The following is a 228579-nucleotide window of genomic DNA, read 5'->3' on the forward strand; positions in this document are numbered from 1 at the left end:
TGGCCGGGCCGGTACTGATCCTGATGATCCTGTCGATGATGGTTCTGCCATTACCGCCGTTTATCCTCGATCTGCTGTTCACCTTTAACATTGCGCTGTCGATCATGATCCTGCTGGTGGCGATGTTCACCCAGCGGACCCTGGAGTTTGCGGCGTTCCCGACCATTCTGCTGTTCTCGACATTGCTGCGTCTGGCGCTGAACGTCGCCTCGACGCGTATCATCCTGATGGAAGGGCACACCGGTGCCGCCGCAGCGGGACAGGTCGTTGAAGCGTTCGGCCACTTCCTGGTGGGCGGTAACTTTGCCATCGGTATCGTGGTGTTCATCATCCTCGTGATCATTAACTTTATGGTTATCACCAAGGGTGCCGGTCGTATCGCTGAAGTGGGCGCGCGCTTTGTGCTGGACGGGATGCCAGGTAAGCAGATGGCGATCGATGCCGACCTCAACGCCGGTCTGATCGGCGAAGATGAAGCCAAACGCCGCCGTGCTGAAGTGACCCAGGAAGCTGACTTCTACGGTTCGATGGACGGTGCGAGTAAGTTTGTTCGTGGTGATGCCGTTGCCGGTATCATGATCATGGTCATCAACGTCATCGGCGGCCTGCTGGTGGGCGTGGTGCAGCACGGTATGGATGCAGGCCATGCCGCAGAGACCTATACGCTACTGACCATCGGTGATGGTCTGGTTGCGCAGATCCCGGCGCTGGTTATCTCCACCGCTGCCGGTGTTATCGTGACGCGCGTCGCCACCGATCAGGATGTCGGCGAGCAGATGGTCACTCAGCTGTTCAAGGATCCTCGCGTACTGATGCTCAGCGCCGGGGTGATTGGCCTGCTGGGTCTGGTGCCTGGCATGCCTAACTTCGTCTTCCTGCTGTTCACCGCCGCCTTACTGGGTCTGGCCTGGTGGTTACGTGGTCGCGAAGCTCAGCCGAAGAAGAAAGTGGACGTTGCAGGCAGCATCAGCAACAAACCGGCAGACACGCCAGCCGCCACCGAAGCGTCGTGGACTGATGTGCAGCTGGAAGATACGCTGGGTATGGAAGTCGGCTATCGCCTGATTCCGATGGTCGATCATCAGCAAAACGGTGAGCTGCTGGGACGTATCCGCAGTATTCGTAAGAAGGTTGCTCAGGATGTTGGTTTCCTTCCGCCTGTGGTGCATATCCGCGACAACATGGATCTGCCACCTGCGCGCTATCGCATCCTGATGAAAGGGGTAGAGATTGGTAGCGGTGATGCCTATCCTGGCCGCTGGATGGCGATTAACCCTGGCACAGCTGCCGGCAGTCTGCCGGGCGAAGCAACCGTCGATCCGGCCTTTGGTCTGGCGGCGGTCTGGATTGACAGCGCACTGAAAGAGCAGGCGCAGATTCAGGGCTTTACCGTGGTTGAAGCCAGTACCGTCGTAGCAACCCACCTTAACCATCTGATTGGCCAGTTTGCCAGCGAGCTGTTTGGCCGTCAGGAAGCACAGCAGCTGCTGGATCGTGTTAGCCAGGAGATGCCGAAGCTGACTGAAGATCTGGTGCCAGGTGTGATCTCTCTGACCACGCTGCACAAGGTGCTGCAGAACCTGCTGGTGGAGCGGGTGTCGATTCGCGATATGCGGACCATCATCGAAACGCTGGCAGAGCATGCGCCGGTGCAGAGCGATCCGCAGGAACTGACCAGCGTGGTACGTGTGGCGCTGGGCCGTGCGATTACTCAGCAGTGGTTCCCGGGTAATGAAGAAGTGCAGGTTATCGGGCTGGATTCCACGCTTGAACGTCTGCTGTTACAGGCGTTGCAGGGCGGTGGCGGACTGGAGCCGGGTCTGGCCGATCGGCTGTTAAGTCAGGCACAGGCGGCATTGCAGCGTCAGGAGATGCTGGGTGCGCCGCCGGTGTTGCTGGTCAATCATCCGCTGCGAGCGCTGCTGGCGAGATTCCTGCGCCGCAATCTGCCACAGCTGGTGGTGCTCTCCAATCTGGAACTGAGCGACAACCGCCAGATCCGTATGACTGCGACCATCGGAGGCAAATGATGCGCTGGCTGGTGACTGCCGTGTTAATACTGCCGCTGATGGCTCAGGCGGCTGGGGGGGCCTGGAGCGGCACGGCCAACGGGCCGCTGCTGGCGAATCGAGGCAGCTGGCAACGGGCGCAACCGCTGACGCCTCCCGCCGACGTCAGTGGGGAAGTCAGCATCATTAACTGGCGTTATGAGCTGAGCAGGCCGGCCCCGTCTGGCATGGAAGTGCGGCTGTGTGGCGAACAGCGTTGCACGTCGCTTGAGGGCGCCAGCGGCACCACGCGCGGTCTGGCTCATCTGAACGCGGGTGAGACCCTGCACATGGTGTTTGGTTTTGCCGGCAGCGGGGCGCTGCCACCGGGCTTGCGGGTGGTGAGCAGCGAAGTGATGGTCAATTACGAATAATGAATCAGCAACTATGATTCAGGCGCGGGATACGCCGATGCCCATCAGATATGTGCATCGGCTGTTGCGTCGCTTACAGAGCAACGATTAACGCACCTGCTACCAGCCGGTAAATCAGGCACCGACGTATAGAATTCAGGCATTAACGCCTTTCATTCCCTCTTCAGAGTAGCGCCCGCCTTTAACCTCAATCTGCTGATGAATACTCTTTAGCAACCGGAGGTCTTGCTCCTCCAGCTCGATATCTGCAGCCTGCGCATTTTCAGTGAGATAAGCGATCTGTTTAGTCCCCGGAATCGGAACAATTTTTTCATACTGTGCCAGTAGCCAGGCCAGCGCGATCTGGCCGGTGGTGGCGTGATATTTCTCCGCCAGCGGCGTCACCGCGTTAAGAAGCTGGAGATTGTGATCAATATTTTCCTGCTGGAAACGGTCATTGTTTTTGCGGAAATCACCCTCGGCAAAATCACTGTTTTTACGGTATTTACCGGTCAGGAACCCTCTGCCCAGCGGGGAATAGGGCACCAGACCGATACCGAGCTTTTTCACCGTGGGCAGAATGTCTTTCTCAATGTCCCGCGTCCAGAGTGAATACTCCGTCTGCAGCGCGGCCAGCGGGTGGATCGCCTGCGCCCGGTTCAGTGTTGTGGCAGAGGCTTCACACAGCCCAATCCGGGCGATCTTTCCTTCCTGCACCAGACGGCTGAGACACTGCATGCTCTCCTCAATCGGCGTCGCCGGACTGATGCGGTGCAGATAAAAGAGGTCAATACGTTCGACGCCCAGTCGTTTCAGGGAGGCATGGCAGCTGCGGGTAATGTAGTCCGGCTGATTGTTGATGGTGCGGGCATAGGCCTCATCTGCCGGACGCTCAATACCACATTTGGTGGCGACGATGAACTTCAGGCGTTCAGCCTTGCTCATTCCGGCAAGAAACTGACCGATCAACTGCTCATTGTGGCCACGTCCGTAGAGATCGGCGGTATCGATGAAGGTGATATCCAGGTCGCGCAGCTGGCTGAGCAGTTGCAGGGAATGACGATCATCAGTCTGACCATAAAATTCGCTGAGCCCCATTGCGCCATAGCCGATGGCGCTGACGTCCAGACCCTGAGTTAACGTTCGCTTTTTCATTGTCTCTCCTCGTCAGTGAGACACGATTGTTTCACTCCGCGTTAAAGCAATGAATTGCTCTTTCCGTCATGCAAAAAAGGTATCAGTGAAGTGAGGGATTCAGACAGCAACTGGACGGAGGGCACTTCGACTCAGCCGCGCGTAGAGGCGCCGCTTTACGCGGGCTGCGAAAGTGTATTCAGCGCATCAAGAACCGCCGCATTTTTTTCATCGGCGCGAATAGCCGCATAAACATCAATTGCCAGCTGTTGCGCAGCGCCTTCCGTCAGCGGGCGATAACAGAGTCCTGCCTGATTAAAGGTACATTTTGACTGCGGCATCAGGGCGAATCCCTTGCCTCTGGCGATGTGCGATAGCATCAGCAGGGAATCATCCGGCTCTCTCAGCCGTTTCAGCGTGACGCTGAGCGTGGCGAAGTAGCGCTCGCACTTATCGTAAAACTGCGGATTGGCACTGCGTGCAAACCAGAACAACGGCAGGTCAGCGAGCATGTCCAGCGAGACGTTTTGCCGCAGGCTGGCTGGGTGCGTCGACGGTATAGCGACGAGCAGCGGCTCGCGGTAAACCCAGGCGTACCGGACGAGCTCTTCGGCTTCGGGCCCTTTTTCGCCGGTGAGGATCAAATCCAGGTTGTTTTTCGCCAGGCTCTGGAGCAGCTGAGCGGAGGTCAGGCTGGGCATCTCCATCTCATCGCGGGCAAGGAAACTGGCGAGCTGCTTATTGAGCGGCGCGATCAGTTCAAAGTTCAGCGTGCGGGTCAACCCGATGCGCAGCTGTGCGGCGGCGGGCTGTGCTGCCTGCTTTAAGGCACTTAATGCTGTCAGGATCGCTTCTGCTTTCGCGACCAGCGCACGGCCAGATTCGGTAAGTATTACCGCGTGGGTTGTGCGACTGAACAGCGACTGACCGAGCAGGTTTTCCAGGCTTTGGATCTGGCGGGTGAGCGGAGGCTGCGTCATGTTAAGTCGTTCTGCGGCACGGCGAAAATTAAGCTCGTGGGCGACAGCCAGAAAGCACTGCAACTGCCTGATGGTGGGGAGGTGGCTGCTGATAAGGTGTGCGGCGACAGACATAACACTCTCCTGTTGCGGAGATTCAGGGGCATTCAGGGAGGTTAACTGAGAGCAGAAACGGAGAGGGTAAACCCTCTCCGTTTCTGAGACTACATGCGCTCGACGGTGTCGATACCCAGCGTATCCAGACCCTGCTTCAGCGTTTTCGCCGTCAGCGCGGCCAGCTGCAGTCGGCTCCGACGGGTTGCTTCTGACTCTGCGCTGAGGATCGGGCAGTGCTCGTAGAAGCCAGAGAACAGACCCGCCAGATCGTAGAGATAAGCACACATCACATGTGGTGTACCGTCACGAGCCACCTGAGTGATAACCTCTTCGAACTGCAGCAGACGGGTGGCCAGTTGCGCTTCACGCTCCTCACTGATCACAATCGCCGCATCCAGCGAATCGGCATCAATGCCCGCTTTGCGGAACACAGAGAGCACGCGGGTGTAGGCATACTGCATGTAAGGCGCGGTGTTGCCTTCAAACGCCAGCATGTTATCCCAGTCGAAGATGTAATCGGTGGTGCGGCTTTTCGACAGGTCAGCGTATTTCACCGCGCTGATGCCAACCACTTCTGCCAGCGTTTTCACTTCCGCTTCGCTCATTTCCGGGTTCTTCTCACGCACCAGTGTGTAGGCACGCTGATAAGCTTCATCCAGCAGATCGGAGAGCTTGATGGTGCCGCCGCTGCGGGTTTTGAACGGACGGCCATCCTTGCCCAGCATCATGCCGAACGCATGGTGCTCCAGCGGCACAGATGCCGGTACATAACCCGCTTTACGCACGATGGTCCAGGCCTGGACCAGATGCTGATGCTGGCGTGAGTCGATGTAATAAAGCACACGATCGGCTTTCAGCGTTTCGTAACGATATTTCGCACAGGCGATATCGGTGGTGGTATAGAGGTAGCCGCCATCCTTTTTCTGGATGATGACGCCCATCGGCTCACCTTCTTTGTTCTGGAATTCATCCAGGAACACCACGGTCGCGCCTTCACTCTCGACCGCTAAGCCTTTCTGCTTCAGGTCGGAGACGATGCCAGGCAGCATATCGTTATAGAGACTTTCACCCATGACATCCTTGCGCGTCAGTGTCACGTTCATGCGGTCATAGATTTTCTGGTTCTGACTCATGGTGATGTCGACCAGTTTCTTCCACATCTGGCGGCAATATTCATCGCCACCCTGGAGCTTCACGACATAGCTGCGTGCGCGCTCGGCAAACTCAGGATCTTCATCATAGGTGCGTTTGGCTTCACGGTAGAAGCCTTCGAGATCGGCCAGCGCCATCTCTGCGTGATCTTCATTCTGCTGCTTTTCCAGGAACGCGATCAACATGCCGAACTGCGTACCCCAGTCGCCCACGTGGTTGGCGCGGATCACTTTATGACCCAGGAACTCCAGCGTGCGCACCGCCGCGTCACCAATGATGGTGGAACGGACGTGGCCAACGTGCATCTCTTTGGCGACGTTAGGCGCAGAGTAGTCGACCACGATAGTCTGCGGCTCGGCCAGCTGCACGCCCAGGCGCGGCAGACTCAGTGCTTCACGGGCGTGGGTTGCCAGCCAGTTGTGGTCCAGGAAGATATTGATAAAGCCTGGCCCGGCAATTTCAACCTTGCTGGCGATGCCGGTCAGGTCGAGGTGCTGAATCACCGTTTCCGCTAATTGTCGCGGTGCCTGTCCCAGCTTTTTTGCCACGGCCATAATGCCGTTAGCCTGATAGTCTCCAAACTGAACCCGGGCGGACTGACGAACCTGCGGTTCGCAATCGGCGGGTGCGCCGGCTAAAACCATTGCCTGACTGACTTTTGCGGAAAGAAGTGCCTGAATATTCACCGGGTTACCTTCATATGCTGAACAATGCCCTGACCTGCTAAGCCGGGCTGTCATCATCTTGCCTGAGTGCATCGCGTAACGGATTGGCGGAAACGGATGGGGCAGACAAAACGGAAAAAAATGAGGGGAAAAGTATACGTGAAATGTGGGTGGGCGTCAGCAGTTGGATGAAGCGGGGAAACAGAGCTGAAGAAGATGTTTCCCTGAGGCGTTAACGACGTCGTAAGTGACGGCGTGGGTTCTTTACGCTTTTATCTTCACGCACCTTCCAATGGCGGGAAATTGCAAATCCCATCAATGCGATCAGGACAGCGACAACGATGAGCATAGACATAGAGCCATTCCTTTTGGTTGTGTTAGGTCAAATTTATAGGAAGGCAGGGAAGGCTGCAATTGTTTGCCCTTCAAATGAGAGTTATCTTATTGTATTAAAGAAGTTTATTTAAATCATTAACTTAACATGCTTTCATCAAGCAACTGGTGGCCCTAAACAGGAGATAAATCCGAAATGAAAGATGTTATTATACGGTTTTGCATTAAATTTCAGCCCAAATAAGATGAATCTTACCATTATGTGACGCTGAGAACGCGGCGCACAATAAACCAGACTGATTATAAATGCTAAACAAATAGAGAGGATTGAGGGTGGTGGAGCGAACTTTTCCGGCAGAATTGGATGATTTAAAGACAGATTTAGGACGTTTTGAGGAATCGTTGCAAAATTTTGCGCAAAGACTGGGTTTGCGCCTTAACGAACTGGAAGTGGACCATATTTCGGTGCGTTGTCATCAGGACACGACGGCGAACCGCTGGCAACAAGGCCTGCAGCAGATTGGCACCGAGTTTTCGGCTGCAATGATCAACGGACGGCAGATTTGCCTGTTTAAACTCCATGATCCGCTGATGGTCGCGGGCAGGCAGATTGATGTCGTTGAACTGCCGTGGCCGGGTGAAAAGCGTTACCGCCATGAAGGCTGGGAGCATATAGAGGTGGTGTTACGCGGCGATCATCAGACGCTGGGCATGCGAGCGATGGCGTTACTATCCGATGAGGCACTGACGCAGCCGGGTATTTCTTTTAAAACCAGCTCTCCACAGGGCGAGAATGAACGTCTGCCCAATCCGACCCTTGCGGTGACGGATGGGCAGACGACAATCAAGTTTCACCCGTGGCGACTGGAGGAGATTGTCGCCAGCGAACAGAACTAGATGCGGGCGGCCACGGCGCGCTTCAGGCGCGCCACCGCTTCGTCCAGGAGGGCACGGGTACAGCCGAAGTTGAGCCGGACAAACTGGTCATTGCCAAACTCGCGTCCGGCCGTTAAGCCCAGCCCGTGCTTCTCAAAATAGAGGGCAGGGCTGGCCACGCCCAGCGCGCTGGCATCGATCCAGGCGAGATAAGTTGCTTCCGGCGCAGCGACGGACAGGCCAGTCATTTTATTGACCTGCGACACCAGCCAGTCACGGTTACTGCGCAGATAGGCGTTCTGTGCGTTCAGCCAGGGTTCACCTTCGCGCCATGCTGCTGCCGCTGCAGTGAGTGCGAGAATATCCACATCCGGCACAATGCCGCGTCGCAACCGGTTAAAGCGCGCGCGCAGTTCGGCGTTGGGTATGATGGCGATGGACGCACCCAGACCGGCAATATTGAAACTCTTGGAGGGTGACATCAGCGTCACACTGCGCTGCGCCGCCTCTTCACTCAGTGAAGCAAATGGAATGTGCTGAACACCCGGTTCCAGTAACAGATCGCTGTGGATCTCATCAGAACAGACAATCAGATTGTGCTGCTGCGCAAATTCCAGCTGCGCCTGAAGTTCCTCGCGGCGATAGACAGTGCCGCCCGGATTCTGCGGGTTGCACAGCATTAACAGCCGCTCTTTACCGCCTGGCTGGCCTTGAGCCGCATCCAGATCCAGCAGCCAGCGTCCTTTTTCCAGCGTTAAGGGCAGATTGACCTGTTCCCGCTCTGCCAGTTTTGCTGCACCACGAAACGGCGGATAGATGGGCACGGGGGTGATCGTCAGCTCGTCGGGCGCGGTAAACGCCCGCACGGTGAGATTCAGTCCACACACCACGCCCGGCAACACCACAATCCACTCCGGATTAACGTGCCACTGATAGCGTGAGGCAAGCCAGGCAACGGCGCTGTCGATAAACGCTACCGGCGTGTCGCCATAGCCAAAAATCCCATGTTCGGCGCGGGCTTTAATCGCATCGATAACGCAGTCAGGCGATCGAAAATCCGTATCTGCCACCCAAAGCGGCAGAATGTCCTGGTCCGCATATTTGTTCCATTTAAGGCTATCGCTGTGACGACGGTCTATCCGTTGGTCGAAATTGAATGCCATAGTTAACTTTCCCGGTAAACTCATTCCAGCAGCCAGACTAACTGATGAATCTGCCTTGAACCAGAGTCATGTAAAGGAGAAGAGAATGACCACACTGGAAATTTGCTGCTATGGCGTGGATTGCGCTGTAACTGCACAACAGGCGGGGGCCGATCGGGTGGAACTGTGTACCGCACCGCGTGAAGGCGGCCTCACCCCCTCAGCGGGCATGTTGAACGCTGTCCGGCGCGACGTTTCGATTCCGGTTCATCCTATTGTCCGGCCACGGGGTGGCGATTTTTGTTACAGCGCACGCGAATTTGAAGCGATGAAATCAGACGTCGCATTAATACGTGAACTGGGTTTTCCTGGCCTGGTGATTGGGATGCTGGACGAAGAGGCTCACATTCATCATGGTCAGATGCGGCAGATTATGGCGCTGTGTGACGGCATGGCCGTGACCTTTCACCGCGCCTTCGATCTCTGCCACAGCCCTAAACGCGCACTGGAAGCGTTAACGGATTTGGGTGTGGCGCGTATTCTGACATCCGGTCAGCAGCAGAGCGCTGAAAACGGAATTGCATTACTCAGGGAACTTAATGAGACCAGTACCGGTCCTATTATTATGGCGGGTGCTGGCGTTCGTCTCAGCAACCTGCAAAAGTTTCTCGACATGGGGATTGAGGAAGTCCACAGCTCGGCCAGTCGCCTGCTGGCGTCGCCGATGCGTTACCGCAAAGCGGGGGTCTCCATGTGTTCAGAAGCCGAAACCGATGAGTTCAGCCGCTATTGTGTAGACGGCGATGTGGTTGAGGCGATGAAAAGCGTGATGCAGATGAGCACCGTTCGGGTCGCCTGAACCACAACAGATTTTGCCGCGCAGCACGCCGATCATTGACGTGGTGTTTGCAAGTACCAAACCCCAGTACAGCTTGCTGGGGTTCTTTTTGTGTAAAGCACGCTCTGTTTGCAGTGGCATCGTTTCGCCCGGTTCAATTAAAATTCCCTGCCTTTTATAAATAATGAATGTCATCCAGGCCGTCAGTGCCCGCCGGGAACTGATTACAGGCATTCTCCGTCAGGCCCCTGTTGTGCCGCATCACTACCGTTAACCGGGTGGTGCAGGCTGAAATCATCACAGATTACCGCTGTTCATCACTGCAGCGTTTACACTGAAAGCAATATCGCCTGGAATTGACCCTATGAAACGCAATCAGATTCTTGTTTTAAGCCTGATGGTGACTGCGCTGTGCAGTGGCAATACAGTCGCCAGCGAATGCAGCCCGAACAATACTGCTGTTGCGAACAGCAATACGCTGATTTTGCTGGGCGGTAATGCGAAAGGCGCGGTGAAACAGGTGATTGCGGGTGAATTTGGCAAAGATGTCAATTCGCAAAAGCGGGTACTGGGTCAGTTTGATGCCTGCGGCGATCTGACGGTCGCTGACGTCAGCTATGACAAAAGTGAACGCAACGTCATCCTCAGCATGGAGCAACATATCGCCCGGGTGCAGGGCGGCTGGGTGGCGGAGTATACGTATCTGGTCAAAGTGCTGAAAGAGGGCAAACAGGTCGTGGTTGATAACCGACAGGGGACGATCAACTGGCAGAAAGGCCAGCATGGCAATATCACCAGCGCCTCCGACAGATTTATCAGCATGGGTAAAAGCGGTTTTACCGACACCCTCTATCGCTACGATCGCCAGTTACGACTGGAGAAGGGCATAGCGCGCGGCAGCGATCCGCTGACCAACGGTGAGTTTCACTACCACTGGAATTCTCAGGGGCTGGTGACGCGGACCACCTCCGCCCGGGGCACCGACGAATACACCTACGATCCCCAGTGGCGTGAAGTCAGACTGAATGGCACGGCGAATACCCCGCTGAGCACTGTCCGTTCGGTTGATGAGTGTCAGTCCTGGGATGAGGTCGGCAACTGTACCCTGAGCTACCTGCATGAGACCGAAATCTTCACGCGTGGCACAGTCGAACGCCACCTCAGTTCCGCCTACAAGTATGAGTACTGGGACCAGCCTGCGGCGGCAGAAGAATAAAAGGCGATCGGTTGATCGCCTCTCGGGTGACTATTTTACTGTCTGACTAAAGGCATCCAGCGCCAGCAGGGCGTTGGCAATATCTTCCGGTGAAAGGTGTGGATTAAGGTTTTTCAGCGTGTCGCCTTCACTGTTCGCCAGTGCACCTATCTTCACCAGATTCTCCCAGCTTTCATTTTCCAGATGCAGTTCCCGAAGCGTGGTCGGCATATTGATCGCGCGATAGAAGCGGATATAGCGAGCAATTTCCTCGTCCGGACGCTTCTCAAGCACCATCTGCGTCAGTGTGCCATAGGCGACTTTCTCGCCATGGGTCAGATGATGGATATCACCCTCAATCGCGGTGAAACCATTATGAATGGCGTGTGCAGCTGCCAGCCCGCCGTTTTCAAAGCCCAGTCCCGAGAGCAGCGTATTGGCTTCCACCACCGCTTCTACCGCTGGCGTCACGCGTTTTTCCGTGACGGCAACATAGGCGCTGTAACCCCAGGTAAGAAGCGTTTCTTCACAGGCTCGGGCAATCGCCAGTCCGGCAAGTGTCGGATCACCATTGACCATCGATTTCGAATGCGACCGCGCCACTGCCTGTGCTTCAACCCAGGTCGCCAGCCCATCTGCAATGCCTGAGGCAAAGAGTCGTGCTGGCGCATTGGCGCAAACGGCGGTGTCCACCAGCACTAAATCCGGATTTTTGCTGTAAAAGCGATAGCTCTCAAATACGCCGCTGTCAGAATAGATGACCGACAGCGCGCTACAGGGGGCATCGGTGGAGGCGATCGTCGGCACTATGGCCACCGGCTGTCTGATTTCATCCGCGACGGCCTTAACAGTGTCCAGTGTTTTACCGCCTCCCAGTCCGACCACCACGTTACAGCCCTGGCTCTTCGCCAGCGCACTGAGACGCGTGATCTCATTACTGGAGGCCTCGCCATTGAATTGCTGCCAGCTGAATTTCACGCCGGCAGACTGCAGGGTCTGTTGCGTTCGTTCTCCAATCAGCGTCCAGACCGTTTCATCTGCCACCAGAAAAGCCTGATCGCCCAGCTCAGTGAGGTACGTTCCCAGCTCATCCAGCACACCTGCGCCCTGCACATATTTACGGGGTGAAGAAAAAATAAATTTACTCATAATCCAGAACTCCCTGATATGAATGAATCAACCTGATCCAGCCTGGCACAATCCGGCCATCGTGGCAGTGGATTCCGGGCATTATCCACCCCTGGCTGTTAAGCTGCGTGAACACCCCCCTGTATCTGAAGAGCGACAACGGAGAAATCACCATGAGCGCCACGCTATTTTCATTTCTCTTTGCGATAACGATTCTGACGCTCACACCCGGATTTGATACCGCACTGGTGCTGCGAACCGCTATCGCGCAGGGCTGGCAGCGTGCCTGTGCCACCGCTCTCGGCGTGACGCTGGGCTGTCTGATGTGGGGAGTGGCTGTAGGCCTGGGGCTGGGTGCGCTGCTGATGGCGTCTGAAATCGCCTATAACACTCTGAAGTGGATTGGCGCAGCATGGCTGCTCTGGCTGGGTATAAAATTGTTGTTCAAACCCCGCCTTGATCCGCTCGTGATGGCAGAACAGCCTGCCCGATCGCAGGGGTATTTGGCCTGCTTTAGTCGGGGATTAATGGGGAATCTGCTGAATCCTAAAGTGGGCGTGTTTTACGTCACCTTTCTGCCACAGTTCATCCCCGCTGGGGCATCCGTGGCACTCTGGTGCAGTCTGATGGCGCTGGCACACATGGTGTTGGGGCTGGTCTGGAATGCGGTATTAATTGGCGGCAGCCACTACTTCGCCGGTCATCTGCGAAAGCCGCGGGTGCTGAAGGTGATGGATCGCCTGACTGGCTGCGTGTTTATTGGATTTGCGGCGAAACTGGCGGTGTCTCGCCGCTGAAACGTTAAGGTTTGGTGGCGACCAGCACGGCGCGCAGGGGAGCCGGGTAGCCCTCAACCGTTTTGCCCGGGTCATCAGGGTCGAGAAATTCTGCCAGCGATTCGCTGGTCATCCAGTCGGTCCGGCGCTGCTCTTCAGTGGTGGTCAGGGCAAAATCGACAATCCGCACATCGACAAAGCCGCTTTTTTCCAGCCAGCTTTTCAGCGCTTCGGCTGACGGGATAAAGAAGACGTTACGCATCTGTGCATAGCGCTCACCTGGCACCAGCACCTGATTGACATCGCCCTCAATGACCAGCGTTTCCAGCACCAGTTCACCGCCGCTCACCAGCTGATTTTTCAGCTGCAGCAGGTGATCCAGCGGGGAACGACGATGATAGAGCACACCCATTGAAAACACAGTATCGAACGCCTGCAACACCGGTAATTGCTCAATTCCCAGCGGAAGCATATGCACCCGGCGATCGTCATTCAGCAGCTTGCGCACCGCTTCGAACTGCACCAGGAACAGCTGCATCGGATCAATGCCGACCACCAAATGCGCGCCCGCGCCAATCATCCGCCACATGTGATAGCCGCTGCCACACCCGACATCCAGCACCGTGCGACCCGCCAGTGGTGAGATGTGTGGTAGCACGCGCTCCCACTTCCAGTCAGATCGCCACTCCGTGTTGATGTGGGTGCCGTAGAGAAAATAAGGCCCTTTGCGCCACGGCATCAGGTTGCGCAGTAGTTTCTCAATGCCCTGACGATGACGATCGCTGATGTCATCGCGGTCAGCGGTGACGCTATGCAGCAGGTCGAGCTTTTGTGGCTCCAGCAGCGGCAGATACTCCAGCGACTTGTACCAGTCACGAAAGTGCCCATGCAGGTTTTCACGTTGCCATTCGCTGATCTGCGCCGGTAACACGTCCAGCCACTTCGCCAGCGGACCCACCGCAATTTGCTGATAAAAACGGCCAAAGTCGATCATTTCAACGCCACCAGAGATCCAAAATTAAAGCACTGGAACCAGAGTTCGGCGTGCGGGAAACCGGCCTGTTTCAGGCGGGCTTTATGCGCTTCAACGCTGTCAGTCAGCATCACATTTTCCAGCATGCTGCGTTTCTGGCTGATTTCCAGTTCGCTGTAGCCGTTGGCGCGCTTGAAGTCGTGATGCATATTGAAAAGCAGTTCACCGATCTCAGCATCTTCAAAACTGAATTTTTCTGACAGTACCAGCGCGCCGCCCGGTTTAAGTCCCTGCCAGATTTTTTCCAGCAGCGTCAGACGCGCAGGTGGCTCCAGAAACTGGAGCGTGAAGTTGAGCACCACCAGCGAGGCGTTCTCAATCTCAATGTCGCGGATATCCGCTTCCAGTACCGTGACCGGCGTATCCGCACGAAAGGTATCCAGATGACGACGGCAACGCTCCACCATCGCCGGGGAATTATCTACCGCGATGATCTGGCAACCGGGTACATGAATATTGCGGCGCACCGAAAGCGTCGCGGCACCCAGCGAGCAGCCGAGGTCATAAACCTTGCTGTCAGGGGTAACAAAACGTTCTGCCAGCATGCCAATCATCGAAATGATGTTGGAGTAGCCCGGCACCGAGCGCTGAATCATGTCAGGAAAGACTTCAGCTACGCGCTCGTCAAAAGTCCAGTCGCCCAGTTTTGCAATGGGCGCTGAGAAGAGTTGATCGCGGTCAGACATATCGAAAATCCGAAGAGACGACGGAAAGGGCGCTATTCTCGCAGAAAGTGGGGCGGCCTGCACCCCTTAACCAGGGACAGCTTAATGGAGCGTCAGCACCAGTTCCCACGGCAGATAGATGAGGTTAAAGATCACCATGCCGCACAGTGAAAACAGCGTCAGCAACATGCCATATTTGCGGCCTGCCATGGCGCTACTGCGTAAACCCCAGGCATGCAGAAACCGGCCGATGAAAAACAGCAGGCCAGTGAGATGCACCATCCAGATATCGGCGCCGTTCATCTCCATCATCACCAGCAGCAACAGCGCAAGCGGTATGGTTTCGATAGCATTGCCGTGAATGCGAATCGCCATTTTCAGGTCGTGATAGCCGCCATCACCATAGGCCACGCGATAGAAACGGCGATAACGCACCACATCCATCGTAAATTTCATCACCAGCAATGCACCCAGTACGACGTATAACGCACTAATCATTGTCACTCCGGTATCCAGCCGTAAAGCGGCTATTCTATCCAGCGCACAGCATGTTGTCCTGTGCAGTCATCAAAACAGTGACGTCTGTTGCGGCCAGTCAGGCCCGTTGCCAATGCCGGGGTCAATCTGCTGCAGTTGCGGCCACAGCGCCTGCACCAGCGGAAACACCTGACCCATATCAGGCGTATGCAGAAACAGCATGGCGTCGCCCTGTTGCTGCCATTCCGACAGCTTGTCACGCCAGATCTGAAACAGCGGCACGCTCTCTTCCACGCTGTCGCTGCCGATAAAACGCACCATCGGCTGAGAACCGGTTCGCAGGGCATGAGGCGGCACTTTGGGCTTTTGCGAACGCGCGACCAGTGCCGCCGGGCTTTGCGAGGTGGAGGCGTGAACCGGGCGGCTGTCGAGCATCACGCGATTGATGCCGCGCGCCAGCAGGCCGCGATTCAGTGCCCGTTCGGCGTCACCTTTGGCAAAGAAAGCCGGATGGCGGACTTCGACGCCGTAGTGAAAACGGCGCGGCAGGCTATCCAGAAAACGCCACAGATCGTCGAGTTGAGTCGGGGAGAAACTGGCAGGCAACTGCAGCCAGTACTGACCGATACGATCGGCCAGCGGCTCCATCAGGCGCAGAAAATCAGTCAGCAGGTCATCGCTGTGCTGCAGCGCCGACTGATGACTGATGGTATTGGGAAACTTAAAGCAGAAGCGAAACGCATCATGCGTCATATCACGCCAGCGCATCACCGTTTCCGCATTCGGTAGCGCATAAAGCGTGGTATTTCCCTCTACACAATGGAAGTAGCGGGCATAGTCCGCCAGGCTCTCAATACCCCAGCGTTTCCAGTGTGAATGATGCCACTGGGGCAGGCCAATACGAAGTGTCACGTGCGCTCCTGGCTGCAGGTTAAGATATCCCATTATCGGCTATGGTCAGGCAGGGGGGCAAATGCATACAGGAAATCGGCGGTTTGGCGCGGATCTGCTTATCCTGTCTGGCTTTTTCCATTATAATGACCGCCATTTTTGCGACAGCATCGCAACAGGTAACGCGGCCGGATGCTGTCAGCTGCAGCGGCGAAGTTAAAAGGATAGTGTTATGCGTACAGAATATTGCGGACAGCTCAATCTGTCTCATGTGGGTCAGCAAGTCACGCTTTGCGGCTGGGTAAACCGCCGTCGCGATCTGGGCAGTTTGATTTTTATCGATATGCGCGACCGTGAAGGCATCGTGCAGGTGTTCTTTGATCCCGATCGTCAGGACGTCTTTAAGCTGGCTTCTGAATTGCGTAACGAATTCTGCGTTCAGATCACCGGCACCGTGCGTGCGCGTGATGAGAAGAACAAAAACAGCGACATGGCGACCGGTGAAGTCGAAGTGTTTGCCCAGGCGCTGACCATTATTAACCGCTCTGAGCCACTGCCGCTGGACTCGAATCAGACCAACAGCGAAGAAGCACGTCTGAAATACCGCTATCTGGACCTGCGTCGCCCTGAAATGGTGACGCGTCTGAAAACCCGCGCAAAAGTTACCAGCTTTGTCCGTCGCTTTATGGATGACGAAGGGTTCCTGGATATCGAAACCCCGATGCTGACCAAAGCGACGCCAGAAGGCGCACGTGACTATCTGGTGCCAAGCCGGGTTCATAAAGGCAAATTCTATGCGCTGCCGCAGTCACCGCAGCTGTTCAAACAGCTGCTGATGATGTCCGGTTTTGACCGCTATTATCAGATCGTTAAATGCTTCCGCGATGAAGATTTACGTGCCGATCGTCAGCCCGAATTTACCCAGATCGACGTTGAAACCTCCTTTATGACCGCGCCACAGGTGCGTGAAATCATGGAACGTTTAATCCGCAATCTGTGGCAGGACGTGCAGGGCGTTGACCTTGGCGAGTTCCCGCAGATGACCTTTGCTGAAGCGATGCATCGTTACGGTTCCGATAAGCCAGACCTGCGTAACCCGATGGAGCTGGTGGACGTTGGCGACCTGCTGAAAAACGTAGAGTTCCAGGTCTTCTCTGGCCCGGCCAACGATGAAAAAGGCCGTGTTGCCGCGCTGCGCGTGCCGACCGGTGCGCAGCTGAGCCGTAAGCAGATTGATGAATATGGCAAGTTCGTAGAAATTTACGGCGCGAAAGGCCTGGCATGGATGAAGGTTAACGTCCGTGCCGACGGCCTGGAAGGCGTGCAGAGTCCGGTTGCCAAGTTCCTGAATGCAGAGATCGTTGAAGGTATTCTGAGCCGCACCGGCGCGCAGGATGGCGACATCATCTTCTTTGGTGCCGATCGCGCTAAAGTGGTCGCAGATGCATTGGGTGCGCTGCGCCTGAAAGTGGGTCGCGAGCTGAACATCACGGATGAAAAAGCCTGGGCACCGCTGTGGGTAATCGACTTCCCGATGTTCGAAGAGGACGAGGAAGGCGGTCTGGCCGCGATGCACCATCCGTTCACTGCGCCAAAAGAGATGAGCGCAGAAGAGCTGGCTGCGGATCCAACCCGTGCCGTGGCGAATGCCTACGACATGGTGATCAACGGTTATGAAGTGGGCGGCGGTTCAGTACGTATCCACAACGGCAAAATGCAGCAGACGGTGTTCAGCATTCTGGGTATCGAAGAGCACGAGCAGCGTGAGAAGTTTGGCTTCCTGCTGGATGCGCTGAAGTTCGGTACGCCACCGCATGCGGGCCTGGCCTTTGGTCTGGATCGTCTGACGATGCTGCTGACCGGCACCGACAATATTCGTGATGTCATCGCGTTCCCGAAAACCACGGCGGCCGCCTGCCTGATGACCGAAGCGCCAAGCGAAGCGAACCCGGCTTCTCTGCTGGAGCTCGGCATTCAGGTCGTTAAAAAAGAAAAGCTCGAGAATAAATAATGGGCTATAAACACCCGGTTTCAGTGCTGGTCGTGATTTCGGCGCGCGATACTGGCCGGGTGTTGATGCTGCAGCGCCGTGACGATCCCACGTTCTGGCAGTCGGTCACCGGCAGTCTGGAAGCGGGAGAGTCACCGCTGGCGACCGCGTGTCGTGAAGTGAATGAGGAGGTTGGCATTGATGTGTTGACCGAGCAGCTGGAGGTGGAGGATTGTCAGCGTCAAATCGACTTTGAAATCTTCCCGCATTTCCGGCATCGCTACGCACCTGATGTCACCCATAATCACGAGCACTGGTTTCGCCTGCAACTGCCAGAAGAGCGCGCTGTGACGCTGACTGAACATCTGGCGTTTCGCTGGCTGGCACCCGCAGACGCTGCAGCATTAACCCGATCATGGAGTAACCGCCAGGCGATTGAAGAATTTATCTGAATGCTTGCCATCGCCCGGTATTCCGGCGGCGAATAGATTAAATTTTATGAATCTGGTGAGTTTTAACAGGACTACACCAACCTATTGAACAGTCAGGCGTCATCTTCGCCTCGAAGTTGTTTACCGCCAGCACGACGTCGCACATGTACGGTATGTGACGATGACGCGCGAAGCTCGCCGTTAAGGGCAGACGGGTTTTTAAAAATCTGTTTGAGCACGGACGGTGAACAGGTTCGCAGCCAGGATAGCCTGCACCCTGTAAAAGATCGGAGAAAATGTAAAATGGCAGGACACAGTAAGTGGGCTAATACCAAACACCGTAAAGCGGCGCAGGATGCTAAGCGCGGCAAAATCTTCACCAAAATCATTCGTGAACTGGTGACAGCCGCCAAACTGGGCGGCGGCGATCCGGGTTCAAACCCGCGTCTGCGAGCAGCAATGGATAAAGCGCTGGCGAACAACATGACCCGTGACACCATGGATCGCGCTATCGCGCGCGGTGTGGGCGGCGATGACAACGCCAACATGGAAACCATCATCTATGAGGGTTACGGTCCAGGCGGCTCAGCCATCATGATTGAATGCCTCAGTGACAACCGTAACCGTACCGTGGGCGAAGTGCGTCATGCCTTCACCAAAACGGGCGGCAACCTGGGCACTGATGGCTCCGTAGCTTACCTGTTCAATAAGAAAGGCGTGATCTCCTATGCGCCAGGTCAGGATGAAGACGCGGTAATGGAAGCGGCTCTGGAAGCGGGTGGCGAAGACGTTGTCACCTATGACGACGGCGCGATTGATGTCTTCACCGCATGGGAAGAGATGGGCACAGTGCGTGATGCACTGGAAGCACTCGGCCTGAAAGCGGATACCGCAGAAGTGGCGATGATCCCGACGACCAAAGCCGAAATGGATGCGGAAACCGCACCAAAACTGCTGCGTCTGATCGACATGCTGGAAGATTGCGACGATGTGCAGGAGGTTTATCACAACGGTGAGATCTCCGACGAGGTGGCGGAAACGCTGTAATGGCGTCTGTCGCCCTGTTAACCGGAGAGGCGTAATGTCGATTATTCTGGGCATCGATCCCGGCTCACGCATCACCGGTTATGGTGTTATTCGTCAGACTGGCCGCCAGCTCACCTATCTGGGCAGCGGCTGTATCCGCACCAATACCACCGAGTTGCCCGCCCGCCTGAAGCTGATTTATGCGGGCGTCTGCGAAATCATCACGCAGTTTTCACCCGACTTCTTCGCCATTGAACAGGTGTTTATGGCGAAGAATGCAGACTCCGCACTGAAGCTCGGTCAGGCGCGCGGTGCCGCGATTGTGGCTGCGGTTAACCATGATCTGCCGGTGTTTGAGTATGCAGCCCGTCAGGTCAAACAGACTGTCGTTGGCATCGGCAGTGCCGAGAAAAGTCAGGTGCAGCACATGGTGCGAACCCTGCTGAAGCTGCCGTCAAATCCGCAGGCGGATGCCGCCGATGCGCTGGCGATTGCCATTACGCACTGTCATGTGGCGCAGAATGCGGCGCGCATGAGTGACAGCAAGCTGGTGCTGACGCGCGGACGTTTGCGCTCAGGTTAGCCGTCATCGCTCTGGTCACACTCTCAGGCTGGATATTCATCCAGCCTTTTTTATGTTATAAAATCCGCCACATTCGTTAGTTAAGGAAGCATTCAGGTGATAGGTCGTTTACGGGGCAATATTCTGGAAAAGCAGCCGCCACTGGTGCTGCTTGAGGCACACGGCGTCGGCTATGAAATTTACATGCCCATGACCTGTTTTTATGAGTTGCCTGAACTTCAGCACGAAGCGGTGATTTTTACTCACTTCGTGGTGCGTGAAGATGCGCAGCTGCTGTTTGGTTTTAACAGCAAGCAGGAGCGCGCGCTGTTTCGCGAACTGATTAAAGTGAATGGCGTCGGACCCAAGCTGGCGCTGGCTATCCTCTCTGGCATGTCGGCGCAGCAGTTTGTAACGGCTGTTGAGAAAGAAGAGATCGCATCCCTGGTGAAACTGCCAGGCGTAGGCAAAAAGACAGCTGAGCGTCTGGTGGTCGAGATGAAGGACCGCTTCAAAGGGATGCATGGCGACCTGTTTGGTGGCGATTCTGCGTTTACGCTAACTACGCCGAGTGCTGAGCCGGAAACCAATGATGCGGAAGCCGAAGCGGTTGCAGCGCTGGTTTCACTGGGTTATAAACCGCAGGAAGCGAGCCGTATGATCAGTAAAGTCGGTCGACCGGATGCGGATTGCGAAACCCTGATCCGCGAAGCGCTACGCGCGGCCATTTGAGGTAAGTCATGATAGAAGCCGACCGCCTGATCTCCGCTGCCAGTATTAGCGAAGAAGAGGTTATTGACCGCGCTATTCGCCCGAAGATGCTGACCGAGTATGTCGGCCAGCCGCAGGTGCGTGAGCAGATGGAGATATTCATCAAGGCAGCGCAACTGCGCGGCGATGCGCTCGATCATCTGTTGATCTTCGGTCCGCCTGGACTGGGTAAAACTACCCTGGCGAACATCGTGGCCAACGAGATGGGCGTTAATCTTCGCACGACCTCAGGTCCGGTGCTGGAGAAGGCAGGCGATCTGGCGGCGATGCTGACCAACCTTGAGCCCCATGACGTCCTGTTTATCGATGAAATCCATCGCCTCTCACCGGTGGTGGAAGAGATACTCTACCCGGCGATGGAAGATTATCAGCTCGATATTATGATTGGCGAAGGCCCGGCTGCGCGTTCGATCAAGCTCGATCTGCCCCCGTTTACGCTGATTGGTGCCACTACGCGTGCTGGCTCGCTGACCTCACCGCTGCGCGATCGCTTTGGCATTGTGCAGCGTCTTGAGTTCTATCAGGTTAAAGATCTGCAGCACATTGTGGGGCGCAGTGCCGCCTGTCTGGGCCTGGCACTGAGTGACGAAGGGGCATTAGAGATCGCCCGTCGCGCACGTGGCACACCGCGTATCGCCAACCGCCTGCTGCGTCGTGTTCGTGACTTCGCAGAAGTACGGGCTAATGGTGATCTCAGCGGTGAAGTCTCCTGCAGCGCGCTGGATATGCTTAACGTAGACAGTGAAGGGTTTGATTACATGGACCGTAAGCTGCTGCTGGCGATCATCGACAAGTTTATGGGTGGGCCGGTGGGGCTGGATAACCTGGCTGCTGCGATTGGTGAAGAGCGTGAAACCATTGAAGATGTGATTGAACCCTTCCTGATTCAGCAGGGCTTCATTCAGCGCACACCGCGTGGCCGGATGGCCACGCAGCACGCTTATCGTCACTTCGGCATGACACGCGAAGAGTAATTACAGGGCCGGTTTGCGTACCATACTGAAGATAAACAGGATGGCAGCGCAGAGCACAACCGACGGCCCGGCTGGCGTGTCGTAGAACGCGGAGAAGGTCAGACCGCCGGTGACGGCAATCACGCCGATAACCACCGCGACGCCCGCCATGCCTTCCGGTGAGCGCACGAAACGGCGCGCGGTCGCCGCCGGGATAATCAGCAGTGAGGTGATGATCAGCGCACCGACAAATTTCATCGCTACCCCAATTGTCAGCGCCGTGACCAGCATCAGAACCAACCGGGTACGCTGAATATTGACGCCATCCACCTGTGCCAGTTCCGGGCTGATGGTCATCGACAGCAGCGACCGCCACTGCCACGCCATGACCAGCAACACAATTGCCACGCCGCCGCCCATCATCCAGAGATCGTCTGGCGTGACCGCCAGCAGGTCGCCAAACAGATACGCCATCAGATCAACGCGCACGTTCTTCATCAGGCTGACGACCACCAGGCCCAGCGACAGCGCACTGTGCGCCATAATGCCCAGCAGGGTATCAATAGCCAGATGCGGACGACGCTCCAGCCAGACCAGCCCCAGCGCCAGGCAGACCGTTACCAGAATCACTGCGTAGTATGGATTCACATTCAGCAGCAGGCCAAACGCCACGCCGAGCAGAGACGCATGTGCCAGGGTATCGCCGAAATAGGACATCTTGCGCCAGACCACAAACGAACCCAGCGGACCAGCAGCCAGCGCTAACATCACACCGCCTATCCAGCCCGGTAATAACAACTCAATCATGATGAACCCTGTCCTTTGCGTAAAACGATACGTCCCTGAAGGTCGTGACGGTGATTATGGTGATGACGGTAGATCGCCAGTTCTTCAGCGCCGCGCGGGCCGAACATAGCGATAAATTCAGGATGCTGCGAGACTGCTTCCGGTGAGCCGGAACAGCAGATGTGGTGGTTGAGGCACAACACCTCGTCAGTTTTCGCCATCACCAGATGCAGATCATGGGAGACCATCAGTACGGCGCAGTTCAGTTCCACGCGCAACTGATTGATAAGGTCATACAGTGCAACCTGACCGTTTACATCCACACCCTGTGTCGGCTCATCCAGCACCAGCAACTGGGGATGATTTAGCAGGGCGCGCGCCAGCAGCACACGCTGGGTTTCACCTCCAGAAAGCTTTTGTAGCGGAGACTTGAGCAGGTGACCCGCCTGCACACGTTTCAGTGCCGGCAGGATTTCGTCGTTCCTGCTGCCTCGCGTCAGACGCATGAAACGCTCTACCGTCACCGGCAGGGTAGGATCGATGTGCAGCTTCTGTGGCACATAGCCAATACGCAGTCCGGGATCACGCTGAACGGAACCGGTGGTAGGGGCGAGCAGGCCAAGTACCACTCGCACCAGGGTTGATTTTCCCGCCCCGTTGGGACCCAGAAGGGTGAGAATGCGGCCAGGCTGCAATGTCAGGCTGACGCCTGATAACACATTGCGCTGGTTAAATTTTATCGAAACGTTATCGAGTGTGACAAGTGAGGTCATAGTATTTACAGGTTGCACAGGATTTCGAATGTTATAATATCACATTCCACCTTATGGTCACGATGGAATGACGCAATATGTTACATAATAAAAAAGGCGCAATTTTCGCCTTAACGGCTTTATCTGTTTCAACTCTGTTTACCCTTCCTGCCCAGGCGAATGTCGTGGCTTCACTCAAACCGGTAGGTTTTATTGCTGCGGCCATTGCTGATGGCGTTACGCCCGTTGACGTACTGCTGCCGGACGGTGCCTCTGAACACGATTACTCCCTGCGACCCTCTGATGCAAAACGCTTAAAAAACGCGGACTTAGTCGTCTGGGTCGGGCCTGAAATGGAAGCGTTTATGGCGAAATCGGCATCTGAACTTCCGGCCCAAAAAAACCTGGCGATAGTGAACATCGACGGGGTAAAACCGTTATTGATTAGCGGTGCTGAAGAGGAAGAAGAACACGCAGCGGAAAAATCCGAAGATCAGGATGCTGAAGCTCACCACCATCATCACGGCGAGTTTAATATGCACCTGTGGTTGTCGCCAGACATAGCGCGGAAAACCGCGGTTGCAATCCATGGAAAATTATTGGAACTTATGCCACAAGATAAGGCCAAACTTGACGCCAACCTCCAGCAGTTTGAGGTAGCTTTGGCGGACACGGACAAACGCGTTAGCGCACAACTTGCTCCGGTAAGAAATAAAGGATATTTCGTTTTTCACGACGCTTACACGTACTTTGAAAAGCACTACGGTCTTTCGCCCACCGGGCACTTTACCGTCAATCCTGAAATTCAACCGGGCGCTCAGCGTTTACACCAGATACGAACACAGTTGGTTGAGCAAAAGGCGGTCTGCGTCTTTGCTGAGCCACAATTCAGACCAGCAGTCATCGATGCTGTCTCCCGCGGAACGCAGGTGCGTAAAGGCACGCTCGATCCCCTGGGCACAGACATCAGCTTAGCCAAAGACAGCTATGTGAAATTCCTCTCACAACTGTCGAGCCAGTATGAAAGCTGCCTGAATGGAGCATGAGGAATAAGTAAAAGTGCAGCAGATAGCCCGCTCTGTCGCCCTCGCATTTAATAATTTGCCGCGCCCCCACCGCGTAATGCTGGGTTCTTTAACTGTAGTCACTCTGGCCGTCGCAGTCTGGCGGCCCTACGTTTATCATCCCACCGATGATGTAACGCCCATCGTTAAAAACATTGAGCTGGATAAGAATACGTTCCGCACACTGTTACCGGAAGCCAGTGAGCCGATCGATCAGAGCACACCGGAACCGGACGAAGAACTGCCGGCAGACGATGTTGACACCGACGTGCCGGATACGGCAGGCGTTCACGATTACACCGTGTCATCTGGCGATACCCTGAGCAGTGCACTGAATCAGTATGGCATCGACATCAGCGACATTAATGCGCTGGTGGTGAGCGATCGCGATCTGCGTAATCTGCAGGTCGGCCAGCAGCTGAGCTGGACGCTGGATGATGATGGTGGCCTGAAAACCCTGAGCTGGGAAATTTCCCGTCGCGAAACCCGCACTTATGAGCGCACCCCAGCGGGCGGTTTTAAGATGGATTCGGAGATGCAGAAGGGCGAATGGCGCAACAGCGTGATGCAGGGCGAAGTGCGTGGCAGTTTTGCCGCCAGCGCCATGCGGGCGGGGTTGAGCGGGGCTGAAGCCAGCGCTGTGATTAAAGCGATGCAGTGGCAGATGGACTTCCGTAAGCTGCGTGCGGGTGACCAGTTCAGCGTGCTGATGTCACGCGAAATGCTGGATGGTAAGAGTGCGCAGAGTCAGTTGCTGGGGGTGCGCCTGCGCAGCGGTGGCAAAGACTATTACGCTTTCCGCGCCGAAGATGGCAAGTTCTACGATCGTAGCGGCTCCGGTCTGGCTCGCGGCTTTATGCGCTTCCCGACGGTTAAGCAGTATCGTGTCTCCTCTAACTTTAATCCGCGTCGTCTTAATCCGGTGACTGGCCGCATTGCACCGCACAAAGGCGTCGACTTTGCGCTGCCGATCGGTACGCCAGTGCTGGCGGTAGGTGATGGTGAGATCGTCGTGGCGAAGAATGGCGGTGCCGCCGGTAACTACGTCGCTATCCGCCATGGTCGTCAATATATGACGCGCTATATGCACATGAAAAAAGTACTGGTGAAGCCAGGTCAGAAAGTGAAACGGGGTGACCGTATTGGACTGTCCGGCAACACCGGCCGCTCCACCGGGCCGCATCTGCATTTCGAAATCTGGATCAATAATCAGGCGGTCAACCCATTAACGGCGAAGCTGCCGCGCATGGAAGGCCTGACCGGCAAAGATCGCAGCGATTACATGGCACAGGTTAAATCCTGGCTGCCTCAGCTGGGTCTGAAGTAAGCGAATTTCGGCAAACTGCGCAAAAACCGACGGTTTCCCCGTCGGTTTTTTGCTATCTGGCGCAGGATGATTGCAAATTTCAATGTCGTCACTATCATTAGCCGGTCATTGCTTGAGGCGAGTGCATGGAAACCCGTAAAAAAAATAACACTGAATTTATTCCCGTTTTTGAACGTTCTTTTCTCAAACCTAAATACTGGGGCAGCTGGCTGGCAATTGGTGCGCTGGCGGGTCTGGCTTATTTACCGCCGAAAGTACGCGATCCGCTGCTGGGCCGTTTAGGCCGTTTCGCCGGTAAGCTGGCAAAGGGTGCACGTCGCCGTGCGCTGATTAATCTCTATTACTGTCTGCCGGAACTCAGCGAAGAGCAGCGTGCAACGCTGGTCGATGAGATGTTTGCGACCGCCCCGCAGGCGATGGCAATGATGACCGAGCTGGTATTGCGCGATCCGGCGAGTATCCGTAAGCGTGTTGAATGGCATGGCCGTGACATTATCGATCAGATGATGGCGGACCAGCAGAATGTGATTTTCCTGGTGCCACACGGCTGGGCGGTGGATATTCCAGCCATGCTGCTGGCGTCAGAAGGCCAGAAGATGGCGGCGATGTTCCATAATCAGAGTGACCCGCTGATGGATTATGCCTGGAACACGGCACGTCGCCGTTATGGCGGCCGGTTGCATGCGCGTAATGACGGCATTAAGCCGTTTATCAGTTCGATACGACAGGGTTACTGGGGCTATTATCTGCCCGATCAGGATCATGGTCCTGAGCATAGTGAGTTCGTTGATTTCTTTGCCACCTACAAGGCGACGTTGCCTGCAGTAGGCCGACTGATGAAGGTTTGTCGCGCCCGCGTGGTGCCGCTGTTCCCGGTTTATAACAGCGACACGCACAAGCTTGAGATTTATGTTCGTCCGCCGATGGATGATCTGCTGGAAGCGGATGATCATCAACTGGCTCGACGGATGAATGAAGAGGTGGAAGTCTTTGTTCGCCCGCATCCCGAGCAGTACACCTGGATCCTCAAACTGCTGAAGACCCGCAAAGAGGGTGATATAGAACCCTATTCGCGCAAAGAGCTTTATCCGCGCAAATAGCAGAAGGGCCGCTAAAGCGGCCTTTTTTGTATGTCTGGTTTGCTTAGCGGTAAGAGCGAGAATGCTCAGGGAACACGGTCAGATCGGAAAGACGCAAAACCGCCATCCATGGCACGCTCGGCCCGGCAACGGGATGCTTTCCGCCTCTGCCCGTGTTCCCTCCGCTTGAGCTAATTCGTTGCTATCAGATGTACCCCACAACCCGCAGTTTTGACAACTTCAGTGCGCTTGTGCCGCTTTTCTATAACGCTTCCAGCCTGCTGCGACGTTTACGCTCGCGCATAAACACGATCACCAGACCAAACCACAGCACGCCGCTGATAAAGTTAATCAGACAGAACCACAGCGTACCGCCGCTGAAGTAGCCACTTTTCGCCAGTTCAATTCCCACCGCCAGCGTCAGAATACTGATCATTCCCAGCATCGCCGCTACACTGCCTTTGCCTTCATTGCTGGCATAAAGCGTCAGGCGATAGAGCCCGGCATTCACCATGCCAGCACCAAAGGCATAGAGGCTCAGGCCGGCCGTAATCAGCAGATAACCGTGACTGTTGAGCAGGCTTGCTATCAGCGCCAGACTCAGGCCAATCAGAATCGGCCAGGCAGCGAACTTCACCGGCTGTTCAATCGGTACCCGTCCGGCCAGTTTACTCAGCGTCAGATTACCAGCGATCATTGCCAGAAACACCGGCAGCTGCAGCAGGGCGTACTGCATGCGTGGCAGACCTTCGTCATGCATCAGGATCACCGGCGAAAGGGCAACCCAGGTGAGGATCGGGATAAACACCAGCCCGATAGCAAAGGAGCCAGACATCACCAGCCGATCTTTCATCAGTCGGCCATAGTTGCGCGCCAGATTGGGCAGGGCGATAGAGTGACTGCGGTCGCCTGCGGTCTCGGGCATTACACGCCACAGCACCACAAAGGCGACAAGGCTGCAGGCGGCAAACAGCCAGAACATGCTGCGCCAGCTGCCCACGGTGAGCCAGGCTGCACCAGCCAGTGGGCCTGCCAGCGGAGCCAGTAGCGCTACGTTAGCCATCAGCGCCATCATGCGTACCGCCAGCGCCTCATCAAAGGCTTCCTGAATCGCGGCATAGCCGACCGCGCCGATAAAGCAGAGGCTGATGCCCTGAATAAAGCGCAGGCTGACAAATTCCGTAATCGAGCTGACCCAGTGCGTCAGCATGCAGGCGACAGCAAAGAACAAAATGCCAAACAGCATCACCGGTCGCCGGCCAAACTTATCGGAGAGCGGACCCAGCAGCCATTGCAGCACCACGCCACCAATCAGGTAAGCGGTCAGCGAAGTAGAGACCCACTCAGGGCCAACAGAGAACTCATTGGTGACGATCAGCATACCCGGCTGGATCATGTCGTGAGCAATATAAGTCGCAAACTCGAACAGCACTAACGCCAGAGGGAAGAGTAAAATTCGGCCGGTAAGCTGGCTGATGGGCTGGAAACGGGGCATCTTGCCTCCTTGTCAGAAAAGAAAACGCGACTGCCAGGCAGTCGCGTTGATTATTCTACACCGACAATGTTAACCCGGGCGCAATTAATCCACGCGCAGCACACGCGTGGTGTTGGTGGTGCCGGTGGCGCCCATGACATCACCCTGTGTCACGATAACCAGGTCGCCGGAGACCAGGAAGCCTTTGTCGCGCAGCAGGTTAACGGCGTCGTGTGCGGCGGCCACGCCGTCGTTGTTGCTGTCGAAGAACACCGGCGTCACACCGCGATAAAGTGCGGTGAGGTTCAGGGTGCGCTCATGGCGAGACATCGCAAAGATGGGCAGGCCCGAGGTGATACGTGAGGTCATCAATGGGGTGCGGCCCGACTCGGTCATGGTGATGATCGCGGTAACGCCCTGCAGGTGGTTTGCGGCGTACATAGAAGACATGGCGATCGCTTCTTCGACGTTGTCGAACTGCACGTCCAGACGGTGCTTGGAGACGTTAACACTTGGGATCTTCTCAGCGCCCAGGCAAACCTTCGCCATCGCCGAGACAGTTTCTGCTGGATACTGGCCCGCTGCGGTTTCTGCAGAGAGCATCACGGCATCGGTACCATCCAGCACGGCGTTCGCCACGTCCATGACTTCTGCGCGGGTCGGCATCGGGTTCGTGATCATCGACTCCATCATCTGGGTCGCGGTAATGATGGTGCGGTTAAGCTGGCGGGCACGGCGAATTAACGCTTTCTGAATGCCGACCAGTTCCGGATCGCCAATCTCAACGCCAAGGTCGCCACGCGCAACCATCACGACGTCAGAGGCCAGAATGATGTCATCCATCGCTTCCTGGCTGGCAACCGCTTCGGCACGTTCCACTTTCGCGACCAGTTTGGCATCGCAACCCGCTTCACGTGCCAGGCGACGTGCCAGATTCATATCTTCGCCACAGCGTGGGAAGGAGACAGCCAGGTAATCGACGCGGATTTTGGCGGCGGTGATGATATCCGCTTTATCTTTTTCGGTCAGTGCTTCAGCCGACAGGCCGCCGCCCAGCTTGTTAATGCCTTTGTTGTTCGAGAGTGGGCCACCGACAGTGACTTCAGTGAACACTTTCATGTCCTGAACTTCCAGCACCTTCAGCTGCACACGGCCATCATCCAGCAACAGGATATCGCCCGGCACCACATCTGCAGGCAGGCCTTTGTAATCGATACCGACGCGCTCTTTATCGCCTTCGCCTTTACCCAGATTGGCATCCAGCAGGAAGCGATCGCCGATATTCAGGAAAACTTTACCTTCTTTGAAAGTCGATACACGAATTTTTGGACCCTGAAGGTCACCGAGAATCGCAACGTGGCGACCCAGTTTAGCGGCAATCTCGCGCACTTTATCGGCACGCAGCTGGTGATCTTCTGCGGTACCGTGTGAGAAGTTGAGTCGTACAACGTTTGCGCCGGCAGCGATGATTTTTTCTAAGTTATTATCACGATCGGTGGCCGGGCCGAGGGTTGTTACGATTTTGGTTCTTCTGAGACGTCTTGACATCGAGGACTCCGTTAACTGATTAGCGTGTCATGGACTGTGGACACAGCATGGTTATCTATTCTATATGATCGATGGGTTGTGATACGACTCACATTGTAAATGTGATGTTAATTTTTTTGCTGATCATCCTCTTCCCGAAGGGTGTTCTTTTCGTAGCGCGACGCTTTCAACGCCTCTTTGACGCGTTTCAGGTTTTCCCGGAAGGGCGCACCCCGTTTCAGGGTAAAACCGGTCGCCAGCACATCAATCATGGTCAACTGCGCCAGGCGCGACACCATCGGCAAATAGACATCCGTATCTTCCGGTACATCAAGCACTAAAGCTATCGCTGCTTCATGGGCAAGGGGTGAATCGGGAGAGGTGATGGCAATAACGGTGGAACCGTTTACACGGGCCAGGCGAGCCAGTTCTACCATATTTTTTGTGCGCCCAGTATGCGAAATGAGAACAAAAACGTCACCGGCTCGACTATTTATGCAACTCATGCGCTGGATCACAATATCGTCTGACCAGATGACCGGCAGATTAAAGCGCAGAAATTTGGTGAAAGCGTCATGCGCCACGACAGCGGATGCACCCAGCCCGAAAAAGGCGAGTTTATCGGCCTGCGCGAGCAGGGTTACCGCCTGCTGCAGATGCGCGCTATTCAGCTGATCGCGGACCCGCTGTAGCCCGGCCAGCGCCGAGTCGAAGATTTTGTGGCTGTAGTTCTCTACTGTGTCGTCGTCTTCAACGCCCCGGCTGACCCAGTTGCTGCCTTTCACCAGGCTCTGCGCCAGTTGCAGTTTAAAGTCGGGGAAGCCCCGAGCCCCCAGTCGGTGACAGAAGCGATTCACGGTGGGTTCACTGACGCCGGCAATGCCGGCCAGCGTGGCGATGCTGGAGTGCATCGCCGCCTGCGGTTCAGCCAGAATCTGACGGGCAACTTTCATTTCCGCTTTGCTCAGCGCCGCAAACTGCGCCTCAATTTTTTCCAGCATATTCATAAGCTGATGACCATAATCACTTTTATCAATTTCAATTATCACTGTCCCGGAAGCCGATTAACAGAGACTATATCGCGCCAGCACCTGGCAAGCGCAACGGCTGACAAGTCGATTGCCCTTTTTTTTGGGATACTTTGACCGGTGCCAGATTTTCCTGACACCAACAGAAACAGAAAAAAACGCCAAGCCGCACGTGTCATCACACGCGCTTAGCACATCCGGTACAGAGTTAATGCGGTTGACCCGGCGAGTCGGTTTACCTGGCGCGGGGAAAAAAGTACATTGTGCTGAAAGAAAATAATAACCTGGACCCGGTGGCAGAGGATCTATCACCACCGGACTATCCTGCAACGAGGAGAGGAAAATGGCGGTAACACAAATAGCCCAGGCATGCGATCTGGTGATTTTCGGTGCCAAAGGCGATCTTGCACGCCGTAAACTGTTGCCTTCACTGTACCAGTTAGAGAAAGCGGGTCAGATCCATGAAGAAACCCGCATTATTGGTGTCGGCCGTGCTGAGTGGGATAAAGCGGAATACACCAAAGTGGTACGTGAAGCGCTGGAAACCTTCATGAAGGAGAAGATTGACGAAGCGCTGTGGGACAAACTCAGCAACCGTCTCGACTTCTGCAACCTCGATGTTAATGACACCACGCACTTCCCGAAACTGGGTAAGATGCTGGATCAGAAAAACCGCACAACCATCAACTATTTCGCTATGCCACCCAGCACCTTTGGCGCGATCTGCCAGGGCCTGGGCACCGCGAAGCTGAATGCCAAACCTGCCCGCGTTGTGATGGAGAAGCCACTGGGCACCTCACTGGAAACCTCGCAGGAGATCAACGACAGCGTGGGTGAATACTTTGAAGAGAGCCAGGTATTCCGAATTGACCACTATCTCGGCAAAGAAACCGTGCTCAACCTGCTGGCGCTGCGCTTCGCTAACTCCATCTTTGTGAATAACTGGGATAACCGCACCATCGACCATGTGCAGATTACTGTGGCCGAAGAGGTGGGTATCGAAGGCCGTTGGGGTTACTTCGATAAAGCCGGCCAGATGCGCGACATGATCCAGAACCATTTATTGCAGATTCTGACCATGATTGCCATGTCGCCGCCGTCCGATCTCAGCGCCGACAGCATCCGTGACGAAAAAGTGAAAGTGCTGCGCTCGCTGCGCCGCATCGATCAGACCAATGTGCGTGAGAAAACCGTACGCGGTCAGTACACCGCTGGCTTTGTGCAGGGTAAAAAAGTGCCGGGCTACCTGGAAGAAGAGGGAGCCAATAAATCGAGCGCTACCGAGACCTTCGTGGCGATCCGTGTCGATATCGATAACTGGCGCTGGGCAGGCGTACCGTTTTACCTGCGTACCGGTAAGCGTTTACCGACCAAGTGCTCTGAAGTCGTGGTCTACTTCAAAAATCCTGAGATGAACCTGTTTAAAGATTCTTACTCAGAGCTGCCGCAGAACAAGCTGACGATTCGTCTGCAGCCGGACGAAGGTGTGGATATCGAAATCCTGAACAAAGTGCCAGGCCTCGATCACAAGCACAAACTGCAGACCACCAAGCTGGATCTGAGTTACTCCGAGACGTTTAACCAGTCGCATCTCGCGGATGCTTATGAGCGTCTGCTGCTGGAGAGCATGCGTGGTATCCAGGCGCTGTTTGTGCGTCGCGATGAAGTGGAAGCCGCCTGGACTTATGTCGATTCTATTATCGAAGCATGGGCTGCGGATGGTGATTCTTCCAAACCTTATCAGGCAGGCACCTGGGGCCCGGTGGCGTCGGTGGCCATGATCACCCGCGATGGCCGGTCGTGGAACGAATTTGAATAACTGAAGTGATGATAAAGCCCGCAACGCGGGCTTTTTTTTCGCCGTTAAACCGGGCCAGCGGATGCAGGTAAAATTGAACTGCCGTTTCAAAATGGTCGCAGGATGATAGACGCTCAGGAAGCTGATCATGTATGGTAGTGACGCAATTTACAGGGCAGGAGCCGATGCTCCATGACCGGGTCGTAATCCCGGTGTTATCAAGCAAGGGGAACTGATGAAAAACTGGAAAACGAGTGCTGAACAGATTCTGACCACCGGACCTGTGGTGCCGGTCATCGTGGTAAACAAACTCGAACATGCAGTGCCAATGGCGAAAGCGCTGGTGGCGGGCGGTGTGAGAGTGCTGGAAGTGACGCTGCGCACACCGGTGGCGATGGATGCCTTACGTGCGATGATCAAAGAAGTGCCGGATGCGATCGTTGGTGCGGGAACGGTGATTAACCCGCAGCAGTTACAGGAAGTAACCGATGCCGGTGCGCAGTTCGTTATCAGCCCTGGCGTCACCGAATCGCTGCTGAAAGCGGCGGTTGACGGGCCGGTTCCGTTGATTCCGGGTATCAGCACCGTTTCTGAGTTAATGACCGGTATGGACTATGGTCTGCGCGAGTTTAAGTTCTTCCCGGCCGAAGCGAATGGTGGCGTTAAAGCGCTGCAGGCGATTGGCGGACCTTTCCCGCAGGTGCGTTTCTGTCCGACCGGCGGCATCTCGCCGGCCAACTACCGTGACTATCTGGCACTGAAAAGCGTGCTCTGCATTGGCGGATCCTGGCTGGTGCCTAACGACGCGCTGGAAGCGGGCGACTGGGATCGCATTACCCGCCTGGCGCGCGAAGCTGTAGAAGGCGCGAAGTAAGTGATGGCGGTGAGCACCTGCTCACCGCACATCTTTACCCCTGAACCGTGACCGCGGCGGCGCTGGCAATGGCACGCGCAATCGCCTGATCGGTGCTGTCACCGCTGGCGAGCGCCACACCAAGACGACGTTGCCCACTGATCTCCGGCTTGCCGAACAGTCGCAGTTGCAGACCGGCACCCAGTGCCGCTTCGACATTCACAAACTGCACGTTCTGACTGGTCAGTTGCGGCAGGATAACAGCGGAAGCGGACGGACCATACTGACGAATCCCACCAATCGGTAGCCCCAGGAACGCCCGCACGTGCAGCGCAAACTCTGACAGATCCTGCGAAATCAGCGTGACCATGCCGGTATCGTGTGGACGCGGTGAAACTTCGCTGAACACCACCTCATCACCGCAGACAAACAGCTCAACGCCAAACAGGCCATAGCCGCCCAGCGCCTTAACGACCTGCGCGGCAACATCCTGCGCCCGTTGCAGCGCCAGTTCACTCATCTGCTGCGGCTGCCAGGACTCGCGGTAATCGCCATCCTCCTGACGGTGACCAATCGGCGCACAGAAGTGAATGCCATCGACGGCGCTGATGGTGAGCAGGGTGATCTCGAAATCGAAGTTGACGACGCCTTCAACGATGACGCGACCGGCACCGGCACGGCCACCCTGTTGCGCATAGTCCCAGGCTTTATCGAGCTGGCTGGCGTCGCGGATAAAGCTCTGGCCTTTGCCCGATGAGCTCATTACCGGCTTCACAATGCAGGGGAAACCGATCTCTGTGGCGGCTTCATCGAAGCGTACCTTGCTGTCCGCAAAGCGATAGCGTGAGGTCGGCAGTGACAGCTCTTCAGCCGCCAGGCGGCGAATGCCTTCGCGATTCATGGTGAGTCGTGCAGCGCGGGCGGTCGGAACTACACGCTGGCCTTGCTGCTCCAACTCAACCAGCGTATCGGTGGCGATGGCTTCGATTTCCGGTACCACAAAGTCAGGCTTCTCAACGGCTATCAATGCTGCCAGCGCCGCGCCATCCAGCATGTTAATGACATGGCTGCGATGGGCGACATGCATTGCCGGCGCATCGGCGTAACGATCAACCGCGATCACCTCCACACCCAGACGCTGACACTCCAGCGCCACTTCTTTACCCAGTTCACCTGAACCCAATAACATCACACGCGTTGCCGCCGGACGCAGCGCTGTTCCGAGAGTCGTCATACATTCCCCTAAGCAGTCAAAATTCGCGCGCAAGTATAAACGAAAACGTTTGCGTTCTCATCTTTCGCGCAGTTGATACCGCTTTTTGCCGTACTTTTCCCGCTCTGACGTTTCCTGACATCCTTTTGGGCAGGATAGCGGCTGACATCCTGAAAGGAGTGAATGATGAATAACTGGTTGCAACAGATTCAGTCGGTGCTGACAAAGAAGGGCGGTGACGGAAAATCGGGCGGTGGCTTAAGCGACATGCTGGCACCCGGCGCACTGGGCGGTCTGGCCGCGATGCTGATCTCCAGCAAGTCGTCGCGCAAACTGCTGACTAAATATGGCGGCAAAGCCCTGATTGTGGGGGGTGGCGCGGCGGCTGGCGCGGTGCTGTGGAACAAATACAAACAGCGGGTCAGCGAGGCGCACCAGAATGAACCTGACTTCGGTGTGGCGCAGACGCCTGTTGATCTGCGCGCCGAACGTCTGGTGACCGCGCTGGTGTTTGCCGCCAAAAGCGATGGGCACATCGACGATCAGGAGCGGGCAGCCATCCAGCAGAATATTCATCAATCCGGTTATGGTCAGGATGCAGAACGGCTGATTCAGAAAGCGATGAACCGCCCGCTGGATCCCCAGTGGCTGGCCGCCGATGTGAAAAATGAAGAAGAAGCGCTGGAGCTTTATTTCCTGAGCTGTGCCGCCATCGACGTGGATCACTTTATGGAGCGCAGCTATCTCTCCGCGCTGGGTGACGCGCTGAAAATCCCTCAGGATGTGCGCGACGGCATTCAGCAGGATCTTGAGGCTGAAAAAGCCCGTCTGCCCGCCAGTTAATTCCATTACGACTCCGCTGGCGGCTTACAGGACGTGCTGAGCCAGCGGCAGCTTCTCTCGTCATCTCTGGCTTCCGGCCGCTGAAGTGTTACGCTTACAGATCATTATGTTGATGGAGACGAATGGATGAAAGCACCCATCGCAAAAAAAATACCCCATGAGATGACGCTGCATGGCGAGACCCGCGTTGACAATTATTACTGGCTGCGCGATGACAAACGCGAAAACAGCGAGGTTCTTGATTACCTGCGTGCCGAAAATAATTACGGCAAAAAAATCATGTCTTCACAACAGCCGCTTCAGGACCGGGTATTAAAAGAGATCATTGATCGGCTGCCGCCCGAAGATCACTCAGTGCCCTATGTGAAAAATGGCTACCGCTATCAGAGTCGTTACCAGACCGGTAACGAATATCCGGCCTATTACCGTCAGCCCGCAGCAAGTGAGGAGTCTGGCGAGTGGAGCCTGCTGCTGGATGCTAACCAACGGGCCTCACACAGCGATTTCTACACCATGGGCGCGCTGCACATCAGCCCCGATAACCGTCTCATGGCGCTGGCTGAAGATTTTCTGTCGCGGCGGCAATATGGCATCCGTTTCCGCAACCTTGAAAGCGGTAGCTGGTATCCCGAAGTATTGAGTAACGCCTCATCCAGCTTTGCCTGGGGCAACGATTCGTGCACCGTTTACTATGTGCGCAAGCACCCGCAGACGCTGCTCTCTTATCAGGTCTGGCGACATGAACTCGGCTCGCCTCAGTCTGATGACCAGCTGGTCTATGAAGAGCAGGATGACACCTATCATCTCAGCGTGCACAAGAGCACCTCCAAACAGTTCATCATGATTGCGCTCTACAGCACCAACACCAGCGAAATCCAGCTGATTGATGCTAACTTCCCTGACGCACAGCCGCATGTCTTTCTGCCGCGCCGCCGCGATCATGAATACAGCATCGATCATTACGATCATCAGTTTTTCATTCGATCTAACCGGGATGGCAAAAACTTCGGTCTCTACCGCAGTCGCTATCTGGATGAGTCACGCTGGGAAACGCTGATCCCGGCCCGGGAACAGGTGGTCATGGAAGATTTCCAGTTGTTTCGCGACTGGCTGGTCGTCGAAGAGCGTCAGCGCGGCTTAACCAGCCTGCGGCAGATAAACTGGGCCAGCGGAGAGACCAGCGGCATCGCTTTTGACGATCCTACTTATGTGACCTGGCTGGCCTACAATCCAACGCCGCGCACCAGCAAACTGCGTTACGGTTATTCATCGATGACTACGCCGACCACGCTGTTTGAACTGGATATGGATACCGGTGAACGCCGCATCCTGAAGCAGAGCGCAGTGAAAGGTTTTAACGCGGAAGATTACAAAAGCGAGCATCACTGGATCAAGGTCAGTGATGGCACCGAAGTGCCAGTCTCGCTGGTCTATCACCGCAAACATTATCAGCCCGGTCAGAACCCGATGCTGGTCTATGGCTACGGTGCCTACGGCAGCAGCATGGATGCCGATTTCAGCGTCAGCCGCCTGAGCCTGCTGGATCGCGGCTTTGTCTATGCGCTGATACAGGTGCGCGGTGGCGGTGAGCTGGGGCAGCAATGGTATGACGGCGGTCGCCTGTTGAATAAAATGAACAGTTTCACCGACTTTATTGATGTCACTGATGCGCTGGTGGCACGCGGCATCGGCCACCCGGAACGGCTCTATGCGATGGGGGGCAGCGCGGGCGGCCTGCTGATGGGTGGGGTGATTAACCTGGCTCCGCAGCGATTCCACGGTGTGGTGGCTCAGGTGCCGTTTGTGGATGTCGTCACTACGATGCTGGATGAGTCGATTCCGCTGACTACCGGCGAGTATGACGAATGGGGCAATCCCAGCGATCCGGAATACTACCGCTACATCCGCCAGTACAGCCCTTATGACAATATTGAGGCAAAGGATTATCCGCATCTGCTGGTCACTACCGGCCTGCACGATTCACAGGTGCAGTACTGGGAACCGGCAAAGTGGGTAGCGAAGCTGAGATCGATGAAAACCGATAATAACCTGCTGCTGCTCTGCACCGATATGGATGCCGGGCATGGCGGCAAGTCGGGCCGCTACAAAGCCTATGAAGGGATCGCGATGGAGTACACCTTCCTGCTCGGCCTGGCGCAGGGCACCTTACCGCCCACTCAGGATTACTGAGACTCTGACAGGTATTTATTCAGCGCCTGCCGCAATGGCGGGCGCAGATCGCTGACATTATTCAGTACCCACTTCAGGTAGCCCGGATCTTTCCTTGCTATCACCGCAATCGCCTGGCCGCGATATTTGCCGAACGGCAGAATGTCGTCGCGCTGGGCCGCCGGTTGTGAACGCACAATCATCTCGGAGGCACTCCAGCCAGAGGTCTCCATAATACGGATCAGCAGTGCCGCCGTGACATAGCAGTCATAGAGTGCCCGGTGCGCATGCAGGTCAGCGGGCGGCGTCACATCCAGCTTCAATGAATGACGCAGTGCCTGGTTGCCATATTTAATGCCCGGCCAGAGCTGACGCGCCAGCTGCATGGTGCAGATCCATTCACCGTACATCTCCGGCAGCATCCGGCGATCAAAACTTGCGTTATGCGCCACATAAAAGGCGCTGCCGTAATAGCGCGGTATCGCCTCATCGATCGTCGGTTTACCGGCGACCATCGCTTCGGTGATGCGATGAACCGCCATCGCCTGACGGCTGATAGGGCGGTCGGGCAGAGTGAGATCGCTCATCGGATTTACAATCTGTCCGTTGACCACATCGACGGACGCAACTTCAACCACGCCGCCCTGCAGGCCGCAGGTTTCGGTATCAATAACGCGAAACATCATTGCTTCATCTTCGGTTCATAAGGAAGGCGCGACAGGCTAAGCGACGCCTGGCGGTATTGCATCAGACGCTGGCGAAACCAGTCACGCAGCGCTTCGGGCTGCTCCTGCGCCACCATCTCGGCAACCACTGGCATGTTATAGCGCTCTTTAAACGCTACGCCCGCTGCCGCCAAATCGACATTGATCTTGTCTTTCTCTTCCTGGGACACCAGGGCAAGGTTATGGCTCATACTATTCTCCTGACGATAGCGGGCAAAAGTAATGTTTTCGGCGGTCTGAATCAAGGATAAAGGATCGCATCGCTGGCCTCGACAGTGTAAAACCAGCAGCGTATCCTTTTGCCACGTTTATCGCCCTGGCGGCGGTTAAAAGGATGATCTTATGCAGAAAAAACGCATTTATCGCATGGTTATTGCATTAGCAGCAGCCGGACTGATGGCATTCAGCTCGCTGGCTGCGGCGCATGCGCATCTTCAGTCTTCCCTCCCGGCGGCCAAAGCGCAGGTCACCACATCCCCCGATGCGCTGACGCTGAACTTCAGTGAAGATATTGAAGCGGCATTCAGCGGCGTCACGCTGCTGGATAGCGCTCAGACACCTGTCGCGACCGCCAAAGCCCGCGTCGAGTCAGATCAAAAAAACCGACTGATTGTTGGCCTGTCTCAGCCGCTGAAAGCGGGCAGTTATCAGGTTAACTGGCACGTGCTGTCGGTGGATGGCCATAAAACCGCAGGAAGCTATCGCTTTAGCGTGAAGTAACCCCGGTGACCACCCTCTGGATAGTGCTACGCGCACTGCATTTCGCCGCCGTGATGCTGCTGACCGGTAGCGCCTGCTACAGCGCACTGCTGGCACCCAAACGCTATCGTCCAATGCTGGCGCTACGATTGAACCCGCTGGTGAAGGGGAGCGCCTGGCTGGCGTTGCTGAGTGCGCTGGCGATGCTGGCCTGCCAGAATGTGTTAATGAGCGGCGACAGCACTAACCTGGCCGACATTGATATCTGGCTGGCAGTGCTGGGCACGCACTTTGGTGCTGTATGGCAGTGGGAAATCATTTTCAGCGTGCTGGCCGTTATCGCGCTATTAGTGACCGGAAAGCTTCGTCAGCAGGTGTTGTTGCTGGCTGGCGTGCTGCAACTGGCTTGTATGGCCCTGATTGGTCATGCCGCGATGCGCGATGGCTGGCCCGGTCTGCTTCAACAGTTTAACCATGCCATACATCTGATAGCTGCGGCGTTCTGGATAGGGGGATTGTTTCCCTTGCTACTGCTGATGCGCGAGGCGCGCCAGATCGATCGCCGCAGCGACGCCATCCGCACCATGATGCGTTTTTCGCGCTATGGTCACCTGGCGGTCGCGTTAACACTGCTGAGCGGCGTGATAAACAGCGTGATGATCGCAGGCTGGCCACTCATGTGGCACGATTCACGCTACATGGTATTGCTGTTGTGTAAAGTACTGCTGGTTGCTCTGATGGTGCTGGTGGCGCTGTTCAATCGATACTGGCTGGTGCCGCGATTCCGCCTGGCGGGCAGCGGGACGCAGCAAAAATTTATTCACATGACGCAGCTTGAACTGTTGCTGGCGTGTGGAGTGGTTGGGCTGGTGAGCGTATTTGCCACGCTGTCACCAGCCTGAATGTGGTTCAAGAGAGAAAAGGGTAGTTATGTTGCTGAAGAAAGTGATCCCCGCAATCCTGTTGTTATCCGTATGCGGCCAGGCGCTGGCGGCACAAATCATTACCGTCAGCCGCTTTGAGATCGGTAAAGAGAAGTGGCCGTTCAACCGTGAAGAGGTGATGCTGACGTGCGAGAAAGATGGTGCGATGTTTGTCATCAACCCAAGCACGCTAATGACCTATCCGCTGAACGATATCGCCGACACGCTGTTCAAAAACAAACAGGTGAAAGCGCAGCCAATCAGCGTGATCCGGGCCGAAGACAAAGCGCATCCGGGCCAGATGATGAGCCTGCAACCGATTGTTGAGCGCACCCAGGCGCTGTGCGGTAAATAAACCTTCTGGGTGCAGCATCGCGCTGCGCCCAAACCCCGATTTTTTGCCGCTGCGATCACAAACTGATCCTGTTTATGGCCCTGAGTCCTGCGTTTGCTGGAATTTTCACCACGCTGTTCTAGTCTTAAATGGCAAGGCGACACCGCCTTCATAAATGCCAACTTTTAGCGCACGGCTCCTTGAGAGCCATTTCCCTGGACCGAATATAGGAATCGTATTCGGTCTTTTTTTGGTTGGCATTTAAAAACAGCATCTTAGATTAAAATCAATGAGTTAAACGCCACCCTGTTGCCTTCTGTTCTACTCTGCTGGACTCTGTGCCGCCACTTTGTCGCCATTTTTCTTCGCCATCAATGCCAGCGGATTAAGTTTAACGAACCCGCCTTTCTATCCTTTAGTGAATAACCATGCAACTTGCCTGAACCCTGACGCGATAAATTCGCTTATATTGCGGTTTCAGCATCAATATCCTGTACGGTGCAGACCATTTTACGACTGTGGTAGAAATTGTGCCCCTATCATCGTTGCCTTCGACGATGCGGACACCGTAATGATCATCAGACATGTGATGCTTGCCGTTTTGAGGGAGTGCTCATGGTCTGACATCAGGTAAAGGGGTACATGCAGTTGCAGTCTGCTAATCCAGGCGCGGTTTTAACCGCGCGGGCGCAGCCAGTGCAGCCAGTAAGTTGTGTTTTTTCCTGTATCGACGCGGCAGAGCCCGCCATCAAGATTGACGGCCGACACGGATCAGGTTACGCAGCAGACACTGGATTTCTGTAAGTTGTTCGTTCATGGGGCTAAAATGCCCCAATTTTTTACAAAGTAGAGTTGTGATTGTTTGCCTGGGAATCAGCAAACATTCATACAATATTCATAAAGAAATATAAAAGTAACTTATAAGCGTATTCTATGTAGCTAAAGCCTCCATGCACATACTCAAACATCATCCCAGAAGCCAGAAAGTTGCAAATAAAAGCAGTAATTGTCCAATGGAAAATATACTTATTAGCTGAATCGAAATCCCTTTCAACTATAAAAGAAAATGAAATATATATAGCACTCAGGAAAAGAAAGATAAATCCTAAGTAGGCAGCAAGCTCAACTAAAAGCATGTTGAGACCTTCCAGATAAGCAATGTTGACGTAAGGTTCTGAAAGATAATTGAAAACTCTAGAGTAAATGCCGGTGTGAATGTAACCCTCATGATATGCAAGATATACTGCATGATACATAAGTACACCAACAATTAACGATGGAATGAGATATACTAAATCATATAAGCGCCTCATGCCTCGCATATATATTTGAAAAGATACACCCAAAAAACATATTACCAATGGTAGCCATGAAAAGGACTTCATGATCCCGATAAATAAAGATGGATAGACTGGAAAGATTACCAAAAGAAATGCCGCTATCATTATCGAGAGGGTCTTAAAGTTCTTTTTATTTATCTTATCCATTTCATATATGTTTATCGTATTATTATTACCATTAATATTGTGACTTTGATTCCTTATTTCCGTCTTAAAATTTATTTTCAAATATTTTATGGTCAGGGCCGCTGAGAAAGTAAGCGCAATGAGTGAATCTAAAGAAAAGAAATTTTCAAATAGCATAATAGCCTCCATTCATGATATTTCATTAAGCGATCGTCCAGTCATTTAAGTTTTATGTCAAAGAATTTATCACCAACTCCTCAATAATTGAAATATCCCGTTTTGAGATACCCATCAATGGTCTTGATTCATACTGCACCTCTTTACCTTTACGCGCTCACCGGCCGCGCAGCCCGAAATGATGCACGCGGGCCATCCGCTGCGCATTACCCGCAAACTTGATAATGGGCCCATCCAGACTGGCCTGCGTCTTCATGTATTTAGCGGTGCGCAGCTTTGCGAACATCTCACGCTTTATCCTGCCCTTTTTGCTGCGCACCTGCTGCGTTTTGCGGGGCTTAAATGGCTTGCTGTCTGGTGCGTGCTGGCGTTTGATATTCTGCTGCTTACTCGCGTGAAGCTTCATCGTAATTATTCGCGCCATTTCCTTACGCACCGGGGCTGACAGGCTGTTAATAAGCGCCTCCAGCCAGTCATTTACCAGCCGCAACTCGCACATGCCTGCCACTCTCTGACCAGCTCACTCTAAACGTAAAGCTGTAGCGGCCGCGCGACATTCTCTGACAGTGGGTTCTCGCCGACGTGGGTCACGCGTAGCCCGTCGTCGGTCTGATTCACTATTACGCGTACGCGCTCGCTCAGCTGCAGTTCAAAGCTGATATCGCTCGCCGATTTACGTGAAGCGAAACATTCTGGCCTCAACGCTTATTCCGCCCCCGATGATAAGTCAGCGGGCGTTCAGCAAGTTCGTGCTGGATTATCTGGTCTTCGGTAACGCCTTTGCCGGGGTGCGCCTTAACAGCCTGGGTAAACCGCTGCGCCTTGAAACTAGCCCGGCCAAATTCACCCGCAGGGGCGTGAAGGATGGCGTTTACTGGTTTGTGAATGACTGGAAAGAGCCGCACGAATTTTCGGCCGGCAGCATGTTTCACCTGCTGGAGCCGGATATCAATCAGGAGCTGTACGGGCTGCCTGAATATCTCAGCGCGCTTAACTCCGCCTGGCTGAATGAGGCGGCAACGCTGTTCCGCCGCAAGTATTACCAGAACAGCGCGCACGCCGGTTACATCCTGTATATGACCGACGCGGCGCAGAGCAGCAGCGACGTTGACCGGATGCGCCAGGCGATGCGCGACACGAAAGGGCTGGGTAACTTCCGCAATCTGTTTATGTACGCGCCGAACGGTAAGCCGGACGGCATCAAGATCCTGCCGCTCAGTGAAGTGGCAACGAAAGACGATTTCTTTAACATCAAGAAGGCCAGCCGCGACGACCTGTTAAGCGCACACCGCGTGCCGCCGCAGATGATGGGAATTATCCCGGACAACTCCGGCGGGTTTGGTGACGCGGTGAAAGCGGCGCAGGTATTTGTGCGTAACGAATTGCAGCCACTACAAGAAAGAATAAAGGAGTTAAATTTTTGGATTGGAATGGAGGTGATAAAATTCAATGAATACCGGTTAGATTGAACGGAGGTCAGGGTTTACCCTGACCTTTATTTTTTAGCTGGTCAATGGAGGCATTTTACACCATGCATTAACGCCCACTTTTGTAATGCTGATGATCGCCAATACAATAACGGGCGCTATAAATATAGCCGTCACCCCAAATACTCCAGCTAGTATTGTTGAAATGGCGCCTACAATCCTTGATTTATTTTCCTCTAAAATACCATTAAAACCTTTTATTTCATCTTGATACTTTTCATCACCACAAATTAAGCTTTTAAACTCATTCCAAAATAATTTTGAAAACTGTCCTCTTGAAGAACCATGAGGCTGACCGGCTCCAAACTTTGATGTATCAGACACTCCATTAGAGCTAAACCATTTATCAATAGCATAAGCCTCGTCACCACTTTTTAAAAATTCATTTATAGTTAAACGCTGATATGGTTTTAATACTGACAACCACTCATCTGCAGGATCATTAGGCAACTGAATCATAGCATGTCCTTTATATACTCGGCAGAAATACATTGTGTGGTTTGGTGTAGCTCGCTTGGATTTATGTTATTTCCAAAAGTCACGTAACCTCCAGAAAGATTTGCATAAGCGCCAATCAAGATGCCGACAACAGAATTATCTTTTTTCGATACAACCGGAGAGCCTGATTGACCAGGCCTGGTTTGAGTATTGATAATAGCAAATTTGGTTTTAATGCCGCTTGAATCTAATAAAACTTTTGCACCTACCGTGGCTTTTTGTAAGGTGAGCACAATCCGTCCATCGCCACAATGCGGATAACCAATTACATCAATGTCATCACCAACACTAGCTCCATCAAACCCTGTTATATTAAGTTGCGGTCCCTTAATAACTTGTTCAGTTTCTAATATACATAAATCTTTAACTGGATCTTCTTCTATTATAGTTGCGAAAAAAGATTGGAATTTCCTTACAGTTGTGTCTTGATAATCATCATAATTCAAAAGACCAGATGGAATAACAACAATTTTTCCTGATCTTCCTGATATTACATGCCTAGCTGTAACAAGTTTTTTTTCTGAAATAAAAAAAGCAGTTCCAAGGGGGTTGATTAAGTTGCTTTCAATGATTCCAATGCATGCTATAAAAACGGGCGAAATCATAATAATCCTCTTTAGGTAGTAGGTAAGAGAAAACTTTAGAACTTAAGTGGTCTATTCAGGTTTTTTCGCATCTGCAGGATGTCAATTCACCTATAGTTATACATGTTTTACTTCTCCGCGCGCAATGCTATCCCCGCCACGCCTGCCCGCTTTATGTATCACTTTTCATGCATCTGCATGTACCACCTCTGAGCGCGCCGGCTCTGGCCTTACAAACACATAGCAATCCAATTTGGATCATGCGGATTCATGCAAGCATATGCACTTTGATGCAGAAGCAAAAAGCCACCTGAAAGGTGGCTAGTGAACGGTAGGGAAGGGGCAACTAATCATTCTGCCTGGCAGTAAATAGCGGCTTCGAAAATAGCTGTGTCGATTGTCCCTGCCATGTCGCTGATCATCGACAGTGCCATTTTTAATTCATCTTCTTTGCAATGTGCGATCAGCGATACGTCAGCAATGAACTGAATGCGTGCAACCGTTTCACTGTGATTATTTATGTTCATCAATTGATTAACTCCTTCTATTCAAAAGAAATACTGTTTGCATGAGCAGAATTATGATGAACTAAAATCGTTAACAATCGTGCGGCTCCGATTAGTCCGGCTGCCGTTTTATTAATCAGGCAACTGTATGCCTCTTTTTCTCGCTAGTGCATTGAAGCGTTTTAATGGGGTGGCATTTTTGCGACGTCTATGGAAGAGATACCCGTTTGTACCGCTCCAGTAAGAAAGCTCACCAACTATCATCTTGTGATCTTTCATCATGCGGACAGCTTCACCGTGGGACAGTGTTAACCTGGAGATCTCAAAGTAACTCTTTTTCAGCGCCTCACGTTCTGCGCAATGACTCCGTTCAGAGTGATATTTGTCCGGTTCAGGTTGCTCCTGAGCTGGCTTTTCTTTTAATCGCTTAATAATCCTTCTTCGCCCGGCACGAGTAAGAGGCTTTGTGAAGTCGATAGTGGCTTTAGAGCCTGTCGTCTCAGTACAGTTATTGACAGAACTCCGAGAGGACGCAGGCGCGTCCTTAAATTCAAAGCCCAAATCAACGGCATGTTTCTGAACAATCTTCCACCAAATAAGGCGAGTTAAGATTGGCATGTCGTCGCCAACTGCAGTTGCGTAAACACCCTTGATACGCACGGTTTCCTCGCGGTACTCATTCACATCTTCGCTTGCCTGATACCAGGTGCGTACAGCCAGATCGTCACGGCGCACGAACGGGCCACCCTGTGCCTAAACGTATTCAGCCCGGTCTGAATGGATGTTCCTTCTAACGTTCTGTATGCTTATAAGATATTACAAATAAAATGGCCATCTCACTCTGACAGGTAATTGTTGTGGATAATAACGAAGAAAAAATCGCTGATGCTTTATATGAGATATTGAATAAATGAAACGTGTTTTTTTATGGCTTATACAATCATTTATCTATTTAATTCCTGCTGTTGTAATTGTGGCAGGGTTGTATATCTTTATTCGGTTCATTCCTGAACATGCTGCGTTTCTTAGCATAACCTGGGTGGTTGTCGTTTCTTTCGTGTATATAAAATACAATCGATGGTATTAGTTTTATACAGAAATCTTTAGTGTTGCTGTTTTATCGATAGCGTTAAAAGTGTGAGGGAAGTGATGTGCTTATTAATGGGTTTAGCTGTCATTTAGCGATTATAGCATCTGGTTTCTCTGGTTAAGATCTGTCAAAGAGATTAGTTAATCAGACTCACGTCTGTCTTATTTTATAAAATAAATCATCTCCCCAACTAATTTTTGAGTCTTATTTTAGGTCCATTTTATGCTCGTGATTCCCCAGCAGACTGCCAGCAGAACAAACCTAACCAGACGATTTTCCCCAAAGTTGGACTTAATCAATATATCTAAATAACCTCCCTCTACGGTTCTCCACGTCTATTAAACGTAAAAAAACCGGGTTGTAACCTGCCCCGGTGAATTTTATCCAGGGTTTATTATGTTCTTAAAAAAAGTTATTCCTTGTGCGATGGTAGCATTGGTGAGTACCTTCATTTCTGGCTGTGTGATGGCAGAGAGGGGACACCATCGTGGCCCATCTTCTGACTGGCATCGTCATCATGCATCTTCTTAGAATGATAAGGGCTTGTAGCCAGCATGCCAGACCCACCGCATCAGAAAATAACGCTTCACAGCATCCGGGGCCACCGCAAGCGACAGATAGTGCAATTCAGCATTTGGGACCACCGCCAGCCGGTAATTACTGCCTGACAAGGTTATTCATGATACATGCACTTCACTGGCATCCAATAAATCACTCCTGATTTACAGAACGTCGACATGCACAAATGCCTTACGAAACTTACCTCAATACTGAGCTTATTCGTAAAGGCTGCATTAACTCTTCCTGACCCGCACCTAAAGCTTACCTGCCATCTTGTCATCATCTCGGTTTGGCTTATTCTTAACCTTCAATCAAAAGGAGTAACGTTTATGAAAGCGGCAATTGCTAATAGTGAACATAAGGTTGAAGTGGTTGAGAAAACGCTGCGTCCGCTCAAAACGGGCGAAGCACGACTCAGGATGGAGTGCTGTGGCGTATGCCATACCGATTTGCATGTGAAGAACGGTGATTTCGGCGATAAAACGGGTGTGACGCTGGGTCATGAAGGGATCGGTATCGTTGAGGAAGTTGCACCAGATGTGACCTCACTCAAGCCCGGCGATCGTGCCAGCGTCGCCTGGTTTTTCAAAGGCTGCGGTCACTGCCAATACTGTAACTCCGGTAATGAAACACTCTGCAGAGAGGTCATCAATGCCGGTTTTACCGCTGATGGCGGCATGGCTGAAGAGTGTATCGTCGTTGCAGATTACTCGGTTAAAGTCCCGGACGGGCTCGATCCTTACGCCGCCAGTAGTGTCACCTGCGCCGGTGTCACCACCTATAAAGCGGTAAAAGTGTCAGAGGTGAAACCCGGTCAGTGGCTCGCGATTTATGGCCTTGGCGGTCTGGGCAATCTCGCGCTGCAGTACGCCAAAAACGTCTTTAACGCCAAAGTGATCGCCGTTGATGTGAGCGATGGGCAACTGGCACTGGCGAAAGAGATGGGTGCCGATTTGGTCGTCAACTCTGCCAGCGAAGATGCGGCACGCTTCATTCAGGAGAAAACCGGCGGTGCGCATGCTGCTGTGGTGACAGCGGTTGCCAAAGCGGCCTTTAACTCGGCGGTGGATGCGGTCAGAGCGGGAGGTCGCGTCGTGGCTGTCGGCCTGCCACCGGAAGCGATGAGTCTGAATATTCCGCGTCTGGTGCTTGATGGTATCCAGGTGGTGGGATCGCTGGTCGGAACGCGTAACGATCTGGCAGAAGCCTTCCAGTTTGCGGCAGAAGGGAAGGTGGTGCCGAAGGTGACCAAAAGGAAGATTGGTGAGGTCAATGACATCTTCGAAGAGATGGTTCAGGGCAAGATCCGCGGCAGGATGGTGATCGACTTTACCGGTCAGTCTGCTGATTAAAAACCACTGACGACCCCAGATGCCCGCGCGCTGCGGGCTTTTTTATGCCTGCAAGATTAAATCTACGTAGGTTGAATGCCTGTCAGCACATCCCGGCAAACATTAATAAGTTCTGCTTTATGTTTCATGATGTAATTCTGGCTTGCACTTTACCGGTAACATTATAGTTTATGAGGTGAATGCAGATTACACACAACGGAAGGAGGGTTATTTATGGCGAAGCATCATTTACTTAAATCCATTGAAATTGCAGCAATTGTGCTGTTTGTCCTGATACTGGCATATCTGGCTGTAACCGGGCTGATGTCATCAGCGGGTGTGGATCACGCCTGGCCTTATCCCACTAAGTAACTAAGTGCCTCACCAGGGAAATCATAAATAACATAAATAAAAAAGACCCTTACACAGGGCATAAAAAACCCCGCAAATGCGAGGTTAATCAGAATTTACACCAGACTCACCGACAGCAGCGTCAGCTCTTCAGTATCCAGCGACAGACTTTTTTTAGTCTCAAACATATAGGCTTCTAATGCCTCCTCGACATCGTCGCCTTCAATAAAGGCATGAGTCGTAACGTGATTTTCACCTTTTGGCTTAATTACGTATGAAACAAACCACTTCTTCTTTTGCATGATGTTTATCCTCTTTTGAAAATTGAGATGCCGCCTGCCAGCAGTACAGTGCTCATCTGCCGGACATTCAGCGGTAGTGCGGAGTTGGCCGACTAAGGCGAATCAAGCGGGGCAGGATGCAGCAGGTCGATCACGTCATCGATCTCATTGCTGGCCGCGTGACGATCAAGGGCAACTGCGTAGTAGCGTCCCTTGCAGTAGTGCTTTGTTACCGCCACCCGATGGCCAGTATCGCTGTCAGCTTCCTTGCCGGTCAGGGTCTGCAGGTGGGGCGGAATAACCAGCTCACTTTCGAGTTGTTCTGCTTCAATGATCACCGCGCCACCATCGGTGGATAGCAGCAGATGCTGAATGCTCATGTTCTCTCCTTTGAGTCAGATTGCTAACCGGGAAAGTGTAGTTCACCTCAGCAGGTGTGCTGACGCCACCACTGCATGAGTGCCTGTGGAGTGCTGCTAACCGGTGACTGAGGCAAAAAAAAGCCCCAGTCAGGGGCTTTTTAATCAGGATTCCTGGCAAACTTAACTGGTCTGATTAGCCAGCTTTGGCTTCAAAACTCGTTTTCCAATCTGGATGCCGGGCTTCTCAACATACTTATAGAGTAAAGAGGCGAGTGCATAGGTCACCGGGATGGCCGAGACGCAGACAATCAGGAAGCGAGTCATGTCGCTTCTGAACTCAATGTCGGTGTGCGTGAGCAGCAGTGCGATCATCGGAATCACAATCAGCAGGTGCAGCAGGTAAACCGAGAACGAGACGTCGCCCAGCCAGGTGCTGAGACGGTTGTTCAGCAGTTTACGCGGCAAAGCAATCAGCGTCGCCATCAGACTGCCCTCCGGGTATTGCCACAAAATCGCCGTCATACCGACGATCATCAGCGCTTCCATAATGACCTGCAGCTTAATCGCCCCCAGGCCCATCGCCACGCTCGCTACCGGTCCAAGCAGCGCAAAAGCGACGTAGAGCAGCGATTTACGGCGAACCGCTTCGGCCATCAGCATGCCTGCCAGGAACATGTTCAGCTTAATCAGAATCATGGAAGGCATCTCAAAGGCCTCATAATAATCTGCCAGCACATACCGACCGGCGCAGCAGAGCGCCATGATGCCAATCAGCGAGGCTGCATAACCGAAACGCAGCGTCACCAGCATAATGAACGGGAAAAGCAGATAGAACTGCATCTCCAGCCCGATGCTCCAGTCAGGCAGCACGGTATTAAACCCATATTCAGGCAGCAGCCCAAACAGGAAGCTGAAGTGAGTCAGAATGTTTGCCAGCGACTGGTCGGTGTAACGTGATGATTCAGTGGCGGTGCCGGAATAGAAATGAGCAATAGTGTCTCGCATCTCGCCAAACCACGGGCCATAAATCAGCGCGATGATTAACAGCAGATAATAGAGCGGGGCGATACGGAAGAAGCGACGGATCCAGAACTTCTTAATGGTCTCCGCGCTCTGCCACGGCTCTTTCTGCTGGCGCTCGACGTAGTTTTTCGCCATCAGATAACCCGATAACAGAATAAACAGATCAACTCCGATGCCAGGCGATGAAATAAGCGTGATGTGGCAATGAACCAGTAAGCTGATATGGCCAACCAGTACCCAGAGAGATGCGATGCCACGCAATCCCTCCAGCTCCGTAGACCAACCTCGTGTAGCAGACATATCTGTTCCTCATTTTTATCCGACTTTCGGCGCTCACTAAGCCTTAAGGCAAGAGATATGTAAACGGGCCTTTACAAAAGTAAGAAGATTCCGAGCACAGGTAAGAGGAAAAAATCAACCAGAAAGGGGCGGTATAGCACGGGAAGTTAAGGGCATGCAGCTGCAAACCCTTAAACGTTATTACTGATTGAGTGTGCCTGTCAGGCCAGCTTCAGCAGGATCATACCGGTCAGCAGCAGGGTCAGACCGGTCCAGCCTTTCCGGTTCAGACGCTGACCAAACAGCAACCAACCGGCCGCGACAGTGACGATAATCCCAAAGGCGCCCCAGACCGCATAGGCAATCGACAGATCGATACCTTTCACCGCCTGAGCGAGTGCGCTGAACGCGAGCAGCACAAAGCAGAGTGAAAGCAGACCATGTAGCGGTTTCTTAAATCCATCAGAATATTTAAGGGATATATTAGCGGCAATCTCCAGCACGATAGCCAGTGCCAGCCAGGCGGCGTGGACGAAATCAGCGATGACCATGATTAACCTCCGCTGATGATTGAGTGCCGGTCTTGATCAATACAATCCCGACGATCAGCGTCATCAGCCCGCAGATTTTCATCGCGGACAGCGTTTCACCAAACAACTGCACGCTGAATAATGTAATCAGCAGGATGCCAATTCCTTCCCACAGGGCATAGGCCACGCCGAGAGCGATACGCTTGATGGCAAAACTCAGCAGAATATAGGAGCAGGCAATCATTGCCAGCATCAGCAGGTAGCCTGAATGACTGCCGTTAAGGCTGGACCACTTCATAAAAAGGGTACCAATAATTTCAGTAATAATAGCGAGTGACAATAAAACCCAGGCGCGCATGGGTGCTCTCCAGCAACGAAAATGACGACCTGCCACAGTACAGAGGGCAGACTCAGAACAGTGTCGAAGGGGTGAGTGGACTACAGGGCGTTACGCCAGTGTTGATCGGCGACGTTCCAGCCAGAAAGGAAAGCGGGGGAAAGGTGTGACATGAACATTCTGCTCATAAAATTTTCAACGCATCCACATTGTTGCTTCTCATCAGTGGACGGATAGTGCCTCCGGTTAACTACACGCCGGTTTTATACCATTCTGCATATTATGAAATCAACAGCAGATCCTGCTTCGTTTGGTAATGGTTAAGGTTTGATAGTTTGAAAATGGCCAGTTATATAAAAGGATGTAGAGAAAAGGAGGCTGGGGAAAGAGCATGGCTAAAAGGTGCAAAAAAAAGCCAGGCAACTGCTTGCCTGGCTTTCGTTACGTGACAATGTCACGAATTACTCAGCACGCTGCGGTACCGTGCGCACTGGCGCATCACCCGCGACATAGTAAGACGCCGTGCTGCGCGGCAGCGGCTCGCGTCCACGAATCTTATCGGCAATCTTCTCGCCAATCATGATGGTGGTGGCGTTAAGGTTACCGGTGATGATCAGCGGCATTATCGATGCATCCACTACACGTAGTCCTTCCAGACCATGCACACGGCCTTCACCATCTACCACGGCCATCGGATCGTTACCCATCTTACAGGTTCCGCATGGGTGATAGGCGGTTTCACCGTGGTTACGCACAAACTCGTCCAGCTGCTCATCTGTCTGGCAATCCAGGCCCGGGCTGATTTCACGGCCACGATACTTATCCAGCGCCGGCTGGTTGATGATCTGGCGCGTGATGCGGATAGCATCGCGGAACTCATGCCAGTCCTGCTCATGCGACATGTAGTTGAACAGAATAGCCGGATGGCGACGCGGATCGCGTGACTTAAGGCGCACATGTCCACGACTCGGAGAGCGCATGGAGCCGACATGACACTGGAAGCCATGGGCATCGACGGCGTTTGAACCGTTGTAGTTAATCGCTACCGGCAGGAAGTGATACTGGATATTCGGCCAGCTGAACTCTTCGCGGCTGCGGATAAAGCCGCCTGCTTCAAACTGGTTGCTGGCGCCGATGCCGGTGCCGTTAAACATCCACTCCGCCCCGATTTTCGGCTGATTCCACCACTTCAGGGCCGGATAGATAGAAACCGGCTCCTTGCACTCATACTGAAGATACATCTCCAGGTGGTCCTGCAGATTTTCACCCACACCCGGCAGATCGTGAACCAGCGGGATATCGAACTGTTTAAGCAGCTCAGGCGAGCCTACGCCAGAACGCTGCAGGATCTGCGGCGAGGCGATAGCACCCGCACACAACAATACTTCACGTCGAGCGGTCACTTTATTGATGGTGTTGCTGTCGCCCTGGAGATATTCCACGCCAACCGCGCGCTTGCCATCGAACACAATGCGATCGGTGGTGGCATGGGTAATGATTTTCAGGTTGGCGCGACCCTTGGCCATATCAAGATAGCCACGGGCGGTGCTGGAACGACGACCTTTCGGTGTCACGGTACGATCCATTGGACCGAAGCCTTCCTGCTGATAGCCGTTCAGGTCGTCCGTGCGCGGATAACCCGCCTGCACACCCGCCTCAATCATCGCTTCAAACAGCACGTTGTTGCCCGCTTTAGGCGTCGCCACGCACACCGGACCCTCGCCACCGTGGAAATCGTTCGGGCCGATATCGCGGGTTTCTGCTTTACGGTAGTAGGGCAGGCAGTCCAGATAGCTCCAGTTCTCCAGGCCAGGTTCGCTGGCCCAGTTATCGAGATCCATCGCATTACCGCGGATGTAACACATGCCATTAATCAGGGATGAACCGCCCAGACCTTTGCCGCGACCACACTCCATGCGGCGGTTGTTCATATAAGGCTCTGGTTCAGTCTCATACGCCCAGTTATAGCGTTTTCCCTGCAACGGGAAGGCGAGGGCCGCAGGCATCTGGGTGCGAAAATCAAAACGGTAATCGGGGCCGCCCGCTTCCAGTAACAGGACGCTCACGTTGCTGTCTTCGGTCAGACGGGTAGCCAGAACGTTTCCTGCGGATCCGGCTCCAATAACAATATAATCAAATTCCATTCATCGTTCCTCAGGTTAAGTGATTAGAAGACTGACTGAAAACGCGTCAGCTCAACCTGCACGGACTTCACCTGGGTGTAGCTCTGCAGTGTCATCAGGCCATTTTCACGGCCGATGCCGGAGTGCTTGTAGCCACCCACTGGCATCTCTGCGGCTGATTCGCCCCAGGTATTAATCCAGCAGATACCTGCTTCGATCTGATGAATCACGCGGTGCGCCTTATTTAAGTCCTGCGTCACCAGCCCGGCGGCCAGACCAAATTCGGTGTCGTTGGCGCGACGGATCACTTCTTCTTCGGTTTCATAGCTCAGGATCGACATGACCGGTCCGAAGATCTCTTCACGCACAATCTTCATCTCATCACGGCAGTCGGTGAACACGGTCGGTGCAACCCAGGCGCCCTGGTCGAATTCGCCACCGGTCAGACGTTTGCCACCGCACAGGACACGTGCACCTTCAGCAATGCCGGACTCAATGTAGCGCATCACGTTGTCGCGATGACTGAAGCTGACCAGCGGGCCAAAGTTGGTGGCCGGGTCGCGCAAATCGCCGGCCTTGATGCGGGCAACGCGTTCGCTGATTTTCGACTCGAAAGCCGCCTGCAGTTTTGCAGGAATAAAGACGCGGGTGCCATTGGTGCAGACCTGACCGGAACTGTAGAAGTTCGCCATCATGGCGATGTCAGCAGCCAGATCGAGATCGGCATCATCAAAGATGATCAGCGGTGATTTACCGCCCAGTTCCATGGTGACTTCTTTCAGCGTTGAACCTGCGGCATTGGCCATCACTTTTTTGCCGCTGACGACGCCGCCGGTGAAGGAGACTTTGTCGATGCCAGGATGCTCAGTGAGCAACTGACCGGTGACCGAACCAATGCCCGGCAGCACGCTGAACACGCCATCCGGCAGGCCCGCTTCGGTGTAAATTTCTGCCAGTTTCAGGGCGGTAAGCGGAGTCATTTCACTGGGTTTGAAAATCATCGCGTTACCTGCGGCCAGCGCAGGCGCGGATTTCCACAGGGCGATCTGAATCGGATAGTTCCAGGCGCCGATACCGGCGACCACACCCAGCGGTTCGCGACGGGTATAAACAAATGAAGTTTCACGCAGGGGGATCTGCTGACCTTCCAGCGCCGGAACCAGCCCTGCGTAATACTCAAGCACATCTGCACCGGTGACGATATCGACCGCTGAGGTTTCGCTGTAAGGCTTGCCGGTGTCGAGCATTTCCAGCTCGGCCAGCTCATCATTACGCTCACGAAGAATATCAACGGCGCGACGCAGGATACGCGAACGCGCCATGGCGGTCATCGCGGCCCAGACTTTCTGGCCTTTTCTGGCGGCAGCAACGGCGCGATTGACATCTTCCTGGCCTGCGGCATGAACCTCTGCCAGCACTTCGCCGTTGACCGGGTTAATCGTCTGGAACGTTTCGCCAGACGCTGCGGCAACATAAGCGCCATCGATGTAGAGTTTCTGCTCGGTGAATCGGGACATGTTTTCTCCTTCCGTTATTCGTGCTCGCCAGCCAGTTGCTGACGGATGAATTGGGTGGTCAGTGTGAGGGCGATAGCCGGATTAAAGGGCTTACCGCTCAGTGCGGCACGCAGCCACAGACCATCGATCAGGGCAGCCAGACCGTGTGCAGCCAGTCGTGCCTTTTCCAGCGGCAGTTCACGCCGGAATTCGACTACCAGCATTGAGTAGAGCCGCCGACTGCTGACCCGCTCCAGGCGATTAAGCTGGGGCTGATGCATGCTGCTCGACCAGAAGTCGAGCCAGGCTTTCATCACTGCCGTGTGCACCTGAGTTTCATCGAAATTCCCGTCAACGATGGCACACAACCGCTGATCTGCCGGGGCACCGGCCAGCGGTTGTAACCGCGACAGTACCGCCTCACGCAGTTGACGCGTCACATCACGCATCGTGGCTTCCAGCAAGCCGTTTTTATCTTTGAAATAGTGACTGATGATGCCGGTAGACACCCCCGCCCGACGGGCGATCTGGGCGATGGTGGCATCATTAATCCCCACTTCATTAATCGTGCTCAGGGTCGCATCAATCAGTTGCCGACGACGTATCGGCTGCATCCCTACCTTTGGCATAGCTCCAGCTCCACCCTCAAATCGAGCCCCTATTTAAACTTTTTTTGATTGCACGTTCAATATAAAAAGAAACTTTGTTAGGATGCTGTTCTTTAAATGTAGCCAAAGCGAAACGGCAATGAGTGCTAAAATAGGCTGGTTTGCCAAAACGATTAACAGGAAGTGACAGAACGAAACAGGGCCGCACGGCCGGAAAACCGTGGACGGCAAGACTTATCCATTGCGTATTTTCAGGACATTAACCAGAGGTAATCGATGAATAATCCACCTGCCGGTGAAAAAGACGGCCTCAATCACGTAGTATTTTATACGTCTGCGGGATTGATCCTGACTTTTTCACTTGTGACGATTCTCTACAGTGAACTGGCCGCGAGCTGGATCCTCAAGGCGGTAAACTGGGTTTCCGCCACCTTCGGCTGGTACTACATGCTGGCTGCCACGCTCTATATCGTGTTTGTGCTGTACATGGCCTGCTCACGTTTTGGCTCGATCAAGCTCGGGCCTGAGCACTCTAAACCTGAGTTCAGCGTGCTCAGCTGGTCCGCCATGCTGTTTGCTGCCGGGATCGGGATCGACCTGATGTTCTTCTCGGTCGCCGAACCGGTGACGCAGTATATGCAGCCGCCGGAAGGTGCAGGGCAGACGCTGGAAGCCGCCCGCCAGGCGATGGTCTGGACGCTGTTCCACTACGGCCTGACCGGCTGGTCGATGTATGCACTGATGGGCATCGCGCTGGGCTACTTCAGCTACCGCTATAACCTGCCGCTGACCATCCGTTCCGCGCTCTATCCCATCTTCGGTAAACGCATCTATGGCCCGATTGGTCACACAGTCGATATCGCGGCCGTGGTCGGCACTATCTTTGGTATCGCCACCACATTAGGGATAGGGGTTGTGCAGCTGAACTACGGCCTGAAAGTGTTGTTTGATATTCCGGAAGGCTTTACCGCACAGGCTGCGCTGATCGTCCTCTCTGTCGTCATCGCCACCATCTCTGTCACGTCGGGCGTCGATAAAGGAATTCGTTTTCTCTCTGAGCTCAACGTGATCATGGCGCTGGGGCTGATTCTGTTTGTGCTGTTCTTCGGCAACACCGAGTTCCTGCTGAATGCGCTGGTGCTGAACGTCGGCGATTACATCAACCGCTTTATGGGCATGACGCTTAATACCTTTGCCTTTGATCGTCCGACCCAATGGATGAACAGCTGGACGCTTTTCTTCTGGGCGTGGTGGGTGGCCTGGTCACCGTTTGTCGGCCTGTTCCTGGCACGTATTTCACGTGGTCGTACCATCCGTGAGTTCGTACTGGGCACGCTGATTATTCCGTTCACCTTTACGCTGCTGTGGCTGTCCGTGTTCGGTAATGCCGCGCTGTGTCAGATCATTCACGGCAATACAGAGTTTGCGCAGGAAGTGATGAACCATGCGGAGCGCGGCTTCTACAGCCTGCTGGCGCAGTACCCGGCGTTTAAACTCAGCGCATCAGTCGCCACCATCACCGGGATGCTGTTCTACGTCACCTCGGCGGATTCCGGCTCGCTGGTGCTGGGCAACTTCACCTCACGCCTGAAAGACATCAACAGCGATGCGCCGAACTGGCTGCGCATCTTCTGGTCCGTGGCGATTGGGGTACTGACCCTGAGCATGCTGATGACCAACGGTATCACTGCTCTGCAGAACACCACGGTGATCATGGGGCTGCCGTTCAGCTTTGTTATCTTCTTTGTGATGGCGGGTCTGTTTAAGTCCCTGAAGATTGAGGATCACCGCCGGGCCAGCGCCACGCGCGACACCGCGCCATATCTGGCTCATGCGACCGATCGTCTGACCTGGAAGAAGCGTCTGTCGCGCCTGATGAACTACCCTGGCTCGCGCTATACCCAGCAGATGATGGAAAAGACCATATATCCGGCAATGCAGGAAGTCGCGAAAGAGCTGGAGCTGCGTGATGGTCGCGTCACGCTGGAAAATGTTGAGGCAGATGAGGCTAACCCGATTGGCTATCTGGATCTGCGCGTCCATCTGGGCGAAGAGCAGGACTTCATCTATCAGGTCTGGCCGCAGCAATATTCAATTCCAGGCTTTACCTATCGCGCCCGCAGCGGTAAGTCGACCTACTACCGACTGGAAACCTTCCTGATGGAGGGCAGCCAGGGTAATGACCTGATGGATTACAGCAAAGAGCAGGTGATTATCGACATACTGGATCAGTATGAGCGACACCTGAACTTCATCCATCTCAACCGGGAAGCACCGGGCAGCAACATCAGCTTCCCGAGCGTCTGAATCAGGGCCCGTCAGTGAGCAATTGCTGGCGGGTTTTTTTTTGCCATCGGCTGGGTGAAATGCTCCGTGGCCAGCCGATATCGACTATCTTTAGGGCTTTACGGGCCTGATGCCAGAAAAGCACAGACAGGGAGTCATATGGGAAAAATATTCAGTACGTTTCTGCCGCTGTACACGACCACGCTGCTGATGCTGCTCGGTTCTGGTTTGCTTACCACCTATGTCTCATTACGTCTGGCCAGCGAGCATGTCAATGGCGCGCTGATCGGCTCAATCATTGCGGCCAACTACATCGGACTGGTGATCGGCGGCAAAGTGGGGCACAACCTGATTGCCCGCGTTGGCCATATACGCGCCTACGTTGCCTGTGCCGGGATCATTACCGCCTCCGTGGCGGGGCACGGGCTCACTGACTTTATTCCGCTATGGGTCTTTCTGCGTCTGATCATCGGACTTTGCATGATGTGTCAGTATATGGTGCTGGAAAGCTGGCTGAACGATCAGGCTGAATCATCCCAGCGCGGCATGATTTTCGGCTTATATATGGTCGCCACCTACCTTGGACTCAGTGGCGGACAGGTAATACTGAGCCTGCAATCCGGCTTTGGCGTCAGCACACTGCTGATTGTCGCGCTCTGTTTCGCGCTTTGTCTGGTGCCGATTGCGCTGACTACCCGTACCCACGTCAGGCCGATGACACCTGCGCCGATGGAACTGGGTTACTTTATCCGCACCATTCCTAAACTGCTCGGCACCACGCTGGTAACCGGCATGGCGATTGGCGCGTTCTACGGCCTGGCGCCGGTTTATGGCAGCAGCAAAGGCTTCACAACCAGCCAGACCGGCTATTTTATGAGTCTGACGATTTTTGCCGGGCTGGTGTCGCAGTTTCCGCTGAGCTGGCTTTCTGACCGCTACGATCGCCAGCGGCTGTTATTCATCATTGCCATGCTGTTTGCCGTGGCCTGCGTGCCGCTCGTGTTGCTGCCGCATCTGACCTTCCACTGGATGATTGGCATCGCTTTTGTCGCCAGCATGATGCAGTTTGCGCTCTATCCGTTGCAGGTGGCGCTGGCCAACGATCAGGTTGCCGCCGAGCGTCGTGTCTCGTTAACGGCCTGTCTGCTGATGGCGTTTGGTATCGGTGCCAGCATCGGGCCGCTGGTGGTGGGCGCGCTGATGGAGCCGCTCGGCAGCAATATGCTCTATCTCTTCTTTATGCTCTGCGCGCTGGTGATTGGCGGACTGAGCTTTGTTCGTGCAGCAGGTCCGCTTCCGACAACCGAAGTGCCGCTGCCGCACGTGGTCATGCCTGACAGTCTGGCGACGTCGCCACTGGGTGCCGCGCTGATCCCAACCCTGGAGGAGGAGGTGATTCATGCGTCGATGGGCGGTCAGGAGCCGGAAGAGGAACGTGAGAGTGACGATGACGCGCCTGACGACGAGGATATGCCGGATGATTTACCCAGGGACCCGCAACGTAAAGAGCCATAGCTGAGCATGATGTCCGGATCTGGCGCACTCCTGTCCGGTTACCGGCTCGACATTCGGGCCAGTAACCGCGATGCTGACTGACACGCTTCTTAAGGAGTCACACCATGCTGGAACTTCGCCCTAACTGTGAACGCTGCGACGTTGATCTGCCGCCATCCTCTCTGGCGGCACGCATCTGCTCGTTTGAATGTACCTTCTGCGCTGACTGCGATGAGCATCTTGCGCATGTTTGCCCCAACTGTGGCGGTGAGCTGGTGCGCCGTCCGGTGCGTCCGGCAGAGAAGTTGCAAAAATACCCGGCAAAATTGCGCAGTTGAACTCAAATGACAATAAATATGATTCGGGCCCGATAGCCTGTTGTGCCTGATGTCGTTATCATGAATTCGTCCCTGACAGAGCTACCACCTTAACTGAGTGCCGGAGATAAGCGCCGGAAGGGACACATCTTTCGACCACCGTAAATAACTCTTCGCCTTATAGCCTTGCTCCCTCTGCCCACATCCCTTGCTCTCTGCTTTCCCGTTCGTCATGCCGGTTCAGTTTAGCCCTGACTATACTCTGATGACATTTTCAGCAGAGAAGCCGGGTGCATCAATGTATTACCACGTCCTGAATGGCGCAGAGTGGCGACGGATCTGGGTGGCTGGCGACATTCATGGTTGCCGCCGCGAACTGGAGGCGCAGTTGCAGCAGCATCAGTTCGACCCGCAGCAGGATTTACTGATTTCGGTGGGCGACATCATTGATCGCGGGCCCGACAGTCTGGGTTGTCTGGCGCTGCTGGACGAGCCCTGGTTTCGCTGCGTGCGGGGAAACCATGAGGAGATGGCGCTGTCGGCGTTGCAGGGGCAGGAAATGGCGCTCTGGCGGATGAATGGCGGCGACTGGTTCTTTGGGCTGCGGGGTGCAGCGTTAATCGCGGCACGTCACGCGTTGCGGCGCTGTCGTGCGCTGCCGCTGATACTTCACCTGCAACTCGGTGAGCGCATTATTGTGATCGCCCATGCGGATTATCCGGCCCGGGAATACGCGCTGAATAAGCCACTCGACTGGCAACAGGTGGTCTGGAGCCGTGAGCGGCTGGAGGGCCTTGAGTCAGGCGACCAGGCGGGCATCCGTGGCGCGGACGCCTTTTACTTCGGTCACACGCCGCTGAAACAGCCGCTGACGATTGCCAATCTGCATTACATTGATACTGGCGCAGTGTTTGGCAATCATCTGACGATGCTACAACTCAAGTGAGTTATCGGAACAGGCGTCCGTCGCGTACCAGTTCGCGTGGATAGCTGTTCTTGATGCGGGTGCCGACTTTCTTCGCCAGCCCCAGCGGCTGTTGCTGATAAGTGACAATCATCTCATTGTGAGCGGGTGCTGTTTCCGGATAGATGTCCCGGCCGCGATACCACTCTTCCGCCTCTGCCGCCGTCAGCTCGAAAGTCTGCGTTGCATCAGGTTGTGCCAGCGCGATGACCGCTTCGTGCTGCCAGCGATAGCCTTTGGCAAAGGTCTCTGCCAGCTTCAGGCCAATGCGTGAGAAGCGCACTTTGCCCAGCAGCGGGGTGACGGCTTTTGGGAACAGCCAGATCTCTTTATCACGCTGCCACAGCTCCAGTGCGTCATCCCATTTGATAGAGACGGCCGCGGCAGCCTGGGCAATCTCACTTTCCAGCTTGCGGCTGAGGTGAGAGAAGGGCAGCTTACCGACTTTATAACCTGGCGCCGGAAGGGGCTCGACCGACGCAGTTTTACGCAGACGGGCGACAAAAAAGCCCTCGCTGTCAAACATCTGCGGAAAGACATGCAGGTACCCGTTGGACGTTACGGCCTGCTCCGCACCCTCAAATAACCCATTAAGGGGCAAGACCTTAACCGCGTCCGGATAGCGCTGCAGCAACCCGTCGATCACCTGCTGGTTTTCAATCTGATTCAGGGTACAGGTTGAGTAAACCAGCGTGCCGCCGGGTTTAAGTGCGTGAAACGCACTGTCGAGCAGATCGCGCTGAGTGGCGGCGATCGCTTCCGTGCTTGCCAGCGACCAGTTTTTCAGTGCATCAGCATCTTTGCGAATCACGCCTTCACCGGAGCAGGGAGCATCGAGCAGAATGGCGTCGAACTGTTCCGGCAGCGCTGGCCCGAAGACCCGCGCGTCAAAGTGCGTTAATGCACTGTTGCTGACGCCGCAGCGGCTGATATTGGCGTGCAGCACTTTGACCCGGCTGGAGGAGAACTCATTGGCCAGGATAACGCCCTGATTGCCCATCCGCGCCGCAATCTGAGTGGTTTTAGAACCCGGTGCGGCCGCCATATCCATCACCGCGCTGACCTCTGGCTGAGCGTCAAACAGTGCGGTGACGGGCAGCATGGAGCTGGCTTCCTGAATGTAGAACAGGCCACTGAGGTGCTCAGCGACGCTGCCCAGCGGCAGGCTCTCATCTTCCCGGCGGATCCAGAATCCCTCTTCGCACCACGGCACCGGCGTCAGTTGCCAGTCATAGCCGGCGGTCTGGCTCAGGAAGTCGGCCACACTGATCTTCAGGGTATTGATGCGAATACTGCGGCGCAGGGGTTGCTGACTGAAGGCGATGAATTGCGCGAAGCTCGTCTCATCGGGCAGGCTCTGACGCATTAACGAGAGAAAATCGGCGGGGAAAAACGAAGAAGCATCTGACACGGGCACATTCCAGTTAAGGCAAAGGCGGCAGTGTATCATGAGCAAAGAAAACGGGCAGCCAGGCTGCCCGTTCAGATTCAATTAACGCGGAGACGGAATCGCCGTTCCCCAGTTACGCCACTCTTTCGGCGCTTCATCCTGCAGCAGGAAATGTTTATCCGGATTCGCCTGCGGTGCCAGCGGGACCGTCGGTGGCGTCGCAAACTGAATGCCGCCACGAATAAACTGCTGGAAGGTTCCGGTTTTCACCACGCCGCCCACCAGGCCGAAGTCGAGGTTGTAGCCTGAAGCCTGCCAGAACACCGAGTTATTACGCACCAGATGCTGATATTTCTTACTGATGCGCAGGGCGATCTGCACGCGATCCGCCATCGTACCCAGCGAGGTGCCGGTTACTGTACCCACTTCCACACCACGGAACAGCACCGGCGTACCCAGCGACAGTGAACCCGCCTCTGTGGCATCAACATAAATGTTCAGACCATTCAGATAGCGCGAATCGGTAATGGTGCTCTCCTGCAGTTCGAAGGTACGCACGGTACCGCCTTTGCCCGGATCTACGTTCACGTAGGGCTGCAACAGCGTTTCCAGATGATTCACACCGGTGGCGGAAATCTCCGGTGAAACCACCGAAAAACGACTGCCGAGACGGGCGAAATCATTCACATACTCCGGATAGAGCACCGCTTTCGCCACCACCTGATTGTTATCTTTGCTCAACGACAGAGACTCAACCTGGCCGACATTAATACCCAGATAACGAATCGGCATACCGGCAGAAAGTTTGCTGGCGTCATAGGTATGCAGCGTAATCTGACTGCCCACGGCGCGGGCCGCGGTCTCAGACGGATAGAGCACGCGTTTTGCCCCTTTGGCCGACTGCGCACCACTCATATTGTCGAAACTGATTGCGCCTTTTAGCGCGCGGTTGAGCGGCGAAGCCTGTACCGTCAGGCCGCTGCCATTGAGGCTGACGCGTGCGCCACCCTCGGCCCAGAAGACGCTTTCACTGGTCAGCAGCTTGCGGTATTCCGGCTGGATATGAACGGCAATATCAAAGGCGTCAGCACGCGGTGTGACTTTGACAATCTCACCCACCTGATATTTGCGGTAAAGCACGATAGATCCCGCCTGCACATCAGGCAGACTGGTGGCGGTCAGCATCAGCGTGGTAGACGGGCCATCGCCGGTAATGCCTTCTTCCGCTTTTTCAGCATCGGCAAACAGCGGATAGGCACTTTTAGGCTCACCTTTTTTGCCCGGCTCCAGCCGGATACCGCCATCCACCCACTCACGTGCGCTGGCACCTAATACCTGCATTCCATCAAGGCCAAACTTCACATCGAGCCGACTGTTAACGATAAATTTGCTGTCACCATGGACCAGGTCGCGATTTTCAGGATTCACGGCCACCACGAAATTGACGCCATTTTCATCCAGTGAACGCGACATCACCTGACCAATCTGCATGCCATGCAGCATCAGCGGCTGGCCCTGATCGATACCGTAGCTTTCCGGCGCGCTGAGTTTGACTGTTAGCACGTTCGGTTTCTGCAGCAGGGTCTCATTGGACGCCAGCACGGTGTAGTGCTGTTGCGGCTCGCCTTCGCCCGGCACCAGTTCCAGCGTGTTGCCGGTCAGCAGTGCGCTAAGGCTGGTATCGGTCAGGCTGATTTTCGGGCTGTGCATCTCAATGCGGGTACCACTTCGCATCAGACCAACAACGGACGGATCAATGGTGAGTTCGCCGGTCACCTTGCCGCCATCCAGCAGATTCAGTTTGGTCAGCGTACCGACCTCCAGGCCCTGATACATCAGCGGGGTGCTGCCTGCTTTGAGATTTTTGCCGTTGGGCAGATCCAGCGTGATCTGCACGCCGCGCTGACTGTGCGCCAGATCGGGATAGAGCCGGTAATTTTGCTCAGCTTTGGCCGTTTCCGACCCCTGGGGTGAGTCAAACGCAATCGCGCCATTAACCAGCGCTGCCAGACTTTCCAGCTGCACTTTAGCCCCACTCAGGCTGACGTCAGCATTCACGCCCGACACGTTCCAGAAGCGACTGTTAGTTTTTACGAGGTTAATAAAACGACGGTCAATCAGCACATCAATCGCCACGCCATCGGCTTTATTATCAATGCTGTAGTCATAGACCCGGCCAACCGGAATTTTGCGGTAATAGACCAGTGAGCCGGTGTTGAGCGAGCCAAGATCGGGCGCATGCAGATGAATCATCAATTCGCCGGTGTTCACCCGGTATTTAGGCTGGGTATCCAGCGCGGTAAACGCCTCGCTGGGTTTACCTTTACCTGGCATCATCCCGATATAGTTACCGCCGACCAGCGCATCCAGACCCGACACACCCGCCAGCGAGGCTTTAGGCGTCACCAGCCAGAACTGCGTATCCTCACGCAGCGCGTCGCGCATGTCGCTCTTGATGCTGGCTTTAATCTGAATTTTGCGATAATCATCGCTGAGATTAATGCCCTGCACGGTGCCCACTTCCACGCCCTGATAACGGATCGGGGTGCGACCCGGCACGATACCATCCGCCGTCTGGAAATTGATGGTGATGGTGGTGCCACGCTCCTGATAATTGGTCCAGAGCAGCCAGCACGCGATCAGCATCGCAATAATCGGCAGCAGCCAGAAGGGCGAAATTTTGCGCTTATTGCGCAGCGTTGCGTTAGTCGGTGTAGTCGGCGTTTCCTGTTGCATGTGCATCCCAGAGCAGGCGGCTGTCCAGCCACTCAACAGACATAATGGTCAGGATGACGGCCGCGCCGAAAAACAGCGCCGCCGGTCCCATGGTAAAAGCCAGCAGCTGGTCACGATTGACCAGCGACATGGTTAACGAAATAACAAACAGATCGAGCATTGACCAGCGGCCAACCCAGGTGACAAACCGCAGCAACCGGATGCGGGTTCTCAGCCCCTGTTCACAGCGAAAATGAATGCTGAGCAGCAGGGTCAGCATGACCAGCACCTTGATAAAGGGCACCAGAATACTGGCAATAAAGACAATTGCCGCCACCGGAATATTGCCTTCACCCAGCCCCAGGATGCCGGAGAAAATGGTGTCTTCGCGCCGTGAGCCGTTGAGGTAAACCACGGAAATGGGCATCAGATTGGCAGGGATCAACAGCACAATCGAGGCGATCAGTGCGGCCCAGGATTTTTGCAGGCTGTGGCGGCGTCGGAAGTCGAGCGGCGTATGGCAACGCGGACAGCGGCCCCTTTCGTCAGGGATGCTGGTGTTGTGACAGTTCAGACAAACCTGCATCTCGTCGCGGGCCATATTGCCGGGGCTTTGCGGATAAAAATGCTCCCACAACTGCTCCATATTCAGATGGATCATCGTCAGCACGCTGAGCACCGTCAGGGCTATGTAAGCCGCCAGGCCATAGCCAATCTCCAGCGAAGCATAGTCCTGCACTTTAATCGACGCCACGGCAATGCCGATCAGATAGATATCGAGCATCACCCACTCTTTAAGCTTTTCCAGCATCAGCAATACGGGTCGCAGGTTCATACCGAGCCGATTGCCGATGCCGAGATAACAGATGCCGGCCACCAGGGTTACCGGCGCGCCAATGGTGCAGAACGCCACCATTGAGGCCGTCAGCACATCACCCTGCTGGGTCATCTGAATCACGCCTTCCAGCACGCTGGCATTAATGCGCATGCCAAGCAGCCGGATATCCACCAGCGGCAGGGAGAACGCAAAGGGCATTAACACGATCATGGTGGCGGCCATCGCCATAAGACGGGTCATAGACCAGTCGCGACCACTGAGAATTTCAGCGTTGCAGCGGGGGCAATGTGCCGACTGATGCGATTTCACATCCGGTAAGGAAAAAAGGGTATCGCATTGCGGGCAACGCTGATAACGTGCGTGAGGCAATGTCTGGCTGATAGCGTGAATTTTCATAGGGTGATGCAATCTTCGCTCTTCAGAAGGAACAGATATCGGTCATTAAGACATTGTCATTGTGCCTGTTTCGGGCATCACGCTTCGATCCACAGAATGCTAAGGGTATAGCAACTAACGCTATGATTCACCTTGTGGCTCTGGATATTTAAAACTTATTTTTAACGAACGGTCTGTATCACCCGTACAGATGTCATTGGTAACGGTTGAATAATGAACAAAACTGCCTTTTACGCCGATTTGAATCGCGATATGCGCGCCTTACTGGCGGGAGAAACGGCGTTCCTCGCCGCGATGGGAAACTTTAGCGCGCTGCTGTACGAACGTCTCGATGGCGTGAACTGGGCAGGTTTCTACCTGCTGACGGAAGCCGATACGCTGGTGCTGGGCCCGTTCCAGGGCAAAATCGCCTGTGTGCGCATTCCGGTCGGTAAAGGTGTGTGTGGCACGGCGCTGGCTGAAGAAAAAGTGCAACGTGTAGATGATGTGCATGCCTTTCCGGGCCACATCGCCTGCGATGCTGCCAGCAATGCTGAGATTGTGATTCCTCTGAAAGTGAATGGCACTGTGGTTGGGGTGCTGGACATCGACAGCGTGGAGTACAATCGCTTTGACAGCGACGACGAATCGGGGCTGGTCACACTGACTGATGGGCTTTGTGAAGTGCTTGCGAACAGCGACTTAGAAAAATATCTGCAGCTGACGCGCAGCTAATCGACTGGATCACATGGCATTTAGCGATGTTGTCATTATAATGTCGCCTGTTCATGCCTGCGCTGGTCGGCAAACCCGTTGTAATCAGGAAATTTCATGGAAAATCAACCTAAGTTGAATAGCAGTAAAGAAGTCATCACTTTTCTGGCGGAGCGCTTTCCGCACTGCTTTAGCGCTGAAGGTGAAGCGCGTCCGCTCAAAATCGGTATCTTTCAGGATCTGGTAGAGCGTGTTCAGGGCGAAATGGGTCTGAGCAAAACACAGCTGCGTTCTGCGCTGCGTCTTTATACGTCAAGCTGGCGTTATCTCTACGGCATTAAAGCCGGTGCTATCCGTGTCGATCTCGACGGCAATGCCTGTGGCGTGCTGGATGAGCAACACGTTGAGCATGCACGCAAACAGCTGGAAGAAGCGAAAGCCCGCGTCCAGGCGCAGCGTGACCAGCAGCGCGCTGCACGCCGTGAAGCAGGCGAAGGCGAAGAGGGCCCAGCCCCGCGTCGTCCACGCAAGCCCGCGGCACGTAAGCCTGCAGAAGGTGACGCTGCGCGTAAACCGCGTCCGCAGACTACTGCAGCACCGCGGGCGACCGCTTCACAGCATCGCAAGCCAGCCCCACGTCCGGAGCAGGAAGCCCGACCCATCACTGATACCTCAACTTTGCAACCCGGCCAGAGTATAAAAGTTAAAGCAGGCAAAAGTGCGATGGACGCTACCGTTCTTGAAGTATCAAAAGACGGCGTTCGGGTCCAGCTCGCTTCCGGCATGGCAATGATTGTGCGCGCAGAACACTTGCAGTTCTGAAACGGAGGCTAACCCCGGCATGAACACCCTTTTTAAAGTTGGACTTATTGCGGGCCTGCTCTTAGCAGGCCCAACCTTCGGCGCGGAGAACATCACGCGCGCCGACCAGATTCCCCAGCTTCACGAAGACCCGCAGGATCCTACGGTCAGTGAGCGTGTCACGTCGCGCTTTACGCGTTCCCACTATCGCCAGTTCGATCTGGATCAGAATTTTTCAGCGAAAATTTTTGATCGCTATCTGAACATGCTCGACTATAGCCATAATGTGCTGCTGGCATCAGATGTGGCGCAGTTTGACAGCAAAAAAACCACCGTCGGCGATGAGCTACGCAGTGGCAAGCTGGACCTCTTTTACGATATTTATAATCTGGCGCAGAAACGCCGTTTTGAGCGCTATCAATATGCGCTGACGGTGCTGGCGCGTCCGATGAACTTCAGCGGCAATGACACTATCGACATTGATCGCGCGAAAGCACCCTGGCCGAAAACGCAGGCAGAACTGAATGCACTCTGGGATGCCAAGGTCAAATATGACCAGCTCAGTCTGAAGCTGGCGGGTAAAGACGATAATGAGATCCGTGACGTTCTGACTAAGCGTTACAACTTCGCGATCCGTCGTCTGGCCCAGAGCAACGGTGAAGACGTTTTCCAGCTGGTGATGAACGCTTTCGCCCGTGAAATCGATCCGCATACCAGCTATCTTTCACCGCGTAACACCGAGCAGTTCAACACCGAAATGAGCCTGTCACTGGAAGGCATTGGTGCAGTACTGCAGATGGATGACGACTACACCGTCATCAACTCGATGGTCGCAGGCGGCCCGGCAGCGAAAAGCAAAGCGATTACCGTTGGCGATCGCATCGTGGGTGTGGGTCAGCCAGGTAAGCCGATGGAAGATGTAATCGGCTGGCGTCTGGATGATGTCGTGGCAAAAATCAAAGGACCGAAGGGCAGTAAGGTGCGTCTGGAAGTTCTGCCAGCAGGCAAAGGCACGAAAACCCGTACCGTAACGCTGACGCGTGAGAAAATCCGTCTGGAAGATCGCGCGGTTAAACTGACCATTAAAAATGTCGGCAAGCAGAAAGTCGGCGTGCTCGATATTCCTGGCTTCTATGTCGGTCTGACCGATGACGTAAAAGTACAGCTGCAGAAACTGCAGAAGCAGAACGTCGACAGCGTGGTAATCGATCTGCGTACCAACGGCGGCGGTGCACTGACCGAAGCGGTATCGCTTTCCGGCCTGTTTATTCCGAGTGGTCCGGTGGTACAGGTTCGTGACAACAATGGTCGGGTTCGTGAAGACAGCGACAACGACGGCGTTGTTTACTACAAAGGTCCGCTGGTGGTGCTGGTCGATCGCTTCAGCGCTTCAGCCTCGGAGATCTTTGCTGCCGCGATGCAGGATTATGGTCGTGCGGTGATCGTTGGTGAACCGACCTTTGGCAAAGGCACCGTTCAGCAGTATCGCTCTCTGAACCGCATCTACGACCAGATGCTGCGTCCGGAGTGGCCAGCGTTAGGCTCCGTTTCTTACACCATTCAGAAGTTCTATCGCATTAATGGCGGCAGTACACAGCGTAAAGGCGTCACGCCGGATCTGCTGATGCCAACCGGCGTAGAAGCAGCTGAAACCGGAGAGAAATTTGAGGATAACGCACTGCCGTGGGACAGCATCAAAGCGGCGACCTATGCCAAAACCGGTGATGTTAAACCACTGGTTGCGCAGCTGACGAAGCAGCATGCTGATCGCATCGCACAGGATCGCGAGTTCCAGTACATCATGAAGGACATTGCACGTTACAATGCCCTGAAAGATAAGCGCAACATCGTGTCACTTAACCTTGCTCAGCGAGAGAAAGAGAATCACGAAGATGATGCGTCACGACTGGAGCGAATCAACGCACGCTATCAGGCTGAAGGTAAAAAACCGCTGAAAAACCTGGATGAGCTGCCGAAAGATTATAAAGAGCCGGATCCGTATCTCGATGAGACGGTGAAGATCGCTAACGATCTTGCGCAGCTGGAGAAATCCCAGCCAGACGCACCCGCGGCTAAATAATCCGCTGTTGCCAGAAAAAGCACCGCTGAGCGGTGCTTTTTTTTGCGCCCGCAAAAGTTTCCAGTAACGCATGAGTAGCGTGCGACAAGCCGCCTGCAGGCTGGGTTACTTATCGGGCGGGTCAGAATGTAAAGTTATGTCTTTTTAGGCACTTAAACGTTAAGGTCGCTTGAAAAGCCGCCCAATGCTCATAGGATATGGATCCGCGTATAGGCGCGTGAACTACTGAGGAAGATTAACAAAAATGATGCGTATTGCTCTTTTCCTGATGACCAACCTGGCTGTGATGTTGGTATTCGGGCTGATTCTCAGCCTGACAGGGATCCAGTCAAGCAGTGTTCAGGGCCTGATGATCATGGCAGGCCTGTTTGGCTTCGGCGGTGCGTTTGTTTCACTGCTGATGTCGAAGTGGATGGCGCTGCGATCGGTTGGCGGTGAAGTGATTGAACAGCCACGCAACGAAACTGAGCGCTGGCTGGTGGATACCATTGGCCGGCAGGCCCGACAGGCGGGCATTGCGATGCCACAGGTTGCGATCTATCACGCACCTGACATCAATGCCTTTGCGACCGGCGCACGACGTAACGCCTCGCTGGTTGCTGTCTCAACCGGTCTGCTGCAGAACATGAGCCGTGATGAAGCGGAAGCGGTGCTGGCTCACGAAGTGTCGCACATCGCTAACGGTGACATGATTACCATGACGCTGATTCAGGGTGTGGTGAACACCTTTGTGATTTTTGTTTCCCGTATTCTGGCGCAGATCGCAGCGGGCTTTATGTCCGGCAACCGTGATGGAGAGGAAAGCAGCAACGGCAACCCTCTGGTCTACTTTGCAGTGTCGATGGTGCTGGAACTGGTGTTTGGTATTCTTGCCAGCATCATCACGATGTGGTTCTCCCGTCACCGTGAGTTCCATGCCGATGCCGGTTCAGCGAAGCTGGTCGGTCGTGAGAAGATGATTGCGGCGTTACAGCGTCTGAAAACCAGCTATGAACCGCAGGAGCCGAGCAGCATGATGGCGTTCTGCATCAACGGCAAAGGCAAATCATTCAGCGAATTGTTTATGTCGCATCCGCCGTTAGATAAGCGTATTGAAGCACTGCGCAGCGGTCAGTATCTGAAGTAGTGCCAGGCAGATCAACACAAGGCGACCCTCGGGTCGCCTTTTCTGTTTATAGCATCAGGCGCGGGTCTGCGTCATGCGCGACACGCTGACCAGTGCAGCCACGGCGGCAAAGCCACCCGCCAGCAGCAGCGAAACGTGCGTGCCACGCTCATCAAACAGATTAAACATCAGCGCAACCAGCGCGGCACCCATACTCTGACCCAGCAGGCGCGCGGTACCCAGCATGCCACTGGCGGCGCCGCTGCGGTTACGCGGAGCAGAGGTGACAATCGTGTGGTTGTTGGGTGACTGGAACAGCCCAAAACCAGCACCGCATAACATCATGCGCCAGATAATATCGCCATCGCCAGGGTTTGCTGGCAGCCAGGCGAGCAGGAACAGCCCCAGGGCGAACATCGCCAGTCCAATTCCTCCCAGCAGCCCGGCATGTACCCGCTCAATCAAGCGACCGGAAACTGGCGCAAACACCATTGTCGCCAGCGGCCAGGGCGTCAGCAGTAAACCGGTTGCCACCTCATTGCGCAGCAGGACGTTTTGCAGAAAGAAGGGCAGCGAGACCATCGCCAGCATCTGCGCACAGAAGGAACAAACAGACGTTCCCATCGATAGGCTGAAAATCGGGATTCGCAGTAGATCAACCGGCAACAGCGGCACCGCCATGTTTAACTGACGGCGAATAAAGAATCCGCCCACCACCAGCAGAACAACCACCTCCGATAGCACCAGCAGATGACTCTGGCCCTGAGCAAAACCGCTCAATGCGGAGATGATCAGACCAAAGAACAGGGCATTCATGATTGCGCTGGGCACATCGAATTTCTGTGCGGTGGTTTTCTGCGGATTGTCAGGTAGTGTGCGCAGCGCCAGCCAGAGTGCAATGGCCCCCAGCGGGACGTTAATCAGAAACAGCCATTTCCAGCTTGCTACCGAAAGGATCGCGGCCGCTACTGTCGGGCCTGCTGCGGTCGAAACTGCCACCACCAGCGAGTTAATCGCCATGCCGCGTCCCAGATAACGCTGGGGATAGATAATGCGTATCAGCGCGGTATTCACACTCATCAGCGCCGCACCGCCCAGGCCCTGCAGCACGCGGGCCAGGGTCAGCATGGAGAGCGTGGTTGAAAAAGCGCAGAACAGCGAGGTCGCAATAAACAGCGCCAGACCCGCCTGATAGACGCGGCGATAGCCCAGCATATCGCCCAGAAAGGAGAGCGACAGCAGCGAGACGATAATCGCAATCTGATAGGCGTTCACAATCCAGATTGACTGCGCCGGGCTGGCATTCAATTCACGCGAGATGGTAGGCAACGCGACGTTGGCAATCGCGCCATCCAGCACCGCCATGGTCAGGCCCAGCGCAATGGTGATGATAGCCATAAAGCGCTGACGCGTCGGTAATCCATCCTGAGGAGGGGAGAGTGTCATAAATTAACTACTAAGGAAGGTGAATATCATCATGCTAATGAAATTAGCGCTGAAATGCAGCGATCGGATAGAGAAAAAACTGTCTTAAAATATGACTTAATGGTTAAAGCATTGCTGCCATCCTGTGCCTCACTCTATACTTACGGTCCGTTCCATTTTTTTTGAAACAGGTTTAACAAGGTGCGCGATGTCCTCTGCTGAAAATGATAAACAGCCCGATTCCGTCTCATCGGTACTTAAAGTGTTCGGCATTCTGCAGGCGCTGGGTGAAGAGCGCGATCATGGTATCACTGAGCTCGCGCAGCGCGTGATGATGTCAAAAAGCACCGTCTACCGTTTTCTGCAGACCATGAAGTCGCTGGGTTATGTCACGCAGGAAGGTGAGAGCGAGAAGTATTCACTGACGCTGAAACTGTTTGAGTTGGGTGCTAAAGCGCTGCAGAACGTCGATTTAATCCGCAGTGCGGATGTGCAGATGCGTGAGCTGTCGCGTCTGACAAAAGAGACGATTCACCTGGGGGCGCTGGAAGAGGACAGCATTGTCTACATCCACAAAATCGACTCACTCTATAACCTGCGTATGTATTCACGCATTGGCCGTCGTAATCCGCTGCATACCACCGCAATTGGTAAAGTCCTGCTTGCCTGGCGCGACCGAAGCGAAGTTGAAGAGATTTTGCGGGATGTGGAGTTCAAACGTAGCACGGCTAATACGCTATTAAGCGCCGAGGCGTTGATTACAACGCTGGATCAGGTCAGAACACAGGGCTATGGTGAAGATAACGAAGAGCAGGAAGAGGGTTTACGCTGCCTCGCCGTGCCGGTATTCGACCGTTTTGGCGTGGTGATTGCGGGGCTCAGTATCTCTTTTCCCACCATTCGTTTTTCAGAAGATGCCCGCCAGGATTACGTGGCCATGCTGCATCGTGCGGCGCGCACGCTTTCATCAGAGATGGGCTATCACGACTATCCGTTCTGACAACAGCGGGCCATCCGGCCCGCCATTTTACTAGTTATCGATCACTTCTCCGTTTTTCTTCAGCAATGGACAATCCGTCACGCCCACGACGCCACTTTCAGTATGCAGATACTGCGCGTTGATCACGCCGCGCGCGGTCAGATAGCTGCACTGCAGCCCGAGCCCGGCTGCATTCTTTGTACTGCCGGTTAATACGCCATAGCCGGTAAACAGCATGGCCAGCCAGATCACGGCTAGCAAGCCTATTGTGCGAATAAACAGTTTCATCGTATCTCCTTGTGAAAGATAACTCAGCGCTCCACCTGGGCTGCCGGTTATGATGATATCAGCATGCCTCGCTTTTCGGGCGGGATCGATCAGAGATAACTGAAACGGCAAAATCTGCATTGATGTTAACCCCATTATCTTTTGCGATGGCGACAGGTAGAATGAACGGTTATTAATTTTCCCCTTAGTTTTACGAGGCAGTTATGAATGAGTTAGCCGCAAATTCGGGACCTCTGGTCAGCTATGGCCTGCTGGTCATTATTTTGATTGTGGCGTTTATCGCCTGGTTCTTCGTTAACCGGGCCAGTGTGCGTGCCGGTGAACAAATCCGTTTACTGGCGTCTTTGCTGGAAGAGCAGAAGAAACAGAATCAGCTGCTGCGCCGTCTGATTGAGATGCAACCCGGCGCAGAGGTTAAAAAAAGTGAAGACGATCGCGAGAAACGCGACTTTATCCGGTTAATCCCGGAACGTTAATCACAGCAGAGAGGCGGGATGGCCTGGAAAAATCCGTGGTATGACAGCAGTAAGGCGCACCACACGCCAGAGGGATTTTGTAATCCTGAACCGGAGGCACGTAAGCCCGGCGATCTTCAGCGCTGGCGCAGGGCGCGCAAAGCTCAGGGGCTGCCGCAGCCACCGCAGCAGGGCTATCGGGCATTCACCGATCAATGGTGGCAGCCGGCAGATACCCGCGGCCGTGACGATCGCATCTGGTGGCTCGGACATGCCGCCGTGCTGTTGCGGTTGAACGGACAATATATCCTGATCGATCCGGCGCTCTCGTCACGCGCTTCGCCGCTGTCGTTTGCCGGGCCGCAGCGAAAAACGCCCGCGCCGCTCAGCATCGCTGACCTGCCGCGTCTGGATGTCGTGCTTATTTCCCATAACCACTACGATCATCTGGATCGGCCAACGGTTAAAGCCATTGTCCGGCGGTTTCCGCAGGCCACCTTTATTGTTCCGCTGGGTCTGGCGAAGTGGTGCAGGGCACGAGGAGTTAAACAGGTTCATCAGCTCGACTGGTGGCAGCAGATAACGCTCGGCGACCTCTGTTTTGATGCGGTACCGGCACGTCACTGGAGTATGCGAACGCCACGCGACCGAAACCGTTCGTTATGGTGCGGCTGGGTCGTGCGTTCTGCTTCTGTGCGGTTCTGGTTCTCGGGTGATAGCGGCTACAGCGATAGCCTGCTGGAGATTCCTTCCCGTCTTGGACCGTTCAGCCTGGCAGCTTTACCGATCGGCGCTTATGCACCCAAATGGTTCATGGCGAGCCAGCATATGGATCCCGATCAGGCGGTGGCATTGTGGCAGGCAGCAGGCAAGCCGCTGACGCTGCCGATTCATTGGGGCGTGTTTGAACTGGCCGATGAATCGCTGGATGCGCCACCGAAAGAACTGTCGGATGCGTTGCGGCGGGCAAAAGAGCAGAATGGTGGCTTCGCACCCTGGCGAATAGGCGAGAGTCGCAGGCTGAATAATCTCGCCCAGGATTTATCTTAAAGCCTTCGGGATAAACAAATCCCGACGGTTTTTTTATCTGATATCAATTTTTTCAAATCAAAAGCTGGATTCCTAATAAGTGAAACCGGCTTCGTTGCTTTTATTCAGAGCAAGTCTGATGTGCCTCTCCTGCTTTTGGTGCAAAAAAAGTGTTATTTGTACGAAATAAAAGGTGCTGTACAGGATTGGCAGCCGATTTCTGAGAATTGTCTCCGTTTCCGCTTCGCTTATTCATTCTGTTATTGCCATATTTGTGAAATATTAATTTCTTATGGTATCCATCGGGTTAGCCCTGGCTGCAAAGGTATGAAAGGGCGCTGGCCGCGCTGGCGCGTTATTCTCGCGGAATTTTGTAAACCCTGCCTGACAGGCAATGTGAGCCTTCTGGCAATTATGTGTGCAGGCTTACTGAGGCCTTAAAAATGGCTTGCCATTATTTTTAGGATATGTGATAACAATTCCTGAGTTAAACGAGGTACAGTTCTGTTTATGCATGGCATCTTCAGTAAAGAAGTACGAGTAAAGACGTTGACGTTGAATTCCGCTTCCTTGCCGAACCTTAATTAGTGCCTCATGCAGTAATGTCTCTGGTTTTTCTGTATGACAGCCTTCGGGCTAAATAAACATCTAAAGGAATTTGCAAAATGGCAAAGATTAAAGGTCAGGTTAAGTGGTTCAACGAGTCTAAAGGTTTTGGTTTTATCACCCCTGCTGACGGCAGCAAAGATGTGTTCGTACACTTCTCTGCAATTCAGGGCAATGGTTTCAAAACCCTGGCTGAAGGCCAGAGCGTCGAGTTCGAAATTCAGGACGGCCAGAAAGGCCCGGCAGCAGTTAACGTTACTGCTATCTGATTCGACTCCGCCTCGGTGCATTGCACCCTGACACGGAATTTTAAAGCCCTGGCTCTTCAGCCGGGGCTTTCTTTATGCTTCCGATGCGTAAACGTTAAGGTTACACTGCGCCGCGTTATCTGATGCCGGAGCACCTTATGTCCCTGATTTGCCCTCTTTGTCACTCTCCTCTGATCTTCACCGACCGCAGCTGGTGCTGCGAAAATCGCCATCAGTTTGATCAGGCGAAAGAAGGTTACGTTAATCTGCTGCCCGTTCAGCATAAACGGTCACGGGAGCCGGGTGACAGTGCAGAGATGATGCAGGCACGACGGGAATTTCTTGAGGCCGGCTACTATCAGCCGCTGCGTGATAAGGTCGTGAGCCTTCTCGCCCCGGCGCTGGACCAGCAGGAATGCAAGATCCTGGATATTGGCTGCGGCGAAGGCTACTACACTGCCGCACTGGCAGAAGCGGCAGGCACTGGTTCACAGATTTATGGACTGGATGTCGCCCGAATGGCCATCCGGTTGGCGGCAAAGCGTTACCCTGCGGTGCGCTTCTGTGTCGCCTCCAGCCAGCGTTTACCTTTTGCCGATCAGGCCCTGGATGCGGTGGTACGCATCTACGCACCCTGCAATGAAGCGGAACTGGCCCGCGTGCTGAAGCCGGGTGGCCTGGTGCTGACCGTTACGCCCGGCCCGCATCATTTGCAGCAGTTCAAAGCGCTGATTTACCGCGAAGTACAGTTACATGTGCCTGAGCAGAAAGCGTATCCAGGATTCACTCAGGTTAACCAGCAGGCGCTGCATTATCCGATGACCTTAACCGGCTCAGCGGCGACAACCCTGCTGCAGATGACGCCATTTGCCTGGCGGGCGCGGGAGGCGGTCTGGCAAACCCTGCAGCAGAGCGAGCAGTTCAGCTGCGATGCCGACTTTAGCCTGACAGTGTGGCAGCGCGACTAACGCGCCTCTACCAGGGTGTTATAGATGCGCTCCAGATCGTCGAGTTGCAGCACTGCGATCAGCAGCCGACGCTGTTCGAGCTGGATCACCAGAATCCCATCCTCAGAGAGATTCATCCCCTGAATCCGCCGGTAATCGATCCAGACACCGGCGTAAAATAAACCCTCATTCTTCATCAGTAGCGTAGGTTTTCGCAGCCAGAAGAGCCAGAACGCCAGAAAACTCAGCACCATCAGCAGTGAGGTGGTGAGCTGCGGGCCATGATGAGTGACGTTGTTCCACAGCAGGATAAGCAGCAGGCCGATGAAAATCAGGCTGTCGGCTTTATGCTGCCTGCGCAGCGCCACCCGTAAGCGGGTTGGTCCATGACGACGCGGCAGAATCGCCTCATGGTAAATGGCAAACCCCATCAGGGCGGCGATACAACACGCAATCAATGCGTCAGTGAAAGACATTACATCTACCTCAAACAGGGTGAGCTCAGCCGCTCGTGGCTCAGCTCACCGCGCTTAAAGGCCGGGAACGCAGGCTCCCGGCCGGGTGAAATTACAGACCGAGCAGGCCGATCCAGTAACCAAAGATACCGATGGCAAAGAAGCCAACGATAATCCACAGCGCGTTCACTTTACGACGTAACAGCCACATACAGCCAAAGGTCAGCAGCAGCGGCACCACGCCTGGCATCAGCTGATCAAGGATCGACTGTACCGTGGTGACGGTGGTTTTACCGGTGGAGTCGGTTATGCGCGAGACGACCAGCGGGATGTTGACGTGCGTCCATTTGTTGACCAGCGCCCCCATGACAAACAGGCCCAGAATCGAGGCGCCCTCCGTGAGCTTCTGCAGAAAACCGCCGCCCATGTCGCTGACAATGTCGATCCCTTTACGATAGCCATACGCCACGCCGTAGTAGCGGGTCAGCAGGCGCGCCAGGTTAAACAGGACAAAGAACAGCAACGGCCCCAGCAGACTGCCACTCATTGCGATACCGGCACCCAGCGCGGCAAACACCGGACGCACCGTGCCCCAGAAGATCGGGTCGCCGACACCGGCCAGCGGTCCCATCAGGCCGACTTTCAGGCCGTTAATCGCTGCGTCGTCGATTGGGGCACCGTTGGCACGCTGCTCTTCCATCGCCATGGTGACACCCAGTACCGGCGCGGCCACATAAGGATGGGTATTAAAGAACTCCAGATGACGCTTTATCGCCTGCTTGCGCTCATCGTTGTTCTCCGGATAGAGACGGCGGATCACCGGTACCATTGAGAAGCAGAAGCCCAGCGCCTGCATACGTTCAAAGTTCCATGAACCCTGGAACAGGTTAGATCGCATAAAGACGGCGCGGACATCCCCGGGTGTCAGTTTCTTTTCGACTTTCGTAATATCAACCATGTGCTCACCTGTTCCTTAATCGAGTTCGTTATCAAGATCGTTTGCGGTTGCTGCACCATTTGGTGCTCCCGCCACACGGTTGTATTTCGGGCTGAGCTGAATGTATAGCACCGCCATCACTACGCCAATCACGCCCAGCGCCACCAGGTTGAAGTTGGTGAAGGCTGCAGTCACGAAGCCCAGGTAGAAGAACGGCATCAGGTAGCCGGCGCGCATCATGTTGATGACCATTGCGTAACCGACCACCACAATCATGCCACCGGCGATATTCAGACCGTTGGTGACCACTTCAGGTATAGAACTGAGCAGAGCGTGAACCGCACTGGTGCCGACCGAAATCGCCACAATCAGTGCCGGGATGGCGATACGCATCGCCTGTAACAGCAGGGCAGAGACATGGATCCAGGAAATAGCCGTGAGATTACCTTTCTCGGCAGCTTTATCGGCTGCGTGCTGGAAGGCCACGGTCAGCGTACGCACAATAATAGTCAGCACCTGTCCGGCGGCAGCCAGCGGAATCGCCAGCGCGATACCGGCGCCCACGCTCTGACCGCCAGCGATAACCAGGATGGTCGAGATGATGGAGGCAAGGGCAGCATCAGGGGCCACAGCGGCACCGATGTTCATCCAGCCCAGCGCAATCATCTCCAGCGTACCGCCGATGATAATGCCGGTTTTCATATCTCCCAGCACGATACCAATCAGGGTACAGGCCACCAGCGGACGGTGAAACTGGAACTCATCCAGAATCGACCCCATACCGGCAATACAGGCAACAATAAAAATCAAAATAATTTGTAGCGAGGTTATTTCCATCATACTTCTTGTCCTCAGCAGGATAACGATGAGCCCGGAAACGCAGGCGCAGACGTGCTTCTGTTATGCGTTAACTTTTGCAATCAAATCCATCATTTTCAGTTTCTGGTCACTGGACACTTTACGCACTTCCAGTTCAATATTGCGTTCATTGAGTTTACGGAAGGCCGCAATATCTTTTTCATCAACCGAGACCGCATTGTTGACCTGGGTTTTCCCCTGGCGGAATGCCATCCCGCCGATGTTCACCGTTTTAATATCTACCCCCTGTTCTACGACGCGCAGAACATCGGTAGGATTGGTAAACAGCAGCATCACGCGATCCTGACCATACTTCGGGTTATTCCACACCCGCACCATCTTATCGACATCCACTACATGGGCCGTCACCCCTGGCGGGGCGACCTGGGTCAGCAGGGTCTTACGCACGTGATCGTTGGCGACTTCATCACTGACCACGATAATGCGTTGCACGTTGGTCTCTTTGGTCCAGCGCGTTGCGACCTGGCCATGAATCAGGCGGTCATCAATGCGCGTCAGCCCGATTTTCATATGATCGCCAGGCGCCATCGGTTTAGCCGGTTGCGCCGCAGCGGCCGGTTTTACCGCAGCCGGTGCTGGTTCGGCTTCTTTGGCTTTCAGGGCTTTAACCCCTTCACGGCCGGTTTCTACCGCAACGGCGACCAGTTCGTCAAATCCGGGATCGTCATCGCGCGCCATCAGGGTTTCGACCAGCATCGGAATATTAACTCCAGCGATGACCTCATATTGGGGCTTGTCGACCACGATACGGCTGGCCGCATTAAACGGGCTGCCGCCCCAGGTATCGACTAAAAACAGGACCCCCTTGCTGGTATCCAGTTCTGCCAGTCGTGCGTTATATTTTTCAATCAGCGTTTCTGCATTTTCACCGGGGACAAAGTCTATCCAGCCGACATTGTCCTGCTCGCCCAACAGCATTTCTGCTGTTTTAAGCAGTTGTTCCGCTGCCCAGCCATGTGTACCAATTACAATCGCAATGGTCACGTGCTACCTCCGTTCGCTAGAGATGCTCATCTGAGTCAATGAACTGTTTTAAGTCATGCTTTGGTTATGGTTTTAACCGGGTGGTTCTGTTAGTCGGTATAGCGTCGACAAAACATGGGGTAATGACGTTAAGGTGATAAAGTCGCGATTTATTTTAGTGATCGAAAAAATAAATTATGTGATGTCTGTCAGCTATTCACCCTGTGAAGAGGCGAGTCACCTTTTTTATGCGCCTGATCATCCACTCTAAAGATTGTAAAAATAAGAAAATTTTTTGACGCAATTCGCCGACCTGATACATTAACGTTCTGTTTATTACTCAGGAGTAACGGGCTTCAGCCCACCTTTATGGATCGTCACCGACGTCGCTTAACCTGTTCTTTGCGCCTGCTGGCGCGTCACCTTTCGCCTCGCGGCATTTTCACCGCTTTCCCGACTACCCGGATGTCACGCTTGACTGCGCTGATACGCACCGGCTCAATCTGTTCCCTGTTCTGGAGTCATAAATAATGGAATTTTTATTCGACCCCTCAATCTGGGTGGGTTTGATGACCCTTATCGTGCTGGAAATTGTATTGGGCATCGATAACCTGGTGTTTATTGCCATTCTGGCCGACAAACTGCCGCCTAAGCAGCGTGATAAAGCACGCTTAATCGGTTTGTCGCTGGCGCTGGTAATGCGTCTGGGCCTGCTTTCGCTGATCTCCTGGATGGTCACACTGACGACGCCTCTTTTCAGCGTAGGCGGTTTCAGCTTTGCAGGTCGTGATTTAATTCTGCTGGCGGGTGGTCTGTTCCTGTTGTTTAAAGCGACGATGGAGCTACACGAGAGGCTGGAGAACCGGCAGCTCGACGGGTCAGGTAATCGGGGATATGCCAGTTTCTGGGCAGTTGTGACACAGATTGTGGTGCTGGACGCGGTTTTCTCGCTGGATGCCGTTATCACCGCTGTGGGTATGGTCAACCACCTGCCGGTGATGATGACCGCCGTGGTGATTGCGATGGGTGTGATGCTGCTGGCGTCTAAGCCGTTAACCAACTTCGTTAACGCGCATCCGACCGTGGTGGTGCTCTGTCTGAGCTTCCTGTTGATGATTGGCCTGTCCCTGGTGGCAGAAGGCTTTGGCTTCCATATTCCTAAGGGATACCTCTATGCGGCGATTGGCTTCTCGATTCTGATTGAGATGTTTAATCAGATTGCGCGTCGTAACTTTATTCGCCATCAGTCCAATCGGCCGATGCGTGAACGCACCGCAGAGGCGATTCTCCGCCTGATGGGTGGCCGCAACCGCGCACATCAGGCCAGTAATAGCAATACCAGCAGCAGCGAAGAGGCTGCGCTGGCGGAAGCAATGCCGCAGGAAGCATTTAAAGATGAAGAGCGTTACATGATAAATGGCGTCCTGACGCTGGCTTCCCGCTCAATTCGCAGCATCATGACGCCGCGCGGTGATATCTCCTGGGTCGATGCGAATCGTCCGGTGGATGAGATTCGCGGTCAGTTACTGGATACGCCGCACAGCCTGTTCCCGGTCTGCAGAGGTGAGCTGGATGAAATTGTCGGCGTAGTGCGCGCCAAAGAGCTGCTGGTGGCGCTGGAGCATGGCACAGACGTCGCGACCTTTGCGGCTAACACGCCGACCATCGTGGTACCGGAGACGCTGGATCCGATCAACCTGCTTGGTGTGCTGCGTCGTGCCAGAGGCAGCTTCGTGATCGTGACCAACGAGTTTGGCGTGGTTCAGGGTCTGATTACCCCGCTGGACGTGCTGGAAGCGATTGCGGGTGAATTCCCGGATGAAGATGAAACGCCCGACATCATTGCGGATGGGGATGGCTGGTTAGTGAAAGGCGGAACCGATCTTCACTCACTGCAGCAGTTGCTCGACTTCCATGAGCTGGTCGATCCGACAGAAGACCACGCCTCGCTGGCAGGCCTGTTGATTGAGCAGAAAGGGCAGTTACCGGTGCCGGGCGATGTGATTGATATCACTCCGCTGCACTTCCAGATCATTGAAGCCACTGACTACCGTATTGATCTGGTGCGTGTCACCAAAGATAAACCGCATGACGAGAATGAAGAAGGTTAATTGTTCGCGTTGTTGCTAAGGCGATGCCGGTATCACCGGCCACGCTGAATCTTCCCGACAGCCGCTGCTTCAACGCCGCGGCTGTTTTGTTATCTGTGGACATCAGCCTGATGCAACATCAGCCACGCCGGAAAATCCTGCAGCGGCATCGGACGGGCGAAATAGTAGCCCTGCAGATGATCCACGCCACGTTCGCGCAAATAATCCGCCTGCTCAGCCGTTTCTACCCCCTCAGCCACCAGACTGATATTCAGACGCTGGGCCAGCGAAATGACCATATCTGTCACCGTGGCGTTTATCGCGTCAGTACCGATGGCCGCAGTGAAAATCTTGTCGATCTTCAGTACATCGGGCTGCAAATCTTTCAGGTAGGAGAGTGAGCTGTGACCGGTGCCGAAGTCATCAATGGCCAGCCGGACGCCGATATCGTGCAGTTGCGTAATCACCGACTGATCCACCACTGGAAGGGCATCCCGCTCGGTGAGTTCTACCACCAGTTTTGGCACAGGGTTGGCTGGCCACCACAGATTTTGCAGATCCTCAAGAATGGCGCGGTCGCGAAAATGGCTGGCAGCAACGTTGATAGCGATATGGAAGTCGGGATCCAGGGGGAGCTGAGGCAATTCTCGTACCACCTCATTCAGCACAAAGCGCGTGAGTGGCTTGATCAGATTCTGGCGCTCTGCCAGCGGAATAAAGACATCCGGCGCTATCCAGCCCTGACGGGCATTATGCCAGCGCAGCAGCAGTTCAATGCCGTCGCACTCACCGCTTCTGGTGTTGATTAGCGGCTGGCAATAAACCATAAACTCTTTGGCGGTGATGCCATAACTAATCTGCCAGCTCAGACTCATACGATTTGCGGTCGCCAGCCAGACGATGTAGCCCATCAGCAGGCTCAGCAGCAGCGCCAGCGGCAGCTGTGAGGGAAGCGTCGCCAGTGCCAGACGGGTCGGTGAAGGGCCATAGAGGGTCAGCGTAAACGGATAGCGCAGCGAGCCCTGCTCATAACTCACTTCATCGTCAGCCGCCACCGTTGACTCGATCATCGGATTACCATACTCCAGGCTCTCTCCGTTGACGTTAAAGACGGCGCGTTCAACCCAGGGCAACTGCGGCTCCAGCAGATAATTGCTCATCATTTCGATGTTAACCACCTGCAAAATTCCGGCGCGGTTATCCTGGCTCTTTGGCGTCCACAGCAGTAAAACCGGTGAACCTTTAAGCAGATAATCATCGGTTATCAGCGTCATACGCTGACTGTTAAAGGCTAAATCGGGCCAGGTCTGGCTAAAGGGGATATTACGCGGCCCATAGATACTGGAGCAGTAGAGCACGTCGTTATCCACCAGCAGGATCGCCCGGACCGTCTGCAGGGAAGAAATTTTTTCGATGAGTGGAAAACGAACATCCTGACAGGGAACACCAACCAGACCCAGCGTGTTATTCGCTGAAACCTCGAGCGGTGAGAACATCCGGTCAAACCGCATAATGGCTTTGTTGGCGAAATCCATCGCCTGCTGTTCGATACGTGACTTCTCTTCAATATAGCGAAAGGCCAGCGTTAATATCATCACCACAAGGGCGATTGAAAGTGCAATGAGTAAACGCTTGCGTCTGAATTGTCCAACAAATTGCTGGGCCATAAACATCAGTATCCACCTTCCCAAAAAGCCAGTAAAAAAAGCAAAACACGACGGGGTAAGTATCGGCACGGCCAGATCAACATTGAGGCCGGAAGACAGAAAGCGGGTATGGAAAGCTGCAAAAGCCGGACGGCTGCGCGGAAAACACTCTACCGTTTAAACCTGCGCCGGGATAGCGCAGGATACGGATTTTATTACGTTTGCACGTTATTTAGACAGTTAAACGTTTCGTTTAATCACACTGAACTTTAATGGCCAGACCACCACGCGAGGTTTCACGGTATTTCGCGTTCATATCTTTGCCGGTTTCATACATGGTCTCAATGACCTTATCCAGCGAGACGCGGGGTTCGCTGGTGCGACGAAGTGCCATTCGCGCCGCATTAATCGCTTTAACCGAGGCGATCGCATTACGCTCAATGCAGGGCACCTGAACCTGACCAGCGACCGGGTCACAGGTCAGCCCCAGGTTATGCTCCATGCCGATTTCAGCCGCCACGCAGACCTGCTCCGGACTGCCGCCCAGCAGTTCAGCCAGACCGGCCGCCGCCATAGAACAGGCCACGCCCACTTCGCCCTGGCAGCCCACTTCCGCGCCTGAAATAGAGGCATTCATTTTGTACAGCACGCCTATAGCGCCAGAGGCGAGGAAATAGCGCAGGAAAATGTCGGGTGTCACTGGCTCGATAAAGTGATCGTAGTAAGCCAGCACCGCAGGCACGATACCGCAGGCACCGTTAGTAGGCGCGGTCACGACGCGGCCTCCCGCGGCGTTTTCTTCGTTAACGGCCAGCGCATACATATTGATCCAGTCGATAACAATCATCGGATCGCTGGAATGCTTATCAGAGGAGGTCAGCAGGCGACGCAGGGAAGCGGCACGGCGTGGCACACGCAGCGGCCCAGGCAATACACCTTCGGTATTCAGACCGCGATCGATACAGGCCTGCATCGTCTGCCAGATGTTCGTGAAATAGGCATGGATTTCATCGCGGTTGTGCAGCGCCAGTTCGTTTTTCATCACCAGGCCAGAGAGCGACAAGCCGGTTTCACGGCAGTGTGACAGCAGATCTTTAGCGGAGTGGAACGGCCAGGGTACTGAGACTTCATCCAGTGCTGATTGTCCAAAGTGCTCTTCATCCACGATGAAGCCGCCGCCTACAGAGTAATAGGTCTTCGACAGGATCAGCAGATCGCCCGTGAACGCCAGCAGGCGCAGGCCATTTTCATGCAGCGAGAGATTCTCACTGCGGAACACCATGCCACCTTCGCGTGGGAAATCGACTTCATGTGCGCCTTTTGCCAGCAGCAGCCGCTCACGCTGTTCAACATCTTTAATAAACGCAGGGATCGCATCAATATCCACCGTGTCCGGTGATTCACCCGCCAGACCCATAATAATGGCGATATCTGTGTGATGTCCTTTACCGGTCAGAGACAGAGAACCATACACATCTACGGCGATCCGGGTGACCTCCTGCAGCTTTCCCTGTTCGCAAAGCAAATCCACAAACTGCTTACCCGCTTTCATCGGGCCGACAGTATGCGAACTTGAGGGGCCAATACCCACTTTGAACATGTCGAAAACACTAATCACAGGTGACACTCCTCACAATTATTATCAGTCTGCCGGGGCAGTTTATGGCGCCCATAGTAATAGTCATGCACCAGGAAAGAGCGGCTTTTCGCATGAAATAAACTTATCAAAACCAATAGAAAAAATTATAGCGTAGCCCGACATTACTGACGGGCTTGCGAAGGAAAGAAGGGCAAAAAGTCTCAGAATGCGATCTGAGTACTCAATGAACGGATAATGCCGGCAGTCATGCCCCATACCAGATAATCCTGATAGCGCGACAACCAGACCGGATGACGGATGCCAGCCCGTTGCACCTCCAGCGCGCTGTAGCGGCTGAGTTGCAAAGCCTCAGCCAGCGGCATTTCAAAGGCGCTGCTGACTTCATCAGGATTAATGGTTAACCGCAGGTCGGCCGGAATAATGCCCAGCACGGGTGTCACCTGAAAACCGGTGCTGCTGGTCACGGCGGGCAGCGCACCTAATATCTCGACCTGATATGGATCGATGCCGACCTCTTCCTGCGCTTCACGCAGTGCGGTAGCGATCAGCGAGGCGTCGGTGTCATCCTGCATTCCGCCGGGAAAGGCGACCTGTCCGGCGTGTTTGCGTAGGGCATGCGAACGCTGCGTCAGCAACAGACCCGGTTCAGGTCGTGCCACAATCGGCACCAGCACCGCAGCATGGCGTCCGGAGAGGCGCTGCGTGCTGCGTGCAGGCTGCTGTAACAGAAAACGGCTGCGAAAAACGTCAAGCGTCAGTGCCAACTGAACCTCCTGCCTGTTCCAGGGCCGGTAATATCCGGCTGACTTTGTCGAGCGTCTCCTGATACTCCGCTTCCGGATCGCTGTCTGCCACCAGCCCGCCACCGGCGGCACAGTAGAGCTGCTGACCTTCGGCAATCAGCGTGCGGATAGTGATACTCGTATCCATCCGCCCACACAAACTGATATAGCCAATGCTTCCGCACCAGGCGTTGCGGCGTTGCGGCTCCAGTTCATCAATAATCTCCATCGCGCGAATCTTGGGCGCACCGGTAATTGAGCCGCCAGGAAAACAGGCGCGCAGCAGGTCGGTGGCCTGCAGGGTGTCAGGCAACTGCGCCCGCACTGTGCTCACCAGATGATGCACGGCGGGGAAGGGTTCAACCACAAACAGCGCCGGCACGGTGACCGAGCCAGGCAGCGCCACGCGGCCAATATCGTTGCGCATTAAATCGACAATCATCAGGTTTTCGGCGCGGTCTTTTTCTGCGTGGCGCAGCGACTCAGCCTGGAGTGCGTCGGCAATAGGATCTTCGCAGCGTGGCCGGGTTCCTTTGATGGGGCGGGTTTCAATCTGTTTGTTATTCAGAGACAGAAAGCGCTCTGGCGACAGGCTGAGGATCGCACTGTCAGGCAGCCTTAGAAACGCGCTGAACGGTGCACGGTTAGCTGCATTAAGCAGAGAAAATGCTTGCCACTCATCACCCTGATAACCGGCCTGAAAACGTTGTGCCAGGTTGACCTGGTAACAGTCACCGGCCTGAATATAAGCCTGAACCGCGGCAAAGCGCGCCGCGTATTCGGCATAACTCAGATTAGAACGCCAGCCACTGGTCAGTGAAAAAGGGGCGATTTCGCGCGTTGGCCACTGAGTCAGCCAGGCTGCGCGTGCTTCAACGTTATTCAACGCCACCAGCGTCAGAGTTCGCTGATGATGGTCGGCAATCAGCGCCCAGTCATAAATCCCCACCGCCATGTCCGGCGTCGTGAGATCGGCGGCGGCTTTTTGGGGCAGCGACTCAAACCGGCGTCCCAGATCATAACCAAACAGGCCCAGCGCACCCCCCTGAAACGGCAGGGCATCGCTGGCCTCTGGCGTGACGCCCAGCACATCACACTGCTGCTGAACCAATAACAGCGGATCGGCGGTGGATCGGGTCGTGCCGGCCGGGTTGCTGATGGTCGTTATCGCATCGTGGGTGACCAGGGTGGCGCGAGGATCGGCGGTCAGAATATCAAAGCGGTTGTCGCTGTGGCTGGCCTGCGCGGAGGAGAGCAGCATCGCCCAGGGCAGATGGGCAAGGGTAGCAAAACGCTGAGTCAGCGCATCCGGGGTATATTCAAGCGTGAGGGTTTCAACAATCATCGGGCAGACAAATCAGAAAGCAAAGTGGCAGTCAGACTGACATATTTTTTCATGACTGGCACCTGTTTGTTCCACGTGGGATACTGTCAGACCCAACGCAGGAGTGAAACATGTTTATTGGATTACCGGCTCTCTCACATGAGCAGCAACAGCAGGCCGTCGAACGTATTCAGGCGTTGATGGCGGGTGGTTTATCAAGCGGTGAAGCGATCGCCCAGGTGGCGCAGGAAATCCGGCAGAATCACAAGGGCGAACGTGTCAGGGCGATGTTCGAAGACGAAGATGACGAAAACGAAGAAGAATAACGCCCGACATGACTAACGTGCGGCGATGATTTTAATTTCGATTTTGTATTTTGGATTCAGCAGACCGGCCTGAACCGTACAACGCACCGGCGCATTACCCGGCGAGACCCAGGCGTCCCACGCGCGGTTCATGGCAGGGAAATCGGCCTTATCAACCAGAAACAGCGTCGCATCCAGAATTTTGCTTTTATCGCTGCCAAGCCGGGTCAGAATGGCATCAATCACCGCGAGCGCATTGGCGGTCTGTGCTTCTGCGTCAGCATCCAGATTTTCAGGCACACTGGTGTAATAGATGGTGTCGTTGTGAATTACGGCTTCGGACATACGATGTTCCGGATCAATGCGGGTAATACTCATCGGTTTCTCCCTGATTAAATGTGCATTAGCCTGGCACACTCCTGACATCGCTGTCACCCTTTACGCATTACAGGCAGCGCTCAACGACCCCCTGTCTGTCCGCCATCACCTCAGGGGCCATCCTGAAGGTGGTGAAATATTTCACATCGGCGCCTTTTCGGCGGGGCGAAACATCCGCAAAAATAGAATCTTCCCAGGTAAAGACGCTGATCTCGCTGCCGTTCGGCTGGGTGTGGGTGGTGTTATCCCGTGCAATAACGCTTGTGGTGGACCAGCCGCGATAGATACAGTCGCTGAGCTGAGGAACGGTGCGGGTGCTTTGGCCCTGAAAAACAGGTTGCTGTAAACGCGCCTGTTCAGGAGTGGGTGTCTGGCAGCCGCAGAGCAGCAGCACGCCAGCCAGAGAGCCGATGCGGACATAGTTCATAACGTTCCTCCGCCTGAGTCAGGCAGTCGGGTTAAGGCCATCTGCTTCACACCGCCTGAACGGCAATGTTAAGCCAGTCTCAGCACATCAGCTTACGGGTGCCACATCCCAACGGTAAGCTGGTTTAATCATTATAAACCGGGCCTTTATTTCCTCGCGGCCTTACTCTGCATTTGATAACTGCATCACACTGTTATGCCAGCAGCTTCGGGAGTGGGACATCCGCATATCAATGATGAAAACAGGCGGGAAGAGTCACGGAATCAGGGGCGCTGTCAGCTTAAAAATGTTATAAAACAGCGTAATTTCGCGCCACAGGATGAGGATTAGAGCATGGCGAATACGCAGTATCTGTTTTGGGTTATGGCTGGCGCACTGACGCTGCTGTTTATTGTTATCGCGGCGTTTGTGGGTTTATCCAAAGGCACCAGGCAGGGAGTCATCACTTTTGCGGTGCTGTTCATCATCATGCTGGCGGGCGCGCTTTATATACACCATTAGCGTTGTGCAGTGAGGTCGTTTTCAGTCCCTTACAGCAATTTTACGTTTGGCTCACACTTCAGGCGTAAAATGTGCGGCAGGTGATGCGGGTTAACTATGCTCAGTTGAGATAGCAGCACTGCTATTTATCACCGGAGGTAATTATGTCTGAACGTCCTGATTACGTTGAACCGCTGCCAGATGATGCCGGGATCTATCCGGAAGATGAAGAAGAAGATGAGGAAGACGATCCGTTAGAAAAGGATGTTTAGCCGTTTTAAAAGGCTGTATGACAACGCCTGTCTCTTCTGATGCTGGCTTACACCGCAAAACTGCCTGTCGTGCAGTTTTGCGGCTTCTTACGTAATGCGCCTGGAACCCCCTCGTTTGAGGCTGTTTCAGGCTTATGCCTGCTGAAAGATTCCGCTCTGAAATTGCAATACATTAAAAACCCGCAGATAAAACAATGTATTCAGATAGACGGCCCCGTTAAACCGCATAAATAAAGTATTATCATCAACGTTGTTAATTAAATTAACATCGATAAAAATTATAAACTCTAAATTCATTCTGATTTTGATTTAACGCATTTTGTCACCTTGCTGAATTTAATGTGTGCCGAATATTATCTCTGCCACACATTAGCTTATTAAGCAGGGATGAAATGAAACGTTTAAAAGTGTTAAGTCTGGCTATGGCCATCTTTATTATCAGCGCAGCAGGTGCGGCGGAGCCGCACTGGACTTATGAAGGCAAAGCCGGCCCGGAGCACTGGAGTGAGCTGACCAGCGACTTCCACATCTGTCACGAAGGTAAATCTCAGTCGCCGATTAACATTCAGGATCCTATCGAAGGCCATTTGCAGGCGCTGGATCTGGCTTACCATACTTCAGCTGAGAAAGTGATTAACAACGGTCATACGATTCAGGTCACCGTTGATGAAGAAGATGACTTTGTTCTGGACAGGGAAAAATTTACTTTACGTCAGTATCACTTCCACACGCCGAGTGAAAACCAGATCAATGGAAAAACTTTTCCTCTGGAAGCACACTTTGTTCACAGCAAGGAAGATGGCGATCTGGCCGTGGTCGCTGTGATGTTTAACGTTGGTAAAGAGAATCCGGCATTGGCACCGTTGATTGCTGCGATGCCGAAAAAGGAAAATCAGCAGGTCAGTATTAATCGCCAGGTGAATTTACGCGATCTTTTCCCGGAAGACCTGCACTATTATCGCTTCAGCGGCTCTCTGACAACGCCCCCCTGCAGCGAAGGGATTCGCTGGCTGGTGATGAAACAGCCGGTTATGCTGTCTCAGGCTCAGCTCGACGCGTTCAGACAGGCGCTGAAAACCACCAACAATCGTCCGTTGCAGCATCTCAACGGTCGCATGATTGTAGAGTAGTCACCCCTTTTTCTGCCTTCTCTGCAGGGCAGGTTCGCCTCAAGGTTTACAGGCACTGCAGGCACTTCTCTTCAGGCGGCATGCGCCGCCTTTTTCACATCTGCCAGACACCCTTCCGGGTCATTGATTCACGTAACTGAATCAGTCAGAAATACATAACGTGTTGATAATTATCCATTTTGCTTTGTTGATCCAATACTGACATAATTACAGTGTTTTTGCCGTTCTTAGTGAGGGTATGTGGCAGACGATTTTGCAGTGGATGGCGCGCTGGCGCTGGCGATCGCAGGCTTTAAGCCGCGCGAAGCACAACGTGAGATGGCGCAGGCGGTGTCTGAAGCGGTTAAACAGCAGGGCGAACTGGTGGTTGAGGCCGGAACTGGCACGGGTAAAACGTATGCTTACCTGGCACCTGCCTTACGGGCCGGTAAAAAAGTGATTGTCTCCACCGGATCTAAAGCGCTGCAGGATCAGCTCTATGGCCGCGATCTGCCCACTATGGTCAAGGCGCTGAAGTTTAAAGGTAAAACCGCTTTGCTGAAAGGGCGCTCCAACTATCTGTGTCTGGAACGCATGGAGCAGCAATCAATGGCGGGCGGCGATCTCACCGTGCAGGCGCTGACCGATCTGGTGACGCTGCGCAGCTGGTCATCACAGACCGAAGATGGTGACATCAGCAGCTGCGCGGACGTCACCGAAGACAGTCCGGTCTGGCCACTGGTCACCAGCACTAACGATAACTGCCTGGGGACCGACTGCCCACGCTATAAAGAGTGTTTCGTGGTTAAAGCGCGTAAACGTGCCATGGACGCCGATGTAGTTGTCGTCAACCATCACTTGTTTCTGGCCGATCTGGTGGTTAAAGAGGGCGGTTTTGGCGAACTCATTCCCGAAGCGGATGTGATGATCTTCGATGAAGCCCATCAGTTGCCCGATATCGCCAGTCAGTATTTTGGTCAGCAGCTCTCCAGCCGCCAGTTACTCGATCTTGCCAAAGATATTATCACTGCCTACCGCACTGAAGTGCGCGATGCCCAGCAGCTGCAGAAATCCGCTGACCGCCTGGCGCAATGCGCACAGGACTTCCGGCTTTCATTAGGCGATCCCGGCTATCGCGGTAATCTGCGCGAACTGCTGAGCGATAACCAGATTCTCCGTATGTTCACTCTGCTGGATGATGCGCTGGAGCTCTGTTACGACGTCATCAAACTCTCACTGGGTCGTTCAGCCCTGCTGGATGCCGCCTTTGAGCGCGCCGCGCTATACCGTACCCGATTAAAACGGCTGCGGGCGATTAATGAGCCGGGCTACAGCTACTGGTATGAATGCACCTCGCGTCACTTTATTCTGGCGCTGACGCCGCTCTCAGTCGCCGAACGCTTCCGTGAGGTGATGGATAACCGCAAGGCGGCCTGGATCTTCACATCAGCCACTCTGGCGGTGGATGAGAAGATGACCCACTTCGCCGAACGGCTGGGTGTGAATGCGGCAAAAAGTCTGATTCTGAACAGCCCGTTCGATTTTGCGAAACAGGCACTGCTCTGCGTTCCACGCAATCTGCCTGAACCTAACCGTTCGGGTGGGGCACGTCAGCTGGCCGCGATGATGAAGCCGCTGATTGAGGCCAATAAAGGCCGCTGTTTCTTTCTCTGTACGTCGCACCTGATGATGCGTGAACTGGCGGCAGAGTTTCGTGCCTCAATGACCCTGCCGGTGATGGTACAGGGTGAAACCAGCAAAGGTCAGTTACTCAAACAGTTTATCGACAAGGGCAACGCCCTGCTGGTGGCGACCAGCAGTTTCTGGGAAGGTGTGGACGTGCGGGGTGATGCCCTGTCGCTGGTTATCATCGACAAACTGCCGTTCACCTCACCGGAAGATCCGCTGTTAAAAGCCAGAATGGAAGATTGCCGGATTCGTGGCGGCGATCCCTTCACGGATGTGCAGCTGCCGGATGCGGTCATTACGCTGAAGCAGGGGGTGGGACGCTTAATCCGTGATACGGACGATCGTGGCGTGCTGGTGATTTGCGATCAGCGGCTGGTCTCTCGTCCCTATGGCGCGCTGTTTCTCAATAGTCTGCCGCCGACGCCGCGCACCCGTGACATTGCCCGCGCCATCGCCTTTATCCGCCAGCAACCCGAACCAGACGCGTAATTTTATGCTAAGATGCGCGCCGTTTTCTTTCTTCTGAGGTAGTCATGTCAGCCCGAATTTTAGCGCTGGATACGGCGACAGAAGCCTGTTCAGCCGCCTTGCTGAATCAGCAACAGATTGATGCCCGATTCGAGATTGCCCCGCGCGATCACACCCAACGAATTCTACCGCTGGTTGAGGAACTCCTGCAGGCGCAGCAGCTGGAACTGACCGATCTGGATGCGCTCGCTTTTGGTCGCGGCCCAGGCAGTTTTACCGGCGTGCGGATTGGCATTGGTATTGCGCAGGGCCTGGCACTGGGTGCCTCACTGCCGATGATCGCGGTTTCAACACTGGCAACACTGGCCGAAGGCGCATGGCGTCTGCATGGGGCAACCCGGGTATTAACCGCTATCGATGCGCGCATGGGCGAGGTCTACTGGGCCGAATATCAGCGTGATGAGCAGGGAGCCTGGCAGGGTGAAGCCAGCGAAAGCGTGCTATCGCCCGAGGCGGCACTGGCGCGGATGCAGGCGCTTGCTGGTGAGTGGATGACGGCTGGCACCGGCTGGCAGGCTTATCCTGCCCTGCAGCAGGGGCACACCCTGACTCTGACCGACAGTGGGGTAACCCTGCCTGCCGCACAGGATATGCTGCCGCTGGCAAGCCATGCACTGGCGCAGGGTAATACGCTGCTGCCGGAGACGGCGGAGCCTACCTATCTGCGTAATGAAGTCGCATGGAAAAAATTACCTGGCCGGTAAAATGCACGCAACTTATTGTTATGCGTCCAGTCTAAGTCTTTACCTAACGGGAGAACGTCTATGTCGTCAATGTGTGGTAAAGGGCTTTCAGGGCTGCTGCTGTCCTGTGTGCTGGCGTTAACCGGTTGTGTCTCCATTCCTGACACGTTGCAGGGCAGCTCACCTCAGCCGCAGCAGGATTTGTTGCGGGTCATGAGCGATCCCTCAATCTTTTTCGGGCAGGAATCGCGCTTTGGCGGCAAGGTAGTGAATGTCACTAACCTGAACGGCAAAACCCGGCTTGAGATTGCGGCACAGCCGCTGGATGACAGTGCCAGACCGCGTCTCGGTGCGGCCTCGGTTGGCCGGGTTTATGCCGACATCCACGGTTTTGTTGATCCGGTGGATGTGAAAAATCAGTATGTCACCGTGCTGGGCACGCTGAAGGGCACGGAGCAGGGCAAAATTGGTGAGGCAGATTACAAATTTGCGGTCATTGATGTGCGTGGCTATCAGCGCTGGCGGCTCGCTCAGCAGGTGACGGCACCGCCACAGCCAATGGATCCCTGGATCTGGTATGGTCCAACCCGCCATCGCGGTGGATACTGGGGCCCTAATCCCTACTGGGGAATGGTCAACAGTGGCCCGACAGAGGTCCAGACCATTCTGACTGAGTAGTTTACACATTATTATATCCAGCCCGGTCGCGGTGCTCGCTGCCGGGCTTTTTATTGGCCTGTTTTCTTAGCACGAAATTTAGTGATGCACTTCGCAACCTCAACATGCCGAAACAGGCAAACTGGTACAATCAGTTAAAATATTGTTAACAAACCAGATTGGCTGAGGCAGCGATGGAAATACAACATAATTATCGGGGTGGATCCTTGAATAAGGTTTGGCTGAAACGCTACCCGGCAGATGTGCCTGCCGAAATAAGTGCAGATCGTTACACCTCGCTGGTGGATCTGTTTGAGCAGGCTGCAAAACGCTACGCCGATCAACCCGCGTTTGTGAACATGGGTCAGAAAATGAGCTATCGCCAGCTGGAGGAGAAGAGCCGTGCTTTTGCCGCCTATCTTCAGCAGCAACTGGGCCTGAAAGCGGGTGACCGCGTGGCCCTGATGATGCCGAACTTACTGCAGTATCCCGTGGCGCTGTTTGGTGTGCTGCGCGCGGGTATGGTGGTGGTCAATGTCAATCCGCTCTATACGCCACGTGAGCTAAAGCACCAGCTCAATGACAGCGGTGCCAGCGCCATTGTTATCGTCTCGAATTTTGCCCATACCCTGGAAAAAGTGGTGGCGGACACTGCGGTGCGTCACGTCATCCTGACCCGCATGGGGGATCAGCTGGCGCCGATAAAAGCGACACTGGTTAACTTTGTCGTCAAGTATGTGAAAAAGCTGGTGCCTAAGTATCATCTGCCGGGTGCCATTTCATTTCGCCATGTCCTTGAAGTGGGCGCCACGCTCAACTATCAACGCCCGACCCTGTCGAATGACGATCTCGCCTTCCTGCAGTATACGGGCGGCACGACTGGCGTGGCCAAAGGGGCGATGCTGACCCATCGCAACATGCAGGCGAATCTGGAGCAAACCCGCGCGACCTACGGCAAAGTGCTTCGCGACGGTAAAGAGTGTGTTGTCACCGCGCTGCCGCTTTACCACATCTTCGCCTTAACGGTGAATGGCCTGCTTTTTCTGGAGCTGGGCGGTCAGAATCTGTTGATCACCAACCCACGCGATATTCCCGGTTTCGTTAAAGAGCTGGGGAAATTCCCGTTTACCGCGATTACTGGTGTTAACACGCTGTTCAATGCGCTGCTTAACGATGCGCAGTTCAATAAGCTCGATTTCTCTACGTTGCGTCTCTCTGCCGGTGGCGGGATGGCGGTGCAGAAAGTGGTGGCCGAGCGCTGGGAAAAACTGACCGGGCACTATCTGCTGGAAGGCTATGGCCTGACGGAATGTTCGCCGCTGGTGTCGGTCAATCCGTATGACATCAGCTGTCACACTGGCAGTATCGGCCTGCCGGTCCCCTCGACCGATGTGCGAATTCTGGATGACGCGGGCAATGAAGTGCCGCCGGGCGAACCCGGTGAGCTTTGTATCAGCGGCCCGCAGGTGATGCTGGGTTACTGGCATCACCCGGAAGCGACAGCGGAAGTGCTGAAAAATGGCTGGCTCCACAGCGGTGATATTGTTACCGTTGATCAGGAAGGCTTTATTCGCATCGTTGACCGTAAAAAAGATATGATTCTGGTCTCCGGTTTTAATGTCTATCCGAATGAAATCGAAGATGTGCTGATGCAGCACCCGAAAGTGCGCGAAGCCGCGGCAATTGGTGTGCCCAGCGATCTTTCTGGCGAGGCAGTCAAAGTCTGCATCGTGAAAAAAGATGCATCGCTGACTAAAGAAGACGTGCTCGACCACTGCCGCCGTCAGCTGACCGGTTACAAGGTGCCGAAAATCATTGAGTTTCGTGATGAGTTACCCAAAACCAACGTTGGTAAGATCCTGCGGCGTGAGCTGCGCGATGAGGCTAAACCCGGCGCGAGCTGAATTCGGGCAGGAATTGAGGTTGAACGCCGGCATGTCCGGCGTTTTTATTGTTTTTAACATGGAGCGCCGCGCGTTGTTGGCTGCGGTGGAAATCAGACGTGAACTATTCTCTTATCGACCAGGATGATCAACTGGCAGACGTGTGTCAGAAAGCGCGCCAGCACGCGGCGGTGGCACTGGATACCGAATTTGTCCGCACCCGCACTTACTACCCACAGCTTGGCCTGATCCAGCTGTTCGACGATCATCAGTTGGTGCTGATTGACCCGCTCAATATCCGTGACTGGTCACCCTTTATTGCTTTACTCACCGACACCGGCGTGACTAAATTCCTGCATGCTGGTGGTGAAGATCTGGAAGTCTTCCTGCACCGTTTCGGCGTGCTGCCGACGCCTATGATCGACACCCAGATTCTGGCGGCATTTTCTGGCCAGCCGCTCTCATGGGGCTTTGCTTCGATGGTGGCGCATTTCACCCAGGTCGAACTCGATAAGAGTGAATCACGTACCGACTGGCTGGCACGCCCTCTGACCCAGCGTCAGTGTGAGTATGCGGCGGCGGACGTTCACTATCTGCTGCCAATTGCCCGTCAGCTGATGATCAATACGGAAGAGGCCGGCAACATGGCGGCGGCACTGAGTGAGTGCAATAATCTGTGTCAGCGTCGTCTGGATAGCCTGTCGCCGGAGGAAGCATGGCGCGATATCACTAATGCCTGGCAACTGCGCCCGCGTCAGCTGGCTGCACTGCAGCGACTGGCGTCCTGGCGTCTGAAGCTGGCACGTGAAAAGGATATGGCGGTGAACTTTGTGGTACGTGAAGAGCACCTGTGGAAAGTCGCGCGCTTTATGCCCGGCTCACTGGGTGAGCTGGATCATTTGGGGCTGTCAGGCCATGAAATCCGTTTCCACGGTAAAACGCTGGTGGCGCTCGTGGCCGAAGCCGAGGCGCTGGACGAAAGTGAACTGCCGGCTCCGCTGGGCAATCTGATCGATCATCCGCACTACAAGCAGGTGTTTAAGGCGATGAAAGCGCTGGTGCAGCAGGTCAGCGAGCAGAGCGGATTCAGTCAGGAGTTACTGGCGTCACGACGTCAGATTAATCAGGTATTAAGTCAGCACTGGGGCCTTAAGCCACAGGGACGTCAGCCGGAGTTACTCACCGGATGGCGAGGCGAACTGCTGAAACCCGGCATTGAGGACATTCTGGCGGGTTGTTAACCGGTTAAATTTCCCCTGCCAGAGCGCAGGGGAAATTCAGAAAACGGTCAGCGTCATTTAGTCACTTCATCCGTTTCCGGCAGCGTGACGTTCAGCTCCAGAATCGAGATGTCATCACCTTTCTGATCAAGCTGAACCGTCACCATTTCTGGATCGATCTTCACATATCTGCAAATCACTTCCAGAATGTCGCGCTTAAGTTGCGGAAGATAGTGGGGCTCACTGTCGCCCCTTCTCCGTTCTGCCACGATAATCTGCAGCCTTTCCTTGGCTATGTTGGCAGTGTTCTTCTTCCGGGATAAAAAGAAATCAAGTAATGCCATGGTTTATCCCCCGAACAGGCGTTTCAGGAAACCCTTCTTCTCTTCTTCGATAAAGCGGAAGGGGCGTACTTCACCGAGCAACCGTTCAACGGTATCGGCATAGGCTTTGCCAGCATCAGATTCGCCGTCAAGAATCACCGGTTCGCCCTGGTTAGAGGCACGTAACACCGATTGATCTTCAGGGATCACGCCGACCAGAGGAATGCGCAGGATTTCCAGCACATCTTCCATACTCAGCATATCACCACGGCTCACCCGGCCAGGGTTATAACGGGTCAGCAGCAGATGCTCCTTAACCGGGTCCTGACTGTTTTCAGCGCGGCGGGATTTGGAGGAGATGATGCCAAGGATGCGGTCGGAGTCACGGACAGAAGAGACTTCCGGGTTGGTGGTGATAATGGCTTCATCGGCAAAGTAGAGCGCCATCAGTGCGCCAGTTTCAATCCCTGCTGGTGAGTCGCAGACGATGAAATCGAACTCCATTGCTGCTAAATCGTTCAGGACTTTTTCAACACCTTCACGGGTCAGCGCATCTTTATCACGGGTCTGCGACGCAGGCAGGATATAGAGCATTTCAGTGCGTTTGTCGCGAATCAGCGCCTGATTGAGTGTGGCATCGCCCTGGATGACGTTGACGAAATCGTAGACCACGCGGCGTTCACAGCCCATGATCAAATCCAGGTTACGCAGACCGATATCAAAGTCGATGACAACTGTCTTTTTGCCTTTCTGCGCTAAACCGGTGGCGATGGCCGCGCTTGACGTGGTCTTACCAACGCCCCCTTTACCGGATGTAACTACAATAATGCGTGCCATAAATGTTGATTTCCTTAACAAAAGAAAAGGGGCCTAATTAAGTGTCTGGATAGTCAGCGCGCCATCCTGCAGGCACAGGCGCGCAGCTTTGCCAAAAAATTCTTGCGGGATCTGATCCATGATCCAGTACTCTCCTGCAATCGAGACCAGCTCGGCGGCCAGGTGGGTACAAAAAATCTGGCAGTTCTGGTCACCGCTGGCACCTGCCAGCGCGCGACCACGCATCATGCCGTAAATATGAATGTTGCCATCGGCAACCAGCTCGGCGCCGGCGCTAACGCTGCTGGTGATAATCAAATCAGCGTCACGCGCATAAATTTGCTGGCCTGAGCGCACCGGTGTATTCACGATGCGGGTTTTGGTTGCCACCGTCTCGGTTACAACCGGCAGCGGTTCAGGTAGGGGAGCCGGCTGCGGCGCTTCAGCGCGCGGTCTGGCCTCTTTACCTTCTGCCAGAACCGGCAGGCCTGCACGGGAGATCATGCTTTTCAGTGCTTCATTTTTGCAGCCGCTCACGCCAACGATGCGTAAACCGGTGGCGAGAATCGCCTGCTGCAGCTGTTTCCAGTTAACATCGGCACTCAATGTGGCAACGTTAAGTACAACCGGGGCGTTTTTCAGGAAATCCGGAGCCTGGTCAATCTTGTCCTGAAGTGCCTTACGAATCACCGCAGGGTCATGGTGATGCAAATGGACGACAGACAGGGTGAAACTGCTACCTTTGAATTCGATTGGCGTTTGCGACATCTGTCCCGACTCAGTCCTGTTTTCACTACCGTTAGCAAGGCGATGATAAAATCATCGATGAAGCGCTAACGGTGAATATTCGAAGTTCTGCAAGCATGTTATAGTTACAGCTATATTCAGACAAGCCTCAACGCCGGTTAATTCGAGTAAAAAATATGTTTTGTGTGATCTACAGAAGCCCGTTACGTGACCAGACTTATCTCTATGTTGAAAAAAAGGACGATTTCTCACGCGTTCCGCAAGAATTGCTGAAAGGTTTTGGCAAGCCGCAGCTGGCGATGGTGCTAAAGCTGGCGGGGCGCGACAGGCTGGCTAACGCGGATATCAATAAAGTGAAGCAGGGATTGAGTGAGCAGGGCTATTATTTACAGCTTCCCCCGCCAATTGAAAGTCTGCTAAAAGTTCATTTAGAGGCCGATAAAAAAGTTTAACTCGGATTCTTCTGTAAATATAAATCCTGTCGGTGCGATCCTGGCAGGATTATATTGCTTTGAAGCTGCGTAAAATAACCGTGTAGCTTATCTGTTTCACGCATGACTAAATTTCCTGCGCATTTTTTTCTCGCGATTTGTACGATTATTCAGCGCCCCGACGCCTCTATTTACGCTTTTTGACAAATTCCATACGCTGGAACGTTAAAAGGATCTTATTATCACGCCATGAGGCTGGCATTTCGATCAATGCCTGAGCAAACATCAACCCGCCAGCAGCGCTGGCATCACACCTAACCTGAACAGGGGATGATCATGTATCAGCATCGTAACTGGCAAGGCGCTCTGTTAGATTTTCCGGTCAGCAAAGTGGTTTGCGTCGGCAGCAATTACGCAAAACACATTAAAGAGATGGGCAGTGCAACGCCGACCGAGCCGGTCATCTTCATCAAGCCGGAGACGTCGCTGTGTGATTTACGCCAGCCGCTGTCGATTCCTGACGCCTTTGGCGAAGTGCATCACGAAGTGGAACTGGCGGTGTTGATTGGCGCGACGCTGAAGCAGGCGACAGAAGAACACGTGGCTAAGGCGATTGCAGGCTATGGCGTGGCGCTGGACCTGACCTTGCGTGACCTGCAGTCCGGACTGAAAAAAGCGGGCCAGCCGTGGGAAAAATCCAAAGGCTTTGATAACGCCTGTCCTGTCTCCGGTTTCATCCCGGTTTCGGACTTCAGTGGCGACCCGCAGAACGTCGAGCTGAAGCTGGTGGTGAATGGTGAAGTGCGTCAGCACGGCAACACCGAAGACATGATTCATAAGATCCTGCCGTTGATTGCCCATATGAGCCGCTACTTTACCCTGCGTGCCGGAGATGTAATTCTGACCGGAACGCCAGAAGGGGTTGGCCCAATGCGTTCGGGTGACCAGCTGGAAGTCTCCCTGGCGGGTCACGGCATCAGTACGCGGGTACTCTAAAAACTTGCATCACCGCAGCATAGGCTTTATAAGGTGCGGTTTAGGCACAATCCGGATAAATCATCATGACTGACACCCCTTTCTGGCAACAAAAACGCCTGGCACAAATGAGCGATGAGGAATGGGAATCCTTGTGTGATGGTTGTGGACAGTGCTGCCTGAACAAGTTGCAGGATGCCGACACCGATGAGATTTACTTCACCAATGTCGCCTGCGATCAGCTCAATATTAAAACCTGCCAGTGCCGTAATTATGAGCGCCGCTTCGAGTTGGAAGAGGATTGCATCAAGTTAACGCGTGAGAATCTGACCACCTTTAACTGGCTGCCGCGCACCTGCGCTTACCGGCTGCTGGGTGAAGGCAAAGATTTACCCGCCTGGCATCCGCTGCGGGCCGGTTCGAAAACCGCCATGCACGCGCAGCGTATTTCGGTGCGTTATATTGCGGTGCGGGAGAGTGAAGTGCGGGACTGGGAAGATCACATCATTGATCGTCCCGATCGCAACGGCTAAGCGCCGCGGCATCAACCTGAAGCGTAAAAAGGCTGCCACTGGCAGCCTTTTTTGATTTCAGCGACTAAAGAGATCGCGGCGTTTCGGTTTCAGCGGCTGGGCAATCAGCACCAGTGCTGCGACCAGCAGATAACCGGCGAACACCACGATCATCCACTGCGGCATGCTGAGTGTCAGGAACGTCCAGCTGCGTTCTGCGCAGTCACCGCTGGCCAGGAACACAGACGGCAGCCATTTATCCAGCGGTAATCCGCTGGGGAAGCGGGCAGCAAAATCACAGGTGGTGAAGGGGTTAGGGTGCAGCTGAATCATCGTATGTTCGTAAGAAAGACGCAGACCTTCCCAGGCACTGTAGATCCACAACGCCAGCGCCGCCAGACGCAACGGTGATTTTGGTGCAATGGCACCCACCAGGCCTGCGCCCAGCACACCGAACAGCGCGTTACGCTCATAGATACACATCACACAGGGCTTAAGCCCCATCACGTGCTGAAAAAAGAGTGCCGTCAATTCCAGAGCCAGAGCCGTCAGTGCCAGTAATAACCAGGCTCCACGGCCCCGTGAACATTGATTCAGATATCGCAACATATTGCATTCCCTGTAAACGTTAATGCCACGCAGTGTAAACCAAAAGCATTTGCAAACCAGCCAGGTGCGGGGAAAAATCGTGTGCAAACATGACCTGATTCTGATCCAGAGCAGGTTAAATGAGGATAAAAAGGTGATGTCCGTTCAGCAAACAGAGCGGACATTGATGAGGTCAACAAGGCTGGGTGCGTTCGGCAGCAAACGAAACGGCAGACGCAGGCTATCCGGTGCAGACATTCCGTGATTTCAGGATGACATTTTGCCGCGCTGGCACTCGCATCGTTTCAGCACGGGAAATCGTATCAAATGATCGTCGTCTTAACGCAGCAGAATGAACTGTCAGCCATTCTGAAATATGCGCCCGCGCCCGGTTTTAATAGTTATGCAGGCTATATCCGCTATAGGGCGTCTGGTATGATGAGTCCTCATCATGATTAGAAAAGCAACGAGAACACATTGCTATGGTTATAAAGGCTCAGAGTCCAGCGGGATTTGCTGAAGAGTATATTATTGAAAGCATCTGGAACAGTCGCTTTCCACCTGGATCGATTCTTCCTGCTGAGCGTGAGCTTTCTGAATTGATTGGGGTGACGCGCACCACCTTGCGTGAAGTGCTGCAGCGACTGGCGCGTGATGGCTGGCTGACGATTCAGCACGGTAAACCGACGCGGGTGAATGATTTCTGGGAGACGTCCGGTCTCAATATTCTGGAAACGCTGGCCCGTCTCGATCACGACAGCGTTCCGGTGCTGATTGATAACCTGCTGTCAGTCCGCAGTAATATTTCATCGATCTTTATCAGCCGTGCGCTGCGCCATCATCCGGACAAAGCGCGTGAAGTGCTGGAGACGGTGAGTGCCGCAGCCGATCAGGCGGATGCCTACACCGAACTCGACTACCGGGTATTCCGTGGTCTGGCGTTTGCATCGGGTAATCCGATTTACGGTCTGATCCTGAATGGCCTGAAAGGTCTTTACACCCGCGTTGGCCGTCACTACTTCTCTAATCCCGAAGCCCGCCAGGTCGCGCGTGATTTCTATCTCAAACTCCTGGCGCTGTGCGACAAAGAACCTGGACAGGATGAGATCGTGGACGTGGTACGCAACTATGGCCGCCGCAGCGGTGAAATCTGGCACAGCATGCAGAAAAACCTGCCCGAAGACCTCGGCAGCAAGCGCTAAAAAAAACCGGACATCGCGTCCGGTTTTTTGCTTCTAGATGTCATCATCAGATGGGCCGTCAGAGTGAAGAACCGCGTGGTGGATTGCGATCCAGCAGTTCCACACTGCCATCCTCGTTCTGCTGTTCCAGAATCACATCAAATCCCCACAGACGATGCACATGCTTCAGCACCTCGCGACGGCTTTTATCCAGCGGCGTGCGACTCTGCGGCACATAGCGCAGGGTCAGGGAACGGTCACCGCGCACATCCACGTTATAGACCTGAATGTTCGGTTCAAGATTACTCAGGTTGTACTGCGCAGAGAGCTGCTGGCGAATCGCCCGGTAGCCTGCCTCATCATGGATAGCGGCGATTTCCAGATAATTGTTGCGATCGTCATCCAGCACGGTAAACAGCCGGAAGTCACGCATCACTTTCGGCGAGAGGAACTGGCTGATAAAACTCTCGTCCTTGAACTCACGCATCGCAAAATGCAGTGTTTCCAGCCAGTCGGAACCGGCGATATCCGGGAACCAGTAGCGATCCTCTTCAGTCGGCGACTGACAGATACGCTTGATATCCTGCATCATCGCAAATCCTAAAGCGTAAGGGTTGATGCCGTTGTACCACTGACTGTTGTAGGGCGGCTGAAACACCACGTTAGTATGGCTGTGCAGGAACTCCATCATAAAGCGTTCCGACACTTTGCCTTCGTCATACAGGTGATTCAGGATGGTGTAGTGCCAGAAGGTCGCCCAGCCTTCATTCATCACCTGGGTCTGCTTCTGCGGATAGAAATACTGACTCACTTTGCGTACGATGCGCAGGATCTCACGCTGCCATGGCTCCAGCAGCGGGGCGTTTTTTTCCATAAAATAGAGCAGGTTTTCCTGCGGCTCAGAAGGATAACGCGCAGCCTCAAAGGCTACCGCCTCTGTCTCACGTCGTGGGAGCGTTCGCCACAGGGTGTTCACCTGACTTTGCAGATACTCTTCCCGGCTCTTCTGCCGCGCCTTCTCCTCCTGCAGGGAGATCTTCTGCGGACGTTTATAGCGGTCGACGCCATAATTCATTAAGGCATGACAGGAGTCGAGCAGCCGTTCGACCTCTTCAACGCCGTAACGCTCTTCACAGTCACTGATATAGTTTTTGGCAAAAAGCAGGTAATCGACAATCGATCCGGCATCCGTCCAGCTGCGGAAAAGATAGTTATTTTTGAAGAACGAGTTGTGGCCATAGCAGGCATGCGCCATCACCAGCGCCTGCATAGTCATGGTGTTCTCTTCCATAAGGTAGGCGATGCAGGGGTTAGAGTTGATGACAATTTCATAGGCCAGGCCCTGCTGACCATGCTTATAGCGTTGCTCGGTCTCGATAAACTTTTTGCCGAATGACCAGTGTGAATAGTTGATGGGCATGCCAACGCTGGAATAGGCGTCCATCATCTGTTCAGAGGTAATGACTTCGATTTGGTGTGGGTAGGTATCAAGCCGGTAGAGTTTCGCGACCCGATCGATCTCTGCTAAGTAGACATCGAGCAGTTCGAATGTCCAGTCTGGTCCGTCATTGAGTCGTTTGCTGTCTCTGATGGCTTCGTCAAAGATTGTCGTCATAGCGCACCTCTTTTATGCAAACCGGCTGACCCGAAAGACAACCCGTTCTGGTTATTTAAGGCTTCATCCTGAAAAAAGGGAACCCGAAAAAAACTGAGCGAACACAACAATGATAGCCCACTGTCGCTTATCCGAAATGCGAACTCAAACGAATTCTTTGGCACAAAATCATTAAGACGAGTGCGTCAGAGAATTTAAAAGCCTTTAATTCGAATGTTATTTTAAAACGCGGAATATCATCCTGTTTATAAGCGGAATGTATGGGGTTGAATGATTCTCCTGCCATGCACAGATTTAACTGCCTCCGTTGTCATTTATTCCTGTGTTTAGGGATTGAGGCGCATAAAGCGCTGAAATTGGCTGTGCGACAAGATTTTAGTTACCTGAAAAGTGAAAAAGATGTGAAATGGATGCTGAATTTATGGGGTGATGTCCGCTGTGTAAATCCGCTGACTATCATCTGCTGAACAGTGAATTATGCTTTTACATGCCGGGTGGGGGAGCTATGCACGTTGTAATTCTTGGAAGTGGTGTGGTTGGAGTGGCAAGTGCCTGGTATCTGGCGCGTGCCGGACATCAGGTCACCGTCATCGATCGTCAGCCCGCCGCAGCGATGGAGACCAGTGCAGGTAATGCCGGTCAGATCTCTCCGGGCTATGCCGCACCCTGGGCAGCTCCGGGTGTGCCGTTGAAAGCGGTCAAGTGGATGTTTCAGCGTCACGCGCCGCTGGCTATTCGCCTCGATGGCAGCGGTTTCCAGCTGGAATGGATGTGGCACATGCTGCGCAACTGCGATATCAACCACTATCAGCAGAACAAAAGCCGCATGGTGCGGATTGCCGAATACAGCCGTGACTGCCTGAAAGCGCTGCGCTCTGAGACCGGCATCGCCTATGAGGGCCGCCAGGGCGGAACGCTGCAGCTGTTCCGCACTCAGCAGCAGTTTGACAGCGCTAGCAAAGATATTGCTGTGCTGCGCGACGCGGGCGTACCTTATGAGCTGTTAGAGGCGCATGAACTGTCACGTGTTGAACCGGCTCTGGCGGCGACTCAGCATAAACTCACCGGCGGATTACGCCTGCCCAACGATGAAACCGGCGACTGTCAGCTCTTTACGCAGCGGCTGGCAAAAATGGCCGAAGAGGCAGGCGTGGTGTTCCGTTTCAATACCCCGGTCGATCATCTGCTGCGCGATGGCAATCGCATTTATGGCGTGAAGTGCGGCGAGGAGATCATCAAGGCGGACAGCTATGTGGTGGCTTTTGGTTCCTACTCCACCGCGCTGTTAAAAAACGTTATCGATATTCCAGTCTATCCGCTTAAAGGCTACTCACTCACGATTCCGATTAAAAATCCTGACGCTGCGCCGGTTTCCACGATCCTGGATGAGACCTACAAAGTGGCAGTGACCCGGTTTGACGACCGTATCCGTGTTGGCGGAATGGCGGAGATTGTTGGTTTTAACACCAAACTCACCGAAGCGCGGCGGGAAACCCTGGAGATGGTTGTCAGTGATCTCTATCCTGAAGGCGGTCATGTCGCGCAGGCGAGTTTCTGGACCGGTCTGCGTCCGATGACGCCAGACGGTACGCCGATTGTGGGTGCCACGCCAATCTCCAACCTCTGGCTCAACACCGGTCACGGTACGCTGGGCTGGACGATGGCATGTGGTTCGGGTCAGTTACTGGCCGATCTCATCTCCGGTAAAAAGCCTGCCATTGCGGCGGATGACCTGGCGGTGTTCCGCTACTTACCCGGTTTCGCGGCGACCTCATCGCCGCTGCGTAACGCCAACGCAACTCGTTAAGTATTCAGGGAGAGAGAGGATGTCACGTCCGATTATTGCGACCATCAATCAGCAGGCGTTACGTCATAACCTGACGGTCGTTCGCCAGGCAGCGCCCGCATCGCGCGTCTGGTCAGTGGTGAAGGCCAATGCTTACGGCCATGGTATTGATCGCGTTCGCGAGGCGTTATCCGCCACCGACGGCTTTGCACTGCTGAATATGGAAGAGGCGATTCTGCTGCGTGAGCAGGGCTGGAAAAAGCCGATTCTGCTGCTGGAGGGGTTCTTCCAGCCAGAGGATCTGCAGTTAATCGACCGCTATCGCCTCACCACCAGCGTGCACAGCAACTGGCAAATCAAAGCGCTGGCCAGCGCCACGCTTTCTGCGCCAGTGGATATCTATCTCAAAATGAACAGCGGAATGAACCGTCTGGGCTTTCGTCCGGAGCAGGTCAACGGCGCATGGCAGAAGCTGCGGGCGCTGAGCACTGTCGGTGAGATGACGCTGATGGCCCATTTTGCCGATGCCGAAAACCCCCAGGGTCTGATTGCCCCGCTGCAGCGCGTAGAGCAGGCGGCTGAGGGACTGAACTGCCCGCGATCGCTCTCTAATTCGGCCTGTACCTTATGGCATCCTGAAGCGCATTTTGACTGGGTGCGTCCCGGCATCATTCTGTATGGCGCATCGCCCAGCGGTGACTGGCAGGACATCGCAGGTAGTGGCCTGAAGCCGGTGATGACCTTAAGCAGTGAGATTATCGCGGTTCAGCAATTACAGGCTGGCGATGGTGTGGGTTACGGCTACCGGTATCACGCCAGCACGGCGCAGCGGATTGGCGTGGTGGCCTGCGGTTACGCCGATGGCTATCCGCGTCATGCCCCAACCGGCACGCCGATCTGCGTTGATGGCGTGATGACGCAGGTGGTGGGCGCGGTTTCCATGGACATGATCACCGTGGATTTAACGCCCTGTCCTCAGGCCGGGATTGGCTCCGCCGTAGAGCTGTGGGGCGAGCAGGTGAAAATCGATCAGGTGGCAAAAGCGGCGGGAACGGTAGGGTACGAGCTAATGTGCGCACTGGCACCCCGCGTTCCGGTCACCGTTATTTAAGCGCGGTCAGGCTGCCGCGCATCTTTCTGCTGCAGCGCCAGGCGATAAAGGCCAGCGCTGCACCCAGCAGCATCATCAGACTCAGCGACAGCTTCTCTGCCACCGGCAGTGCGACGATCACCAGGCTGCCTGCCGCACCGCCCGCCATCTGAATGAATCCCTGCAGGGCGGACGCCACGCCCGCCTGTTGCTGATATGGCTCCAGCGCATAGCTGGTGGCCGGTCCCACCGTAAAGGCCAGTCCGGCCACCGATACCGCCACCGGGAACATGTAGAGCGCCCAGTGCGTCTGCATCTCCGCCGGGAAAATCTGCATCCCCGCCACCAGCAACACCGCACCCAGCAGCATAGTGAAGAATCCCATCGCCAGGCAGAAAGGGCGGCCCGCTTTACGAATGGCTTTATTGACGAACATGCTGACAAACATGATCCAGAAACCGTTGGCCCCGAAAGCAAACGAGAACTGGATCGGCGTCAGACCGCCTTCGGTCATTAATACCTGCGGCGCCAGCGACACATAGGTCAACACCATGCCCAGCGCACCCGCATTGGCAAAGGCGAACGCCAGAAAACGCGGCTGACGCAGAATTTCGGCGTACTGCTTAATCGGTAATCCTTTCACCCGCAGCGTATCTGCCGGGCGCGTTTCCGGCAGCCAGATAATCACCAGCAGCGTAATCAGCAGGCCATAGCCGCAGAGGAACCAGAAGGGTGCACGCCAGTCAAAGGCGCTGGCCAGCAGCCCACCCAGCAGCGGGGCCAGAGCCGGAACAATATTAAGTGCGCCATTCAGGAAGCCATAGGCGCGGGCGGCATCATCGCCACTCAGGCGGTCGCGCACGCCGCTAAAAGCGACAACGGCGCTACAGCAGACGCCACAGCCCTGCACCAGACGAGCCAGGACGAACAGTGGGAATGAAGTGGCGGTGGCAGCGATGGCGCTGCCCGTGATGTAGAGCGCGAGACCCAGCAGGGCAATCGGCTTACGCCCATAATTGTCCACCAGCGGGCCGGTCACCAGCTGTCCCAGCCCCATCACCAGCAGAAACAGAGGAATGGTGGTCTGCACCAGATTAACCGGCGTATCCAGGCCTTCTGCAATTTGTGGCAGCGTGGGCAAATAAAGGTCGATGCCTAAGGGTGCCAGCAGCACCAGGCTTAATAACAGCAGAGTAAATTTTTGCATAACAACCAGAGGGTAAGCGTTCTGTTAAAAAACGATCGCAGAGGGTAATGATTCAGAGGCAAAAAAGATAGAGGAAGTCGTGCGGAAAATGCGATGCCTGCTGTAAACAGGCATCGCATCAGGGCTTAGTAAGCGCCGTCACGGCGTAGCACCACACCTGCGGTTTTGAACAGGATCGCGATATCGGTCCAGAGCGCCCAGTTTTTGACATACCAGGAGTCAAAGTAGACGCGGGTGTCATAGTCGATATCATTACGTCCGCTGACCTGCCAGAGACCGGTCATGCCGGGTTTCGCCATCAGGTAGTAGTCAACATCACCAGCGTAGCGCTCCAGCTCAGCTTCGATAACCGGACGCGGCCCCACCAGGCTCATCTCGCCACGGATTACGTTCCACAGCTGCGGTAACTCATCCAGGCTGGTCTTACGCAGGAAACTACCAATGCGGGTCACGCGCGGGTCATTCTTCAGTTTGAAATCTTTGTCCCACTCCATCCGGGCTGCTTCGCTGGTCGCCAGTAATTTCTCCAGCACTTCTTTGGAATTGGTCACCATGGAACGGAATTTCAGGCATTTGAATTTTTTGCCATTCTGGCCCACACGTTCGTGACCATAAATCGCATTGCCGCCGTCGCGTTTCACCATGTAGCAGAGCAGGGCGAATATCGGACCAAGGAACAGCAGCAGCATTGACGCCACCACGATATCAAAGGCACGCTTCATGAAACGGGAAGAGTGTTTTGCCAGGTTATTACTGACGCGCAGGATCATCACTTCATGACTGAAGATGAAGGACATGTCCGTGCCGTAAAGCGGCACACCGCGCAGCGTCGGGATCACTGAAACTGAACGGCAGTTCATCTTCGACAGGAATTTCAGCCAGCGATCGCGCATTGGCTGCTGTTCATACTCCATAGCGACAATAAACTGCACGTTGTCACGGTCAATGGTCTGCCAGTTAATGTCTTTCCAGGTGATTACGGGCACACCATTCACGCTCTGCTGAGCCGGAACATCATCGACCGAAATAAACGCCTGGACGTTGTAGCCCAGAATCTCTTCACTCTGCAGTGCGGCATAGGCTTCGGTGGCGTTTTTACCGGAACCGATAATAATGGTCTCTTTCTGCCACTGGCCTGCCTTGTTAATGGCGCGTTTAACCAGAGCACGCATCAGTGGCAGCAACAGCAGGGCATATGTCCAGCTGAAAACCCACACCATGCGTGAGAAGTCCCATTTAGAGAAGGCGATCAGTGCGAGGTCGAGCAGCGAGAAAACAAATAATGTTTTAACGATCTCTTTCAGCTCAAACCAGAACGGTTTGCGATATGTGTAATGACGCAGACGTACCCAGAACCAGCCGGTACACATTACTGACATAATAAACTGTGCCACAAAACGGTATTCAATCTGATGCGGTGGAATAAAGGTATCCAGCTCGCCGCAAATACCTTGTATCGTCGCGGCAGATAAAAACAGTGCAAGGTTAAGTGCAATCAGATCGGAAAAGCTCAGGGCGAATTTCACGATGATATTTTTACGCGTGCCGCTCCATGAGCGGCTCGGGCTATTCATTATCAATGTACTTGCCATAAAACCTGCTCTCTTTCTCAAGTAAAAGATGGCCTGACCAGAATCAGGTTCGCGCTCAGGAGTGGGCTCTGAAAAATTAAAAAATAATTTTCAGTCTGTTGCAGTCAGTAAAGCCAGTGCAGCTGCAAAAAAGTTAACAATTAAAGCGTGATGGTACTCACGAAATGTTGCAGCATTGAGAAAGAGTATGCAGGAGTTATTTGACAGAGTTAATACGGAAAAAATCTGAAAACATCAAAAGTGATTAAAGTTTTAAATAGCTAAGTTGATGTTTATTTTGAATAAAATAAGAGAGGGGCTAATTATAACTAAACTGTTTAAGACGCTTTTTAGGAATTACCGCCGAGTCTTACGACTGGCGGCAATGATAGAGGCTCAGGCAGGTTTCTTTAAAATCCAGCGGTCCTGCTGTTTATCGTAGTGACCGATCTGCAGATTTACCGGTTCCCCGTCAATCCAGGCCGGCACGCTGGTATCGCGATCCCAGCCATCAAGTTGGGTGATTAAGCCGGGATTGGTGTGACAGGGGATACTGACAGTGTCCGTATTTTCACCGTCAAGATCGGCATCAACAATCTCATAACGACCAATTTTAACCACGTGTCCCATTCATTTCTCCCGTTTTTACTGGCATAGACAAGTAAGCTTAGCGTATTGAGAGAAAATAACGTGGCTGAATCATTAGGATTATTCCTTCTCTTCCGCCGGACGGACGCCAATCTTCACGATACGGTTATCCTCTTTCTCCGCAACAGTCCATGTCAGCTGATTCCACTCCACCTGATCGCCGACCACCGGCGAACCGCCCAGCATTGCGAGCACCAGTTGTCCCAGCGACTGCTGATCATTGGTGCTCTCATCCAGCTCCAGCCCGTAAATCTGCGCAACGTCGCGCAGGCGAGCTTCTGCATCCAGAATAAAGTCGCCAAAGAAGCGCTGGTCGAGCGAGACCGGCGGTGACTGGCTGAACATTTTACCCAGCGCCGGAAGATCGCGCTCGCGGCCAATCACGCAAATTACGTCGTTCTCTTTAAGCCGCGTCCCGCCGTTGGGGTGCATCAGCACATTGTCACGGAACAGGGCAGCGATGCGGGTTTCACGGGGCATCTGCAGATCTCGTAATGCGGCACCGACGCACCACTTGTCGGCGCTGAGCTGATAGACAAACTGCTCCCAGGGGTTTTCCGGGTGAATATCCAGACCGATACGGCTGATAGGCGAGGCTGTTGGTGGCACCACCACTTTGGCTTTTTTCGCGGCAAACCCCAGCGAGGTACCCTGCAACATCAGGGAGACCAGCACCACGAAGAAGGCGATATTAAAATAGAGCGAGGCGTTCTCTAATCCAGCCATCATCGGGAAGACCGCCAGGATAATCGGTACCGCACCCCGTAAGCCGACCCAACTGATAAAAAAACGCTCGCGGGTCGTGAAGTTGCGGAACGGCAGCAGGCCAATAAACACCGACAGGGGACGCGCCACCAGAATCAGCCATAGCGAGAGGAGCATCGCCGGCACCGCGATATGCCATAAATCAGAGGGCGTGACCAGCAGCCCCAGCACAATGAACATGCCGATCTGGCTGAGCCACGCCATACCATCAAAGGTCTGCAGAATGCCATGGCGGTTACGAATCGGGCTGTTGCCCAGCAGGAAGCCGCACAGATAGACCGCCAGGATGCCACTGCCCTCTAAGACCGTGGTCAGAGCGAACACCAGAATGCCGCCACTCAACGCCAGCAGCGGATAAAGGCCAGGAGCCAGACTGATGCGATTAATCAGCTGCTGCAGCGCCCAGCCGCCGCCCAGGCCTAATACGATACCCAGACCGAACTGCTGCACCAGATGCACCAGGAACATCCAGTCAAGGCCGCTGCGGCCCTGTTCGATCATCTCAATCAGGGTGATGGTCAGAAACACGGCCATCGGGTCGTTACTGCCTGATTCTATCTCCAGCGTGGAGCTGACGCGCTCATTCAGGCCTTTGTCACCCAGCAGGGAAAAGACTGCGGCGGCATCCGTGGAGCCGATAATCGCGCCAATCAGGAAGCCCTGCATCATGTCGAGGTTAAACAGCCAGGCAGCCACCACACCGGTTAAGCCAGCGGTGATCATTACGCCAACGGTCGCCAGCGACAGCGCGGGTCCCAGCGCGACTTTAAACGAGCTGGCTTTGGTCCGCATGCCGCCATCCAGCAGGATGATCGCCAGCGCCAGGTTAGAGATTAAATAGGCCGCCGGATAGTTATCAAAAGCGATGCCGCCGATACCATCAACACCGGTCAGCATGCCCAGAGCGAGGAAGATAACCAGAATAGGGATGCCCAGCCGGGACGAGAAAGAGCTGAGCAGAATACTCGATGCAACCAGCACGGAACCGATGATAAAAAGACTGTAGACAATAGTGTGGTTCAAACCCGGTCTCCTGAGATATGACAGTGCGATGCAGCGACTGCTGACAAATATCCATGCTATCTCTGAAAGATAATGTTTTATCAAGGAGTTGTCATTGTGAAAATGTTCATTATACGAATTGCTTAACAGGATAAGGAATCAGATTAATGTGAAGAATGAGGGGGTTGGCAGACAAGTGGAAGAAAACAGGCCGTTTTAGCATGTTATTCGGGTGATAAAAAAGCCGGTGATTAGCCGGCTCAGACGGTACCGCATATAAAATTGATGAGAACAGACTCGCTGAGTGGTGCGTCAGGCTTCCGTTGCCTGTTTATGAAACAGCGACCGGAACACCGGATAGATATCTTCGGGCTCACGGATATGTTCAATGGCAAAGTTATCGAATGTCGCCTGCAGATGCTCATACTCACGCCACAGCGTCTGATGCGCACGGCGGGTAATCTCGATATAACTGTAATAACGCACTACCGGCAGAATATGCTTCGCCAGAATCTCATGACAGAGCGGAGAATCGTCAGCCCAGTTATCGCCATCCGAGGCCTGCGCCGCGTAAATATTCCACTGCGCCGGGTCATACCGCTCTTTCACCACCTCATCCATCAGTTTCAGCGCACTGGAAACAATCGTGCCGCCGGTCTCCTGAGAGTAGAAGAATTCCTGTTCATCCACCTCTTTGGCCTGGGTGTGATGACGGATATAGACCACATCGACATTCTTGTAGGTGCGGCTCAGGAACAGATAGAGCAGGATATAGAAGCGTTTCGCCATATCCTTGGTGGCCTGATCCATCGAACCGGAGACATCCATCAGACAGAACATCACCGCCTGGCTGGAAGGCTCCGGGCGTTTCTCAAAGTTTTTGTAGCGCAGGTCGAAGGTATCGATAAACGGAACGCGCTCGATGCGCGCCCGCAGCTCGGCGATCTCTTTGCGCAGCCGCTCCTCCTCAAGCAACTGAGCCGGTTCAGTTTTCTCAATCTCCTGCAGCGTCTCTTCCAGTTCGTGCAGCATGCGACGTTTACCCGCCGTCATTGCCGTACGACGCGCCAGCGAGTTTTGCAGTGAACGCACGACGCTGATATTGGCCGGTACGCCATTGGAGGTGAAACCGGCACGGTGAGTCTTGTATTCATTGAGCTGACGATGCTGGTTGCGGCGCAGGTTAGGCAGGGCGAGATCTTCAAACAGCAGGTCAAGATACTCATCTTTCGAGATTTGAAAGACAAACTCATCCTGTCCTTCACCATCCTGACTGGCATTGCCCTGACCACTGCCGCCGCCACCGCCACCCTGAGGCCGCTCAACCCGGTCATTCTGCACAAAATGGTCGTTGCCCGGATGGACCCGATGGCGATTCCCGCCGCGTCCCTGATGGAAAATTGGCTCATTGATATCGTCAATCGGGATAGAGACTGACTCACCGCTGCTTACGTCGGTCACCGAGCGTTTGTTGATGGCCTCGGAGATCGACTGCTTAATTTGCGACTTATAACGGCGTAAAAAGCGCTGGCGGTTGACCGCGCTTTTGTTTTTACCGTTAAGCCGGCGATCGATGAAATAGGCCATGGTATTCCCCCAAACTACATTGTAAGCAGGCCGGGCGAACCCGACCCTGTCACACCGGTATCACTTACCGGCAAGCTTACAGACACTTATCAGGACGATTTACGCACACGCAGATACCATTCACATAGCAGGCGGACCTGTTTGCGGGTATAGCCTTTTTCCATCATGCGATCGACAAAATCATCATGCTTTTTCTGCTCATCGGTAGAGGTCTTGGTGTTAAACGAGATGACCGGCAGCAACTCTTCCGTATTCGAGAACATTTTCTTCTCAATGACAGTGCGTAATTTCTCGTAACTGGTCCAGTTGGGATTACGACCGTTATTGTGTGCCCGGGCGCGCAGCACGAAGTTAACGATTTCGTTACGGAAATCTTTTGGGTTGCTGATGCCAGCAGGCTTCTCGATTTTCTCCAGTTCCGCGTTGAGCGATTCACGGTCGAACAGCTGTCCGGTGTCGGGATCGCGATACTCCTGATCCTGAATCCAGAAATCTGCATAGGTCACATAGCGGTCAAAGATGTTTTGACCATACTCGGAATAGGATTCCAGATAGGCGGTCTGAATCTCTTTGCCGATAAACTCGGCATATTTCGGAATCAGATAGCCTTTGAGGTGCTCAAGGTATTTCTCTGCCTGATCCTGCGGGAACTGCTCGCGCTCAATCTGCTGCTCCAGCACGTAGAACAGGTGAACCGGGTTAGCCGCCACTTCGGCATGGTCGAAGTTAAACACCCGCGACAGGATTTTAAACGCAAAGCGGGTCGAGAGACCGTTCATCCCCTCATCCACACCGGCATAGTCGTGATACTCCTGCCAGGACTTCGCTTTTGGGTCGGTATCTTTCAGGCTCTCACCATCGTACACCCGCATTTTGGAGTAGATGCTGGAGTTCTCAGGATCTTTCAGGCGAGACAGGATAGAGAAGCGTGCCAGTGTTTCCAGCGTGCCAGGTGCGCAGGGCGAGGTAGCCAGCTCACTGTGATTAAGTAACTTGTCGTAGATTTTGATCTCTTCAGAGACCCGCAGGCAGTAGGGCACCTTGACGATGTAAACACGGTCAAGGAACGCCTCATTATTCTTGTTATTACGGAACGTCACCCACTCTGATTCGTTGGAGTGCGCCAGAATTATGCCGTTAAACGGCAGTGCCGAGATTCCTTCGGTGCCGTTATAGTTCCCTTCCTGCGTTGCTGTCAGTAACGGGTGCAGCACCTTGATTGGCGCTTTAAACATCTCAACGAATTCCATAATGCCCTGGTTCGCGCGGCAGAGTGCGCCAGAGTAGCCGTAGGCATCGGGATCGTTTTGCGCGTGGTTTTCAAGCTTACGGATATCGACTTTACCCACCAGCGCAGAGATATCCTGGTTGTTCTCATCACCCGGTTCAGTTTTGGCGATCGCCAGCTGTTCCAGAATCGACGGCCAGACTTTAACGACTTTAAAACGTGAAATATCGCCACCAAAATCGTGCAGACGTTTAGCGGCCCACGGCGACATGACCGTGCCGAGGTAACGGCGCGGTACGCCATACTCTTTTTCAAGAATGTGCGCATCTTCCTGCGGATTAAAAAGGCAAAGAGGATGGTCATTCACCGGGCTGCGTTCACCGTCGGCACTGAGCACATAAATAGGCACCCGCTGCATCAGCGACTTAAGCCGTTCCGCCAGTGATGATTTACCGCCACCTACCGGGCCCAGCAAATAGAGGATCTGTTTCTTCTCTTCCAGTCCCTGGGCGGCATGTTTCAGGTAGGAGACGATCTGTTCAATCGCTTCCTCCATGCCGTAAAACTCCTCGAACGCCGGATAGCGTCCCATCACACGGTTGGAAAATATTCTGGAAAGGCGTGGCTCCTGAGCAGTGTCGACCATTACTGGCTCTCCGATAGCCATTAACAGTCGCTCTGCAGCGTTGGCGTATGCACTGCGATCCTGCTTACAGATGGCAAGAAATTCCTGCAGTGTGAACTCTTCGTCCTTGGCAGCTTCATAACGCTGACGATAGTGATCGAATATATTCATAGCGATGCCCGTCCTTTCGTTTTTAGCACAGGTAAGGAGCGTAATTAGAGACTTGTAGCAGCTCCCGGAAGATATTCTCTGTTGAGTACAGCAACCCTTATGCCAACCTGATCTTTTTTATCGGGATACACAACTTTTGTGGTTACTCTGCTCTGTCAAAAACTCTGCTGTTACTTCTAACTGTAGATGGCTTCCAGGAAATGTCCTCCACGGGTTTAGGTAAATGAGGGTGAGATCAACAGCATAATGAGTTTGTAATGAGATGGGTGGCGCTGGTGATAGTTTAACTTAACGCGTTTTTAACCTTTGATGCCACTTTCATCGCTGCATGACTTAAAGTAATTCGATATAAGTTAATCCAGCCGTAAAAAAACGTTAGACTTCCTGTTTGATTGTTATATTTATGGAATGAATAAATTGTGAACCAATTCAAATTTAAGACGCTTGTTGCACTTCTGCCTTGTTATTTACTTACCTCACAGGCTATTGCCGCACCGCTTTCTCTGGGCGCGTCGGTAATCTACGCTGAGTCACCGTACCGCGGTGGTCAGGACCGCTATATCCCGTTCCCGGTGATCAATTATGAGGGTGAAGACTTCTGGTTCCACAGCCTGCAGGGTGGTTACTACCTGTGGAAAGATCCCCAGAATCAACTGTCCTTGACGCTGCTGGGTTCACCGCAGGAGTACAAACCGGGTGACAACGATCTGGGCGACATGAAAGGGCTGGATAAACGCCGCATGACGCTGATGGGTGGTGCAACTTATCGTCATACTGCTGACTGGGGTATTGTCCGCACTTCACTTTTGGGTGATGTGCTGAACAATAGCAACGGAATGATGTGGGACCTGACTTACCTTTATCGTTTCCAGATGGGTGACTTCAGCCTGACCCCGGGCATTGGTGCGGTCTGGAACAGCGCCAATCAAAACCGTTATTACTATGGTGTCTCAGCGCATGAGAGCGCCCGTACCGGCATCAGCCGTTATAAGCCAGATGACAGCTGGTCACCTTATGTCGAACTGAATGCCAGCTATCAGATTTCGCCAGAGTGGAATGCGAGCCTGACGGGGCGTTACATCAGCTTCGACAGCGAAATCAAAGATAGCCCGATGATCGATAAAAGCGGACAGGCGTTAATCTGGACGGGGGTGAGTTATACCTTCTGATAACGCTTCATTTGCATCTAAAGGGGGCATCTGATGCCCTCTGTTCTTTTTCGGGGCCCTGAAATGGGGCGGGAGAGCACAATGCGTAACACGATTAACTTTGCCGGACATCAAAACCTGCCCGTGATTGGTCAGGGTACCTGGTATATGGGCGAAAACCTCGCACAGCGTACCGGCGAAATCGCCGCATTGCAGGCGGGCCTTGAGTGTGGCTTGACGCTAATCGATACCGCCGAAATGTATGCGGATGGCGGAGCCGAAGAGGTGGTTGGGCAGGCACTGCTGGGGCGTCGCGACAAGGCTCTGCTGGTGTCAAAAGTCTATCCATGGAATGCAGGCGAAGTGGATGCCATCGAAGCCTGTGAGCGCAGCCTGCGCCGCCTGCAGACCGATTATCTTGACCTCTACCTGTTGCACTGGCGCGGCAATGTCCCGCTGGAAGAGACCCTGCGCGCCATGGAACGCCTGCAGCAGCAGGGCAAGATCCGTCACTGGGGCGTCTCGAATTTTGACACAGACGATATGGCAGAACTGTGGGATGAACCGGAAGGGAATCAGTGCGCGACCAATCAGGTGCTCTATCATCTGGCATCACGCGGCATTGAATTTGATCTGCTTCCGGCCTGTCAGCAGCGTGAGATGCCGCTTATGGCCTATTGCCCACTGGCACAGGCGGGACGGTTACGTGACTCACTCTTTACCGATTCGTTGCTGACTCAGATTGCACTGCAAAAGGGCATCAGCGTGGCGCAACTGCTGCTGGCCTGGGTGATTCGTCAGCCAGGTGTGATTGCCATTCCCAAAGCCAGTTCTGTGGTTCACGTTCAGGAAAATGCTGCGGCGCTGGAGGTAGAACTGACCAATGAGGATTTGCAGCTCATCGATCGTGCCTGGCCAGCACCACAGCATAAGTCACCGCTGGATATCGTTTAGCCGTTGACCTTGTCGCTGGCTGCGGCTTTCTTCTTCAGGCGGAACGTCGTGGCCAGTCGTGCTGGTTTTTCGCCGGCGCTGCGTAACGGTTTGCTGATACGCGCCGTCTCTACACACACCATTGTCCTGTAACCTTCATTCGCCATATCTGACATGCTACAGGAAAGTTCCACACCCGGGTTCCACGTGACAACGTCACTATGATGATGGTGATAAACCTCAATTTGCCGTTCACCCGTCGTATCATTGATAACTGAGCAGTCTTCTGCAGCGGTAAAGATACGGTCGATGCGTCCAGGATAACGTTGCTTGCCGTCGCTGCTGGCAACCTCGCCATTATTCACTTTGTCGATATAGCTGTTGCCCAGACCGGAAACCTCAACACCGTTGATATTGTTGACGGTGAAGTAGCTATGCAGCGCTGCCGTGGCTTCATAGTCGCCATAGGCTTCCAGCTCGATCTCGCAATGCTGGCCCAGGCGGAAACGGGCAATCAGAGTAAACTCATGCGGCCAGAGTTTCAGCGTCTGTGCGTTGCTCTCCAGCACCAGCGTCAGCATCACGCCCTCTTCATTCTCATCATGCGCAGTCAGCTTCCACGGCTGAACACGGGCAAAACCATGCGCCGGATCACCCGCCGGGCCAAACCATGGCCAGCAGATGGGTACGCCGCCGCGAATCGCTTTGCCCGGTGAGAAGAGACTCTTATTGCTTAGCCAGAGCACGGGCTTTTCTCCGCTCGGCTGCCAGGCAATCAGGTGCGCGCCCTGCAGGGTGACTGCTGCCCGCACCTTAGGATGACTGATGACAATGGCCGGGAGTTCACCCACCTGACGCTGAGAGAGGTAAGGGGAGATCTGATTCACCACCGGCAGAGAAAACAGCTTATCTTGCATGTTCAATTCCTTCCTGTGTGTATAAAAAAAGGGCGACCGAAGTCGCCCTTATTCTCAATGATGTCTGGCTGCCTTATTTAGCAGAAACCAGCGCAATCAGGTCGAGAACTTTGTTTGAGTAGCCAGTTTCGTTATCGTACCAGGAAACCAGTTTCACAAAGTTGTCGTTCAGCGCGATACCGGCTTTAGCGTCAAACACTGAAGTCAGGATTTCGCCATTGAAGTCGGTAGAAACCACATCATCTTCAACGTAGCCCAGAACGTCTTTCATCTCACCTTCTGCAGCCGCTTTGATTGCAGCACAGATTTCTTTGTAAGAAGCCGCTTTTTCCAGACGCACGGTCAGGTCAACAACGGAAACGTTAGGGGTAGGGACGCGGAATGCCATACCGGTCAGTTTGCCGTTCAGCTCTGGCAGAACTTTACCAACGGCCTTCGCTGCGCCAGTTGATGAAGGAATAATGTTCTGCGATGCGCCGCGGCCGCCGCGCCAGTCTTTGTGAGACGGACCATCAACGGTTTTCTGGGTTGCAGTGGTCGCGTGAACTGTGGTCATCAGACCTTCAACGATGCCGAACTTGTCGTTGATGACTTTAGCCAGCGGTGCCAGGCAGTTGGTAGTACAGGAAGCGTTAGAAACGATATCCTGACCATCATATTTGTCGAAGTTTGCACCACGAACAAACATTGGGGTGTCATCTTTAGATGGACCGGTCAGAACGACTTTCTTAGCACCAGCGGTGATGTGTTTACGTGCGGTTTCGTCCGTCAGGAAGATACCGGTTGCTTCAGCAACGACGTCAACGCCCACTTCATCCCACTTCAGGTTCGCCGGATCACGTTCAGCAGTCACACGGATTTTTTTACCGTTAACCACCAGTGCGCCATCCTGAACTTCTACGGTGCCGTCAAAACGACCGTGAGTAGAGTCATACTTCAGCATGTACGCCATGTAATCCGCGTCCAGCAGATCGTTGATAGCAACGATTTCGATGTCAGAACGCTTTTGAGCAGCACGGAAAACGATGCGACCGATACGGCCGAAACCATTGATACCTACTTTGATAGTCATATATTCCACCAGCTATTGGTTAGTGAATAAAAGGTTGCCTGTAAAATTACAAAAACCTTACCAGGCGTCAAGCGGAATCGTGTCAATTGTTGCGACAGGTCAATTCGCCTGCAAGGAATAATTCGATGCGCAACCGCTTGCGCGCCGCCAGGGGTACCGCGTTTCGCCGAATCAATCGCCGAATATATAGGGATGCCCGGGATAAAAGGTGATCAAAGTCACAAATACGCTTTGCGATTGACGGCATGAAAGGGTGAGCACAAAATAAGACCCGGTAATGTTGATCATTTGTTAGAATAATAGTCGAATTTTACAGAATGGCACTTCCCCGGAATCCTAAAAATGGCTAAAGACACCGCACCCGACGCAAAAATCGCCGAGCTGACAGAAATGCAGCGTTATGTGACACAGCAGCGCGGAACGGAACCGCCTTACAGCGGCGCACTGCTGCACAACAAGCAGGAAGGGATCTACCACTGCCTGGTTTGTGAGGCGCCACTTTTTCTCTCAGAAACCAAATATGATTCTGGCTGTGGCTGGCCCAGCTTTTATCAGCCGGTCAGTGACGATGCGATTCGCTACATCGAAGATGATTCACACGGCATGCAACGTGTTGAGATCCGCTGTGGCAGTTGCGATGCGCATCTGGGGCATGTTTTCCCCGATGGCCCGCAACCCACCGGCGAACGCTACTGTGTTAACTCCGCCTCGCTGAATTTTACCGACGAGCAGGGCGAACAGACCAAAGGGTAACGGCGATGAAGGAACAACTTGAAGCAATGCTTGCGTCGATGACGCCTGAAGTCTATCAGCGACTGGCGACGGCAGTCGAAATTGGAAAATGGCCGGATGGCGTGGCACTGACTCAGGAGCAGCGCGACAACTGCCTGCAGCTGGTGATGATGTGGCAGGCGAGGCACAATGACGCGCCACAGCATATGACCATTGCCAAAGGTGGCGAGATGGTAATGAAGTCGAAAAAAGAGCTGAAAGACGAATTCGGCATCGATCCGGATGTCACCCGCATCCATCTGCACTGATTGCATTAAATAAGCTGGCGTAATGCCAGCTCAATATTTAAATCAGAATCGCGCCCTGAGCGGTCATTTGTGCAAAGGCGATCTCACTGTCCTCAGGATTCAGATTCACGCCGCGGCAACCCTCTTTCACCACCTCAACGTGATACCCCAGCTCCAGCGCATCCAAAACGCTATATTTCACGCAGTAGTCCGTCGCCAGGCCCAGCATCACCAGATGGGTAATGCCGCGCTCACGCAGCCAGCTGTCCAGCTCGGTTTTACGGCGATGACCATTGTCAAAAAAGGCGCTATAGCTGTCGACATCCTGATCTTCGCCTTTATGGAAGGTCGCATCAAACAGGGAACGATCCAGGCCGGGATGGAAGTCCGCGCCCGTCGAACCCTGAATGCCGTGATCGGGCCACCAGATCTGCGCCAGACCATTTAATTCGCCCAGCGTGTAGACCGGTTCGCCGGAAACTGAGGCAAAGCTGCCGTGATCGGCAGGGTGCCAGTCCTGCAGAGCCAGTACGCATTCCCCGTTTTCATGAAACAGTCGCGCGTAACGATTTGCCACCTCAACCGTGTGGTCGCCCTCATGGACTGCCATCGGGCCGCCGGGGCAAAAATCGTTCTGGATATCAATAATGATGAGTGCCCGCTTCATTACATGTTGCTCCGTTTCAGTCTTCGGTCAGTTCGCCACGCAGGTTCTGCTGCATCTTTGCGCGGATTTGATCGGCAGAGAGATCCTGGCTGAGTAAAAAGTGTAGCTTGGTCAACGCGGCTTCCACTGTCAGGTCAAATCCACTGATCACGCCAGCCTCTTCCAGCGCATTGCCGGTGGCATATCCGCCCATATTCACCTTGCCAGAAATACACTGGGTAAGATTCACCACCACGATGCCGCGCTGACTGGCCTGCTGGAGTTCAGCCAGGAATTCCTTGTTCTGTGGAGCGTTACCCACACCATAGGAACGCAGGATCAGGGCTTTCACTGGCTGACGCAGGAAGTTACGCACCACGTCTGCTGAGATTCCCGGATAGATGGTTACCACGCCAATAGGCTGAGGCGTAATGGTGTGGACCTTCAGTTCGCCCTGGCCAGACGGGGCAGGAGGCGTATTGAGACGGCGAATATGAATGCCCGCTTCCAGCAGCGCGGAAAGGTTTGGCGAAGCAAAGGCGTTGAAACCGTCGGCATGGGCCTTGGTGGTACGGTTACCGCGATAGAGGGTGTTATTGAAAAACAGTGCCACTTCGCTGATCGGATAATTGGCCGCCACATAGAGTGAATTTAACAGGTTTTGCTGACCATCTGAGCGCAGCTCTGCCAGTGGAATCTGCGACCCGGTCACGATCACCGGTTTGGCCAGATTTTCCAGCATGAAGGAGAGCGCGGAGGCGGTAAACGCCATGGTGTCAGTGCCATGCAGAATCACAAAACCATCGTAGCGATCGTAGTTTTTACGGATATCTTCGGCAATAGACTGCCAGTCTTCCGGGGTCATGTCGGAAGAGTCGATCAGCGGCTGATATTCATGAATGGTGAAATCAGGCATCTCGGGGCGGTGGAACTCGGGCATGTTGGCCAGCTGCTCTTGCAGATGTCCGGAGACCGGAATATAGCCCTGCGCCGAGCGCTGCATACCGATCGTCCCGCCAGTGTAGGCTACGTAGATGTTTTTCTTTTGCATTAGAGAACTCAGACTTGCCATAAAACGCGCAGTATAAGGGGAATAGCGGGGAAAAGCAGCCCGACCAGAGGCCGGGCTGAGCGGTTTATCGCACTTCGCCACAATTCAGGCAGAAGGCGTAACGGTTTTGAGGATCGTTCTGTTTGTCGAACAAACCGGGCTGGGCTTTTATGGCACTCATTACATCCAGCATCGGTGCGGGCAGCCAGGCTTTCAGCGTATCCGGCAGTACGGCCTGCACAGAGGCGTTCATCTGGCTCAGCATCATATCCAGGAAGCTCGGGTCATCCTGATACCAGCTCAGCATGGGTTTACTGACTTTCGCCAGTTCACCTGCTTTCTTCACGGCATCATCAAAGTCACCCAGCGCATCAACCAGACCGTTGGCTTTGGCATCGCTGCCGGTCCAGACGTGGCCCTGCGCAATGGCATCAATCTGCTCAGGCGTTTTGTGACGTGACTTCGCTACCAGACCCACAAAGTTGTGGTAGCCATTTTCAATGGTCAGCTGCATCATCTGCTGAACTTCGGTTGGCAACGCTTTGGTGGTAGAGATATCCGCCAGCGGGGAGGTCGCGACACCATCTGTGTGCACGCCAATGCTGTCCAGACTGTTCTCCAGCGTATTGATCACGCCAAAGATACCAATCGAGCCGGTCAGCGTGCTCGGGTTCGCGACAATGTAGCTGGCTGGCGTAGAAATCCAGTAACCACCTGATGCCGCCATACCGCCCATAGATACCACAATCGGCTTGCCGGCTGTCTGAGCCGCCGCAAGCTCTTCACGAATCGCTTCCGAAGCCGTCACGCTGCCACCCGGGCTGTTCACCCGCAGAATGATCGCTTTGATTTTCGGGTCGAGACGCGCATCGCGGATCTGAGCCGCAGTGGTGTCGCCACCAACGTTGCCCGGCGTTTCTTCGCCATCCATGATGGCACCGCTGGCCATGACCACGGCGATATTGCCATCCTGCTGCGAGGAGGCCTGTTTCACGCTGTAGTCATAAATGCTGACGCTGCGATAATCGTTGCTCTGCTTATCCAGGCCAAAGGTTTTTACCAGCTCTTCATCAGCCGCCGCTCGGGAACCCAGCGCATCGACCAGCTTGTTATCCAGCGCATATTGCGCGGTATCGCCTTTCACCGCGTTTAATCCGGCAATGATGGCCGCCGCGCCAGGGAAGAGTTGTTCCGGCGTAATCTGCCGATTAGCTGCCACGGTGTTCAGGTAGTTCTGCCACAGCTGACCGACCCAGCGGCTGTCAGCATCCCGAGCCGCGGGGGACATGTCATCACGCAGGAACGGCTCAACTGCTGATTTATAGGTACCCACACGGAAAACGTGTGAGGTCACTTTCAGCTTTTCCAGCAGGGTTTTGTAATAGAGCCCGTTGGTGGCGAAACCATGGAGATCGACGGTGCCCTGCGGCGACAGATAGATTTTGGTAGCGTAGCTGGCAAGGTAATACTGAGCCTGGCTGTAGCTGTCGCCCAGCGCATAAATCGGCTTGCCGCTGTCACGGAATTCACGCAGCGCTTTGCCTACGTATTGCAGAGAAGGCTGATCGCCACCGGCAAATTCACGTAAGTCGAGCACCATACCTTTGATGTTGCTATCCCCTTTTGCCTGGCGAATGGCGTCAACCACATCAAACAGTGAGTTTTCCTGTAAACGGTCACTACTGGCTCCCAGCAACTGGCGGCCGATTTTACTCAGACGGTTGCTGACTGAGGGTTTATCCACCAGTACGCCGCTGAGATCGACTTTCAATGCGCCTTGCTGAATCGGCGCTGAACTGCCGCCCGATCCGCTGACCTGCAACCAGATCCCTACACCCACCACAATCAATAAAATCAGGAAAATATTCAGAATAAATTCCCTGATAAAATTCAGTACCCGCCAGCTCCAGCGGAACAGACCTGCAATTATTCGCCACAATGTGCGCATCAGACTCTCCATAAATATGTAGCAGGAAGTGGCCGCCGCGCGGACCAGACTTCCCCGACGAGCTCATCCTAAAGAGCGGCGTGTTAAAAGTCAGCAGGAAATCACTGCGCACTGTTACAAAAAATCTGCCTGTGCCAGGATAACTGCAACATAAGTGAGATTGGGAGAGAAACATGGACGCACTGGAATTACTGGTCAATCGCCGTTCGGCCTCACGTCTGACAGAGCCTGCGCCTGCGGGTGATGCACTGGAAAATATCCTGCGGGCGGGCATGCGCGCCCCGGATCACGGCACACTGCAACCGTGGCGGTTTATCATTGTTGAAAACGAAGGCCGCGAGCGGATGAGTCAGCTGCTGGAGCAGGCAGCCCGTGATAATCAGCTGGATGAAAAGGCGATCAACAAAGCGAGTCAGGCCCCGTTTCGTGCGCCGATGATCATCACTGTGGTGGCTCACTGTGAAGAGCACCATAAAGTGCCGCGCTGGGAACAGATCGCCTCGGCCAGCTGTGCCGTGATGGCAATGCAGATGGCGGCCGTGGCGCAGGGCTACAACGGCATCTGGCGCAGCGGTGCGTGGACCGAAGACGAGCAGGTTCGCCAGGGCTTTGGCTGCCGCGAGCAGGATGCCATCGTCGGCTTCCTCTATCTGGGTACCCCGCAACTGAAATCCAGCACCACAGTGCTCCCGCCTGACACAGCGCCTTTCGTCCGTTACTTCTGATCTGCCTGTCCGTTTCCGGCAGGGTGCTTTTCAGCCCTGCCTTTTGCACGGTTCCTGTGCGAACGATCGCTAACACAGCGCGTCACGCTTACGCCAGAAGGCCAGCCAGGCTAACATAGCCCGCGAGATTCAAACCGACAGCGAACAACCGGTTATCACTGTTTTCACCTGATGTTAAGGATGTCCTGATTCAATGCGTTTGTTTATTGCGGAAAAACCGAGCCTTGGGCGTGCTATCGCGGATGTGCTGCCGAAACCGCATCGACGTGGTGATGGATTCATTGCCTGCGGCAACGATCAGATCGTCACCTGGTGCGTAGGCCATCTTCTGGAGCAGGCGCAACCCGACAGTTATGACAGCCGTTATGCGCGCTGGTCGCTGGCCGATCTGCCGATCATTCCGGAAAAGTGGCAGCTTAAACCCCGGCCGTCAGTTGCGAAGCAGCTGAAAGTGGTTGAGGGTTTACTGGCGCAGGCGAACGAAGTGGTGCATGCAGGAGACCCGGATCGGGAAGGGCAGTTGCTGGTGGATGAGGTACTTGATTACCTGAATCTGCCCGCTGAGAAACGCAAAAAAGTGCAGCGCTGTCTGATCAACGATCTCAACCCTCAGGCGGTGGATCGGGCCATAAACCGGCTGCGTGAAAATCGCGAATTTATCCCGCTGTGCGTCTCTGCACTGGCCCGTGCTCGTGCGGACTGGCTCTATGGCATCAATATGACTCGCGCCTGGACGCTGCTGGGACGTAACGCGGGATATGACGGCGTGCTGTCGGTTGGCCGGGTGCAGACGCCGGTGCTGGGGCTGGTGGTCCGGCGCGATGAAGAGATTGAAAACTTCGTGCCGAAAGATTACTTCGAAGTGAAGGCGCATATTTTAACGCCTGACGGCACCCGGTTTATCGCCAGCTGGATCCCCAGCGAAGCCTGTGAGCCCTGGCAGGATGAAGAGGGCCGTCTGCTTAAACGCGCGCTGGCCGATCATGTGGTGGCGCGCATTACCGGCCAGCCCGCGATCGTCAGTGCCTACAGCGATAAGCGCGAAAATGAAGTAGCTCCGCTGCCATTCTCCCTCTCCAGTCTGCAGATTGAGGCCGCTAAACGCTACGGACTCAGTGCACAGACGGTGCTGGATACCTGCCAGCGGCTCTATGAAACCCACAAGCTGATTACCTATCCCCGTTCGGACAGCCGCTATCTGCCTGAAGAGCATTTTGCCGGGCGTCATGCGGTGTTAAAGGCGATACAGGCGCATCAGTCACAGCTGACCCCACCGGCCGATTTCGATGTCGATCGCAGAAACCGCTGCTGGGATGATAAAAAAGTGGATGCCCACCACGCCATTATTCCCACGGCCCGCGCCAGCGCAGTTAAGCTCAGTGAAAACGAACAGAATATTTATGAGCTGGTGGCGCGCCAGTATCTGATGCAGTTCTGCCCGGATTCGGTGTTCCGCAAATGTGTCATCGATCTTGATATCGCGGGCGGAAAATTTGTGGCTAAAGCACGCTTCCTCGCAGAGGCGGGCTGGCGCGCACTGTTGGGCAGCAAAGAGCGGGATGAAGAGAACGACGGCATGCCGCTGCCGGTGGTGGCGAAAGGGGATGAGCTTCTGTGCGAGCGGGGCGAGGTGCTGTCGAAGCAGACCCAGCCGCCACGGCCGTTTACTGACGCCACCATTCTTTCCGCCATGACCGGTATTGCCCGTTTCGTTCAGGATAAAGAATTAAAGAAAGTGCTGCGTGCGACCGATGGTTTAGGAACGGAAGCCACACGCGCCGGCATTATCGAATTACTGTTTCGTCGTGGCTTCCTGGTGAAGAAGGGACGTTACATCAATTCGACTGATGCTGGACGTGCCTTAATTCACTCTTTACCCGAACTGGCAGCCCGCCCGGATATGACCGCGCAGTGGGAATCAACATTGACGCGTATCAGCGAAAAGGCCTGTCGCTATGATGAGTTCATGCAGCCGCTGGTGCAGACCTTAACCGGAATTATCCAGCAGGCGCGACAGCAGCCTGCGGTGCATGCCTTTCGGGGATTACCGTCCACCGGCCAGAAACGTCCGGTGCGCAAAACCAGACGTAAAGTGAAGGAGACGGAATGAGGCGTTATTCAGTATTACTGGTCGTCGCCCTGACGCTGGCGACCAGCGCAGTGCAGGCCAACAGTCATTATCAGTCGATGCCACCGCAGGGTAATAATGGTGGCAACACCGATGTGGTGGTGGATATTCCGCCAGAAGCCTGGTCGCAGTCTGAGAGACGGCAGCCAGACTGCCTTCGCTGCTGTATCTTCGAGAACCGCAACTACACGGAAGGTGCGGTGGTGAAATCAGAGGGCGTGTTACTGCAATGCACCCGTGATGAACACTCCATTGGCACCAACAACCTCATCTGGAAGATAGTGAAATAAGTGTCGCGTGGCGCTCTGCCACGCGACCGTCACTTAAAAGCGGAAGGTTGACCAGACAGGCGCATGGTCAGAAGGTTTTTCCATGCTCCTGATAGCATAATCAATGCCGGTTTCGATGCAGTGCGATGCCAGGTTTTTGCTTGCCAGCACCAGATCGATACGTAAACCGCGATTATCATCAAACCCTTTCGAACGATAATCAAACCACGAGAAACGGTCCGCCACGTCCGGATTCTGCTCACGCCAGGTATCAACCAGTCCCCAGCTCAGCAGGCGATCCATCCACTCGCGCTCTTCCGGCAGGAAGGAGCATTTGCCGGTGCGCAGCCAGCGCTTGCGGCTATCTTCGCCAATGCCAATATCCGAATCGGTACTGCTGATATTCATGTCGCCCATAATCAGAACCGGTTTATCGGCAGGCAGGTCCTCAGTCAGCAGACGCTGCAGGTCGCGATAGAACTTCTCTTTCGCCGGAAACTTGGTGGGGTGGTCGCGACTTTCGCCCTGCGGGAAATAGCCATTGATTACAGTAATGTCACCGATCGGGCTGGGGATTTCCGCGATGATAAGGCGGCGCTGGGATTCTTCATCATCACCCGGAAAACCCCGGCTCACTGACACTGGCTCAGCTTTAGTTAGCAACGCCACGCCATAATGGCCTTTCTGACCATGAAAGAAGACGTGATAGCCCAGCTTTGCCACCTCTTCCAGCGGGAACATGTCGTCATGTACCTTGGTTTCCTGCAGACCGATAACATCGGGCTGATGCTCTTCGACAAGCGCCTGAAGCTGATGCGGGCGGGCACGCAAACCATTGATGTTAAATGAAACAAATTTCATGAGATCGACCATTGTTCAGCAAGTGATAGCCGGAGATGGTAGCGATTTTTATGCATAAAGTCATGACAGAACAGGGGATGATGGTGCGAATTAGATAAAGAGGATTGTCTGGCAGAGCAGGAAGCTCAGGTATTGTTTTGGGATGTGTGTGATATGCAAAATGGTGGTGGGAGAAGGATTCGAACCTTCGAAGTCTGTGACGGCAGATTTACAGTCTGCTCCCTTTGGCCGCTCGGGAATCCCACCAGGGATATATTGAAGTGGCTTAAGATGATTCAGATTCAGATGGTGGTGGGAGAAGGATTCGAACCTTCGAAGTCTGTGACGGCAGATTTACAGTCTGCTCCCTTTGGCCGCTCGGGAATCCCACCATGGCCTGAATCTTTCTCTCTTAAAGCGGGGCGCATCATACCAAATGCGATAGGGGTGTAAAGCGCCCACTGGCAAAACCATAACTGTTTGCCCACTTTTTACGCGTAGCGCTGAATCTGCAGACAATTCAGCTCACGGGTTGATTAAAGAATAATCGTGCGGTTGCCGTAAACGAACACGCGTTGCCCCAGCACCTTGTAGAGTGCGTTGCTCAGGACATTTTTTTCTACGTCGCGACCGGCGCGCATCATCTCATCAGCGGTGTAGCTGTGATCGACGTTGATCACATCCTGCATGATGATGGGGCCTTCATCGAGATTGTCATTCACATAGTGCGCGGTGGCACCGATGATCTTCACACCGCGTTCATAAGCCTGATGATAAGGGCGGGCACCGATAAAGGCGGGCAGGAATGAGTGGTGAATATTGATAATCTGGTTCGGATAACGCTGCACAAAAGCCGGTGTCAGAACGCGCATATATTTCGCCAGCACCACGTAGTCGGGCTGATAGCGGTCAATCTCTTCCACCATGCGATTATCATGCTCTTCCCGTGTCAGCCCCTCGTGACTCACCAGCACAAATGGAATGTCGAAACGCTCAACCAGCGAACGTAAAGTGTCATGGTTACCGACGACTGCCGCGATTTCCATATCCAGGCCACCAAACGCGCTCTTCATCAACAGGTCGCCCAGACAGTGCGCTTCTTTGGTGACCAGAATCACCACGCGACGACGACCAGCGCTGTGCAGTTCACGCACTGATCCCTTTGGCAAAGCGCTGTCGAGATCGGCGAGCAGCGTATTATCGTTGAAAATTCCTTCCAGTTCGGTGCGCATGAAAAAACGCCCGGTGCGATGATCAACAAACTCATTGTTCTGCACGATATTGAGTTCGTGCTTGTAACAAATATTGGTGATTTTGGCGATCAGACCTTTTGCATCGGGACAAATGGTTCGTAAAACTTTTCTTTGCATGGTTTGCGCTTGCATCTCAATCGAGTCCTGTCAAAGCTTTAGGAGTAAACCGCTGGGGCAGCTGTCAGCTTAACCACAACATTTTTTGAATTTTTTTCCACTGCCGCACGGGCAGGGATCGTTACGCCCCACGGGCGGTTTTGTACCGTCAACATAGTACCAGCGTTGATCCTCGCGAAGAAAGCGTGAACACTCATGAATAGAGTGAATGTTGGTTTTCTCGCGATATCGCGCAAAAAAAGTGACGAAAGCTTCGTTCTCATGGCTTCCATGATTACAACGGGTTACATTCAGGCTAAGCCAAACGGTATCGGGAAAACTTTCAGATAAAAGCCCTGACAGCTCCGGATGACGTTTCTCAGGATGCCAGGTCGCAACCAGATATTCCGCATTTTGCTGAACATAAGCGCAATAGCGGGATCGCATAAGTTGTTCAGCTGTAACAGGAATCTGGTTGCCCTGCAGAAAGGGCTCGCAACATACGCTATACTGCTCTCCGCTACAACATGGGCAGGTTTCTGACACACTATCTCCAGGGATTGATGAGTCGATTTCACAGGCGCGCTATGTTAGCTGACCCCACGTTGTGACGCTACGTATTGACGGCAGGACCAGATACAAATGAGAAAGGTAAAAATTGGATTGGCTCTGGGGTCTGGAGCCGCCAAAGGATGGGCACACATTGGCGTGATCAACGCGCTGGAGCGTGCCGGTATTGAGATCGACGTCGTTGCAGGCTGCTCTGTCGGGGCATTAGTCGGGTCTGCCTATGTCAATAACCGCCTGCCGCTGATGCAGAAATGGGTCAGTGCATTTCGCTACTGGGATGTCATTCGCTTGATGGATGTCTCCTGGCAACGTGGCGGACTGTTACGCGGCGAGCGGGTGTTCAGCCATGTCCGTCAGCTGATCCCCAATGATGCGATTGAACACTGTGATAAACCTTTTGGTGTGGTGGCCACTAACCTCAGCACCGGCCGTGAACTCTGGCTGACCGAGGGCGATCTGCATCAGGCCGTACGCGCATCGTGCAGTATGCCAGGTTTATTACCGCCGGTGGGCTACAATGGGTATTGGCTGGTGGATGGTGCTGTGGTCAATCCGGTGCCGATTTCGCTGACCCGTGCCCTGGGGGCAGACATTGTTATCGCCGTTGATTTACAGCATGACGCGCATTTAATGCAGCAGGATCTCTTTTCCGTTACGCCTAAGAACAGTGAAGAAGAAGCCGCAGCAGCGGCATTGAGTTGGGGTGGAAAGTTGCGACAGCGCCTGGTGAATTTTACCCAACGCCGTGCGTCTCAGTCGCCTGGTGCGATGGAGATAATGTCTACCTCTATACAGGTTCTGGAAAACCGTCTTAAGCGAAACCGCATGGCAGGCGATCCGCCTGATGTTTTGATTCAGCCGGTCTGTCCGCAGATTTCGACGCTGGACTTTCATCGTGCTGAAGAGGCCATCGAGGCAGGCAGGGTGGCCGTAGAGAAGAAAATGGATGAATTATTACCACTGGTCCGTGGCAGATAATGAAGTTGTTCATTCAAAGCGGTGACTTCGGGCAATTCTGAAAGGCGCAACTGCGTTTTATGAACCACTATTGAAATATCTGGTACGCAGGGGGAAAGAATGGAAAAACCACTACTCGGCAAAAAGATACTCATTGTCGAAGATGAGGCTGTTTTCCGTTCGTTGCTGGACCAATTTTTGTTATCGATGGGTGCTGTGACGTTACAAGCGGAAGATGGTCTGGAAGCAATTGCACAACTACAACAGCATACTGTCGACCTGATTATCTGCGATCTGGAAATGCCCCGCATGAGCGGCATTCAGTTCGTTGAGCACATTCGTACTCGTGGCAACGTCGTGCCGATTTTAATCATTTCGGCCACTGAAAACATGTCTGATATCGCTCACGTACTGCGTCTTGGGGTGCAGGATGTGCTGCTTAAGCCACTGAAAAACTTTGAACGCTTCCGTGAAGCGGTCTATGAGTGCCTCTATCCCTCTATGTTCACCTCGAAAGTGGAAGAGGATGAGCAGTTGTTCCAGGACTGGGATGCGCTGGTTCGCGATCCAAAAGCAGCCGCCAAACTGCTCAAGCAACTCCAGCCACCGGTTCAACAGACGATTGCTAACTGTCGGGTTAACTACCGTCAGTTGACGATGGCGGAGCAGCCTGGCCTGGTGCTGGATATCGCGGCGCTCTCAGATAAAGATCTGGCATTTTACTGTCTGGATGTGACGCGTGCCGGTGACAACGGAGTACTGGCGGCTCTCCTGCTGCGGGCGCTGTTCAATGGCCTGCTACAGGAACAACTGACCGGGCAAAAACAGCGTTTGCCTGAGCTTAACGGACTGCTCAGGCAGGTCAATTTGCTGCTGCGTCAGGCGAACCTGAGCGGTCAGTTCCCGTTGCTGGTGGGTTATTATCACCGAGGTTTAAAAAACTTAATCCTGGTTTCGGCCGGATTAAACGCCACCCTCCATGTTCATGCCCATCAGATTCAACTCAGTAATGGCGTCCCCCTTGGCACTATGGGCAGCACCCATCTTAACCAGATCAGTCAGCGCGCAGAGAGCTGGCAATGCCACGTCTGGGGCGCGGGCGGGCGCATCCGGCTGATGCTTTCGACGGAAGAATAAGCCGTAATAACACACGAATTCTGGCGCTGAAGACAGGGCCAGAGTTTAGCTTTACAGTTGGGTAATAGTCTTAATTTCGACGGTTTGGTCCCTTCCAGGATAAATCCGTTCGATACTAACTGATATACTCATTTCCGAATTTAAACCGACATATCAAGTATTAACTTGAACGGCCTATAAGAGAGGTATCTTAATGTCTGCCAATAATACCAAAGTAAAAAAAGCGGTAATCCCGGTAGCGGGTTTGGGTACGCGTATGCTCCCAGCTACCAAAGCGATTCCAAAAGAGATGTTACCGCTGGTTGATAAGCCGTTAATCCAGTATGTCGTTAACGAGTGTATCGCTGCTGGCATCAACGAAATTGTGCTGGTAACGCATTCATCAAAAAATGCCATCGAAAACCACTTTGATACCAGCTTCGAACTGGAATCAATGCTGGAAAAACGCGTTAAGCGTCAGCTGCTGGACGAAATCCAGTCGATCTGCCCGCCACACGTCACCATCATGCAGGTCCGTCAGGGTATCGCTAAAGGTCTGGGTCACGCAGTGATGTGTGCACACCCACTGATCGGTGATGAGCCATTTGCCGTCATCCTGCCAGACGTTATCATCGATGAATATGAATCTAACCCAACCAAAGATAACCTGGCTGAAATGCTGAGCCGTTATGAAGAGTCTGGCCGCAGCCAGATCATGGTTGAGCCGGTTGCTGATGTTACTGCTTACGGTGTTGTCGATTGTCAGGGCGCAGAACTGAACCCAGGCGACAGCGCACCAATGGTCGGTGTGGTTGAGAAGCCTAAAGCGTCAGAATCACCATCAAACCTGGCGGTAGTGGGTCGTTATGTTCTCTCTTCAGACATCTGGCCACTGCTGGCGAAAACCCCTCCAGGTGCAGGCGGCGAAGTTCAGCTGACTGACTCCATCGCGATGCTGATGGAAAAAGAGACTGTTGAAGCTTATCACCTGAAAGGCGTGAGCCATGACTGTGGTAACAAGCTCGGCTACATGCAGGCTTTCGTTGAGTACGGTGTTCGTCATCCGGTGTTGGGCAAAGATTTTTCTGAATGGCTCGACGGCGCAGTTGGCAACAAAAAGTAATTCATAAACACAGGATAACTCGATGAAAGTCACTGTATTTGGTATCGGCTATGTCGGTCTGGTTCAGGCTGCGGTGTTAGCCGAAGTCGGACATGACGTTCTCTGCATTGATGTCGACGCAAATAAAGTCGAAAATCTGAAAAAAGGCATCATTCCTATTTTCGAACCAGGTTTAACGCCGCTGGTAATGTCCAATTACGAAGCGGGTCGTCTGAAGTTCAGCACTGATGCTGAGCTGGGCGTAAACCATGGTGTTATGCAGTTTATTGCCGTCGGTACTCCACCTGATGAAGACGGCTCTGCCGATCTGAAATATGTGACCGCCGTAGCGCGCACCATTGCGCAGCATATGAACGATCACAAAGTGGTTATCGACAAATCAACCGTTCCGGTTGGCACAGCAGACAAAGTTCGTGCAGTAATGACGGAAGCGCTGAAAGCGCGTGATGCCAATATCACTTTCGATGTGGTTTCAAACCCTGAATTCCTGAAAGAGGGTGCTGCAGTTAATGACTGTATGCGTCCAGAGCGTATTGTTGTCGGTACCGACAACGACGACGTGGTAGAACTGTTACGTGAGCTCTATGAGCCGTTTAACCGTAACCACGATCGCATGATCATGATGGATATCCGCAGCGCAGAGCTGACCAAATATGCAGCTAACTGCATGCTGGCAACCAAAATCAGCTTTATGAACGAGATGTCTAACCTGGCTGAACGTTTAGGCGCGGATATTGAGAAAGTACGCCAGGGTATCGGTTCTGATCCCCGCATTGGCTATCACTTTATCTATCCTGGTTGTGGCTACGGCGGCTCCTGCTTCCCGAAAGATGTGCAGGCGCTAATCCGTACCGCTGAGTCCATTGGCTATCAGCCACGTCTGTTGCAGGCCGTGGAAGATGTGAATGACAACCAGAAAAACAAGCTACCTACCTTCATCAAGCGTCATTTTGGTGACGATCTGAAAGGTAAAACGTTTGCACTCTGGGGCCTGTCATTCAAGCCCAATACAGACGACATGCGTGAGGCCTCCAGCCGTGTGCTGATGGAAACGCTGTGGGAAGCAGGCGCCTCTGTTCAGGCGTTTGACCCTGAAGCAATGGATGAAGCGCAGCGCATCTATGGTCACCGCAGCGATCTTAAGCTGATGGGTACCAAAGAAGCGGCACTGCAGGGCGCTGACGGTCTGGTTATCTGTACGGAGTGGCAAAACTTCCGTGCACCTGACTTTGACATCATCAAAAATGCGCTGAAAGAAGCCGTGATTTTTGATGGTCGTAACCTGTATGATCCAGAGCGTATCAGCAAACGCGGTTTCGTTTATTATGCAATCGGCCGCGGAGCGTCTATTCAAACTGCATAATTAACGAGGGATTTATGAACTTTCTGGTCACCGGCGCCGCAGGCTTTATTGGTTTTCATGTCAGTCAGCGTCTGCTGGCCGCCGGTCACCAGGTTGTCGGTATCGACAACCTGAATGATTATTACGACGTAAATCTCAAGCATGCCCGTCTCAATTTAATTAAAGCCGATCCGGGTTTTACTTTTATTGAGATGGATCTGGCGGACCGTGACGCAATGGCGTCACTGTTCGACCAGAACACGTTCCAGCGCGTTATTCACCTTGGTGCTCAAGCTGGCGTCCGGTACTCCATTGAAAATCCTCATGCTTATGCAGACTCCAATCTGATCGGTCATCTCAATATTCTTGAAGGCTGCCGTCATCATAAAATTGAACATCTGCTCTATGCGTCATCCAGTTCCGTTTATGGTTTGAATCGTAAGATGCCGTTCTCAACCGAAGATAGCGTTGATCATCCGGTTTCTTTATATGCGGCGACGAAAAAAGCGAATGAGTTAATGTCCCACACTTACTCGCATCTCTATCAGTTGCCGACAACCGGATTACGCTTCTTCACCGTCTATGGTCCGTGGGGCCGTCCTGATATGGCATTATTCAAATTCACCCGCGCAATGATTGCTGGTGAAGCGATTGATGTTTATAACCAGGGCCAGATGAAACGCGACTTTACCTATATTGATGATATTGCCGAAGCGATTGTTCGTCTGCAGGATGTTATTCCGCAGCAGGATGATCAGTGGACGGTTGAAACCGGTTCACCTGCAACCAGTTCAGCGCCTTATCGTGTTTATAATATTGGTAACAGTCAGCCGGTTACGTTGATGAACTATATCGAAGCGATAGAGAAAGCTCTGGGGATTACTGCGAAGAAAAACCTGATGCCGATGCAACCCGGTGATGTACTGGAAACCAGTGCTGATACCGAAGCTCTGTTTAAGGCTATTGGTTTTAAACCGCAGACGGGTGTCGAAGAGGGTGTTAAAAACTTCGTTGACTGGTACCGCGATTTTTATCGCGTCTGAATAAAAAAAAGGAAGCTTCGGCTTCCTTTTTTGTTGCGCAGCATACTGCCACTAAAGCAGCGAAGTTGCAGGCTATTACAGTAAAAAATCGTCCAGCTTTTTACCCTGTTCTTCCAGCGCTTTTTTAATCACAGCCGGTGTACGACCCTGACCAGTCCAGGTTCTGGACTCGCCTTTTTCATCGGTATAACCATATTTAGCCGGGCGTACTGAGCGTTTGCCTTTTGCCGCAGCTCGGGGAGTGACATTCAGCGTGTTAATCAGTTCATTCGGGTCGATTCCATCGGCCAGCAGCATTTCACGATACTGATTGAGCTTACGCGTGCGTTCTTCATTTTCTGCCTGAAAATGCGACTCTTCTTCGCGGCGTTCTTTTACCACCACGTCCAGTTTTTCCAGCATCTCTTCCAGTGTCTCTACGGAATACTCTCTGGCCTGGGCGCGCAGCGTACGGATATTATTAAGAACTTTTAGTGCTTCGCTCATTGTCCTGGTCTCTGAATAAGGGGAAAAGTTGTGTTGCACGCTAATAGTAGTGGTGACGTTAAATAACTTCAATCATAAAAAATTTCTGAGAACTAATTACTTTGGTGACTAAAAATAATGCTGGCTAAAAAAATCAGAGTTATGCGGAATAAAAAATATTTTCGTTTAGTCTGTTATGAAATAAATTTAATGTATTCGCGACGGTAACAAAAATGTCATTCCTTTTTTTGCGAGTAAAATAAGCAAAACTTATTCCCTCAGGTTACGAACATAACAGGCTTCTGGAACTGCGTGTGAAGGTATAAAAGGGTTGTCGTTGCGCTTTATTTACCCATCAACCGCAACGTATTGCTGACGCTTTGTGTTAATATGCGCGCCATTCTGCTCAGTCCCGATGAAGATACGCTCCTATGGCCCAACTCTATTTCTATTACTCTGCGATGAATGCAGGGAAATCGACCGCATTGCTGCAATCCTCCTATAACTATCAGGAGCGCGGCATGCGTTCACTGGTCTACACCGCTGAAATCGATAATCGCTTTGGTGCCGGGCAGGTGAGTTCCCGCATCGGACTTTCATCGCCTGCCATGCTCTACAATGCAGAGACTTCGCTCTACAGCGATATTGCCCGTGAACATGCCGCGCAGCCGATTCACTGCGTGCTGGTCGATGAGAGTCAGTTCCTCACGCGAGAGCAGGTTAAAGCGCTCTCTGATGTTGTTGATGACCTGGATATTCCGGTGCTCTGCTACGGCCTGCGTACCGATTTTCGCGGAGAACTGTTTGTGGGCAGTCAGTATCTGCTGGCATGGGCAGATAAGCTGGTTGAACTTAAAACCATCTGTCACTGTGGCCGCAAGGCCAGCATGGTGCTGCGACTGGATAGTGAAAGTAAACCGTTCAGTGAGGGTGAGCAGGTGGTGATTGGCGGTAATGAAAGCTATATCTCCGTCTGCCGCAAGCATTATAAACAGGCGATAGAGCAGGGGTCGTTGCAGGCGATTCATGGCGCGCAGACGCCGCTGAATTAATCGCGCGGTTCAGGCAATAAAAAACCCGCCGAGGCGGGTTTTTGCTATCAGACAATCAAAACATGACTGTCAGACTTTTTTGGCTTTCTTATCCAGTTTAATGCCTTTTACCGGCTGCTCAGCCACGGCTTCGGCTACGCTGGAAAACGGTTCGACAAATTCACGACCGTAAAAGGTATCGAGCATAATCTGTTTCAGCTCAGCAATCAGCGGATAACGTGGGTTTGCGCCGGTACACTGGTCATCAAACGCATCATCAGCGAGTTTGTCGACTTTCGCCAGGAAGTCCGCTTCCTGAACACCGGCTTCACGGATTGAGGTCGGGATACCCAGTTCAGTTTTGATCTCATCCAGCCAGGCCAGCAGCTTCTCAATTTTCTGCGCAGTGCGGTCTCCAGGAGCGCTCAGACCTAAGTGGTCAGCAATCTCGGCGTAACGACGGCGCGCCTGCGGACGATCGTACTGGCTGAAAGCGGTCTGTTTAGTCGGATTGTCGTTCGCGTTGTAGCGAATGACATTCGAGATTAACAGGGCGTTGGCCAGACCGTGCGGGATATGGAACTCTGAGCCCAGTTTGTGCGCCATTGAGTGACAGACCCCAAGGAAGGCGTTGGCAAACGCAATACCGGCGATAGTGGCGGCATTGTGTACGCGCTCGCGCGCCACCGGATTTTTAGCGCCTTCGGCATAGCTGGCGGGCAGGTTCTCTTTCAGCAGTTTCAGTGCCTGCAGCGCCTGTCCATCAGAGTATTCATTCGCCAGCACAGAGACATAGGCTTCCAGTGCGTGGGTAACGGCATCCAGACCGCCAAAGGCGCAGAGTGAGCGCGGCATATCCATCACCAGGTTGGCATCCACAATCGCCATATCCGGAGTTAACGCATAGTCAGCGAGTGGATATTTCTGACCTGTTGCATCATCGGTAACCACGGCAAAGGGTGTGACTTCTGAACCGGTACCGGACGTGGTGGTGATAGCTACCATACGTGCTTTGACGCCCATTTTCGGGAACTTGTAGATACGTTTACGGATATCCATGAAACGTAACGCCAGTTCTTCGAAGTGGGTTTCCGGATGTTCATACATCACCCACATGATTTTCGCAGCATCCATTGGGGAACCGCCGCCCAGTGCGATGATGACATCAGGCTTGAAGCTGTTCATCTGCTCTGCACCTTTACGTACGATGCTCAGCGTCGGGTCAGCTTCCACTTCAAAGAACACTTCTGTTTCGATGCCGTGTGATTTCAGTACGCGGGTCACCTGGTCGGCATAGCCGTTATTGAACAGGAAGCGGTCAGTAACGATAAAAGCACGTTTCGCACCGTCCGTTGCCACTTCTTCCAGCGCAATTGGCAGTGAACCCCGGCGGAAGTAGATGGATTTAGGAAGTTTATGCCACAACATATTCTCAGCTCGCTTGGCGACAGTTTTGGTATTGATCAGGTGTTTTGGACCGACGTTCTCTGAAATAGAATTACCGCCCCATGAACCACAACCCAGCGTCAGAGAGGGTGCCAGTTTGAAGTTGTAGAGGTCACCGATACCACCCTGTGACGCTGGGGTATTGATCAGAATACGCGCGGTTTTCATTTTGTCGCCGAAGTAGTGAACGCGTTCAGTCTGGTTATCCTGGTCGGTATACAGACATGAGGTGTGTCCGATACCGCCCATGGCGACCAGTTTTTCGGCTTTATCAACCGCATCCTGGAAATCTCCCGCACGATACATCGCAAGTGTAGGTGAGAGTTTTTCATGGGCGAACGGCTCAGACTCATCCACCAGTTTTACTTCACCAATCAGAATCTTCGTGCTCGGTGGCACACTGATACCGGCCATCTCTGCAATTTTGAATGCTGGCTGACCGACGATAGCTGCGTTCAGACCGCCATTCTTCAGAATGATATTCTGGACCGCACTCAGTTCAGCACCCTGCAACAGGTAACCGCCATGGCTGGCGAAACGTTCGCGTACAGCGTCATAGACCGAATCAACCACAATCACGGATTGTTCAGAGGCGCAGATCACACCGTTATCAAAGGTTTTCGACATCAGAATTGACGCAACGGCACGTTTCAGGTCGGCAGTTTCATCAATCACTACCGGCGTGTTACCGGCACCCACACCAATCGCCGGTTTACCGGAGCTGTAAGCCGCTTTCACCATGCCCGGACCGCCAGTGGCGAGAATCAGGTTGATGTCAGGGTGATGCATCAGCTGGTTTGACAGCTCCACAGAAGGGGCATCGATCCAGCCGATAATATCTTTTGGCGCACCGGCGGCAATCGCAGCCTGCAGAACAATGTCAGCCGCTTTGTTTGTCGCATCTTTGGCGCGGGGGTGTGGTGAGAAAATGATACCGTTACGGGTTTTAAGGCTGATTAGTGCTTTGAAGATAGCGGTTGAAGTCGGGTTGGTGGTCGGGACGATGCCGCAAATCAGGCCAATCGGCTCGGCGATGGTAATGGTGCCGAAAGTATCGTCAGTGGCTAATACACCACAGGTCTTTTCATCTTTATAGGCGTTATAGATATATTCTGAAGCAAAATGGTTTTTGATCACTTTGTCTTCGACGATGCCCATACCGGATTCGGCAACGGCCATCTTGGCAAGCGGGATACGGGCATCTGCGGCGGCGAGGGCAGCAGCACGGAAGATGGCGTCGACTTGTTGTTGAGAAAAGTTGGCATATTCACGCTGGGCTTTTTTTACACGTTCAACCAGTGCATTGAGTTCAGCGATATTGGTTACGGCCATGGTGTTCTCCTGAAGGAAGTTAAACTTTTTTAGTAAACAATCCTGCGTCCTGAGTATAGTCACGTTGCAATAACGCGTTTGCCCTGGGAAGAACGCCCGGATTTTCAACTGTTTACTGAACTAGTCTTCTATTGTCAGCAGCCAGAATTACTTTGCTGCCGCTAATACTTCCGTTACGAAAAGATTACCTGGTTTGGGGTAGGGCAATTTTGATTCAGATCAATTTAACCGCAAGCTGACACCTTTCAGCACCGTTTATAGTTCGTCGATTATCAAATCTGTTTACGCTTAGTGAGAACGGGTCTTGCAGCGGCTAAATCCAGTCACTTTTTAATCTCTGGCGTAAACCGCTAAAGCGACGGTAAATCATCAGGATAAATAGCTGGGCCAGCATCTGGCGTCTGCGTCTGTTTTCACATACATTAGGCGCGTTTTCCCCCTGTGGTACGGAGTAAAGTCGTGAACCCTGCGCTGTTAGATTTATCAGGCTATATAAAATTTTTTGTCGGGCTGTTTGCGCTGGTCAATCCGGTGGGAATTATTCCGGTGTTCATCAGCATGACCCGTTATCAGGGCGTGGCTGAGCGTAACAAAACCAACCTCACTGCCAATCTGGCGGTCGCGATTATTCTCTGGACGTCACTTTTTCTCGGCGATGCGATTCTGCATGTGTTTGGCATCTCGATTGACTCTTTCCGCATAGCGGGCGGGATTCTGGTTGTCACCATTGCGATGTCGATGATCAGCGGCAAGCTGGGTGAGGATAAGCAGAATAAGCAGGAAAAATCAGAAACAGCGATTCGTGAAAGCGTAGGGGTTGTGCCGCTGGCGTTGCCCCTGATGGCTGGGCCGGGCGCCATCAGCTCGACCATCGTCTGGAGTACTCGCTACAACAGCTGGCTAAACCTGCTGGGCTTTACTCTGGCGATTGCCCTCTTTGCGTTCTGTTGCTGGCTGCTGTTCCGGGCTGCGCCGTTGATGGTGCGTATTCTGGGTCAGACCGGGATCAATGTTATCACCCGCATCATGGGACTGTTACTCATGGCGCTGGGTATTGAGTTTGTGGTCACTGGAATGAAGTCCATTTTTCCTGGACTGCTTAATTAGAAGCTCACTTATTTCAGGCAGTGAAGTGAGTGCGTGAGTCGTAATGGTGCAACCGGGCCTTTTCCTGCACCATTACGATGCAATTATTCGTAATGCTTAACAGAAACATTCGATTATAAATTTCATTACTGCGTGCTGGCTCACAGACTTTTTTCCGATAAATAATGTCACTATTTTCACACGATATTCTCCTATTCATTTTTCAGTCTGCCTCATAATCTGCCAGATTAAGGTTGGTGGTCTGAATTTCATCACGTTCCAGCCAGTTTCCCCAATATAAATGCCAAAAGAGGCATGATTTTTCGCCACATGCCGCACTGAAAAAGGATTTCCCGCTAAATCACCTATTTTTCATATTGATATGATATTTTCAGGACGAAAATTAACACTTCCGCTGCCAGACATCTCATGATAAAAGAGAATTAGTTAACATTTTCGTTATTTTGCTTTGGCGCCCCTTTACTGCTTCTGATAATTTTTGGCCCAACGTGATTTTTTTTCTCCTAAAGCCCAAAGTGAGAACGCTTTTTGCTTAAGCCTATCGGGATACTTAAATAAGGTTGGCGTTTCGGATGATTGGGATAAAGAATTTACAGCAACAGCGGTCAACACTCGCAGGTGTTCTGTTCATGGCTTTTTCGCCGGCTTATGCCGCCACCGTTCCGCCGGGAACGACACTGGCCGCACAACAGCAGATCGTGATTAATAACGGAAGTGAAGTCTCCTCGCTGGATCCGCATAAAACTGAAGGCGTGCCGGAATCCAATGTTATTCACAACCTGCTGGATGGCCTGGTTAACACCGACAACAGCGGTCAGGTCGTGCCTGGGGTCGCTAAAAGCTGGGAAAATCCGCAACCCACCGTCTGGATTTTTAATCTGCGTGATGATGCGAAGTGGAGCAATGGTGAGCCGGTGACAGCCGCTGATTTCGTTTATAGCTGGCGTCGGCTGGTGGACCCGAAAACCGCATCGCCATACTCGAGCTATCCGCAGGCCGCCCATTTTGCCAATATCGATGCCATCCTTGCCGGTAAAGCATCACCCGATCAACTGGGCGTAAAAGCGCTGGATGCGCATCGGCTGCAGATTACCCTGAGCGAACCGGTGCCTTACCTGGTGGCGATGTTAGCGCATACGGCGATGAAACCGGTTTATGCACCAGCTATTAAGCAGTGGGGCGACGCCTGGACCCGTCCCGGTCACTACATCGGTAATGGCGCTTATACACTGGGCGACTGGGTGGTGAATGAAAAAATCGTCGTGAAGCGCAATCCTCAATACTGGGACAATGCACATACAGTCATTGAGCAGGGGACCTTCCTGCCGATTGCTTCTGAAAACAGTGATATCAACCGTTACCGCAGCGGCGGCACAGACATCACCAACAGTGCGGTGCCGCCGGAGATGTTTGGCAAGCTGCGCAAAGAGCTGGGCGATGAAGTGAAGGTTAGCCCGCTGCTCTGCACCTTCTACTATGAAATTAACAACAAAAAAGCACCGTTCACCGATGCCCGGGTGCGGGCCGCGCTGAAAATGACCCTCGATCGCGAGGTGATTGCCAATAAGATCATGGCCCAGGGGCAGATTCCGGCTTTCAGCCTGACACCGCCTTTCACCGCTGGCATAAAACTCACGCCGCCCGTCTGGTTCACCTGGACGCAGGCGCAGCGTAATGAAGCCGCTAAGAAGCTGTTGGCCGAGGCCGGTTTTGATGCCGCCCATCCGCTGACCTTTACGCTGCTCTATAACACCTCTGATCAGAACAAACGACAGGCGATTGCGGCCGCATCGATGTGGCAAAAAAACCTGGGTGCGAAAGTGACGCTGCAGAATCAGGAGTGGAAAACCATGCTGGAGACACGTCATCAGGCGCAGTATGACGTGGTCCGCGCTACCTGGTGTGCTGATTACAATGAGCCCTCTACTTTCCTGAACATGCTGATCAGCAACGCTTCAATTAACACCGCGTTTTACAGCAGCGCGACCTTTGATCGTCTGATGGCAGAGACGCTGACGGCGGGTAGCGAGGCGCAGCGCGCCGGGCTGTATCAGCAGGCTGAAACACAACTCGACAAAGACTCACCAATTGTGCCAGTTTACTACCGCGTAAGTGTGCGCCTGGTAAAGCCCTGGGTTGGCGGCTTTACGGGCAAAGACCCGCAGGACATGACAGACCTGAAGTACTATTTTATCAAAAAACACTGATCTGATCGCCTGTTCGGCGAGACAGACGGATAGCGCATCAGCGTACAGACCCTTTTGGGTCAATCTCCCTGGTTACAGGCCAGGGAGCCTGGAGACGGGGGACACCGGGGCAGGGCAGCGCCGCGGTGACGATAATAAAACTGGAGTGTAATAATGAACAACATCACGAAAAAAAGCCTGATTGCAGCGGGCGTGTTCGCCGCAGTAAGTACCCTGGCAGGGAATGCGGCATTCGCGGCAACCGTGCCTGCGGGCGTTGAGCTGGCCGCAAAACAGGAGCTGATTCGCGGTAATGGCGATGAAGTCCAGTCGCTCGATCCGCACAAAATTGAAGGCGTGCCGGAAGACAACGTGGCGCGCGATCTTTATGAAGGTCTGCTGGTCAATGACAGCAACGGTAAACCCATCCCGGCCGTAGCGGAAAGTTACGAAAACAAAGATTTCAAAGTGTGGACTTTCCACTTACGTAAAAATGCCAAGTGGTCCAATGGTGAGCCGGTTACCGCGCAGGACTTCGTTTACAGCTGGGAGCGTCTGGTCGATCCTAAAACTGCTTCACCGTACGCCAGCTATCCGCAGTATGGTCATATCCTGAACGTCGATGACATCATCGCCGGTAAAAAACCGATTACCGATCTGGGCGTAAAAGCCCTGGACGATCACACCCTGGAAGTCACGCTGAGTGAGCCCGTTCCCTACTTTGATAAACTGTTGATCAACTCCGTCATGTCACCGGTTTACAAGCCGGCGATTGAGAAGTTTGGCGATCAGTGGACGCAGCCCCAGAACTGGGTCGGCAACGGCGCCTTTAAACTGGACGCGCACGTCATAAACGAGCGTATTACTCTGGTGCGTAACCCGAACTACTGGGACAACGAACACACTGTGCTGAACAAAGTCACCTTCCTGCCAATCAGTTCTGAAGTCAGTGACGTTAACCGTTACTTCTCTGAGAACGGCAGCGACATGACCTATAACAATCTGCCAATTGAGCTGTTCAAAAAGCTGCAGCGTGACAACGGTAAAGAGCTGCACGTCGATCCTTATCTCTGCACCTACTACTACGAAATCAACAATCAGAAAGCGCCATTTACCGATCCTCGCGTGCGCGCAGCCCTGAAACTGGGTCTGGATCGTGACATCATGGTAAACAAAGTACTGGCGCAGGGGCAAAAGCCGGCATACAGCTACACGCCGCCATCAACCGATGGCATGGACATTCTGCCGCCAGACTGGTTCAAGTGGTCACAGGACAAACGTAATGCCGAAGCGAAAAAGCTGCTGGCTGAAGCTGGCTACACCGCCGACAAACCGCTGACCTTTAACCTGCTCTATAACACCTCCGATCTGCACAAGAAGCTGGCGATTGCTGCCTCGTCGATCTGGAAGAAAAACATCGGCGTGAACATCAAGCTGGAAAACCAGGAATGGAAAACCTTCCTGGATACCCGTCATCAGGGTAACTACGATGTGTCCCGTGCGGCCTGGTGTGCGGACTACAACGAACCGACGTCCTTCCTGAATACGATGTTGTCTAACAGCAGCAGTAACACCTCGCACTATAAGAGCGATGCGTTTGACAAAGTGATTCGCGACGCGATTAAGGCTCCGGATGCTAAAGCGCGCGCTGCGGATTATCAGCAGGCCGAGCAGATTATGGATAAAGACAGCACCATCGTACCGGTTTACTACTATGTGAATACGCGTCTGGTGAAACCGTATGTCGGTGGTTATACCGGTAAAGATCCCCTGGATAAAACACTGGATAAAGACTTCTACATTATCAAACACTAATAGCATTCAGGCTATCAGCAGTGGCGGCGCGTCTCGCGCCGCTTTTTACTTTTTTATATGTTGTGATGCAACAGCCTGGTAGGTACGGCAATGTTAAAATTCATCCTGCGTCGCTTGCTTGAAGCGCTTCCGACGCTGTTCGTCCTGATCACCATCTCCTTCTTTATGATGCGCCTGGCTCCCGGCAGCCCGTTTACCGGCGAGCGAACCCTGGCCCCGGAAGTGATGGCCAACATTGAGGCGAAATATCACCTCAACGATCCCATTGGTAAGCAGTATGTTGATTACCTGTTGCAGCTGGCGCATGGCGATTTTGGCCCTTCGTTTAAATACAAAGATTATTCTGTCAACTATCTGGTTGCGCATGCGTTCCCGGTCTCAGCCAAACTCGGCCTGGCCGCGTTCCTGCTGGCGGTGATACTGGGCGTTACGGCGGGCGTGATTGCCGCGCTGAAACAGAACAGCGTGTGGGACTTCGTGGTCATGGGGGTGGCAATGACCGGCGTGGTGATACCCAGTTTCGTGGTCGCGCCGCTGCTGGTGTTACTGTTCGCCATCACCCTGAAATGGCTGCCTGGCGGCGGCTGGAATGGCGGCCAGTGGAATTACATGCTGCTGCCGATGGTGGCGCTGTCGCTGGCTTATATCGCCAGTATCGCGCGTATCACTCGTGGATCGATGATTGAAGTGATGCACTCCAACTTCATCCGCACTGCACGCGCTAAAGGCTTACCGCTGCGTCGCATTGTGCTGCGACATGCGCTGAAACCCGCGCTGCTGCCCGTTATTTCTTATATGGGACCGGCCTTTGTGGGCATCATCACCGGCTCGATGGTGATCGAGTCGATCTACGGTCTGCCGGGTATCGGTCAGCTGTTTGTAAACGGTGCGCTAAACCGTGACTACTCACTGGTTATGAGCCTGACCATTCTGGTCGGTTTACTGACCATTCTGTTTAACGCGATTGTTGACGTGCTCTATGCCGTTATCGATCCAAAAATTCGTTACTGATTGCGGAGTTCGCCATGATGTTAAGTAAGAAAAACAGCGAAGCTCTTGATGCGTTCAGTGAGAAGCTGGAAGTAGAAGGGCGTAGTCTCTGGCAGGACGCGCGTCGTCGTTTTATCCACAACCGTGCAGCCTTAATCAGCCTGCTGGTGTTGTTAGTGATCACGCTGTTCGTGATTTTTGCCCCGATGCTGGCGCATTTCACTTACGATGATACCGACTGGTCAATGATGTCCTCACCGCCCGATACCACATCCGGTCACTGGTTCGGCACCGATTCATCGGGACGTGACATACTGGTCCGTGTGGCCATCGGGGGTCGTATCTCACTAATGGTGGGCGTAGCGTCTGCGCTGATCGCAGTGATCGTCGGTACGCTGTATGGCTCAGTTGCCGGTTACCTGGGCGGCAAAACCGACTCGGTGATGATGCGTATTCTGGAAATCCTCAACTCCTTCCCGTTTATGTTCTTCGTCATCCTGCTGGTGACCTTCTTTGGCCGCAACATCCTGCTGATTTTTGCCGCTATCGGCATGGTCTCATGGCTGGATATGGCGCGTATTGTGCGCGGCCAGACGCTGAGTCTGAAGCGCAAAGAGTTCATTGAAGCGGCGCATGTCGGTGGGGTATCAACCTGGAAAATCGTGGTGCGTCACATCGTACCGAACGTTCTGGGTGTGGTGGTGGTTTACGCCTCGCTGCTGGTGCCGAGCATGATCCTGTTTGAATCCTTCCTGAGTTTCCTGGGTCTGGGTACACAGGAGCCGCTGAGTAGCTGGGGCGCATTGCTCAGCGACGGGGCCAATTCGATGGAAGTGTCGCCGTGGCTGTTGCTCTATCCGGCAGGCTTCCTGGTGGTCACGCTGTTTTGTTTCAACTTTATTGGCGATGGCCTGCGTGATGCCCTCGACCCGAAAGATCGTTAAGGAGTTTCCCGATGACTATTCATGAATTCCAGCCAGCGATGGCGGCCCGCGCGGGAAGCGAACAGCTACTTACGGTCAAAGATTTGCGCGTGACCTTTGGCACGCACGATGGGGATGTCACCGCCGTCAACGACCTGAACTTTTCGCTGCGCGCCGGTGAGACGCTGGGCATTGTCGGCGAATCCGGTTCGGGCAAGTCACAAACCGCCTTTGCCCTGATGGGGCTGCTGGCAAAAAATGGTCGCATTGGCGGCTCAGCGATGTTCAACGGCAAAGAGATATTGAATCTGCCCGAGAACAAGCTCAATAAGCTGCGCGCCGAACAGATTGCGATGATCTTCCAGGACCCGATGACCTCGCTGAACCCCTATATGCGGGTGGGCGAGCAGTTGATGGAAGTGCTTAAGCTGCACAAGGGGATGAATAGCGCGCAGGCGTTTGAAGAGTCGGTGAGAATGCTGGACGCGGTGAAAATGCCGGAAGCGCGCAAGCGCATGAAGATGTACCCGCATGAGTTCTCCGGCGGGATGCGTCAGCGCGTGATGATCGCCATGGCGTTGCTGTGCCGTCCTAAACTGCTGATTGCCGATGAGCCTACCACCGCGCTGGATGTCACGGTGCAGGCGCAGATTATGACGCTGCTCAACGACCTGAAGCGCGAGTTTAACACCGCCATTATCATGATCACACACGACCTCGGCGTGGTGGCAGGGATCTGCGACAAAGTGCTGGTGATGTACGCCGGACGTACCATGGAGTATGGCAGCGCCCGCGATGTCTTCTATCAGCCCGCCCATCCTTACTCTATTGGCCTGCTTAATGCGGTGCCGCGTCTGGATGCGATCGAAGGTGAAACCCTGACCACCATTCCGGGCAATCCTCCGAACCTGTTACGTCTGCCGCAGGGCTGTCCATTCCAGCCACGTTGTCCGCACGCGATGGATATCTGCACCCAGGCACCGCCGCTGGAACCCTTCGGCAATGGCCGTCTGCGCGCCTGCTTTAAGCCGGTGGAGGAGTTAGTATGAGCACCGTAGCTGAAAAAAGAGTGTTACTGGAAATCGCCGATCTCAAGGTGCATTTCGACATCAAAGACGGCAAGCAGTGGTTCTGGCAGCCGTCAAAAACCCTGAAAGCGGTAGACGGTGTCAGCCTGCGCCTCTATGAAGGGGAAACGCTGGGCGTGGTGGGCGAGTCTGGCTGCGGTAAATCGACGCTGGCACGCGCCATTATCGGTCTGGTAAAAGCTACAGACGGTCGTGTCGCCTGGTTAGGCCGCGATCTGCTGGGTCAGAGCGAAGAGGAGTGGCGTAAAGCCCGCAGCGATATCCAGATGATCTTCCAGGATCCGCTGGCGTCGCTAAACCCGCGTATGACCATCGGCGACATCATCGCGGAGCCGCTGCGCACCTATCATCCGAAAATGGCACGTCAGGAAGTTAAAGACCGCGTCAAAAATATGATGATGAAAGTGGGGCTGTTACCTAACCTGATTAACCGCTACCCGCATGAGTTCTCGGGTGGTCAGTGTCAGCGTATCGGTATTGCCCGCGCGCTGATTCTGGAGCCGAAGCTGATTATCTGTGATGAGCCGGTGTCCGCGCTGGACGTCTCGATCCAGGCGCAGGTGGTGAACCTGCTGCAGCAACTGCAGCGCGAAATGGGCTTATCCCTGATCTTCATCGCGCACGATCTGGCGGTAGTGAAACACATCTCTGACCGGGTGCTGGTGATGTATCTGGGTCATGCGGTGGAGCTGGGGACCTACAAAGAGGTCTACACCAATCCACAGCATCCTTACACCCGCGCGCTGATGTCTGCCGTGCCGATTCCCGATCCGGACAAGGAGAAGAACAAGCAGATTCAGCTGCTGGAAGGGGAGCTGCCGTCGCCGATCAATCCGCCATCAGGCTGCGTGTTCCGCACCCGCTGTCCGATTGCCGGCCCGGAGTGTGCCAAAACCCGGCCGTTGCTGGAAGGCAGTTTCCATCATGCGGTCTCCTGTCTGAAAGTCGACCCGCTATAATGCAAAACGCCGGGCAAATGCCCGGCGTTTTCTTATCTGATTTCACGCTTACTCACGCCACAGGATATGGCAGAGCTTGTGATCTTTCTCGCGGCATAATAGCACGCGTGCAAAGACGTCGGTAATCGGTTCACCGTCCGCTTCACCCAGCCCAATCACCACCTCGGCGAAAAAGTCCGGGTTCAGATCAAAATCGACATGATCTTTCCAGTCTTCAGACGGATCAAACAGCTCTGCGCCACCGCGCTCTTCGAACTGCAGATTGAAGAGAATGACGTCTGCCGGATCAAGATTGTCGACGGCCAGTTCGAGAAAGATATCGTAGGCTTGTTCCAGCGTTTCATCTTCGGTAAGGCGATTATTTAAATCCATAGTCTGTCCTGTCGGCCTGCGGCCATGTACATAATCTGGCTCGTTTTACAGTAAAGGGCTGAAGAAGTAAAACAGTCGTTCGACGATGCGCTGCCACCACGCACGTTTTGCCCAGCGCTTGCCATCCAGCAGGCGTGATCGGGCGATATAGTCATCCTGAACACAGGCAAGATCGCTGCCAAAACCGGCATCATCCACCACCAGGGTGACTTCAAAATTAAGCCATAAACTGCGCATATCCAGGTTCACGGTGCCCACCAGACTCAGCTGTCCATCGACCAGCACGCTTTTCGTGTGCAGCAGACCATCTTCAAACTGATAGATTTTCACGCCCGCTTCCAGCATTTCGCTGAAGAAGGAGCGGCTGGCCCAGCCGACCAGCAGCGAGTCGTTGTGACGCGGCACAATCACGCTGACATTCACGCCACGCTGCGCGGCCGTACAGATAGCATGCAGCAGGTCGTCACTGGGTACTAAGTAGGGCGTAGTCATGATCAGCTGTTCACGCGCTGAATAGACCGCGGTCAGCAGCGCCTGATGAATCATATCTTCCGGGAAGCCAGGACCGGAGGCGATCACCTGCACCGTGTGGCCGCTCTCCTGTTCAAATGGCATGATGTTACGATCGGGCGGGGGCGGCAGAATGCGTTTACCCGTCTCAATCTCCCAGTCGCAGCTGAACACAATGCCCATCGCGGTCGCTACCGGGCCTTCCATACGCGCCATCAGGTCAATCCACTGGCCCACACCCGCGCTCTGTTTGAAGAAGCGCGGATCGACCAGGTTCATGCTGCCGGTATAGGCGATGTAGTTATCAATCAGAACAATTTTGCGATGCTGACGCAGATCCATCCGTCGCAGGAAGACACGCAGCAGGCTGACCTTCAACGCTTCTACCACATCAATCCCGGCATTACGCATCATGCCAACCCACGGGCTGCGGAAAAAGTCGACGCTGCCTGCAGAGTCGAGCAGCAGTCGGCAATGAACGCCACGGCGTGAGGCCGCCATCAGCGATTCTGCGACTTCATCTGCCAGACCGCCGGGATGCCAGATATAAAACACCATCTCGATGTTGTGGCGGGCGAGCTGGATATCACGAATCAGCGCCTGCATGACGTCGTCGGAACTGGTGAGCAGCTGCAGCTGGTTACCTTTGACTCCGGCAATGCCCTGGCGATGATAGCAAAGCTCAAACAGAGAACGGGCAACGTCGCTATGCTCGGTTGCAAAAATTTCGCGGCACTGCCTGAGATCGTTGAGCCAGCGGGCGGTCGACGGCCACATAGTGCGGGCGCGCTCCGCACGACGCTTACCCAGATGAAGTTCGCCAAACGAGAGATAAGCGATAATGCCCACCAGCGGCAGAATATAGATAACCAGCAGCCAGGCCATTGCGGATGTTACGGCCCGGCGCTTCATCAATACGCGCAGCGTAACCCCGGCAATCAGTAGCCAGTAACCAAATACCAGCAACCAGCTGATCAGGGTATAAAAAGTGGTCATAAAGTGGACATCCCGTTCGCGCTTTCGTCTGGCAAGTTTACGTGCAGATGCCGACTAACGGAACCCTTTATCCCGGACATGCTGATCCGATTTGGCATTACCGCAGAGATCTCTATAATGCCTTCGCACAGGTCTCGCCTGTATGACGCCAGAGAGGAAGTGATGAAACGAAGCAGAAATGAAGTGGCGCGCTGGAGAATGTTACGTCAGGCGCATCGTCGCCGTTCACGCTGGCTGGAAGGGCAGTCGCGACGGTACAAGCGTATCCACAGCATCCGCCATCAGCTTGCGCAGCAGCAGCGTCGATCAATCCTGTTTATTACGCAGATCATCTGAATGATGACGGCGACTTTCAGGCTTCAAAAAATCCTGATTCTGCCATCACCCGTCGCGCCATGGAGTGCTCCTGACGCGACGCGCCCCGATCGCTGACTTCACGCATCAGGCACTCCATGGTGCTGCCCAGCGCGACCGGCCTGCGGTAACCCACCCGATCGTACCATTCGTATGACCATTTACCCGATTTACGCTGATAATAGACCGTGAGCCACGCTGAGCAATTAGCAGGATAACCACTCATGACTTCTATCCTGGGATCGGCAATTGCCGCGATCCGGGATAAGAGCGGAGTGAGGAGAGTAAGAGACTGGCCAGGATAAGTTTTATGCATAATTTGCCCGCGACTGTGCTGTGCATCCATTCAGAAGTTCAACTTACAAGCGCTAAATGTAGACAGCTCTGCCAGATAATTCCTCTTCACAGCTAAAAAAATGACGGGGAGATCATTTTTTTATGCAAAAAGCCGCGTTGAGAAGCACTTTGTGAAGGTTGTACATCATTAAAATACTAACCTGTACAACTTTACAGTTCTGTAAGTGGCTATTAATTATGAAATAATCAATAATTACGGCTGGCGGGACGATGTTTTGAACAAAATATCTGTACAGGTAGGTCATTCTTGTATAACTTTACTGCATCGGTTAGTAACCTTAAACAAACTTTATGAGGCTCATCCATGCAGACTAACGTTCATATTCCCGCTTCAGTCTCTGATATCACCGCGTATCTGCACAGCGCCGCACAGCCTTCACAGCAGGCTATTCTGGGCTCTGTGGTGTCCGAAATTATCCTGTCTGGTCGCACCCTTAATCGTAAAGCGATCTGCTCGAAATTGATCGGCCGTTTACAGCATGTCACCAGCCCGGAAGAAGAGCAGCATTATCATGCGCTGATTGAACTGATTCTCGATTAAGAGGCCAGCAAATGGCGGGAAAGCCAGGAAGAGGATACGTAGCGATCTGGCCCGCTAAGTTTACACGTAAGCCCTGAAAATATTTCCTGATAAGGGCCCGGGATGACTAGCCCGCCAGACGTTGTGCCGACATCATCAGCGTCACGTTCACCAGTTGAAGTGCTGCCGCCAGCACGATTAGCATCACAATCCACTGCTTTTTATTACGCCAGCCCTGGCTGCGCCAGAGATAAACCGCGCCGCCGATAAGGCCGGTAATCATCGCCAGCAGCCCCAGAATAATTATCTGCATCTTTCCTCTCTAAACGATCAAAACAAAAATGGCTTCTGTGCCAGGCACAGAAGCCATTTTGACTGCACTTTTTCTGTCAGAAGACGCGTTTAAACGGCTTCACTGAAACCTGTTTGTAGACGCCCGCAGCAAAGTAAGGGTCATCCTGCGCCCAGGATTGCGCGGATTCCAGTGACGGGAACTCGGCAATCACGGTTGAGCCGGTGAAGCCCGCTACGCCCGGATCGTTACTATCCACAGCAGGCATGGGGCCTGCAATGATCAGGCGTCCCTCTTCCTGCAGCAGTTTGAGGCGCGCCAGGTGGGCAGGGCGCACGGCGTTACGTTTTTCCAGTGACTCTGCAGTATCTTCTGCATAAATGACGTAAAGCACTAAGGAACTCCTGGTTATCAGAATTTTGCAACACGTTAAGGGATTGACGATTAGAGTGCAAACGAAACCTGAGGGCGGTTAATGGCTCAGCATAAAGGGCTAAAAAGCGCTTTTCTGCAGGCGTGATGGCGGGAGTTATTGAAACTGATTGCTATTTGCATTTAAAATCGTTGCTCTATTCAATCACTGCGACTGTTATGACCACGCTGACTATGCCATTACCTAAACGCACGCCCGTTTCCATGTTGATGTCTGTTGCTCTGCATGGGGCCGTGATTGCCGGAATTTTATATGCGTCATTCCAGCAGGTGAGTGAGGTACCCAAAGCGTCGCAGCCTATCAGCGTAACCATGGTCGCGCCTGACGTTCAGTCTGAACCTGCCATTGTACAGCCACCTGCACCTCAACCCGAACCTCAGCCTGAACCGGAGCCCCAGCCCGCGCCTGAGCCGCCGAAAGCAGAGCCGGTACCGATTCCCAAACCTGAACCTAAGCCAAAACCGAAACCAAAACCGAAAACTGAGCACAAGCGGGAGCAGCCAAAACGTGAGGTGAAGCCGCGCCAGGAGAGTAAACCACAGGCTGACCCGTTTAAGCAGGCGGCCCCGGCGACGCAGAGCAAACCGGCTGCTGCGCCAAAAGCTACGCCATCACCCACTGCGTCGGCATCAAGGGGTCCGAAAGCGCTGAGCGTGAGCAAGCCGGGCTATCCTCCGCGTGCTTTTGCATTACGCGTAGAGGGCCGGGTACGGGTGAAGTTTGATGTGGACAGCGACGGACGGGTAGATAACATTCAGATTCTCTCTGCTGAGCCACGCAACATGTTTGAGCGGACCGTCAAAGAGGCGATGAAAAAGTGGCGCTACCAGAGTGGACAGCCAGGACAGGGACTGACGATGAATATTGTGTTTAAGATCAATGGCGGTGCCAGCCTTGAGTAAAACACAGGGTCAGGCAGAAACCGCCTGACCCGTTACTTATTCGGTATGTTGCTGATTGGCGCGACCGGCGGGAAGAGGACGTGAATTACCCTCATTGTCGACCGCTACGTAGATAAAGACTGCCTCTGTAGCACAGTAGGTCTGTCCAATCGGCTCAGACGACACTTTTTTGATCCACACTTCCACGTTAATCGTCATGGAACTGTTGCCGGTACGGAGACAGCTCGCATGACAGCTCACCACATCACCCACTGCAACCGGCTTCATGAATGACATGCCGTCGACGCGCACTGTGACGACGCGTCCTTCAGCAATCTCTTTCGCCAGGATAGCGCCGCCCATATCCATCTGTGACATCAGCCAGCCACCAAAAATATCGCCATTGGCGTTGGTATCAGCTGGCATCGCGAGCGTACGCAGCACCATTTCGCCTTGCGGCAGTTTATGTTTATCGCCCATTGCTTCCACTTTTTATGCAGGTGAATGCTAAAAAAATGCCCGGCGAGCCGGGCAGATGATTATTTTTGTTCCTGCTGCGGCATCTGTCGCCAGATGTAAAGTCCGCTGAGCAGGGTAAACAGTAAGGTCAGACCGGAGAGACCGAACACTTTAAAGTTAACCCAAAACGCCTGAGATAACCAAAAAGCAACATAGATGTTGACCAGTCCGCAGATCAGGAAGAACAGTGCCCAGGCGACGTTGAGCCTGCGCCAGACTGCGTCGGGCAGCTGCAGCTCTTTGCCCAGCATGCGCTGGATCAGCGTCTGCTGCATAAAAAACTGGCTGTAGAGCAGGGCGGCGGCAAACAGGCTGTAGATCACGGTGACTTTCCACTTAATGAACTCATCGTTGTGGAACACCAGCGTCAGGGTGCCAAAGACGGCCACCAGTACAAAGGTGAAGATCGTCATCTTTTCCAGCTTGCGATAGAGCACCCAGCTGACAACCAGCGCCAGGCCGGTCGCGACAATCAGTGCGCCCGAGGCGACAAAAATGTCATACAGCTTGTAGAAAATGAAAAAGACCACCAGGGGGAGAAAGTCGAGTAGCTGCTTCATAGTTTTTCCATTCAGAGTTGGCTGCAAATGTGCCCGGAGGCACACCGTCAATCAACGTAACAGCATATAGAGCCGATAGAGATAGATAATCAACATCGCTGAAACCACATTGCCAGCCGCCGTGAAAATCACCGAAGAGACATTCAGCGGTAAAACTGTTAGCGAAGAGAAGAACAGCATCACTATCACTTTCGCCAGCAGCCAGAGCAGAATGGCGGGGGCTATCAGCTTCACATTCTTCCAGGCCATCCGCATGCTGGCGCGCATCGCGGCAAAGACGCCCATCTTCTCACTGGCGACCATTACCGGTGCCAGCGACAGCAGCATCGTCAGGAGAATGCCTGGCACCACCAGCACCATAAAGCCCAGCTGCGCCACCAAGGTCATCAGGAAGGTGAGCAGTAATAGCTTTGGCAGCAGCGGAGCAGATGCACCAATCGCCCGTAGCGCACTGACACGCTGGCCGGAAGAGACCATCGGAATCAGATAGAGCATGCCACCAAGCAGCAGCGTATTCCCCATCAGCGCCGCAAAGGTGCTGGCCGCCGAAGCGCGCAGCAACACCTGCTGCTGTTCCGGTGACATATTCTGCACCATCTCAAACAACGAACTGGCACTGTCATCGCCCTGTTGCAGGATGGCCATCTGATCGGCACCGGGTGTCAGCACATGCACCAGCATGACGGTGATAAAAGCGGCCAGCAGCGACATCAACAGCACTGTAGAGAGTTGATGGCGCGCAAAATTTCCTGTGTCACGGTATAACGAGCTTGCCGTGATAGACATGTACTCTCCTTGGAGGAACCGGGTTAATTAACCCGGCGATTGTACATGTTCTGGCAGCTCCGGGGCACCCGGCAGGGCATAACTTTCTGTAATATGAGGTAAAGAGGGTGCAAAAAGGGCAGGAAGACCGTAACGCGCGCGGGCGCGATCGCAGGCTTCGTTATGAATACCGGCTTCACCCGATAGCGTAAACTCGCGACAGGGCGACGGGCGCTGTTCGTAAATACCGCAGGAGACACAGCTGCCAGGTTCGCCCTGCAGCGCAATGCAACGGGGTGCTGCGCTGTTAGTGCCACGCATATTGCGCATTAACAGGCTGAGCGGCTCGGTTAATTCGGTCGGCACCAGGCCGCCCGCATCATCGGCTTCAGCCCAGTAAAATGAGACACGGAAATGGGCGCAGCAGGCGCCACAGCTGACACAAGGGTTAGATATTTCACTCATTTGATCACCCGCCCCTCCCAGGGCATCGAACCAAAATCAACAATGAAGATAAGCAACATAGAGCGGGCAAAATTATTCAGCAAGGGGAATTTTGCTGCGCAAGCCTTGGCATAAATTGATCCAGATCAATCCATTGTTTTATAAGCACTTTATCTGAAGCGTACAGAGTGCAATTTTCTGTAAATCACGTTAAAAAATGGCCAGCAAAAAAGCGACGACGTTCGCGATTTTTACATTAAGCAAAGGAGTGATGATGAAACTGGCAAAATGCGCGATGCTGCTGGCTCTGGCTCTGCCCCAGCTGGCAATGGCCCACGAAGCGGGCGACTTCTTTATGCGGGCTGGCAGTGCTACTGTCCGTCCCACTGAAGGTTCCGATAATGTACTGGGAATGGGTGAGTTCAGCGCATCCAACGACACGCAACTGGGTCTGACCTTCACCTATATGGCCACGGACAACATTGGCGTCGAGTTACTGGCGGCTACGCCATTTCGCCATAAAGTGGGTCTTGGCCCGACCGGCACACTTGCTACCGTGCGCCAGTTACCGCCAACTCTGATGGCGCAATACTACTTCTTTGACAGCAAGAGCAAAGCGCGTCCTTATATTGGCGTGGGTATAAACTACACCACCTTTTACGATGCCGATTTCAACCAGACGGGACGCGATGCGGGCCTGACCGATCTCAGCGTTAAGGATTCCTGGGGTGTGGCGGGTCAGGTTGGTCTCGATTATCAGATTAACCGCGACTGGATGTTGAATGCGTCGGTGTGGTACATGGATATTGATACGGAAGTGAAGTTTAAAGCCGGTGGCGAACAGCAGAACATCAATATGCGTATCGACCCCTGGGTTTTCTTCTTCGGTGCGGGTTACCGCTTCTGATGAGAAAAAGGCCGCTGAATCAGCGGCCTTTTTTTGTCTGTTAAGACGTTATTTGATCTGCATATTGTTGACGACAGACTTCACGCCTGGCACGCTGCGCGTAACCTGAACGGCATGATTAGCCATCTGTGGTGATGAAACAAAACCGCTCAGCTGAACTTTACCTTTAAAGGTTTCTACGTTGATTTCAGTTGATTTCAGCGAGTCATCTTTCAGCAGTTCACCTTTAACTTTTGTGGTCACCACAGTGTCATCAATATAGCCACCGGTTCCCTCTTTGGTTGCGGTAGGCGCACAGGCGCTCAGTGTCAGCGCAACCACGCCAGCCAGTACAGCACCTGTCAGCAGTTTAACGAATTTCATTGCTTCTCTCCCTGTCACAAAATGGATGCGACGTTACCGTAACGGCGCATTGTCATTGTGGTGCAGATTTTGCAAAAAGGGCAAATAGCGGAATGAAAAAAAAGGAAACAAATCCTGCCTTATCGTGTGATAAGGCAGGATGGCAGAATTAACGGCTGGCGGCTTTGAGTCGGCTGACAAAATTCTTCAGTTCGCTCAGCATCACTTCAGGTTCTGCATGGTGTTTTTCAATGATTCTGACAATCGCAGAACCGGAAATAGCGCCTGCGGCACCGGAAGCGATCGCTTCTTTAACCTGTTCAGGTTCTGAGATCCCAAAGCCCTGCAGCGGCGGCGCGGCGTGATATTCACGCAGCTTGTCGATCAGATGCTTCAGGGGCAGGCTCGCGCGATTTTCTGCACCGGTAACGCCCGCGCGTGACAGCAGGTAGGTGTAACCCCGTCCGTGCGACGCAATCTCACGCAGCAGTTCATCACTGGCGTTAGGCGGACAGATAAAGATAGGCGCTACGCCATGGCGCAGCGCCGCCTGACGGAAAGGCGCAGACTCTTCAACCGGCACATCAGCCACCAGTACTGAATCAACACCCGCTTCCGCACAACGGGCATAGAACTCATCCACGCCGTTGGTGAAGACCAGATTGGCATACATCAGCAAACCAATCGGCAGGTCCGGGTATTTACGGCGGATAGTTGCCAGCATTTCAAAACACTGGCTGGTATTCGTTCCCGCAGCAAAGGCGCGCAACGTCGCGTTCTGAATAGTCGGACCATCCGCCAGCGGATCGGAGAAGGGAATACCCAGCTCCAGGGCATCCGCGCCGCCTTCAACCAGCGCATCAATGACGCGCAGTGACAGCTCAGGGGAAGGATCGCCCAGCGTAACAAAAGGAACGAAAGCGCCTTCGTTATTCGCTGACAGACGGGTAAAAAGTTGATTGTAACGTTCCATCAGATTTCTCCCTGCGCTGTCAAAATGTCATGAACGGTGAAAATATCTTTGTCGCCACGGCCAGAGAGGTTGACCACAATCAACTGCTCTTTTTCTGGCTCAGCATGAATCATCTTCATGGCGTGCGCCAGGGCGTGTGAGGACTCCAGCGCCGGAATAATACCTTCAGCGCGACACAGCTGTTTAAAGGCATCCATCGCTTCGTTATCAGTAATGGAGACATATTCCGCACGACCAATGCTGTTCAGGTGCGCATGCTGCGGGCCGACCGACGGGAAGTCGAGGCCGGCAGAGATTGAGTAAGATTCCTCAATCTGGCCATCATGGGTCTGCATCATCGGCGATTTCATACCAAAGTAAATGCCGACGCGGCCGTGCTTAAGCGGTGCGCCATGCTCGCCGGTTTCGATCCCGTGACCTGCCGGTTCTACGCCGATCAGCTTCACGCTGGGCTCATCGATAAAGTCAGCAAACATCCCAATGGCGTTGGAGCCACCTCCTACACAGGCGAGGATCGCATCGGGCAGGCGGCCCTCTCTTTCCAGAATCTGCTTTTTGGTCTCTTCGCCGATCATGCGCTGAAATTCACGCACAATCGTCGGGAAGGGATGCGGACCCGCTGCGGTGCCAAGCATGTAGTGTGAGGTCTCGTAGCTGCCAGACCAGTCGCGCAGCGCTTCGTTACAGGCATCTTTCAGCGTGGCAGAGCCGCTATGAACCGGGATTACTTCTGCACCCATCAGGCGCATACGGAACACGTTAGGCGACTGACGCTCGACATCTTTCGCACCCATATAGATGCGGCATTTCATACCCAGCAGCGCACAGGCCAGCGCGGAAGCGACGCCGTGCTGACCAGCACCGGTTTCGGCAATGATTTCGTTTTTGCCCATGCGTTTGGCTAGCAGTGCCTGACCCAGCACCTGGTTAGTTTTGTGCGCGCCACCGTGAAGCAAATCTTCACGCTTCAGGTAAAGGCGAGTTTTGGTACCTTTCGTCAGGTTTTTGCACAGCGTCAGGGCAGTAGGACGACCCGCATAGTTCTTCAGCAGATCGATAAACTCGGCCTGAAACTCAGGATCTTTCTGGGCGTCGACAAACGCCTGTTCCAGCTGGCTCAGGGCTGGCATCAGGATCTGCGGAACATACATTCCGCCAAATTCGCCAAAGTAGGGATTGAGTAACGTCATTTTTTATCTTCCTTTCTCGGGCCCGCCGTTAAGCAAGCCAGGCAAATCAGTACGCACGCAGTGTCTGAAACACTGCGGCAATTTTACGGGCATCTTTAATGCCAGGCGCGCTTTCCACGCCAGAGTTGATGTCCAGTCCGGCACATCCTAACTGTGCAGCTTCAACACAGTTATCTGCGCTCAGGCCACCGGCCAGCAGCACATTGTTCAGATTCTGACCCTGTAACAGTGACCAGTCGAAACGCTGTCCGGTGCCGCCATCGCCATTATCAAACACATAACGGTCAACATGCGGCCAGTCGCGCGCCGGTAAGGCACCTTCAATACGCAGTGCCTTCCAGATTTGAATCTCTGCTGGCAGTGCCTCGCGCAGTTCGGCTACGAATTCTGGTGTCTCATTGCCATGCAACTGCACTGCTGACAGGGAAAGTGCGGTTGCTTGCGTGACAACGTCACTGACAGAGTTATTGCGGAATACGCCGACATAGCGCAGCGGCGCGGCGGCAATCAGGGTTTGCGCCGTGGCAGTGTCAATCTGGCGCGGTGAACCTTCAGCGAAGATCAGACCGCCATAGATCGCGCCGGCTTCATAGGCGGCACGCGCATCTTCAGCACGGGTTAAGCCGCACACTTTATTGCTGCCCAGTGTGACGCGACGCACCGCGCCGGTCAGGTCAGCTTCTTCCATCAGGGCAGAGCCAATCAGGAAGCCATTGGCAAAGTGGCTCAGCTCACGGATGTCAGCGTAGCTGTTAATACCCGATTCACTGATGACCGTGACGCCGTGCGACAGGCGTGGCGCCAGCTGGCGGGTACGATTGAGGTCGATAGAAAGGTCACGCAGATCGCGGTTGTTAATCCCCACGACTCTGGCCTGCAGCGCGATAGCCCGCTCCAGCTCCTCTTCATTACTCACTTCAGTCAGAATGCCCATCTTCAGGTTGTGCGCCACGGCAGCCAGCTGACGATATTGCTCATCATCCAGCACTGACAGCATTAGCAGGATCGCATCCGCCTGGTAGTAACGAGCCAGATAGATCTGATAAGGGTCGATGATAAAATCTTTGCACAGCACCGGCTGGGTGATGGCAGCGCTGACAATCGGCAGAAAGGCGAAGTCGCCCTGAAAATACTTCTCATCAGTCAGCACGGACACCGCAGAAGCGTAATGGCGGTAAACCCCGGCAATGGCGGCTGGGTCGAAATCTTCGCGAATCACACCTTTGGAGGGGGACGCCTTTTTACACTCCAGGATAAACGCGGTTCTTGCACCCTGCAGCGCGTCGTAGAAATGACGGCTGGCGGGTTCAATGCTGTTTTGAAAGGTGGAGAGAGGCTGCTGCTGTTGACGGGCTTCAACCCAAATCGCTTTATCCTGAACAATTTTTTCTAACACGGTGCCTTTCATGATTATCCTCTTGCTGCCAGTGCGACTACACGCTCATAAGCCTGTCCGCTGCGGATAGCGTTAAGCGCCTGCTGTGCGTTTTCACGCAGATCTTCCTGACCGAATACTTTAAGCAACATCGCCACGTTGACGGCGACCGCTTCCTCATGGGCCTGCTGGCCATTACCCTGGAGTAAAGCCGTCAGAATGTCACGATTTTCTTCCGGCGTGCCGCCCGCCAGCGCCTCTTTAGGATGGAAGCCAAAACCAAAGTCTTCTGGCGAGAGTTGATAGCGGGTAATTTCACCTTCACGCAGCTCAGCCACATGGGTCACATCGTGCAGCGCCACTTCATCCATGCCGCCACCGTGAACGACCGCTGCACGCTGATAACCCAGCACTTTCAGTGTCTGCGCAATCGGCATCACCAGCTCCGGGCTGTAGACGCCAATCACCGCCAGTGGCGGACGCGCCGGGTTGATCAGCGGACCTAACACATTAAACAGCGTGCGGGTCTTCAGCTGCTGGCGAACCGGCATCGCGTGGCGAAAGCCAGTGTGATACTGCGGCGCAAACAGGAAGCAGACGTTAAGATCGTCCAGCGCCTGACGCGCACGGTCAGCGGGCATATCCAGATTAATACCAAAAGCGGCCAGCAGATCCGACGAACCCGATTTACTGGAGACGCTGCGGTTGCCGTGCTTCGCCACTTTCAGACCGCAGGTCGCGGCTACAAAGGCGCTGGCTGTTGAGATATTAATACTGTTACTGCCATCTCCGCCGGTGCCTACGATGTCGGCAAAAGCGTAATCAGGGCGGGGAAACGGTTTAGCATCTTCCAGCAGCGCCGTAGCGGCTCCAGCGATCTCTTCCGGCGTCTCACCGCGTACTTTCATCGCGACCAGCGCAGCAGCGAGCTGCGTTGGCTCCAGCTGTCCGGTAATAATGGCGCTGAACAGCTGATGACTCTCTGCCTGATTTAGCGTCTGCGCCTGGTAAAGTTTTTCCAGTGTCTGTTGCATCGTTATTCTCCCTGTTACTTCGCCAGCGCCCAGGCCAGCGTCTGCTCAAGCAGGCGCGCGCCCTGAGAAGTCAAAATCGATTCAGGATGGAACTGAAACCCGCAGACGCGATCGGTTTCATGGCGAACGGCCATCACCATCCCGTTATAACTGGCGTTGACCGTCAGCGCGTCCGGCGTGTTGCTGCCCACCAGCGAGTGATAGCGCGCCACCGGCAGCGGATTGCTCAGGCCGTCAAACATCGCCTCGCCGTCATGGACGATAGATGAGGCTTTGCCGTGCAGGATCTCGCCTGCCTGACCTACATGGCCGCCATAGGCTTCGACAATCGCCTGATGTCCCAGACAGATGCCAATTATGGGCAGACGTCCGCGCAGCACCTGAAGCAACTCCGGCATACAACCGGCATCTTTTGGCGCGCCGGGGCCGGGAGAGAGCATCAGCACCGGATTTTCCATCCGCTGCAGTTGTTCAATAAGAACTTCAGCGGGCAGGTTATTGCGATAAATCACCACGTTGTGACCAAAGGTCCGCAGCTGATCAACCAGGTTGTAGGTAAAAGAGTCGATGTTATCGAGCAGCAGAATATCGGCCATCAGAAGATCTCCTTGCAATGATGGGCAGTGGCGATAGCGCGCAGCACAGCGCGGGCTTTATTGCGGCTTTCATCCGCTTCAGCCTGCGGAATAGAATCCAGCACCACACCCGCGCCGGCCTGAACGGTGGCAACGCCATCTTCGACATAGGCCGAACGAATAACGATACAGGTATCAAGATCGCCCTGGGCGGTGAAGTAACCCACCGCGCCACCGTAACTGCCGCGACGGGTGCGTTCAGCACCGGCAATCAGCTGCATGGCGCGAACTTTTGGTGCGCCGCTTAGGGTGCCCATGTTCATACAGGCGCGATACGCATGCAGCACATCGAGGTCGGCGCGCAGCGTGCCCACTACGCGGGAAACCAGATGCATCACAAACGAGTAGCGATCGACTTTCGTCAGGTCAGCTACATAACGGCTGCCTGGCACACAGATACGCGCCAGATCGTTACGTGCAAGATCGACCAGCATAAGATGTTCAGCCAGCTCTTTATGGTCAGTGCGCATCTCCAGCTCAATGCGACTGTCGAGATCGCGGTCCAGCGAGCCATCCGCATGGCGACCACGTGGGCGGGTACCGGCAATCGGGTAGATCTCAATCTGACGCGAAGTGGCGTCATACTTCAGCGAGCTTTCTGGCGATGCGCCAAATAGCGAGAAATCCTGATCCTGCATGAAGAACATGTAGGGGCTTGGGTTGCTGTTTTTCAGCGTGTCGTAGGCGGCCAGCGGTGACGGACACGGCAGTGAGAAGCGGCGTGATGGCACGACCTGGAAAATTTCTCCGATGCGAATCGCCTGCTGCATGGTGCGAACCACGTCGCAATACTCTTCATCGCTCTGGCTGGTGTTCAGCGTCATCTGTTCAACCGTCTGAACAGGCAGAGCCGGTGATGGCTGAAGCATCTGTCCATGCAACTGCTCAATCCGGCGCTGCAGGCGCTGGAACTCGCTGGTGGACGGGCAGAAAAGGCTGGCCTGCAAACGCGCACTGCGGGTCTGGTGGTCGATCACCAGTAATGTCTCTGCAAGGTAAAAGCAGTAGTCGGGGCAACGTTGCTGATTATCCAGATCCGGCAGGGTTTCAAAGCCTGCGACCAGATCGTAAGCAAACAGCCCACCAAGCAGCACGGCTTCGCGCTCGTCAGCAGAGGAGTTAACCAGCTGTGGAATCAGACGCAGTGCATCAAACACCGACAGTGCCTTAAGGCGGGAATCTTCGTCCTGCTGATGATCGGTGGTCTGCGGGAAAGTCAGCTCACGCCCGTCGGGACGAACCTGATTGCTGACGGAGGCAGGCAGAGCCTCATCCAGCAGCGGCAGGACAGCGCGGCCATTTTCGGACAGCGCCTGAATGGTAACCGTATTACCCATGGCGCTGATTCGCAGCGCACTGTCGACAATCAGCAGACTTTTTAAATTGCGCTTGCTGTCGATGTCAGCAGATTCGAGCAGCAGGGTTGCCGGACGTGCGCCGCACAGCTGATGAAACACTGCGGCCGGATCTTCGCGATAGGGCGCATTGCCGGTAATCAACTTCACTGTAGGTTTCGCATTTGGCATGATGATTTCTCTGAATTTCGCTCAAAAAAAAGCCCGCTCGGTGGCGGGCTCAGGTATTAGCACAGCGTTTACGCAAAGTGTGCACGACCCAGTCGCCCGTTTTCGGGAACATCGCGCCAACCGTTTAAATGCGTGATTACAACAGCCATGATTAAATACCCGTTACGTGTGAACTTGTGTACTAGTTAACGGGTTCAGAGCGGAAATGTCAATAGCCTTTTTCACTGCGCGTTAAAATCGTTATCATGCTGGCCGGTTTAGTTTCAGCAGGAGTTCTCTTGAGCGATATCGCCCGTTTCCCGGTTTATGATTTACACAGCCACACGCGTGCCTCCGATGGCCTACTGGCGCCAGCAGCCCTGGTGCAGCGAGCTGTTGAGATGCGCGTGGGCGTACTGGCGATCACCGATCACGACTGCGTTGCAGGGATAGAGGAAGCGCAGCAAACGGCACTCGACCAGGATTTACCGATAAAAGTGCTGGCAGGTGCAGAGATCTCAACGCTGTGGGAGAACCATGAGATTCACATCGTGGGCCTGAACATCGATATCCACCACCCGGCGATGGTGACCTTTCTGGCCGGACAACATGCGTACCGTCGGATGCGGGCAGAAGAGATAGGTGAGCGACTCGCGAAGGCGCGCATCCCGGATGCGCTGGCGGGAGCCATGCGACTCGCGGATGGCGGCATCATTACCCGTGGTCACTTCGCCCGCTTTCTGATTGAGCAGGGCAAGGCGGAGAACATGGCGCAGGTGTTCAAAAATTATCTGGCGCGTGGCAAAACCGGCTACGTGCCGCCACAATGGTGTACAATTAAACAAGCTATTGATGCAATTCATCATTCAGGTGGTTGTGCCGTGCTGGCGCATCCTGGCCGTTACGGTTTATCGGCGAAGTGGCTCAAACGGCTGGTCGCCCATTTCCGTGAAGCGGGTGGCGATGCAATGGAAGTCGCGCAGTGTCAGCAGCCACCGAATGAGCGCACGACACTGGCGCAATATGCCAGAGATAATGAACTGGCCGCATCACAAGGTTCTGATTTTCATCAACCCTGCCCGTGGATTGAGTTGGGCCGCAAACTCTGGCTGCCCGCGGCGGTTGAGCCGGTCTGGGAACGCTTCCCGGATCTGGCGCCCAGCCTGGCAATCACGGAAAGGTGACACGAGGTTTTTATGAGTCAATTGTTTCACATTCATCCGGACAACCCCCAGCCGCGCCTGATTAGTCAGGCTGTCGACTACCTGAACAAAGGCAGCGTCATCGTCTATCCAACCGATTCCGGCTATGCGCTGGGCTGTCGGCTGGAGGAGAAGGGCGCGATGGAGCGCATTTGCCGTATCCGTCAGCTCGACGGGCACCACAATTTCACCCTGATGTGCCGGGATCTCTCCGAGCTGTCGGTCTATTCGCAGGTGGGCAACTCCGCTTTTCGCCTGCTGAAAAACAACACGCCAGGCAACTACACCTTCATTCTTAAGGCAACCAAAGAAGTACCGCGCCGCCTGATGAATGAGAAGCGTAAGACCATTGGTCTGCGTGTCCCCTCCAATCCTGTGGCGCTGGCGTTACTGGAAGCCCTGAATCAGCCGATGATGTCGACCTCGTTAATCCTGCCGGGCAACGATTTTACCGAATCCGACCCGGAAGAAATCCAGCACAGCATAGGCAAGCTGGTCGATTTGATCATCGACGGCGGTACGCTGGGGCAGCAGCCGACCACGGTGGTCGATCTGACAACCGATTCGCCGGAAATCGTGCGTGAAGGCGTGGGCGATACCCGTCCGTTCCTGTGATCAGGTCTGGCTTCAGGCACCGCGTGTCGGTGTCTGAGCCAGATTCGACTCTAACCAGTTCTTAAACTGGCCGTAAGGAATATAAAGTGACACATCTTTCAGGATCACTTTATTGTTACGACCATTCTTAATCGAGTCAGAATAGCCCACAATAACGCCGCTCAGCGTATCGTCACGGTTATAAACACCGCCGCCAGACATTCCCTGAACCACGCCTGCATTTGAGGCCATGGCTATGCAGGGACTTTTATTCCAGTTATTCCGAATCGCTGTGCGTGCTAAATTAACGCCGGTCGACTCAACCGGCATCGCAGAAATAAAACTGTAGCCATACATTTTAACGGGATCGCCGATATCACCGCTGCGGAATTTAGCCAGCGTTCGGGCATCATTCTTGTGATAAATAATCGCAAGGTCGCAATAAGGGTGATAAGACTTCACGCGCTGCACCGCAGTTTTAGCAACGTGCGCAGCGGTGAGACTATATTCAGGCGTCAGAGGTATGCTGGTGCCCAGTGTACCGAGACCGAGTATCGTCGGAATGCCAGTCACGCTCATATCCACGTGCTGCATCGCCATTCGACTGTACTCAGTGTGGCCCACAGAGCACCCGCTCAGGACCAGTGCAGCAAGCACCGGGCACAGAAACAGGTTTCTCATGATGGTTTTCTTCATTCAGGCATGTCGGAAAATCCCTGGTGAAGATTTTTGACATGCAAGCAGGGTTCATCATTGAACCGTATTAACGCAACAACTCCGGATGCGCCGGTTTATTGGATTAATTTAAAAACACGCTTTTTATTAACGAATAACTAAAGTTAGGCTCTGGTGTCGCAAGAACGCTTAATCAAGCGTTTGGCTTTTTTATTGTGTTGCTGAGATAAAGTGTACCAGCTTAATAGTGTCGTACAATTTATTAAATCTAATAAAAATAAAATATTACGTAAAATAAGGTTTTAAATAAATCTTCCTTAGGAATAATCTGACTTTTCCATATTCACAGATCACTTAGCATGGCTAAAATCAATCAGGTAGTTTTTTGTTCTGTCTTTAATGTTTTTTTTAGAATGTTAAAGGCAGGTGATAAACTGAGGAAGTGTAAGATAGCGTTAAGGTTTTCTTCCTTAGAACATCACTTTGAGGGTAAGGGAGTAGTTAGAAAATTTAATTTTCATCAGCTATAAAGTTTTCGATGGCTGTGTTTTATTAAACATATTTTCTTATCATAGGGGCGGATATTAATTAAATCAGCATGACGAATAATCAGATATAAAATGATTAGAGGTTAACCCTTCTTTATTCGCTGTTGCGTCACTCATAAAGCGCGTTACATCAGCGTTAAATGCCTGTATAATGGGCCAAACTTACTAAGTTAACCTGTTGATTTAGAAGGGATTATCACCCAATGATGACGCCTGGGAAGGCGACAAAGAGGAAGCTCAATGAGCGAAAAGTTACAGAAAGTCTTAGCGCGTGCCGGTCATGGCTCACGTCGCGAAATCGAATCAATGATTGCTGCAGGCCGTGTCAGCGTTGACGGCAAGATCGCCACCCTGGGCGACCGCGTCGAAAGCAGCAAATCCCTGAAAATCCGAATTGATGGCCATCTGGTGTCGATTGCTGAATCAGCAACCGAAGTCTGCCGCGTGCTGGCTTACTATAAACCGGAAGGTGAACTCTGCACCCGCAGCGATCCTGAAGGCCGCCCAACGGTCTTTGACCGTCTGCCTCGCCTGCGCGGTTCACGCTGGATTGCTGTTGGCCGTCTGGATGTGAACACCTGTGGTCTGATGCTTTTCACCACCGACGGTGAACTGGCGAACCGCCTGATGCATCCGAGCCGGGAAGTAGAGCGTGAATATGCGGTGCGCGTTTTTGGTCAGGTCGACGATGATAAAATTCGTCAGCTGAGCAAAGGCGTTCAGCTGGAGGATGGTCCGGCTGCCTTTAAGACCCTGAAGTTTGGCGGCGGAGAAGGCATCAATCAGTGGTACAACGTGACCCTGACCGAAGGACGTAACCGTGAAGTACGTCGTTTGTGGGAGGCGGTTGGTGTGCAGGTCAGCCGTCTGATGCGTGTGCGTTACGGCGATATCACCTTACCAAAAGGCCTGCCACGCGGTGGCTGGACTGAACTGGATCTGCCCGCGGTGAACTACCTGCGTAATCTGGTAGAACTGGATGATGAAACCGTCACCAAGCTGGTGGTCGAGAAAGATCGTCGTCGCACCAAAGCGAACCAGATTCGTCGTGCGGTGAAACGTCACAGCAAAGTGAGTAGCACACCCCGTGCACCACGCCGCAATCCGGGTAGCAAACGTAACTCCGGTTAATCCCGTTGACCGTTCGCGAAAAACGCAGCCTCAGGGCTGCGTTTTTTTTTGCTACCAGTCAATTCCCTGCTGTGCCTGTATACCGGCATCAAACGCGTGCTTCACCGGCCGCATCTCCGTTACCGTATCCGCCATCTCAGTCAGGCTGCGATGACAGCCACGTCCGGTGATGATCACGCTCTGATGCGCCGGCCGCTGCTGCAGGGCGGTAATCAAATCGTCCAGTGGCAGATAATCCATGCTGACCATATAGGTGATTTCGTCGAGCACCACCAGATCGAGCTGTTCATCGGACAGCATCCGTTTTGCATGCTGCCACACAGCCAGACAGGCGGCGGTATCCGTTTCGCGGTTCTGTGTGTCCCAGGTAAACCCGGTTGCCATCACCTGAAACTCGACACCGTGTTGTTCCAGCAGATTACGCTCACCATTCGGCCAGTCACCTTTAATAAACTGAATGGCCGCCACGCGCTTACCATGTCCGGTGGCGCGAAGTGCCGTGCCAAAGGCTGCGGTAGTTTTGCCTTTGCCATTGCCGGTAAACACCATCAGGATGCCGCGAACTTCGGTGGCTGCCGCAATACGTGCATCGACCTGCTCTTTTAACCGCTGCTGGCGCTGTTGATGACGATCGTCAGCCATTATTCCGCGGCCCCGGGTTTTCTACCCGGCTGAGCATCAAAGCTGATCCCGGTTTTCCGTCGGCTGTCATCACCCATCAGATAAAGGTAGAGCGGCATCAGATCGACGGGCGTTTTCAGCTTATTAGCATCTTCCTGCGGGAAGGCACTGGCGCGCATTTTGGTACGTGTGCCGCCTGGATTGATGCAGTTCACCCGCAGCGACTGAGTTTTATACTCATCGGCCAGCACCTGCATCATGCCCTCGGTAGCAAATTTAGAGACAGCGTAAGCGCCCCAGCCTGCGCGACCGGTGCGGCCAACGCTGGAAGTGGTAAAGACCAATGAACCAGCATCCGATTTTAACAGCAGCGGCAGCAGCGCCTGCGTCAGGAAGAAGGTAGCGTCCAGATTGATGTTCATCACCTGCTGCCAGACCTGTGGATCGAGTTCGGCCAGCGGCACAATCTCACCAAGGATACCGGCGTTATGCAGTACGCCGTCCAGACGCGGAAACTGCTGGTCCAGTTGTTCTGCGATCTGATGGCAGCGTTCCGGTGTCGCCTCGGCCAGATCGAACACCACGGTGTGAGCAGGGCATTGATTAAGCTGATTGATGGCCTGTTCGACCAGCTGAAGTTTCTCAGCGTTACGACCCATCAGGATCACTTCGGCGCCATAACGGGCGTATGTCAGCGCCGCTTCCCGGCCAATGCCATCTGAAGCGCCAGTAACCAGGATAATACGGTGATTGAGCAGGTCGCTTTTCGGTTGATAATGCACAGCGGGTTCCTCCGGCGAAAACAGCATGATTCCGCTTTATGCCTTAATTTACGAATGGGCGCAATCGCCAACCCACGCATTCTGTGCCAGCTGCAGGCATTTCAGGCGACGGAACAGGGCAAAACGGCTAAACTGGCGTACTGTTTTTGATTCTCTGTTACTAAGGCGACCTGATGGATTTTATTTCAACGTATGGACTGTTTTTAGCGAAAGCGGTGACACTGGTGGTTGCCGTCGCAGCGATTGTCATGATTATCATGAATGCCGCGTTACGCAAACGGGCACAAAGCGGTCAGCTTCGCCTGACTCACCTGGGTGATGACTATCAGCAGATGAAAGAGGATTTACAGCTGGCAAAAATGCCGCCCCAGGCGCAGAAAGTCTGGCTGAAAAATCATAAAAAAAGCGAAAAGCTGAAAGCCAAAGCGGAAAAGCAGGCGGCGAAGCAGGGCCGGAGTGACAGTGTTAAACCTACACTCTATGTCATTGATTTTAAAGGCAGCATGGATGCAGGTGAAGTGGCCTCACTGCGTGAAGAGATTTCAGCTGTGCTGGCCGTAAAGCAGCCCGGCGATGAAGTCCTGCTGCGTCTTGAAAGCCCTGGCGGTGTGGTGCATGGCTATGGTCTGGCGGCCTCTCAGCTGCAGCGTCTGCGCGATCAGGGTCTTCGCATCACGGCAGCCGTCGATAAAGTGGCTGCCAGCGGCGGTTACATGATGGCCTGCGTGGCCGATCGCATTGTGGCCGCGCCGTTCTCGATTATCGGCTCCATCGGCGTGGTTGCGCAAATCCCAAATTTTAACCGCCTGCTGAAGCGTAACGATATTGATGTTGAGCTGCATACCGCAGGTCAGTATAAGCGCACACTGACGCTGTTTGGTGAGAACACTGAAGAGGGACGTGAGAAATTCCAGGAAGATCTGGACGAAACGCACCTGCTGTTTAAGCAGTTTGTCCACCAGATGCGCCCGACACTCGATATTGATCAGGTAGCCACCGGCGAACACTGGTATGGCCGTCAGGCGCTGGATCTGGGCCTGATTGACGAAATCGGTACCAGCGATGATTTGATCATCCGTAAGATGGAGCAGTTCAACGTGCTCGGTGTGCATTACGCCCGTCGCCGCAAAATGATGGACCGCTTTACCCAGAGCGCAGGTTCAGCGGCAGAGGGCCTTTTGCTGAAACTCTGGCAGCGCGGTGAGAAGCCACTGCTCTGATGCGAAACCCGGCCTGTGCCGGGTTTTTTTATTCCAGGTGATAGCGCGGCGACAGCACCACAGCAAGGTGTTTAAATACGTTAAACACCGCAGTGGTTTTCGCGGTCGGCAGTCCCTCTGCATCGAGAAAAAACGGTCCGCGAAAGACCAGAACATCTGCCTGCTGAATCACCTCGTCCGCCTGCATCCCGGCTAAATAATCATCATGTTCTTTAATCAGCGCATTGGCCTTTTCCAGTAACGCCTGGCGGGAAATAGCCTCAGTCGATCTCTGCATTTATTCACTCCTTCTTCACAGCATTCTGATTCCTTCTATATTACTGTCCAGTCAGGCGGTGTGACAAATCGCTCTGAACGATGAAAACCTGGCGTAACTTCGGGCTGAGTGCTAATTAAGTTGCGTAACAGATTTTATCAGGTAGAGTGTGGGCGATTCCGATTTCAGGGATTTTGCACCAGGATGTGCGAAGAGTTCAGATTGAAAAAGCACGCTTTATCATGAGGTTGCATAACGCCACATCATCTGATCTGAGATTGACCCCTCCGCCTTGAAATGTTAAACAGGCGCAGCAATATTGAACCCACTGGGTTTTTGGGCATCCAATCCTCTCCCGTTAAGCAGGATGTTTTCATTAGGTAAAGGTAAATATGGGTAAAGCACTCGTTATTGTTGAGTCCCCGGCAAAGGCTAAAACAATCAATAAATATCTGGGCAATGACTACGTGGTTAAATCCAGCGTCGGTCATATCCGGGATCTGCCGACCAGTGGTTCAACCGCGAAGAAGAGTGCTGACGCCTCGACTGAAAAGAAAGCCAAAGACGCTGCGACTGACAAGAAAGTCAAAAAAGTTAAAAAAGATGAGAAAGCCGCACTCGTCAGCCGCATGGGTGTTGACCCTTATCACGGCTGGGAAGCGGATTACCAGATTCTGCCCGGCAAAGAGAAAGTCGTTGCGGAACTGAAGGCGTTAGCCGCCAATGCTGACCACATTTATCTCGCAACCGACCTTGACCGCGAAGGGGAAGCCATTGCCTGGCACCTGCGGGAAGTGATCGGGGGTGACGACTCGCGCTTCAGCCGTGTGGTCTTTAACGAAATTACCAAAAATGCGATTCGTCAGGCGTTTGAGAAGCCGGGTGAGCTGAATATTGATCGGGTGAATGCTCAGCAGGCGCGTCGTTTCATGGACCGTGTTGTTGGTTATATGGTCTCGCCACTGCTGTGGAAGAAGATCGCCCGTGGTCTCTCAGCCGGCCGCGTGCAATCCGTTGCCGTTCGCCTGGTGGTGGAGCGTGAACGTGAGATCAAAGCCTTTGTTCCCGAAGAGTACTGGGAAGTTAATGCCGCGCTGACCACGCCAAAAGGCGATGAGCTGTCGATGGACGTGACGCACAAAGGCGATAAAGCTTTCCGTCCGGTCAACCGCGACGAGACCTATGCCGCTGTCGCGCTGCTGGAAAAAGCGCGCTATGAAATCGTCGAACGCGAAGATAAGCCGACCAGTAGCAAGCCGGGCGCGCCTTATATTACGTCGACGCTGCAGCAGGCTGCCAGTACCCGCCTCGGTTTTGGCGTCAAAAAGACCATGATGATGGCCCAGCGCCTGTACGAAGCGGGTCACATTACTTATATGCGTACCGACTCAACCAATCTGAGTCAGGATGCGGTCGCGATGGCGCGTGGCTATATCGAAAGCAATTTCGGTAAAAAGTACCTCCCTGAAACGGCCATTACTTACGCCAGCAAAGAGAATTCCCAGGAAGCGCATGAAGCAATTCGTCCTTCTGATGTGGAAGTGGTGGCAGAACAGTTGAAAGATATGGAAGCGGATGCGCAGAAACTCTATCAGCTGATCTGGCGTCAGTTTGTTGCCTGTCAGATGACGCCGGCCAAATATGACTCCAGCACCATCACGGCGGCGGCGGGTGAATTTAAACTCAAAGCGAAAGGTCGTATTCTGCGTTTCGACGGCTGGACTAAAGTGATGCCCGCGCTGCGTAAAAATGATGAAGATCGTACGCTGCCTGCGGTGACAGTGGGTGATGTTCTCGACCTGCAACAATTGCTGCCCGGCCAGCACTTTACTAAACCGCCGGCGCGCTTCAGCGAAGCGTCACTGGTGCGTGAGCTGGAAAAGCGTGGCATTGGCCGTCCATCAACGTACGCAGCCATCACCTCGACCATTCAGGATCGTGGCTATGTGCGGGTGGAAAACCGCCGTTTCTATGCGGAAAAAATGGGTGAGATTGTCACCGATCGTCTGGAAGAGAACTTCCGCGAACTGATGAACTACGATTTCACCGCCCGCATGGAGAGCAATCTTGACCAGGTTGCCAATAACGAAGCGGAATGGAAAGCGGTACTCGACCACTTCTTCACCGACTTTACTCAGCAGCTTGAACTGGCTGAGAAAGATCCTGAAGAGGGCGGCATGCAGCCGAACCAGATGGTGCTGACCTCAATTGAGTGTCCTACCTGTAGCCGTCAGATGGGGATTCGTACCGCCAGTACCGGTGTCTTCCTGGGCTGCTCCGGCTATGCGCTGCCGCCTAAAGAGCGCTGCAAACAGACCATCAACCTGATTCCGGAAAATGAAGTCCTTAATATTCTGGAAGGGGATGATGCTGAGACCAATGCCCTGCGTGCCCGTCGTCGCTGCCAGAAGTGTGGCACGGCGATGGACAGCTACCTGATCGACAATGAACGTAAACTGCATGTCTGTGGTAATAACCCGGAATGTGACGGTTACGAAATCGAAAAGGGCGAATTCCGCATCAAAGGCTACGACGGCCCGATAGTGGAGTGCGAGAAGTGTGGTTCTGAGATGCACCTGAAAATGGGACGCTTTGGAAAGTACATGGCGTGTACCAACGAAGAGTGCAAAAACACCCGTAAGATTCTGCGTAGTGGTGAAGTTGCCCCACCGAAAGAAGATCCGGTTCCACTGCCAGAGCTGGCGTGTGAGAAGTCAGATGCTTACTTCGTGTTGCGTGACGGTGCAGCGGGCGTTTTCCTCGCCGCCAACACCTTCCCGAAATCACGTGAAACGCGTGCACCGCTGGTTGAAGAGCTTCAGCGTTTCCGGGATCGTCTGCCTGAGAAGCTGAAATACCTGGCCGACGCGCCAGCAGCCGATCCGGAAGGCAATAAGGCGATGGTGCGCTTCAGCCGCAAAACCAAACAGCAGTATGTCTCCTCTGAAAAAGAGGGCAAGGCAACGGGCTGGTCCGCCTTCTATATAGATGGCAAATGGCAGGTTGCGAAGAAGTAATCCACACCGGCCAGCGTTTGCTGGCCTTTTTTCTGCGCCGCTACGATTTCCGCCATACTCAGGCCAGCGCTCGCTGGCCTTTTTCTGAGCCTTATATCAATCCGTTCTACTCTCTTACTTAAACTGATATAGTTGTTATAGCATTTCCGACCTTTCCTGATGCATAGCCTTTCTTTACCCTCGCGACTATACGTCAACCGGGGATGCGACTCTGTAACTTACCGGATGGAATAGATATGAAATTACAGCAGTTGCGCTATATCGTCGAAGTGGTGAACCATAATCTCAATGTCTCTTCGACAGCGGAAGGTCTCTACACCTCTCAACCCGGCATCAGTAAACAGGTGCGTATGCTGGAAGATGAGCTGGGCGTGCAAATCTTTGCCCGCAGCGGCAAGCATCTCACCCAGGTGACGCCCGCAGGGGAAGAGATTATCCGCATAGCGCGTGAAGTGCTCTCCAAAGTGGATGCGATCAAATCGGTGGCTGGTGAGCACACCTGGCCGGATAAAGGCTCGCTCTATGTCGCTACCACGCATACGCAGGCACGTTATGCACTGCCAGGCGTGATCAAAGGCTTTATCGAGCGCTATCCGCGTGTCTCCCTGCACATGCACCAGGGTTCTCCGACCCAGATTGCTGAAGCGGTCTCCAAGGGCAATGCAGATTTTGCCATTGCCACCGAAGCGCTGCATCTCTATGACGATTTAATCATGCTGCCGTGCTATCACTGGAACCGGGCGATTGTCGTCACGGCTGACCATCCGCTGGCGGGAAAAGGGCAGGTGACTATCGAGGAGCTGGCTGACTATCCGCTGGTGACCTACACCTTTGGCTTTACCGGGCGTTCAGAGCTGGATACGGCCTTCAATCGGGCGGGATTAACGCCACGCATTGTTTTCACCGCTACCGACGCTGACGTTATTAAAACGTATGTCCGGTTAGGTCTGGGCGTGGGTGTTATCGCCAGTATGGCGGTGGACCCGGTCGCCGATCCTGACCTGATTCGCATAGAAGCCGCCGATATCTTTACCAACAGCACCACCAAGATTGGCTTTCGCCGCAGCACCTTTCTTCGCAGTTATATGTATGATTTTATCCAACGTTTTGCGCCGCACCTGACACGTGACGTGGTGGATACTGCGGTAGCACTGCGCTCAAACGAAGACATTGAGGCAATGTTTAAAGATATCAAACTGCCGTTTAAATAGAGTTTACGCACTCTGCTTACACTAAAGGCTGCCGTGTGCAGCCTTTTTTGTCTCCAGGGTTTAGCGCCAAATGAGACTCAAAAGTTTTAATGATTTTTTTGTAAATAAAACATTGATCACATGTTTTCCGATTGGGCTTTCTTAAATGCGAATTACAACACATTTTTAACTATGTCACTTTGCGGCTTGCCAGGATTATTCCCATACTCCAGTTAAGAGCTGATGTGGGAAGCCAGTAAACATATAGGTTCTTAAGTAGGGACTAAAGTTTTAAATGGATCTGTTTTTAAATTAACTCAAATTTATGCGCTGTCTGTTTAAATAAATATTTGTTCGGGAGTTAATGATTTCTGACGTTACAGAAGCCTATTGATTAATACTGTTAATCGTTTTACTCAATAAAAATAACTGGATTTTTGGCCTTAACGCGTTTAGGATTCCTCCTAAATCTTAATCGATGTTATCAATCATTTTGTTGAGAGTGATTATCAAAAACTATGAATACACGACTGACTGTACAACCGGGTTTCCCGGTAAAAAGCACCAAGGTTGAGCGTACCGGCAACACCCGTCGCAACGCCTGGTTAACCTTATTCGCTGCCTCTGCGCTGTTCTGGGTAGTCGTAGCGTTAATGATCTGGCGTATCTGGGGCTAAAGCCATGTGGGCAAACACACTCAGCCATAAACGTTCCCTGACCTCGCGTCAGCACAAGCCGGTTGCCTGCAAAGGAAAAGAACCGCTTGCAAAGGACGAGAAAGTGTCTATCCCGGAGTCATGGGATTTGAGTGATAACCAGAGACTTTTTATTGAGTCTTTTCTTGACCCTAAAAGTAAATAACGTTTTCAGACCAACTGTAAGTACACGTTCTTTTATTACCGGCGTTTCCGGCGGGCTTTTTTTATAATGCCCTTTTCCACATCCTGTACGACCAAAGGGTGTCGCCCCATTAGATAGGGTGACCGCAAAAAACTTTTACGCCCGATTCCGGCGAAGGAGTGAACCAAATGAATATGATAAAAATGTCCTGGCTCAGCGCGTATGCTTTCTCCTTTGCGTTCTGGTCTGCGGCGGTGTGGATTACGCTGTAATTTGATTTAAAATCACCTTTTTATGATGCCTCGTGACTTCACGGGGCATTTTCGTTTATGCGCGATTGTAGCAATTTGTGTTGTAATCAAAACGTTAACGAATTTGTGGTCTATCTTTAACATAAACCTTTGTCTCTCTAAGGTTTAAGACCATGAACGAAGAAAAGGAGGAGCTATGTCGTCTACCCTACGCGAGCAGAGTCAGGAAATACTGCAGGTCGACACCAAAAAATATCACATCTTCAGTCTTCCCCGCGCTGCTCAACATCTTGGCAATATCGATAGCCTGCCAAAATCCCTCAAAGTTTTGCTGGAAAATTTACTGCGCTGGCAGGATGGGGATTCCGTTACGGCAGAGGACATCCAGGCGCTGGTTGACTGGCAGAAAGATGCCCATGCTGAGCGAGAAATTGCCTATCGTCCAGCCCGCGTACTCATGCAGGACTTTACCGGCGTCCCTGCCGTAGTTGACCTGGCAGCAATGCGCGAAGCGGTGAATCGCCTGGGCGGCGACGTGGCCAAAGTGAATCCGTTATCGCCGGTTGATCTGGTTATTGACCACTCAGTCACGGTCGATCATTTTGGCGACGATGATGCCTTTGAAGAAAACGTCCGGCTGGAAATGGAACGCAACCATGAGCGCTACGTTTTCCTCCGCTGGGGCCAGAAAGCGTTTGATAAATTCCGCGTTGTGCCGCCGGGCACCGGGATCTGTCATCAGGTCAACCTGGAATATCTGGGTAAGGCAATCTGGCATGAAACGCTCAACGGTGAAGAGTATGCCTGGCCGGATACCCTGGTGGGTACTGACTCCCACACCACTATGATCAATGCGCTTGGCGTGCTGGGATGGGGCGTTGGGGGGATCGAGGCCGAGGCTGCCATGCTGGGTCAGCCCGTCTCAATGTTGATCCCGGATGTGGTGGGTTTCAAACTCACTGGCAAGCTACGCCCGGGCATTACTGCAACTGACCTCGTTTTAACCGTCACCCAGATGCTGCGTAAGCATGGCGTCGTGGGTAAATTCGTGGAGTTTTACGGTGATGGCCTGGCCGATCTGCCGCTGGCAGACCGCGCGACTATCGCTAACATGGCTCCGGAATATGGTGCGACCTGCGGTTTCTTCCCGGTCGATGACGTCACACTGAGCTACATGACATTGACCGGCCGGGATGCTGAACAGGTCGCCTTAGTGGAAGCCTATGCCAAAGCGCAGGGCCTGTGGCGCAATCCCGGTGATGAGCCGCGCTTTACCAGCACGCTGGCACTGGATATGAATGAGGTGGAATCAAGCCTGGCGGGACCAAAACGTCCGCAGGATCGGGTTTCACTGGGCGATGTGCCCGCTGCGTTTGATGCCAGCAACGAGCTGGAAGTGAATCAGGCGCAGAAACCGCATAAAAACGTCGAATATACCGATAGCGATACCGGACTGACGCATACGCTGACCGATGGTGCGGTAGTGATCAGTGCGATTACCTCCTGTACCAACACCTCTAATCCCAGCGTGCTGATGGCGGCTGGTTTACTGGCGAAAAAAGCGGTCGAGCGTGGTCTGAAACGTCAGCCCTGGGTTAAAGCCTCTCTGGCTCCGGGTTCTAAAGTCGTTTCAGACTACCTGGCCGTCGCGCAACTCACCTCGTATCTTGATGAACTGGGCTTTAACCTGGTCGGTTATGGCTGCACCACCTGTATCGGTAACTCCGGCCCGCTGAAAGATGAGATTGAGTCTGCGATTAAAGCGGGCGATCTGACGGTAGGGGCTGTACTGTCCGGCAACCGTAATTTTGAAGGCCGTATTCATCCGCTGATTAAAACCAACTGGCTGGCGTCACCACCGCTGGTGGTGGCCTATGCGCTGGCCGGTAACATGAAGATCAACCTGCAGACGGAGCCGCTGGGCCACGATCGCCAGGGCCAGCCGGTGTATCTGAAAGATATCTGGCCGTCACCGGAAGAGATCGCCACAGCCGTGCAGCAGGTCACCAGCGACATGTTCCATAAAGAGTACGCCGAAGTCTTCGATGGCACGCCAGAATGGCAGGAGATTAAGGTCAGTGAAGCGGCAACTTATGACTGGGATGAAGGCTCGACCTACATCCGTCTGTCGCCGTTCTTTGATGATATGGAGAAAGAGCCTAAGCCGGTACAGGATATTCGCGGTGCCCGGGTGCTCGCACTGCTGGGCGACTCCGTCACCACGGACCATATTTCGCCAGCGGGCAGTATTAAGGCGGAAAGTCCGGCCGGGCGTTATCTGCTGTCACACGGCGTTGAGCGCAACGACTTTAACTCTTACGGTTCGCGTCGCGGCAACCATGAAGTGATGATACGCGGCACATTTGCCAACATCCGTATTCGCAATGAGATGGTACCGGGTGTAGAGGGCGGCTATACCCGCCATTACCCGAGTGGCGAACAACTGGCCATCTATGACGCCGCGATGAAGTATCAGGAAGAGGGTGTGCCGCTGGCGGTTATCGCAGGGAAAGAGTATGGCTCCGGTTCAAGCCGCGACTGGGCGGCAAAAGGACCTCGTCTGCAGGGCGTCAGAGTCGTCATTGCGGAGTCTTTTGAGCGTATTCACCGCTCTAACCTGATTGGGATGGGCATTCTGCCACTGGAGTTCCCGCAGGGCGTGACGCGCAAAACCCTGGGATTGACGGGTGAAGAGCACATTGATGTGGAAAATCTTCAGTCACTGACGCCAGGCTGCAGCGTGAAGGTCACGCTGACTCGTGCTGACGGCAGCAAGGAAGAGCTGGATACCCGTTGTCGCATTGATACCGGTAATGAGCTTACCTATTACCGCAATGACGGCATACTGCACTACGTTATCCGCAATATGCTGGACTGACAAAAAAAGCCGGGGAGACCCGGCTTTTTCATTTATGACTTCGGCAGCAGGTGTCCCATTTTTGCCGCTTTCGTATCCAGATAGTGCGCATTCTTCGGGTTACGTCCCACAATCAGGGGGACACGTTCAACAATATTGATCCCGGCTTCACTCAGGATCTCCACTTTACGTGGGTTATTGGTCAGCAGACGCACTTCATTAACGCCCAGCAGTTTGAACATATCGGCGCACAGCGTGAAGTCGCGCTCATCGGCGGCAAAACCCAATTGATGGTTCGCTTCTACGGTGTCATAACCTTTGTCCTGCAACGCATAGGCGCGGATCTTATTTAGCAGGCCAATATTACGGCCTTCCTGACGGTGATAAAGCAGCGCGCCGCGACCCTCTTCTGCGATGGCATTGAGGGCAGCTTCCAGCTGAAAGCCACAGTCGCAACGCAGGCTGAAGAGTGCATCGCCGGTCAGGCATTCGGAGTGAACGCGCGCCAGTACCGGCTCGTTATCATTAATATCACCAAAGACCAGCGCAACATGGTCATGTCCGGTTGCCAGTTCTTCAAAACCAACCATCAGGAAATCTCCCCATGGCGTGGGCAGTTTGGCTTCTGCCACCCGTTTAAGCTGCATGTGACTCTCCAGAACCTTCAGAGGATGCACTATCATCATGATAGTGCACAGGCCAGTGTGGCCCGACAAACGTGCAATATTGTGCCACAACCCGCAGGCGGGCTGGTAATCTCTGATACCAATTGCAGTGATAAAGCACAATTATCCAATCGGCAACGGTTATGTTATTCTTTTTTAAGCTAAAGTTATGCAATTGTTGTCTTTTGACACCGGGATAAGGGAAGAAGATGTTTAAGATTTCGCGTCGTACCACCTTCGGAATGCTGCTGCTGCTGATCATGCCAGTTGCCGTCTGGCTTACCGGCTGGCGCTGGCAGCCTGGCGAAAGCAATGCGCTGCTGAAAAGTCTCTTCTGGATGACCGAAACCGTTACCAATCCGTGGGGCATTGTTACCAGCGTTGTGTTGAGTGCCTGGATGCTCTGGTGCCTGCGCTTTCGCCTGAAACCCGCCATTTTGCTGCTGCTGATCATGAATGCGACGATTCTGGCAGGGCAGTACACCAAATCATTTATCAAAGAGCAGATTCAGGAGCCACGCCCCTATGTGATCTGGCTCGAACAGCATCACGGCCTGGATGAGAAGACCTTCTATGAACTCAGGCGCAAACAGCGTGGCGAGATGGTGACGTCATTGATCGCCGATGAGACGCAGATCCCAGGCTGGCTGAAACGGCACTGGGCGTTTGAAACCGGTTTTGCCTTTCCCTCTGGCCATACCATGTTTGCCGCCAGCTGGGCACTGCTGGCATTGGGTCTGCTCTGGCCGCGTGGTCACTATAAAACCGTTGTGGTGATCTTCCTGTGGGCTACCGGCGTAATGGCGAGCCGTCTGCTGCTGGGCATGCACTGGCCACGCGATCTGGCAATGGCAACGGTCCTCTCCTGGATACTGGTCACCGTTGCCACCTGGCTGGCGCAGCGTTTCTGTGGCCCCCTGACGCTGCCGCCGGAAGAGCAAAAAGAAGTGGCGCAGCGGGAGCCCTGATTGTAATTCACCCTTAAGACCCCATATTATTAGGCAGGCCCGCGCAAAAGTGACGAGTCAGATGCTGCTGGGAGCAGCATTTTTGCTGGAGTTTTGGCATAATTCTACCCGACAACCTCACAACAGGATGCACTGTGAAATATTTGCTGATTTTTTTAGTGGTACTGGTCATTTTCATTATTTCCGTCACCCTGGGTGCACATAACGATCAGGTCATTACTTTTAACTATCTGCTGGCGCAGGGTGAGTTCAGCATCTCGACCTTACTGGCATCACTGTTTGGCGCAGGTTTCGTGCTTGGCTGGATTATCTGCGGTCTGTTCTGGTTACGGACCCGCGTCTCCCTGGCGAATGCCAACCGGAAAATTAAGCGTATGCAGACCCAAATCGAGCAGAGTACTGCACTGGCGACCACGCCATCTTCGCCGGCTGGCCGGGAATAATACCCGATGCATGAATTGCTGTTTCTGTTACTGCCGGTGGCGGCTGCGTATGGCTGGTATATGGGCCGTCGCAGCGCGCATCAGGACAAGCAACAGGAAGCCAACCGACTCTCTCGTGAATATGTCGCTGGCGTAAACTTTCTGCTCTCAAACCAGCAGGATAAAGCGGTCGACCTGTTCCTCGATATGCTGAAAGAGGACAGCGGCACGGTTGAAGCGCACCTGACGCTGGGAAACCTGTTCCGCTCGCGCGGTGAAGTCGACCGCGCCATCCGTATCCACCAGGCGTTAATGGAAAGCGCGTCTCTGAGTTATGAGCAGCGTCTGCTCGCCGTACAGCAACTGGGTCGCGACTACATGGCGGCGGGCTTATATGACCGCGCTGAAGATATGTTTAAGCAGCTCACCGATGAAACTGACTTTCGGGTGGGCGCGCTGCAGCAGCTGCTGCTGATCCATCAGGCAACCAGCGACTGGCAGCAGGCGATTGAAGTTGCAGAACGGCTGGTTAAGCTCGGCAAAGAGAAGCAGAAAGGTGAAATCGCCCACTTCTACTGTGAACTGGCATTACAGGCGATGAGCAGCGACGATCTGGATCGTGCGATGAACCTGCTGAAGAAAGGGGAGGCCGCCGACCGCAACAGCGCACGCATCTCTATCATGATGGGCCGTATTCTGATGGAGAAAGAAGACTTCGCCAAAGCAGTTGGTCATCTGCAACGTGTGCTGGATCAGGATAAAGAGCTGGTCAGTGAAACGCTGGGCATGCTGGAGACCTGTTTCGAGCGGCTCAAACAGCCAGAAGCCTGGGCTGATTTCCTGCAGCGCTGTGTGGAAGAAAATACCGGTGCGGCAGCAGAACTCTATCTGTCCGATATCCTGGAGCAGCAGCAGGGGCCTGAAGCAGCCCAGAACTACATCAGCCGTCAGTTGCAGCGTCATCCGACAATGCGTGTGTTTCATCGTCTGATGGATTTAAACCTGCATGAAGCAGAAGAGGGGCGCGCTAAAGATAGCCTGATGGTCCTGCGTGACATGGTTGGTGAACAAATCCGCACCAAGCCGCGTTATCGCTGCCAGAAGTGTGGCTTTACCGCCCATGCACTTTACTGGCACTGCCCATCCTGCCGTACCTGGTCATCCGTTAAACCTATTCGTGGTCTCGACGGCCAGTAAACAGGCCGTTCAGACCTTTGGATGGCACCTTATTATAGTTACAACATACTTAAAGTCGGATTATCTTCCCCATTTCAGCGCCAGTGCGGAAATTGCCGGACAGAGGGGCAATGGCGATTGTGATGGTCAGACACCGAAGGTAGAATGCTTGCCGTTTGTCTATTGCGCCTGCGGGCGCCTGTTGCAGAGGAAATGCCATGCCTTCACCCCACAACGTGACCGCTTCGCCGATTCTGGTAGCGCTGGATTATCATGACCTCGACAGCGCCTTGCGTTTCGTCGACCAGATCGATCCCCGAAGTTGCCGCCTGAAAGTAGGCAAAGAGATGTTTACGCTGTTCGGCCCTTCGCTGGTTAAAACCCTGCAGCAGCGCGGCTTTGAAGTCTTCCTCGATCTGAAATTCCACGACATTCCCAACACCACCGCACATGCCGTGGCTGCCGCTGCCGATCTGGGTGTCTGGATGGTCAACGTCCATGCCAGCGGCGGGGCGCGGATGATGCACGCGGCACGTGAGGCGTTGCTGCCCTTTGGTAAAGATGCGCCGCTGCTGATTGCGGTGACCGTACTCACAAGCATGGATGCAGACGATCTTAAAGGGCTGGGCATCACGCTGTCTCCTGCCGAACAGGCAGAACGGCTGGCAAAGCTGACGCAGTCATGCGGGCTGGATGGTGTAGTCTGTTCAGCGCATGAGGCCGTTCGCTTCAAACAGGTTCTGGGCCAGGATTTTGCGCTGGTCACGCCGGGGATTCGTCCGGCTGGCAGTGATGCAGGCGATCAGCGTCGCATTATGACGCCACAGCAGGCGAAGCAGGCGGGCGTGGACTACATGGTTATAGGGCGTCCGATCACCCAATCAGCCGAACCCGCCGCCACGCTGCAGGCGATCCTGCACAGTCTGGAGACACCATAATGGCAGATAATAATCGACTGGTTTACTCCACCGACAGTGGGCGCATTACCCAGCCTGAGACCAAAGCGGAACGACCGAAAGGGGATGGCATTGTGCGCATCCAGCGTCAGACCAGCGGGCGCAAGGGCAAAGGGGTCTGCCTGATCACTGGCATTGATCTGGATGACGCGGCACTGACAGTGCTGGCAGCTGAACTGAAAAAGAAGTGCGGCTGTGGCGGTTCGGTAAAAGAGGGTGTGATTGAGATTCAGGGCGATAAGCGCGATTTGCTGAAAAGTCTGCTGGAAGCCAAAGGCATGAAGGTCAAACTGGCCGGCGGCTGAATAAAAATCGGGCTACCAGAGTAGCCCGATTGTCGTGTAGATGCTTAGCGTAGCCGACTATTCTTTTAATAAGGTCTTTAGTGGACCTGATGACCGATAATACCACCGACAGCTGCGCCACCGACTGTGCCGAGTGCGCTACCATTGGTCAATACTGAACCCCCAATCGCACCCGCTCCCGCACCAATGGCGGTATTGCGGTCACGCTTAGACCAGTTAGAACAGCCGCTCAGTGCAACAGCTAACGTGGTCGCCAGTACAACGGCAGTGATTCTTTTCATTGTTGTTGTCATACACTTCTCCTTTGATGTGCTCACAGAGGCAACACTCTTAGTATAGCTCCGATATTTCCTCAGCCCGCTTGTGTCGCATCATTGCCGCATCCGTGACGGCATAGAAATGTGATCACCATGGACAAACCGTTTGTAGCGGGTGAGTCACAATGCCGGTCTGACAGAACAGGTCCACGCATTGCCTGAGGAGATTCTAAGCATTTCGCGCGCATTCCGAAGATAGAAAATTCTGAAATCACGACACATTTTTGCATTCACAGCCATTCCTTCTGCGTTTATAGCCATTTGCTCCATAACCCTTTGGCGTCTGACTCCGCAAAATTCAGGGACGATTGTCAGCAGGAGAAAAGGCATGCTGGAACACCTTAAACAACAGGTTCTGGAAGCGAATCTGGATCTACCTAAATACAACCTGGTGACGTTCACCTGGGGCAATGTCAGCGCGATTGATCGCGAACAGGGTTTGCTGGTAATTAAACCTTCCGGCGTGCGCTATGAGGTGATGAAGCGCGACGATATGGTTGTCGTCGAACTGGCGAGTGGCAACGTGGTAGAAGGCGATAAACGCCCGTCATCGGACACGGCGACGCACCGCGCACTCTATCTCGCCTGGCCGGAAGTCGGTGGTATTGTCCATACCCATTCGCGTCACGCCACCATTTGGGCGCAGGCTGGACGACCGATTCCGGCCTGGGGAACCACCCACGCCGACGATTTTTATGGCGAGATCCCCTGCACCCGTGCAATGCGCAACGACGAGATTCAGCATGAGTACGAGTGGAACACTGGCGAAGTGATTATCGAGACTTTTGCGCAGCGTGGATTGTCTCCCTCGGCAATTCCGGGTGTGCTGGTCAACTCACATGGTCCGTTTGCCTGGGGGATAGATGCCCACGCCGCCGTGCACAGCGCGGTGGTGCTGGAGGAGGTGGCCTATATGGGCCTGTTCAGTCAGCAACTGACCCCTGATCTGCCGCCAATTAACCAGACCCTGCTTGACCTGCATTACCTGCGAAAGCATGGCGAAAATGCCTGGTACGGGCAAAAATAACAGGCGGGACGCGAGGGCGTCCCGTTTTTTTTAGTCTCTTTTGAGACTGGTATGGCGATCCTCATCATAGTTATCAAAACATCCCGCCAGCAAAATTAAAACAGCGTTTCATTTTATCGGGGCGATCACTGTTTTGATTACCTCAAGTCACTATTTTGCTTGCATCGCCTTCGGGCACTTTCTGCTCCACCACTTGCAAAGCAAAGGTGACTACCCTATGCACATTAAACGGGCAATAGACAAAATTCCGGGCGGCATGATGCTCATTCCGCTGTTTATCGGCGCGCTCTGTCATACCTTGTCTCCTGATGCCGGGAAATATTTCGGTTCATTCACCAATGGTCTGATGACCGGCACAGTGCCGATTCTGGCCGTCTGGTTCTTCTGTATGGGTGCGTCAATTAAGCTCAGCGCCACCGGAACGGTATTGCGTAAATCGGGCACGCTGGTGCTTACTAAAATTGCTGTCGCCTGGGTGGTTGCTGCCATCGCCTCACGCGTAATGCCGGAGAATGGCGTGGAAGTGGGGATGTTCGCCGGATTATCGACGCTGGCGCTGGTGGCCGCGATGGATATGACGAATGGCGGCCTCTATGCTTCCATCATGCAGCAGTACGGTTCCAAAGAGGAAGCGGGTGCATTTGTACTGATGTCACTGGAGTCCGGGCCATTAATGACCATGGTTATCCTTGGCACGGCCGGTATCGCCTCGTTTGAGCCACACGTGTTTGTCGGCGCGGTCCTGCCGTTTGTCGTGGGATTTGCATTAGGGAATCTTGATCCCGAGTTGCGCGATTTCTTCGGTAAAGCTGTACATACGCTGATCCCTTTCTTCGCCTTTGCCCTGGGAAACACGATTAACCTTGGCGTCATTGCTGAAACCGGACTGCTGGGCATCATGCTCGGCGTGGCCGTGATCATCATCACTGGTATCCCGCTTATTCTGGCCGATCGGCTGATTGGCGGCGGGGATGGCACGGCTGGCATCGCGGCATCGAGTACGGCAGGCGCAGCGGTGGCGACCCCCGTGCTGATTGCCGAGATGCTGCCACAGTTTAAACCCGTGGCTCCTGCAGCGACGGCGTTGGTTGCCACGTCCGTGATTGTGACCTCTGTCCTGGTCCCCATCATCACCGCCATCTATTCAAAACGTCTTAAGCGTCGTCATCTCGCCGTCGGACAGCGTGCCGCTATTAAGTAACCTGCCTAATCAATCCCCGGCGCGCCAGTCGGGGATCACTCTGGATTTTGTGTTGTAAATCAATCTCTCATTTGGTCTGGCCTCACTCTGCATTACGCTGATGTGGCGTATTTAACGCATCAAAATATAAACAGAGGATGAGACAATGACAGTTATTAACCAAGCAACGTGCAGATTATTTACCGAAGTTGGCAACACCACACAGTTAGTCGCCTATTACGAAGAAGGGCGTCGTACCATGTGGATGATGTTGCGTGCACAACCCCGTCCGAGCTTCAACCATGAACTGATTGAGGAGATTATGAACCTGAGCTACGCCGCTCAGCGTTCCGGTCTGCCAATCGATTTTTGGGTCACCGGGTCACTGGTACCGCAGATGTTCAACGCGGGTGGCGATCTGCGCTTCTTCGTCGAGTGCATTCGCAATAACCGCCGTGAGGCGTTACGTGCCTATGCCCGTGCCTGTGTTGACTGCATCCATTCTGCAGCACGCGGTTTTGATACCGGCGCGGTAACGCTGGCGATGATTGAGGGCAGTGCGTTAGGCGGTGGATTCGAAGCGGCGCTGGCGCACCACTTCATTCTGGCGCAGAACAACGCGCGGATGGGCTTCCCGGAAATTGCTTTCAACCTTTTTCCCGGCATGGGCGGCTACTCGCTGGTGGCGCGTCGTTCCGGCATGAAACTGGCCGAGGAGCTGATCTGTGAAGGGGAATCCCATAGCGCGGAGTGGTATGAGACGCGCGGGCTGGTGGATAAAGTTTTCCAGCCGGGCGATAGCTATCGCGCTACACGCACTTTTATCGATACGTTACGGCCAAAACTCAATGGCGTGCGGGCGATGCTGAAAGCGCGTCAGCGCGTGCTGCAATTGTCACGCGCTGAGCTGATGGATATCACAGAAGACTGGGTCGATTATGCGTTTACCATCGAACCCAAAGACATTGCTTACATGGAACGCCTGGTCCAGTTACAAAACCGCCACAGCGCATCACTGCGTAAAGCGGGATAATCTGAACCAGCGTTAAACGCGGGCAGGATGCTTAGCCAGCCAATGCCCAAATTGTTCTGCGGGCATTGGTTTTGCATAATAGTAACCCTGACGCCCATCGACACCACTTTTGAGGACAAAGGCCTCTTCATCCGACGTCTCAATACCTTCCGCGATCACCTGCAAATCGAGCGCCTTGGCGACGGCGACGATAGCTCGTACCAGCGATTGTGAAACCGGCTGCTTGTTAATATCACGGATAAAGCTCTGGTCCAGCTTAATGGCATTGATCGGCACACGTGCAAGCTGTGAAAGCGACGAGTAACCGGTGCCAAAGTCATCCAGATGAACCTGAGCGCCCAGCTCCTGAAACTGCTTCATCAGCCGTAGTGCTTCGGCTTCATTCTCAATCAGGCAGCTTTCGGTGAGCTCAATATCAATCGGGCAGTCAGTGACATTTGACTCGTGCAACGCCTGTTTCAGGTCGGTGTAGATACTTTGATCGATCAGTTGACGTGCCGACACGTTGACGGCGACGCGCAGGAAAATGCCCTGCTGGCGCCAGAGGATAATCTGCTTCAGCACGTTAAGCATCACCCAGCGCCCCAGCGGGACAATCAGTCCCGACTCTTCGGCATAGGGTATGAAATCTGCGGGCGAGACCAGGCCGCGCTCAGGTGAGTTCCAGCGCACCAGAGCTTCGGCGCTGCGGACCTGACCATCGCTGTCGATCTTCGGCTGGTAATGAACCAGCAGATGATCCAGCTCCAGCGCCTTGCGCAGGTTGGTGTCCAGCCACAGGTATTCAAAAACCCGCTGATTCATCTCGGCCGCAAAGACACAGAACTTGCCGCGACCGTTCTCTTTGGCGTGATACATCGCGGTATCCGCGTTGCGAATCAGGCTCTCGCGATCTTCGCCATGCAGCGGCGCGAACGCAATCCCGATTGAGCAGCCGCTGTAAACTTCAATCAATCCGATACGGAAAGGCTGACGCAGGCGCTCAAGAATGCGGGAGGACATCGCCTCAAGTGCCGCCTGGCTGGTGTGCTCAGCCAGCACTACAAACTCATCGCCACCCAGACGACCCAGAGTCTGATCTTTGCCCAGACAGCTAAGAATCGCCAGTGAGACGGCCTGAAGTAACTGGTCGCCAAACATATGACCGTAGGCGTCATTCACTTTTTTAAAATTATCGAGATCGAGATAGACCACGCCGGTTTCATCGCTCTCCGCGCGCTCCAGTGCCAGGCTTATCTGTTGATGAATGGCGTTACGATTAGGCAATCCGGTCACCGTATCGGTGTTTGCCAGCACCCGAAGCCGTTCCTGGGCCCGTCGCTCCTCGGTTATGTCTGTGCCAGAACAGATGAGGAAAATTTCATTTTTGCCACTGCCGCTGTGAACAAACTTATTACGAAACAAGAACAGTCGCTGGCCCTTTTTGGTTTTAACCCAGCGTTCGACTTCGTAAGAGTTACCGTCACGGAAGAAGCCCGCAATGTTGCGTCGTGACTGTGAGGCTTCCTGTTTGGTCATAAACAACTGAAAGACATTCCGGCCAATAACCTCATGCTCATTCAGACCGGTATATTCTTCACTCAGGCGGTTAAATCGCTGAATATTGCCGCGCTGATCGAGGATCACAATGACGGAATTGGCTTCAGAAACGACCTGTTCGGCGAATGAAAGTCCCAGGGTTAAGTCGCGGGCGACCGCAGACGTATCACCCCAGGCCGAGGCTGTTCCGGCCCAGGAGGCCTGGTTCACTTTGCGCCCGACAAAATGCATTGGCACATCAATGCCCTGCAAAGTTATGCTCAGATTGATACTTGAGGTGATAACCGGCATTGCGCGGATTATTGCAGCCTGGCCGGGTGTTAACGGGAGGGCGATATTGGTTTTTGACGACTCATCTTCGGCAAAATGCAACGCATCGCTGTCCGCGGTCAGACGCCAATGAGGGCTGGTTGTACCAAATAGCGTGTACAACAACGTTTGCCCTTGTTCATCGGTCATGGAAACTTCCTCCGGGAAGTGCTCTGCAGGCGTTATCTCATTATTTTAGCAACAGTATTCATCATCTCATGCAAGCACAAGATGCAAACCGAATATATTTTCCCATCCAGATAAGAATGGCACAAAAAAGCCCCGATGTGTCGGGGCTGTAGAGTGCCGTCAGCAAGGACATTTGCCCAGTTTACCCGCCTGGCTTGGGAAGCGTGCGTCCAGACAGTACCGATGAAAATCCCGCTCATTCATCGGCAACTGATTGGGATGATGCAGTCGCATATGCTGCAGATATTTTTGATAATCCTGCACCCCGACCATTAAGCGAAAGCACTGTTGCAGGCCGCGCCAGAATTCGCGCCAGCTGAACGCCTGTGGCTGTGCCGGAGCGGCTGGGTGGCAGCGGATAATCTGCCACTTTCCCTTTGGTCGGTGGGCCTGGCAGAGAGCATCAGACATGACGCACCTCCTTGCTGCGCAGTGCCACTGGCGTCTCACTGGTAGTTGGCACCGTACTGTTCAGCGCACGACGAATCACAAAGAATGCCGAGATCAGCATCGTGACCGCCACCAGCATAAAGAAGGCACACAACGCGGCGTTAATCTGATTGCTGAATACAATGGTCTGCATATCCGCCACGCTTTTTGCTGGCGCGATGATTACGCCTTCATCCAGCCCTTTGCGGAATTTATTTGCCTGTGCCAGGAAGCCGATAGACGGTTTCTCATGGAAGATTTTCTGCCAGCCCGCGGTCATCGACGTGATAAACAACCAGACGGTCGGCAGGATGGTCACCCAGGCGTAACGCTGCTTTTTCATTTTGAACAGCACGACGGTACCGAGAATCAGCGCCATCGACGCCAGCATCTGGTTACCGATACCAAACAGGGGCCACAGGGTGTTAATTCCACCAAGCGGATCGACCACACCCTGATAGACAAAGAAGCCCCAGCCCGCGACCGCAACGGTCGTGCCTGCCATATTGCCGAGCCAGGAGCGGTTGTTCGCCATAGACGGCACCACGGTGCCCACCAGATCCTGCACCATAAAACGGCAGGCGCGGGTACCGGCATCAACGGCCGTCAGGATGAACAGCGCCTCAAACAGAATGGCGAAGTGATACCAGAAGGCCATCATCGCCCGGCTGTTAAAGATTTCGGTGATGATGTGTGCCATTCCAACGGCAAAGGTCGGCGCGCCACCTGCGCGGGACAGAATTGAGCCTTCACCCACGTCGCGGGCGATACCACTCAGCATTTCAGGTGTAACGACAAAGCCCCAGCCATTGATCACCTGCGAGGCGCTTTCAACCGTGGTGCCAATCAGCGCGGCAGGTGAGTTCATGGCAAAGTAGACGCCTGGATCCAGCACCGAAGCACAAATCAGCGCCATGATCGCCACAAAGGACTCCATCAGCATCGCGCCATAGCCAATAAAGCGAATATGGCTTTCCCGCTCCACCAGTTTTGGCGTGGTGCCGCTGGAGACCAGTGCGTGGAAGCCGGAGATTGCGCCACAGGCAATTGTAATAAACAGGAACGGGAACATCGCGCCGGAGAATACCGGGCCGGTACCGTCGATGAATTTGGTGACTGCCGGCATTTTCATTTCTGGCATGGCGAAAACGATACCCACCGCCAGACCGACAATCACGCCGATTTTCAGGAAGGTCGAAAGGTAGTCGCGCGGCGCCAGCAGCAGCCACACCGGCAGCACCGAGGCAATAAAGCCGTAGATCACCAGCACCCAGGTCAGCGAGGTGCCCTTGAGCGTAAAGAAGGGGCCCCAGTATGGATGTTGTGCCACATTGCCACCATAGATAATCGCCGCCATCATCAGCACAAAGCCAATCAGTGACACCTCGGCGATTTTACCCGGGCGGATAAAGCGCATGTAGATGCCCATAAACAGCGCAATCGGAATGGTCGCTGCAATGGTAAACAAGCCCCACGGGCTGTTCGCCAGCGCCTTCACGACGACCAGCGCCAGCGCCGACAGGATAATGATCATCACGCCCAGTGCGCCGAGCATCGTCACCACACCGGCAAACGCGCCCAGTTCCTGCCGCGCCATCTCGCCCAGTGAACGGCCATCACGGCGGGTGGAGATAAACAGGATCAGGAAATCCTGGACCGCGCCGGCCAGCATTACCCCGACCAGAATCCAGATGGTGCCCGGCAGAAAGCCCATCTGCGCCGCCAGAATCGGACCGACCAGCGGACCGGCACCGGCTATGGCCGCGAAGTGGTGGCCAAACAGCACCCATTTATTGGTCGGGACATAATCCAGCCCGTCGCTCAGCCGCTCGGCAGGCGTCATCCGGCGGTCATCCAGTTCGAAAATATTGCGGGCGATAAACAGGCTGTAGAAGCGATACGCGATGCTGTAACAGGCGACAGCGGCTATCACCAGCCAGACTGCGTTGACGTGTTCGCCGCGGCTGAGGGCCAGCATGGCGAAAGCGCCCGCGCCGATTAACGCCACCACTAACCAGATCGCACTGGTTTTGACGTTTTTCATGACTAACTCCTTGTGAGGACCGAGGGAAGGCGATCGAAAACAACGAGTTAAACTTAATGTAATGGAATGTAAGTGAAAGTTAATCAGTGGAGAAGTGTGAAGCGGGGTACAAATTTAACTTTTTTGCCATGCGGGCGAGGCGGGAACAGGCGGGATAACTCAGTTATCCCGCCAGATTGACGGTTTAAACAGGCGTGATTCAGACGGCGGGACGGGCCACGACGCTGCGGGTTTCCATGCGGACTTCGGCGATGGTGACATCAATCACGTCAGTGACACGGTAAACCACTTCACCTTTGATCTGGACGCTGCCATTTTCCTGGCTGAGAACCAGCTCATCACGCACCGCGTGAATGAACGGTGCCGGGATAAAGGCGACCGCGCCAAACTCGACCAGACGAACACGCATGCCGCCGCGCGAGACATCAATAATCTCAGCGCTGAAGCGGCGGTCGGTGGCTGCAAACGGTGCCAGATAACGGGCGTAGAGCCAGTCACCCACGTCACGCTCCGCCATGCGGTTCAGGCGACGGCGCTCACTCATCGTTACCGTCAGCGCATCGTCCGGACGCGCAACCTGCTCGCCGCGAATAATCGCTTTCAGCAGACGATGGTTGATCATGTCGCCGAACTTACGAATCGGTGACGTCCAGGTGGCATACGCCTCAAGGCCCAGGCCGAAGTGCGGGCCTGGCTCGGTGCTGATCTCTGCGAAGGTCTGGAAACGGCGGATTCGGCTGTCAAGGAACTGCGTCGGCAGGGCGTCCAGCTCACGGCGCAGCACGCGGAAACCCTCCAGCGTGGTGATCGCCTGCGCATCCACGGTAATACCGTGATTGGCCAGCACGGCGGCAGCCTGTTCAGCATTCGTGGCATCGAAACCGGCATGGACGTTGTAGATACCAAAGCCGAGACGATCACGCAGCACTTTCGCCGCGCAGACGTTCGCCAGAATCATTGACTCTTCGACAATGCGGTTGGCGATGCGACGAGGTTCAGCCACGATCTCCAGCACTTCGCCTTTCTCACCCAGCAGGAAGCGGTAATCCGGACGGTCTTTAAACACCAGCGCGTGGGTCTGGCGCCACTCGCAGCGTGCCAGACAGAGGCGATGCAGCAGACGAATCTGTTCAGCAATCGCCTCACTCTCCGGCTGCCAGGTCCCGCTGTTTTCCAGCCAGTCAGAGACGTCGTCATAAGCCAGCTTGGCTTTGGACTCGATCCAGGCAGCGAAGAACTCAACGTCATCACCTAAGGTGCCATCGGCTGCCACAGTGACGCGGCAGGCCAGCGCCGGACGACGCACATTCGGACGCAGCGAGCAGACATCATCAGAGAGTTCGCGCGGCAGCATCGGGATGTTGAAGCCCGGCAGGTAGTTGGTAAACGCACGCTGCGCCGCGAGCTTATCGAGCTGACTGCCTTCTGCTACATAGGCGGTTGGATCGGCGATAGCGATGGTCAGACGCAGGCTGCCATCTTCCTGCGCGTCGACATAGAGCGCATCATCCATATCCTGGGTGCTGGCGCTGTCGATGGTAACGAAATCCAGCGCGGTCAGATCTTCACGCGTCAGATTTTCATCCATCATCTCGCCAAAACTGACATCGGGCGCTTCACGCTCAAGGTTGTGACGCGACAGCGTCACCCACCATGGCGCCAGATGGTCATCTGCTTTGACGATAAAATCGGTAAGTTCGGCATAAAATCCGCGATCGCCTTTTAATGGATGGCGACGCATTTCTGCTACTGCCCAGTCGCCATTCTCAAACTCATGGCTGACATCGCGCGCAGGGCGACACTGGATAGCATCCTTCAGCAGAGGATGATCCGGCACAATCGACAGGCGATCATCTTTCTTCTGGACCCGGCCAACAAAGCGGGTCAGGAACGGCTCAACCAGGGTTTCCGGCTCAGCGCTTTCGCGATCTTTATCGCTGTGGATCACGGCGGTAATACGGTCGCCATGCATCACTTTCTTCATCTGCGGAGGCGGAATGAAGTAACTTTTCTGCGCATCGACTTCAAGAAAGCCGAAGCCTTTCTCGGTGCCTTTAACAACGCCTTCAGCACGAGGCGTTTGCGAATGGAGCTTTTGTTTCAGCTGCGCGAGCAGCGGGTTATCCTGGAACATAATTTTTACGTTTCGTGGCCTGATTGCGGCTGACAGTTTTACGCGAATCGACGCCGCGCGGCAAGGCAAAAAGCCGGACGAACCGGCTTTTCAGGGAGTGGTGAAGGGGCTATCAGGCAATGCGCTGATCGGCCAGTGCTTCAGAGAGTTCCAGCTTAACCGGTACCGATTTAGAGGTCGGTGTGCCGCTGTCATCACCGAAGCTGTTCAGCGGGACCAGCGGGTTAGTTTCCGGGTAATAGGCCGCAAGGTTACCGCGCGGAATATTGTAAGGAACCAGTTTGAAGCCGCTGACGCGACGGGTAATGCCATCATTCCACAGTGTTTCGATATCGACATTCTGGCCTTCGGTGAAGCCCAGGTCTGCCATATCGTCCGGGTTGATGAACACCACTTCCCGCTGACCAAACACGCCACGATAACGGTCATCAAGGCCGTAAATGGTCGTGTTGTACTGGTCGTGTGAACGCAGCGTCTGCAGCGTAAATGGCACGTCCTGATCCAGCGTCGGGAACAGCGAGGCTGGCAGCGCTGAGGCGTTGAACTCCGCTTTCTGGCTCGGCGTATTAAAGCGCAACTCGGCTGCCGCATTACCCAGATAGAAACCGCCTGGAATATCGCATTTGGCGTTGAAATCGGCAAAGCCCGGAATCGTCGCAGCGATGTGCTCACGGATCAGGTTGTAATCACCGGCCAGCTCGCGCCATTTCACCTTTTCATCACCCAGCACCGCCTGCGCGATACCGGCAACAATCCAGGTCTCAGAGCGCTGTGTTTCCGCCAGCGGAATACCGATTCCTTCAGAGGCGTGCACCATGCTGAAAGAATCTTCCACGGTAATAAACTGATTGCCGGTCGCCTGCAGATCGCGTTCGGTGCGGCCCAGGGTCGGCAGAATCAGACCTTCGTGACCCGGCACCAGATGGCTGCGGTTCAGTTTGGTGCTGATATGCACGGTCAGACCACAGCGTGACATCGCCTCTTCGGTGCGCGGTGAATCCGGCGCAGCCGCGGCCAGGTTGCCACCCAGCGCGATCAGCACTTTCACTTCATCACGCAGCATCGCGTTCAGCGCTTCAACGGTGTTGTGGCCTGGCGCACGCGGTGGCTCGAAACTGAAATGATTACCCAGCGCGTCCAGGAAGGCTTTAGCCGGTTTCTCATCAATGCCCATGGTACGGTTGCCCTGCACGTTGCTGTGACCGCGAACCGGGCAGAGGCCTGCGCCTTTTTTGCCCAGCTGACCAAACAGCAACTGCAGGTTAGTGATTTCACGAACCGTGTCGACAGAGTGTTTGTGCTGGGTGATGCCCATTGCCCAGGTACAGATCACCCGGTCAGCGCTCTGGTAGATCGCCGCAGCTTCACGGATCTGCGCCTGCGTCAGGCCAGACTGCGCCACAATCTGCATCCAGCTGGTGTTATCCACCGCGTCGAGATAGGCCTCAATGCCGTTGGTTTTGGCATTGATAAAGGTCTGGTCAAACAGACCACTTTCACCCGCTTCCAGACGCGCGCGATGGGTCTCCAGCAGCGACTTCACCATGCCGCGCACCGCCGCCATATCACCGCCCAGGTTCGGCTGATAATAGGAGGAGCTGATGTTGCCCGCTTTCGAGGTGACAACTTCCAGCGGCTTCTGCGGATCGGCAAAACGTTCCAGACCGCGCTCGCGCAGGGTATTGAAGGTAACGATTTTCGCACCGTGATCGGCGGCATGACGCAGGCTGTGCAGCATACGCGGATGGTTGGTGCCGGGATTCTGACCGAAGACAAAAATGGCATCGGCGTGGTCGAAATCATCCAGACGAATGGTGCCTTTACCGACGCCAATGCTGCGCTTCAGGCCGGTGCCGCTGGCTTCGTGGCACATGTTGGAGCAGTCAGGGAAGTTATTGGTCCCCATCAGGCGACCAAACAGCTGATAGAGCCAGGAGGCTTCATTGCTGGCGCGACCCGAGGTGTAGAGCTCCATCTGGTTCGGATGATCCATTGCCTTGATGTGCTGCGCGATCAGCGCAAACGCATCATCCCAGCTGATCGGCTCATAGTGGTCGGTTTCCGCGTTGTAGCGCAGCGGATGGGTCAGACGCCCCTGATACTCCAGGAAGTAATCACTCTGGGTATAGAGCGTGGTCACGCTATGTTTAGCGAAAAAGTCGGTGTCGACCATACGGCGTGTCGCTTCCCACGTGACCGCTTTAGCGCCGTTCTCGCAGAAGCTGAATGTACTTTTATTGTCATCACCCCAGGCGCAGCCTGGACAGTCAAAACCGCGTGCTTTGTTCATGCGCATCAGGTTGCGCATATTTTTCAGGGCCGCTTTGCTGTCAAGAACGAAACGCGTAGTGGCTTCCAGTGAACCCCAGCCGCCCGCAGCCGCGCGATAGGGTTTGATTTGGCGTTTAAATTTCATATTGAGTGCAGGCTTTTTATAGTAGGAATTATTGTTTGATGTTTGTTATCAGGTTATAGCCTGATGGTGAAGGGAAGTCTGCAGTTATCCTCATACCTTGTCTAATTGATTGACATAATGGTGCGATAGCTGGCGTTTATCGTGCATCGGCCAGAAATGTGATGGTGGTCAGATTTTACCCGCCTTTAACCTGGTGATAACGGGAGTTCTCCTCACAACAGGCTAATACTTGCTGTTCACAATCAGAGAGGGCGCGACTCCATGAAACAGCTGACCAGTCAGATCCATGCGTTTGGCAAAGCGTTGATGATGCCAATCTCGGTCATCGCGGCCGCCGGTATTTTTCTCGGTCTGGCGGCAGCGATGCAGAACCCCGCGGTGACTGGCGATGCCTTTGCGCAGATGCAGGTGCCGCAATTAATCATTGGCTTTATTCGCAAGGTCGCCGGCGCGCTGTTCGCTAACCTGCCGGTCTTCTTTGCGGTAGCGAGTGCTATCGGACTGGCGAAAGCGGAAAAGCCCACCGCCGCCTTTGCTGCAGTGATTGGCTATATCGTAATGAACGTGGGTATCAGCGCCACGCTGGCGGCCAAAGGGATCACGGCCGCCACTACCACACCGGCCGCTCTGCAGCAGGCGGGGATGGATCAGACCACCGCCATGATGACCTCGGCGGAATACATCAGTATGCTCGGTGTCTTTACCTACAACATGAGTGTACTGGGCGGGGTGATAGCCGGACTGATCACAGTGGTGCTGCATAATCGCTTCTATACCCAGCAACTGCCCACGGCAATCAGCTTCTTCGGTGGACGGCGTTTTGTGCCAATCGTCACCGTGGTCTGTCTGCCGCTGGTGGGGGTGCTGCTGGCGCTGGTCTGGCCGACGATTGGCAACGGTATCGCCTGGATAGGCCAGATGATTGGCAAAAGCGGCCAGTATGGCGCGTTTCTGTTGGGGACCTTTGAGCGCATTTTGATTCCCACTGGTCTGCATCATATTCTCAACGAAACGGTGCGCTTCACGCCGATTGGCGGCATGGCGGTGGTGGATGGTCAGACGATTGTCGGTGCGCTGAACATCTTTAATGCCTCGCTGACCCATCCGGGCTCGATCCCCGATGAGACGCTGCGCACCGCCACGCAGTTTCTGGCACAGGGCAAGATTCCGGTGATGATGTTTGGCCTGCCCGCGGCGGCACTGGCGATTTATCACACCGCGCGGCCCGAGCATAAACAGCGAGTCAAAGCGCTGGTGATGGCGGGGGCGCTGACTTCTTTTACCACGGGCATTACGGAACCGCTGGAGTTCTGCTTTATCTTCGTTTCACCGGTGCTCTACCTGCTGCACGCTTTCCTGACCGGCCTGTCGTTTATGCTGATGTCGATGCTGCATCTGATGATCGGCAACGTGCAGGGCGGCGTCATCGACCTGGTGGTATTCGGCATGCTGGGCGGCGCGAAAACGCACTGGTGGTGGACGCTGGCGCTGGGCGTGATCTATGCGCCAATCTACTACTACGCGTTCCGGCTGGTAATCACCCGGATGAACGTCGAAACGCCGGGTCGTGAATCGGAAGATGAGAAACCCCAACAGGTCGCCGCAGATGAGCGGACGCAGGTGATCATCAGCGGACTGGGCGGGCAGGCCAACATCGAGGATGTCGATTGCTGCTTTACCCGATTGCGGGTGCGGGTCAAAGAGATGAATCAGGTCGTCGATCAGACGCTAATAAGCACAGGTGCCAACGGCGTTAATCGCGTCAGCGAGCACGATGTTCAGGTGATCTACGGCCCGCAGGTTGAGAAGATCGCTAACGAGGTGAAAACGGCGCTGGGCGTCGCGTAACGACAATCTGCTTCAGACTTCATTACCCAGCTAACCGCCTGGTGCATGCAGGTGGTTAGCGCCTTTTAGTGCACAGATACAGGCCGCTGCCCTCCCGCTTATTGTAACTAAAAAAAGCATGACCCTAATGGGCCGCATCTTTCTGCCGATATAGCGACTCATCCTCCCGATTATTGGAACTGAGTCATGTCGTTAAAAAAATCTTCCCTGATTATTTTCTCCTTTCTGCTGGCATTGTTTCTCACCAGCGTAGCGATCAGTACCTGGCTGCTGATTCAAAGCAATCACTCCCTGAATGCGGTTAACAAAGAGATCCGCGTGGTGCTCTCGGTCATTGACCCGATCAACCACAGCCGCACGCTGCGTGTCCGTCTGATGGAGTACATGAAGGAGATTGAGGGCAGCGATACGAACAATCCCGCTACACTGGACAGCGTGCGGATCGTGGCAGGCAAAGCCGATGCCGCATTCCAGGCCTACATGAATGCGCCGCGTTTGCCGGGCGAAGAGGCCGAGGCTGATGCTTATAGTCAGGCTTATCTGGCCTATCGTCAGCAGGGGCTGCAGCCGCTGATTGATGCGGCAGAAGCACACGATCAGGTACGCTTTAAAAGTCACATCCCCAACGTGGTTCGCCTCGATCGTCAGTATGAAATCATCCTGGATCGGGTACTGGCGCAGCATGAAACCTATGCCAAAAAGTTGAACAGCGACGCACAAAGCCACTTCACCTCCGGCATTACCCTGCTGGGTCTGTTTGGCGTGCTGTTTTTCGCCATCATCGTTGCCATTTATCTCTTCATAAAGCGCTATGTGCTGTCGCCAATTAATGATGCGCAGGAACACTGCAAGCTGATTGCGGCGGGTGTGCTGGATGCAACCGTGCCGGTCAAACCGGGTTCACGCAGTGAAATTCAGCTGCTGATGGGCTCGCTTGAGCAGATGCGCAGCGCGCTGACCACCATTATTCTCCAGGTCCGTGATTCGACCCGCTCCGTTTCTACCGCCTCGCAGGAGATTGCGGCAGGTAACATCGATCTCGCCTCGCGTACCGAACAGCAGGCTGCCGCACTGACTGAAACGGCGGCCAGCATGGAGCAGCTCGGGGCCACGGTGAAACAGAACACGGAAAACGTCTTTGAAGCCTGTCGTCTTACCAGTGAAGCGGTGAAAAACGCGGAAAGCGGTGAGAAAGTCTCGCAGGAAGTGGTGACTTCGATGGCGCTGATTAATGCCAGCTCGAAAAAGATTGAGGAGATTACCACCGTGATCGACAGCATCGCTTTCCAGACCAATATTCTGGCGCTGAACGCGGCAGTCGAAGCTGCCCGTGCGGGTGAGCAGGGACGTGGCTTTGCGGTAGTGGCAGGCGAGGTGCGTAATCTGGCCCAGCGCAGCGCCACCGCAGCCAAAGAAATTGAAGGACTGATTGCAGAATCGGTCTCCATCATTCACGCCGGTTCCGATCAGGTCAGCCGGACCGGAGAAGCGATGAGCGCAATTATCTCTTCGGTCAGCCGCGTGAACCTGCTGATGGAGCACATCTCCACGGCGTCTGATGAACAGAGTCGCGGCATCGGTCAGATTGAACAGGCAGTCACCGAGATGGACAGCGTCACCCAGCAGAACTCGGCGCTGGTACAGGAGTCTGCCGCAGCCTCTGCCTCGCTGGAAGAACAGGTGCAGTATCTGACGCAGTCGGTCTCGACCTTCCGTCTGGCAACCCATTAATCCGGTCACTCCGCGCTGAGTTTATGCAGCGCGGAGCCCTGAATGCCCCGATGCTGAGCAACGCATGACAAAGAAGGGAGAGTTTGATTCAGCGGCTTGTAGCAAGGGGTTAATCGGCAGATTATAGGGCTTTCCATTGAAAACAGGGTCGTCATGCTCATTAGCACCATTGCCCGCAGCAACAGCGCCGATACCCGACTGGCCTGCACGCTTGCCGCTGCAGCAGGCGCGCTGAACACTGCAGCCTTTGAGAGCGTTGGTTTTTTTTCAGCTAACATGACCGGGAACGTCTCGCTGCTGTCCGATCATCTGGCAAAAGCGAATCTGGGGCCTGGCCTGTTTTTTCTGTCGATCGTCCTGCTGTTTATTGCCGGTTCTGTGTGTTCAACGCTTGCCATTAACGCCGGGCACCGCAGAAACATCCGCACCATCTATGCCTTTGTCATTCTGATTGAGGGCGCCGCGCTGATTGCGCTCGGCGTGATTGAGAATCACTTTCCGCCGCTTTCGCCTGGCGTGGTATTGATCATGAGCCTGAGTTTTTTGATGGGTCTGCAGAATGCGGTCGTTACGCGGATCTCTGATGCCCGTGTTCGCACCACCCATATCTCCGGCACGGCGACCGATATCGGCATTGAGCTGGCGATGCTGTTTGAGGTGCTGCGGCGTAAAGCGTCACCGAAAGAGGCGCCGCTTTATCTGGGACGGTTGCGACTGCACTGCCTGACTCTGCTGGCTTTCCTCGCTGGGGGAATGGCCGGAATCGGGCTTTACCGACTGCTGAGCTACGATTTCCTGCTGCCGGTGGGGTTCGGTTTAATCTGCCTGGCGCTGAATGCTATTTTTACTCAGCCAGCAAAAGAGCAGGGTGCGGTGCGTTAATGGCGCACTATCCTCTGCTGTTAAAATCAGGGTGGTGCCTGGCCCTGATTTTATGTTTCGCCAGTGCAAATGAACCGTGCGGTTAAAACATCAGGACCTGAGCAGGGTAACATTGAGTCTTATACTTTGGTTAACCCTGGCGGTGAGACAGTGACGCAAACAGCCTTCAACCTGCTGATGGATAATTAACATCGACATTAAACAACTGATCTACTTATGTAACCTGGAGCGGGAACGCCATTTCGGGCGGGCCGCGGAAGCCAGTTTTGTGACACAGCCAACTCTCTCAATGCGCCTGAAAAATCTGGAGCGCGAGCTGGGCCTGCCGCTGATTAACCGCAGCAATAACTTTGCCGGATTTACGCCAGAGGGCGATCGCGTGCTGGCGTGGGCGCGGGAGATCGTGTCGGTCTATCAGGGGCTGAAGCTGGAAGTCGAATCGCTGAAACATGGGGTGAACGGCACGCTGCGGGTTGGCGTGGTACCGCAGTGCAGCATGGCACTGCCGCTGCTGCTGAAAGCGGTGCAGGCGCGTTACCCTCAGCTCGATTACCGTATTGCGGTACTGAGTGCTGACCAACTGCTGGAAGCGCTCAACAGCCACACCGTGGATGTCGGGATTGGTTTTTTTGAGATGGCAACCCTGCGGGAACTCCATTTTCAGACCGAGATGCTGGCAGACCGGGGCGTTGAAGCCATATTCCATCCTGACCATTTCGCGGAGCTGATGGGCGAAACCCCGCTGACGCTGGATGAACTGGCTCAACAACCTCTTTGCCTTGCGGAGCCAACGCGTTATTTCCGCCGCTACCTCGATATGGCTTTTCGTGAAGCGGCGCTGGTGCCCCGGGTGATTGTGGAGAGCGCCTCAGTTATGCAACTGATGCAGTGCGCACAGGTCGGTCTGGGTGTACTGGTCTCGCCAGTCGGGCATCTGCTGCCCGCATCACGTCAGGGATTGCAGCAGCGAGCGATTACACTGCCGCCGATGGCGCGCCAGGCGGCGCTGGTGATTGCCGAACCGGGCCGTGCCACACCGCTGGCGCAGCATTTTTTCGACGAAGCGCGTGGCCTGCTGCCGGTATAGCGCAGCTACTGCGCCTCGCCAAGCGCGTAAAACAGGCGGCTGTTCCAGTTGCCTGTCGCCACGCTCTGAATCAGCGCGAACAGCGCCTCAGCTTCCCAGCCCGCCTCCATCAGCGGTTGCAGATGGGCCGCGCTGAATCGCTCAGGTGAACGGGTCAGCTGTGCTGCCAGCGCAATAATCTGCTGCTCTTCAGCTTTTAAAGCCGCATCATCCACGCCCTCAATTAAAGCTTCATTTCCCTCCAGCAGTCCGAACGCCCAGCGACTGCCCAGAATTCGGGCAACAGTTGCCTCAGCCAGCGTGTTGTCATGCGAAAGATGCTGACGCAGCTGCGCCCAGCCATAAAGCGCGGCGGGATCGTGGGCCAGAAGCCATACTGCCTCCTGCATGCCAGGCAGTGACTGACACCGGGTAACGGCAGCAAGTTGCTCTGCACTGGCATAACGCAACTCCAGCGGCTTCAGCACCGGTTGCCAGCGTGCAGGCCGGTCAAAACCTGTCGCATCCGCATCCGGAGGGGCAGTGGTGCCGGGCAGCCAGCGTACCGGCTGGGCCTGCAGCGCCTGTAATCCGGCGACCACCCGCGCCTGATAACTGACAAAACCGATGACCTGATTCAGCGTCACAATATCGGGTTCGGTCAGGCCGACCCCGTCCAGGGCGGTGATGGCGCTGGCGTTAATCAGCTCAGGCTGCATCGCCAGCTGGCGCGCATACTGCGTAATCTGAGTCAGACGATTATTACTTTCGCGCGAAGAGTCAGGTCCGGGCAACGGATTGAGACGGGCAGAGTAGTGATTACACAACCGCTGCACACCCGCAACCTGCGCCACGGTGAGCGCGGTGCTGAGGCGATCGTAAAGCGTTAAGGTATGGGTCAGTGACGTCGCCACGCGATCCGGGAAAAGTAATTGCGCCAGATCGCGCGCTGCCAGCAGGGCCGGCTGGTTCGCATGAAGCAGTGACTCCACGACGGTGTTATCGGCGTAACATCCCAGCAGGAAACGGTCATCAATATGGGCGGCCTCGGGTACCAGCGGTGCGGCCTGAGCGATACGTGGACTGGTCTGGCTCTCGTAAAACCAGTGGTTATGGCCCGGATAGCGGCGTTGTTCCATGATCAATCCTTTTGCAAATTCGGGTTCGGCATGCAGGCGGCAAAATCTGAAAATATGCATAAACCGAAGGGCAGGCTTATCGTCGCTGATGGGCCGTCCCGGGCAAAAGAATGATCGGTGATAATTAATAGCGTTACGGTATAACGGGAGCGAAATCAGGCAGGAAGAGCGAGGCGGGAGCAGAGAGAAGGGCGAGCGAGGCTCGCCCTTGCAGAACTTATTTCAGTTCCAGTTCGTTCATTGCGGCGATGCTGAAGCCGCCATCAACGTGTACCACTTCACCGGTAATGCCGCCAGCCAGGTCAGAGCAGAGGAATGCTGCTGAGTTGCCGACATCTTCGATGGTAACGGTACGGCGAATCGGGGTAACCGCTTCGCAATGTGCCAGCATCTTACGGAAATCTTTGATGCCTGATGCCGCCAGGGTGCGGATCGGACCCGCTGAAACGGCGTTAACACGCACGCCTTCCGGGCCCATGGCATTTGCCATGTAACGCACGTTAGCTTCCAGCGACGCTTTCGCCAGACCCATCACGTTATAGTTCGGAATTGCGCGCTCAGCACCCAGGTAAGAAAGGGTCAGCAGCGCAGAATGTGGATTCAGCATCTCGCGGCACTCTTTGGCCATCGCGACGAAGCTGTAAGCACTGATATCGTGCGCGATTTTAAAGCCTTCGCGGGTAACGGCGTTCACGTAGTCGCCAACCAGCTGATCGCCAGGGGCGAAACCGATTGAGTGAACGAAACCGTCAAATTTCGGCCAGGTTTTTGCCAGTTCAGTGAACAGCGATTTGATGCTCTCATCTTCGGCTACGTCACATGGCAGCACGATGTCTGAACCCAAATCTTTGGCAAACTCTTCCACACGACCTTTTAATTTGTCGTTCTGGTAGGTGAAAGCCAGTTCTGCGCCCTGTTTGTGCATCGCCTGTGCAATACCGTAGGCGATGGAAAGTTTACTGGCAACGCCAGTAATCAGAATGCGCTTACCGGAAAGAAAACCCATAGCTGTAATCCTTATGGTCATTGTAGTTGGCGGCCGCATGATTAATAAGTAAGCGACCGACGTTAATCGACGTGCGGATTCTAGCACGTCTCTCATAAATCAGGTAAATCGGCCCGCAATTTCCGCGATATGCAGCAAAAATCAGCGCTCGCGCCGCCAGGCTTCGGCACTCAAAGCTTCACCAAAATGGCTGCTAATCAGCCGCCGGGTCAGATCGTGCAGCGGTGAGGCCAGCACGTCCGCCGTACCGCCGCGCTCGACCACTTCGCCCTGATGCATCACCAGCACTTTATCGCTGATGTGCTTCATCATGCCCAGATGCTGGGTGACATAAATGTAGGCGATCCCGTGCTTCTCCTGCAGTTCCAGCATCAGATTCACCAGCTGGGACCGCATCGTCATATCCAGCGAGGCCAGCGCTTCATCCGCCACAATCACTTTGGGCTGCAGGATCAACGCGCGTGCCAGGCCCAGACGCTGCTTCTGACCGGGTGCCAGCATATGCGGATAATAGCCGGCGTGATCGCGCAGCAAGCCCACCTGACGCAGGGTGGCGATAATCCGTTTCTCGCGCTCCTCCGCATTCAGCTCCGTGTTAAGCCGCAACGGGAACTCCAGAATCTGACTGATGCGCTGACGCGGATTCAGTGAGGTGGAGGGATCCTGAAAAATCATGCGGATGCGCTGACTGCGATAGCCATAATCGCCGAAGGTCAGCGGATGATCGTCTATCAGAATGTCGCCTTCGGTGGGCGCGACCATCCCGCTAAGCATCTTCGCCAGTGTAGACTTGCCGGAGCCATTTTCGCCGATAATCGCCAGCGTCTGTTTCTCACGCAGGGTAAAGCTCACCGATTTCACTGCTTCCACGTGCTGGCGACGGAACAGGCCCGTGCGATAGCGGAAGGTTTTACTCAGGTTGCGCACTTCCAGCAGGGTCTCCATGCTACTGGCCCTCCATATTCAGCGGGAAATGACAGGCGTAGAGATGCGTTTTGCTGCCGGTGAGGCGAGGCGTTTCAATACATTTGCGCTGTGCATAAGGACAACGTGGTCCGAGACGGCAGCCAATCGGCAGGCTCTCCAGCGACGGAATCGCGCCTGACAGGGTATTGAGGCGACTTTTGTGCGGCAGCGCGCGACCAAAATCGGGCATCGCCCGAATCAGCGCCTGCGTATAAGGATGATGCGGCGTACTCATTAAATCTTCGCTTTGAGCGGTTTCCACCGTCTGACCGCAGTACATCACGTTGATGCGGTCCGCCCACTGGCTCATGGTGCGCAGATCGTGACTGATCAGCAGAATAGTGGTGTTGTTGTTCTGGTTCAGACGGCTCAGCAGGCGGAAAATCTGCGCCTGGGTGGTCGGTTCCATGGCGTTGGTCGGCTCATCGGCAATCAACAGACGCGGCTGATTTGCCAGCGCAATGGCGATCATCACTTTCTGACATTCGCCTTCGGTCAGCTCATAGGGGAAGCTGCGCATGATGTCTTTGTGATCTTTGATGCCGACGCGATGTAGCAGTTCGATGGCGCGGGCTTTGCGCCAGAACCAGAAGCGTTTCAGCCACGGACCTTTATAAGTCCAGCGCGGAATCACCTGCATCAGCTGACGACCAATTCTCTCAGACGGATCCAGACAGGATTGCGGCTCCTGGAAAATCATCGAGACGTTATGCCCGATAATGCGGCGGCGCTCGCGCGTCGACAGGCGCAGCAGGTCCACATCATCAAATACCATGCGATCGGCCGTGACGCGCCAGTTATCGTTGGTCACGCCGCAGATAGCCCTGGCGACCAGACTTTTGCCGGAGCCGGACTCGCCGACAAGGCCGCGGATTTCGCCTTCGCCCAGCGTCAGATTGACGCGATCGACCGCTTTGACCGGCCCGTCAGCGGTCATAAATTCAATGGTCAGATTACGGATATCAAGTAATGGCATTTATTCCACTCCCGCTTCGACGGCGCGACGGATGCCGTCACCGAGCAGGTTAACAATTAATACGCTGACCATCAGCGCCACACCGGGCAGCATCACGGTCCAGGGGGCGACATAGATCAGCTCCAGCGAATCGCCCAGCATTGCTCCCCATTCCGGCGAAGGCAGTTGCGCGCCCAGGTCAAGGAAGCCGAGAGCGGCAATATCCAGAATCGCCATCGACAACGCGCGGGTTATCTCGGTGATCAGCAACGGCAGAATATTGGGCAGGATGGCATAGCGCAAAATATTGCGGCCGCGTGCGCCATCAAGACGCGCTGCCACCACATACTCTTTTTCCAGCTCATCGTGCACGGCGCTGTAGATCTCGCGCACCAGGCGTGGCATCAGCGCCAGCCAGACCGCCAGTAACGCATGCTCAAGCCGCGGCCCGAGAAACGCCACTACGATGATTGCCAGTAACAGCGACGGAATTGAGAGCAGAGTGTCGAGCACGTGGTTCATCACCGCCGAGCGTATGCCATGGGTCATGCCCGCCAGCAAGCCCAGCACCAGCGCACCCAGCGTGGCGAACAGCGTCACCAGGATTGCTGAACCCACCGTTGGACCTGCGCCGCTCAGCAGGCGGCTCAGAACATCACGACCCAGGTCGTCGGTACCGAGAAAGAATGAGACATCGCCGTAGCGCGACCAGGAGGGCGGCAGCAGTTGATACCCCAGAAACTGCTGGTCAATACCATAAGGCGCAATCAGGCCGCCAAAAAGGCACAGCAGCAGCAACGCACCAAAGCCATACAGGCCGACCATCGAGATCGGATTGCCATAAAAATGATGCCAGCTCTGACGAAACGCACTGGGCAGGCGCTTTTCGGCGTAAATATTATCGGAGGGCATACGCGTTCACTTTACTCTGCTTAACTTCGGGCAACATTGCTTTATAAAAATCATTCATATCAGGTGCTTGCCCCGCTGGCATGCTTGATGTTGCTTTGTCATCGATAACTCTGAATCGCGTGAATTTACGTGTTTGTGTACAATTTTCCCGGCGTTTTCGCCGGGAGGGTAAGCTTGTTCAGCCTATTACAGGGGATTATCCGTCGATATCCCTGTCGCAGGCAAGGGAAGGGCGTCAGCAATTTCGGTGCTGGATTACAGAGGGTTACGATCCGCGTCGGGCAGATCATCATTTACTACGCTGGCCTGACCCTGGCTTTTGTTGGATGTCCTTCAGGCCCATCGTCATGGGTATGGTCCGGATCCGGCTCAATGATCACGATATAATCTTTGCCTGTTCCGTCGCGCGTTAATGTCACCAGATCTCCGGCCACCGGTTTGGTGTCAAACTCATGTTCTTCCTCAACACCTGTATCTTCAAAAATCACAGCGTATTTCATTTTCTGTCCTCTTTGTGATGAACCGTGTCGTCACCTCAGTGCTTTTTGCCGAGGCTTTCTTATTGAATCTTAGCCTGGCCTGAGAATACCTCTCAGCGAGTGGAGTATTATCATCCTGATAAAGCGTGGTTACTGATGGCTTTAGGGTCGTGCTGGGCCAGCATCACATTCTCTTTTGCAGAGCAGTCGCAATGCGTGGTCGCACTGCCGGAGAATGATCAACTGTCGGCAAACAGTGCGCTCTCACTGAGCCAGCTGGCAGGCCGACGTTTAATTGCATCCAGGAACTGCGCGGGTGCTATGAAAAAGCGCTGAAGAAAGTTAACGCGCCGCTGCCTGATTGACCGCGCGATAATGAAACGGCAGCCTGGTGAGGTGAAGGTGGATCTCTTCAGGCCCCGGTTCCCGACGCCGGTTATAGATAAAGACAACGGGTAACTCTGGCGCAAAAAAGCCCGCTCAATGGCGGGCTCTCTGAAACGAATGGGATGACCTATTTGCCATCAGCCCATTTAGTAATCTGATCATCGATTCTGCCGTCGAGATAATGCGTAATCTGCACTGATCCCGCCTTTACTAACAGTGCAATACATGCAGCAAATATCAGTACCAGTAACACTCTGCTAAGACTCATCGCCTTTCCTCGTATGAACTGCCTGCTTACACCGGACACGCCAGAATACGTGGCGCGATTAACTGATGCGCTGCTTCTTCTCGCGCTGATGCTTGTGATAATCCTCGTCACACTCGGCTGAACAGAAAGCCGTTTCGGCCACGACAGCTTCATCTTTGCACCAGACGCATAAGCCGTTAGGGCTTTGAAGTTTGCTCTTACGAGCGGCCAGAGAAGCTGCTAGATGCGCTTCTTCACGCGCCTGCGCCAAATCTACATCGTCCATAAATATTCAGAACCTCATAAAATTTTAACGATTTAAACACAAACCGGTCACAACAGAGAAAATTTTGTGTAGGGAATTGCATGTTAAGCAGGCAGTTTCAGCCCGTTAAAGTACTCTCTGTCTGTTTTGAATCGCTTTCTATTAACGTGGAAAGCCCTATCGCAGGGCATACCATTCTTTATGTTTCAGCGGATTCATTGCCGCGCCAATCACGTCAGAAATCACATTCACCAGAATCACCAGCCCGCCGATCACCATTACACCGGCTGAGATCGCCGCATAATCTTCCTGACGAATAGCGTTGATTAGCCAGCGTCCCAGACCCGGCCAGTTAAAGACCATTTCCGTGATCATCGCCAGCGTAATCATGGTGGAAAACTGCAGACCCAGACGCGGGATTACCGGCGGGAGCGCGTTATGCAGCACGTGACGGCAGATAACGGTAAAGCGCGAAAGACCCCGCGTAGCAGCTGCTTTGACATAGTTTTTGTCCATCACGTCGCTGGTGCTGTTGCGCAGCAGGCGAATCACTTCCGTCGTCGGTGCCATCGCCAGCACCAGCACGGGTAAAATCAGATGGGTCAGGGCGCTGATAATCATTTCATGTCGCCACGGTGAAGGACTCAACCAGGCGTCAATCAGCGCAAAGCCAGTAATATTCTGCACCGGATAGAGCAGGTCGTGACGACCCGAAACCGGCAGCCAGCCCAGTGTCAGCGAGAAGAACAGCGTCAGAATCAGCGCCAGCCAGAAAATCGGCGCAGAAAAGCCAATTAACGCCAGGGCACTGATGGTTTTATCCTGCCACTTATTGCGCATTACGCCGGCACAAATCCCGAGCGGGATGCCGACCAGCAGCGCGAACAGAAACGCCAGAATACACAGCTCCATCGTGGCCGGGAACACCTCCCGCAGCTGCAGGCCAATCTCCTGACCGTTGGTGCTGGAGACGCCGAAATCAAACTGCAGCATCCCTTTGAACCAGAACCACCAGGCGTCCGAGAGTGCCGCGCCTTCCAGCGGCGCGTTAGGCGTAAAGTAGCTCAGACTGAAGCTGACCAGCGACAGCAGAAACAGGGTAATGAGCAGCAGCAGCAGGCGCCGCAGAATATAAATAATCACTTACTTACCCTCATCAGCTTCACGATAAACTCCGGCAAACGAGGCGTTACCAAAGGGGCTCAGGACCAGGCCCTTAATATCATGACGAAACGCCTGAAGTCGCAGTGAGGATGCCAGTGGCAGCACCGGCAACTCCTGCGCCAGAATCAGCTGCGCTTTATCATAACTGTCGATGCGGCCAGCGAGTTGCTGCGATAGCAGGGCATTCTGAAGCGTTTCGTCAAAGGCCGGAGAACACCAGTGCGCATAATTGGTCTGCGAGCGAATCGCCGCGCAGCTGAGCAGCGGCCGGAAGAAACTGTCCGGATCGTTGCTGTCAGTTGCCCAGCCAGTCAGTGTCAGATCATGATTCATCGCCATCAACTGCGCCTCCTGAAAACGGCCCTCAACCGGCACAATTGTCAGACGGACGCCAACCTGCGCCAGATCCGCCTGTAACAGTTCAGCGGTTTTTAGCGGGCTGGGATTCCAGGACTGCGATGCAACCGGCACCACCAGCCGCAGATGCAGATCGCTGATGCCCAATGCTGCCAGCGCGGCCCGCGATTTATCCGGATCGTAGCTGGTAATGCGCGCATCGTTATCATAAGCCCAGGAGGCGCGCGGTAAGATTGAGGCGGCCGTTTCGGCAGTGCCGTAATAGATCGACTCCATCAACCGCTCATTGTTGATCGCCAGCGCCAGCGCGTGACGCACTTCGGGGCGGTCGAGCGGCGGCTTGCGGGTATTGAAGGCGAGATAGGCGATGTTCATGCCGGGACGCAGCGTCATCCGCAGGCGCGGGTCATCACGCAGGATGCTGAGCTGGCTGGCCGCGGGATAGGCCAGTACGTCACATTCACCGGTTAACAGTTTTGATAATCGACCGGTGCCGCCAGAACCAAGATCGATGACCGCCTGCTGCAGACGCGGCACACCTTTCCAGTAATGAGGATTGCGCGCCAGGCGAATGTACTGGCCGGTGCGATATTCACTGAGCTGATAAGGACCGGTGCCAACAGGCTGTCGGTCCATCTCTTCCTGGCGGCCCTGAGCGGTAAGCTGGTCGGCATATTCTTTTGACAGCACCGGCGCATAGTGGGTCGCCATGTGCCACAGGAACGACGCATCCGGGCTGTTCAGCCTGAACTCAACCGTCCTGCTATCAATCTTTTTCACGCTCTGAACCGAATCGGCAAACTGAAGGCTATCAAAGTAAGGATAGTTACCCCCGTTCACGTTATGCCAGGGATGATTCCGGTCGAACATCCTTGCGAAGCTGAATACCACATCGTCAGCGTTAAGCGTGCGGGTAGGGCGGAACTGATTAGTCTGCTGAAACTGCACGCCGCTGCGCAGATGAAAGCGATACGTCGCGCCGTTGTCGCGCACTTCCCAGCTCGACGCCAGATCGGGCTTTAACCGATAGGTGTAGGGATCGACATCCAACAGGCGGTCATAAAGTTGCGCCGCCAGTGTATCGATAGTCAGCCCGCTGCTGGCCATCTGCGGATTAAAGGTGTTCAGCGTGCCGCTGACGCAATAGACAAATCCGGTCTGTCGGATATCACCCGCAGGCGCTGACCACGCAGGGACACTCAACGCGCTGAGGCTGAGCAACAGCGAACATAATAGTTTTGACATAGAACTCAACGATTTTGAGGCATTAAACAGAGTGTATCGCAAAGCGGTCATTGTCCCAAAACTCGCAACCGCCACCCGCCTGTTTTTCATCCTGGCAGCAGCAAAAAGAGCGTACAGAAGGTGTGGTAATGAGAAAAATTCTCAATAAGTGGTTTACAGATGATAATAAGAATGATTATTATTCCTCTGCACTTCGACGGCGGCTCTGCCGAAGAAGAGCACGACATTGCTCACATTGCTTCCAGTATTGTTGCCCGCCTTATGGCGGGCTTTTTTTGTTGGGCATGACAAACCATCAATGCTTTCTCTGCGGGTATCCCGGTTTGTTAAGCATCACATCAATAAAACCGGACTTAACTATTACAAAAACGCAGTTACTATAACGACAACTTCTGCTCACCTGATTCCGGACAATGATTAAATTTCTGAAAAGCGCTCAGGCTTTCCATTATCCATCCTTTCGGTATCTCTTTTTCGGGCGTCTGTTTACCGTACTGGGCAATGGAATTGCACCCATTGCGCTGGCCTTTGCCGTTCTGGATATGGGGGGCTCTGCCTCTGATTTAGGCATAGTGGTGGCGTCCCGCTCCCTGTTCAACGTGCTGTTTCTGCTGGTGGGCGGTGTGGTTGCCGACCGCTACTCACGTAGCCAGGTATTAGTGGTATCCGCGCTGGTTGCTGCTGTTTCTCAGGCTTTCGTGGCGTGGTCTGTGCTGGAGGGTTCAGCCACTGTAATAAGCCTCACCTTGCTGGGTGCGCTGAATGGCGCGGCAGCGGGCATCGCACTGCCTGCTTCATCCGCACTGGTTCCGCAGGTTGTGCCTGCAAATCACCTGCGGCAGGCTAATGCTTTCATTCAGCTCGGTATTTATGGGGGCACGGTGATGGGGGCGTCGCTGGGCGGTGTGATCACCAGCGCTGTCGGGCCGGGCTGGGGGCTGGCGATTGATGCGCTGGGCTTTGCGGTTTCCGCGCCGCTTTATTTCCTGATGCGTGTGAGCCCGAAAAATGCCGGGACGACGCAAGGCAACATCCTGCGCGATATCAAAGAAGGCTGGGCAGAGTTTGCTGGCCGAAGCTGGATTTGGTCGATAGTCCTTCAGTTCGCCATTATCAACGTCGCTTTGAATGGCATTGTAGAGGTCTATGGCCCGATGATTGCCGACGCCTCTTTCGGGCGGGCGCAATGGGGGATGATTGTGGCCGCCCATAGCGCGGGGTTAATTGCTGGATTATTTCTGGCGATGAAATGGCATCCGCGTCGTGACCTTCTGATTGGCGCTATGCTGGCAGGTCTGTGCGCACTCCCGATATTTATGCTGAGCCAGAATGCGTCAGCAGCATGGCTGATAGCCGGGTTCTTTATTGCGGGTGTTTCATTAGGTCTGTTTGGCGTAACCTGGGCGCAGTCATTACAGACTCACATCCCAGCGGATAAGCTGGCTCGCGTGTATGCGTATGATGCGATGGGTTCCTTTATCTCCATTCCCTTTGGTCAACTGGTTGCGGGGCCGCTGGCGGCACAATATGGCACAGCCAATGTTTTGCTGATGTCAGCACTGGCTGTGGTCATTGTTACCGCTGGCATCGGATTAGTTCCGGACATCAGGCAACCTGAAAGAATGGGAATTAAGCCGCACAACACCTGACGGCTGTTTTTCTTACTGCGAAAGCAGCCCGGAACAGACCGGACTGTTTCAACATCGATTAATCAGATTTCATGACATACAGAAAATATCGTCATGATGGACGTGTTCAGTTTTCCGCTTTTATATCGTGTTTCTTCATCATCGCGCGCAACTGATGATAGGTAACACCTAACAACCCGGCAGCGCGGCGTTGGTTATAACGTGCCTGTTGCAGGCTGGCTTCCACCAGATCCCGCTCCTGCTGATTCTGCCATTGACGCAGATCCAACGGCAGTGCAGGCAGGCCGCTATTATCCGCATTCTGACTGGCACGAATGACAGCAACCGGTTCAGGGCGTGAAGCAAACGGATTAATAATGACGTTATCCAGCTGCTGCTCGCTGCTGTTATGACGATAGACCGAGCGCTCCACCACGTTTTTCAGCTCGCGGACATTGCCTGGCCAGTGGTAATCGAGCAGGGCCTGCTGCGCGCGGTCGGTAAAGCCGGGAAAGAGTAACAGTCCAAGTTCGCGACACATCTGGATAGCAAAGTGCTCGGCCATCACCAGAATATCGCTGCGGCGTTCGCGCAGGGGCGGTAACTGCACCACATCGAAGGCCAGACGATCCAGCAGGTCGGCGCGGAATTTCCCCTCGGCTGCCAGCGCAGGCAGATCTTCGTTGGTGGCGCAGACCAGCCGCACGTTGACCTGCAGGGAGTGATTGCCGCCGACGCGCTCCAGTTGCCCATATTCAATGACTCTGAGCAGTTTTTCCTGGACCAGCATCGGCGCGGTTGCCAGCTCATCCAGAAACAGCGTGCCGCCGTCAGCACGTTCGAACCGTCCGAGATGTCGCTTCTGTGCACCGGTAAAGGCGCCCGCCTCATGACCGAACAGCTCAGAGTCGAGTAAATTCTCATTCAGCGCGGCACAGTTCAGCGAGATAAACGGTCCCTGCCAGCGGTCAGAGAGATAGTGCAGACGGCTGGCGATCAGCTCTTTACCTGTTCCGCGCTCGCCAATCACCAGAACCGGTTTTTCCAGGGGAGCCAGCTTAGAAACCTGCTCAAGTACCTCAAGAAAATTGTTCGATTCACCCAGAAGATTATCGTTAGTGTTTGTCATGATGAATTTCGCCACCCCTTAATCATTTTCGCTATCTTAAAATAAGCGTTGAAAGCTGTAAAATTTAAAAAACCTTAAAAATCATAGTGATGTAAAATTGGCATGCATCTTGTATTAGCTCAGCAGGGCAACACGTTTTAAAACATTAAAAGAGGAACATCATTATGGGTATTTTTTCTCGTTTCGCTGACATCGTAAATGCCAACATTAACTCCCTGCTGGAGCGTGCCGAAGATCCGCAGAAACTGGTCCGCCTGATGATTCAGGAAATGGAAGACACGTTAGTAGAAGTGCGTTCGACCTCTGCGCGGGCGCTGGCTGAAAAGAAACAGCTGTCACGCCGTATTGAGCAGGCGGAAATCCAGCAGGCCGAATGGCAGGAAAAAGCCGAGCTGGCGCTGCGCAAAGATAAAGATGATCTGGCGCGTTCCGCGCTGATTGAAAAACAGAAACTCACCGACCTGATTGCTTCTCTGAAACAGGAAGTGGGCCAGGTTGAAGAGACGCTGGAACGCATGAAAGGCGAAATCAGCGAGCTGGAGAAAAAACTGACCGAAACACGTGCCCGTCAGCAGGCGTTAACCCTGCGTCATCAGGCGGCTTCTTCATCACGCGATGTTCGTCGTCAGCTGGATAGCGGTAAAATCGATGAAGCGATGGCACGGTTCGAATCTTTCGAGCGTCGCATCGACCATATGGAAGCGGAAGCAGAGAGCCACGGTTTTGGTAAACCTAAAACGCTGGATCAGCAGTTTACTGACCTGAAAGCGGATGATGAAATCAGCCAGCAGCTCAACGCGCTGAAAGCCAAAATGAACCGCAGTGAGTAATTATTGACGTTGCAATAAGTGATTAAGGAGAGTCAATGAGCGCACTTTTTCTCGCCATACCCTTAACGATCTTCGTGCTTTTTGTCGCACCGATTTGGTTATGGCTGCATTACAACAACAAACGCAACGGCGGTTCGGAACTGTCGCAAAGCGAAATCCAGCGCCTGCAGCGCGTCACGCAGGATGCGCAGCGGATGCGCGAACGCATCGACGCGCTGGAAGCCATTCTGGATGCCGAACATCCTAACTGGAGGCAGCCATGATGAAAGGCCGTAAGTTGTGGCGCAAGCCTGACGAAGGAAAGTTGATGGGCGTCTGTGCGGGCCTGGCAGAATATCTCGACATTCCGGTCCGTCTGCTGCGGGTCATCGTGGTGTTATCGCTGTTCTTTGGCCTGTTTGTGTTTACGGTGATCGCCTATTTCGTACTGGGTTTTGTGCTGGATGTGAAACCCGCCACTGCTTTTGAAGGTGAACGCCAGCCCAGCGCCAGCGAATTGCTGGACCAGCTGGAGAGCGCCTTGCAGCGGGATGAGCGCAGCGTGCGCGACGTGGAACGCTATGTGACGTCTGAAACCTTCAGCGTGCGAAGCCGCTTTCGCCAGATTTGATCATTTTATTAACGGGCCGTTTAAGGCCCGTCCGCTCTCTCAATGGAGGTGTTGATGTCTTTTTCGCGATCCACTGCTTTTCGTCACCGCGCGGCACCTGCATTGAAGTCGGCGGCTAAATTCATCATTATCAATGCGGTTACCTACGGCCCCGCCGGCGTTACTGGCTGGGCGGTAAAATCGGTAGCGCGACGCCCGTTGCGCATGCTGCTGGCTGTGGCCCTTGAGCCATTGCTGAAACGCGTGATGAACCGGGTGGCATCGCGCTTCATCAGGGAGAACGATGAAAAGACTGCAAACTGAATTAATGGCGTTGATGAACCGTGGCGTTGATCGCCACCTGCGGCTGGCAGTTACCGGATTAAGCCGCAGCGGTAAAACCGCCTTTATTACCTCACTGGTTAATCAGCTTTTAACGGTTCACAGCGGCGCGCGTTTGCCGCTGTTTTCCGTTGTGCGGGATGAGCGGTTGTTAGGCGTTAAACGGGTGCCCCAGCGTGATATGGGCACCGCGCGTTTTACCTACGACGAAGGTCTGGCCCAGCTCTACAGCACGCCGCCCGCCTGGCCGACGCCAACCCGTGGCGTTAGTGAAATGCGCCTGGCGCTGCGTTACCGTCCCAATGATTCGCTATTGCGCCACCTGAAAGAGACCGCAACGCTCTATCTGGAGATTGTCGACTATCCCGGAGAGTGGCTGCTGGATCTGCCGATGCTGGCGCAGGATTACCTCGACTGGTCACGGCAGATGAACGGTCTGCTGCAGGGCGATCGTGCTGAGTGGGCAAAACCCTGGCGCGCCCTCTGCGAAAAACTCGACCCGCTTGCCCCCGCCGATGAAACGCAACTGGCAGAGATTGCAGCGGCCTGGACCGACTATCTGCACCGCTGTAAATCTGAAGGCCTGCACTTTATTCAGCCCGGCCGCTTCGTGCTGCCTGGCGATATGGCTGGCGCGCCCGCGCTGCAGTTCTTCCCCTGGCCAACGGCTGATGAGGCGCAACGCACTAAGCTGGCGCAGGCGGACAAGGGGAGTAACTTCAGCATGCTGCAACAGCGGTACAGCTACTACTGCCAGCATGTGGTGAAAGGCTTTTATAAAAATCATTTCCTGCGTTTTGATCGCCAGATTGTGCTGGTTGACTGCCTGCAACCGCTGAACAGCGGACCCCAGGCGTTTAACGATATGCGACTGGCACTGACGCAACTCATGCAGAGTTTTCATTACGGTCAGCGCACCCTGTTTCGCCGGCTCTTCTCACCGGTGATCGACAAATTACTCTTTGCCGCGACCAAAGCGGATCACATCACCAGCGATCAGCACGGCAACATGGTCTCGCTGTTGCAGCAACTGGTGCAGGATGCCTGGCAGAACGCCGCGTTTGAGGGAATTAGTATGGATTGCATCGGGCTGGCATCGGTGCAGGCCACGCAGAGCGGCCTGGTCGATCACCGTGGCGAAAAGATCCCGGCCCTGCGCGGTCACCGGCTGGATGATGGCGAACCGCTCACCGTCTATCCGGGCGAAGTCCCGCCGCGCCTGCCCGGTAACGCTTTCTGGCAACAGCAGGGTTTTCAGTTTGAACAGTTCCGGCCGCAGCAGCTCGATGTCGATCGCCCGCTGCCGCATATCCGCATGGATGCCGCGCTGGAATTTCTATTGGGAGATAAATTGCGATGAGTGATCCACTGAAGCCGCGTATCGATTTTGCCCGCCCGCTGGATGAGAGCACCACCACGCCGTTGCGCCCGGCGCAGACCTTTGAAGCGGACGCGCAGGCTGCTTTTCTGGCGGTGCAGGATGAAGATGTCGCTGTCGAAGAGGAGGGTGCCGGTGAACGGGCGGTGGAAGCCGCGCTGAAACCTAAGCGCAGTCTGTGGCGCAAAATGGTGACGGCTGGTGCGCTGCTGTTTGGCGTCAGCGTGATTGCGCAGGGTGTGCAGTGGACACATGACGCCTGGCTGGCCCGCGACTGGTTTTCCCTGGGCAGCGGTGTGGCAGGTGGGCTGATCGTGCTGGCAGGTGTCGGCGCGCTGACTACTGAGTGGCGTCGGCTTTATCAACTGCGTCAGCGTGCCGAAGAGCGGGATGTGGGCCGGGAGCTATTGCACAGTCATGGCATCGGCAAAGGTCGGGCATTCTGCGAAAAACTGGCACAGCAGGCGGAGCTTGATCAGGCGCATCCGGCTCTGCAGCGCTGGCATGCCTCCCTGCATGAAACCCACAATGACAGTGAAATTGTACGCTTATATGCGCAACTGGTGCAGCCGGTACTGGATCGGCAGGCGCGGCGCGAAATCAGCCGCCATGCTGCGGAAGCGACACTGATGATTGCGGTCAGTCCGCTGGCGCTGGTGGATATGGCGTTTATCGCCTGGCGTAATCTGCGGCTGGTCAATCGCATTGCGGCGATATACGGCATTGAGCTGGGCTACTTCAGCCGTATCCGGCTGTTCCGCCTGGTGCTGCTCAATATGGCTTTTGCCGGTGCTTCGGAACTGGTACGGGAAGTGGGCATGGACTGGATGTCGCAGGATATCGCCGCCCGGCTTTCTACAAGAGCCGCGCAAGGCATTGGGGCAGGATTGCTGACCGCAAGACTGGGCATTAAAGCGATGGAGCTTTGTCGTCCACTCCCCTGGCTGGAGCAGGACAAACCACGACTCGGCGATTTCCGACGTGAACTGCTGGGCCAGTTGAAAGAGGCGTTACAGAAGGGCGGCAATAAGTCAGCCTGATGTTCACGTGACACAATAAAGGCGGCCAGGCCGCCTTTATTAATCAGTGTGGCTGGCGAAGCACCTGCCGCGAATCGATAGTCAGGCACTCACCCGGACAGGTCGCCTCATCGGTGATCACCGGATCTGCCGGTAGCGTAAAGGCCATTCTATTTCTCTCCCTGATGAAATGCGCCATCCCGGCAAATGTCCATGACATGCTCAGGCCCAGCCCGCCGAAATCATCATATTTTCGTAACGTCGCGACCTTCGGTAAATACTCACCGGTCAGACGATAATAGAGCGCACCCCGGAAATCTTTCGGTACCTGCTGGGTGATCGCCTGATCGAGCAGGGCAAATTCTTTGCGAGCCGGGACAGAGTAACCGTTAATCAGGTGACTGATGGCCAGCGAGGCCGCCGCTGTGACCAGCAGTGCATAAAAAGCATTTTTCCATCTTAACTTTTTGCTGATTTCAAACAGGCCAAGGATAAATGCGCTGGAGGTAATTAGCGCACCGGCGATTAAAGTGCGGTAGGCCGCCATGCTTTCACTGACAATCAGATTGGGTAGTGCGGCAATCAGCAGTAAGACGAACATCAGATAAAATTTGTCGTTGCCCGCAGCTTTAATTTTCTTCAGTCCAAAACCAATAATGATTGCTGAGATGATCACCGACACCGTTTTTGCGCCGAGATCAAAGTTACAAATAACGTTCTTCAGGTATTCGGTGAAAAACCATTTCAGCTTAATCGGGATGTCGTAGCTGAAGGCCGAACGTGGCAGCGTATGGCCATAGAGCTGGACCGGCAGAACTTTTGAAGCTATCAGCGCGGCAAACATGCCTGCGGCAAGGACCATTAAAGAGATCAGCGCCCGTTTCTTATCAATTTTTCGTTCTGAAAAGCACAGGTCCAGTGCGGCAAAGAAGGTAAAACTCATTGCGGCCGGTTGATAGAGACAGAAAGCGATGGTCAGGAGGCTGAACGCGAACAGGCGGCAGGCGATTCCCGGTTTAATCGAAAGACGGTAGCTGGCACCCGCCAGTAAAATGGCAGCGATGTAGGGGAAACAGGATGCCCATGCAACATATACCTGGAATGAAGGCAGCAGACAAAGCAATAACGCAAAGGTTATCCGCTGAGCCTGATTCTCCAGCAGTGCATTTTTCTGACACAGGCTATAAAGGTAATATCCGGTAAAAATGAGCAGAACAATCGCGACAGATCGTAACAGCGCCAGCCGCTCTACACTCTCCACCAGAAAAGAGGCGCTGTACTGAATAATGCCATACACCGGCCTGCCGGATAACGTGTCCCAGTTTAAAATACTGAGCTTATCAGTGTTAGCCCAGTAGAGATTTGTCCAGTCATCGGTGTAGGCATACTGGGTTAAATACGCGGGGCTGTAAGCAATCAGAAAAACGATCGCAAAAAGCAAAAAAACCTTACGGTGGGATAAGCCGGTATCAGTGGCAATCATCATTCATCCTTTTTAATCTGACTCTTTTTCCTGCTCCTGAATGGGCAGTTTATTCGGTGTTCTGAGGTGAGTGTATTTTTGCTGGCGCGGATTTCCGCAAAATATAGCGAGGCCGGTTTTTAGTTTCCATATAGATGCGGCCAATATATTCACCCAGCACCCCAATGCCAATCAGCTGAACCCCCCCGAGGAACAGTACGGAAACCAGAATAGAGGGGTAGCCAGGCACCGGGTTACCGAACAGCAGTTTATCCACGATCATCCAGAGTCCATACAGGAAGGCCAGCGAGGCAACAAGAAAGCCCAGATAGGACCAGATGCGCAGCGGAACGGTCGAGAAGGAAGTAAGTCCCTCCAGCGCAAGGTTCCACAGCTTCCAGCCGCCGAATTTGCTGCGGCCTGCGATTCGCTCAGTTCGCACATACTCCACGATATCAGTCTGTCCGCCGACCCAGCTCAGAATGCCCTTCATAAAGAGATTCTTCTCAGGCAACAGCTTAATATTCTCAACCGTTTCACGCGACATCAGCCGGAAATCACCGACGTTTTCTTCTATCTGAGGATGACTAATACTGTTGTGCAGTTTGTAAAACCAGCGGGCTGTTTTGCGTTTGAGGTGGCCATCGGCACTGCGATCAATCCGTTTGGCTAAAACAATATCAGCCCCTGCCTGCCACTTTCGAATCATCTCGGGAATAATCGCAATTGGATCCTGCAAATCCACATCTATCGGGATAACGGCATCACCGGTTGCGGCTTCCAGCCCGGCAAACAGCGCCGGTTCTTTGCCGAAATTTCGAATAAACGACAGGCTGTGCACCAACGGATCGCGCTGGCTGAGTTGCGTAATCAGCGCATGCGTTGCGTCTGTGCTGCCATCATCAATAAATACGATTTCAACCTGCAAGGCGGCCAGCGTTTCATCTTTTCTGACCGCATCATAAAAAAGAGGGATGGCCTCCTCTTCATTGAATACCGGTACCACCAGAGAGATTTTCATTATTCTCCTTTGAATACGATAAAGCGGGAAAAAAGAAAGCCGCACGCCAGACTGATAGCCGATGATGCAATCAACGTAACAAGGGGATAAAGGCCGTACCAATCGGCCAGATAACCTACGCTGAATGCCATCGCGCCCATAAAAACGACGTAAAGAATATAACGCCAGGCGGTCGCCTGCTGTTTAAAGGTCCAGCGCGCATTAACAAAGAAAGAGAAGGTGACGGCCAGGCAAAAAGCAATCAGATTAGCAGTCGACTGGAACAATCCCAGGCTGAGGCAAATAAAAAAGGTCACCCAGTGGATCAACGTATTCACCAGGCCCACAGTCAGATATTTTGCGAAGAAAGTCAGCATATTATAATCAATTCTAATCAGTTGGAAAAAATATACAGCAATCAGCCAGCAATCAACAGTCTGGTACTGACAAAGGCTGACAATCAGCGATCGATCTTTGAATTCAGCAGGAAGTACAAAACTCCGCCATACGCGTCTGAGCTGTCAACTTTTCCTGACAGATCCCTTTCTACCGGCCTGCGACTTAGCGTAATATTATTTTATCTGAACCTGATTAAGGCGAACGCAATGCGTCTGGAAGTGTTCTGTCAGGACCGTATTGGCCTGACGCGTGAACTGCTCGATCTGCTGGTGGCACGCAACATTGATTTACGCGGTATAGAAATCACGGCGCTGGGCCGCATCTACCTGAACTTCTCTGCACTGGAATTCGACGCTTTCAGCAATCTGATGGCGGAAATCCGCCGTACACCAGGCGTAACAGATGTGCGCACGGTCCCGTACATGCCTTCTGAACGGGAGCATCGCGCACTGAGTGCATTGCTGGTGGCAATGCCGGATCCGGTCTTCTCGGTCGATCTGAAAAGCAAGGTGGAACTGGCTAATCCGGCAGCACAAAACCTGTTTAATCTTGATGAAGAGAAGATGCGTAACTTCAGCGCCGGTAACCTCATCAACGGCTTTAACTTTATGCGCTGGCTGGAAAGCGATCGGGTTGAGGCGCAGGCGCAGCATGTCGTCATTGAAGGGCGTGATTTCCTGATGGAAGCGCGTCCTATCTATCTGCCGGGCGAAGAGGGACAGAATGACAGGCCGGTAGGCGCGATGGTGATGCTGAAATCAACCGCTCGTATGGGCCGTCAGTTACAGAATCTGGTGGTCACCGACGAATCGGAGTTTGATCATATTATTGCCGTCACGCCGAAGATGCGTCAGGTGGTCGATCAGGCGCGCAAACTGGCGATGCTCGATGCGCCGTTGCTGATTGTTGGCGATACCGGCACCGGAAAAGATATGCTGGCACGCGCCTGTCATCTGCGCAGTGCGCGTGGAAAAAATCCTTTCCTGGCGCTGAATTGTGCCTCTCTGCCTGACGACGTTGCGGAAAGCGAGCTGTTTGGACATGCCGCGGGTGCCTATCCCAATGCGCTGGAAGGCAAGAAAGGCTTTTTTGAGCAGGCGAATGGCGGCTCGGTCCTGCTGGATGAGATTGGCGAGATGTCGCCGAGAATGCAGACCAAACTGCTGCGTTTTCTCAACGATGGCACCTTCCGCCGCGTTGGCGAAGAGCATGAAGTGCATGTCGATGTGCGGGTGATCTGCGCCACGCAAAAGAACCTGATTGAACTGGTGCAGCGCGGGGAGTTCCGCGAAGATCTCTTCTACCGCCTTAATGTGCTGACGCTGCAACTGCCGCCTCTGCGCGATCGCCCACAGGACATTCTGCCGCTGACCGAAATGTTTGTGGCCCGCTTTGCGGATGAGCAGGGTATGGCGCGTCCGCGCCTCTCATCACAGCTCAATGCGTTTCTGACCCGCTATGCCTGGCCTGGCAATGTGCGTCAGCTAAAAAATTCCCTTTATCGCGCATTAACTCAGCTGGAAGGTTACGAACTGCGTCCGCAGGACATCGTGTTGCCCGAACAGGCGCTGGATGTGTCACTGGGGGATGAGGCGCTGGAAGGAACGCTGGATCAGATCACCAGCCGGTTCGAACGCTCAATTCTGACGCGGCTTTATCTCTCTTATCCCAGCACCCGAAAGCTGGCAAAACGGCTGGGCGTCTCACACACCGCGATAGCCAATAAGTTGCGGGAATATGGTCTGGGGCAGAAGCGCAACGAAAGCGAATAAGCGGCAAAGAGAAGGTGATAAGCGGATAACCGGGTTATCCGCTTTTTTTATTACTTCAGCGCGGCCAGCGCAGCGTCGTAATCTGGCTCAGTGGTGATTTCATCAACCAGCTGGCTGTAGATCACTTTGTCATTCTCATCCAGCACGATCACGGCACGTGCGGTCAGACCTTCCAGCGCACCATCGGCAATTTCCACGCCATAGTCATACTTAAACTCTGAACCGCGCAGCGTCGACAGTGTTACCACGTTGCTCAGGTTTTCTGCGCCACAAAAACGCGACTGAGCAAAGGGCAGATCGGCAGAGATGCATAACACCACCGTATTATTCAGCTCGCTTGCTGCCTGATTGAACTTGCGCACTGAGGAAGCACAGACACCGGTATCAACACTTGGGAAAATGTTCAGAATTTTGCGTTTTCCTGCATACTCAGAGAGCGCGACGTTGACCAGGTTTTTAGCGACCAGTGTGAAAGCTTTGGCTTTATCGCCAGCCTGAGGAAACTGACCTGCAACCGGTACGGCATTACCCTGAAAATGAACAGTCTGAGACATAGTGATTCCTTTTGATGATAAAAAAGATCTGACACAAAACGGCTAAAGATAGCCGTTGTTTATGACATAAAAGTTAAGGGTTTACGAGTTCAATTGTGGAATTTAACGTGGCGCTCTCCCACTGCGTCACACATTGTGGAGTGGAAATGAGAACGGTAAAAAGTTATCCCGAAGCCTGGCCCTTGCATACGCCGTTTGTCATCGCCCGTGGAACCCGGACCGAAGTTAAAGTGGTGGTGGTTGAAATCGAGGAAGACGGCGTAAAAGGCGTCGGAGAAGCGACACCGTATGCCCGTTACGGTGAAAGCGAAGCCTCTGTACTGGCGCAAATCGGTACCCTGCTACCTGCGCTACAGCAGGGCATGACACGTGAGGCGCTTCAGCAGGCATTGCCTGCCGGGGCCGCGCGCAACGCCATCGACAGCGCACTGTGGGATCTCGCCGTGCACCAGCAGCAGAGCAGCCTCTGGCAGCTTAACGGCGTCACTCCCCCTGAGGATGTGGTGACCGCGCAGACCGTCGGTATTGATACCCCCGAAGCGATGGCCAGCAGCGCACTCGCGTTGTGGCAGCATGGGGCAACGCTGCTGAAAGTTAAGCTGGATAATAATTTCATTACCGAACGTCTGATGGCGATCCGCGCCGCCGTGCCGGAAGCGACTTTGATTGTGGATGCAAATGAGTCCTGGCATGCCGAAGGCCTGGCGGCACGCTGTCAGTTGCTGGCGGACATCAATGTGGCGATGCTGGAGCAGCCCCTGCCTGCAGGTGAAGATGCGGCGCTGGCGAACTTTATCCATCCCTTACCGATCTGCGCCGATGAGAGCTGTCATACCCGTGAAAGCCTGGCGGCGTTGCGAGGGCGTTATGAGATGGTCAACATCAAGCTGGATAAAGCAGGCGGGCTGACCGAGGCGCTGGCGCTGGCGGGTGCCGCCCAGCAGCAGGGTTTTGCAGTAATGCTCGGCTGCATGCTCTGCACCTCACGGGCGATACACGCTGCGCTGCCGCTGGTACCGCAGACCCGCTTCGCGGATCTTGACGGGCCAACCTGGCTGGCGGTGGATTCAGAACCGGCAATCACCGTGCGCAACGGTCAGTTGATTATTGCTGCCAGCGCAGCAGGTTAACCATCATCTCAAGATAGGTCTCTGTGGCTTCATCCACTGAAATCACCGGCATTTCAGCGGTCACGCAAGGCAGGCTGAGATCGTGACACCAGCTGCCGAATGAGCCGGGCGTATCATAACCGACGCTGCTGACGCGGGGGAGGCCGGTATGGCTGGCCAGCCAGCCGCCAATCTCCACCTGATGCGGGTCGTCAATGCAGCCCAGCGGTTCATGCCATGAGACGATCCAGCGCGGTTTCAGCTGATGAATCAGGGCACAGAGCGCCTGGGTTTCCGGTTCAGAACCCGGATGGGTGCCGGTCGACAGCGCCACATCGCGCGCATCGGCCGCACTGTTCCAGCGATAAACCGTCTCGCCTGACTGCCAGTTCGCCGCCGGGAAGTTGCGGTTGAGATCGACGCCGTTTGCGTTAGCGCGTAGCCCCAGTTGACAGCCATCCGGATTGACCGCCAGCACCACGTGGTGCCGACGCATGCCATCGGGTAACGTCCGTAATGCAGCGGAGAGGGTGGCGATGGCCGCATTCTCATCGCCGTGGGTGCCGGCCAGGATCAGACCGCTGTCGGGATCGCCCAACGGGGCCGGAAACCACAGCAGCGGTGCACCCAGCACTGAGCGGCCATACTGCTGATACGGAACATCCAGTTTGCCGCGCAGGGTACGCGGATGGAGTGGCGACATACTCATTTCCTCATAAGGTTTTACTAAAAGTAGCGGAAAAGCCGTACGCGGAAAATAGCTATTTATCTGTCAGCCATTTGCGATAAAGTGCCCTGCACAAGCTGCATCGGCAACAGACTGGTGCAGCACTTCTTTGGGGTAAAGGAGTGATAATGGTAAAGACCTTTCGCATGACGCTGGCAGCAATCAGTCTGAGCAGCATCCTCACACCCGCCATCGCGGCGAATCCTCCCGCTGGCGCGCAGCTGGCTGAACAGCAGCAGATCGTCCGCCACATTAAAGATGAACCCGCTTCCCTCGATCCGCTCAAAGCGGTGGGGCTGCCGGAAATTCAGGTGATTCGGGATCTGTTTGAAGGCCTGACTAATCAGGATGCGCAGGGCAAAATTGTACCGGGTGTGGCGCAAAGCTGGAGCAGCAGCGATAACAAAACCTGGGTCTTCACCCTGCGCAATAACGCGCGCTGGTCGAACGGCGATCCGGTCACTGCTCAGGATTTTGTCTACAGCTGGCAGCGCCTGGTCGATCCCAAAAACAGTTCTGCTTTTGCCTGGTTCGCAGGCCTGAGTGGCATTGAAAATGCTGCGGCGATTACCAAAGGCGAAATGACGCCCGATAAGCTTGGCGTGGCTGCCCAGGGTAAATACCAGCTGAGGGTGACGCTGGATCGTCCTGTGCCGTGGTTCCCGGCGCTGGTGGCCAACGTGGCGCTCTTCCCGGTGCCCCAGAAAATAATCGCACAGGAAGGTGAGAGCTGGACGGCACCCGGCAAACTGGTCGGTAACGGTGCCTATCAGCTGAGCGAGCGGGTCGTGAACGAGAAGATCGTCCTGACCCGTAATCCTCACTACTGGGATGATGCACATTCGGTGCTGACAAAAGTGACCTTTGTGCCCATCAATGAAGAGTCGAGCGCGACCAAACGTTATCGTGCCAACGATATCGATATCACCGAATCCTTCCCTAAAAATATGTATGCGCTATTGAAGAAAACGTTGCCGGGAGAGGTCTACACACCCGACCAGTTAGGCACCTATTATTATGCGTTTAACACGCAGAAAGGGCCGACGGCTGATGTGCGGGTGCGCAAAGCGCTGACCTGGTCAATCGACCGAAAAGTGATTGCCGAAAAAGTACTGGGTACCGGAGAGAAACCGGCATGGCACTTTACGCCCGATGTCACTGCAGGCTTTAAGCCTCTGCCTGTTTTCATGCAACAGCACGATCAGAATAGCCTGAATGCGCAGGCCAAATCGCTGCTGGCTGCCGCCGGTTATGGCCCCGGCAAGCCATTAAAACTCAAACTGCTCTATAACACCTCAGAGAGTCATCAAAAGATTGCGATTGCCGTGGCCTCAATGTGGAAAAAGAATCTCGGTGTGGATGTCACCCTGGATAACCAGGAGTGGAAAACCTATATTGACAGCCGTAACAGCGGAAACTTCGATGTGATTCGGGCCTCGTGGGTCGGCGACTACAACGAGCCCTCAACCTTCCTTAATTTGCTGACTTCTGGCAACAGCAGCAACATCTCACGCTTCAGTAACGCGGAATATGATGCGGTTATCGCTAAAGCCAGCCGTGAAACCAGCGATCAGGCACGTAACAGCGATTACAATCGTGCCGAGCAAATCCTGGCTGAGCAGGCCCCGATCGCCCCCCTTTATCAGTACACCAATGGCCGACTGATTAAACCCTGGGTTAAAGGCTATCCGATCACCAACCCTGAAGATGTCGCCTACAGCCGTGAACTGTGGATTGAAAAGCACTAAGCCTGTGGTGGCCGATTTTCCGGCCACCTGCTGACATCTTTCTTCACAGCCCTGCGATTGCAACTCAACGCCGTCACGTTAGACTGTATCGTATTGATATTAGTGGTGAGGCAACGTTGTGGACGTCATTGAAGGAAAAGCATTACAGGTTTCAGATGCTATCATCTCGTGCCAGCTGGATGGCAAGGGGGGGATGATCCCCATTGCTGAAGATGAAGTTATCGAGTGTGAGCAGCCTTGCTGGCTGCATCTGAACTATACCCACAGCAAGAGCGCAGAATGGCTGCAGTCGACGCCACAGATCCCCGATGCCGTGCGTGACGCCTTAGCGGGCGACAGCATGCGTCCACGCGTCAGCCGACTGGGCGACGGATTTATGATCGTGCTGCGCAGCGTCAACCACAATACCGATGCGCGTCGCGACCAGTTGGTGGTGATGCGGGTGTTTATCAACGATAAGCTCATCGTTTCGACCCGACGGCGTAAAGTTTCTGCCGTCGATGAAGTGCTCACTGATTTGCAAAATGGCAACGGCCCGATTGACTGCGGCAGCTGGCTGGTTGATGTCTGTGATGCCCTGACCGATCACACCAGTGAATTTATCGAAGAGTTACATGACAAAATCATCGAGCTGGAAGATGCGCTGCTTGACCAGCAGATGCCCGCGCGCGGCGAGCTCGGTCTGCTGCGCAAACAGCTGATTGTGATGCGGCGTTATATGGCACCCCAGCGGGATGTCTATGCCCGGCTCGCCAGTGAAAAACTGGCCTGGATGGATGACAGCGAACGGCGCCGGATGCAGGAGATCGCCGACCGTCTGGGGCGCGGGCTGGATGATCTGGATGCGGGCGTGGCGCGCACTGCGATTCTGGCTGACGAAGTCGCCTCTGCGATGGCAGAATCGATGAACCGCCGCACCTATACCATGTCACTGATGGCGATGATCTTTTTGCCCGCCACGTTCCTGACCGGCCTGTTTGGTGTCAACCTGGGTGGCATTCCAGGCGGCGGATGGGAGTATGGATTTACTATCTTTTGTCTGTTGCTGGTGGCACTGGCGGTGGGGGTCGCGGGCTACCTGCGCAAACGGCACTGGCTTTAGTGAGGGAGAGGTGACCCCGGCAGGAGTCTCATTTGATTACGGAAGTACCGTCGGGTGGGCTGAAAATCGCGTTAAGAAAACAAAAGCTGATCGACATCAATAACCGAATGTCGCCGCTGACGCAAACTCTCTCCCGCAGGTGAATGCAACGTCAAGCGATGGGCGTTGCGCTCCATATTGTCTTATTTCCATATTTAGAATTATTGCATAGCACATTTAATTCGAAACATGCCGGCCATTGTGCCGGCTTTTTTTTTGCCCGCCTGGCTGGAACGCCAATCCTTTCCTAAGCTTAAAGTCCATTCGCAAGAAAAGGAGTACGGCATGAGCGCGATTTTTAACAGCGAGCCGATCCCTACGGATCCAGTCCCGATTCCTGAGCCCATTCCCCACCCGCAGCCCCAGCCTGATCAGCCGACCGATCCGGAATATCCGCCGATAATGGATCCACCGCCACACCGCAACATATAAAAAAAGGGCGTGCTGCCAGCAGCACGCCCTTAAAATTGCAAGGGGCTTATTTAATCTGAAGCACATCAAGACGTACGCTAAGATCCGGCGCATCGTCTTCATCAGCACGCCAGCCCACAGGCTGCAACGGCAGGGTTTCACGATCAAAAGCGAGATCGCCGCCATCAACGACAGCATCGCCATGCTTAATCCCTTTAAAATCGAACAGATTGATATCTGCCAGGTGCGACGGCACGACGTTTTGCATTGCGCTGAACATGGTTTCGATACGGCCAGGATAGCGCTTATCCCAGTCGCGCAGCATATCGGCGACAACCTGACGCTGCAGGTTTGGCTGAGAACCACAGAGGTTGCACGGGATAATCGGGAACTGACGCGCTTCTGAGAAACGAATGATATCTTTCTCACGGCAGTAGGCCAGCGGACGGATCACGATCTGTTTGCCA

Annotated in this window: 215 protein-coding genes, 2 tRNA genes, 5 pseudogenes and 1 other annotated feature (2 of these 223 running past the window's edge); of the genes and pseudogenes, 109 read left to right on the forward strand and 113 right to left on the reverse strand. The window is 54.1% G+C overall.

The features are described 5' to 3' along the window. Both flhA and flhE read left to right on the forward strand, forming a co-directional pair. Positions 1-2030, forward strand: partial view of a flagellar biosynthesis protein FlhA gene (flhA, locus tag ACR8BF_RS08055; protein ID WP_179895497.1) — the 3' portion only. Its footprint begins 64 nt before the window's first position; the window shows 2030 of its 2094 coding nt (coding positions 65-2094); its start codon lies beyond the left edge, outside the window; its stop codon occupies positions 2028-2030. Beyond that, a complete protein-coding gene (gene flhE, locus ACR8BF_RS08060) occupies positions 2030-2422 on the forward strand; it encodes a flagellar protein FlhE (RefSeq protein ID WP_179897040.1) in 393 nt (130 codons plus the stop codon). Before flhA ends, flhE begins: the two co-directional genes overlap by 1 nt. Positions 2423-2557: 135 nt before the next feature. On the opposite strand, the gene ACR8BF_RS08065 is transcribed toward flhE, so the two are convergent. The 4 genes from ACR8BF_RS08065 to ACR8BF_RS08080 form a co-directional block, all read right to left on the reverse strand. Then, entirely contained in the window at positions 2558-3556 is a 999-nt protein-coding gene (locus ACR8BF_RS08065; protein WP_434745839.1) for an aldo/keto reductase, read from the reverse strand. 155 nt (positions 3557-3711) lie between these two features. Next, a complete protein-coding gene (locus ACR8BF_RS08070) occupies positions 3712-4629 on the reverse strand; it encodes a LysR family transcriptional regulator (protein ID WP_434745840.1) in 918 nt (305 codons plus the stop codon). Positions 4630-4718: 89 nt separating this feature from the next. After that, entirely contained in the window at positions 4719-6449 is a 1731-nt protein-coding gene (gene argS / locus ACR8BF_RS08075; RefSeq protein ID WP_434745841.1) for an arginine--tRNA ligase, read from the reverse strand. Positions 6450-6660: 211 nt separating this feature from the next. After that, positions 6661-6783, reverse strand: a complete 123-nt coding sequence (locus ACR8BF_RS08080) for a hypothetical protein (protein WP_009089698.1) — start codon at positions 6781-6783, stop codon at positions 6661-6663. 314 nt (positions 6784-7097) lie between these two features. Between ACR8BF_RS08080 and ACR8BF_RS08085 the strand changes: the two genes are divergently transcribed. Next, positions 7098-7658: a VOC family protein gene (locus ACR8BF_RS08085; RefSeq protein ID WP_434745842.1), complete on the forward strand. Its 561-nt coding sequence runs from the start codon at positions 7098-7100 to the stop codon at positions 7656-7658. Here ACR8BF_RS08085 and ACR8BF_RS08090 read toward each other — a convergent pair. Beyond that, the gene (locus ACR8BF_RS08090) at positions 7655-8800 is read right to left on the reverse strand and encodes a MalY/PatB family protein (RefSeq protein ID WP_434745843.1); all 1146 of its coding nucleotides are present in this window, start codon (positions 8798-8800) and stop codon (positions 7655-7657) included. The two genes, ACR8BF_RS08085 and ACR8BF_RS08090, sit on opposite strands and share 4 nt — an antisense overlap. Positions 8801-8885: 85 nt before the next feature. On the opposite strand from ACR8BF_RS08090, the gene cutC reads away from it, so the two are divergent. Continuing rightward, positions 8886-9638 (forward strand): copper homeostasis protein CutC, encoded by a 753-nt coding sequence (gene cutC, locus ACR8BF_RS08095; RefSeq protein ID WP_179895503.1) that lies wholly within the window; start codon positions 8886-8888, stop codon positions 9636-9638. A gap of 343 nt (positions 9639-9981) precedes the next feature. Then, positions 9982-10833, forward strand: coding sequence for a hypothetical protein (locus ACR8BF_RS08100; protein WP_434745844.1), 852 nt, complete (start codon positions 9982-9984; stop codon positions 10831-10833). A 30-nt stretch (positions 10834-10863) separates the two neighbouring features. Here ACR8BF_RS08100 and ACR8BF_RS08105 read toward each other — a convergent pair whose 3' ends face one another. Further along, entirely contained in the window at positions 10864-11961 is a 1098-nt protein-coding gene (locus ACR8BF_RS08105) for a glycerol dehydrogenase (RefSeq protein ID WP_179895505.1), read from the reverse strand. A 152-nt stretch (positions 11962-12113) separates the two neighbouring features. On the opposite strand from ACR8BF_RS08105, the gene ACR8BF_RS08110 reads away from it, so the two are divergent. Continuing rightward, a complete protein-coding gene (locus tag ACR8BF_RS08110; protein ID WP_434745926.1) occupies positions 12114-12737 on the forward strand; it encodes a LysE family translocator in 624 nt (207 codons plus the stop codon). Between the two features lie 4 nt (positions 12738-12741). Here the strand turns inward: ACR8BF_RS08110 and cmoB are convergent, their stop codons facing one another. From cmoB to ACR8BF_RS08130, 4 genes are all read right to left on the reverse strand, one after another. Continuing rightward, on the reverse strand, positions 12742-13710 hold the full coding sequence (gene cmoB / locus ACR8BF_RS08115) for a tRNA 5-methoxyuridine(34)/uridine 5-oxyacetic acid(34) synthase CmoB (RefSeq protein ID WP_292992293.1): 969 nt from the start codon (positions 13708-13710) through the stop codon (positions 12742-12744). After that, positions 13707-14435 (reverse strand): carboxy-S-adenosyl-L-methionine synthase CmoA, encoded by a 729-nt coding sequence (cmoA, locus tag ACR8BF_RS08120; RefSeq protein WP_179895507.1) that lies wholly within the window; start codon positions 14433-14435, stop codon positions 13707-13709. Before cmoA ends, cmoB begins: the two co-directional genes overlap by 4 nt. A gap of 81 nt (positions 14436-14516) precedes the next feature. Next, positions 14517-14912 carry an MAPEG family protein gene (locus tag ACR8BF_RS08125; protein WP_179895508.1) on the reverse strand — a complete coding sequence of 132 codons (396 nt, stop codon included), beginning with the start codon at positions 14910-14912 and terminating at the stop codon, positions 14517-14519. Between the two features lie 69 nt (positions 14913-14981). Next, entirely contained in the window at positions 14982-15803 is an 822-nt protein-coding gene (locus ACR8BF_RS08130; protein ID WP_179895509.1) for a DUF72 domain-containing protein, read from the reverse strand. A 211-nt stretch (positions 15804-16014) separates the two neighbouring features. On the opposite strand from ACR8BF_RS08130, the gene aspS reads away from it, so the two are divergent. The 6 genes from aspS to ruvB all read left to right on the forward strand — a co-directional run bounded on the left by aspS (position 16015) and on the right by ruvB (position 21536). After that, positions 16015-17793: an aspartate--tRNA ligase gene (aspS, locus tag ACR8BF_RS08135; protein ID WP_434745845.1), complete on the forward strand. Its 1779-nt coding sequence runs from the start codon at positions 16015-16017 to the stop codon at positions 17791-17793. Beyond that, a complete protein-coding gene (nudB, locus tag ACR8BF_RS08140; protein ID WP_179895511.1) occupies positions 17793-18224 on the forward strand; it encodes a dihydroneopterin triphosphate diphosphatase in 432 nt (143 codons plus the stop codon). The genes aspS and nudB overlap by 1 nt, the downstream gene beginning before the upstream one ends. A 282-nt stretch (positions 18225-18506) precedes the next feature. Beyond that, complete coding sequence (locus ACR8BF_RS08145; protein WP_090960203.1) at positions 18507-19250, forward strand: YebC/PmpR family DNA-binding transcriptional regulator; 744 nt, start codon at positions 18507-18509, stop codon at positions 19248-19250. 34 nt (positions 19251-19284) lie between these two features. Next, positions 19285-19812: a crossover junction endodeoxyribonuclease RuvC gene (gene ruvC / locus ACR8BF_RS08150; RefSeq protein ID WP_179895512.1), complete on the forward strand. Its 528-nt coding sequence runs from the start codon at positions 19285-19287 to the stop codon at positions 19810-19812. Between the two features lie 96 nt (positions 19813-19908). Continuing rightward, positions 19909-20523, forward strand: coding sequence for a Holliday junction branch migration protein RuvA (ruvA, locus tag ACR8BF_RS08155; protein WP_010670803.1), 615 nt, complete (start codon positions 19909-19911; stop codon positions 20521-20523). An 8-nt stretch (positions 20524-20531) separates the two neighbouring features. Continuing rightward, positions 20532-21536, forward strand: a complete 1005-nt coding sequence (ruvB, locus tag ACR8BF_RS08160) for a Holliday junction branch migration DNA helicase RuvB (protein ID WP_003849208.1) — start codon at positions 20532-20534, stop codon at positions 21534-21536. Here the strand turns inward: ruvB and znuB are convergent, their stop codons facing one another. Together znuB and znuC are read right to left on the reverse strand one after the other, a co-directional pair. Next, on the reverse strand, positions 21537-22322 hold the full coding sequence (znuB, locus tag ACR8BF_RS08165) for a zinc ABC transporter permease subunit ZnuB (RefSeq protein WP_179895513.1): 786 nt from the start codon (positions 22320-22322) through the stop codon (positions 21537-21539). Further along, positions 22319-23074 carry a zinc ABC transporter ATP-binding protein ZnuC gene (znuC, locus tag ACR8BF_RS08170; protein ID WP_179895514.1) on the reverse strand — a complete coding sequence of 252 codons (756 nt, stop codon included), beginning with the start codon at positions 23072-23074 and terminating at the stop codon, positions 22319-22321. Before znuC ends, znuB begins: the two co-directional genes overlap by 4 nt. Before the next feature lie 77 nt (positions 23075-23151). On the opposite strand from znuC, the gene znuA reads away from it, so the two are divergent. The 3 genes from znuA to lpxM all read left to right on the forward strand — a co-directional run bounded on the left by znuA (position 23152) and on the right by lpxM (position 26544). Beyond that, positions 23152-24099 carry a zinc ABC transporter substrate-binding protein ZnuA gene (znuA, locus tag ACR8BF_RS08175; RefSeq protein ID WP_434745846.1) on the forward strand — a complete coding sequence of 316 codons (948 nt, stop codon included), beginning with the start codon at positions 23152-23154 and terminating at the stop codon, positions 24097-24099. Between the two features lie 13 nt (positions 24100-24112). Continuing rightward, positions 24113-25444, forward strand: a complete 1332-nt coding sequence (gene mepM, locus ACR8BF_RS08180; protein WP_434745847.1) for a murein DD-endopeptidase MepM — start codon at positions 24113-24115, stop codon at positions 25442-25444. A gap of 125 nt (positions 25445-25569) precedes the next feature. Beyond that, on the forward strand, positions 25570-26544 hold the full coding sequence (gene lpxM / locus ACR8BF_RS08185; protein WP_313700354.1) for a lauroyl-Kdo(2)-lipid IV(A) myristoyltransferase: 975 nt from the start codon (positions 25570-25572) through the stop codon (positions 26542-26544). 241 nt (positions 26545-26785) lie between these two features. Here lpxM and ACR8BF_RS08190 read toward each other — a convergent pair whose 3' ends face one another. The 3 genes from ACR8BF_RS08190 to ACR8BF_RS08200 all read right to left on the reverse strand — a co-directional run bounded on the left by ACR8BF_RS08190 (position 26786) and on the right by ACR8BF_RS08200 (position 30531). Beyond that, positions 26786-28018 (reverse strand): MFS transporter, encoded by a 1233-nt coding sequence (locus tag ACR8BF_RS08190; protein WP_434745848.1) that lies wholly within the window; start codon positions 28016-28018, stop codon positions 26786-26788. An 84-nt stretch (positions 28019-28102) separates the two neighbouring features. Further along, entirely contained in the window at positions 28103-29545 is a 1443-nt protein-coding gene (gene pyk, locus ACR8BF_RS08195; RefSeq protein ID WP_179895519.1) for a pyruvate kinase, read from the reverse strand. A gap of 107 nt (positions 29546-29652) precedes the next feature. After that, positions 29653-30531: a MurR/RpiR family transcriptional regulator gene (locus tag ACR8BF_RS08200; RefSeq protein WP_434745849.1), complete on the reverse strand. Its 879-nt coding sequence runs from the start codon at positions 30529-30531 to the stop codon at positions 29653-29655. A 364-nt stretch (positions 30532-30895) separates the two neighbouring features. On the opposite strand from ACR8BF_RS08200, the gene zwf reads away from it, so the two are divergent. Then, complete coding sequence (zwf, locus tag ACR8BF_RS08205; protein ID WP_179895521.1) at positions 30896-32371, forward strand: glucose-6-phosphate dehydrogenase; 1476 nt, start codon at positions 30896-30898, stop codon at positions 32369-32371. Between the two features lie 214 nt (positions 32372-32585). Beyond that, positions 32586-33224 carry a bifunctional 4-hydroxy-2-oxoglutarate aldolase/2-dehydro-3-deoxy-phosphogluconate aldolase gene (locus ACR8BF_RS08210; RefSeq protein ID WP_008925358.1) on the forward strand — a complete coding sequence of 213 codons (639 nt, stop codon included), beginning with the start codon at positions 32586-32588 and terminating at the stop codon, positions 33222-33224. Between the two features lie 34 nt (positions 33225-33258). Here the strand turns inward: ACR8BF_RS08210 and purT are convergent, their stop codons facing one another. After that, positions 33259-34437: a formate-dependent phosphoribosylglycinamide formyltransferase gene (purT, locus tag ACR8BF_RS08215; RefSeq protein WP_179895522.1), complete on the reverse strand. Its 1179-nt coding sequence runs from the start codon at positions 34435-34437 to the stop codon at positions 33259-33261. Positions 34438-34602: 165 nt separating this feature from the next. Between purT and ACR8BF_RS08220 the strand changes: the two genes are divergently transcribed. Both ACR8BF_RS08220 and ACR8BF_RS08225 read left to right on the forward strand, forming a co-directional pair. Beyond that, positions 34603-35259: a tellurite resistance TerB family protein gene (locus tag ACR8BF_RS08220; RefSeq protein ID WP_434745927.1), complete on the forward strand. Its 657-nt coding sequence runs from the start codon at positions 34603-34605 to the stop codon at positions 35257-35259. 126 nt (positions 35260-35385) lie between these two features. After that, positions 35386-37449, forward strand: a complete 2064-nt coding sequence (locus ACR8BF_RS08225) for a prolyl oligopeptidase family serine peptidase (protein ID WP_434745850.1) — start codon at positions 35386-35388, stop codon at positions 37447-37449. On the opposite strand, the gene exoX is transcribed toward ACR8BF_RS08225, so the two are convergent. Both exoX and ACR8BF_RS08235 read right to left on the reverse strand, forming a co-directional pair. After that, a complete protein-coding gene (gene exoX, locus ACR8BF_RS08230; protein ID WP_434745851.1) occupies positions 37443-38114 on the reverse strand; it encodes an exodeoxyribonuclease X in 672 nt (223 codons plus the stop codon). The genes ACR8BF_RS08225 and exoX overlap by 7 nt on opposite strands. Continuing rightward, positions 38111-38344, reverse strand: a complete 234-nt coding sequence (locus tag ACR8BF_RS08235; RefSeq protein ID WP_179895525.1) for a DNA polymerase III subunit theta — start codon at positions 38342-38344, stop codon at positions 38111-38113. The genes exoX and ACR8BF_RS08235 overlap by 4 nt, the downstream gene beginning before the upstream one ends. 151 nt (positions 38345-38495) lie before the next feature. Between ACR8BF_RS08235 and copC the strand changes: the two genes are divergently transcribed. From copC to ACR8BF_RS08250, 3 genes are read left to right on the forward strand one after another with little or no spacing between them, the layout of a single operon-like run. Continuing rightward, entirely contained in the window at positions 38496-38873 is a 378-nt protein-coding gene (gene copC / locus ACR8BF_RS08240; RefSeq protein WP_292992301.1) for a copper homeostasis periplasmic binding protein CopC, read from the forward strand. Positions 38874-38878: 5 nt separating this feature from the next. After that, positions 38879-39754, forward strand: coding sequence for a copper homeostasis membrane protein CopD (gene copD / locus ACR8BF_RS08245; protein WP_434745852.1), 876 nt, complete (start codon positions 38879-38881; stop codon positions 39752-39754). Positions 39755-39782: 28 nt separating this feature from the next. Next, entirely contained in the window at positions 39783-40130 is a 348-nt protein-coding gene (locus ACR8BF_RS08250) for a YebY family protein (RefSeq protein WP_179895528.1), read from the forward strand. Between the two features lie 660 nt (positions 40131-40790). Here the strand turns inward: ACR8BF_RS08250 and ACR8BF_RS08255 are convergent. The 3 genes and pseudogenes from ACR8BF_RS08255 to ACR8BF_RS08265 all read right to left on the reverse strand — a co-directional run. Beyond that, positions 40791-40926, reverse strand: a pseudogene (locus tag ACR8BF_RS08255) (phage baseplate assembly protein V); the annotation flags it as partial. A 67-nt stretch (positions 40927-40993) separates the two neighbouring features. After that, a complete protein-coding gene (locus ACR8BF_RS08260; RefSeq protein WP_179895529.1) occupies positions 40994-41752 on the reverse strand; it encodes a hypothetical protein in 759 nt (252 codons plus the stop codon). Positions 41753-41804: 52 nt separating this feature from the next. Next, positions 41805-42251: pseudogene (locus ACR8BF_RS08265) on the reverse strand (phage virion morphogenesis protein). Positions 42252-42411: 160 nt separating this feature from the next. On the opposite strand from ACR8BF_RS08265, the pseudogene ACR8BF_RS08270 reads away from it, so the two are divergent. Then, positions 42412-43221, forward strand: a pseudogene (locus ACR8BF_RS08270) (phage portal protein); the annotation flags it as partial. Positions 43222-43254: 33 nt separating this feature from the next. Here the strand turns inward: ACR8BF_RS08270 and ACR8BF_RS08275 are convergent. The 4 genes from ACR8BF_RS08275 to ACR8BF_RS08290 all read right to left on the reverse strand — a co-directional run bounded on the left by ACR8BF_RS08275 (position 43255) and on the right by ACR8BF_RS08290 (position 45562). Beyond that, complete coding sequence (locus tag ACR8BF_RS08275) at positions 43255-43698, reverse strand: hypothetical protein (RefSeq protein WP_179895530.1); 444 nt, start codon at positions 43696-43698, stop codon at positions 43255-43257. Further along, positions 43695-44342, reverse strand: a complete 648-nt coding sequence (locus ACR8BF_RS08280) for a trypsin-like serine peptidase (RefSeq protein WP_179895531.1) — start codon at positions 44340-44342, stop codon at positions 43695-43697. Before ACR8BF_RS08280 ends, ACR8BF_RS08275 begins: the two co-directional genes overlap by 4 nt. A 329-nt stretch (positions 44343-44671) precedes the next feature. After that, positions 44672-44848: a hypothetical protein gene (locus ACR8BF_RS08285; RefSeq protein WP_179895532.1), complete on the reverse strand. Its 177-nt coding sequence runs from the start codon at positions 44846-44848 to the stop codon at positions 44672-44674. A gap of 111 nt (positions 44849-44959) precedes the next feature. Then, positions 44960-45562, reverse strand: coding sequence for a hypothetical protein (locus ACR8BF_RS08290; protein WP_179895533.1), 603 nt, complete (start codon positions 45560-45562; stop codon positions 44960-44962). A gap of 1245 nt (positions 45563-46807) precedes the next feature. Here ACR8BF_RS08290 and adhP point away from each other — a divergent pair. Continuing rightward, entirely contained in the window at positions 46808-47830 is a 1023-nt protein-coding gene (gene adhP, locus ACR8BF_RS08295) for an alcohol dehydrogenase AdhP (protein WP_313699232.1), read from the forward strand. Between the two features lie 213 nt (positions 47831-48043). Further along, positions 48044-48181 carry a hypothetical protein gene (locus ACR8BF_RS08300; RefSeq protein WP_434745853.1) on the forward strand — a complete coding sequence of 46 codons (138 nt, stop codon included), beginning with the start codon at positions 48044-48046 and terminating at the stop codon, positions 48179-48181. A 95-nt stretch (positions 48182-48276) separates the two neighbouring features. On the opposite strand, the gene ACR8BF_RS08305 is transcribed toward ACR8BF_RS08300, so the two are convergent. The 8 genes from ACR8BF_RS08305 to betI all read right to left on the reverse strand — a co-directional run bounded on the left by ACR8BF_RS08305 (position 48277) and on the right by betI (position 55220). Then, positions 48277-48462: a hypothetical protein gene (locus ACR8BF_RS08305; protein WP_136198192.1), complete on the reverse strand. Its 186-nt coding sequence runs from the start codon at positions 48460-48462 to the stop codon at positions 48277-48279. Between the two features lie 92 nt (positions 48463-48554). Next, positions 48555-48821, reverse strand: coding sequence for a hypothetical protein (locus tag ACR8BF_RS08310; protein ID WP_179895536.1), 267 nt, complete (start codon positions 48819-48821; stop codon positions 48555-48557). Between the two features lie 162 nt (positions 48822-48983). Continuing rightward, positions 48984-50126 (reverse strand): acyltransferase family protein, encoded by a 1143-nt coding sequence (locus tag ACR8BF_RS08315; RefSeq protein ID WP_179895537.1) that lies wholly within the window; start codon positions 50124-50126, stop codon positions 48984-48986. Between the two features lie 200 nt (positions 50127-50326). After that, positions 50327-50656: a multidrug/spermidine efflux SMR transporter subunit MdtI gene (mdtI, locus tag ACR8BF_RS08320; RefSeq protein ID WP_434745854.1), complete on the reverse strand. Its 330-nt coding sequence runs from the start codon at positions 50654-50656 to the stop codon at positions 50327-50329. Next, complete coding sequence (gene mdtJ, locus ACR8BF_RS08325; RefSeq protein ID WP_179895539.1) at positions 50643-50993, reverse strand: multidrug/spermidine efflux SMR transporter subunit MdtJ; 351 nt, start codon at positions 50991-50993, stop codon at positions 50643-50645. The genes mdtI and mdtJ overlap by 14 nt, the downstream gene beginning before the upstream one ends. A gap of 440 nt (positions 50994-51433) precedes the next feature. Then, on the reverse strand, positions 51434-53116 hold the full coding sequence (betA, locus tag ACR8BF_RS08330; RefSeq protein ID WP_292992311.1) for a choline dehydrogenase: 1683 nt from the start codon (positions 53114-53116) through the stop codon (positions 51434-51436). 23 nt (positions 53117-53139) lie between these two features. Further along, a complete protein-coding gene (gene betB / locus ACR8BF_RS08335; protein WP_179895541.1) occupies positions 53140-54612 on the reverse strand; it encodes a betaine-aldehyde dehydrogenase in 1473 nt (490 codons plus the stop codon). A gap of 14 nt (positions 54613-54626) precedes the next feature. After that, complete coding sequence (gene betI, locus ACR8BF_RS08340; protein WP_136198674.1) at positions 54627-55220, reverse strand: transcriptional regulator BetI; 594 nt, start codon at positions 55218-55220, stop codon at positions 54627-54629. Positions 55221-55475: 255 nt separating this feature from the next. On the opposite strand from betI, the gene ACR8BF_RS08345 reads away from it, so the two are divergent. The 4 genes from ACR8BF_RS08345 to ACR8BF_RS08360 all read left to right on the forward strand — a co-directional run bounded on the left by ACR8BF_RS08345 (position 55476) and on the right by ACR8BF_RS08360 (position 60242). Next, complete coding sequence (locus ACR8BF_RS08345; RefSeq protein WP_434745855.1) at positions 55476-57506, forward strand: choline transporter; 2031 nt, start codon at positions 55476-55478, stop codon at positions 57504-57506. Positions 57507-57644: 138 nt separating this feature from the next. Beyond that, a complete protein-coding gene (locus ACR8BF_RS08350; RefSeq protein ID WP_434745856.1) occupies positions 57645-59000 on the forward strand; it encodes an MFS transporter in 1356 nt (451 codons plus the stop codon). Positions 59001-59104: 104 nt separating this feature from the next. Continuing rightward, positions 59105-59317: a DUF1272 domain-containing protein gene (locus ACR8BF_RS08355; protein WP_179895544.1), complete on the forward strand. Its 213-nt coding sequence runs from the start codon at positions 59105-59107 to the stop codon at positions 59315-59317. A gap of 277 nt (positions 59318-59594) precedes the next feature. After that, positions 59595-60242 (forward strand): metallophosphoesterase, encoded by a 648-nt coding sequence (locus tag ACR8BF_RS08360; RefSeq protein ID WP_179895545.1) that lies wholly within the window; start codon positions 59595-59597, stop codon positions 60240-60242. A 1-nt stretch (position 60243) separates the two neighbouring features. Here the strand turns inward: ACR8BF_RS08360 and rsmF are convergent, their stop codons facing one another. The 3 genes from rsmF to yebS form a co-directional block, all read right to left on the reverse strand. Continuing rightward, positions 60244-61671: a 16S rRNA (cytosine(1407)-C(5))-methyltransferase RsmF gene (gene rsmF / locus ACR8BF_RS08365; RefSeq protein WP_313699244.1), complete on the reverse strand. Its 1428-nt coding sequence runs from the start codon at positions 61669-61671 to the stop codon at positions 60244-60246. Positions 61672-61752: 81 nt separating this feature from the next. After that, the gene (locus ACR8BF_RS08370; protein ID WP_314984115.1) at positions 61753-64386 is read right to left on the reverse strand and encodes a PqiB family protein; all 2634 of its coding nucleotides are present in this window, start codon (positions 64384-64386) and stop codon (positions 61753-61755) included. After that, positions 64355-65599 carry a membrane integrity lipid transport subunit YebS gene (yebS, locus tag ACR8BF_RS08375; protein WP_179895547.1) on the reverse strand — a complete coding sequence of 415 codons (1245 nt, stop codon included), beginning with the start codon at positions 65597-65599 and terminating at the stop codon, positions 64355-64357. Before yebS ends, ACR8BF_RS08370 begins: the two co-directional genes overlap by 32 nt. Before the next feature lie 213 nt (positions 65600-65812). Between yebS and ACR8BF_RS08380 the strand changes: the two genes are divergently transcribed. The 4 genes from ACR8BF_RS08380 (at position 65813) to htpX (ending at position 70299) form a co-directional block, all read left to right on the forward strand. Then, positions 65813-66313, forward strand: a complete 501-nt coding sequence (locus ACR8BF_RS08380; protein ID WP_033732889.1) for a GAF domain-containing protein — start codon at positions 65813-65815, stop codon at positions 66311-66313. Between the two features lie 96 nt (positions 66314-66409). Beyond that, positions 66410-67114 (forward strand): RNA chaperone ProQ, encoded by a 705-nt coding sequence (gene proQ, locus ACR8BF_RS08385; RefSeq protein WP_179895548.1) that lies wholly within the window; start codon positions 66410-66412, stop codon positions 67112-67114. Between the two features lie 19 nt (positions 67115-67133). Continuing rightward, complete coding sequence (prc, locus tag ACR8BF_RS08390) at positions 67134-69173, forward strand: carboxy terminal-processing peptidase (protein ID WP_179895549.1); 2040 nt, start codon at positions 67134-67136, stop codon at positions 69171-69173. Between the two features lie 244 nt (positions 69174-69417). Beyond that, complete coding sequence (gene htpX, locus ACR8BF_RS08395; RefSeq protein WP_179895550.1) at positions 69418-70299, forward strand: protease HtpX; 882 nt, start codon at positions 69418-69420, stop codon at positions 70297-70299. 54 nt (positions 70300-70353) lie between these two features. Here the strand turns inward: htpX and ACR8BF_RS08400 are convergent, their stop codons facing one another. Continuing rightward, entirely contained in the window at positions 70354-71724 is a 1371-nt protein-coding gene (locus ACR8BF_RS08400; protein ID WP_179895551.1) for an MFS transporter, read from the reverse strand. A gap of 187 nt (positions 71725-71911) precedes the next feature. Between ACR8BF_RS08400 and kdgR the strand changes: the two genes are divergently transcribed. Beyond that, complete coding sequence (gene kdgR / locus ACR8BF_RS08405) at positions 71912-72703, forward strand: DNA-binding transcriptional regulator KdgR (RefSeq protein WP_179895552.1); 792 nt, start codon at positions 71912-71914, stop codon at positions 72701-72703. A 30-nt stretch (positions 72704-72733) separates the two neighbouring features. On the opposite strand, the gene ACR8BF_RS08410 is transcribed toward kdgR, so the two are convergent. Then, on the reverse strand, positions 72734-72970 hold the full coding sequence (locus ACR8BF_RS08410) for a YobH family protein (RefSeq protein ID WP_434745857.1): 237 nt from the start codon (positions 72968-72970) through the stop codon (positions 72734-72736). A gap of 203 nt (positions 72971-73173) precedes the next feature. Here ACR8BF_RS08410 and ACR8BF_RS08415 point away from each other — a divergent pair, with 203 nt between their 5' ends. The 4 genes from ACR8BF_RS08415 (at position 73174) to rlmA (ending at position 76276) form a co-directional block, all read left to right on the forward strand. Beyond that, a complete protein-coding gene (locus tag ACR8BF_RS08415) occupies positions 73174-73446 on the forward strand; it encodes a YebO family protein (RefSeq protein WP_179895554.1) in 273 nt (90 codons plus the stop codon). An 18-nt stretch (positions 73447-73464) separates the two neighbouring features. Beyond that, positions 73465-74475 carry an MBL fold metallo-hydrolase gene (locus tag ACR8BF_RS08420; RefSeq protein WP_434745858.1) on the forward strand — a complete coding sequence of 337 codons (1011 nt, stop codon included), beginning with the start codon at positions 73465-73467 and terminating at the stop codon, positions 74473-74475. A 644-nt stretch (positions 74476-75119) separates the two neighbouring features. Beyond that, entirely contained in the window at positions 75120-75329 is a 210-nt protein-coding gene (gene cspE, locus ACR8BF_RS08425) for a transcription antiterminator/RNA stability regulator CspE (RefSeq protein WP_003852684.1), read from the forward strand. 137 nt (positions 75330-75466) lie between these two features. Then, entirely contained in the window at positions 75467-76276 is an 810-nt protein-coding gene (gene rlmA / locus ACR8BF_RS08430; RefSeq protein WP_434745859.1) for a 23S rRNA (guanine(745)-N(1))-methyltransferase, read from the forward strand. Here rlmA and ACR8BF_RS08435 read toward each other — a convergent pair. From ACR8BF_RS08435 to manX, 4 genes are all read right to left on the reverse strand, one after another. Then, complete coding sequence (locus ACR8BF_RS08435) at positions 76273-76731, reverse strand: DUF986 family protein (protein WP_434745860.1); 459 nt, start codon at positions 76729-76731, stop codon at positions 76273-76275. The two genes, rlmA and ACR8BF_RS08435, sit on opposite strands and share 4 nt — an antisense overlap. 91 nt (positions 76732-76822) lie before the next feature. Continuing rightward, positions 76823-77668 (reverse strand): PTS mannose transporter subunit IID, encoded by an 846-nt coding sequence (locus tag ACR8BF_RS08440; RefSeq protein WP_090960351.1) that lies wholly within the window; start codon positions 77666-77668, stop codon positions 76823-76825. A 15-nt stretch (positions 77669-77683) separates the two neighbouring features. Beyond that, positions 77684-78484: a PTS mannose/fructose/sorbose transporter subunit IIC gene (locus tag ACR8BF_RS08445; protein WP_033743088.1), complete on the reverse strand. Its 801-nt coding sequence runs from the start codon at positions 78482-78484 to the stop codon at positions 77684-77686. A gap of 63 nt (positions 78485-78547) precedes the next feature. Then, a complete protein-coding gene (gene manX, locus ACR8BF_RS08450; protein WP_179895558.1) occupies positions 78548-79510 on the reverse strand; it encodes a PTS mannose transporter subunit IIAB in 963 nt (320 codons plus the stop codon). A gap of 509 nt (positions 79511-80019) precedes the next feature. On the opposite strand from manX, the gene ACR8BF_RS08455 reads away from it, so the two are divergent. Continuing rightward, the gene (locus tag ACR8BF_RS08455) at positions 80020-81600 is read left to right on the forward strand and encodes a TerC family protein (protein WP_179895559.1); all 1581 of its coding nucleotides are present in this window, start codon (positions 80020-80022) and stop codon (positions 81598-81600) included. A gap of 89 nt (positions 81601-81689) precedes the next feature. Here ACR8BF_RS08455 and ACR8BF_RS08460 read toward each other — a convergent pair whose 3' ends face one another. The 4 genes from ACR8BF_RS08460 to pabB form a co-directional block, all read right to left on the reverse strand. Beyond that, the gene (locus tag ACR8BF_RS08460) at positions 81690-83252 is read right to left on the reverse strand and encodes an EAL domain-containing protein (RefSeq protein ID WP_179895560.1); all 1563 of its coding nucleotides are present in this window, start codon (positions 83250-83252) and stop codon (positions 81690-81692) included. A 226-nt stretch (positions 83253-83478) separates the two neighbouring features. Beyond that, positions 83479-84843 carry an L-serine ammonia-lyase gene (locus ACR8BF_RS08465; protein WP_179895561.1) on the reverse strand — a complete coding sequence of 455 codons (1365 nt, stop codon included), beginning with the start codon at positions 84841-84843 and terminating at the stop codon, positions 83479-83481. Between the two features lie 182 nt (positions 84844-85025). Then, positions 85026-85589, reverse strand: coding sequence for a CoA pyrophosphatase (locus ACR8BF_RS08470; RefSeq protein ID WP_292992324.1), 564 nt, complete (start codon positions 85587-85589; stop codon positions 85026-85028). Beyond that, positions 85573-86952: an aminodeoxychorismate synthase component 1 gene (gene pabB / locus ACR8BF_RS08475; protein ID WP_434745861.1), complete on the reverse strand. Its 1380-nt coding sequence runs from the start codon at positions 86950-86952 to the stop codon at positions 85573-85575. The genes ACR8BF_RS08470 and pabB overlap by 17 nt, the downstream gene beginning before the upstream one ends. Positions 86953-87062: 110 nt before the next feature. Here pabB and ACR8BF_RS08480 point away from each other — a divergent pair, with 110 nt between their 5' ends. Next, on the forward strand, positions 87063-87257 hold the full coding sequence (locus ACR8BF_RS08480; RefSeq protein WP_179895564.1) for a YoaH family protein: 195 nt from the start codon (positions 87063-87065) through the stop codon (positions 87255-87257). A 12-nt stretch (positions 87258-87269) separates the two neighbouring features. Here ACR8BF_RS08480 and ACR8BF_RS08485 read toward each other — a convergent pair whose 3' ends face one another. Together ACR8BF_RS08485 and ACR8BF_RS08490 are read right to left on the reverse strand one after the other, a co-directional pair. Then, positions 87270-87614, reverse strand: coding sequence for a RidA family protein (locus ACR8BF_RS08485; protein WP_003852699.1), 345 nt, complete (start codon positions 87612-87614; stop codon positions 87270-87272). Between the two features lie 67 nt (positions 87615-87681). Continuing rightward, positions 87682-88041, reverse strand: coding sequence for a hypothetical protein (locus ACR8BF_RS08490; RefSeq protein ID WP_434745862.1), 360 nt, complete (start codon positions 88039-88041; stop codon positions 87682-87684). 333 nt (positions 88042-88374) lie between these two features. Here ACR8BF_RS08490 and ACR8BF_RS08495 point away from each other — a divergent pair, with 333 nt between their 5' ends. The 7 genes from ACR8BF_RS08495 to rnd all read left to right on the forward strand — a co-directional run bounded on the left by ACR8BF_RS08495 (position 88375) and on the right by rnd (position 96583). Beyond that, positions 88375-88542, forward strand: coding sequence for a hypothetical protein (locus tag ACR8BF_RS08495; protein ID WP_179895566.1), 168 nt, complete (start codon positions 88375-88377; stop codon positions 88540-88542). A 643-nt stretch (positions 88543-89185) separates the two neighbouring features. Next, entirely contained in the window at positions 89186-89923 is a 738-nt protein-coding gene (locus tag ACR8BF_RS08500) for a carbonic anhydrase family protein (protein ID WP_314984088.1), read from the forward strand. 240 nt (positions 89924-90163) lie between these two features. Beyond that, positions 90164-92080 (forward strand): ATP-dependent DNA helicase, encoded by a 1917-nt coding sequence (locus ACR8BF_RS08505; RefSeq protein WP_434745863.1) that lies wholly within the window; start codon positions 90164-90166, stop codon positions 92078-92080. A 44-nt stretch (positions 92081-92124) separates the two neighbouring features. Beyond that, positions 92125-92823, forward strand: coding sequence for a tRNA (adenosine(37)-N6)-threonylcarbamoyltransferase complex dimerization subunit type 1 TsaB (gene tsaB / locus ACR8BF_RS08510; RefSeq protein WP_292992328.1), 699 nt, complete (start codon positions 92125-92127; stop codon positions 92821-92823). Between the two features lie 60 nt (positions 92824-92883). Then, a complete protein-coding gene (locus ACR8BF_RS08515; protein WP_434745864.1) occupies positions 92884-93480 on the forward strand; it encodes a Slp family lipoprotein in 597 nt (198 codons plus the stop codon). Positions 93481-93686: 206 nt separating this feature from the next. Beyond that, on the forward strand, positions 93687-95363 hold the full coding sequence (fadD, locus tag ACR8BF_RS08520; RefSeq protein WP_179895571.1) for a long-chain-fatty-acid--CoA ligase FadD: 1677 nt from the start codon (positions 93687-93689) through the stop codon (positions 95361-95363). Positions 95364-95461: 98 nt separating this feature from the next. Beyond that, positions 95462-96583 (forward strand): ribonuclease D, encoded by a 1122-nt coding sequence (rnd, locus tag ACR8BF_RS08525; protein ID WP_314984082.1) that lies wholly within the window; start codon positions 95462-95464, stop codon positions 96581-96583. Positions 96584-96636: 53 nt separating this feature from the next. Here the strand turns inward: rnd and minE are convergent, their stop codons facing one another. From minE to minC, 3 genes are read right to left on the reverse strand one after another with little or no spacing between them, the layout of a single operon-like run. Then, entirely contained in the window at positions 96637-96906 is a 270-nt protein-coding gene (gene minE / locus ACR8BF_RS08530; RefSeq protein ID WP_008925314.1) for a cell division topological specificity factor MinE, read from the reverse strand. 3 nt (positions 96907-96909) lie between these two features. Next, positions 96910-97722 (reverse strand): septum site-determining protein MinD, encoded by an 813-nt coding sequence (minD, locus tag ACR8BF_RS08535; protein WP_179895573.1) that lies wholly within the window; start codon positions 97720-97722, stop codon positions 96910-96912. Positions 97723-97755: 33 nt separating this feature from the next. Next, positions 97756-98469 carry a septum site-determining protein MinC gene (minC, locus tag ACR8BF_RS08540; RefSeq protein ID WP_179895574.1) on the reverse strand — a complete coding sequence of 238 codons (714 nt, stop codon included), beginning with the start codon at positions 98467-98469 and terminating at the stop codon, positions 97756-97758. A 155-nt stretch (positions 98470-98624) separates the two neighbouring features. On the opposite strand from minC, the gene ACR8BF_RS08545 reads away from it, so the two are divergent. The 3 genes from ACR8BF_RS08545 to ACR8BF_RS08555 all read left to right on the forward strand — a co-directional run bounded on the left by ACR8BF_RS08545 (position 98625) and on the right by ACR8BF_RS08555 (position 100387). Then, positions 98625-98900 (forward strand): YcgL domain-containing protein, encoded by a 276-nt coding sequence (locus tag ACR8BF_RS08545; protein WP_434745865.1) that lies wholly within the window; start codon positions 98625-98627, stop codon positions 98898-98900. A 315-nt stretch (positions 98901-99215) separates the two neighbouring features. Then, a complete protein-coding gene (locus ACR8BF_RS08550) occupies positions 99216-99875 on the forward strand; it encodes a fumarylacetoacetate hydrolase family protein (protein ID WP_179895576.1) in 660 nt (219 codons plus the stop codon). A gap of 65 nt (positions 99876-99940) precedes the next feature. Next, on the forward strand, positions 99941-100387 hold the full coding sequence (locus tag ACR8BF_RS08555; protein ID WP_090960412.1) for a YcgN family cysteine cluster protein: 447 nt from the start codon (positions 99941-99943) through the stop codon (positions 100385-100387). A gap of 57 nt (positions 100388-100444) precedes the next feature. Here the strand turns inward: ACR8BF_RS08555 and dsbB are convergent, their stop codons facing one another. Continuing rightward, positions 100445-100975: a disulfide bond formation protein DsbB gene (gene dsbB / locus ACR8BF_RS08560; protein WP_132498749.1), complete on the reverse strand. Its 531-nt coding sequence runs from the start codon at positions 100973-100975 to the stop codon at positions 100445-100447. A gap of 461 nt (positions 100976-101436) precedes the next feature. Here dsbB and fadR point away from each other — a divergent pair, with 461 nt between their 5' ends. After that, positions 101437-102156, forward strand: a complete 720-nt coding sequence (fadR, locus tag ACR8BF_RS08565) for a fatty acid metabolism transcriptional regulator FadR (protein WP_179895577.1) — start codon at positions 101437-101439, stop codon at positions 102154-102156. A gap of 58 nt (positions 102157-102214) precedes the next feature. On the opposite strand, the gene ACR8BF_RS08570 is transcribed toward fadR, so the two are convergent. Beyond that, complete coding sequence (locus tag ACR8BF_RS08570) at positions 102215-103750, reverse strand: SpoVR family protein (protein WP_033732860.1); 1536 nt, start codon at positions 103748-103750, stop codon at positions 102215-102217. 505 nt (positions 103751-104255) lie between these two features. Between ACR8BF_RS08570 and ACR8BF_RS08575 the strand changes: the two genes are divergently transcribed. Both ACR8BF_RS08575 and dadX read left to right on the forward strand, forming a co-directional pair. Beyond that, a complete protein-coding gene (locus ACR8BF_RS08575) occupies positions 104256-105557 on the forward strand; it encodes a D-amino acid dehydrogenase (RefSeq protein WP_179895578.1) in 1302 nt (433 codons plus the stop codon). Positions 105558-105576: 19 nt separating this feature from the next. After that, the gene (dadX, locus tag ACR8BF_RS08580; protein WP_292992336.1) at positions 105577-106647 is read left to right on the forward strand and encodes a catabolic alanine racemase DadX; all 1071 of its coding nucleotides are present in this window, start codon (positions 105577-105579) and stop codon (positions 106645-106647) included. Here the strand turns inward: dadX and ACR8BF_RS08585 are convergent. The 6 genes from ACR8BF_RS08585 to yeaG form a co-directional block, all read right to left on the reverse strand. Next, positions 106640-107833: a multidrug effflux MFS transporter gene (locus tag ACR8BF_RS08585; protein ID WP_292992337.1), complete on the reverse strand. Its 1194-nt coding sequence runs from the start codon at positions 107831-107833 to the stop codon at positions 106640-106642. The genes dadX and ACR8BF_RS08585 overlap by 8 nt on opposite strands. 125 nt (positions 107834-107958) lie before the next feature. Then, positions 107959-109425 (reverse strand): undecaprenyl-phosphate galactose phosphotransferase WbaP, encoded by a 1467-nt coding sequence (gene wbaP / locus ACR8BF_RS08590; RefSeq protein WP_434745866.1) that lies wholly within the window; start codon positions 109423-109425, stop codon positions 107959-107961. A 375-nt stretch (positions 109426-109800) separates the two neighbouring features. After that, positions 109801-110034 carry a DUF1480 family protein gene (locus ACR8BF_RS08595; RefSeq protein WP_179895582.1) on the reverse strand — a complete coding sequence of 78 codons (234 nt, stop codon included), beginning with the start codon at positions 110032-110034 and terminating at the stop codon, positions 109801-109803. A 78-nt stretch (positions 110035-110112) separates the two neighbouring features. Then, a complete protein-coding gene (locus tag ACR8BF_RS08600) occupies positions 110113-111840 on the reverse strand; it encodes a potassium/proton antiporter (protein ID WP_179895583.1) in 1728 nt (575 codons plus the stop codon). 291 nt (positions 111841-112131) lie between these two features. Continuing rightward, the gene (locus ACR8BF_RS08605; protein ID WP_003852738.1) at positions 112132-113406 is read right to left on the reverse strand and encodes a YeaH/YhbH family protein; all 1275 of its coding nucleotides are present in this window, start codon (positions 113404-113406) and stop codon (positions 112132-112134) included. An 89-nt stretch (positions 113407-113495) separates the two neighbouring features. Continuing rightward, positions 113496-115430, reverse strand: a complete 1935-nt coding sequence (yeaG, locus tag ACR8BF_RS08610) for a protein kinase YeaG (protein WP_434745867.1) — start codon at positions 115428-115430, stop codon at positions 113496-113498. Between the two features lie 419 nt (positions 115431-115849). On the opposite strand from yeaG, the gene ACR8BF_RS08615 reads away from it, so the two are divergent. Both ACR8BF_RS08615 and ACR8BF_RS08620 read left to right on the forward strand, forming a co-directional pair. Further along, on the forward strand, positions 115850-116599 hold the full coding sequence (locus tag ACR8BF_RS08615) for a MipA/OmpV family protein (RefSeq protein WP_179895585.1): 750 nt from the start codon (positions 115850-115852) through the stop codon (positions 116597-116599). Between the two features lie 81 nt (positions 116600-116680). Beyond that, positions 116681-117532: an aldo/keto reductase gene (locus tag ACR8BF_RS08620; protein ID WP_292992340.1), complete on the forward strand. Its 852-nt coding sequence runs from the start codon at positions 116681-116683 to the stop codon at positions 117530-117532. Here the strand turns inward: ACR8BF_RS08620 and ACR8BF_RS08625 are convergent. Then, a complete protein-coding gene (locus ACR8BF_RS08625) occupies positions 117529-118428 on the reverse strand; it encodes a D-hexose-6-phosphate mutarotase (RefSeq protein ID WP_179895587.1) in 900 nt (299 codons plus the stop codon). The genes ACR8BF_RS08620 and ACR8BF_RS08625 overlap by 4 nt on opposite strands. A gap of 73 nt (positions 118429-118501) precedes the next feature. Then, on the reverse strand, positions 118502-119500 hold the full coding sequence (gene gapA / locus ACR8BF_RS08630; protein WP_003852747.1) for a glyceraldehyde-3-phosphate dehydrogenase: 999 nt from the start codon (positions 119498-119500) through the stop codon (positions 118502-118504). Between the two features lie 342 nt (positions 119501-119842). Here gapA and msrB point away from each other — a divergent pair, with 342 nt between their 5' ends. Together msrB and ACR8BF_RS08640 are read left to right on the forward strand one after the other, a co-directional pair. Beyond that, positions 119843-120253, forward strand: a complete 411-nt coding sequence (gene msrB / locus ACR8BF_RS08635) for a peptide-methionine (R)-S-oxide reductase MsrB (RefSeq protein ID WP_179895588.1) — start codon at positions 119843-119845, stop codon at positions 120251-120253. 5 nt (positions 120254-120258) lie between these two features. Then, positions 120259-120540 carry a YeaC family protein gene (locus tag ACR8BF_RS08640; RefSeq protein ID WP_090960457.1) on the forward strand — a complete coding sequence of 94 codons (282 nt, stop codon included), beginning with the start codon at positions 120259-120261 and terminating at the stop codon, positions 120538-120540. Positions 120541-120577: 37 nt separating this feature from the next. On the opposite strand, the gene pncA is transcribed toward ACR8BF_RS08640, so the two are convergent. The 3 genes from pncA to sppA form a co-directional block, all read right to left on the reverse strand. Beyond that, positions 120578-121186 (reverse strand): bifunctional nicotinamidase/pyrazinamidase, encoded by a 609-nt coding sequence (pncA, locus tag ACR8BF_RS08645; protein ID WP_434745868.1) that lies wholly within the window; start codon positions 121184-121186, stop codon positions 120578-120580. A gap of 16 nt (positions 121187-121202) precedes the next feature. Continuing rightward, a complete protein-coding gene (gene ansA / locus ACR8BF_RS08650; protein ID WP_179895589.1) occupies positions 121203-122216 on the reverse strand; it encodes an asparaginase in 1014 nt (337 codons plus the stop codon). Between the two features lie 85 nt (positions 122217-122301). After that, on the reverse strand, positions 122302-124164 hold the full coding sequence (gene sppA, locus ACR8BF_RS08655; protein WP_434745869.1) for a signal peptide peptidase SppA: 1863 nt from the start codon (positions 124162-124164) through the stop codon (positions 122302-122304). Positions 124165-124337: 173 nt separating this feature from the next. On the opposite strand from sppA, the gene ACR8BF_RS08660 reads away from it, so the two are divergent. From ACR8BF_RS08660 to ACR8BF_RS08670, 3 genes are all read left to right on the forward strand, one after another. Next, the gene (locus ACR8BF_RS08660) at positions 124338-124889 is read left to right on the forward strand and encodes an NAD(P)H nitroreductase (protein ID WP_179895591.1); all 552 of its coding nucleotides are present in this window, start codon (positions 124338-124340) and stop codon (positions 124887-124889) included. 193 nt (positions 124890-125082) lie between these two features. Then, positions 125083-126999 carry a DNA topoisomerase III gene (locus ACR8BF_RS08665; RefSeq protein ID WP_434745870.1) on the forward strand — a complete coding sequence of 639 codons (1917 nt, stop codon included), beginning with the start codon at positions 125083-125085 and terminating at the stop codon, positions 126997-126999. Further along, positions 126996-127307, forward strand: a complete 312-nt coding sequence (locus ACR8BF_RS08670) for a DUF1496 domain-containing protein (RefSeq protein ID WP_179895599.1) — start codon at positions 126996-126998, stop codon at positions 127305-127307. The genes ACR8BF_RS08665 and ACR8BF_RS08670 overlap by 4 nt, the downstream gene beginning before the upstream one ends. A gap of 33 nt (positions 127308-127340) precedes the next feature. Here the strand turns inward: ACR8BF_RS08670 and xthA are convergent, their stop codons facing one another. The 5 genes from xthA to ACR8BF_RS08695 form a co-directional block, all read right to left on the reverse strand. Continuing rightward, positions 127341-128147, reverse strand: a complete 807-nt coding sequence (xthA, locus tag ACR8BF_RS08675; protein WP_179895600.1) for an exodeoxyribonuclease III — start codon at positions 128145-128147, stop codon at positions 127341-127343. Positions 128148-128308: 161 nt separating this feature from the next. Then, a tRNA-Tyr gene (locus ACR8BF_RS08680) sits at positions 128309-128393 on the reverse strand. Between the two features lie 40 nt (positions 128394-128433). Beyond that, positions 128434-128518 (reverse strand) — tRNA-Tyr (locus tag ACR8BF_RS08685). Positions 128519-128662: 144 nt separating this feature from the next. Continuing rightward, positions 128663-129511: a formyltetrahydrofolate deformylase gene (purU, locus tag ACR8BF_RS08690; protein ID WP_179895601.1), complete on the reverse strand. Its 849-nt coding sequence runs from the start codon at positions 129509-129511 to the stop codon at positions 128663-128665. A 54-nt stretch (positions 129512-129565) separates the two neighbouring features. Continuing rightward, positions 129566-130021 carry a YchJ family protein gene (locus ACR8BF_RS08695; RefSeq protein WP_179895602.1) on the reverse strand — a complete coding sequence of 152 codons (456 nt, stop codon included), beginning with the start codon at positions 130019-130021 and terminating at the stop codon, positions 129566-129568. Between the two features lie 96 nt (positions 130022-130117). Here ACR8BF_RS08695 and rssA point away from each other — a divergent pair, with 96 nt between their 5' ends. From rssA to ACR8BF_RS08720, 5 genes are all read left to right on the forward strand, one after another. Next, the gene (gene rssA / locus ACR8BF_RS08700; RefSeq protein WP_434745871.1) at positions 130118-131023 is read left to right on the forward strand and encodes a patatin-like phospholipase RssA; all 906 of its coding nucleotides are present in this window, start codon (positions 130118-130120) and stop codon (positions 131021-131023) included. 99 nt (positions 131024-131122) lie between these two features. After that, complete coding sequence (gene rssB / locus ACR8BF_RS08705; RefSeq protein ID WP_179895604.1) at positions 131123-132139, forward strand: two-component system response regulator RssB; 1017 nt, start codon at positions 131123-131125, stop codon at positions 132137-132139. Positions 132140-132332: 193 nt separating this feature from the next. Then, complete coding sequence (gene galU, locus ACR8BF_RS08710) at positions 132333-133241, forward strand: UTP--glucose-1-phosphate uridylyltransferase GalU (RefSeq protein WP_013358052.1); 909 nt, start codon at positions 132333-132335, stop codon at positions 133239-133241. A gap of 22 nt (positions 133242-133263) precedes the next feature. Then, a complete protein-coding gene (locus tag ACR8BF_RS08715; protein WP_090960487.1) occupies positions 133264-134604 on the forward strand; it encodes a UDP-glucose dehydrogenase family protein in 1341 nt (446 codons plus the stop codon). A gap of 14 nt (positions 134605-134618) precedes the next feature. Next, the gene (locus ACR8BF_RS08720; protein ID WP_292992348.1) at positions 134619-135626 is read left to right on the forward strand and encodes an NAD-dependent epimerase; all 1008 of its coding nucleotides are present in this window, start codon (positions 134619-134621) and stop codon (positions 135624-135626) included. A 75-nt stretch (positions 135627-135701) separates the two neighbouring features. On the opposite strand, the gene hns is transcribed toward ACR8BF_RS08720, so the two are convergent. Continuing rightward, positions 135702-136112 (reverse strand): histone-like nucleoid-structuring protein H-NS, encoded by a 411-nt coding sequence (hns, locus tag ACR8BF_RS08725; RefSeq protein WP_179895606.1) that lies wholly within the window; start codon positions 136110-136112, stop codon positions 135702-135704. Positions 136113-136522: 410 nt separating this feature from the next. On the opposite strand from hns, the gene tdk reads away from it, so the two are divergent. Next, positions 136523-137143, forward strand: coding sequence for a thymidine kinase (tdk, locus tag ACR8BF_RS08730; protein ID WP_292992349.1), 621 nt, complete (start codon positions 136523-136525; stop codon positions 137141-137143). A gap of 69 nt (positions 137144-137212) precedes the next feature. Here the strand turns inward: tdk and adhE are convergent, their stop codons facing one another. Then, complete coding sequence (adhE, locus tag ACR8BF_RS08735) at positions 137213-139900, reverse strand: bifunctional acetaldehyde-CoA/alcohol dehydrogenase (RefSeq protein ID WP_434745872.1); 2688 nt, start codon at positions 139898-139900, stop codon at positions 137213-137215. 459 nt (positions 139901-140359) lie between these two features. Here adhE and ACR8BF_RS08740 point away from each other — a divergent pair, with 459 nt between their 5' ends. From ACR8BF_RS08740 to oppF, 7 genes are all read left to right on the forward strand, one after another. Beyond that, a complete protein-coding gene (locus ACR8BF_RS08740) occupies positions 140360-141007 on the forward strand; it encodes a YchE family NAAT transporter (RefSeq protein WP_179895609.1) in 648 nt (215 codons plus the stop codon). Between the two features lie 629 nt (positions 141008-141636). After that, positions 141637-143214 carry an ABC transporter substrate-binding protein gene (locus ACR8BF_RS08745; RefSeq protein ID WP_255434105.1) on the forward strand — a complete coding sequence of 526 codons (1578 nt, stop codon included), beginning with the start codon at positions 141637-141639 and terminating at the stop codon, positions 143212-143214. A 153-nt stretch (positions 143215-143367) separates the two neighbouring features. Continuing rightward, positions 143368-145008 carry an oligopeptide ABC transporter substrate-binding protein OppA gene (oppA, locus tag ACR8BF_RS08750; protein ID WP_179895611.1) on the forward strand — a complete coding sequence of 547 codons (1641 nt, stop codon included), beginning with the start codon at positions 143368-143370 and terminating at the stop codon, positions 145006-145008. 90 nt (positions 145009-145098) lie between these two features. Then, complete coding sequence (gene oppB / locus ACR8BF_RS08755; protein ID WP_179895612.1) at positions 145099-146019, forward strand: oligopeptide ABC transporter permease OppB; 921 nt, start codon at positions 145099-145101, stop codon at positions 146017-146019. Between the two features lie 14 nt (positions 146020-146033). Further along, a complete protein-coding gene (oppC, locus tag ACR8BF_RS08760) occupies positions 146034-146942 on the forward strand; it encodes an oligopeptide ABC transporter permease OppC (protein WP_179895613.1) in 909 nt (302 codons plus the stop codon). An 11-nt stretch (positions 146943-146953) separates the two neighbouring features. Then, positions 146954-147970 carry an ABC transporter ATP-binding protein gene (locus ACR8BF_RS08765; protein WP_090960516.1) on the forward strand — a complete coding sequence of 339 codons (1017 nt, stop codon included), beginning with the start codon at positions 146954-146956 and terminating at the stop codon, positions 147968-147970. After that, positions 147967-148968: a murein tripeptide/oligopeptide ABC transporter ATP binding protein OppF gene (gene oppF, locus ACR8BF_RS08770; protein WP_136196291.1), complete on the forward strand. Its 1002-nt coding sequence runs from the start codon at positions 147967-147969 to the stop codon at positions 148966-148968. The genes ACR8BF_RS08765 and oppF overlap by 4 nt, the downstream gene beginning before the upstream one ends. 48 nt (positions 148969-149016) lie before the next feature. On the opposite strand, the gene ACR8BF_RS08775 is transcribed toward oppF, so the two are convergent. Both ACR8BF_RS08775 and cls read right to left on the reverse strand, forming a co-directional pair. Beyond that, positions 149017-149340: an HI1450 family dsDNA-mimic protein gene (locus ACR8BF_RS08775; protein ID WP_003853921.1), complete on the reverse strand. Its 324-nt coding sequence runs from the start codon at positions 149338-149340 to the stop codon at positions 149017-149019. A 45-nt stretch (positions 149341-149385) separates the two neighbouring features. Beyond that, positions 149386-150846, reverse strand: a complete 1461-nt coding sequence (gene cls / locus ACR8BF_RS08780) for a cardiolipin synthase (RefSeq protein ID WP_179895614.1) — start codon at positions 150844-150846, stop codon at positions 149386-149388. 162 nt (positions 150847-151008) lie between these two features. On the opposite strand from cls, the gene ACR8BF_RS08785 reads away from it, so the two are divergent. Beyond that, positions 151009-151182, forward strand: a complete 174-nt coding sequence (locus ACR8BF_RS08785) for a YciY family protein (protein ID WP_090960525.1) — start codon at positions 151009-151011, stop codon at positions 151180-151182. A gap of 16 nt (positions 151183-151198) precedes the next feature. Here ACR8BF_RS08785 and ACR8BF_RS08790 read toward each other — a convergent pair whose 3' ends face one another. Further along, complete coding sequence (locus tag ACR8BF_RS08790) at positions 151199-151426, reverse strand: hypothetical protein (protein WP_255434106.1); 228 nt, start codon at positions 151424-151426, stop codon at positions 151199-151201. 435 nt (positions 151427-151861) lie between these two features. On the opposite strand from ACR8BF_RS08790, the gene ycgZ reads away from it, so the two are divergent. Next, entirely contained in the window at positions 151862-152098 is a 237-nt protein-coding gene (gene ycgZ / locus ACR8BF_RS08795) for a regulatory protein YcgZ (RefSeq protein ID WP_434745873.1), read from the forward strand. Positions 152099-152204: 106 nt separating this feature from the next. Here the strand turns inward: ycgZ and ACR8BF_RS08800 are convergent, their stop codons facing one another. After that, a complete protein-coding gene (locus ACR8BF_RS08800) occupies positions 152205-152390 on the reverse strand; it encodes a hypothetical protein (protein ID WP_314984046.1) in 186 nt (61 codons plus the stop codon). Between the two features lie 76 nt (positions 152391-152466). Beyond that, entirely contained in the window at positions 152467-152763 is a 297-nt protein-coding gene (locus ACR8BF_RS08805) for a YciI family protein (RefSeq protein ID WP_090960540.1), read from the reverse strand. 197 nt (positions 152764-152960) lie between these two features. On the opposite strand from ACR8BF_RS08805, the gene tonB reads away from it, so the two are divergent. Continuing rightward, positions 152961-153704 carry a TonB system transport protein TonB gene (tonB, locus tag ACR8BF_RS08810; protein ID WP_434745874.1) on the forward strand — a complete coding sequence of 248 codons (744 nt, stop codon included), beginning with the start codon at positions 152961-152963 and terminating at the stop codon, positions 153702-153704. Between the two features lie 36 nt (positions 153705-153740). Here tonB and yciA read toward each other — a convergent pair whose 3' ends face one another. Genes yciA through ACR8BF_RS08830 form a run of 4 tightly spaced genes read right to left on the reverse strand, consistent with a single transcriptional unit; the run spans position 153741 to position 155992 of the window. Next, complete coding sequence (yciA, locus tag ACR8BF_RS08815; protein WP_090960543.1) at positions 153741-154163, reverse strand: acyl-CoA thioester hydrolase YciA; 423 nt, start codon at positions 154161-154163, stop codon at positions 153741-153743. 59 nt (positions 154164-154222) lie between these two features. Continuing rightward, positions 154223-154762 (reverse strand): septation protein A, encoded by a 540-nt coding sequence (locus ACR8BF_RS08820; RefSeq protein ID WP_090960546.1) that lies wholly within the window; start codon positions 154760-154762, stop codon positions 154223-154225. A 51-nt stretch (positions 154763-154813) separates the two neighbouring features. Next, the gene (locus ACR8BF_RS08825; protein WP_434745875.1) at positions 154814-155548 is read right to left on the reverse strand and encodes a YciC family protein; all 735 of its coding nucleotides are present in this window, start codon (positions 155546-155548) and stop codon (positions 154814-154816) included. Between the two features lie 27 nt (positions 155549-155575). Beyond that, a complete protein-coding gene (locus tag ACR8BF_RS08830; RefSeq protein WP_179895618.1) occupies positions 155576-155992 on the reverse strand; it encodes a YkgJ family cysteine cluster protein in 417 nt (138 codons plus the stop codon). A 250-nt stretch (positions 155993-156242) separates the two neighbouring features. Here ACR8BF_RS08830 and ompW point away from each other — a divergent pair, with 250 nt between their 5' ends. Continuing rightward, positions 156243-156878, forward strand: coding sequence for an outer membrane protein OmpW (gene ompW / locus ACR8BF_RS08835; RefSeq protein WP_175501398.1), 636 nt, complete (start codon positions 156243-156245; stop codon positions 156876-156878). Between the two features lie 48 nt (positions 156879-156926). On the opposite strand, the gene ACR8BF_RS08840 is transcribed toward ompW, so the two are convergent. The 6 genes and pseudogenes from ACR8BF_RS08840 to ACR8BF_RS08865 all read right to left on the reverse strand — a co-directional run bounded on the left by ACR8BF_RS08840 (position 156927) and on the right by ACR8BF_RS08865 (position 163953). Beyond that, complete coding sequence (locus tag ACR8BF_RS08840) at positions 156927-157241, reverse strand: BON domain-containing protein (RefSeq protein ID WP_179895619.1); 315 nt, start codon at positions 157239-157241, stop codon at positions 156927-156929. Between the two features lie 148 nt (positions 157242-157389). Beyond that, positions 157390-158193 (reverse strand): tryptophan synthase subunit alpha, encoded by an 804-nt coding sequence (gene trpA, locus ACR8BF_RS08845; protein ID WP_179895620.1) that lies wholly within the window; start codon positions 158191-158193, stop codon positions 157390-157392. Then, entirely contained in the window at positions 158193-159383 is a 1191-nt protein-coding gene (gene trpB, locus ACR8BF_RS08850) for a tryptophan synthase subunit beta (RefSeq protein WP_292992355.1), read from the reverse strand. The genes trpA and trpB overlap by 1 nt, the downstream gene beginning before the upstream one ends. A 46-nt stretch (positions 159384-159429) precedes the next feature. Continuing rightward, a complete protein-coding gene (gene trpCF / locus ACR8BF_RS08855; protein WP_292992356.1) occupies positions 159430-160791 on the reverse strand; it encodes a bifunctional indole-3-glycerol-phosphate synthase TrpC/phosphoribosylanthranilate isomerase TrpF in 1362 nt (453 codons plus the stop codon). Between the two features lie 2 nt (positions 160792-160793). Further along, positions 160794-162388: pseudogene (gene trpD / locus ACR8BF_RS08860) on the reverse strand (bifunctional anthranilate synthase glutamate amidotransferase component TrpG/anthranilate phosphoribosyltransferase TrpD). Further along, positions 162388-163953: an anthranilate synthase component 1 gene (locus ACR8BF_RS08865; protein ID WP_179895625.1), complete on the reverse strand. Its 1566-nt coding sequence runs from the start codon at positions 163951-163953 to the stop codon at positions 162388-162390. The pseudogene trpD and the gene ACR8BF_RS08865 overlap by 1 nt, the downstream one beginning before the upstream one ends. 23 nt (positions 163954-163976) lie before the next feature. Next, positions 163977-164078: a sequence feature (Trp leader region), on the reverse strand. Between the two features lie 153 nt (positions 164079-164231). On the opposite strand from ACR8BF_RS08865, the gene rnm reads away from it, so the two are divergent. Both rnm and ACR8BF_RS08875 read left to right on the forward strand, forming a co-directional pair. Beyond that, on the forward strand, positions 164232-165116 hold the full coding sequence (gene rnm, locus ACR8BF_RS08870) for an RNase RNM (RefSeq protein WP_409520673.1): 885 nt from the start codon (positions 164232-164234) through the stop codon (positions 165114-165116). A gap of 12 nt (positions 165117-165128) precedes the next feature. Then, positions 165129-165749: an L-threonylcarbamoyladenylate synthase gene (locus ACR8BF_RS08875; protein ID WP_292992358.1), complete on the forward strand. Its 621-nt coding sequence runs from the start codon at positions 165129-165131 to the stop codon at positions 165747-165749. A gap of 12 nt (positions 165750-165761) precedes the next feature. On the opposite strand, the gene ACR8BF_RS08880 is transcribed toward ACR8BF_RS08875, so the two are convergent. Further along, positions 165762-166409 (reverse strand): serine protease, encoded by a 648-nt coding sequence (locus ACR8BF_RS08880; protein ID WP_292992359.1) that lies wholly within the window; start codon positions 166407-166409, stop codon positions 165762-165764. A gap of 782 nt (positions 166410-167191) precedes the next feature. Here ACR8BF_RS08880 and rluB point away from each other — a divergent pair. Next, positions 167192-168082, forward strand: coding sequence for a 23S rRNA pseudouridine(2605) synthase RluB (gene rluB / locus ACR8BF_RS08885; protein WP_013358018.1), 891 nt, complete (start codon positions 167192-167194; stop codon positions 168080-168082). A gap of 51 nt (positions 168083-168133) precedes the next feature. On the opposite strand, the gene cobO is transcribed toward rluB, so the two are convergent. Then, positions 168134-168724 (reverse strand): cob(I)yrinic acid a,c-diamide adenosyltransferase, encoded by a 591-nt coding sequence (cobO, locus tag ACR8BF_RS08890; protein WP_292992360.1) that lies wholly within the window; start codon positions 168722-168724, stop codon positions 168134-168136. Further along, entirely contained in the window at positions 168724-169485 is a 762-nt protein-coding gene (locus ACR8BF_RS08895; RefSeq protein WP_292992361.1) for a YciK family oxidoreductase, read from the reverse strand. The genes cobO and ACR8BF_RS08895 overlap by 1 nt, the downstream gene beginning before the upstream one ends. 173 nt (positions 169486-169658) lie before the next feature. Between ACR8BF_RS08895 and sohB the strand changes: the two genes are divergently transcribed. Further along, on the forward strand, positions 169659-170705 hold the full coding sequence (sohB, locus tag ACR8BF_RS08900) for a protease SohB (protein WP_434745876.1): 1047 nt from the start codon (positions 169659-169661) through the stop codon (positions 170703-170705). 28 nt (positions 170706-170733) lie between these two features. Here sohB and ACR8BF_RS08905 read toward each other — a convergent pair whose 3' ends face one another. After that, positions 170734-170982, reverse strand: coding sequence for a YciN family protein (locus tag ACR8BF_RS08905; RefSeq protein WP_179895632.1), 249 nt, complete (start codon positions 170980-170982; stop codon positions 170734-170736). A 371-nt stretch (positions 170983-171353) separates the two neighbouring features. On the opposite strand from ACR8BF_RS08905, the gene topA reads away from it, so the two are divergent. The 4 genes from topA (at position 171354) to acnA (ending at position 179137) form a co-directional block, all read left to right on the forward strand. Next, on the forward strand, positions 171354-173978 hold the full coding sequence (gene topA, locus ACR8BF_RS08910; RefSeq protein ID WP_434745877.1) for a type I DNA topoisomerase: 2625 nt from the start codon (positions 171354-171356) through the stop codon (positions 173976-173978). Between the two features lie 236 nt (positions 173979-174214). Then, positions 174215-175189: an HTH-type transcriptional regulator CysB gene (gene cysB, locus ACR8BF_RS08915; RefSeq protein WP_179895634.1), complete on the forward strand. Its 975-nt coding sequence runs from the start codon at positions 174215-174217 to the stop codon at positions 175187-175189. Between the two features lie 497 nt (positions 175190-175686). Next, a complete protein-coding gene (locus tag ACR8BF_RS08920; protein ID WP_434745878.1) occupies positions 175687-175845 on the forward strand; it encodes a YmiA family putative membrane protein in 159 nt (52 codons plus the stop codon). Positions 175846-176455: 610 nt separating this feature from the next. Continuing rightward, positions 176456-179137, forward strand: a complete 2682-nt coding sequence (gene acnA, locus ACR8BF_RS08925) for an aconitate hydratase AcnA (RefSeq protein ID WP_434745879.1) — start codon at positions 176456-176458, stop codon at positions 179135-179137. A gap of 32 nt (positions 179138-179169) precedes the next feature. Here acnA and ribA read toward each other — a convergent pair whose 3' ends face one another. After that, positions 179170-179763 (reverse strand): GTP cyclohydrolase II, encoded by a 594-nt coding sequence (gene ribA / locus ACR8BF_RS08930; protein ID WP_179895636.1) that lies wholly within the window; start codon positions 179761-179763, stop codon positions 179170-179172. A 227-nt stretch (positions 179764-179990) separates the two neighbouring features. Between ribA and pgpB the strand changes: the two genes are divergently transcribed. From pgpB to yciH, 5 genes are all read left to right on the forward strand, one after another. Further along, a complete protein-coding gene (gene pgpB / locus ACR8BF_RS08935; RefSeq protein WP_434745880.1) occupies positions 179991-180749 on the forward strand; it encodes a phosphatidylglycerophosphatase B in 759 nt (252 codons plus the stop codon). 134 nt (positions 180750-180883) lie between these two features. Continuing rightward, positions 180884-181192, forward strand: coding sequence for a LapA family protein (locus ACR8BF_RS08940; RefSeq protein ID WP_010244487.1), 309 nt, complete (start codon positions 180884-180886; stop codon positions 181190-181192). Positions 181193-181198: 6 nt separating this feature from the next. Then, complete coding sequence (gene lapB / locus ACR8BF_RS08945; protein WP_179895638.1) at positions 181199-182368, forward strand: lipopolysaccharide assembly protein LapB; 1170 nt, start codon at positions 181199-181201, stop codon at positions 182366-182368. 197 nt (positions 182369-182565) lie between these two features. After that, on the forward strand, positions 182566-183285 hold the full coding sequence (gene pyrF, locus ACR8BF_RS08950; protein WP_179895639.1) for an orotidine-5'-phosphate decarboxylase: 720 nt from the start codon (positions 182566-182568) through the stop codon (positions 183283-183285). Next, on the forward strand, positions 183285-183608 hold the full coding sequence (yciH, locus tag ACR8BF_RS08955; protein ID WP_179895640.1) for a stress response translation initiation inhibitor YciH: 324 nt from the start codon (positions 183285-183287) through the stop codon (positions 183606-183608). Before pyrF ends, yciH begins: the two co-directional genes overlap by 1 nt. A 77-nt stretch (positions 183609-183685) precedes the next feature. Here yciH and osmB read toward each other — a convergent pair whose 3' ends face one another. Next, a complete protein-coding gene (gene osmB, locus ACR8BF_RS08960; RefSeq protein ID WP_003853848.1) occupies positions 183686-183901 on the reverse strand; it encodes an osmotically-inducible lipoprotein OsmB in 216 nt (71 codons plus the stop codon). Positions 183902-184253: 352 nt separating this feature from the next. Between osmB and araD the strand changes: the two genes are divergently transcribed. The 3 genes from araD to ACR8BF_RS08975 all read left to right on the forward strand — a co-directional run bounded on the left by araD (position 184254) and on the right by ACR8BF_RS08975 (position 187165). Next, complete coding sequence (gene araD / locus ACR8BF_RS08965; protein ID WP_179895641.1) at positions 184254-184952, forward strand: L-ribulose-5-phosphate 4-epimerase; 699 nt, start codon at positions 184254-184256, stop codon at positions 184950-184952. Between the two features lie 217 nt (positions 184953-185169). Next, complete coding sequence (gene kdgT, locus ACR8BF_RS08970; RefSeq protein WP_434745881.1) at positions 185170-186153, forward strand: 2-keto-3-deoxygluconate transporter; 984 nt, start codon at positions 185170-185172, stop codon at positions 186151-186153. 145 nt (positions 186154-186298) lie between these two features. Then, positions 186299-187165, forward strand: coding sequence for a crotonase/enoyl-CoA hydratase family protein (locus tag ACR8BF_RS08975; protein ID WP_003853843.1), 867 nt, complete (start codon positions 186299-186301; stop codon positions 187163-187165). A gap of 12 nt (positions 187166-187177) precedes the next feature. Here ACR8BF_RS08975 and pdeR read toward each other — a convergent pair whose 3' ends face one another. The 5 genes from pdeR to ACR8BF_RS09000 all read right to left on the reverse strand — a co-directional run bounded on the left by pdeR (position 187178) and on the right by ACR8BF_RS09000 (position 196225). Beyond that, positions 187178-189163: a cyclic di-GMP phosphodiesterase gene (pdeR, locus tag ACR8BF_RS08980; protein ID WP_179895643.1), complete on the reverse strand. Its 1986-nt coding sequence runs from the start codon at positions 189161-189163 to the stop codon at positions 187178-187180. A gap of 159 nt (positions 189164-189322) precedes the next feature. Continuing rightward, a complete protein-coding gene (locus tag ACR8BF_RS08985; RefSeq protein WP_292992366.1) occupies positions 189323-189613 on the reverse strand; it encodes a YbdD/YjiX family protein in 291 nt (96 codons plus the stop codon). Then, a complete protein-coding gene (locus tag ACR8BF_RS08990) occupies positions 189606-191675 on the reverse strand; it encodes a carbon starvation CstA family protein (protein ID WP_434745882.1) in 2070 nt (689 codons plus the stop codon). The genes ACR8BF_RS08985 and ACR8BF_RS08990 overlap by 8 nt, the downstream gene beginning before the upstream one ends. 199 nt (positions 191676-191874) lie before the next feature. Further along, positions 191875-193809, reverse strand: a complete 1935-nt coding sequence (locus tag ACR8BF_RS08995) for an exoribonuclease II (RefSeq protein WP_434745883.1) — start codon at positions 193807-193809, stop codon at positions 191875-191877. A 112-nt stretch (positions 193810-193921) separates the two neighbouring features. Next, complete coding sequence (locus tag ACR8BF_RS09000) at positions 193922-196225, reverse strand: FdhF/YdeP family oxidoreductase (RefSeq protein ID WP_434745884.1); 2304 nt, start codon at positions 196223-196225, stop codon at positions 193922-193924. A 261-nt stretch (positions 196226-196486) separates the two neighbouring features. On the opposite strand from ACR8BF_RS09000, the gene ACR8BF_RS09005 reads away from it, so the two are divergent. The 4 genes from ACR8BF_RS09005 to ACR8BF_RS09020 all read left to right on the forward strand — a co-directional run bounded on the left by ACR8BF_RS09005 (position 196487) and on the right by ACR8BF_RS09020 (position 201773). Then, positions 196487-198073, forward strand: coding sequence for a PTS transporter subunit EIIC (locus ACR8BF_RS09005; protein ID WP_434745885.1), 1587 nt, complete (start codon positions 196487-196489; stop codon positions 198071-198073). Positions 198074-198259: 186 nt separating this feature from the next. Then, the gene (locus ACR8BF_RS09010; protein WP_434745886.1) at positions 198260-199804 is read left to right on the forward strand and encodes a methyl-accepting chemotaxis protein; all 1545 of its coding nucleotides are present in this window, start codon (positions 198260-198262) and stop codon (positions 199802-199804) included. Between the two features lie 153 nt (positions 199805-199957). Then, positions 199958-200686 (forward strand): YoaK family protein, encoded by a 729-nt coding sequence (locus ACR8BF_RS09015; protein ID WP_434745887.1) that lies wholly within the window; start codon positions 199958-199960, stop codon positions 200684-200686. 190 nt (positions 200687-200876) lie between these two features. Next, entirely contained in the window at positions 200877-201773 is an 897-nt protein-coding gene (locus ACR8BF_RS09020) for a LysR family transcriptional regulator (RefSeq protein ID WP_434745928.1), read from the forward strand. Positions 201774-201778: 5 nt separating this feature from the next. Here ACR8BF_RS09020 and ACR8BF_RS09025 read toward each other — a convergent pair whose 3' ends face one another. The 5 genes from ACR8BF_RS09025 to sapC form a co-directional block, all read right to left on the reverse strand. Further along, positions 201779-202891, reverse strand: a complete 1113-nt coding sequence (locus ACR8BF_RS09025) for a CMD domain-containing protein (protein WP_434745888.1) — start codon at positions 202889-202891, stop codon at positions 201779-201781. 217 nt (positions 202892-203108) lie between these two features. Then, positions 203109-203897, reverse strand: coding sequence for an enoyl-ACP reductase FabI (fabI, locus tag ACR8BF_RS09030; RefSeq protein ID WP_179895652.1), 789 nt, complete (start codon positions 203895-203897; stop codon positions 203109-203111). Between the two features lie 141 nt (positions 203898-204038). Beyond that, a complete protein-coding gene (gene sapF, locus ACR8BF_RS09035) occupies positions 204039-204842 on the reverse strand; it encodes a putrescine export ABC transporter ATP-binding protein SapF (protein WP_179895653.1) in 804 nt (267 codons plus the stop codon). A 1-nt stretch (position 204843) separates the two neighbouring features. Further along, entirely contained in the window at positions 204844-205839 is a 996-nt protein-coding gene (sapD, locus tag ACR8BF_RS09040) for a putrescine export ABC transporter ATP-binding protein SapD (protein WP_314984021.1), read from the reverse strand. Continuing rightward, positions 205840-206730, reverse strand: coding sequence for a putrescine export ABC transporter permease SapC (gene sapC, locus ACR8BF_RS09045; protein ID WP_313699351.1), 891 nt, complete (start codon positions 206728-206730; stop codon positions 205840-205842). It abuts the gene before it with no gap. An 80-nt stretch (positions 206731-206810) separates the two neighbouring features. Between sapC and ACR8BF_RS09050 the strand changes: the two are divergent. Continuing rightward, positions 206811-206954 (forward strand): annotated as a pseudogene (locus tag ACR8BF_RS09050) (hypothetical protein); the annotation flags it as partial. 72 nt (positions 206955-207026) lie between these two features. Here ACR8BF_RS09050 and ACR8BF_RS09055 read toward each other — a convergent pair. The 4 genes from ACR8BF_RS09055 to sapA all read right to left on the reverse strand — a co-directional run bounded on the left by ACR8BF_RS09055 (position 207027) and on the right by sapA (position 210874). Continuing rightward, positions 207027-207230 carry a hypothetical protein gene (locus ACR8BF_RS09055; RefSeq protein WP_179895656.1) on the reverse strand — a complete coding sequence of 68 codons (204 nt, stop codon included), beginning with the start codon at positions 207228-207230 and terminating at the stop codon, positions 207027-207029. A gap of 692 nt (positions 207231-207922) precedes the next feature. Beyond that, positions 207923-208129, reverse strand: coding sequence for a hypothetical protein (locus ACR8BF_RS09060; protein WP_179895657.1), 207 nt, complete (start codon positions 208127-208129; stop codon positions 207923-207925). Between the two features lie 156 nt (positions 208130-208285). Then, positions 208286-209251, reverse strand: coding sequence for a putrescine export ABC transporter permease SapB (sapB, locus tag ACR8BF_RS09065; RefSeq protein WP_434745889.1), 966 nt, complete (start codon positions 209249-209251; stop codon positions 208286-208288). Continuing rightward, positions 209252-210874 carry an ABC transporter substrate-binding protein SapA gene (gene sapA, locus ACR8BF_RS09070; protein ID WP_434745890.1) on the reverse strand — a complete coding sequence of 541 codons (1623 nt, stop codon included), beginning with the start codon at positions 210872-210874 and terminating at the stop codon, positions 209252-209254. Between the two features lie 413 nt (positions 210875-211287). Here sapA and ACR8BF_RS09075 point away from each other — a divergent pair, with 413 nt between their 5' ends. After that, on the forward strand, positions 211288-212523 hold the full coding sequence (locus ACR8BF_RS09075) for an MFS transporter (RefSeq protein ID WP_434745891.1): 1236 nt from the start codon (positions 211288-211290) through the stop codon (positions 212521-212523). 106 nt (positions 212524-212629) lie between these two features. On the opposite strand, the gene pspF is transcribed toward ACR8BF_RS09075, so the two are convergent. Then, on the reverse strand, positions 212630-213631 hold the full coding sequence (pspF, locus tag ACR8BF_RS09080; RefSeq protein ID WP_313699360.1) for a phage shock protein operon transcriptional activator: 1002 nt from the start codon (positions 213629-213631) through the stop codon (positions 212630-212632). A gap of 164 nt (positions 213632-213795) precedes the next feature. On the opposite strand from pspF, the gene pspA reads away from it, so the two are divergent. From pspA to ACR8BF_RS09110, 6 genes are read left to right on the forward strand one after another with little or no spacing between them, the layout of a single operon-like run. Then, entirely contained in the window at positions 213796-214461 is a 666-nt protein-coding gene (pspA, locus tag ACR8BF_RS09085) for a phage shock protein PspA (protein ID WP_008925259.1), read from the forward strand. A 35-nt stretch (positions 214462-214496) separates the two neighbouring features. Next, positions 214497-214724 (forward strand): envelope stress response membrane protein PspB, encoded by a 228-nt coding sequence (gene pspB / locus ACR8BF_RS09090; RefSeq protein WP_003853799.1) that lies wholly within the window; start codon positions 214497-214499, stop codon positions 214722-214724. Further along, positions 214721-215071, forward strand: coding sequence for an envelope stress response membrane protein PspC (gene pspC / locus ACR8BF_RS09095; protein ID WP_179895662.1), 351 nt, complete (start codon positions 214721-214723; stop codon positions 215069-215071). The genes pspB and pspC overlap by 4 nt, the downstream gene beginning before the upstream one ends. A gap of 54 nt (positions 215072-215125) precedes the next feature. Further along, on the forward strand, positions 215126-215374 hold the full coding sequence (gene pspD / locus ACR8BF_RS09100; RefSeq protein WP_292992376.1) for a phage shock protein PspD: 249 nt from the start codon (positions 215126-215128) through the stop codon (positions 215372-215374). Continuing rightward, a complete protein-coding gene (locus ACR8BF_RS09105; RefSeq protein ID WP_292992377.1) occupies positions 215355-216752 on the forward strand; it encodes a YcjX family protein in 1398 nt (465 codons plus the stop codon). The genes pspD and ACR8BF_RS09105 overlap by 20 nt, the downstream gene beginning before the upstream one ends. Next, positions 216749-217810: a YcjF family protein gene (locus tag ACR8BF_RS09110; RefSeq protein WP_003853794.1), complete on the forward strand. Its 1062-nt coding sequence runs from the start codon at positions 216749-216751 to the stop codon at positions 217808-217810. Before ACR8BF_RS09105 ends, ACR8BF_RS09110 begins: the two co-directional genes overlap by 4 nt. Before the next feature lie 43 nt (positions 217811-217853). On the opposite strand, the gene ACR8BF_RS09115 is transcribed toward ACR8BF_RS09110, so the two are convergent. From ACR8BF_RS09115 to ACR8BF_RS09125, 3 genes are read right to left on the reverse strand one after another with little or no spacing between them, the layout of a single operon-like run. Next, on the reverse strand, positions 217854-219275 hold the full coding sequence (locus ACR8BF_RS09115; RefSeq protein WP_434745892.1) for a hypothetical protein: 1422 nt from the start codon (positions 219273-219275) through the stop codon (positions 217854-217856). 46 nt (positions 219276-219321) lie between these two features. After that, the gene (locus ACR8BF_RS09120; RefSeq protein WP_434745893.1) at positions 219322-220272 is read right to left on the reverse strand and encodes a glycosyltransferase family 2 protein; all 951 of its coding nucleotides are present in this window, start codon (positions 220270-220272) and stop codon (positions 219322-219324) included. Next, positions 220272-220628, reverse strand: a complete 357-nt coding sequence (locus ACR8BF_RS09125) for a GtrA family protein (RefSeq protein ID WP_179895667.1) — start codon at positions 220626-220628, stop codon at positions 220272-220274. The genes ACR8BF_RS09120 and ACR8BF_RS09125 overlap by 1 nt, the downstream gene beginning before the upstream one ends. 228 nt (positions 220629-220856) lie before the next feature. On the opposite strand from ACR8BF_RS09125, the gene tyrR reads away from it, so the two are divergent. After that, entirely contained in the window at positions 220857-222422 is a 1566-nt protein-coding gene (gene tyrR / locus ACR8BF_RS09130) for a transcriptional regulator TyrR (protein ID WP_179895668.1), read from the forward strand. A gap of 50 nt (positions 222423-222472) precedes the next feature. On the opposite strand, the gene tpx is transcribed toward tyrR, so the two are convergent. Then, entirely contained in the window at positions 222473-222976 is a 504-nt protein-coding gene (gene tpx / locus ACR8BF_RS09135) for a thiol peroxidase (RefSeq protein ID WP_013357974.1), read from the reverse strand. Positions 222977-223122: 146 nt separating this feature from the next. On the opposite strand from tpx, the gene ycjG reads away from it, so the two are divergent. Then, positions 223123-224106 (forward strand): L-Ala-D/L-Glu epimerase, encoded by a 984-nt coding sequence (gene ycjG, locus ACR8BF_RS09140; RefSeq protein WP_434745894.1) that lies wholly within the window; start codon positions 223123-223125, stop codon positions 224104-224106. On the opposite strand, the gene mpaA is transcribed toward ycjG, so the two are convergent. Next, the gene (gene mpaA / locus ACR8BF_RS09145) at positions 224081-224788 is read right to left on the reverse strand and encodes a murein tripeptide amidase MpaA (protein ID WP_179895670.1); all 708 of its coding nucleotides are present in this window, start codon (positions 224786-224788) and stop codon (positions 224081-224083) included. The genes ycjG and mpaA overlap by 26 nt on opposite strands. A gap of 152 nt (positions 224789-224940) precedes the next feature. On the opposite strand from mpaA, the gene ACR8BF_RS09150 reads away from it, so the two are divergent. Both ACR8BF_RS09150 and zntB read left to right on the forward strand, forming a co-directional pair. Next, on the forward strand, positions 224941-226560 hold the full coding sequence (locus ACR8BF_RS09150) for a peptide ABC transporter substrate-binding protein (protein WP_434745895.1): 1620 nt from the start codon (positions 224941-224943) through the stop codon (positions 226558-226560). Between the two features lie 118 nt (positions 226561-226678). Then, complete coding sequence (gene zntB, locus ACR8BF_RS09155; RefSeq protein ID WP_179895672.1) at positions 226679-227662, forward strand: zinc transporter ZntB; 984 nt, start codon at positions 226679-226681, stop codon at positions 227660-227662. Between the two features lie 517 nt (positions 227663-228179). Here the strand turns inward: zntB and ttcA are convergent. Beyond that, positions 228180-228579, reverse strand: the 3' end of a protein-coding gene (gene ttcA, locus ACR8BF_RS09160; protein WP_434745896.1) for a tRNA 2-thiocytidine(32) synthetase TtcA. It continues 536 nt past the right edge of the window; only the last 400 of its 936 coding nucleotides appear in the window; its start codon lies beyond the right edge, outside the window; its stop codon occupies positions 228180-228182.

Source organism: Candidatus Pantoea rara, from assembly GCF_051136265.1.
Lineage (GTDB): Bacteria > Pseudomonadota > Gammaproteobacteria > Enterobacterales > Enterobacteriaceae > Pantoea > Pantoea rara.

What these genes read in the sequence shown, in the direction of transcription:
- ACR8BF_RS08995 (WP_434745883.1), bottom strand. Translation starts at nt 193,809, where the DNA reads ATGTTCCAGGATAACCCGCTGCTCGCGCAGCTGAAACAAAAGCTCCAT.
- betA (WP_292992311.1), bottom strand. Translation starts at nt 53,116, where the DNA reads ATGGAATTTGATTATATTGTTATTGGAGCCGGATCCGCAGGAAACGTT.
- rluB (WP_013358018.1), top strand. Translation starts at nt 167,192, where the DNA reads ATGAGCGAAAAGTTACAGAAAGTCTTAGCGCGTGCCGGTCATGGCTCA.
- aspS (WP_434745845.1), top strand. Translation starts at nt 16,015, where the DNA reads ATGCGTACAGAATATTGCGGACAGCTCAATCTGTCTCATGTGGGTCAG.
- exoX (WP_434745851.1), bottom strand. Translation starts at nt 38,114, where the DNA reads ATGATGTTTCGCGTTATTGATACCGAAACCTGCGGCCTGCAGGGCGGC.
- yciA (WP_090960543.1), bottom strand. Translation starts at nt 154,163, where the DNA reads ATGGGCGATAAACATAAACTGCCGCAAGGCGAAATGGTGCTGCGTACG.
- pyrF (WP_179895639.1), top strand. Translation starts at nt 182,566, where the DNA reads ATGCCTTCACCCCACAACGTGACCGCTTCGCCGATTCTGGTAGCGCTG.
- hns (WP_179895606.1), bottom strand. Translation starts at nt 136,112, where the DNA reads ATGAGCGAAGCACTAAAAGTTCTTAATAATATCCGTACGCTGCGCGCC.
- ACR8BF_RS08345 (WP_434745855.1), top strand. Translation starts at nt 55,476, where the DNA reads ATGAATAATCCACCTGCCGGTGAAAAAGACGGCCTCAATCACGTAGTA.
- ACR8BF_RS08370 (WP_314984115.1), bottom strand. Translation starts at nt 64,386, where the DNA reads ATGCAACAGGAAACGCCGACTACACCGACTAACGCAACGCTGCGCAAT.
- ACR8BF_RS08840 (WP_179895619.1), bottom strand. Translation starts at nt 157,241, where the DNA reads ATGAAATTCGTTAAACTGCTGACAGGTGCTGTACTGGCTGGCGTGGTT.
- ACR8BF_RS08410 (WP_434745857.1), bottom strand. Translation starts at nt 72,970, where the DNA reads ATGAAACTGTTTATTCGCACAATAGGCTTGCTAGCCGTGATCTGGCTG.
- rssA (WP_434745871.1), top strand. Translation starts at nt 130,118, where the DNA reads ATGAGAAAGGTAAAAATTGGATTGGCTCTGGGGTCTGGAGCCGCCAAA.
- betI (WP_136198674.1), bottom strand. Translation starts at nt 55,220, where the DNA reads ATGCCAAAGGTAGGGATGCAGCCGATACGTCGTCGGCAACTGATTGAT.
- ACR8BF_RS08875 (WP_292992358.1), top strand. Translation starts at nt 165,129, where the DNA reads ATGAGTCAATTGTTTCACATTCATCCGGACAACCCCCAGCCGCGCCTG.
- ACR8BF_RS08440 (WP_090960351.1), bottom strand. Translation starts at nt 77,668, where the DNA reads ATGGTTGATATTACGAAAGTCGAAAAGAAACTGACACCCGGGGATGTC.
- ACR8BF_RS08110 (WP_434745926.1), top strand. Translation starts at nt 12,114, where the DNA reads ATGAGCGCCACGCTATTTTCATTTCTCTTTGCGATAACGATTCTGACG.
- ACR8BF_RS08555 (WP_090960412.1), top strand. Translation starts at nt 99,941, where the DNA reads ATGACTGACACCCCTTTCTGGCAACAAAAACGCCTGGCACAAATGAGC.
- ACR8BF_RS08605 (WP_003852738.1), bottom strand. Translation starts at nt 113,406, where the DNA reads ATGGCCTATTTCATCGATCGCCGGCTTAACGGTAAAAACAAAAGCGCG.
- kdgT (WP_434745881.1), top strand. Translation starts at nt 185,170, where the DNA reads ATGCACATTAAACGGGCAATAGACAAAATTCCGGGCGGCATGATGCTC.
- ACR8BF_RS08670 (WP_179895599.1), top strand. Translation starts at nt 126,996, where the DNA reads ATGAGGCGTTATTCAGTATTACTGGTCGTCGCCCTGACGCTGGCGACC.
- ACR8BF_RS08720 (WP_292992348.1), top strand. Translation starts at nt 134,619, where the DNA reads ATGAACTTTCTGGTCACCGGCGCCGCAGGCTTTATTGGTTTTCATGTC.
- purU (WP_179895601.1), bottom strand. Translation starts at nt 129,511, where the DNA reads ATGCAAGCGCAAACCATGCAAAGAAAAGTTTTACGAACCATTTGTCCC.
- proQ (WP_179895548.1), top strand. Translation starts at nt 66,410, where the DNA reads ATGGAAAATCAACCTAAGTTGAATAGCAGTAAAGAAGTCATCACTTTT.
- ACR8BF_RS08830 (WP_179895618.1), bottom strand. Translation starts at nt 155,992, where the DNA reads ATGAGTGAAATATCTAACCCTTGTGTCAGCTGTGGCGCCTGCTGCGCC.
- minE (WP_008925314.1), bottom strand. Translation starts at nt 96,906, where the DNA reads ATGGCATTACTTGATTTCTTTTTATCCCGGAAGAAGAACACTGCCAAC.
- sapF (WP_179895653.1), bottom strand. Translation starts at nt 204,842, where the DNA reads ATGGAGACCCTGCTGGAAGTGCGCAACCTGAGTAAAACCTTCCGCTAT.
- ACR8BF_RS08920 (WP_434745878.1), top strand. Translation starts at nt 175,687, where the DNA reads ATGAATACACGACTGACTGTACAACCGGGTTTCCCGGTAAAAAGCACC.
- ACR8BF_RS08210 (WP_008925358.1), top strand. Translation starts at nt 32,586, where the DNA reads ATGAAAAACTGGAAAACGAGTGCTGAACAGATTCTGACCACCGGACCT.
- ruvC (WP_179895512.1), top strand. Translation starts at nt 19,285, where the DNA reads ATGTCGATTATTCTGGGCATCGATCCCGGCTCACGCATCACCGGTTAT.
- ACR8BF_RS08765 (WP_090960516.1), top strand. Translation starts at nt 146,954, where the DNA reads ATGACTATTCATGAATTCCAGCCAGCGATGGCGGCCCGCGCGGGAAGC.
- ruvB (WP_003849208.1), top strand. Translation starts at nt 20,532, where the DNA reads ATGATAGAAGCCGACCGCCTGATCTCCGCTGCCAGTATTAGCGAAGAA.
- ACR8BF_RS08485 (WP_003852699.1), bottom strand. Translation starts at nt 87,614, where the DNA reads ATGAGTATTACCCGCATTGATCCGGAACATCGTATGTCCGAAGCCGTA.
- ACR8BF_RS08235 (WP_179895525.1), bottom strand. Translation starts at nt 38,344, where the DNA reads ATGAGCCATAACCTTGCCCTGGTGTCCCAGGAAGAGAAAGACAAGATC.
- prc (WP_179895549.1), top strand. Translation starts at nt 67,134, where the DNA reads ATGAACACCCTTTTTAAAGTTGGACTTATTGCGGGCCTGCTCTTAGCA.
- ACR8BF_RS08800 (WP_314984046.1), bottom strand. Translation starts at nt 152,390, where the DNA reads ATGCAGATAATTATTCTGGGGCTGCTGGCGATGATTACCGGCCTTATC.
- ACR8BF_RS08500 (WP_314984088.1), top strand. Translation starts at nt 89,186, where the DNA reads ATGAAACGTTTAAAAGTGTTAAGTCTGGCTATGGCCATCTTTATTATC.
- ACR8BF_RS08100 (WP_434745844.1), top strand. Translation starts at nt 9,982, where the DNA reads ATGAAACGCAATCAGATTCTTGTTTTAAGCCTGATGGTGACTGCGCTG.
- flhE (WP_179897040.1), top strand. Translation starts at nt 2,030, where the DNA reads ATGCGCTGGCTGGTGACTGCCGTGTTAATACTGCCGCTGATGGCTCAG.
- adhE (WP_434745872.1), bottom strand. Translation starts at nt 139,900, where the DNA reads ATGGCCGTAACCAATATCGCTGAACTCAATGCACTGGTTGAACGTGTA.
- ACR8BF_RS08790 (WP_255434106.1), bottom strand. Translation starts at nt 151,426, where the DNA reads ATGAGTGGTTATCCTGCTAATTGCTCAGCGTGGCTCACGGTCTATTAT.
- ACR8BF_RS08665 (WP_434745870.1), top strand. Translation starts at nt 125,083, where the DNA reads ATGCGTTTGTTTATTGCGGAAAAACCGAGCCTTGGGCGTGCTATCGCG.
- ACR8BF_RS08715 (WP_090960487.1), top strand. Translation starts at nt 133,264, where the DNA reads ATGAAAGTCACTGTATTTGGTATCGGCTATGTCGGTCTGGTTCAGGCT.
- pgpB (WP_434745880.1), top strand. Translation starts at nt 179,991, where the DNA reads ATGTTTAAGATTTCGCGTCGTACCACCTTCGGAATGCTGCTGCTGCTG.
- oppB (WP_179895612.1), top strand. Translation starts at nt 145,099, where the DNA reads ATGTTAAAATTCATCCTGCGTCGCTTGCTTGAAGCGCTTCCGACGCTG.
- ACR8BF_RS08420 (WP_434745858.1), top strand. Translation starts at nt 73,465, where the DNA reads ATGGCCTGGAAAAATCCGTGGTATGACAGCAGTAAGGCGCACCACACG.
- ACR8BF_RS08280 (WP_179895531.1), bottom strand. Translation starts at nt 44,342, where the DNA reads ATGATTTCGCCCGTTTTTATAGCATGCATTGGAATCATTGAAAGCAAC.
- znuC (WP_179895514.1), bottom strand. Translation starts at nt 23,074, where the DNA reads ATGACCTCACTTGTCACACTCGATAACGTTTCGATAAAATTTAACCAG.
- zwf (WP_179895521.1), top strand. Translation starts at nt 30,896, where the DNA reads ATGGCGGTAACACAAATAGCCCAGGCATGCGATCTGGTGATTTTCGGT.
- sapD (WP_314984021.1), bottom strand. Translation starts at nt 205,839, where the DNA reads ATGCCATTACTTGATATCCGTAATCTGACCATTGAATTTATGACCGCT.
- ACR8BF_RS08620 (WP_292992340.1), top strand. Translation starts at nt 116,681, where the DNA reads ATGCGTAACACGATTAACTTTGCCGGACATCAAAACCTGCCCGTGATT.
- tdk (WP_292992349.1), top strand. Translation starts at nt 136,523, where the DNA reads ATGGCCCAACTCTATTTCTATTACTCTGCGATGAATGCAGGGAAATCG.
- ACR8BF_RS08380 (WP_033732889.1), top strand. Translation starts at nt 65,813, where the DNA reads ATGAACAAAACTGCCTTTTACGCCGATTTGAATCGCGATATGCGCGCC.
- rlmA (WP_434745859.1), top strand. Translation starts at nt 75,467, where the DNA reads ATGTCCCTGATTTGCCCTCTTTGTCACTCTCCTCTGATCTTCACCGAC.
- htpX (WP_179895550.1), top strand. Translation starts at nt 69,418, where the DNA reads ATGATGCGTATTGCTCTTTTCCTGATGACCAACCTGGCTGTGATGTTG.
- sapA (WP_434745890.1), bottom strand. Translation starts at nt 210,874, where the DNA reads ATGTCAAAACTATTATGTTCGCTGTTGCTCAGCCTCAGCGCGTTGAGT.
- ACR8BF_RS09060 (WP_179895657.1), bottom strand. Translation starts at nt 208,129, where the DNA reads ATGGACGATGTAGATTTGGCGCAGGCGCGTGAAGAAGCGCATCTAGCA.
- ACR8BF_RS08575 (WP_179895578.1), top strand. Translation starts at nt 104,256, where the DNA reads ATGCACGTTGTAATTCTTGGAAGTGGTGTGGTTGGAGTGGCAAGTGCC.
- ACR8BF_RS09055 (WP_179895656.1), bottom strand. Translation starts at nt 207,230, where the DNA reads ATGAAATACGCTGTGATTTTTGAAGATACAGGTGTTGAGGAAGAACAT.
- acnA (WP_434745879.1), top strand. Translation starts at nt 176,456, where the DNA reads ATGTCGTCTACCCTACGCGAGCAGAGTCAGGAAATACTGCAGGTCGAC.
- yebS (WP_179895547.1), bottom strand. Translation starts at nt 65,599, where the DNA reads ATGAAAATTCACGCTATCAGCCAGACATTGCCTCACGCACGTTATCAG.
- znuA (WP_434745846.1), top strand. Translation starts at nt 23,152, where the DNA reads ATGTTACATAATAAAAAAGGCGCAATTTTCGCCTTAACGGCTTTATCT.
- lapB (WP_179895638.1), top strand. Translation starts at nt 181,199, where the DNA reads ATGCATGAATTGCTGTTTCTGTTACTGCCGGTGGCGGCTGCGTATGGC.
- mpaA (WP_179895670.1), bottom strand. Translation starts at nt 224,788, where the DNA reads ATGTCGCCACTCCATCCGCGTACCCTGCGCGGCAAACTGGATGTTCCG.
- ACR8BF_RS08355 (WP_179895544.1), top strand. Translation starts at nt 59,105, where the DNA reads ATGCTGGAACTTCGCCCTAACTGTGAACGCTGCGACGTTGATCTGCCG.
- mdtI (WP_434745854.1), bottom strand. Translation starts at nt 50,656, where the DNA reads ATGGTCATCGCTGATTTCGTCCACGCCGCCTGGCTGGCACTGGCTATC.
- ACR8BF_RS08220 (WP_434745927.1), top strand. Translation starts at nt 34,603, where the DNA reads ATGAATAACTGGTTGCAACAGATTCAGTCGGTGCTGACAAAGAAGGGC.
- galU (WP_013358052.1), top strand. Translation starts at nt 132,333, where the DNA reads ATGTCTGCCAATAATACCAAAGTAAAAAAAGCGGTAATCCCGGTAGCG.
- ACR8BF_RS08200 (WP_434745849.1), bottom strand. Translation starts at nt 30,531, where the DNA reads ATGAATATGCTGGAAAAAATTGAGGCGCAGTTTGCGGCGCTGAGCAAA.
- ACR8BF_RS09025 (WP_434745888.1), bottom strand. Translation starts at nt 202,891, where the DNA reads ATGGAACAACGCCGCTATCCGGGCCATAACCACTGGTTTTACGAGAGC.
- oppA (WP_179895611.1), top strand. Translation starts at nt 143,368, where the DNA reads ATGAACAACATCACGAAAAAAAGCCTGATTGCAGCGGGCGTGTTCGCC.
- wbaP (WP_434745866.1), bottom strand. Translation starts at nt 109,425, where the DNA reads ATGGCAAGTACATTGATAATGAATAGCCCGAGCCGCTCATGGAGCGGC.
- cmoA (WP_179895507.1), bottom strand. Translation starts at nt 14,435, where the DNA reads ATGTCTGACCGCGATCAACTCTTCTCAGCGCCCATTGCAAAACTGGGC.
- ACR8BF_RS08315 (WP_179895537.1), bottom strand. Translation starts at nt 50,126, where the DNA reads ATGTCTGCTACACGAGGTTGGTCTACGGAGCTGGAGGGATTGCGTGGC.
- ACR8BF_RS08065 (WP_434745839.1), bottom strand. Translation starts at nt 3,556, where the DNA reads ATGAAAAAGCGAACGTTAACTCAGGGTCTGGACGTCAGCGCCATCGGC.
- ACR8BF_RS09005 (WP_434745885.1), top strand. Translation starts at nt 196,487, where the DNA reads ATGAAACAGCTGACCAGTCAGATCCATGCGTTTGGCAAAGCGTTGATG.
- ACR8BF_RS09125 (WP_179895667.1), bottom strand. Translation starts at nt 220,628, where the DNA reads ATGCTGACTTTCTTCGCAAAATATCTGACTGTGGGCCTGGTGAATACG.
- ACR8BF_RS08905 (WP_179895632.1), bottom strand. Translation starts at nt 170,982, where the DNA reads ATGCAGAGATCGACTGAGGCTATTTCCCGCCAGGCGTTACTGGAAAAG.
- ACR8BF_RS09120 (WP_434745893.1), bottom strand. Translation starts at nt 220,272, where the DNA reads ATGAAAATCTCTCTGGTGGTACCGGTATTCAATGAAGAGGAGGCCATC.
- ACR8BF_RS08975 (WP_003853843.1), top strand. Translation starts at nt 186,299, where the DNA reads ATGACAGTTATTAACCAAGCAACGTGCAGATTATTTACCGAAGTTGGC.
- ACR8BF_RS08640 (WP_090960457.1), top strand. Translation starts at nt 120,259, where the DNA reads ATGAAGGAACAACTTGAAGCAATGCTTGCGTCGATGACGCCTGAAGTC.
- mdtJ (WP_179895539.1), bottom strand. Translation starts at nt 50,993, where the DNA reads ATGCGCGCCTGGGTTTTATTGTCACTCGCTATTATTACTGAAATTATT.
- ACR8BF_RS08570 (WP_033732860.1), bottom strand. Translation starts at nt 103,750, where the DNA reads ATGACGACAATCTTTGACGAAGCCATCAGAGACAGCAAACGACTCAAT.
- ACR8BF_RS08145 (WP_090960203.1), top strand. Translation starts at nt 18,507, where the DNA reads ATGGCAGGACACAGTAAGTGGGCTAATACCAAACACCGTAAAGCGGCG.
- tyrR (WP_179895668.1), top strand. Translation starts at nt 220,857, where the DNA reads ATGCGTCTGGAAGTGTTCTGTCAGGACCGTATTGGCCTGACGCGTGAA.
- ACR8BF_RS08310 (WP_179895536.1), bottom strand. Translation starts at nt 48,821, where the DNA reads ATGAGCATTCAGCATCTGCTGCTATCCACCGATGGTGGCGCGGTGATC.
- ycgZ (WP_434745873.1), top strand. Translation starts at nt 151,862, where the DNA reads ATGCAGACTAACGTTCATATTCCCGCTTCAGTCTCTGATATCACCGCG.
- fabI (WP_179895652.1), bottom strand. Translation starts at nt 203,897, where the DNA reads ATGGGTTTTCTTTCCGGTAAGCGCATTCTGATTACTGGCGTTGCCAGT.
- pspF (WP_313699360.1), bottom strand. Translation starts at nt 213,631, where the DNA reads ATGACAAACACTAACGATAATCTTCTGGGTGAATCGAACAATTTTCTT.
- ACR8BF_RS09000 (WP_434745884.1), bottom strand. Translation starts at nt 196,225, where the DNA reads ATGAAATTTAAACGCCAAATCAAACCCTATCGCGCGGCTGCGGGCGGC.
- ACR8BF_RS09115 (WP_434745892.1), bottom strand. Translation starts at nt 219,275, where the DNA reads ATGATGATTGCCACTGATACCGGCTTATCCCACCGTAAGGTTTTTTTG.
- minC (WP_179895574.1), bottom strand. Translation starts at nt 98,469, where the DNA reads ATGTCGCAAACGCCAATCGAATTCAAAGGTAGCAGTTTCACCCTGTCT.
- ACR8BF_RS08495 (WP_179895566.1), top strand. Translation starts at nt 88,375, where the DNA reads ATGGCGAATACGCAGTATCTGTTTTGGGTTATGGCTGGCGCACTGACG.
- dadX (WP_292992336.1), top strand. Translation starts at nt 105,577, where the DNA reads ATGTCACGTCCGATTATTGCGACCATCAATCAGCAGGCGTTACGTCAT.
- ACR8BF_RS09105 (WP_292992377.1), top strand. Translation starts at nt 215,355, where the DNA reads ATGAAAAGACTGCAAACTGAATTAATGGCGTTGATGAACCGTGGCGTT.
- ACR8BF_RS08480 (WP_179895564.1), top strand. Translation starts at nt 87,063, where the DNA reads ATGTTTATTGGATTACCGGCTCTCTCACATGAGCAGCAACAGCAGGCC.
- ACR8BF_RS08515 (WP_434745864.1), top strand. Translation starts at nt 92,884, where the DNA reads ATGTCGTCAATGTGTGGTAAAGGGCTTTCAGGGCTGCTGCTGTCCTGT.
- ansA (WP_179895589.1), bottom strand. Translation starts at nt 122,216, where the DNA reads ATGCAAAAGAAAAACATCTACGTAGCCTACACTGGCGGGACGATCGGT.
- ACR8BF_RS08865 (WP_179895625.1), bottom strand. Translation starts at nt 163,953, where the DNA reads ATGCCAAATGCGAAACCTACAGTGAAGTTGATTACCGGCAATGCGCCC.
- ompW (WP_175501398.1), top strand. Translation starts at nt 156,243, where the DNA reads ATGATGAAACTGGCAAAATGCGCGATGCTGCTGGCTCTGGCTCTGCCC.
- ACR8BF_RS08250 (WP_179895528.1), top strand. Translation starts at nt 39,783, where the DNA reads ATGTTGCTGAAGAAAGTGATCCCCGCAATCCTGTTGTTATCCGTATGC.
- topA (WP_434745877.1), top strand. Translation starts at nt 171,354, where the DNA reads ATGGGTAAAGCACTCGTTATTGTTGAGTCCCCGGCAAAGGCTAAAACA.
- yeaG (WP_434745867.1), bottom strand. Translation starts at nt 115,430, where the DNA reads ATGAATATATTCGATCACTATCGTCAGCGTTATGAAGCTGCCAAGGAC.
- ACR8BF_RS08660 (WP_179895591.1), top strand. Translation starts at nt 124,338, where the DNA reads ATGGACGCACTGGAATTACTGGTCAATCGCCGTTCGGCCTCACGTCTG.
- ACR8BF_RS08825 (WP_434745875.1), bottom strand. Translation starts at nt 155,548, where the DNA reads ATGTCTATCACGGCAAGCTCGTTATACCGTGACACAGGAAATTTTGCG.
- ACR8BF_RS08400 (WP_179895551.1), bottom strand. Translation starts at nt 71,724, where the DNA reads ATGACACTCTCCCCTCCTCAGGATGGATTACCGACGCGTCAGCGCTTT.
- purT (WP_179895522.1), bottom strand. Translation starts at nt 34,437, where the DNA reads ATGACGACTCTCGGAACAGCGCTGCGTCCGGCGGCAACGCGTGTGATG.
- ACR8BF_RS09075 (WP_434745891.1), top strand. Translation starts at nt 211,288, where the DNA reads ATGATTAAATTTCTGAAAAGCGCTCAGGCTTTCCATTATCCATCCTTT.
- ACR8BF_RS08785 (WP_090960525.1), top strand. Translation starts at nt 151,009, where the DNA reads ATGAAACGAAGCAGAAATGAAGTGGCGCGCTGGAGAATGTTACGTCAG.
- ACR8BF_RS08105 (WP_179895505.1), bottom strand. Translation starts at nt 11,961, where the DNA reads ATGAGTAAATTTATTTTTTCTTCACCCCGTAAATATGTGCAGGGCGCA.
- ACR8BF_RS08125 (WP_179895508.1), bottom strand. Translation starts at nt 14,912, where the DNA reads ATGATTAGTGCGTTATACGTCGTACTGGGTGCATTGCTGGTGATGAAA.
- cspE (WP_003852684.1), top strand. Translation starts at nt 75,120, where the DNA reads ATGGCAAAGATTAAAGGTCAGGTTAAGTGGTTCAACGAGTCTAAAGGT.
- znuB (WP_179895513.1), bottom strand. Translation starts at nt 22,322, where the DNA reads ATGATTGAGTTGTTATTACCGGGCTGGATAGGCGGTGTGATGTTAGCG.
- ACR8BF_RS08260 (WP_179895529.1), bottom strand. Translation starts at nt 41,752, where the DNA reads ATGCTATTTGAAAATTTCTTTTCTTTAGATTCACTCATTGCGCTTACT.
- yciH (WP_179895640.1), top strand. Translation starts at nt 183,285, where the DNA reads ATGGCAGATAATAATCGACTGGTTTACTCCACCGACAGTGGGCGCATT.
- fadR (WP_179895577.1), top strand. Translation starts at nt 101,437, where the DNA reads ATGGTTATAAAGGCTCAGAGTCCAGCGGGATTTGCTGAAGAGTATATT.
- sapC (WP_313699351.1), bottom strand. Translation starts at nt 206,730, where the DNA reads ATGCCCTCCGATAATATTTACGCCGAAAAGCGCCTGCCCAGTGCGTTT.
- cutC (WP_179895503.1), top strand. Translation starts at nt 8,886, where the DNA reads ATGACCACACTGGAAATTTGCTGCTATGGCGTGGATTGCGCTGTAACT.
- cobO (WP_292992360.1), bottom strand. Translation starts at nt 168,724, where the DNA reads ATGGCTGACGATCGTCATCAACAGCGCCAGCAGCGGTTAAAAGAGCAG.
- ACR8BF_RS08820 (WP_090960546.1), bottom strand. Translation starts at nt 154,762, where the DNA reads ATGAAGCAGCTACTCGACTTTCTCCCCCTGGTGGTCTTTTTCATTTTC.
- ACR8BF_RS08775 (WP_003853921.1), bottom strand. Translation starts at nt 149,340, where the DNA reads ATGGATTTAAATAATCGCCTTACCGAAGATGAAACGCTGGAACAAGCC.
- sohB (WP_434745876.1), top strand. Translation starts at nt 169,659, where the DNA reads ATGGATTTTATTTCAACGTATGGACTGTTTTTAGCGAAAGCGGTGACA.
- ACR8BF_RS08435 (WP_434745860.1), bottom strand. Translation starts at nt 76,731, where the DNA reads ATGTCTTTCACTGACGCATTGATTGCGTGTTGTATCGCCGCCCTGATG.
- oppC (WP_179895613.1), top strand. Translation starts at nt 146,034, where the DNA reads ATGATGTTAAGTAAGAAAAACAGCGAAGCTCTTGATGCGTTCAGTGAG.
- pspB (WP_003853799.1), top strand. Translation starts at nt 214,497, where the DNA reads ATGAGCGCACTTTTTCTCGCCATACCCTTAACGATCTTCGTGCTTTTT.
- ribA (WP_179895636.1), bottom strand. Translation starts at nt 179,763, where the DNA reads ATGCAGCTTAAACGGGTGGCAGAAGCCAAACTGCCCACGCCATGGGGA.
- lpxM (WP_313700354.1), top strand. Translation starts at nt 25,570, where the DNA reads ATGGAAACCCGTAAAAAAAATAACACTGAATTTATTCCCGTTTTTGAA.
- pspC (WP_179895662.1), top strand. Translation starts at nt 214,721, where the DNA reads ATGATGAAAGGCCGTAAGTTGTGGCGCAAGCCTGACGAAGGAAAGTTG.
- tsaB (WP_292992328.1), top strand. Translation starts at nt 92,125, where the DNA reads ATGTCAGCCCGAATTTTAGCGCTGGATACGGCGACAGAAGCCTGTTCA.
- ACR8BF_RS08490 (WP_434745862.1), bottom strand. Translation starts at nt 88,041, where the DNA reads ATGAACTATGTCCGCATCGGCTCTCTGGCTGGCGTGCTGCTGCTCTGC.
- nudB (WP_179895511.1), top strand. Translation starts at nt 17,793, where the DNA reads ATGGGCTATAAACACCCGGTTTCAGTGCTGGTCGTGATTTCGGCGCGC.
- osmB (WP_003853848.1), bottom strand. Translation starts at nt 183,901, where the DNA reads ATGACAACAACAATGAAAAGAATCACTGCCGTTGTACTGGCGACCACG.
- ACR8BF_RS08190 (WP_434745848.1), bottom strand. Translation starts at nt 28,018, where the DNA reads ATGCCCCGTTTCCAGCCCATCAGCCAGCTTACCGGCCGAATTTTACTC.
- pspD (WP_292992376.1), top strand. Translation starts at nt 215,126, where the DNA reads ATGTCTTTTTCGCGATCCACTGCTTTTCGTCACCGCGCGGCACCTGCA.
- pncA (WP_434745868.1), bottom strand. Translation starts at nt 121,186, where the DNA reads ATGAAGCGGGCACTCATCATTATTGATATCCAGAACGATTTTTGCCCC.
- minD (WP_179895573.1), bottom strand. Translation starts at nt 97,722, where the DNA reads ATGGCACGCATTATTGTAGTTACATCCGGTAAAGGGGGCGTTGGTAAG.
- ACR8BF_RS08460 (WP_179895560.1), bottom strand. Translation starts at nt 83,252, where the DNA reads ATGTTTATGGCCCAGCAATTTGTTGGACAATTCAGACGCAAGCGTTTA.
- dsbB (WP_132498749.1), bottom strand. Translation starts at nt 100,975, where the DNA reads ATGTTGCGATATCTGAATCAATGTTCACGGGGCCGTGGAGCCTGGTTA.
- ACR8BF_RS09150 (WP_434745895.1), top strand. Translation starts at nt 224,941, where the DNA reads ATGGTAAAGACCTTTCGCATGACGCTGGCAGCAATCAGTCTGAGCAGC.
- oppF (WP_136196291.1), top strand. Translation starts at nt 147,967, where the DNA reads ATGAGCACCGTAGCTGAAAAAAGAGTGTTACTGGAAATCGCCGATCTC.
- trpB (WP_292992355.1), bottom strand. Translation starts at nt 159,383, where the DNA reads ATGACGTTACTCAATCCCTACTTTGGCGAATTTGGCGGAATGTATGTT.
- ACR8BF_RS08545 (WP_434745865.1), top strand. Translation starts at nt 98,625, where the DNA reads ATGTTTTGTGTGATCTACAGAAGCCCGTTACGTGACCAGACTTATCTC.
- ACR8BF_RS08080 (WP_009089698.1), bottom strand. Translation starts at nt 6,783, where the DNA reads ATGTCTATGCTCATCGTTGTCGCTGTCCTGATCGCATTGATGGGATTT.
- ACR8BF_RS08360 (WP_179895545.1), top strand. Translation starts at nt 59,595, where the DNA reads ATGTATTACCACGTCCTGAATGGCGCAGAGTGGCGACGGATCTGGGTG.
- araD (WP_179895641.1), top strand. Translation starts at nt 184,254, where the DNA reads ATGCTGGAACACCTTAAACAACAGGTTCTGGAAGCGAATCTGGATCTA.
- pabB (WP_434745861.1), bottom strand. Translation starts at nt 86,952, where the DNA reads ATGATTGTTGAAACCCTCACGCTTGAATATACCCCGGATGCGCTGACT.
- tonB (WP_434745874.1), top strand. Translation starts at nt 152,961, where the DNA reads ATGACCACGCTGACTATGCCATTACCTAAACGCACGCCCGTTTCCATG.
- cysB (WP_179895634.1), top strand. Translation starts at nt 174,215, where the DNA reads ATGAAATTACAGCAGTTGCGCTATATCGTCGAAGTGGTGAACCATAAT.
- ACR8BF_RS08880 (WP_292992359.1), bottom strand. Translation starts at nt 166,409, where the DNA reads ATGAGAAACCTGTTTCTGTGCCCGGTGCTTGCTGCACTGGTCCTGAGC.
- ACR8BF_RS08550 (WP_179895576.1), top strand. Translation starts at nt 99,216, where the DNA reads ATGTATCAGCATCGTAACTGGCAAGGCGCTCTGTTAGATTTTCCGGTC.
- ACR8BF_RS09015 (WP_434745887.1), top strand. Translation starts at nt 199,958, where the DNA reads ATGCTCATTAGCACCATTGCCCGCAGCAACAGCGCCGATACCCGACTG.
- ACR8BF_RS08990 (WP_434745882.1), bottom strand. Translation starts at nt 191,675, where the DNA reads ATGAAAAACGTCAAAACCAGTGCGATCTGGTTAGTGGTGGCGTTAATC.
- ACR8BF_RS08350 (WP_434745856.1), top strand. Translation starts at nt 57,645, where the DNA reads ATGGGAAAAATATTCAGTACGTTTCTGCCGCTGTACACGACCACGCTG.
- ACR8BF_RS08305 (WP_136198192.1), bottom strand. Translation starts at nt 48,462, where the DNA reads ATGCAAAAGAAGAAGTGGTTTGTTTCATACGTAATTAAGCCAAAAGGT.
- ACR8BF_RS08285 (WP_179895532.1), bottom strand. Translation starts at nt 44,848, where the DNA reads ATGAACATAAATAATCACAGTGAAACGGTTGCACGCATTCAGTTCATT.
- ACR8BF_RS09110 (WP_003853794.1), top strand. Translation starts at nt 216,749, where the DNA reads ATGAGTGATCCACTGAAGCCGCGTATCGATTTTGCCCGCCCGCTGGAT.
- betB (WP_179895541.1), bottom strand. Translation starts at nt 54,612, where the DNA reads ATGTCCCGATTCACCGAGCAGAAACTCTACATCGATGGCGCTTATGTT.
- kdgR (WP_179895552.1), top strand. Translation starts at nt 71,912, where the DNA reads ATGTCCTCTGCTGAAAATGATAAACAGCCCGATTCCGTCTCATCGGTA.
- ACR8BF_RS08225 (WP_434745850.1), top strand. Translation starts at nt 35,386, where the DNA reads ATGAAAGCACCCATCGCAAAAAAAATACCCCATGAGATGACGCTGCAT.
- gapA (WP_003852747.1), bottom strand. Translation starts at nt 119,500, where the DNA reads ATGACTATCAAAGTAGGTATCAATGGTTTCGGCCGTATCGGTCGCATC.
- trpCF (WP_292992356.1), bottom strand. Translation starts at nt 160,791, where the DNA reads ATGAAAGGCACCGTGTTAGAAAAAATTGTTCAGGATAAAGCGATTTGG.
- ACR8BF_RS08275 (WP_179895530.1), bottom strand. Translation starts at nt 43,698, where the DNA reads ATGATTCAGTTGCCTAATGATCCTGCAGATGAGTGGTTGTCAGTATTA.
- copC (WP_292992301.1), top strand. Translation starts at nt 38,496, where the DNA reads ATGCAGAAAAAACGCATTTATCGCATGGTTATTGCATTAGCAGCAGCC.
- sppA (WP_434745869.1), bottom strand. Translation starts at nt 124,164, where the DNA reads ATGCGCACATTGTGGCGAATAATTGCAGGTCTGTTCCGCTGGAGCTGG.
- msrB (WP_179895588.1), top strand. Translation starts at nt 119,843, where the DNA reads ATGGCTAAAGACACCGCACCCGACGCAAAAATCGCCGAGCTGACAGAA.
- xthA (WP_179895600.1), bottom strand. Translation starts at nt 128,147, where the DNA reads ATGAAATTTGTTTCATTTAACATCAATGGTTTGCGTGCCCGCCCGCAT.
- ACR8BF_RS08300 (WP_434745853.1), top strand. Translation starts at nt 48,044, where the DNA reads ATGGCGAAGCATCATTTACTTAAATCCATTGAAATTGCAGCAATTGTG.
- adhP (WP_313699232.1), top strand. Translation starts at nt 46,808, where the DNA reads ATGAAAGCGGCAATTGCTAATAGTGAACATAAGGTTGAAGTGGTTGAG.
- ycjG (WP_434745894.1), top strand. Translation starts at nt 223,123, where the DNA reads ATGAGAACGGTAAAAAGTTATCCCGAAGCCTGGCCCTTGCATACGCCG.
- ACR8BF_RS08455 (WP_179895559.1), top strand. Translation starts at nt 80,020, where the DNA reads ATGGAATTTTTATTCGACCCCTCAATCTGGGTGGGTTTGATGACCCTT.
- rssB (WP_179895604.1), top strand. Translation starts at nt 131,123, where the DNA reads ATGGAAAAACCACTACTCGGCAAAAAGATACTCATTGTCGAAGATGAG.
- ACR8BF_RS08090 (WP_434745843.1), bottom strand. Translation starts at nt 8,800, where the DNA reads ATGGCATTCAATTTCGACCAACGGATAGACCGTCGTCACAGCGATAGC.
- trpA (WP_179895620.1), bottom strand. Translation starts at nt 158,193, where the DNA reads ATGGAACGTTACAATCAACTTTTTACCCGTCTGTCAGCGAATAACGAA.
- ACR8BF_RS08595 (WP_179895582.1), bottom strand. Translation starts at nt 110,034, where the DNA reads ATGGGACACGTGGTTAAAATTGGTCGTTATGAGATTGTTGATGCCGAT.
- ACR8BF_RS08070 (WP_434745840.1), bottom strand. Translation starts at nt 4,629, where the DNA reads ATGTCTGTCGCCGCACACCTTATCAGCAGCCACCTCCCCACCATCAGG.
- ACR8BF_RS08745 (WP_255434105.1), top strand. Translation starts at nt 141,637, where the DNA reads ATGGCTTTTTCGCCGGCTTATGCCGCCACCGTTCCGCCGGGAACGACA.
- ACR8BF_RS09010 (WP_434745886.1), top strand. Translation starts at nt 198,260, where the DNA reads ATGTCGTTAAAAAAATCTTCCCTGATTATTTTCTCCTTTCTGCTGGCA.
- ACR8BF_RS08625 (WP_179895587.1), bottom strand. Translation starts at nt 118,428, where the DNA reads ATGCAAGATAAGCTGTTTTCTCTGCCGGTGGTGAATCAGATCTCCCCT.
- cmoB (WP_292992293.1), bottom strand. Translation starts at nt 13,710, where the DNA reads ATGATCGACTTTGGCCGTTTTTATCAGCAAATTGCGGTGGGTCCGCTG.
- tpx (WP_013357974.1), bottom strand. Translation starts at nt 222,976, where the DNA reads ATGTCTCAGACTGTTCATTTTCAGGGTAATGCCGTACCGGTTGCAGGT.
- pdeR (WP_179895643.1), bottom strand. Translation starts at nt 189,163, where the DNA reads ATGACCGATGAACAAGGGCAAACGTTGTTGTACACGCTATTTGGTACA.
- ACR8BF_RS08985 (WP_292992366.1), bottom strand. Translation starts at nt 189,613, where the DNA reads ATGTCTGATGCTCTCTGCCAGGCCCACCGACCAAAGGGAAAGTGGCAG.
- cls (WP_179895614.1), bottom strand. Translation starts at nt 150,846, where the DNA reads ATGACCACTTTTTATACCCTGATCAGCTGGTTGCTGGTATTTGGTTAC.
- ACR8BF_RS08415 (WP_179895554.1), top strand. Translation starts at nt 73,174, where the DNA reads ATGAATGAGTTAGCCGCAAATTCGGGACCTCTGGTCAGCTATGGCCTG.
- pspA (WP_008925259.1), top strand. Translation starts at nt 213,796, where the DNA reads ATGGGTATTTTTTCTCGTTTCGCTGACATCGTAAATGCCAACATTAAC.
- pyk (WP_179895519.1), bottom strand. Translation starts at nt 29,545, where the DNA reads ATGTCAAGACGTCTCAGAAGAACCAAAATCGTAACAACCCTCGGCCCG.
- ACR8BF_RS08585 (WP_292992337.1), bottom strand. Translation starts at nt 107,833, where the DNA reads ATGCAAAAATTTACTCTGCTGTTATTAAGCCTGGTGCTGCTGGCACCC.
- ACR8BF_RS08445 (WP_033743088.1), bottom strand. Translation starts at nt 78,484, where the DNA reads ATGGAAATAACCTCGCTACAAATTATTTTGATTTTTATTGTTGCCTGT.